The 228,908-nt window shown below is 68.4% G+C and carries 196 protein-coding genes and 1 riboswitch (2 of these 197 cut by a window edge); of the genes, 111 read left to right on the top strand and 85 right to left on the bottom strand.

Annotated features, from left to right (window positions below; genetic code table 11):
- The 6 genes from AC5RV6_RS14310 to AC5RV6_RS14285 all read right to left on the bottom strand — a co-directional run.
- A protein-coding gene (locus tag AC5RV6_RS14310) for an exonuclease domain-containing protein (protein WP_494007993.1) crosses the window boundary here: on the bottom strand, window positions 1-841 show its 5' portion. It extends 395 nt beyond the left edge of the window; 841 of the gene's 1,236 nt are visible here — the first part of the coding sequence; the start codon lies at window positions 839-841; the stop codon falls past the left edge of the window.
- 307 nt (window positions 842-1,148) lie between these two features.
- A complete protein-coding gene (locus AC5RV6_RS14305; RefSeq protein WP_494007992.1) occupies window positions 1,149-2,840 on the bottom strand; it encodes a hypothetical protein in 1,692 nt (563 codons plus the stop codon).
- Complete coding sequence (locus tag AC5RV6_RS14300) at window positions 2,833-3,498, bottom strand: hypothetical protein (protein WP_494007991.1); 666 nt, start codon at window positions 3,496-3,498, stop codon at window positions 2,833-2,835. The genes AC5RV6_RS14305 and AC5RV6_RS14300 overlap by 8 nt, the downstream gene beginning before the upstream one ends.
- 114 nt (window positions 3,499-3,612) lie before the next feature.
- Window positions 3,613-4,122 carry a GIY-YIG nuclease family protein gene (locus tag AC5RV6_RS14295; RefSeq protein ID WP_494008100.1) on the bottom strand — a complete coding sequence of 170 codons (510 nt, stop codon included), beginning with the start codon at window positions 4,120-4,122 and terminating at the stop codon, window positions 3,613-3,615.
- 70 nt (window positions 4,123-4,192) lie between these two features.
- A complete protein-coding gene (locus AC5RV6_RS14290) occupies window positions 4,193-7,519 on the bottom strand; it encodes a UvrD-helicase domain-containing protein (protein WP_494007990.1) in 3,327 nt (1,108 codons plus the stop codon).
- Complete coding sequence (locus AC5RV6_RS14285) at window positions 7,516-10,365, bottom strand: PD-(D/E)XK nuclease family protein (RefSeq protein WP_494007989.1); 2,850 nt, start codon at window positions 10,363-10,365, stop codon at window positions 7,516-7,518. The genes AC5RV6_RS14290 and AC5RV6_RS14285 overlap by 4 nt, the downstream gene beginning before the upstream one ends.
- A 215-nt stretch (window positions 10,366-10,580) precedes the next feature.
- Between AC5RV6_RS14285 and AC5RV6_RS14280 the strand changes: the two genes are divergently transcribed.
- Complete coding sequence (locus AC5RV6_RS14280; protein ID WP_494007988.1) at window positions 10,581-11,132, top strand: hypothetical protein; 552 nt, start codon at window positions 10,581-10,583, stop codon at window positions 11,130-11,132.
- Between the two features lie 96 nt (window positions 11,133-11,228).
- On the opposite strand, the gene AC5RV6_RS14275 is transcribed toward AC5RV6_RS14280, so the two are convergent.
- Together AC5RV6_RS14275 and AC5RV6_RS14270 are read right to left on the bottom strand one after the other, a co-directional pair.
- On the bottom strand, window positions 11,229-12,503 hold the full coding sequence (locus AC5RV6_RS14275) for a DEAD/DEAH box helicase (RefSeq protein ID WP_494007987.1): 1,275 nt from the start codon (window positions 12,501-12,503) through the stop codon (window positions 11,229-11,231).
- Window positions 12,479-12,913 carry a nuclease-related domain-containing protein gene (locus AC5RV6_RS14270; RefSeq protein WP_494007986.1) on the bottom strand — a complete coding sequence of 145 codons (435 nt, stop codon included), beginning with the start codon at window positions 12,911-12,913 and terminating at the stop codon, window positions 12,479-12,481. The genes AC5RV6_RS14275 and AC5RV6_RS14270 overlap by 25 nt, the downstream gene beginning before the upstream one ends.
- A 449-nt stretch (window positions 12,914-13,362) precedes the next feature.
- On the opposite strand from AC5RV6_RS14270, the gene proA reads away from it, so the two are divergent.
- The 14 genes from proA (at window position 13,363) to AC5RV6_RS14200 (ending at window position 41,807) form a co-directional block, all read left to right on the top strand.
- Entirely contained in the window at window positions 13,363-20,409 is a 7,047-nt protein-coding gene (gene proA / locus AC5RV6_RS14265) for an anti-phage protein ProA (RefSeq protein ID WP_494007985.1), read from the top strand.
- A 121-nt stretch (window positions 20,410-20,530) separates the two neighbouring features.
- Window positions 20,531-22,852 (top strand): HelD family protein, encoded by a 2,322-nt coding sequence (locus AC5RV6_RS14260; RefSeq protein ID WP_494007984.1) that lies wholly within the window; start codon window positions 20,531-20,533, stop codon window positions 22,850-22,852.
- Complete coding sequence (locus AC5RV6_RS14255; protein ID WP_494007983.1) at window positions 22,849-25,986, top strand: DEAD/DEAH box helicase; 3,138 nt, start codon at window positions 22,849-22,851, stop codon at window positions 25,984-25,986. The genes AC5RV6_RS14260 and AC5RV6_RS14255 overlap by 4 nt, the downstream gene beginning before the upstream one ends.
- Window positions 25,987-26,380: 394 nt before the next feature.
- Window positions 26,381-27,502, top strand: coding sequence for a hypothetical protein (locus tag AC5RV6_RS14250; protein WP_494007982.1), 1,122 nt, complete (start codon window positions 26,381-26,383; stop codon window positions 27,500-27,502).
- A complete protein-coding gene (locus AC5RV6_RS14245) occupies window positions 27,502-28,638 on the top strand; it encodes a hypothetical protein (protein WP_494007981.1) in 1,137 nt (378 codons plus the stop codon). The genes AC5RV6_RS14250 and AC5RV6_RS14245 overlap by 1 nt, the downstream gene beginning before the upstream one ends.
- Window positions 28,635-30,401: an Hsp70 family protein gene (locus tag AC5RV6_RS14240; RefSeq protein WP_494007980.1), complete on the top strand. Its 1,767-nt coding sequence runs from the start codon at window positions 28,635-28,637 to the stop codon at window positions 30,399-30,401. Before AC5RV6_RS14245 ends, AC5RV6_RS14240 begins: the two co-directional genes overlap by 4 nt.
- Window positions 30,402-30,632: 231 nt before the next feature.
- Window positions 30,633-31,754, top strand: coding sequence for a hypothetical protein (locus AC5RV6_RS14235; protein ID WP_494007979.1), 1,122 nt, complete (start codon window positions 30,633-30,635; stop codon window positions 31,752-31,754).
- Window positions 31,755-32,429: 675 nt separating this feature from the next.
- Window positions 32,430-33,740 (top strand): hypothetical protein, encoded by a 1,311-nt coding sequence (locus tag AC5RV6_RS14230; RefSeq protein ID WP_494007978.1) that lies wholly within the window; start codon window positions 32,430-32,432, stop codon window positions 33,738-33,740.
- 545 nt (window positions 33,741-34,285) lie between these two features.
- The gene (locus AC5RV6_RS14225; protein ID WP_494007977.1) at window positions 34,286-34,699 is read left to right on the top strand and encodes a transposase; all 414 of its coding nucleotides are present in this window, start codon (window positions 34,286-34,288) and stop codon (window positions 34,697-34,699) included.
- A 432-nt stretch (window positions 34,700-35,131) separates the two neighbouring features.
- Entirely contained in the window at window positions 35,132-36,166 is a 1,035-nt protein-coding gene (locus tag AC5RV6_RS14220) for a DUF3427 domain-containing protein (RefSeq protein ID WP_494007976.1), read from the top strand.
- Between the two features lie 524 nt (window positions 36,167-36,690).
- Entirely contained in the window at window positions 36,691-36,942 is a 252-nt protein-coding gene (locus AC5RV6_RS14215) for a helix-turn-helix domain-containing protein (RefSeq protein WP_494007975.1), read from the top strand.
- A gap of 2 nt (window positions 36,943-36,944) precedes the next feature.
- Complete coding sequence (locus AC5RV6_RS14210) at window positions 36,945-37,589, top strand: N-6 DNA methylase (protein WP_494007974.1); 645 nt, start codon at window positions 36,945-36,947, stop codon at window positions 37,587-37,589.
- Window positions 37,586-39,244: an Eco57I restriction-modification methylase domain-containing protein gene (locus tag AC5RV6_RS14205; protein WP_494007973.1), complete on the top strand. Its 1,659-nt coding sequence runs from the start codon at window positions 37,586-37,588 to the stop codon at window positions 39,242-39,244. Before AC5RV6_RS14210 ends, AC5RV6_RS14205 begins: the two co-directional genes overlap by 4 nt.
- On the top strand, window positions 39,237-41,807 hold the full coding sequence (locus tag AC5RV6_RS14200; RefSeq protein WP_494007972.1) for a DEAD/DEAH box helicase family protein: 2,571 nt from the start codon (window positions 39,237-39,239) through the stop codon (window positions 41,805-41,807). Before AC5RV6_RS14205 ends, AC5RV6_RS14200 begins: the two co-directional genes overlap by 8 nt.
- A gap of 172 nt (window positions 41,808-41,979) precedes the next feature.
- On the opposite strand, the gene AC5RV6_RS14195 is transcribed toward AC5RV6_RS14200, so the two are convergent.
- The 4 genes from AC5RV6_RS14195 to AC5RV6_RS14180 all read right to left on the bottom strand — a co-directional run bounded on the left by AC5RV6_RS14195 (window position 41,980) and on the right by AC5RV6_RS14180 (window position 49,394).
- Complete coding sequence (locus AC5RV6_RS14195) at window positions 41,980-43,026, bottom strand: GIY-YIG nuclease family protein (RefSeq protein ID WP_494007971.1); 1,047 nt, start codon at window positions 43,024-43,026, stop codon at window positions 41,980-41,982.
- 144 nt (window positions 43,027-43,170) lie between these two features.
- On the bottom strand, window positions 43,171-46,335 hold the full coding sequence (locus AC5RV6_RS14190; RefSeq protein WP_494007970.1) for a helicase-related protein: 3,165 nt from the start codon (window positions 46,333-46,335) through the stop codon (window positions 43,171-43,173).
- Entirely contained in the window at window positions 46,325-48,190 is a 1,866-nt protein-coding gene (locus tag AC5RV6_RS14185; RefSeq protein ID WP_494007969.1) for a phospholipase D family protein, read from the bottom strand. The genes AC5RV6_RS14190 and AC5RV6_RS14185 overlap by 11 nt, the downstream gene beginning before the upstream one ends.
- Window positions 48,183-49,394, bottom strand: coding sequence for a DUF6361 family protein (locus AC5RV6_RS14180; RefSeq protein WP_494007968.1), 1,212 nt, complete (start codon window positions 49,392-49,394; stop codon window positions 48,183-48,185). The genes AC5RV6_RS14185 and AC5RV6_RS14180 overlap by 8 nt, the downstream gene beginning before the upstream one ends.
- Before the next feature lie 205 nt (window positions 49,395-49,599).
- Between AC5RV6_RS14180 and AC5RV6_RS14175 the strand changes: the two genes are divergently transcribed.
- The 8 genes from AC5RV6_RS14175 to AC5RV6_RS14140 all read left to right on the top strand — a co-directional run bounded on the left by AC5RV6_RS14175 (window position 49,600) and on the right by AC5RV6_RS14140 (window position 57,679).
- Window positions 49,600-50,574, top strand: a complete 975-nt coding sequence (locus AC5RV6_RS14175; RefSeq protein ID WP_494007967.1) for a D-2-hydroxyacid dehydrogenase — start codon at window positions 49,600-49,602, stop codon at window positions 50,572-50,574.
- A gap of 66 nt (window positions 50,575-50,640) precedes the next feature.
- On the top strand, window positions 50,641-52,752 hold the full coding sequence (locus AC5RV6_RS14170) for an FAD-dependent oxidoreductase (RefSeq protein WP_494007966.1): 2,112 nt from the start codon (window positions 50,641-50,643) through the stop codon (window positions 52,750-52,752).
- A 390-nt stretch (window positions 52,753-53,142) separates the two neighbouring features.
- The gene (locus tag AC5RV6_RS14165; RefSeq protein ID WP_494007965.1) at window positions 53,143-55,023 is read left to right on the top strand and encodes a hypothetical protein; all 1,881 of its coding nucleotides are present in this window, start codon (window positions 53,143-53,145) and stop codon (window positions 55,021-55,023) included.
- Window positions 55,024-55,139: 116 nt separating this feature from the next.
- Window positions 55,140-55,556: a hypothetical protein gene (locus tag AC5RV6_RS14160; protein ID WP_494007964.1), complete on the top strand. Its 417-nt coding sequence runs from the start codon at window positions 55,140-55,142 to the stop codon at window positions 55,554-55,556.
- Window positions 55,557-55,603: 47 nt separating this feature from the next.
- Entirely contained in the window at window positions 55,604-55,960 is a 357-nt protein-coding gene (locus AC5RV6_RS14155; RefSeq protein ID WP_494007963.1) for a hypothetical protein, read from the top strand.
- 100 nt (window positions 55,961-56,060) lie between these two features.
- Entirely contained in the window at window positions 56,061-56,468 is a 408-nt protein-coding gene (locus tag AC5RV6_RS14150) for a hypothetical protein (protein ID WP_494007962.1), read from the top strand.
- 86 nt (window positions 56,469-56,554) lie between these two features.
- Complete coding sequence (locus AC5RV6_RS14145) at window positions 56,555-57,139, top strand: hypothetical protein (RefSeq protein WP_494007961.1); 585 nt, start codon at window positions 56,555-56,557, stop codon at window positions 57,137-57,139.
- Window positions 57,140-57,373: 234 nt separating this feature from the next.
- Entirely contained in the window at window positions 57,374-57,679 is a 306-nt protein-coding gene (locus AC5RV6_RS14140; protein WP_494007960.1) for a hypothetical protein, read from the top strand.
- Window positions 57,680-57,735: 56 nt separating this feature from the next.
- Here the strand turns inward: AC5RV6_RS14140 and AC5RV6_RS14135 are convergent, their stop codons facing one another.
- Complete coding sequence (locus AC5RV6_RS14135) at window positions 57,736-58,797, bottom strand: hypothetical protein (protein ID WP_494007959.1); 1,062 nt, start codon at window positions 58,795-58,797, stop codon at window positions 57,736-57,738.
- A gap of 221 nt (window positions 58,798-59,018) precedes the next feature.
- On the opposite strand from AC5RV6_RS14135, the gene AC5RV6_RS14130 reads away from it, so the two are divergent.
- The 6 genes from AC5RV6_RS14130 (at window position 59,019) to AC5RV6_RS14105 (ending at window position 66,230) form a co-directional block, all read left to right on the top strand.
- Window positions 59,019-59,414, top strand: a complete 396-nt coding sequence (locus AC5RV6_RS14130) for a variant leucine-rich repeat-containing protein (RefSeq protein WP_494007958.1) — start codon at window positions 59,019-59,021, stop codon at window positions 59,412-59,414.
- Window positions 59,415-59,623: 209 nt separating this feature from the next.
- A complete protein-coding gene (locus tag AC5RV6_RS14125) occupies window positions 59,624-60,523 on the top strand; it encodes a LysR substrate-binding domain-containing protein (protein ID WP_494007957.1) in 900 nt (299 codons plus the stop codon).
- The gene (locus tag AC5RV6_RS14120) at window positions 60,520-61,620 is read left to right on the top strand and encodes a mandelate racemase/muconate lactonizing enzyme family protein (RefSeq protein ID WP_494007956.1); all 1,101 of its coding nucleotides are present in this window, start codon (window positions 60,520-60,522) and stop codon (window positions 61,618-61,620) included. Before AC5RV6_RS14125 ends, AC5RV6_RS14120 begins: the two co-directional genes overlap by 4 nt.
- 66 nt (window positions 61,621-61,686) lie before the next feature.
- The gene (catC, locus tag AC5RV6_RS14115) at window positions 61,687-61,965 is read left to right on the top strand and encodes a muconolactone Delta-isomerase (protein ID WP_494007955.1); all 279 of its coding nucleotides are present in this window, start codon (window positions 61,687-61,689) and stop codon (window positions 61,963-61,965) included.
- Window positions 61,966-62,226: 261 nt separating this feature from the next.
- Window positions 62,227-63,078: a catechol 1,2-dioxygenase gene (gene catA, locus AC5RV6_RS14110; protein WP_494008099.1), complete on the top strand. Its 852-nt coding sequence runs from the start codon at window positions 62,227-62,229 to the stop codon at window positions 63,076-63,078.
- Window positions 63,079-63,308: 230 nt separating this feature from the next.
- Entirely contained in the window at window positions 63,309-66,230 is a 2,922-nt protein-coding gene (locus AC5RV6_RS14105; protein ID WP_494007954.1) for a helix-turn-helix transcriptional regulator, read from the top strand.
- Here the strand turns inward: AC5RV6_RS14105 and AC5RV6_RS14100 are convergent.
- The 5 genes from AC5RV6_RS14100 to benA all read right to left on the bottom strand — a co-directional run bounded on the left by AC5RV6_RS14100 (window position 66,200) and on the right by benA (window position 71,667).
- Window positions 66,200-67,606 (bottom strand): MFS transporter, encoded by a 1,407-nt coding sequence (locus tag AC5RV6_RS14100; RefSeq protein ID WP_494007953.1) that lies wholly within the window; start codon window positions 67,604-67,606, stop codon window positions 66,200-66,202. The genes AC5RV6_RS14105 and AC5RV6_RS14100 overlap by 31 nt on opposite strands.
- Before the next feature lie 160 nt (window positions 67,607-67,766).
- On the bottom strand, window positions 67,767-68,624 hold the full coding sequence (locus tag AC5RV6_RS14095) for a 1,6-dihydroxycyclohexa-2,4-diene-1-carboxylate dehydrogenase (RefSeq protein ID WP_494007952.1): 858 nt from the start codon (window positions 68,622-68,624) through the stop codon (window positions 67,767-67,769).
- Window positions 68,621-69,670, bottom strand: coding sequence for a benzoate 1,2-dioxygenase electron transfer component BenC (gene benC / locus AC5RV6_RS14090; protein WP_494007951.1), 1,050 nt, complete (start codon window positions 69,668-69,670; stop codon window positions 68,621-68,623). Before benC ends, AC5RV6_RS14095 begins: the two co-directional genes overlap by 4 nt.
- A 12-nt stretch (window positions 69,671-69,682) precedes the next feature.
- On the bottom strand, window positions 69,683-70,219 hold the full coding sequence (gene benB / locus AC5RV6_RS14085) for a benzoate 1,2-dioxygenase small subunit (RefSeq protein ID WP_494007950.1): 537 nt from the start codon (window positions 70,217-70,219) through the stop codon (window positions 69,683-69,685).
- Between the two features lie 29 nt (window positions 70,220-70,248).
- Entirely contained in the window at window positions 70,249-71,667 is a 1,419-nt protein-coding gene (gene benA / locus AC5RV6_RS14080; RefSeq protein ID WP_494007949.1) for a benzoate 1,2-dioxygenase large subunit, read from the bottom strand.
- Between the two features lie 249 nt (window positions 71,668-71,916).
- Between benA and AC5RV6_RS14075 the strand changes: the two genes are divergently transcribed.
- Window positions 71,917-73,164, top strand: a complete 1,248-nt coding sequence (locus AC5RV6_RS14075) for a benzoate/H(+) symporter BenE family transporter (protein WP_494007948.1) — start codon at window positions 71,917-71,919, stop codon at window positions 73,162-73,164.
- 89 nt (window positions 73,165-73,253) lie between these two features.
- Here AC5RV6_RS14075 and AC5RV6_RS14070 read toward each other — a convergent pair whose 3' ends face one another.
- The 12 genes from AC5RV6_RS14070 to AC5RV6_RS14015 all read right to left on the bottom strand — a co-directional run bounded on the left by AC5RV6_RS14070 (window position 73,254) and on the right by AC5RV6_RS14015 (window position 85,399).
- Complete coding sequence (locus AC5RV6_RS14070) at window positions 73,254-73,826, bottom strand: helix-turn-helix domain-containing protein (protein WP_494007947.1); 573 nt, start codon at window positions 73,824-73,826, stop codon at window positions 73,254-73,256.
- 82 nt (window positions 73,827-73,908) lie between these two features.
- Window positions 73,909-75,198: an NAD(P)/FAD-dependent oxidoreductase gene (locus AC5RV6_RS14065; protein ID WP_494007946.1), complete on the bottom strand. Its 1,290-nt coding sequence runs from the start codon at window positions 75,196-75,198 to the stop codon at window positions 73,909-73,911.
- A gap of 107 nt (window positions 75,199-75,305) precedes the next feature.
- The gene (locus AC5RV6_RS14060) at window positions 75,306-76,382 is read right to left on the bottom strand and encodes an ABC transporter ATP-binding protein (RefSeq protein ID WP_494007945.1); all 1,077 of its coding nucleotides are present in this window, start codon (window positions 76,380-76,382) and stop codon (window positions 75,306-75,308) included.
- Entirely contained in the window at window positions 76,375-77,163 is a 789-nt protein-coding gene (locus tag AC5RV6_RS14055; RefSeq protein ID WP_494007944.1) for an ABC transporter permease, read from the bottom strand. Before AC5RV6_RS14055 ends, AC5RV6_RS14060 begins: the two co-directional genes overlap by 8 nt.
- Window positions 77,160-78,065 carry an ABC transporter permease gene (locus AC5RV6_RS14050; RefSeq protein ID WP_494007943.1) on the bottom strand — a complete coding sequence of 302 codons (906 nt, stop codon included), beginning with the start codon at window positions 78,063-78,065 and terminating at the stop codon, window positions 77,160-77,162. Before AC5RV6_RS14050 ends, AC5RV6_RS14055 begins: the two co-directional genes overlap by 4 nt.
- Window positions 78,062-79,174 (bottom strand): ABC transporter substrate-binding protein, encoded by a 1,113-nt coding sequence (locus AC5RV6_RS14045; RefSeq protein ID WP_494007942.1) that lies wholly within the window; start codon window positions 79,172-79,174, stop codon window positions 78,062-78,064. Before AC5RV6_RS14045 ends, AC5RV6_RS14050 begins: the two co-directional genes overlap by 4 nt.
- Before the next feature lie 350 nt (window positions 79,175-79,524).
- A complete protein-coding gene (gene dmpG, locus AC5RV6_RS14040; RefSeq protein WP_494007941.1) occupies window positions 79,525-80,538 on the bottom strand; it encodes a 4-hydroxy-2-oxovalerate aldolase in 1,014 nt (337 codons plus the stop codon).
- Window positions 80,535-81,479 (bottom strand): acetaldehyde dehydrogenase (acetylating), encoded by a 945-nt coding sequence (locus AC5RV6_RS14035; RefSeq protein WP_494007940.1) that lies wholly within the window; start codon window positions 81,477-81,479, stop codon window positions 80,535-80,537. The genes dmpG and AC5RV6_RS14035 overlap by 4 nt, the downstream gene beginning before the upstream one ends.
- Before the next feature lie 83 nt (window positions 81,480-81,562).
- A complete protein-coding gene (locus AC5RV6_RS14030; RefSeq protein ID WP_494007939.1) occupies window positions 81,563-82,399 on the bottom strand; it encodes a 2-keto-4-pentenoate hydratase in 837 nt (278 codons plus the stop codon).
- On the bottom strand, window positions 82,399-83,337 hold the full coding sequence (locus AC5RV6_RS14025) for a 3-carboxyethylcatechol 2,3-dioxygenase (protein ID WP_494007938.1): 939 nt from the start codon (window positions 83,335-83,337) through the stop codon (window positions 82,399-82,401). The genes AC5RV6_RS14030 and AC5RV6_RS14025 overlap by 1 nt, the downstream gene beginning before the upstream one ends.
- 121 nt (window positions 83,338-83,458) lie before the next feature.
- Entirely contained in the window at window positions 83,459-83,908 is a 450-nt protein-coding gene (locus tag AC5RV6_RS14020) for a PaaI family thioesterase (RefSeq protein ID WP_494007937.1), read from the bottom strand.
- A gap of 156 nt (window positions 83,909-84,064) precedes the next feature.
- Window positions 84,065-85,399 carry an MFS transporter gene (locus AC5RV6_RS14015; protein ID WP_494007936.1) on the bottom strand — a complete coding sequence of 445 codons (1,335 nt, stop codon included), beginning with the start codon at window positions 85,397-85,399 and terminating at the stop codon, window positions 84,065-84,067.
- A gap of 352 nt (window positions 85,400-85,751) precedes the next feature.
- On the opposite strand from AC5RV6_RS14015, the gene AC5RV6_RS14010 reads away from it, so the two are divergent.
- The 7 genes from AC5RV6_RS14010 to AC5RV6_RS13980 are packed head-to-tail and all read left to right on the top strand — an operon-like array spanning window position 85,752 to window position 92,255.
- The gene (locus AC5RV6_RS14010) at window positions 85,752-87,122 is read left to right on the top strand and encodes an aromatic ring-hydroxylating oxygenase subunit alpha (protein ID WP_494007935.1); all 1,371 of its coding nucleotides are present in this window, start codon (window positions 85,752-85,754) and stop codon (window positions 87,120-87,122) included.
- Window positions 87,119-87,460: a bifunctional 3-phenylpropionate/cinnamic acid dioxygenase ferredoxin subunit gene (locus AC5RV6_RS14005; protein WP_494007934.1), complete on the top strand. Its 342-nt coding sequence runs from the start codon at window positions 87,119-87,121 to the stop codon at window positions 87,458-87,460. Before AC5RV6_RS14010 ends, AC5RV6_RS14005 begins: the two co-directional genes overlap by 4 nt.
- Before the next feature lie 32 nt (window positions 87,461-87,492).
- Window positions 87,493-88,704, top strand: a complete 1,212-nt coding sequence (locus AC5RV6_RS14000; RefSeq protein ID WP_494007933.1) for an NAD(P)/FAD-dependent oxidoreductase — start codon at window positions 87,493-87,495, stop codon at window positions 88,702-88,704.
- An 11-nt stretch (window positions 88,705-88,715) separates the two neighbouring features.
- Window positions 88,716-89,285: an aromatic-ring-hydroxylating dioxygenase subunit beta gene (locus AC5RV6_RS13995; protein WP_494007932.1), complete on the top strand. Its 570-nt coding sequence runs from the start codon at window positions 88,716-88,718 to the stop codon at window positions 89,283-89,285.
- A 41-nt stretch (window positions 89,286-89,326) separates the two neighbouring features.
- Complete coding sequence (hcaB, locus tag AC5RV6_RS13990; RefSeq protein WP_494007931.1) at window positions 89,327-90,178, top strand: 3-(cis-5,6-dihydroxycyclohexa-1,3-dien-1-yl)propanoate dehydrogenase; 852 nt, start codon at window positions 89,327-89,329, stop codon at window positions 90,176-90,178.
- The gene (locus tag AC5RV6_RS13985; RefSeq protein ID WP_494007930.1) at window positions 90,175-91,794 is read left to right on the top strand and encodes an acyl-CoA synthetase; all 1,620 of its coding nucleotides are present in this window, start codon (window positions 90,175-90,177) and stop codon (window positions 91,792-91,794) included. Before hcaB ends, AC5RV6_RS13985 begins: the two co-directional genes overlap by 4 nt.
- A complete protein-coding gene (locus AC5RV6_RS13980; RefSeq protein WP_494007929.1) occupies window positions 91,794-92,255 on the top strand; it encodes a hypothetical protein in 462 nt (153 codons plus the stop codon). Before AC5RV6_RS13985 ends, AC5RV6_RS13980 begins: the two co-directional genes overlap by 1 nt.
- Before the next feature lie 86 nt (window positions 92,256-92,341).
- Here AC5RV6_RS13980 and AC5RV6_RS13975 read toward each other — a convergent pair whose 3' ends face one another.
- The gene (locus AC5RV6_RS13975; RefSeq protein WP_494007928.1) at window positions 92,342-93,148 is read right to left on the bottom strand and encodes an IclR family transcriptional regulator; all 807 of its coding nucleotides are present in this window, start codon (window positions 93,146-93,148) and stop codon (window positions 92,342-92,344) included.
- Window positions 93,149-93,303: 155 nt separating this feature from the next.
- Here AC5RV6_RS13975 and AC5RV6_RS13970 point away from each other — a divergent pair, with 155 nt between their 5' ends.
- Both AC5RV6_RS13970 and AC5RV6_RS13965 read left to right on the top strand, forming a co-directional pair.
- Window positions 93,304-93,900, top strand: a complete 597-nt coding sequence (locus tag AC5RV6_RS13970) for a helix-turn-helix domain-containing protein (RefSeq protein ID WP_494007927.1) — start codon at window positions 93,304-93,306, stop codon at window positions 93,898-93,900.
- Window positions 93,901-94,046: 146 nt separating this feature from the next.
- Window positions 94,047-95,018 (top strand): zinc-binding dehydrogenase, encoded by a 972-nt coding sequence (locus AC5RV6_RS13965; RefSeq protein ID WP_494007926.1) that lies wholly within the window; start codon window positions 94,047-94,049, stop codon window positions 95,016-95,018.
- Between the two features lie 12 nt (window positions 95,019-95,030).
- On the opposite strand, the gene AC5RV6_RS13960 is transcribed toward AC5RV6_RS13965, so the two are convergent.
- Complete coding sequence (locus AC5RV6_RS13960; RefSeq protein ID WP_494007925.1) at window positions 95,031-96,857, bottom strand: FAD-dependent monooxygenase; 1,827 nt, start codon at window positions 96,855-96,857, stop codon at window positions 95,031-95,033.
- A 164-nt stretch (window positions 96,858-97,021) separates the two neighbouring features.
- Here AC5RV6_RS13960 and AC5RV6_RS13955 point away from each other — a divergent pair, with 164 nt between their 5' ends.
- Together AC5RV6_RS13955 and AC5RV6_RS13950 are read left to right on the top strand one after the other, a co-directional pair.
- Window positions 97,022-98,341, top strand: a complete 1,320-nt coding sequence (locus AC5RV6_RS13955; RefSeq protein ID WP_494007924.1) for an MFS transporter — start codon at window positions 97,022-97,024, stop codon at window positions 98,339-98,341.
- The gene (locus AC5RV6_RS13950) at window positions 98,334-99,044 is read left to right on the top strand and encodes a GntR family transcriptional regulator (RefSeq protein ID WP_494007923.1); all 711 of its coding nucleotides are present in this window, start codon (window positions 98,334-98,336) and stop codon (window positions 99,042-99,044) included. The genes AC5RV6_RS13955 and AC5RV6_RS13950 overlap by 8 nt, the downstream gene beginning before the upstream one ends.
- 89 nt (window positions 99,045-99,133) lie before the next feature.
- On the opposite strand, the gene AC5RV6_RS13945 is transcribed toward AC5RV6_RS13950, so the two are convergent.
- The 3 genes from AC5RV6_RS13945 to AC5RV6_RS13935 form a co-directional block, all read right to left on the bottom strand.
- The gene (locus tag AC5RV6_RS13945; RefSeq protein WP_494007922.1) at window positions 99,134-99,994 is read right to left on the bottom strand and encodes an alpha/beta fold hydrolase; all 861 of its coding nucleotides are present in this window, start codon (window positions 99,992-99,994) and stop codon (window positions 99,134-99,136) included.
- Window positions 99,995-100,064: 70 nt separating this feature from the next.
- The gene (locus tag AC5RV6_RS13940) at window positions 100,065-101,828 is read right to left on the bottom strand and encodes a bifunctional 3-(3-hydroxy-phenyl)propionate/3-hydroxycinnamic acid hydroxylase (protein ID WP_494007921.1); all 1,764 of its coding nucleotides are present in this window, start codon (window positions 101,826-101,828) and stop codon (window positions 100,065-100,067) included.
- A 142-nt stretch (window positions 101,829-101,970) separates the two neighbouring features.
- Complete coding sequence (locus tag AC5RV6_RS13935; RefSeq protein ID WP_494007920.1) at window positions 101,971-102,660, bottom strand: IclR family transcriptional regulator; 690 nt, start codon at window positions 102,658-102,660, stop codon at window positions 101,971-101,973.
- Window positions 102,661-102,747: 87 nt separating this feature from the next.
- On the opposite strand from AC5RV6_RS13935, the gene AC5RV6_RS13930 reads away from it, so the two are divergent.
- Window positions 102,748-104,580 carry a bifunctional metallophosphatase/5'-nucleotidase gene (locus AC5RV6_RS13930; protein WP_494007919.1) on the top strand — a complete coding sequence of 611 codons (1,833 nt, stop codon included), beginning with the start codon at window positions 102,748-102,750 and terminating at the stop codon, window positions 104,578-104,580.
- Window positions 104,581-104,593: 13 nt separating this feature from the next.
- On the opposite strand, the gene AC5RV6_RS13925 is transcribed toward AC5RV6_RS13930, so the two are convergent.
- On the bottom strand, window positions 104,594-105,421 hold the full coding sequence (locus AC5RV6_RS13925) for a helix-turn-helix transcriptional regulator (protein WP_494007918.1): 828 nt from the start codon (window positions 105,419-105,421) through the stop codon (window positions 104,594-104,596).
- Between the two features lie 108 nt (window positions 105,422-105,529).
- Here AC5RV6_RS13925 and AC5RV6_RS13920 point away from each other — a divergent pair, with 108 nt between their 5' ends.
- Window positions 105,530-106,084 carry a TIGR03086 family metal-binding protein gene (locus AC5RV6_RS13920; protein ID WP_494007917.1) on the top strand — a complete coding sequence of 185 codons (555 nt, stop codon included), beginning with the start codon at window positions 105,530-105,532 and terminating at the stop codon, window positions 106,082-106,084.
- A gap of 166 nt (window positions 106,085-106,250) precedes the next feature.
- Window positions 106,251-106,676 (top strand): VOC family protein, encoded by a 426-nt coding sequence (locus tag AC5RV6_RS13915; RefSeq protein WP_494007916.1) that lies wholly within the window; start codon window positions 106,251-106,253, stop codon window positions 106,674-106,676.
- Between the two features lie 30 nt (window positions 106,677-106,706).
- Here AC5RV6_RS13915 and AC5RV6_RS13910 read toward each other — a convergent pair whose 3' ends face one another.
- Entirely contained in the window at window positions 106,707-107,216 is a 510-nt protein-coding gene (locus tag AC5RV6_RS13910) for a VOC family protein (RefSeq protein WP_494007915.1), read from the bottom strand.
- A 132-nt stretch (window positions 107,217-107,348) separates the two neighbouring features.
- On the opposite strand from AC5RV6_RS13910, the gene AC5RV6_RS13905 reads away from it, so the two are divergent.
- The 4 genes from AC5RV6_RS13905 to AC5RV6_RS13890 all read left to right on the top strand — a co-directional run bounded on the left by AC5RV6_RS13905 (window position 107,349) and on the right by AC5RV6_RS13890 (window position 111,813).
- Window positions 107,349-108,152, top strand: a complete 804-nt coding sequence (locus AC5RV6_RS13905; protein WP_494007914.1) for an AraC family transcriptional regulator — start codon at window positions 107,349-107,351, stop codon at window positions 108,150-108,152.
- Window positions 108,153-108,310: 158 nt separating this feature from the next.
- Complete coding sequence (locus AC5RV6_RS13900) at window positions 108,311-109,375, top strand: NAD(P)-dependent alcohol dehydrogenase (RefSeq protein ID WP_494007913.1); 1,065 nt, start codon at window positions 108,311-108,313, stop codon at window positions 109,373-109,375.
- 108 nt (window positions 109,376-109,483) lie between these two features.
- Complete coding sequence (locus AC5RV6_RS13895) at window positions 109,484-110,179, top strand: hypothetical protein (protein WP_494007912.1); 696 nt, start codon at window positions 109,484-109,486, stop codon at window positions 110,177-110,179.
- Window positions 110,176-111,813, top strand: coding sequence for a GMC family oxidoreductase (locus AC5RV6_RS13890; RefSeq protein ID WP_494007911.1), 1,638 nt, complete (start codon window positions 110,176-110,178; stop codon window positions 111,811-111,813). Before AC5RV6_RS13895 ends, AC5RV6_RS13890 begins: the two co-directional genes overlap by 4 nt.
- Window positions 111,814-111,933: 120 nt before the next feature.
- Here AC5RV6_RS13890 and AC5RV6_RS13885 read toward each other — a convergent pair whose 3' ends face one another.
- Entirely contained in the window at window positions 111,934-112,932 is a 999-nt protein-coding gene (locus AC5RV6_RS13885) for an intradiol ring-cleavage dioxygenase (protein WP_494007910.1), read from the bottom strand.
- A gap of 121 nt (window positions 112,933-113,053) precedes the next feature.
- Window positions 113,054-114,064, bottom strand: coding sequence for a nucleoside hydrolase (locus AC5RV6_RS13880; protein WP_494007909.1), 1,011 nt, complete (start codon window positions 114,062-114,064; stop codon window positions 113,054-113,056).
- A gap of 112 nt (window positions 114,065-114,176) precedes the next feature.
- Between AC5RV6_RS13880 and rlmC the strand changes: the two genes are divergently transcribed.
- On the top strand, window positions 114,177-115,301 hold the full coding sequence (gene rlmC / locus AC5RV6_RS13875) for a 23S rRNA (uracil(747)-C(5))-methyltransferase RlmC (RefSeq protein WP_494007908.1): 1,125 nt from the start codon (window positions 114,177-114,179) through the stop codon (window positions 115,299-115,301).
- 92 nt (window positions 115,302-115,393) lie between these two features.
- On the top strand, window positions 115,394-115,621 hold the full coding sequence (locus AC5RV6_RS13870) for a hexameric tyrosine-coordinated heme protein (RefSeq protein WP_494007907.1): 228 nt from the start codon (window positions 115,394-115,396) through the stop codon (window positions 115,619-115,621).
- An 82-nt stretch (window positions 115,622-115,703) separates the two neighbouring features.
- Here the strand turns inward: AC5RV6_RS13870 and AC5RV6_RS13865 are convergent, their stop codons facing one another.
- Window positions 115,704-116,024: a hypothetical protein gene (locus tag AC5RV6_RS13865; protein ID WP_494007906.1), complete on the bottom strand. Its 321-nt coding sequence runs from the start codon at window positions 116,022-116,024 to the stop codon at window positions 115,704-115,706.
- Window positions 116,025-116,138: 114 nt separating this feature from the next.
- Here AC5RV6_RS13865 and AC5RV6_RS13860 point away from each other — a divergent pair, with 114 nt between their 5' ends.
- The gene (locus AC5RV6_RS13860; RefSeq protein ID WP_494007905.1) at window positions 116,139-116,717 is read left to right on the top strand and encodes a hypothetical protein; all 579 of its coding nucleotides are present in this window, start codon (window positions 116,139-116,141) and stop codon (window positions 116,715-116,717) included.
- Here AC5RV6_RS13860 and AC5RV6_RS13855 read toward each other — a convergent pair.
- Genes AC5RV6_RS13855 through AC5RV6_RS13840 form a run of 4 tightly spaced genes read right to left on the bottom strand, consistent with a single transcriptional unit; the run spans window position 116,714 to window position 120,322 of the window.
- The gene (locus tag AC5RV6_RS13855; protein WP_494007904.1) at window positions 116,714-117,190 is read right to left on the bottom strand and encodes a MaoC family dehydratase; all 477 of its coding nucleotides are present in this window, start codon (window positions 117,188-117,190) and stop codon (window positions 116,714-116,716) included. The genes AC5RV6_RS13860 and AC5RV6_RS13855 overlap by 4 nt on opposite strands.
- Window positions 117,191-117,224: 34 nt before the next feature.
- Complete coding sequence (locus AC5RV6_RS13850; protein ID WP_494007903.1) at window positions 117,225-118,442, bottom strand: acyl-CoA dehydrogenase family protein; 1,218 nt, start codon at window positions 118,440-118,442, stop codon at window positions 117,225-117,227.
- A complete protein-coding gene (locus tag AC5RV6_RS13845; RefSeq protein ID WP_494007902.1) occupies window positions 118,439-119,368 on the bottom strand; it encodes an amidohydrolase family protein in 930 nt (309 codons plus the stop codon). Before AC5RV6_RS13845 ends, AC5RV6_RS13850 begins: the two co-directional genes overlap by 4 nt.
- Before the next feature lie 9 nt (window positions 119,369-119,377).
- A complete protein-coding gene (locus AC5RV6_RS13840; protein ID WP_494007901.1) occupies window positions 119,378-120,322 on the bottom strand; it encodes an SDR family NAD(P)-dependent oxidoreductase in 945 nt (314 codons plus the stop codon).
- Between the two features lie 160 nt (window positions 120,323-120,482).
- On the opposite strand from AC5RV6_RS13840, the gene AC5RV6_RS13835 reads away from it, so the two are divergent.
- Window positions 120,483-120,986, top strand: a complete 504-nt coding sequence (locus AC5RV6_RS13835) for a MarR family winged helix-turn-helix transcriptional regulator (RefSeq protein ID WP_494007900.1) — start codon at window positions 120,483-120,485, stop codon at window positions 120,984-120,986.
- 93 nt (window positions 120,987-121,079) lie between these two features.
- Here the strand turns inward: AC5RV6_RS13835 and AC5RV6_RS13830 are convergent, their stop codons facing one another.
- The 3 genes from AC5RV6_RS13830 to AC5RV6_RS13820 are packed head-to-tail and all read right to left on the bottom strand — an operon-like array spanning window position 121,080 to window position 122,755.
- On the bottom strand, window positions 121,080-122,249 hold the full coding sequence (locus tag AC5RV6_RS13830; protein ID WP_494007899.1) for an NAD(P)/FAD-dependent oxidoreductase: 1,170 nt from the start codon (window positions 122,247-122,249) through the stop codon (window positions 121,080-121,082).
- Window positions 122,246-122,449 carry a ferredoxin gene (locus AC5RV6_RS13825; RefSeq protein ID WP_494007898.1) on the bottom strand — a complete coding sequence of 68 codons (204 nt, stop codon included), beginning with the start codon at window positions 122,447-122,449 and terminating at the stop codon, window positions 122,246-122,248. Before AC5RV6_RS13825 ends, AC5RV6_RS13830 begins: the two co-directional genes overlap by 4 nt.
- A 9-nt stretch (window positions 122,450-122,458) precedes the next feature.
- Window positions 122,459-122,755 (bottom strand): hypothetical protein, encoded by a 297-nt coding sequence (locus AC5RV6_RS13820; RefSeq protein ID WP_494007897.1) that lies wholly within the window; start codon window positions 122,753-122,755, stop codon window positions 122,459-122,461.
- A gap of 143 nt (window positions 122,756-122,898) precedes the next feature.
- On the opposite strand from AC5RV6_RS13820, the gene AC5RV6_RS13815 reads away from it, so the two are divergent.
- A complete protein-coding gene (locus tag AC5RV6_RS13815) occupies window positions 122,899-123,366 on the top strand; it encodes a hypothetical protein (protein WP_494007896.1) in 468 nt (155 codons plus the stop codon).
- On the opposite strand, the gene AC5RV6_RS13810 is transcribed toward AC5RV6_RS13815, so the two are convergent.
- Complete coding sequence (locus tag AC5RV6_RS13810; RefSeq protein ID WP_494007895.1) at window positions 123,353-124,633, bottom strand: TetR/AcrR family transcriptional regulator; 1,281 nt, start codon at window positions 124,631-124,633, stop codon at window positions 123,353-123,355. The genes AC5RV6_RS13815 and AC5RV6_RS13810 overlap by 14 nt on opposite strands.
- Before the next feature lie 122 nt (window positions 124,634-124,755).
- Between AC5RV6_RS13810 and AC5RV6_RS13805 the strand changes: the two genes are divergently transcribed.
- The 13 genes from AC5RV6_RS13805 to AC5RV6_RS13745 all read left to right on the top strand — a co-directional run bounded on the left by AC5RV6_RS13805 (window position 124,756) and on the right by AC5RV6_RS13745 (window position 135,985).
- Window positions 124,756-125,634 carry an alpha/beta fold hydrolase gene (locus AC5RV6_RS13805; RefSeq protein ID WP_494007894.1) on the top strand — a complete coding sequence of 293 codons (879 nt, stop codon included), beginning with the start codon at window positions 124,756-124,758 and terminating at the stop codon, window positions 125,632-125,634.
- A 53-nt stretch (window positions 125,635-125,687) separates the two neighbouring features.
- Complete coding sequence (locus AC5RV6_RS13800; protein ID WP_494007893.1) at window positions 125,688-126,779, top strand: amidohydrolase family protein; 1,092 nt, start codon at window positions 125,688-125,690, stop codon at window positions 126,777-126,779.
- Between the two features lie 19 nt (window positions 126,780-126,798).
- Window positions 126,799-127,947, top strand: a complete 1,149-nt coding sequence (locus tag AC5RV6_RS13795) for an amidohydrolase family protein (RefSeq protein ID WP_494007892.1) — start codon at window positions 126,799-126,801, stop codon at window positions 127,945-127,947.
- A complete protein-coding gene (locus AC5RV6_RS13790; RefSeq protein ID WP_494007891.1) occupies window positions 127,947-128,327 on the top strand; it encodes a Rieske (2Fe-2S) protein in 381 nt (126 codons plus the stop codon). Before AC5RV6_RS13795 ends, AC5RV6_RS13790 begins: the two co-directional genes overlap by 1 nt.
- The gene (locus tag AC5RV6_RS13785; RefSeq protein ID WP_494007890.1) at window positions 128,324-129,610 is read left to right on the top strand and encodes an NADH-ubiquinone oxidoreductase-F iron-sulfur binding region domain-containing protein; all 1,287 of its coding nucleotides are present in this window, start codon (window positions 128,324-128,326) and stop codon (window positions 129,608-129,610) included. Before AC5RV6_RS13790 ends, AC5RV6_RS13785 begins: the two co-directional genes overlap by 4 nt.
- Window positions 129,553-129,906 carry a ferredoxin gene (locus AC5RV6_RS13780; RefSeq protein ID WP_494007889.1) on the top strand — a complete coding sequence of 118 codons (354 nt, stop codon included), beginning with the start codon at window positions 129,553-129,555 and terminating at the stop codon, window positions 129,904-129,906. Before AC5RV6_RS13785 ends, AC5RV6_RS13780 begins: the two co-directional genes overlap by 58 nt.
- Window positions 129,907-129,998: 92 nt before the next feature.
- Window positions 129,999-131,393: an aromatic ring-hydroxylating oxygenase subunit alpha gene (locus AC5RV6_RS13775; protein ID WP_494007888.1), complete on the top strand. Its 1,395-nt coding sequence runs from the start codon at window positions 129,999-130,001 to the stop codon at window positions 131,391-131,393.
- Window positions 131,394-131,397: 4 nt separating this feature from the next.
- Complete coding sequence (locus AC5RV6_RS13770) at window positions 131,398-131,676, top strand: hypothetical protein (protein ID WP_494007887.1); 279 nt, start codon at window positions 131,398-131,400, stop codon at window positions 131,674-131,676.
- Between the two features lie 34 nt (window positions 131,677-131,710).
- Window positions 131,711-132,061 carry a 2Fe-2S iron-sulfur cluster-binding protein gene (locus tag AC5RV6_RS13765; RefSeq protein WP_494007886.1) on the top strand — a complete coding sequence of 117 codons (351 nt, stop codon included), beginning with the start codon at window positions 131,711-131,713 and terminating at the stop codon, window positions 132,059-132,061.
- Window positions 132,058-133,071: a thiamine pyrophosphate-dependent dehydrogenase E1 component subunit alpha gene (locus tag AC5RV6_RS13760; protein WP_494007885.1), complete on the top strand. Its 1,014-nt coding sequence runs from the start codon at window positions 132,058-132,060 to the stop codon at window positions 133,069-133,071. Before AC5RV6_RS13765 ends, AC5RV6_RS13760 begins: the two co-directional genes overlap by 4 nt.
- Window positions 133,064-134,062 (top strand): alpha-ketoacid dehydrogenase subunit beta, encoded by a 999-nt coding sequence (locus tag AC5RV6_RS13755; protein WP_494007884.1) that lies wholly within the window; start codon window positions 133,064-133,066, stop codon window positions 134,060-134,062. Before AC5RV6_RS13760 ends, AC5RV6_RS13755 begins: the two co-directional genes overlap by 8 nt.
- Window positions 134,055-134,300, top strand: coding sequence for a biotin/lipoyl-containing protein (locus AC5RV6_RS13750; RefSeq protein WP_494007883.1), 246 nt, complete (start codon window positions 134,055-134,057; stop codon window positions 134,298-134,300). Before AC5RV6_RS13755 ends, AC5RV6_RS13750 begins: the two co-directional genes overlap by 8 nt.
- Entirely contained in the window at window positions 134,297-135,985 is a 1,689-nt protein-coding gene (locus tag AC5RV6_RS13745; RefSeq protein ID WP_494007882.1) for an FAD-binding protein, read from the top strand. The genes AC5RV6_RS13750 and AC5RV6_RS13745 overlap by 4 nt, the downstream gene beginning before the upstream one ends.
- Window positions 135,986-136,123: 138 nt before the next feature.
- Here AC5RV6_RS13745 and AC5RV6_RS13740 read toward each other — a convergent pair whose 3' ends face one another.
- Window positions 136,124-137,524, bottom strand: coding sequence for an MFS transporter (locus tag AC5RV6_RS13740; RefSeq protein WP_494007881.1), 1,401 nt, complete (start codon window positions 137,522-137,524; stop codon window positions 136,124-136,126).
- Window positions 137,525-137,848: 324 nt separating this feature from the next.
- Between AC5RV6_RS13740 and AC5RV6_RS13735 the strand changes: the two genes are divergently transcribed.
- On the top strand, window positions 137,849-139,387 hold the full coding sequence (locus AC5RV6_RS13735; protein WP_494007880.1) for an MFS transporter: 1,539 nt from the start codon (window positions 137,849-137,851) through the stop codon (window positions 139,385-139,387).
- 256 nt (window positions 139,388-139,643) lie between these two features.
- Entirely contained in the window at window positions 139,644-140,771 is a 1,128-nt protein-coding gene (locus AC5RV6_RS13730; protein ID WP_494007879.1) for an NAD(P)/FAD-dependent oxidoreductase, read from the top strand.
- Here the strand turns inward: AC5RV6_RS13730 and AC5RV6_RS13725 are convergent.
- A complete protein-coding gene (locus tag AC5RV6_RS13725) occupies window positions 140,768-142,003 on the bottom strand; it encodes an ROK family transcriptional regulator (protein WP_494007878.1) in 1,236 nt (411 codons plus the stop codon). The genes AC5RV6_RS13730 and AC5RV6_RS13725 overlap by 4 nt on opposite strands.
- A 199-nt stretch (window positions 142,004-142,202) precedes the next feature.
- Between AC5RV6_RS13725 and xylA the strand changes: the two genes are divergently transcribed.
- From xylA to AC5RV6_RS13685, 8 genes are all read left to right on the top strand, one after another.
- Entirely contained in the window at window positions 142,203-143,390 is a 1,188-nt protein-coding gene (gene xylA, locus AC5RV6_RS13720) for a xylose isomerase (protein ID WP_494007877.1), read from the top strand.
- A 118-nt stretch (window positions 143,391-143,508) separates the two neighbouring features.
- On the top strand, window positions 143,509-144,924 hold the full coding sequence (locus AC5RV6_RS13715; RefSeq protein ID WP_494007876.1) for a xylulokinase: 1,416 nt from the start codon (window positions 143,509-143,511) through the stop codon (window positions 144,922-144,924).
- Window positions 144,924-145,988, top strand: coding sequence for an aldose-1-epimerase (locus tag AC5RV6_RS13710; RefSeq protein ID WP_494007875.1), 1,065 nt, complete (start codon window positions 144,924-144,926; stop codon window positions 145,986-145,988). The genes AC5RV6_RS13715 and AC5RV6_RS13710 overlap by 1 nt, the downstream gene beginning before the upstream one ends.
- 128 nt (window positions 145,989-146,116) lie before the next feature.
- The gene (locus AC5RV6_RS13705; protein ID WP_494007874.1) at window positions 146,117-147,265 is read left to right on the top strand and encodes a zinc-dependent alcohol dehydrogenase; all 1,149 of its coding nucleotides are present in this window, start codon (window positions 146,117-146,119) and stop codon (window positions 147,263-147,265) included.
- 28 nt (window positions 147,266-147,293) lie between these two features.
- Window positions 147,294-147,869 (top strand): hypothetical protein, encoded by a 576-nt coding sequence (locus tag AC5RV6_RS13700; protein WP_494007873.1) that lies wholly within the window; start codon window positions 147,294-147,296, stop codon window positions 147,867-147,869.
- Window positions 147,870-147,956: 87 nt separating this feature from the next.
- Window positions 147,957-148,484 (top strand): ArsR/SmtB family transcription factor, encoded by a 528-nt coding sequence (locus tag AC5RV6_RS13695; RefSeq protein WP_494007872.1) that lies wholly within the window; start codon window positions 147,957-147,959, stop codon window positions 148,482-148,484.
- A gap of 1 nt (window position 148,485) precedes the next feature.
- Window positions 148,486-149,610 (top strand): serine hydrolase domain-containing protein, encoded by a 1,125-nt coding sequence (locus AC5RV6_RS13690; protein WP_494007871.1) that lies wholly within the window; start codon window positions 148,486-148,488, stop codon window positions 149,608-149,610.
- Window positions 149,607-149,978 carry a hypothetical protein gene (locus AC5RV6_RS13685; RefSeq protein WP_494007870.1) on the top strand — a complete coding sequence of 124 codons (372 nt, stop codon included), beginning with the start codon at window positions 149,607-149,609 and terminating at the stop codon, window positions 149,976-149,978. Before AC5RV6_RS13690 ends, AC5RV6_RS13685 begins: the two co-directional genes overlap by 4 nt.
- Window position 149,979: 1 nt before the next feature.
- On the opposite strand, the gene AC5RV6_RS13680 is transcribed toward AC5RV6_RS13685, so the two are convergent.
- On the bottom strand, window positions 149,980-150,441 hold the full coding sequence (locus AC5RV6_RS13680; RefSeq protein WP_494007869.1) for a DUF2975 domain-containing protein: 462 nt from the start codon (window positions 150,439-150,441) through the stop codon (window positions 149,980-149,982).
- A 171-nt stretch (window positions 150,442-150,612) separates the two neighbouring features.
- Here AC5RV6_RS13680 and AC5RV6_RS13675 point away from each other — a divergent pair, with 171 nt between their 5' ends.
- From AC5RV6_RS13675 to lhgO, 14 genes are all read left to right on the top strand, one after another.
- Window positions 150,613-151,260: an FMN-dependent NADH-azoreductase gene (locus AC5RV6_RS13675; RefSeq protein WP_494007868.1), complete on the top strand. Its 648-nt coding sequence runs from the start codon at window positions 150,613-150,615 to the stop codon at window positions 151,258-151,260.
- Window positions 151,260-151,802: a GNAT family N-acetyltransferase gene (locus AC5RV6_RS13670; RefSeq protein ID WP_494007867.1), complete on the top strand. Its 543-nt coding sequence runs from the start codon at window positions 151,260-151,262 to the stop codon at window positions 151,800-151,802. Before AC5RV6_RS13675 ends, AC5RV6_RS13670 begins: the two co-directional genes overlap by 1 nt.
- 92 nt (window positions 151,803-151,894) lie before the next feature.
- A complete protein-coding gene (locus AC5RV6_RS13665) occupies window positions 151,895-152,569 on the top strand; it encodes a GntR family transcriptional regulator (RefSeq protein ID WP_494007866.1) in 675 nt (224 codons plus the stop codon).
- 132 nt (window positions 152,570-152,701) lie between these two features.
- The gene (locus tag AC5RV6_RS13660; protein WP_494007865.1) at window positions 152,702-153,499 is read left to right on the top strand and encodes an SDR family NAD(P)-dependent oxidoreductase; all 798 of its coding nucleotides are present in this window, start codon (window positions 152,702-152,704) and stop codon (window positions 153,497-153,499) included.
- Window positions 153,492-154,118, top strand: a complete 627-nt coding sequence (locus tag AC5RV6_RS13655; protein WP_494007864.1) for a carboxymuconolactone decarboxylase family protein — start codon at window positions 153,492-153,494, stop codon at window positions 154,116-154,118. Before AC5RV6_RS13660 ends, AC5RV6_RS13655 begins: the two co-directional genes overlap by 8 nt.
- 23 nt (window positions 154,119-154,141) lie before the next feature.
- Complete coding sequence (locus AC5RV6_RS13650; RefSeq protein WP_494007863.1) at window positions 154,142-155,137, top strand: TAXI family TRAP transporter solute-binding subunit; 996 nt, start codon at window positions 154,142-154,144, stop codon at window positions 155,135-155,137.
- Between the two features lie 3 nt (window positions 155,138-155,140).
- Window positions 155,141-155,647 (top strand): hypothetical protein, encoded by a 507-nt coding sequence (locus AC5RV6_RS13645; protein ID WP_494007862.1) that lies wholly within the window; start codon window positions 155,141-155,143, stop codon window positions 155,645-155,647.
- Window positions 155,644-157,833: a TRAP transporter permease gene (locus tag AC5RV6_RS13640; RefSeq protein WP_494007861.1), complete on the top strand. Its 2,190-nt coding sequence runs from the start codon at window positions 155,644-155,646 to the stop codon at window positions 157,831-157,833. The genes AC5RV6_RS13645 and AC5RV6_RS13640 overlap by 4 nt, the downstream gene beginning before the upstream one ends.
- A gap of 59 nt (window positions 157,834-157,892) precedes the next feature.
- Complete coding sequence (locus tag AC5RV6_RS13635) at window positions 157,893-158,819, top strand: dihydrodipicolinate synthase family protein (protein WP_494007860.1); 927 nt, start codon at window positions 157,893-157,895, stop codon at window positions 158,817-158,819.
- Complete coding sequence (locus tag AC5RV6_RS13630; RefSeq protein ID WP_494008098.1) at window positions 158,819-159,592, top strand: SDR family oxidoreductase; 774 nt, start codon at window positions 158,819-158,821, stop codon at window positions 159,590-159,592. Before AC5RV6_RS13635 ends, AC5RV6_RS13630 begins: the two co-directional genes overlap by 1 nt.
- 65 nt (window positions 159,593-159,657) lie before the next feature.
- Window positions 159,658-160,545: a fumarylacetoacetate hydrolase family protein gene (locus tag AC5RV6_RS13625; protein ID WP_494007859.1), complete on the top strand. Its 888-nt coding sequence runs from the start codon at window positions 159,658-159,660 to the stop codon at window positions 160,543-160,545.
- An 89-nt stretch (window positions 160,546-160,634) separates the two neighbouring features.
- A complete protein-coding gene (locus AC5RV6_RS13620; RefSeq protein WP_494007858.1) occupies window positions 160,635-161,840 on the top strand; it encodes a CaiB/BaiF CoA transferase family protein in 1,206 nt (401 codons plus the stop codon).
- A gap of 5 nt (window positions 161,841-161,845) precedes the next feature.
- The gene (locus AC5RV6_RS13615; RefSeq protein ID WP_494007857.1) at window positions 161,846-163,024 is read left to right on the top strand and encodes an acyl-CoA dehydrogenase family protein; all 1,179 of its coding nucleotides are present in this window, start codon (window positions 161,846-161,848) and stop codon (window positions 163,022-163,024) included.
- Window positions 163,021-164,232, top strand: a complete 1,212-nt coding sequence (gene lhgO / locus AC5RV6_RS13610; protein WP_494007856.1) for an L-2-hydroxyglutarate oxidase — start codon at window positions 163,021-163,023, stop codon at window positions 164,230-164,232. The genes AC5RV6_RS13615 and lhgO overlap by 4 nt, the downstream gene beginning before the upstream one ends.
- Before the next feature lie 50 nt (window positions 164,233-164,282).
- Here lhgO and AC5RV6_RS13605 read toward each other — a convergent pair whose 3' ends face one another.
- The 5 genes from AC5RV6_RS13605 to AC5RV6_RS13585 all read right to left on the bottom strand — a co-directional run bounded on the left by AC5RV6_RS13605 (window position 164,283) and on the right by AC5RV6_RS13585 (window position 170,989).
- On the bottom strand, window positions 164,283-165,263 hold the full coding sequence (locus AC5RV6_RS13605) for an acetylxylan esterase (protein WP_494007855.1): 981 nt from the start codon (window positions 165,261-165,263) through the stop codon (window positions 164,283-164,285).
- Between the two features lie 196 nt (window positions 165,264-165,459).
- Entirely contained in the window at window positions 165,460-167,886 is a 2,427-nt protein-coding gene (locus AC5RV6_RS13600; RefSeq protein WP_494007854.1) for a beta-xylosidase/alpha-l-arabinosidase, read from the bottom strand.
- A gap of 4 nt (window positions 167,887-167,890) precedes the next feature.
- Entirely contained in the window at window positions 167,891-168,709 is an 819-nt protein-coding gene (locus tag AC5RV6_RS13595) for a carbohydrate ABC transporter permease (RefSeq protein WP_494007853.1), read from the bottom strand.
- Window positions 168,709-169,659 (bottom strand): carbohydrate ABC transporter permease, encoded by a 951-nt coding sequence (locus AC5RV6_RS13590; protein ID WP_494007852.1) that lies wholly within the window; start codon window positions 169,657-169,659, stop codon window positions 168,709-168,711. Before AC5RV6_RS13590 ends, AC5RV6_RS13595 begins: the two co-directional genes overlap by 1 nt.
- Before the next feature lie 19 nt (window positions 169,660-169,678).
- On the bottom strand, window positions 169,679-170,989 hold the full coding sequence (locus AC5RV6_RS13585) for an ABC transporter substrate-binding protein (RefSeq protein WP_494007851.1): 1,311 nt from the start codon (window positions 170,987-170,989) through the stop codon (window positions 169,679-169,681).
- A 125-nt stretch (window positions 170,990-171,114) separates the two neighbouring features.
- Here AC5RV6_RS13585 and AC5RV6_RS13580 point away from each other — a divergent pair, with 125 nt between their 5' ends.
- Window positions 171,115-172,137, top strand: a complete 1,023-nt coding sequence (locus tag AC5RV6_RS13580; RefSeq protein WP_494007850.1) for a LacI family DNA-binding transcriptional regulator — start codon at window positions 171,115-171,117, stop codon at window positions 172,135-172,137.
- Window positions 172,138-172,145: 8 nt separating this feature from the next.
- On the opposite strand, the gene AC5RV6_RS13575 is transcribed toward AC5RV6_RS13580, so the two are convergent.
- A complete protein-coding gene (locus AC5RV6_RS13575; RefSeq protein WP_494007849.1) occupies window positions 172,146-173,507 on the bottom strand; it encodes a multidrug effflux MFS transporter in 1,362 nt (453 codons plus the stop codon).
- A gap of 210 nt (window positions 173,508-173,717) precedes the next feature.
- On the opposite strand from AC5RV6_RS13575, the gene AC5RV6_RS13570 reads away from it, so the two are divergent.
- The 7 genes from AC5RV6_RS13570 (at window position 173,718) to AC5RV6_RS13540 (ending at window position 181,337) form a co-directional block, all read left to right on the top strand.
- Window positions 173,718-174,626, top strand: a complete 909-nt coding sequence (locus AC5RV6_RS13570; protein ID WP_494007848.1) for a DUF5996 family protein — start codon at window positions 173,718-173,720, stop codon at window positions 174,624-174,626.
- Window positions 174,627-174,687: 61 nt separating this feature from the next.
- Window positions 174,688-174,777: riboswitch (TPP riboswitch) on the top strand.
- Window positions 174,769-175,578: a hydroxyethylthiazole kinase gene (gene thiM / locus AC5RV6_RS13565; RefSeq protein WP_494007847.1), complete on the top strand. Its 810-nt coding sequence runs from the start codon at window positions 174,769-174,771 to the stop codon at window positions 175,576-175,578. Its footprint overlaps the riboswitch before it by 9 nt.
- Window positions 175,575-176,279 carry a thiamine phosphate synthase gene (gene thiE, locus AC5RV6_RS13560; protein WP_494007846.1) on the top strand — a complete coding sequence of 235 codons (705 nt, stop codon included), beginning with the start codon at window positions 175,575-175,577 and terminating at the stop codon, window positions 176,277-176,279. Before thiM ends, thiE begins: the two co-directional genes overlap by 4 nt.
- The gene (locus AC5RV6_RS13555) at window positions 176,276-177,865 is read left to right on the top strand and encodes a bifunctional hydroxymethylpyrimidine kinase/phosphomethylpyrimidine kinase (RefSeq protein ID WP_494007845.1); all 1,590 of its coding nucleotides are present in this window, start codon (window positions 176,276-176,278) and stop codon (window positions 177,863-177,865) included. The genes thiE and AC5RV6_RS13555 overlap by 4 nt, the downstream gene beginning before the upstream one ends.
- A gap of 325 nt (window positions 177,866-178,190) precedes the next feature.
- On the top strand, window positions 178,191-179,297 hold the full coding sequence (locus AC5RV6_RS13550; RefSeq protein WP_494007844.1) for a PQQ-binding-like beta-propeller repeat protein: 1,107 nt from the start codon (window positions 178,191-178,193) through the stop codon (window positions 179,295-179,297).
- A 134-nt stretch (window positions 179,298-179,431) separates the two neighbouring features.
- Window positions 179,432-180,796 carry an outer membrane protein assembly factor BamB family protein gene (locus AC5RV6_RS13545; protein WP_494007843.1) on the top strand — a complete coding sequence of 455 codons (1,365 nt, stop codon included), beginning with the start codon at window positions 179,432-179,434 and terminating at the stop codon, window positions 180,794-180,796.
- Window positions 180,797-180,881: 85 nt separating this feature from the next.
- A complete protein-coding gene (locus AC5RV6_RS13540) occupies window positions 180,882-181,337 on the top strand; it encodes a DUF3817 domain-containing protein (protein ID WP_494007842.1) in 456 nt (151 codons plus the stop codon).
- 69 nt (window positions 181,338-181,406) lie between these two features.
- Here the strand turns inward: AC5RV6_RS13540 and AC5RV6_RS13535 are convergent, their stop codons facing one another.
- The 3 genes from AC5RV6_RS13535 to AC5RV6_RS13525 form a co-directional block, all read right to left on the bottom strand.
- Window positions 181,407-182,258 (bottom strand): SDR family oxidoreductase, encoded by an 852-nt coding sequence (locus AC5RV6_RS13535; RefSeq protein WP_494007841.1) that lies wholly within the window; start codon window positions 182,256-182,258, stop codon window positions 181,407-181,409.
- Window positions 182,258-182,971 (bottom strand): type 1 glutamine amidotransferase domain-containing protein, encoded by a 714-nt coding sequence (locus AC5RV6_RS13530; protein ID WP_494007840.1) that lies wholly within the window; start codon window positions 182,969-182,971, stop codon window positions 182,258-182,260. Before AC5RV6_RS13530 ends, AC5RV6_RS13535 begins: the two co-directional genes overlap by 1 nt.
- 143 nt (window positions 182,972-183,114) lie before the next feature.
- A complete protein-coding gene (locus tag AC5RV6_RS13525; RefSeq protein ID WP_494007839.1) occupies window positions 183,115-183,996 on the bottom strand; it encodes an aldo/keto reductase in 882 nt (293 codons plus the stop codon).
- A 222-nt stretch (window positions 183,997-184,218) separates the two neighbouring features.
- On the opposite strand from AC5RV6_RS13525, the gene AC5RV6_RS13520 reads away from it, so the two are divergent.
- On the top strand, window positions 184,219-184,596 hold the full coding sequence (locus tag AC5RV6_RS13520) for a VOC family protein (protein ID WP_494008097.1): 378 nt from the start codon (window positions 184,219-184,221) through the stop codon (window positions 184,594-184,596).
- Between the two features lie 7 nt (window positions 184,597-184,603).
- On the opposite strand, the gene soxR is transcribed toward AC5RV6_RS13520, so the two are convergent.
- Window positions 184,604-185,164: a redox-sensitive transcriptional activator SoxR gene (soxR, locus tag AC5RV6_RS13515; protein WP_494007838.1), complete on the bottom strand. Its 561-nt coding sequence runs from the start codon at window positions 185,162-185,164 to the stop codon at window positions 184,604-184,606.
- An 82-nt stretch (window positions 185,165-185,246) separates the two neighbouring features.
- On the opposite strand from soxR, the gene AC5RV6_RS13510 reads away from it, so the two are divergent.
- Complete coding sequence (locus AC5RV6_RS13510; protein WP_494007837.1) at window positions 185,247-186,752, top strand: MFS transporter; 1,506 nt, start codon at window positions 185,247-185,249, stop codon at window positions 186,750-186,752.
- 584 nt (window positions 186,753-187,336) lie between these two features.
- On the opposite strand, the gene AC5RV6_RS13505 is transcribed toward AC5RV6_RS13510, so the two are convergent.
- From AC5RV6_RS13505 to AC5RV6_RS13495, 3 genes are all read right to left on the bottom strand, one after another.
- Entirely contained in the window at window positions 187,337-187,999 is a 663-nt protein-coding gene (locus tag AC5RV6_RS13505; RefSeq protein ID WP_494007836.1) for a M23 family metallopeptidase, read from the bottom strand.
- Window positions 188,000-188,018: 19 nt separating this feature from the next.
- Complete coding sequence (locus tag AC5RV6_RS13500) at window positions 188,019-190,838, bottom strand: FAD-binding and (Fe-S)-binding domain-containing protein (protein WP_494007835.1); 2,820 nt, start codon at window positions 190,836-190,838, stop codon at window positions 188,019-188,021.
- 83 nt (window positions 190,839-190,921) lie between these two features.
- Window positions 190,922-192,649 carry an L-lactate permease gene (locus tag AC5RV6_RS13495; RefSeq protein WP_494007834.1) on the bottom strand — a complete coding sequence of 576 codons (1,728 nt, stop codon included), beginning with the start codon at window positions 192,647-192,649 and terminating at the stop codon, window positions 190,922-190,924.
- A 200-nt stretch (window positions 192,650-192,849) separates the two neighbouring features.
- Here AC5RV6_RS13495 and AC5RV6_RS13490 point away from each other — a divergent pair, with 200 nt between their 5' ends.
- Genes AC5RV6_RS13490 through AC5RV6_RS13480 form a run of 3 tightly spaced genes read left to right on the top strand, consistent with a single transcriptional unit; the run spans window position 192,850 to window position 195,826 of the window.
- Window positions 192,850-193,650, top strand: a complete 801-nt coding sequence (locus AC5RV6_RS13490; RefSeq protein ID WP_494007833.1) for a (Fe-S)-binding protein — start codon at window positions 192,850-192,852, stop codon at window positions 193,648-193,650.
- Window positions 193,647-195,182 (top strand): LutB/LldF family L-lactate oxidation iron-sulfur protein, encoded by a 1,536-nt coding sequence (locus AC5RV6_RS13485; protein WP_494007832.1) that lies wholly within the window; start codon window positions 193,647-193,649, stop codon window positions 195,180-195,182. Before AC5RV6_RS13490 ends, AC5RV6_RS13485 begins: the two co-directional genes overlap by 4 nt.
- A complete protein-coding gene (locus AC5RV6_RS13480; protein ID WP_494007831.1) occupies window positions 195,179-195,826 on the top strand; it encodes a LutC/YkgG family protein in 648 nt (215 codons plus the stop codon). Before AC5RV6_RS13485 ends, AC5RV6_RS13480 begins: the two co-directional genes overlap by 4 nt.
- A 127-nt stretch (window positions 195,827-195,953) precedes the next feature.
- Here AC5RV6_RS13480 and urtE read toward each other — a convergent pair whose 3' ends face one another.
- The 8 genes from urtE to AC5RV6_RS13440 all read right to left on the bottom strand — a co-directional run bounded on the left by urtE (window position 195,954) and on the right by AC5RV6_RS13440 (window position 204,371).
- A complete protein-coding gene (urtE, locus tag AC5RV6_RS13475; protein ID WP_494007830.1) occupies window positions 195,954-196,649 on the bottom strand; it encodes an urea ABC transporter ATP-binding subunit UrtE in 696 nt (231 codons plus the stop codon).
- Entirely contained in the window at window positions 196,649-197,485 is an 837-nt protein-coding gene (urtD, locus tag AC5RV6_RS13470) for an urea ABC transporter ATP-binding protein UrtD (protein ID WP_494007829.1), read from the bottom strand. Before urtD ends, urtE begins: the two co-directional genes overlap by 1 nt.
- Window positions 197,482-198,675 carry an urea ABC transporter permease subunit UrtC gene (gene urtC / locus AC5RV6_RS13465; RefSeq protein WP_494007828.1) on the bottom strand — a complete coding sequence of 398 codons (1,194 nt, stop codon included), beginning with the start codon at window positions 198,673-198,675 and terminating at the stop codon, window positions 197,482-197,484. Before urtC ends, urtD begins: the two co-directional genes overlap by 4 nt.
- On the bottom strand, window positions 198,672-199,556 hold the full coding sequence (gene urtB / locus AC5RV6_RS13460) for an urea ABC transporter permease subunit UrtB (RefSeq protein WP_494007827.1): 885 nt from the start codon (window positions 199,554-199,556) through the stop codon (window positions 198,672-198,674). The genes urtC and urtB overlap by 4 nt, the downstream gene beginning before the upstream one ends.
- Window positions 199,557-199,601: 45 nt before the next feature.
- On the bottom strand, window positions 199,602-200,861 hold the full coding sequence (gene urtA / locus AC5RV6_RS13455; RefSeq protein WP_494007826.1) for an urea ABC transporter substrate-binding protein: 1,260 nt from the start codon (window positions 200,859-200,861) through the stop codon (window positions 199,602-199,604).
- 236 nt (window positions 200,862-201,097) lie between these two features.
- Window positions 201,098-201,592: an NUDIX domain-containing protein gene (locus AC5RV6_RS13450; RefSeq protein WP_494007825.1), complete on the bottom strand. Its 495-nt coding sequence runs from the start codon at window positions 201,590-201,592 to the stop codon at window positions 201,098-201,100.
- Between the two features lie 467 nt (window positions 201,593-202,059).
- On the bottom strand, window positions 202,060-203,115 hold the full coding sequence (locus AC5RV6_RS13445; RefSeq protein WP_494007824.1) for an alcohol dehydrogenase catalytic domain-containing protein: 1,056 nt from the start codon (window positions 203,113-203,115) through the stop codon (window positions 202,060-202,062).
- A complete protein-coding gene (locus AC5RV6_RS13440; RefSeq protein WP_494007823.1) occupies window positions 203,112-204,371 on the bottom strand; it encodes an amidohydrolase in 1,260 nt (419 codons plus the stop codon). Before AC5RV6_RS13440 ends, AC5RV6_RS13445 begins: the two co-directional genes overlap by 4 nt.
- 169 nt (window positions 204,372-204,540) lie before the next feature.
- On the opposite strand from AC5RV6_RS13440, the gene hpaH reads away from it, so the two are divergent.
- Together hpaH and AC5RV6_RS13430 are read left to right on the top strand one after the other, a co-directional pair.
- The gene (gene hpaH / locus AC5RV6_RS13435; RefSeq protein WP_494007822.1) at window positions 204,541-205,326 is read left to right on the top strand and encodes a 2-oxo-hept-4-ene-1,7-dioate hydratase; all 786 of its coding nucleotides are present in this window, start codon (window positions 204,541-204,543) and stop codon (window positions 205,324-205,326) included.
- Window positions 205,311-206,126, top strand: coding sequence for an HpcH/HpaI aldolase family protein (locus AC5RV6_RS13430; RefSeq protein WP_494007821.1), 816 nt, complete (start codon window positions 205,311-205,313; stop codon window positions 206,124-206,126). The genes hpaH and AC5RV6_RS13430 overlap by 16 nt, the downstream gene beginning before the upstream one ends.
- A gap of 25 nt (window positions 206,127-206,151) precedes the next feature.
- Here the strand turns inward: AC5RV6_RS13430 and AC5RV6_RS13425 are convergent, their stop codons facing one another.
- From AC5RV6_RS13425 to AC5RV6_RS13415, 3 genes are all read right to left on the bottom strand, one after another.
- Window positions 206,152-207,999 carry an L-lactate permease gene (locus tag AC5RV6_RS13425; RefSeq protein WP_494007820.1) on the bottom strand — a complete coding sequence of 616 codons (1,848 nt, stop codon included), beginning with the start codon at window positions 207,997-207,999 and terminating at the stop codon, window positions 206,152-206,154.
- Between the two features lie 188 nt (window positions 208,000-208,187).
- Entirely contained in the window at window positions 208,188-208,727 is a 540-nt protein-coding gene (locus AC5RV6_RS13420) for a GNAT family N-acetyltransferase (RefSeq protein WP_494007819.1), read from the bottom strand.
- A 41-nt stretch (window positions 208,728-208,768) separates the two neighbouring features.
- On the bottom strand, window positions 208,769-209,485 hold the full coding sequence (locus AC5RV6_RS13415) for a YoaK family protein (RefSeq protein ID WP_494007818.1): 717 nt from the start codon (window positions 209,483-209,485) through the stop codon (window positions 208,769-208,771).
- A gap of 215 nt (window positions 209,486-209,700) precedes the next feature.
- Here AC5RV6_RS13415 and AC5RV6_RS13410 point away from each other — a divergent pair, with 215 nt between their 5' ends.
- The 3 genes from AC5RV6_RS13410 (at window position 209,701) to AC5RV6_RS13400 (ending at window position 213,238) form a co-directional block, all read left to right on the top strand.
- Window positions 209,701-211,455 carry a gamma-glutamyltransferase family protein gene (locus tag AC5RV6_RS13410; protein ID WP_494008096.1) on the top strand — a complete coding sequence of 585 codons (1,755 nt, stop codon included), beginning with the start codon at window positions 209,701-209,703 and terminating at the stop codon, window positions 211,453-211,455.
- 34 nt (window positions 211,456-211,489) lie between these two features.
- Entirely contained in the window at window positions 211,490-212,134 is a 645-nt protein-coding gene (locus AC5RV6_RS13405; RefSeq protein ID WP_494007817.1) for a GntR family transcriptional regulator, read from the top strand.
- Between the two features lie 135 nt (window positions 212,135-212,269).
- Window positions 212,270-213,238: an L-lactate dehydrogenase gene (locus AC5RV6_RS13400; protein WP_494007816.1), complete on the top strand. Its 969-nt coding sequence runs from the start codon at window positions 212,270-212,272 to the stop codon at window positions 213,236-213,238.
- An 87-nt stretch (window positions 213,239-213,325) separates the two neighbouring features.
- Here the strand turns inward: AC5RV6_RS13400 and AC5RV6_RS13395 are convergent, their stop codons facing one another.
- The 7 genes from AC5RV6_RS13395 to AC5RV6_RS13365 form a co-directional block, all read right to left on the bottom strand.
- Window positions 213,326-213,727 carry a DUF302 domain-containing protein gene (locus tag AC5RV6_RS13395; protein ID WP_494008095.1) on the bottom strand — a complete coding sequence of 134 codons (402 nt, stop codon included), beginning with the start codon at window positions 213,725-213,727 and terminating at the stop codon, window positions 213,326-213,328.
- 123 nt (window positions 213,728-213,850) lie between these two features.
- Window positions 213,851-215,353: a sodium/proline symporter PutP gene (gene putP, locus AC5RV6_RS13390; protein ID WP_494007815.1), complete on the bottom strand. Its 1,503-nt coding sequence runs from the start codon at window positions 215,351-215,353 to the stop codon at window positions 213,851-213,853.
- Between the two features lie 129 nt (window positions 215,354-215,482).
- Complete coding sequence (locus AC5RV6_RS13385; protein WP_494007814.1) at window positions 215,483-216,493, bottom strand: HNH endonuclease family protein; 1,011 nt, start codon at window positions 216,491-216,493, stop codon at window positions 215,483-215,485.
- A 79-nt stretch (window positions 216,494-216,572) separates the two neighbouring features.
- Window positions 216,573-218,066 (bottom strand): gamma-aminobutyraldehyde dehydrogenase, encoded by a 1,494-nt coding sequence (locus tag AC5RV6_RS13380; RefSeq protein WP_494007813.1) that lies wholly within the window; start codon window positions 218,064-218,066, stop codon window positions 216,573-216,575.
- A gap of 69 nt (window positions 218,067-218,135) precedes the next feature.
- Entirely contained in the window at window positions 218,136-219,581 is a 1,446-nt protein-coding gene (locus AC5RV6_RS13375; RefSeq protein ID WP_494007812.1) for an NAD(P)/FAD-dependent oxidoreductase, read from the bottom strand.
- A gap of 3 nt (window positions 219,582-219,584) precedes the next feature.
- Complete coding sequence (locus tag AC5RV6_RS13370) at window positions 219,585-220,964, bottom strand: aspartate aminotransferase family protein (RefSeq protein WP_494007811.1); 1,380 nt, start codon at window positions 220,962-220,964, stop codon at window positions 219,585-219,587.
- 27 nt (window positions 220,965-220,991) lie between these two features.
- Window positions 220,992-222,482 carry a CoA-acylating methylmalonate-semialdehyde dehydrogenase gene (locus tag AC5RV6_RS13365; RefSeq protein ID WP_494007810.1) on the bottom strand — a complete coding sequence of 497 codons (1,491 nt, stop codon included), beginning with the start codon at window positions 222,480-222,482 and terminating at the stop codon, window positions 220,992-220,994.
- A gap of 155 nt (window positions 222,483-222,637) precedes the next feature.
- Between AC5RV6_RS13365 and AC5RV6_RS13360 the strand changes: the two genes are divergently transcribed.
- Complete coding sequence (locus tag AC5RV6_RS13360) at window positions 222,638-224,257, top strand: PucR family transcriptional regulator (RefSeq protein WP_494007809.1); 1,620 nt, start codon at window positions 222,638-222,640, stop codon at window positions 224,255-224,257.
- A gap of 9 nt (window positions 224,258-224,266) precedes the next feature.
- A complete protein-coding gene (locus AC5RV6_RS13355) occupies window positions 224,267-224,575 on the top strand; it encodes a cupin domain-containing protein (protein WP_494007808.1) in 309 nt (102 codons plus the stop codon).
- Between the two features lie 56 nt (window positions 224,576-224,631).
- Here the strand turns inward: AC5RV6_RS13355 and AC5RV6_RS13350 are convergent, their stop codons facing one another.
- The 3 genes from AC5RV6_RS13350 to AC5RV6_RS13340 are packed head-to-tail and all read right to left on the bottom strand — an operon-like array spanning window position 224,632 to window position 227,911.
- Window positions 224,632-226,047, bottom strand: coding sequence for an NAD(P)/FAD-dependent oxidoreductase (locus AC5RV6_RS13350; RefSeq protein ID WP_494007807.1), 1,416 nt, complete (start codon window positions 226,045-226,047; stop codon window positions 224,632-224,634).
- The gene (locus AC5RV6_RS13345) at window positions 226,044-227,441 is read right to left on the bottom strand and encodes an aspartate aminotransferase family protein (RefSeq protein WP_494007806.1); all 1,398 of its coding nucleotides are present in this window, start codon (window positions 227,439-227,441) and stop codon (window positions 226,044-226,046) included. Before AC5RV6_RS13345 ends, AC5RV6_RS13350 begins: the two co-directional genes overlap by 4 nt.
- Window positions 227,438-227,911, bottom strand: coding sequence for an Lrp/AsnC family transcriptional regulator (locus AC5RV6_RS13340; RefSeq protein ID WP_494007805.1), 474 nt, complete (start codon window positions 227,909-227,911; stop codon window positions 227,438-227,440). Before AC5RV6_RS13340 ends, AC5RV6_RS13345 begins: the two co-directional genes overlap by 4 nt.
- A 232-nt stretch (window positions 227,912-228,143) precedes the next feature.
- Here AC5RV6_RS13340 and AC5RV6_RS13335 point away from each other — a divergent pair, with 232 nt between their 5' ends.
- Window positions 228,144-228,908, top strand: the 5' portion of a protein-coding gene (locus AC5RV6_RS13335) for an ABC transporter substrate-binding protein (protein WP_494007804.1). It continues 450 nt past the right edge of the window; 765 of the gene's 1,215 nt are visible here — the first part of the coding sequence; it begins with the start codon at window positions 228,144-228,146; the stop codon falls past the right edge of the window.

The raw sequence follows: 228,908 nt of genomic DNA, 5'->3' as shown, positions 1-228,908 counted from the left end.
CAGCGGTGACCAGCTGCTCGAGGTAGTACCTGTGCAGGTCGTTGCAACGCTGTCGGTCGATCCCCAGCACCTCAGCCAAAGCGACCAACTCCTGCTGCTCGGTATAGGACAAGTGACGATCTAGCATTGCCCGATCCAGGAGCATCAGGTACTCCTCGTCCTCGGCGGGGCCGCTGAACTCCGGCATATGCGCCGTGATCCGCTGGAGAAAATGCACGGGCTCAGCGGTGAAGCCTCGCTGTACTGTCCGAACGAGGGGTCCGTGTTCAAGGGGAGGCCATTCCAGCTGGCTCACGGCGCTCAGATGCTTTTCCCAGTCCGGCCGGTTTGGGTCCATGTCGATGTAGCGGGACAACAGACCAGCTGCGGCTTCGGCATCATCCCCTGCACAGTGCGCGGAGCCTGTAGGAACACTGAGAAACTCGCAGCAGTGGGCAAGCGACCGGGCGTTACCGAAAACGTAGTCGTGTGAAAGCCGCATCGTGCAGAGCCCCCGCAGGAACATGGGGGGAAGGGTCAGCCCAGCACGGGTGAACTCGTGTTCCAGGAAGGCTGCATCGAAGGAAAGGTTGTGCGCGACCAGGACGTTGCCGTGAAGCCGTGAAGAAATCGCGGGGGCCAGCTCGGCGAAGGTCGGCGCTTCCAAGACCTGGGCAGCCCTGATTCCATGAATACTTTGAGGCCCAAGATCCCTCTGCGGGTTGACCAGGCTCTCCCACCGATCGAGGACCCGACCGGTTGCATCCAAAGTCACGATCCCAACTTCGACCACGCGGTGGTGGTAGCGCGGGTTGAGTCCGGTTGTTTCCAAATCAATTACTGCAAATCCCGGTTCGTACAAGGCAAACTCCTGTTGTCTGGGCGCTAGTACGCGCCAGGATCGTTGTCGGAGAGTTAGAGCTCCCCATGGCTCAGGACGTGTCCGCTGAAGTCACCTTCGCAATTGGGCAGATGGAGCTCGCACAGACCGGCGAGCGTCAGCACGTAGTGCCTGAGGCAATAAACTTCCGCCGCAGCGCCACCAACCACGTTGGACGTCACAAAGTGGGAGGGTTTGTCCACGCAAACAGACTCATCCCAGACGCATCTTCCGGCTCCGAAACCCGCGTCGAGTCCGGTGTCGGAAATCGTGTCATCCCTCGTGAGGATCATGGTCCCTGCTCCTCGATCAACCGCTTTAGGGACTCCAATCCGGCCTGAATCTCTTCCGGTGTCAGCGGGTGGTCTTCATCAAGCCACTGGCTCCATCGACTGCGGAAAGCTGCCTCCCGGTGCAATTCATCGTTGCGGGTGGGGTAATCACGAGCCGTGATAAGCGCGGTCGCCCCATCGTTGTCCGTGGTCACGGAAAGGATGCTGTCCGCTGCCGGAAAGACGATGCATGTGGGTGAGTGCAGGCCCTGCTCGACGCCAATGATGAACCAGGAGTTTGGGACAGACGGAGCGTCATCCGGCAGCAGGTCGTTCTGGAGAGATTCGAAGTTCAGGCAGTTGGTGGCTGTGTAGGCCTGCAGCTCCCGTCCGTCCATCACCGTCTGTAGCCGCGGATAATGGAGGCACTGTCCCGTGGTCGGTTCCCGCCAGTTCTCCAAACCCTTCCATGGGTGGAAAACCCGTGGGGCGTAGCTGACCCTGGGGTCCTTGCCCTCGGAACGGTCGAAGACATTCTTCTGATACATGGGCATCCGGTCCAGATCTAGTTCCAGATGGATGTCGTCGAGCGTGCGTACGAGGAGCGGAACATTGTGGTTGCCCAGCGAGGCCCGCAGCCACGCCTCAAGCTCCGCGGAAGTCCTGAAATGAGAAGTGGCGACCTCATGCTCCTCGTAGCGGACGATGTTGTTGGAAATGCGGTACAGCTCAGCCTCGGGTTCGTCGACCTCCCACAGTTTTGGAACTGTCGCCCCAGCCGTTTCCGCGGAATCCGTCAAAATCCACTGCGCCCAGTCTGCAGCCGGCGCGTGCATCCCCTCCTCCAGCCCGGTGACCGGGTTCGTGAAGCGCTGTGGAGTACCGTCTACGGTGCAGGTGGCTTCCAGAGTTGTGGGATCGCTATCGAGCGGATACCGGATTTCGTACCGGTGTTTCCGGCTCGTGGCACGAGCAAGGACGATCTCAACGGGCTTCGACGGGACCGCGAGATCAAGGTCTGCTGCGCTCAGGGCCGGCCCTTGGGGTGCTGGCACTGGCAGGGACGTATGCGTGTGCTGCTGCTTCCAGTCCTGGAGTTGCTCGAGGCACGTCCTGGCACGAAGCTCCCAAGAGTCGGCGGGGGTTGAATCGGGGCCTGCCAGGATCTGCAGTTCGGGTCGTTTCAGGGCATCCTCCGGCCGCCCCCACAGATAGGCGTGTCGAAAATCCTCTAAACCTTGGCGATCGCCGGTGCAGCGAGCATCTGTGACCAAGCCGATGTCATCGATTAGGTACAACCGCCAGTGCTCACCCTGCCGATAGCTCAGCACAATGTGGGTGGCGAAGTACCAGGCCAGGAAGGAGAAAGTCGGACAGGTATGTCCGTTGACCACAACCTGGGCGCTCTTCCGCGACTCCACGAAGTCCGCTAGCTTCTCATGGGTCCAACCTGCGCCATACACCGGCCGGTTGAAGACATCGGAGTCGAAGGACTTCCCAACGATGGCTGCTAGATCGCCCTCTGCATCTGCTTCCCCCGAAAACGTCGGAAGACTGTGTTGGTCCCGTGCGAAAGCAGCCGGCCATGGGCTGACCGGAACCCGGAGTCGATGACCAGACTCGGGAGTATTCATGGCATTGATCAGTGCCGGCTCCTTGTCGAACCAGCCGTTGGACGGGAAACACGCTTCGTAGGCCGTTCTAGCCACGATTCGCGTCCGGTTCAGACCAGCGCGGATCGGCTGTGAGGGCGATAAAGTCCTCCTGAACCATGCCGGCCTTCCTGTAGCGGGCCCAAGGCGAGGGGTCGTCTGCCACAAGGGCTGACCGGTGCCCGTTGCTGTTGATGATGTCGTCTTCATCTCTAGCCAGCACCGCGAAGCTCAGGCCTCGGTGTGCCGCAAGGAACAGTTCGGTCCACTCGTCCTGAGAACAACCCTTCAGGATCGCGTGCATGAGCTCGTCCCGGAGAATGGAGAGCGGAATGGTGTGCTCCAGCACAAGCATTCCGGAGGTGGAAACCGAAGCATCGGCCTTGGCCGCGAAGTAAAGATCGCGTGCCCGGGGCGACCAGGGGTAGACAAAGGGCTTGTTGTGCTTGTGCATCTGTCGCGGTTTCACCCCGCGCCCGGGCATCCGCGGGTCCTGCCACAGATCCACGATCGTCAGCCGAAGGAGGTGGTTAACCCTTCCAGCCCCGTCCGCTTCCGGTGTTCCCCTTTTGGCCCCTCGCCCACGTTCAAAGGACGGCGCCAGCGCCGAGAAGATCTTGTACAGAGCCTCCAAGTCCGCGCGGTCTCTTTCAGGACCGAGTGAATCCAGCTGGTCGTTGATGCGAGTGACGGTAGCGAGTGTTGCGACATCCATTATTGATCCCCCAGGTTCAACTGTTTTGTGAGAGCACCACCCCGGCGGTACGGCGGCAGGCTGTTTCGAGCTTTGATGTTCCTCGGCTCGGTCTCCGCAGGAAACGCGGAAAGTTTATGACCTCAAGCTCGCGCCGGCTCTGAACTTGGCACGAGCCTCCTTAAGGACGGCGTATGACGGGTGTGTGCTGTTTCCGCTCAAATTCAATGGTGGGCACAGCTGTTTAATGAGTTGATCTTCGACTTCCCCGGGCGCTAGATGCTGAGTCCAGGAGACTGATAGCGAAGCACAGATGAATGCTGTTAGGTCTGCTTCGAAGCGGGGATCCAGTGCGGGCCGTCCCGAGACAATGCACGCTGTCCAGCCATGGGCGGGCGCCAACAACGAAGCCAGTGAGAGGCGAAGCGTGGAGCGGCGGCTGCTGTTGGTGAGATGGGTACTCAAACGGGCAAAGAGGCTGCTGTTCGTCCGGCTGGCTATCCCGATGTAGAGCAGCTCAGCGTCAGAACGCGCTGGGTGGGGGAGACCTGCCAGCCCGGGCACGGTGCCGGGCCTCATCCACCAAGCGTAAATGCCGTGGGTATGCGGCGGAGAGTATTTGGTCAGTACCTGTGGAGCAGGCACCAACGGGGCTTCCAGCAGTTTCCCGGCCGTCGTGGATTCAGATCTATCGGAGTCGGCGCTGTGCGAGGTTTCAGCCACGGGTCCTCCTCAGAATCTCGGCACCGCCCGCTCGGCAGAAGATCAGGACCAGTTGGCTGACCTCTTGTCCCGTTATTCGGCCGATCATCTTTGCGTAAGTGCCAAGTTGGCGCCAGTACGCGGCGATCTGCTTTTCGGTCACACTGATATCGGTCTTGAAGTCGGCGACCACCAGTGACCCGTCATCTTCCCGGTACATCAGGTCGATGATGCCTTCGACCGTATGGCCAGGCTCCGGGACCAGTACCGGCAGCTCCAGCCAATGCTCACGTTCAGCGGCACGACGTACCGGTTCAGTCTCCAAAGCTGCACGGGCCGATGCCTCCAGGTCTTTCGCATTGCGCAGCCCGGCCGCGGTGGCAACGTCAGCGGCCATGCCGGAGAGCGACGTCGACAGTTCCAGGTCCGTGAGCTCCAGCAGACGGTGCAGAGCGGTACCAAACGCCGTTCCGTGTTCTTCCGGGATACCGCCGAAACCGGGCAGCCTTTCCTCGGCCCCGTCCAGCGAATAAAAGCCTGCCGCCACTCCATATTCGGTTGTCACCTCCGGGACCTCTCCTTTGGCCAAGGCTGTGACCGAGGTCCGGGACACGCGCGCCGAGGCGGCCGTCCATTGGGTACGCGAACCCTGCCAGTCGTCCCACTCCGGCACAGGGGCCGCCGTCGTCCGTGCCTTGGGCAAAGGCAGTAAATCCGCCGGCAGTTCAAGATCGGGCGCGCACCTTTCGTCAGTGTTCACTTGAACCAGGAGGCCGCTGAGACTGCGATCCGAACCGCTGTAGTGCGATACCACCAGGTGGCTCTCGGCTCTGGTGCAGGCGACATAGAGCAACCGGCGTCGCTCAGCTTCGATGAATGCCTTTTCGACGGCGGCCGCCTCTTCATACCCGTGCGTTTCAATGCCTTTGAGGAACCGGACGAAGAGATTGCCTGCCTCGTCCCAAAGCGCCGGCTCGGAGCTATGCTGCGGTGCGGATCCCGCTCCGGCAAGGATGACCATGGGGAATTCCAGGCCCTTGGAGGCGTGGATCGTCATGATCCGTACCGCGTGCAGATCCGTCTCGGGCACTATGGATTCCTTGACCCGGGCGTTTTCCTCCTGCTGGGCGGCAGCCCACGCCAGGTAGTCCCGCAGCCCCCCGTGGGTGGCTTCTGTCCAGGCGCGTGCCTGATCAATAACGAACCGGACCCTCCGCCAGGTATCGCGGTAACGCGGGCTGTCGGTTGCGGCTTCGAGCACCCGCCGGTCAGCTGCGATCCGTTCGATCAGTTCGGCGGGGGAGATCAGCGGCAGCTCCCGGTGCAGATCGACCAGGTAACCCAGCGCTTTGCAGACCGGGGAATCTTTCAGCCCTTCCGGCGTCGGCGCGTAGAGGTTCCAGCTTCCGCCGGCCTGCTTCCACCGGAACAAGTCATCATCTCCGCAGGCGAAGAGGGCTGACCGTAGGGTCAGCACCAACGCGGCTTGATCCGCGGTGTTGGCCAGTGTCCGCAGTGCCAGCAGCAGATCGGTGACCTCCTGCGTGGTATAGACCAGCGACGAAGCCTCGGCCCGGTATTCGATGCCGGCGGAATCGAGGGCATCTTCCAAGTAGGGCAACGCAGTGCGGGTGGGCAGGAGGATACAGATGTCCTGCAACCGCAGCGGCCGGAGCGCAAAGCCCTGCTTGTTTCCGGTCTGGTGCCGCCAGGCAGGGCTGCCGCCGGTGCCGGTGGCCACCCGGATTGCAGCGGCGACGTCGGCTGCTTCCTGCTGGCTCCGACGCGCGGCACTCACTTTCCCGTTCTCATCCGGGGTAACCGGGTTCCGGCCGATTACCGAGACCGCGGGCCCATGGGCCGTGTCCCATGCAGGGCGGTTGGGGTCGGGCGCCAGAGCGGCGTACGTCGGCTGGACCGTCCCGTCTGGCTGGATCAGGTCCGCGAAAACCTGATTGATCCAGTCAAGGACGGGCCGTCCGGAACGGAAATTGGTCTGCAGGGTGGCTATCAGGGAGCCCGGATCCTTGTCTGCACGGGCACGGGCTGCGAGGAAGGTGGCGATGTCGGCGCGACGGAAGCGGTAGATGGACTGTTTTGGGTCGCCGACCATGAACAGTCGCCCGGATGCCACCGGTAGGTTCTCCCAGCCGTCGACGCCGCAGCTGGTGTCCGCGGCCAGCCGGACCGCAATCTCTGCCTGGACAGGATCGGTGTCCTGAAACTCGTCGAGCATCAGGTGGGTGTAGCGCCGATGCAGGGGAAGGCGGGCCGGGGCGTCGGCCTCCGTCTCGCCCACCAGCAGGTCGCGGGCATGAACCAGCAGGTCGTGGTATTCCAGCTCCCCGCTGCGCTGGCGTACTTTCGCCGCGGCAAGCAGGACGTCGGCCATGACCGCGCTGACCGTGGTGACGGCAGGGGAAACCTGCCCGGCAATCAGCGCATCCCGGTGCTCCACCAGCCCCACGAACTGCTGCTGGACACTTTTGACGTCGCCGCCCCAGTTGCCCTGTTTGCCAACGGAATAGCCTTTTGCGGGGAGGCTCTTCAGCACGTCGATGGAACGGCCAAGGTCCCCGGACCCGGAGACCTCCTGCAGCCGGTCCCGCCACTCCTCCACGACGGTGACCCGGCCCATGAGCTTGTCCGTCGGGTCGGAGCAATCGGCTTTCCGTTCCAGGACCAGTTCGGCGGCGCGCAGCAGCGGCGCGACGTCGAGTGCCGGAACGGTCTGCGGCTGGGGCGGGTGGGCGCGCAGGCGGTCCCAGTTGCTGTCCAGGGCCGCGGCGACCTTTCGCAGCTGGTCCAAAGTGACGCCGACGGCGAGCAGCACACGCAGGGCGGCGTCGGCCTTGGGATCAGTGAACAGCGCCTGTTGTGCGTCTTCCCACCGGCGCTCGAATGCGATCCGGGACCGGAGCTCGTCCACTACGGTGATCAACGGCGGGACGCCCGCTTCGATGGGGTATTCGCTGATCAGTCGGGCGGCGAAGGAATGAATGGTGCCAATCGGCGCGGCATCCAGCCGGTCCAGCGCCGTGTTCCGTCGTTCGGTTCCGGCGCTGTCCACTGCGGTCTCGCCCAGCGCAATGCGCAGCCGGTCCCTGAGCTCCCCGGCCGCCTTTTCAGTGAAGGTGATGGCGCCGATCGCGCCGATGTCCACTCCACTGTCCACGAGGGCGGCAATGCGGCGGACCAAGGCGTGGGTCTTGCCGCTGCCTGCTCCGGCTTCGACGAACACCGTGGAGGTCAGCTTGGTGGCTATCTTCTCCCGGTCTTCTTCGTCCAGCGGGGGTTGCTGGGTGCTGGTGGATGAGGTCATGCTCGTGGCCGGGTTCATTCTTCCTCCTGGAAGAAGCGGGAGTAGTCGCTGAGGGCCGGGTCGTCCTTGAGCCGGTCCCAGGTGTGCCGCACTCCGGCGACACCCATCAGGGTTGTGTAGTTGGTGTACCGGTCCGATTCCGGTCGCGGTGGGAAGACCCCTGCCAGCATGGCCGCCACGACCACGGCGGCGTCGTCGCGCAGCCGGGCCTCGACGTCGGGCGCCACGTCATAGCCCACGCGTCCATACTTTCCGTCGGCGGTGATGAACCGGTACTCGGCTCGCACCTCCGCCCCCGGGTCGGTGGCGAAACGGCGGGCGAACAGGCCATAGACCGGCAGCTGGAATCGGGTTCCCCCGGCGGTGGGGTCCTCGCACGTCAGTTTCTTGTATTTGTCGGCCTTGCCGGTCTTGTAATCAATGACGAGCACCCGGCCGCTTGAATGCCTGTCCACCCTGTCGACTTTGCCTCGGAAGCGCACGGTGCTCCCATTGGGCAGGTCCAGATCGACCGGCGGTTCGCCGGAGTCGGCACCGAACTCAGTTTCCACCGAGAGGTGCTGCCAGCCGTCGTCGCGCGCCTGCTGGTCCACGTCGTGGACTTTCAGCAGATCAGCCTGGATCCGGGACCTGTCCCGGTCCCAGGTGTGTGTCAGCCACGCCGGATTGGCGGTGGCTGCGAATGCGGTCTCGGCGATTTCCTGCAGCCGCTCGGAAGAGACGTTCTTCGTGCCGTCAGTCAGCCCACGGACGTAGTCTTCGAGCACTTGGTGCATAAGGTTACCGCGCTGCAGATTGCTGATCTGGACTTCGAGCGTCACGTCTTCGAACAGGTCGGCCCTGAGAACGCGACGCAGGAAATAGGCCAGCGGACTGATGACCCAGTCCTCCAAATGCGTGGGTGAGATGGCCCGCTGAGGGTCGATAACGGTGCCGGGGACGCCGGTGAGGTTGCCGTTGAACCGGGTAAAGGCTCCGTGTAGTCGGTCAGACCGGACTTCCGAGACGGCGTCCAGGACTGCGTCACCCGGGAGGGACCCGGTATCCAGCAGCCGGCGGATCCGCCACTCCTGGCCGGTGGGAACCATCCCGGTAGGAGCACCCTGCAACAGGCCGTGTGCGAAGGAGCGTAACGGGGTTTCTTTTGCCCCTGCCAGCCAGCGGGAGGGCTGCAGGGTTCCGCCGGCGCGAAGATTGCCCCGGGGATACAGAACGATGCGTTTAGCCCCGGTGGCAAGGAGTTGGTGGAAGCGTTCCCGCTGCACGAAAGATCGCGCGTGGACACTGGGGAGCGGTACGGCCAGCAGGTGGATCACGCTGTCGGGCAGGAGCGGGTTCTCCCGGAGACGGGCCGGGGCAAGTCCGTCCGCGGCACCGGTGACAAAGACGACGTCGAGGTCTCGGCCGACGCCGTCGTCGTAGGAACCGAGGACCACTCCGGTGCCGCTGGTGCCGGTGCGCTGGTGGCGGGACCGGATGCCTTCGGCGAGGGCATCGCGGACGGTCCGGGCAGTTGGTGGCGGAGCGACTCCATGCAGCAGTTCAAGCGCCCGGATCACTTCATTTACCATGTTGCGGGCGCTGGCGAGCTCGGGTCTTTCCGTTGCCGAACGCGGCCCAAGGAACTCCTCGACGAAAGCGGCGACACTATCGGCTGCCTCTTTCCACGTCGAGGAGGCATAGACTTCCGCGAGTCGTTCGCCCAGCACTGCTGTGAATCCGGTGAACCGGACGTAGTCCTGCTGTCGCTTCAGTTCGGTTTCCGTAGGCTCGAGGTCTCCGTCAGTCTCTTCCACATCGTCCGGGGGAGAGGCATGAAGCCGCTCGCAGACGGCACTGCTGGGCAGATCTTCCTCCGACCAATGCAGGACGCCTTGCGCCATGGTGTCGAGGATGACCCGGATGTCCGGGTTCGCGGGCTCCAGATTGAGCAGGCTGAGCAGTCCCCGGGCCAGGCCGGTGTCAGCAAGACCATGGGCTGACGGGCCGACGAAGGCGATCCCGGCTTCATTGAAGCGTTGGGCCAGCAGGGCCCGGTACGGTTCAGCAGCGGAGTAGAAGACACCGATGCGGTGACCGGGAACGCCTGCGGCCAGTTCTGCGATGACAAGTCGGACGACGGCGCGCGCTTCGTCATCCGCGTCGGATGCGCTGAGGAATTCATCGGGCAGAGGGGAGGACACTGCATCGATATAGATAGTGCGCGCGCACTGATCCAGTGCCGAGCGGAAAGAGGAAACCGAAGGGTCCTGTTCCTCCCCAAGCTGGAAGCAGATCACTGGACCCACTCGGCTGAGAAGCCGTTTGGCCTGAAGAGCAGCGGCGGCAGCGGAATAGAGGTCGTGGTCTGTGTACCAGCCTTTTTCCAGGATTCGGGAGGCGCGACGGTGGACGCGGATGACTTCGCCCACCAGCGGCGACAGCGCAGCCACGTCTTCGGGACAGGCCGCGTCCAGTGCAGCCGAAGTGTTGGCGATAGCGCGGGCGGTTGCCGGCTGGTCTGCGACCTCTGCAAACAGTCCGGGAGCATCGGTGAGTACAGCTCTGACCGCACCTTCCCGGACCATCGCCGGAAGCGGAGCGCGGCCTGACAGATGGCTGCTCAACGCCGCCAGTTCTTCGGCCAAATCGCGCAGGGTGGCTGTTCTAACGGCTGCGCTGCCCCTGCCCTCATTGAGGACCCGGCCCAGATAGTGGGCCAGGTCGCGGGCCGACGCGCGACTGGGCGCGATAATCGTCACGGGCTGGAGCGTACGATCACGCTGGGCATCGGCTACGGCATCCGCAAGCGCCCTCAACGCGGACGGCATGTCCGAAAGTTCCAGCGAACGTGCCGCCGTACCTTCCACAATCTGAATACTCAATTAACTCCCCCTTGTTATCAAGCGACTTCAACCTAGCACCAGGCGCAGACAATGTCGCCAATGACGCTCGGGGGAGTTGCCGCGTTTGCTGCTCTCAGATTTCGCTTTGGCAACGGTTGACCACAAGGGGCAGATCAGCGGTTCGGGGCGGCTATATTTAGCTGGCTGACTGTGCCCAAGGGCGTTTGGTCAATCTATTTCTAGACAGTATGTGTATGACCATGGGGGAAACAGTGGAGAGCGTAGTAAACATATTCGAAATTCTGGCGGCAGTTGCCACGATTGGTGCGCTGTTGTATCTGGCCAAGCAGACGAAGGCTTCGACCGCTTCCATGCAGCACAGCCAGGAACTGACGAACATTGAAATGCAGCGCGAGGAACGTGCGCTTCAGGAAGCGGCGCAGGTCCACGCCGCAGAGGTCACGTGCTGGCCTGCAAAGCTTGTCACCGACGGCGGTGAGACCTGGGGTGTCGAGATCCGGAACGGGTCCAGGGTCTCTGTTTATGAGCTTGAGGTTTCACGGGACGCTGGCCAGACACGCAAGCAAAGGCCGATCCCCCCGATAGCCGGACGAGCAGCCGTTCTAGCCCCCGGGCGATATTTTATTGAACCTGGAAAGTACATCGTTGGCCTCAAGGAAAATGACACCACCGAGTCAATCGTTGGTAACGCCGACTACATGGCGTCCATCAAGTTCAAAGACTCCAATGGGCGGCACTGGTCGAGGGATAAGACTGGCGTGTTGAGCTCCGCGGTAGCAGTTTGATAGGGGGTCCGTTGCCGGGTCAGAGGCCTTGCCTATCCTGTTCCGGCAGCGGACCCGTCGACTAATCCCTTTAGCGGTGTCTTTTCAGCCAGCTGCCTAGGGCACCGGCGTCCACTTCCGCGCCTTGGCCAGTGCGAGCTCAAGCTCCCGCCCGCCGCCCTCGGCAATGAGCTCTGTGTCTCCCACGACGACCAGCAGGCAGCGGGCGCGGGACAGCCCGACGTAGAGCTGCTCTGCGGCGCGCGCCATGTCCTTGAAGCCGTTGACGCACAGGATCACCACCGAGCGTTCCAGGCCCTTGAAGCCGAGGACGTGTCCGTAGAACTCGGCTCCGTCGTCGTGGAATTCCTGCCAGTACTGGGGGATGCTGCCCGTTTCAAAGGCTTCCTGATGGATTGGGTGGCGCTTGTTCGTGGTGAGCAGGGCGATCTGGTTGGGTGCCCAGCCCTCACCGATGAGCGCGTCGACGCAGTCGCTGGCCAGATCCAAAGCGTCTTCGGTGGCGCAGTCGACAAGCCGCACGGGCTCCCCGTCGCCGCCTCGCGGGGTCAAATGCTCTCCGGTAAACCCTTTGAAGGTCAGCGCGATCCGCTTGGTGTTGCGCAGGTTTTCGTCGATATGCAGGGTGACCAGTCCCGCCGTCGGGTCCAAGGCCGAGCCGGCGCTGCCGGCGTCCCACCGGCCGTACACGTTCTGCCGCTCATCCATGAAGGCGTAGACCTCGCCATCGTCGGGTTTCTTGAGGCAGGTCATCAGCGCTTCCCACCACAGGGGTGCGAAATCCTGCGCCTCATCAACGACGACGGCGTCCAGCTTGTCCTCGACGGCCATCGAAGCGGCCAGGTCCTTGAGCTGCTGCGGCATGTCCCGGTCGAAGTAGTCCTGGCCCAGGCCATCGGGAACGCCCAGCAGCTTGGCGTATTCGTGGAACTCGCCGACGAACACCGGGCCGGCGTGCCGCCAGCCGTCCGTCTGACGGCGCAGGTGCTCGGCCAGGCCTTTGTTGTAGCAGAACAGGCCAACGCGTTTGCCCTCCTTGGCCAGCCGGCGGGCCTTCTCTACGGCGAGCCAGGTCTTCCCGCTGCCGGCGCCGCCGACAAACCGCGCCCGTGGAATGGATCGGGTGGAATCGAGCAGAACCTTCTGCCGTTCGGTGAGCTGCTGCTGCAGGTCCTCGAGCTCGGCCGCGCCGAGAGACGGTGTTGCCTCTGTGTCCAGGTCGCCGGAAAGATGCGGCAGAATGCGTTGCAGGAATGACGGCGCCAGCGGGCTGCCGCTGTGGCCCTCGTCTTCGATGGCCGCCCGAATGAGCTCCCGGCTATTTGCGAGGTCGGAGCGGTCAAGGATCAGGCTGCGCGGCGTTCCAGCCATTTCCCAGTCCTGCGGAACATCCGTGTAGGGCAGAGCGGCGATGTGCGCGAACCTGCTGACGAGCTGGGTGCCAAGCCGTGGCGAGAGCAATTCTTAAAGGCATGCGCCGCGCTTTGGCACTGTGCAGTAGGGCTCTGGATTTTGCGCTTTCCTGAACGGTCCGACTGGTACCACTGGCCGTTGGTAACCGAGACCTGGCCGCCCTTGACCTCGATGGCGGCCAGACCGACGCCGGGCCACAGGACGAGGAGGTCGATCTCGTACTCTCGACCGGCATGCCGGAGCTGGACCGAGTGGGCAAGCACGACGTCGGGCAGCTGGGCGCGCAGGGCATCCCACACCGCCTTTTCGGCTTGGTGGCCGTCCGGAAAGTCCGGTTCCTCCGGAATGCAGTACATCATCCCCCTCATTTCGTGACGCTTGAGCATAGGTCTGCGTCACCGTCAGTAGCTATCGGTCCACGCCGTGGGACGGTCAGTTCTTAGGCTTTGGACCTTGACGAACCATCTCGGCGTCGCGTTCGCTCCGCTTCGCGGACGAGGTGGTTGGAGTTGTCATGATTCCCCCTGCTGCGCACAGTCATGTCTGGTGGCGACGACCATCACAGTAGGGCAGCCGCCGACATTTCCACGCATCACACGGGCTAATAAATTTTTGTAAGCGCAGAAACAATTCTTGTAACTTGACACCGAGATGCCCGCGTTTACGGGGCCTCAGCCTCGAAATCTGATCCGCTGGCCGGGTGCCGGCAGGCGTTGTTCCTATTCCGTTATATGTGGATGCATGATCGGACTGGTTGATCCGATACTCTGTTCCTCGCAGCGCCGGGGGAGTGCTGGTTATGACGTAGGGAAGTACCATGGCGTTGTCCAATCGGGAGTTCATCGGCCGTTCGCTGGAGATCCTGTCTGCGGGCCTCGAGCCCCACATTTTTCGGGTGATGTCCGAGGTCTCGCCCGGGCTCGACTGGCCGGCCCTGCTGGCCCGAAAAGACGAAACGGCAGGCCGCGCCCCGCGCACCTATAAGACCAGCGACGTCCTGGCCCAGCTGCGGATCATGACCGAGAAGCTGGGCAGCCTCGGGTGGCCCTTCGGGCTTCCGCGAGACGCCACGGCGTACGCCGGTGAGCTGCGGCAGGTGCGCAACGGCTGGGCCCACAATGAGGACTTCGCGGACGACGACGTCGCCCGCGCCATCGACACCGCCATCCGCCTGCTCCGCTGGATCAATGCGGACAAATCGGCAGCAGAACTCAGCGCCCTGCGCGAGGAGTTCGCCCGCCGTCCCGCCGCCGCACCCGCGTCGGGCACCGGGTCCCGCCCCGAGCCGGTCACCGCACCGGCGGACGCGCCGGAACCCGCACCGTCACCGGTCCCGGCCGGCGGCCGGCCCACCCCGCAGCCTGCCCCCGAACAACCGTCCCGTCCCGAACAACCGTCCCGTCCCGAACCGCAGACCGCTCCCGGCCACGCTGCGCAGGAACCCGAAGCCGCCTCCGCAGCCGATGCCGACCGCATCACCATCAGCCTGGAGACCGTCGCGGAGACCAGCTACGCCCTGTCCTACAACGGCAGCCAGATCGTCAGCCGGCTCAGCATCACCAACCCCGGCCCCGAGATCCGCGGCGTGGAGCTCAAACTCTCCCTCTCCACCGTCAGCGGAAGCCTCTCCCGTGACTGCGTGCACTACCTCGACCTGCCGGAACGGGGGACCGTCACCCTGGCCTCGCCGAACCTGCAGGCCGACCCCGCCAGCATGCTCCAGCTTGAGGACCGGCAGGCCGGCACCGTGCTGGCCCAGCTGATCTCGGGGGACGAGACCCTCGCCTCGGCCGACGCCGAGATCGAAGTCCTCGGCGCCCAGCACTGGCGACTGCGGCCCGGCCTCCTCACGATGGAATCGCTGGCCGCCTTCGTCCAGCCCAACCATCCGGCGATTGCCGCCGTCTGCCGCGAAGCCGCCGCGATCCTGGAACAGCGCACGGGCAGCGGCTCGCTGCAGGGCTACCAGGCCGGCGAGGAACGCGCCGACGCCATCGCCTACGCCATCTTCGAAGCCGCACACCGCCGCGGCATCCGCTACAGCGAGCCGCCGCCCACCTGGGGGCAGGGCGCACAGCGGATCCGGACGCCGGGCCAGGTCCTCGACTTGGGCTTCGGCACCTGCATGGACACCACCGTCGTCCTCGCCGCCGCCTTGGAGTTCGCCGGCCTGCAGCCCAACCTGTGGCTGATGGACGGCCACATCTTCCTCGGCTACTGGCGCCACGAAGCCAACTTCCAGACTCCCGCCGTCGAAGAGCCCCAGCTGTTGATCAACGCCATCGATATGGGCCGGATCCGGCTGATCGAGACCACCGCCGTCACCGACAAGGACCTGCACCCCGCCCAGTACCTCCACAATCGCGCCTACACCGAGTGGCTCACCGGTGACCTGGATCGGGTGGCAGGCGTCATCGACATCTATGCTGCCCGCAATGCCGGCATCCGGCCCATCCCGGCGCGGATCAGCGACACCGCAGGCCGGACCGACATCTATGAATACGTGCCTCCGCAGCGCGCCGTGGTCCCCGCGCCGCAGGGTGCAGCGGAGCGGAAGAAGCAGCAGGAGCCGGTGCGCGCCGTCGTGCCTCCCCGCATCGCGCAGTGGAAGAACGCGCTGCTGGACCTCAGCCTGCGCAACCGGCTGATCAACTTCACCCCCGCCGCCCGGTTCCCGCTCGCAGTCCCGGACGAGCGGGTGGGCCAGTTCGAGGACCTGATCAACGGCGGCACGGCGATCACCCTGCTGGCGTCCGACGCCGTGTCCGCCATGCAGGCCGAGCGCGGCATCCGCTTCGGCCGGGACCTGCCGCAGGACCAGCTGGCGGAGATCCTGGTCGGCAAGAAGGCCGTCTTCGCCGACGTCACCGAGGCCGCCTACCAGCCCCGGATGCGCAACCTTGCCTACAAGGCCCGCACCGTCACCGAGGAAACCGGCGCGAACAACCTGTACCTGGCGCTGGGCACCATGGTCTGGAGCCAGGACGGCAAGGAGCTGCGCTCGCCGCTGATCCTGGTGCCCGTGCACCTGCGCTCCACCGGCCGCGGCGGCCACTACACGGTGGTGCTCGACGACACCGGCACCTCCACCCCCAACTACTGCCTGCTGGAGAAGCTGAAGCTTACCCACAACCTGCACATCCCCGGACTCGCCGACCCGGCCGAGGACGCCTCCGGCATCGACCTCGACGCCGCCTTCGCCTCCGTACGCGGCGCCATCGCGGAGAAGGGACTGCCCTTCCGGGTGGAGCCCACCGTGGACCTGTCCATCCTGCAGTTCGCCAAGTACCGGCTCTGGAAGGACCTGGACGAGAACTGGGAACAGTTCGAGGCCAATCCGCTGGTCCGGCACCTCATCCACACACCCACCGACGCGTTCACGGATCCGGAGCAGGCCGAGCCCGACGGCGATCTGGACAACCTCGCCGCGAAGCTCCCCATCCCGGCTGACTCCTCGCAGCTGCAGGCCGTGGCCGAAGCGGTGGCGGGCAAGACCTTCGTGCTGGAAGGCCCGCCGGGCACCGGCAAGTCCCAGACCATCACCAACCTGCTCACCCGGGCGGTCGCCGAGGGCAAGCGGGTGCTCTTCGTCGCCGAAAAGCGCGCCGCCCTGGACGTGGTGCAGAAACGGCTGAACGACGTCGGCATGGGCGTGTTCACCCTGGACCTGCACGACAAGGGCAGCAAGCCCGCCGCGGTCCGGGAGCAGATTCGCCGCGCCCTGGAGCACAGCGTGGACGTCGACGAGCAGGGCCTGCGCGTCTCCCGCGGCGAACTGTCCAAGGCCCAGCGGGAACTGCGCCGGTACGCGTTCCGGCTCCATCAGGAAAACCCCGCCGAACTGTCGTTCTACGGGGCCCGCACCCAGGAGCTCGCGGTCGGGTCCGACGTGCCCGCGCTGCCCGTCACTGACGCCTTCCTCACCGCCACCGACCTGGACCAGCTGCAGCAGCTGCGCTCGGTGCTGGCGGATCTGCCCGACGCCGCTGAGCCGGCCCTGCCCGGGCCCGACACTCCGTGGGGTTTCCTCGACAGGCCGCTGACGGAGGAGCAGCTCGCGAAGTTGGCCGGGGCAGCCACCACCTTCGACACCGCGCTGAAGGCCCTCGCCGCCGTGCCCGGCCTGCAACCGGTGCTCACCGCGGTCCGCGCCCCGCAGGAGCTTGCCCGGCTGGTGCCGGCCCTTCAGCTGCAGAACGTGGACGTGGACCTGCTGGACGAGGTCAACACTCCACGCTGGCAGGGGTACGCCGAGCAGGTCGGTCAGCATATGGGTGCCTTCCTGGCCGCCTCCCACCCCGGTCTGGACAAAGCGACGCCGCAGGCGCTTGACCTGCCGCTGGCCGACCTGCATGCCCAAGCCGTCGCGGCCGCCGAGTCCGGCTTCTTCGGGCGGAAGAAGCGGCTGCTGGCAGTGCTGGACCAGCTTTCCGGGGTCCTCCGCCCTGACGCTCAGGTGCGACCCAAGGAAGTGCCGGCGCTGACCGAGGCGCTGCTGCAGGTCCAGACCGCCGTCCGCGGCCTGGCCGGTGAAGCGTCCTCCCTGCCCGGCGTCGCCCTGCCCGTCTCCTGGAACCCGCTCACCGAAGCCGGGCAGGAACACCTGCGCCGCAGCGTGGAGTGGCTCAAGCACACCGCCGAGCTGGTCCGGCTCGACGGCGCACCCGCCCCCGAGGAATTCCTGCCCGCTTTGCGCGCCTTCCTCCGCCGGCGCGTGCCGGTGCCTGCCGAAGCCGTGGCCGCGGCACAGGTCCTGGCCGCCTCGGCCGCGGACCTGTTCGATCCCGCGGTGGTGACGAAGAGCGAGCTGGCCGCATGGCTGGGCGGGCACGCCCTGCTGGCCCGGTGGCGGCAGACCGCAGCGGGCCGGGATACCGTGCCCGACGCCGCGCCCGCCCTGCGCCGCCGGGTCCGGTTCCTGGCCGCGCTGGAACCGCTGCGCGCCGTCGGGCTCACCGACGCCCGGGCCCAGCTGCTCCTCGGGCAGGTGGACGCGGAGGACGCCGTCGCCGCCTTCGAACTCGGCCTCGCCGTGGCGTCCCGCCGCGAGCGGGCCGCAGCCACCGGGCTGCACGAGTTCGAGCCCCGGAAGCATGAGAGGGCCATCGAGCGGTTCCTGAGCCGCTCCGCCGCCGTCCGGGCCCAGCTGCGCGAAGCTATTCCTGCCGAGGTGCTGGCCGCCCGCACCTTCAATCCGCGCTCCGACGCCGGGCAGATGGGCAAGCTGCACCGCCAGCTCTCGCTCAAGCGCGGCATGCGGGTGCGCCCGCTGATGGAGGCCTTTGGCGAGCTGATCGTCCGGATCACCCCGTGCGTGCTGGTCAGCCCCGACTCGGTGGCGCGGTTCTTCCCGGCCCGCAGCGACCTGTTCGACCTGGTGGTCTTCGACGAGGCCTCCCAGATCCGGGTTGCCGATGCAGTGGGCGCCATGGGCCGCGGACGCTCCGTCGTCGTCGTCGGCGACAGCAAGCAGATGCCGCCGACGTCGGTGGCCGAAGCCGCCGCCACCGAGAAGGACGAGGACGCGGAGCTGGCCGAGGAGACGGTGGAGGACGAGGAGTCGATCCTCTCCGAATGCGTCACGGCCCGGGTGCCGCGGCACTGGCTCACTTGGCACTACCGCAGCCAGGACGAGGCGCTGATCGCGTTCAGCAACCAGCAGTATTACGACGCGAAGCTGTCCTCCTTCCCGGCCCCGGTGCACGGACCGGCCAGCGCAGCCCCCGGCGGGTACGGCGTGAACTTCGTCCGCGTGGACGGACAGTTCCAGCGCTCGGGCAAGGGCAAGCTGCTGCGCACCAACCCGGTGGAGGCCGAAGCCGTGGTCGCGGAGATCCGCCGCCGTTTCGACGCCTCGCCGGACTCCTTCCCGTCGCTGGGCGTGGTGACCTTCAACCTGCAGCAGCGTGCCTACATCGAGGCGCTGCTGCGTGACTGCGACGATCCGCGGATCGCCGAGGCACTGGAAGCGCCCGAAGGCCTGTTCGTGAAGAACCTGGAGAACGTCCAGGGCGACGAGCGGGACACCATCCTGTTCTCCACCGGCTTCAGCAAGAACGACAAGGGAGTGCTGCCGCTGAACTTCGGCCCGCTGACCCGTTCCGGGGGCGAGCGGCGGCTGAACGTGGCGGTGACCCGTGCCCGCCGGCAGGTGGTGGTGTTCTCCAGCTTCGATCCGGCGGACATCCGCACCGCGGAGACGTCCTCGGTGGGCCTGAAGCACCTGCGCAGCTACCTGGAGCTGGCGGCCGCCGGCACCGGGGCGCTGCCGGCCGACGGGCGGCGGCGTCCTGCCGTGGACCGGCACCGGGAGCAGATCGCCGCGGTGCTGGGCAGCCGCGGGCTGGTGGTGAACACCGACGTCGGGCTCTCCGACTTCAAGGTGGACCTCAGCGTGGCGCTGCCCGAGGAACCGGAGCGGCCGCTGATGGCGATCCTGCTGGACTCCCCGGCGTGGGCCGCCCGCGGCACGGTGGGGGACCGGGACGGGCTGCCGTCCGACGTGCTCTCCCGGATGCTGCGCTGGCCGTCCGTGCAGCGGGTCTGGCTGCCCGAGTGGGTGGCGGACGCCGGGGCTGTGGCTGACCGGCTGGAGAAGGAAATCCGGCGGGAGGACCTGCTGGAAACTGAAAAGACTGAGGCTGCTGCCGATGTTTCCGGAGTCGAGGCCGTGGCGAAGGACCCGGTCGGCGGGGAGCAGGTCGGGTGGGTCCAGGAAGTGGCCGAAACGCAACTTGCCGAAATCGAGCCGAGTCCGCTGGCGCCGGCTCGGCTGGCGTCAGGCTCCATCGCTCATGCCGCGCCGCTCGAAAGCGGAACCGGAATCAACCGCGGGCCGGGCTCCGAAGGAGCGACCAGCGGGAGAGGTAACGCCGAGCCGTTCGTGCCGTGGAGCTGGCGGCGGACCGGCGGCATCGAATACCTGGACCAGCTGGGCTCATCCCGGCGTGCCCGCGCTGTGGTGGCCGAGGTGCTGGCAACGATCGTGGAAGCGGAGGGCCCTATCCACACGGTGCGGCTGGCCAAGCTGGTCTGCGCAGAGTTCGACCTGAACAAGGTCAACAGCGCGCGCGCCGGGGCCGTCCTCAAGCTGATTGACCGCAAGAAGCTCTCCGTGGACCGGGATGGTTTCGTTTGGCCGACACGCCTGGATCCGGCCACCTGGGCCGGCTACCGGACGGTGGAGGAAGGCGACGAGCCGCGCAAGATCGAGCACGTCAGCCTGGTGGAGATCGGCAACGCGATGGCGGACCTGTGTCGGGAAGCTGCGGGGCTGGAGCCGGACGAGCTCAAGCGGCAGGCGCTTCGGGTCTTCGGCGGCCGGCGGGTGACGGCGGGCATCGGGGAGCGTCTGGAAGCGGCGCTCACCGCAGCACTGGACGCCGGAAAGCTTGGATGGGGTGCAGGGGGCACCGTGGTTTCACGGGTACGATCGCCCCGTATCGTGACTCGAACGACGAACAACTCCGCCCGAGAGCGCGCCGCAATGGAGCCCTCGGGAACCATCGAGTGGACCGAAGAAGGGGAGCAACGCGTCCTCCGGCTGTACAGGGAGGGCAACTCGGTTGACCAGGTGGCTGTGAGAGCAGGACTGGACCAGCGCGAGGTCGCCATCCGCCTCATCGAGCTGCTGCTGGAGCCGACGGGGGACATCACCGACGAAACGGGTGCTTATCGGCACGGGCGGCCCTACACAACGGTCGAGTTGAAGCGCATGGAGGAGCTCTATGACGCCGAGACACCGCTATCCGAAATAGCGATAGACGTGCAACGTACCCAGCTCGGGGTGGGTTGGCGATTGCTGAATGAGGGGCTTCCCCGACGCCGGAAAGAAGACTGGCGGGGCACAACTCATGGGCGCTGAGCACCGCGCCCACAAATGCGAGCGACGCGGGTGCGCAAGCAACAACCTAATGTCCGTACCCGCCGGTAACCTGTTGAAAACGGCTCCGCAGGCCCGAAATCTTTGGGGGAAGTAAATGTCAGTGGAATCCCTGGACCCGGTGCTCGGGAAGCAGGACGAGCTTGTAATGGAGCAGGCCTACTTCGACCGGACAGCGGCAGCGCGCGAGGAATCGGCAGCTGGGAATGGGGTCGACCAGTGGTCGGCCGGAACGGCAGCTGAGGGACGTGCATTTGCCCGCTGGCAGGAGTCCAAGTCTTCGGTTGACCTTCATGACAACGTCGCCTTTGGTCGGATGGATCGGGAAGACGGCGACGTCTATTACATCGGCAAGCAGCCGATATTTGACGCTGATAAGAACCTGCTAGTGATCAACTGGCAGATGCCCGCCGCGGCAGCGTACAACCAAGCAAGCGCACATGATCATCAGGGTCTGCTGCGCAAACGGACCTTTGACGCCAAAAGCAACCGGATTCGCGACTTTCAGGACACTGTCTTCAAGGAGCTGGCTGCGGCAGTTGCCGAGTTGGAGGATTGGCGGTCGCCGGACGACTCTTTGCTGACTGCGCTCGAGGAAAAGCGCAGCGGACAGATGAAGGACATCGTCCGTACCATCCAGGCAGCACAGGACAAGATTGTCCGCTTGGAGAAGGACCGGCTGCTTGTCGTGCAGGGTGGCCCGGGCACCGGAAAAACGGCCGTTGCACTCCATCGAGTCTCATGGCTCCTATTCAATTACCAGGATGAGCTGAAGCCCGGAGATGTTCTGGTTGTGGGACCGAACCAGACTTTCACCCGGTACATCCGCCGCGTCCTTCCTGATCTTGGGGATCACGACGTCGTACAGAAATCGCTGCAGGAGCTGCTCGCGCCTGGCATCGCCGTTCGCGGATCAGAAATCGACCCGACGGCTAGGCTTAAAGGCTCGTCCACCATGGCGGACTTGATTGCCGCTGCTCTGGACGACCGCATCAAGGAACCTCGGGGGCCGATCCGTATTCAGCAGCGGGGAAGCGGATGGTATTTCGATCTTCCCCCGCAAACGGTGGCGGCCCGAGTCCGTCAGCTGCGGGGTGAAGTGTATCTGGACGGACGCGCACGGTTGAAGGAGACTCTCCTCGAGTTAGCGACCATCGAGTACCGTCGGCGGAGCCCGTTCGGGTCGGCGACCGACGTGGTGGATCCCCGCAGCCTGGATTCTGCAGTCAACCAGCTCTGGCCTCAGCTCAACGCTCAGCAGTTCCTCCGGGAGCTCTTTGGGTCCAAGGAAAGACTGCTCCGTGCCGCAGCCGGCACGGAGCTGCGCGCAGCGGATATCGAGTTGTTGCATCGGGCACCAGCCGCCTCTATGGCCGACGAACCCTGGACGGCGGCAGACCTGGCGTTGATCGACGAAGCCAACGAGGCCCTAAGGGGTGCGCCAGAGCTCTATGGGCACATCGTCATTGATGAGGCTCAGGACCTGTCTGAGATGGAGCTGCTGGCGATCAGACGCCGTTCCCGTCACGGCTCTATGACGGTAGTCGGGGATATCGCGCAGTCGACGGGCCCGAGCGCCATGAACGATTGGAAGCGAGTGGAGGACATGCTGGCCTCCAGTCTGCCTACGGAAACCGCTGCCCTGGAGCACGGCTACCGCGTGCCGCGCGAGGTATTCGCTCTCGCAAAGCCTCTTCTGACCCTCGCCGCGCCGGGCGTCACTCCGCCAGTCATCGTCCGTTCCGCTGGCGCGAACCCCGTCTTCACCGAGGTGGCAGACGAGAACCTGGGCATTGAACTGTCCAAGGTGGTCGTGCACCACAGCGGGCGAGGGCGCTTCGTAGGTGTAATTGCCGTGCCTGAGTTGTGGGATCAAATCCGAGACGCTTTCCTAGCCGAAGAGATCCAGTGGAGCGAATCGAGCTCCGGAGAATTGAGCAACGCGATCAATCTGGTCACCCCGGAAGCATCCAAGGGACTGGAATTCGACGCGGTGATAGTGGTGCACCCTCAAAGCATCCTCGATCTGCCACATGGGGAGAGGCTGCTGTATATCGCCTTGACTCGAACCACCACCCGGCTTGACGTTATCTACCCGCCCGAGACATTGCCGGCAGTTTTGGGCGGGACATCCGGCGTCCCGGGTGAGGCCGCCGAAGCCAGCTCAGCTGAAGAGCCGAGTGAGCCGAGGGTGAATGTCGAAGGTGCGGTGCTGCAACCTCCATCCACCCCCGTGGCCGTGGCGTCGCCCGCCCCCAACAACCCCGATTCATCTCTGGGCGGGTCCGCGGCCCTCTCTGACTTCGAGCAACAGATGGTCACCGTTGTCGTCAACGGGATCATCGACCAAATGCTTTCGAAGATTGCGCCCTCCCTCCACGCTGCCGTCCTTCGGGAACTCGGCGAGCGGATGCAGCGCTCATGAGCACTCCGCCGGCCAGCCGGGGGCCGGCTCATGGGCTCTACGAAACGCTGCATACCCGGCAACTCCAGGCCCGCCTGGAGCAGGATCCGACACTGCAGACGGTTTTCGAATCGGTTCCCGAGGACGACTCCCCGGCGCTGCTGGCGGACTATGTCGCTGTCCGAGTACGCGAGGTTTTGGCCGCTACTAAGCCCGAGGACCGGGTCGCTCGAGCGAACAGCATCCTTGACCAGCTCTCGGCCGACCCGATCCAGCCCGGGCCGCACCAGCTCCTGTCCGCTTTCCCAGGGGACACGCTGAAGCGCCGTCAGCTGCGCCGGCCAACCACACCGCTTCGCAAATCCGCGCTGCTAACCAACGGCCGGGACGACCCCAATCTGGCCGCAGAGATCCGGGCCGAGATGGGCTCAGCAGACCGGGTCGACCTGCTCTGTGCCTTCATCCGCTGGACCGGCCTCCGCCTTCTGGAACCGGCCTTGCAGGAGCTCCACGAGCGCGGCGTCCGGCTCCGAGTCATCACGAGCACCTACATGGGCGCTACGGAACGGCGCGCCATCGACGAACTGGTTCGCACGTACGGGGCCGAGGTGCGCATCAACTACGAAACCCACGCCACCCGCCTCCACGCCAAGGCCTGGATGTACCACCGCGACACCGGCTTCGACACCGCCTACGTGGGCAGCTCCAACCTCAGCGCCCCGGCCATGCTCGACGGCCTCGAATGGAATGTCAGGCTCTCCGCCGTCGGGACCCCGGACCTGCTGCAAAAATTCGGCGTCACCTTTGACAGCTATTGGCAGCAGCCTGCCTTCCAGCCCTACGATCCGGACGTCGACGGCGACCGGCTGGACGCCGCCCTGCTGCGCAACGGCGGGCGGAAGACCTCTCTGCCCGGCGGGGAAACCGGCCTCGAAATTCAGCCCTACCTGCATCAGCAGGAAATGCTGGAAAGCCTCGAAGCCGAACGCAGCGTGCATGGCCGGCATCGGAATCTCCTGGTCGCGGCCACCGGTACCGGCAAGACCGTCATCGCGGCGCTGGACTACAAGCGGCTCTGTGAAGCCGCGGGCGGGGAGCTGTCCCTGCTCTTCGTCGCTCACCGGCAAGAGATCCTGAAACAGTCCCTGCAGACCTACCGCGACGTCATGCAGCGCGGCTCTTTCGGTGAGCTCCTGGTCGGCAACCACAAGCCCGCTCAGTGGAAGCAGGTTTTCGCCAGCGTCCAGTCCCTGGCCACTCTCGACGCGGATCAGCTCGCCGCCCAACACTTCGACGTCGTCGTCATCGACGAGTTCCACCACGCCGAAGCGCCCACCTACCGCCGGTTGCTGAACCGACTGCAGCCGCAGGAACTGCTCGGTTTAACCGCGACGCCGGAACGCGGCGACGGCGTCAACGTCGCCGACCAGTTCTTTGACGGCCGGGTGGCCGGCGAGCTGCGGCTCTGGGACGCCCTCGACGCGGACCTGCTGGTGCCGTTCCACTACTTCGGCGTGGCTGACAACGTGGACCTGACCCAGGTGGAATGGAAACGCGGCGGCTCCTACGACATCAATCAGCTGGACGCGTTGTATACCGGCAACGAAGCCCGCGCCGCGAAAGTGATCACCGAACTCAGAGACAAAGTTACGTCCACCAGCGACATGCGCGCGCTGGGGTTCTGCGTGTCGGTGGAGCACGCCCAGTACATGGCGGAGGTGTTCAATCGCGCCGGCATCGCCTCCCAAGCAGTTTCCGGTGATACGCCGGAGGACGAGCGTGCCGAGGCGCTGCGCCGGCTGCGCAGCCGGGAACTGAACTGCCTGTTCGCCGTCGATCTCTTCAATGAAGGCCTGGACCTGCCGGAGATTGACACCATCATGCTCCTCCGTCCCACGCAGAGCGCAACCGTGTTTATTCAGCAGCTGGGCCGTGGGCTCCGCCGGGCCAAGGACAAAGCGGTACTGACGGTGCTGGACTACATCGGCCAGCAGCGCCGAGAGTTCCGATTCGATGCCAAGCTCGGGGCCCTGACCGGCCGGCGCCGCAAAGCGTTGGAGAAGGCTGTGGAGGAAGGGTTTCCGTTCCTGCCCTCGGGTTCGCAGATCGTGCTGGATCGGGTCGCACAGAAGGTTGTGCTGGACAACATTCGCGAACAGCTCCGGGTGAACCGGAAACAGTTGGTCGCCGAGGTTCGCTCCTACGGCGAGCAGGCGCTGGAGGATTATCTGCGAGCGTCCGGCCGGGACTTGTCGCACGTCTACCGAAAGACGGGGGACTCCTGGACCTCGTTGATCCGGGAAGCCGGGCTGGTCGACGTCGGCCACGGCGGCGACGTCGAGCTCTTCCCTTCAGCGACACACGGCGCCTCGGAGGAGGCGCTGCTGCGGAGGATGACGGCGATGCTGTGCATCGACGATCCGGAACGCGCTGACACTTATGCGGAGCTCGCCGCTCCGGGGGGACGCAGCTACGCGGAGCTCAGCCCACGGGAACAGATCCTGGCCCGGATGCTGTTTTTCGCGATCTGGCCCAACGGCGGAGGATACGCGTCGTATGACGAGGGATTGCAGGTTCTGCGCGGTTACCCCGCGGTTGCCTCAGAGATCCGGCAGCTCGCCGAACTGGGTGTGCAGAGCTCCCGCTACGCGCCGCGCGGGCCGGGCCTCGGACTGCAGCAGATTCCCCTGTTTTCCCATGCGACCTACCGGCGGGAGGAAGTGCTCGCGGCGCTGGGTTACTTCGAGCTGGGCGGCCGGATGACACACCGGGAGGGCGTCGCCTGGTGTTCGGAGGTGGAGACGGACGTTTTCTTCGTGACGCTGGAGAAAGACGCGAAGGAGCGGGCGGCGTCGATTATGTACAAGGACTACGCGATGAGCCCCGAGGTCTTTCACTGGGAATCACAGAACGCGACGTCGCCGGAGAGCGTCACCGGGCGCCGATATATCAATCACCGGAGCAACGGGACGAAGGTGCTGCTGTTCGCCAGGCCCCGAGAGAAGGACGATAACGGGATGACGATGCCATACACCTGCCTGGGGCTGATGGACTATATGTCGCATACCGGCTCGCGGCCGATCGCGATCACGTGGAAGCTGCACCGGCCGATGCCGGCAGATGTTTATGTTGAGGCAAGTGCTGCGGCGCAATGATTTGCCCGCACTTGCGTCAGCTATCTGGAGTCGTCTCCAGGCGATTCCCTGCACCTCAACGGCCCCTGGAGCGGAACTGCAGCCTCCAGCCGAGCCGAACCGCGGTGGAGATCGGAATATTCTGCATTACCCCATCAACCTGTAGTCGACGTGCCATATGCTTACGCATAGAAAAAGCTCCAGTATGAAACAGCTGGGGCCGGAAGGAAGATCATGATCAGTTTCCCTGTCGGCGGGGGTCTCGTATCACGTTGGTGCGGGGGACTCATCTCCTCGAATCAGAGCCAAAGACATCGTGCTCACGAGGTGCTTCTCGGTAGCCCATCTCCGGTGGCCACACCGGGTTCTGCAGTCAAAGGCTAGGAGCACTGTGGGTTTCTGGCACACGGGTTACATGGAATTTCATGAACAGACCGACGAAGGTGGCGGAGGGTTCATCAGCGCGCCCAGGCGGCTATTCGTGTGCACAACGTGTGGTCTCGAATTTGGCCAGGAGGGTGACTTTCGTGTACACACCTTCCAGGGCCATGCAGTCCAACGCTCAGCTCTTTTCTTCAAAGGACGAGAATGCGGGAGGGGCCGACTCGTCGTAACAAAAGAGACGACAGCCGCTGACTGGGTGATCCGCAATGCCGATTCCGTCACTGTGAACGGCCGTCCGGTCCCGTTGGAAGGGGCAGCCGAGGCACTCAGTGCGAAACGAATTGGCGTAACGGAAGTCACCCTTGCACAAAATGGTATCCCTCGTCCGCGGCGCTTCGAATTTGAGTTCAACCTCGCTGAGGATGACGATTTGTTGTCTGTCGATGAAGCCCTGAGCCGACTCATCGACGGACGTGAGCTGAGTTCTCGCTCCATCGATGACTTCATTATGCGTTCCAGAAACTATCCGACCTCCGCCAGGTACGTTGCAGGTTTGGCCAACTACCTATACGGAGTCATAAACCGAGAGCGTGCCGCTGAGACAGGAGCCCCTGAAAAGGCTCCCTCGGGTGGTGGATATCAGAGTAAGTACGATCAGGCAGTGGAAATTCTCCGCTGTTTCGACAGACCGCCCGCAGAGGCGATTTGCGGTCTAGTAGCCTATCAGTATAATCAGTTCGCGCGCGCCATGACGAAGACCAAGAGCCCTCGAATCGCAAAAGTGGCATTCCGTTTTGAATCGATGCTCACCGGACGACCGTACGAGCTGGACGATCTCTCGAGCGCTCCGCACCCGAGCCTGGACAGGGAGCTCAGCGACTCAGCGACAGAAGATGTTCTTCGGTGGAGCGCTGTGCCACTTGATGGTTCAGCTGCGCCCAATGTTATAGCGGAACTTGTGGCAAGCATGGGAATGCAGCAGCGTCTCGCCGACTCTCTGAAGCTGCACTTGATCGCGGCTGAGCACACATTCGCAATTGGTGATTTGCTGTCAGCCAAGCGGCACGCGGAGCACCTCCGCCACAGTCGTGTCACGGAGGGCTGGTACGACAACTTCCTAATCCGCATGCAATTTCAAGGAGTCTCGAGATAGTGACGAAAAAACCCGATTCCACTGTGAGCGTCCCTGACATCGCGTCGAATCCCAAATACGCTGAAGACTCCCGACGGGCGAACGCGCAGCCCCGCGTGGCGAAAAGTGCGCTCAAGAAAGAATCTCCAAAAACTATTCTTGCCTTCTTTGAGCTTGCGTACAAGGAACAAGGGCGAAAGCTGAATCTCTCTCGCCAGGCTTTGCGCGATCTGCCTCTACAGCCAGGCTCTGCGCAGGTAGAAGAGGAAGCTGTAAAGGTACTAAGCGCCAAGGATCCATTCCTCAACGTTCTTCCCAGCGTGCTGACGGCATTGGTTGAATTCGGCGCTGAGAAACGCATTAGGCAAAGAGTTCTGGACCTTGTTCAGGATGCTCTCGCCGTCCACGCCGTCTCGACGAGCTGGTTGGAAACGTGGACGGATGAACAGCCCCAAGCGCAGGCCGAACAAGTGATTGCCGCTGTCAAAAAAATCAAGTATCACGAGCTCGGTCTTCACAAGCCGTCCGATTTCACGGACACCTTGCGTGAAAGGCTGCGCGTGAATGCGCTGACGACTGTCGAACTCGTCAGCGTTCTCCGGGGCATGAGTCTGGACAAGTTTGTCGAGGACATGAGCGAACATGTATGGAAGACCTCTATGGAACGGAACGACGCACGTGCCGCGGCGGTCCTGGTCGCTGCTAAGAACACGGACTCCCTCAAGTACCTATCGCAACACTTCACGACCCGTGTGGAAAAGAGTGAGGAAGGACGGCAGACAGCCCTTCGCCAAGCACGAGAGCAGGAACATCGTGCGAGTAGAGCTGAGGCCAAGGCCGGCCAGCTACAAGACAGCCTAGAGGCTGAGACAAATCGCTCCGCTGAGTTGGAAACAAAGGTTGCCGACCTAGAAGGTCATCTCGCCGCTGAGCAGAGTAGCCGTGTGGTGGATCGGAGCCACCACTTAGATGACTATGAGACTCTCCGAACCAAGGTAATCCGGCAGCTAACTGACCAGGTGCGGCTCCTAAATGACAGTCTCCACGCGCTACGCAATGGAAGTTTAGATATTGCGGAAGAATATGTAGATCGTGCCCTGCGCGCAATTGATAGCGAAATCAAGAGGCTCAAAGAGATCGACCGGAAGAAGCCATGATTGCGGGATTTGATTTTGGAACCACCAACAGCTTGATTTCGGTCGTGAGCGGCGACCGGGTCATTGATTTCTTAGATGCTGGAAGCCGCCCTCATCCGTCCGTGGTTCACTACGAAGGCGAGGAAGTAATCGTCGGGCGGGAGGCCCGCGAGGCGTTGGAGGAAGTCGGGATTGGCGTTCACGGCAGTACCGTGCGCTCACCGAAGTTTCTGCTCGGCGAAGAAATGGTCAGCGTCGGTGGGGTCGATCGAAGCCCGGTCGACATCGTGACCCAGGTGATTAGTCACGTTCGGGCGGAGTCTATGAGCAGCTCCAGGCTCGAAGGACTGGGCAACCTGGACCGCGCCGTAGTCACTATTCCTGTAAACATGAACGGTCCGAGACGTGCGGCGCTCCGCGAGGCTTTCGCCCAAGCTGGCATGTCGGTGGTGCAATTCGTCCACGAACCCCTTGCGGCTCTCTACGGATACCTGCGAGGTACTGCGGACCCCCAGGACGAAACCCGTCGGTTGATGCGACGCAACGTACTCGTAGTGGATTGGGGAGGCGGAACTCTCGACCTAACCCTCTGCCGAATTGAAGCGGGCAGGATTCTCCAGCTGCGGAATGGAGGTACAGACCACGTCGGCGGGGACAGATTCGACCAGGTAATTCGCGATGAGGTGGTCGCTAGGTTCTCAACTGCCCAGGGGATCTCGGGATCCGAGCGTCCAACACGCGAGGCCCGACTACGGCTGCTTCAACGCGCTGAACACAATAAGATTGAACTTTCTCAGCGTGCGAAAGTATCCTTCTACGCGCCCAGCTATTTCCCCGAATCTGATACGACACTTGAATACTCCCTAACTCGGCAGGAATTTGACGCGATGACTCGCCCCCTGGTGGCCGCAGGGATCCGAGAAATCGAATCACTCCTTGATTCCGTCGGTATGGCTCCGGCCCAGGTGTCACTTTGCCTTGTTGCGGGAGGAATGGCAGCTATGCCCAGCATCCGAAGCAGGCTCCATGAGCTGTTCGGCCCGGAGCGGGTTCTCGTCCCTGCAAACGCTGGCACGTTGGTCTCGCAGGGAGCTGCCTGGATAGCCCATGATGCTCAGCGGTTGGTACTTGCGAAGCCAATTGAGCTCGAGATGTCCCGTGGGTCCAGGCTCCCTCTCTTGACGGCCGGAACACCCATGCCTGGTCACAACCAGATTGACCAACAGCGCTTCCACCTCTACTGCACAGATCCAACCGATGGGACGGCCAAGTTCTCGGTGGTGACACCAACAGATCTGACAGCGCAACCACAGGCGAGCGACCCCAGAACTTCGTTAGGCGTAGTAACTGTAAAGGTTGATAAGACAGCTCCACCACTGACTGAACGACTCGAATTTGACGTTGAAGTGGACGATGATTTAATCCTAACGGTCGAGGCGAGGTCCAGCCAGCAACGGAGCCGCGCCTCTGCGTCCTATTTCGACCTGGAGTTCGGCATAGGACTGCCCGGGACAGTCGCTTCTGAACCCTTCGACCCCGAGCTCGAGAGCAGCGGTGTGCCCAACGGCGGGCTTGTAATCCGCGCCAACGTTACGGATGAGAACAATCAGCGACTGATTCCAGGAGATGTGCTTTATAAGCACAAACCTCGTGCATTCTCGAGAATCCCTGGGCCAGGCCAAGCCACGGAGGAGCAGATCACGGAGCATCTGTACTACATGCCGTGTGCCGTCTGTAAGCGGCAGTGGGGCGACCCGGCGTGTAAATGTGGCTCGGTAGCCTAGGTGGCAGCCCACCAGCTCGATGTCCGCGTTGTCGACGGTGTCTCACCTGTGGAGCAATCCGTTCGGCGACCGGTTCGCCTGACCCCAGACGGGTACGCAGGCGTCGTCTTTGCCGGTGCGGTCTACCCAGTCTTTGAGGACAACATCATTGACATCGCGGGGGCGTCGTGGGAACCGGAGGACTGTAACCGGTTCCTCTTGTCAGGAACCTCCATACCATACGCGCGCGGAATGCGTGACGTGGCTGCGCCGTCGAGCTTCACTTTTGATGGCGAATGGGCACTGGATAGCAATCGCTTTGGTCATCACGTTGTATTCAATGCCTCCGAGAGAGTCGCAGCAGAGGTCGTGGCTGCGCTTGAAGCATCAGACCTTCCGGTGCAACGGTGGGACGTCAGCCACCGGACCGCTTCCGACGGAAGGTTCTACGACTGGTTTGCCCGGCTGCGTGTGCAGGCTCCTCGCGACGAGGTGCTATCGCGGGTTTCTTCTGCGTTCTCCCCGGAAACTGCAGGCCCGCTCCGAGGCCTTGTAATACCAGAAGATACACGCTTGGAGGAGCTCGCCGCCCAGGTTGAGAGTTTGCTTGACCAGACGAACGAGCTACAGAGGCGGCTTTCCCGATCGGAAAAGGAAGCTGCGAGTCTTCGTCAACGACTCACAGCCGTCGCCGACCGCGAGAGCAGGCTTTCCACCGAGCTCACCCGAGTTCGCGAGCATCAAAAGACACTGGTCGATCAGATCGCCTCGTTCGCTGATTCGGCTGAGCGGACAAGCAACGTTAAAGAAGACCTTCTTGAGAAGAAGGATGCTGAGGAGCTCCTTGAGTTTGCACTCTCTGAGAACGCAGATCTTCATCGCAGCATAGCGATCTGGCGCACTCAAGCGGAGCAGGGCGACGCGCGTACCGAGAGTCTAGAAGCGACGAATTCCGCGCTGCAGGACAGGCTCCAAGAATTGCAGCAACAAGAAAGTGAGCGCCGCATAAATATCATAAAGTCATCTGCCCCGCGACGGGGTGTCCTTGGCTTCCTTGACTCGGCCTTTTCCCGGCTAACTTTTGTTCTTGACAGCGTCGAAGAGTTGGCAAACGTAGAAGCGCCTGCATCGATTTTCAGGGCGCTGGTTCATATAGATATGGGTGAAAACGTCGGCAAGGACCTAGAGGGCGTCCGAGGGTGGCGTGAGGTATCAAAGCTGTCCACCGGCATCGCTGGCAGCGAAGACATGGGCCGGATCTATTACAAGCCGGATGGCGAACGTGTACTTGTCAGCGTTCACATAAAGCAGGATGACAAGGAGCAGCGCCGCCATATTGGACGGCTCCGCTCGATCCAGGTGCCTGTGTCGTAGTACGGGAAGCCTCCCGTACTGACTCGAGTCGCATAACCTCGTGGCGGCGGCGCTGGCCAGGCGTTGTGGGAAGTTATCAGCTCAAAAATCAGTTAAGTTGGTCGATGAGTGGCTATAAGTATTGCCACCGGGAGAGGTCGTGGGTTTGAAATGCTGAGTTACAGGACGCTCTTTACGTTTGAAGTGGGGGACGGAGCAGATCCGGTCGAGAGCGTAGTAACGAGGACGCTCAAATGGCTCAGCGACAAGGGCCTGGATGGCCCAGCGGTGGCCGCCAATCAGGAAGTCGCGGTATCTGGCAACGCAGTAGTCAAGTGGTTAGTTCCGCAAGCGGATAAGTTCAAAGGCAAGACCCAACGCGTCGTACTCACGGAACGTGTGCCCGCGGGCGAATGGAAATCTACGGTCACAGTCCGTGAGCCGGAAGATGGTAATCCCTGGTTCTGGATGGACGTAGAAGGTCCATCCTGGGCGGGAGCGCCCAGACTGGTTCGCGACCTAATTGACGAATACATATGTCTCGACCGCGGTGTCAGACTGACGAATGAGCCAGTCGTAATTCAAGCCAGCCAAGTGGACGCGCTAATTGACACTTTGCGCAGGCGTGGGCGCAGGACCCTTTCTTTCATTGCGGGTAGTAGTGCTGAGCTCCCGCTCCCTCAGTGGAAAAGGCTCGTGACGAAGATCCTTAAACAGTCTGTCGGACAGGCATCAGGATATGTGCTTGATCCCCTTGCAACAGTGGTCTTCAACCAGCGGGTGGGGGCTGGATTCGGGGTCCAGCCGGGAATGCTCCGGACGTATCTTCCAGGACTGGACATTGATGACTACCAAGACGCCTCTCGTCATCGTTTTGTAACAGCCAGCTCTATCGCTGGGCAAGACTTTAGAAGACTGGGAAAGACACTCAGTTATAAGGCCCGTGAAGTTGCCCAGGAGAGTCTGCTGGACCGAACGGTTCGCAGTGTGGACCTGCAGCTGGACAGCTTCGAGATTCGAATCCCAGAGGTCGAATCTGCACCACGGACCCTTGGACCCACGAATAGTGGGCCTCGACCGGTGCCCAAGCAAGCCGATCAGCCCACTGCCTCGGGTACACATCTGCCCACCGGCGACGAGGTCGGCGTGTATCTTGCCGTGAGCGCGCTAATAGAGGAGTTCACAGGGGGCCCGCTCAGCCTCTCTAACGTAGAGCTTGTACGTGGTCAGCTGGCACGGGCCCAGGATGTGTCAAGCCAAGCCGCGAGGCTTCTTTCCCTTGTAGACCAGAAGTCTGCCGCACTCGATGAAGCAGCAGTTGAGCAGGCGCGTCTGAGGGACCTGGTCGATGATCTGGAACTGGATGCTGCCGAGACGTGGGAACTGCTCGAAGAACAGTACACTCGCACCCGGGCAGCCCAGCAGACCGAACTAGCCTTGCGGGCGCACATAGCGAGAGCTGGCAGCGACTTCGACTGGGCAGGAGCGGATACCCCCCAGCAGCCAATACAGCTAAGTGTCCCGGAGAACTTCAACAGCCTAGTTGAGCGCGTGGTCGAGTTTCCCTTTATCACCTTTACAGGCGACAAAGATGTCACGGCTCGTCTTGATGAGCACGACACAGTTGGACGCTGGTGCTGGATGACTTGGAGCATACTGGCGGCCTTGAATGATTACGCGAAGCTAAAGAGCGAAGGCAGTGATATTGCGGGTGTGCACGCCTATCTGGAGTCCCCGCCTCCGGGTGGCAGAATGTATCCAGCAGGCCGTCATGCGCGCGACGAGAGCGCTTCCGTGAAACAAAACCCGTCGTTTCGGACTCCTCGTATTCTGTCAGTTCCGGCCGAAGTAGATCCTTCGGGCGTAGCCTTTATGGGAGCGCATTTCCGAATTGCTAAACACGGTATGGTATCTCCGCGCCTCCATTATCTAGATGCAACTGGGACTGCGAATCAAATCGTAGTCGGCTACATCGGACCACATCTACCGAATACTCAAACCAACTAGATCTGTGGGCTCATGCCATGATCTGTGTAGAAGCTCAGCTCAGTTGGTACGTTGCGAGCCATGTTGCCATGCCAGCGAAGACGAGCGAAGCCTCAGGATGCGGGTGCACCGAGGAAACCATTCCAGTCCCGCGCCGGGACCGGGCCACCCACCGGTTCCGCGACGCCCTCGTAGCTGTGGTGATCAGTTCCGGAAGGGCCGCTGCCGAGGGCGCAACTGCGTTCGGCGTCTCGTGGTGGCTCGTCCAGCGCGCTCTGGACTCCGCGGCACTGCCCCTGGCTGATGTTGATGCTTTAGCCCCGCGGATGCTCGTCATCGATTGGGCACCGCTACCGGTCGGTGCGGTTCTTCCGCGGCCCTGTGAGGAGGTCCTGGACGCGCTTTGAACCGTGTCTATCTCGATACCGGACAGGTCTTGGAAATCGAGGACGGCGGGGACAATGACGGCGTCGGAGACTGGCGGTCGCCCGGCCGCTGGCCTGGCGTCTGGGCGTGCGTGTAGTAGCGATCGGCTCTTCCGCGGCGTTCCGCAAAGCATTGCGAATGTGGCTTTCCACGCACCGCTGTCTCAGTGGATGCGTTCCACCTGGTCAAGCTGGGCAAATGCCATGCTCGCCGAAGTCCGGCAGCGCCTCACACTACAGGTCCACGGGCGGCGGGGACGATCCATCGACCCGGTCTGGGCCAATCGGCGGTTGCTCCTGCGCGCCGGCGACGCGCTCTCGCACCGGGCCTGGATCCGGCTGGAGACCGTGTTCGCCACCGACGATGCCACCGGAAAGCTGCAGGCAGCTTGGAAGGTCAAGGAACAACTGCGGACGATGCTGGCCTCCGGATCCCTCGCAGACGCAGCCGCCGCGAAAGACCAGGCGCAAGTCCTCGTCGAGAAGGCTGACCAGCCCGAGACGCCCCGCTCTGGAGGACGGTGCGCCGGTTGTGGAAATGGATTGAAGTCCTGATCGTCACCGGAGCGACCACGGCGAAAGCTGAACCCAGCAACACCACAATCAAACACATCAAAAGGACGGGGATTCACCAACGCAGGCAATTACAAAACACGTATCCTGTTGCGCAGCGCCGCCAGAACAGCGGCATGAACACTCATCACGGCAGAGCATTCACCACGAACGGCGAAGAGCCAATTTGACCCGTGAACTCACGAGTTCAGAGGTTCCGTCCAGATCGCGCGTGGAGCAGCTGTGCCGGGGCGTTCGCCGGGCGAGGGACAAAGCGGTGCTGACTGTGCTGGACTACATCGGCCAGCGCGCCGCGAGTTCCGGTTCGACGCCAAACTCGGCGCCCTGACCGGCCTGCGCCGCAAAGCGCTGGAGAAAGCCGTGGAGGAGGGTTTCCCGTTCCTGCCGTCGGGGTCGCATATCGTGCTGGATCGGGTGGCACAGAAGGTTGTGCTGGACAACATTCGCGAGCAGCTGCGGGTGAACCGGAAGCGGCTGGTCGCCGAGGTTCGCTCCTATGGCGAGCAGGCGCTGGAGGATTATCTTCGTGAGTCCGGCCGGGACCTGTCGCACGTGTACCGGAAGACCGGTGATTCCTGGACGTCGCTGATCCGGGAAGCCGGGCTGGTCGACGTCGGTCACCGGCCCGACGTCGGGCTCTCACCGTCACTGCCCCACGGTGACACCGAGGAGGCGCTGCTGCGCAGGATGACCTCGATGCTGTGCATCGACGATCCGGAGCGGGCCGAAGCGTATGCAGACTTGGTGTCCCCTGAGGGGCGCCGCTACGCAGAGCTCAGCCCGCGGGAGCAGATCATGGCCCGGATGCTGTTTTTCGCCATCTGGCCCAATGGTGGGGGACACGCCTCCTACGACGACGGCCTGCAGGTTTTGCGGGGCTACTCGTTGGTCGCGTCGGAGATCCGGCAGCTCGCTGCCCTGGGACTTCAGAACGCCCGGCACGCGCCGCGCGGGCTCGGGCTCGGCCTGCAGCAGGTCCCGCTATATTCCCATGCGACCTACCGCCGTGAGGAAGTGCTCGCTGCGTTGGGGTACTTCGAGCTGGGCGGCCGGATGACCCACCGGGAGGGCGTCGCCTGGTGTCCGGAGGTTGAAACTGATGTCTTCTTCGTGACGCTGGAGAAGGATGCGAAGGACCGGGCTGCCTCGATCATGTACAAGGACTACGCGATGAGTCCTGAGGTCTTTCATTGGGAATCACAGAACGCGACGTCGCCCGAGAGCGTCGCAGGCCGGCGGTACCTCACCCAGCGCAGCAACGGGACGAGGGTGCTGCTGTTCACCCGTCCCCGGGAGAAGGACGAGAACGGGATGACGATGCCGTACACGTGTTTGGGGGAGATGGACTACATGTCGCACGCCGGGTCCCGGCCGATCGCCATCACTTGGAAGCTGCATCGGCCGATGCCGGCGGACGTTTACGTCGAGGCGAGCGCCGTGGCGCACTAAGCGCCCCCGATGTGTGATGAAGCCGCGCCCCCTCGGTTCCGCGGTGGGTATGGGGTGGAGCCGCAGTTCAATATCTCCGCGTTGAACCACGCATCTGCACTGCTTCGCCGCCCCTTCGCTGTCCCTTCGACGCGGCCTCTTTTGCGGCTGACCGAGTTGCGCCTTGTGTATCTAGGGCGAAGCGAACAACGCTGCCATGGACTCCTCTTTTCCCTGCTCTGGAAGAGAGTCCTGGACCGTCAGGGGGGGGCACGCAAGGAACTCTGGCTGGCAATCAGGACCTGGATAGCGGACCTACCGCCGCGGCTACGGCCATATCAACTGAGAAAACTACCTCTCATCAATATGGAACAATGAACGGACCCCGCGCACGGCGGCTTAAGACCCTGACAGGGCAAACGGACGTTCGAAGTCGGGCACTTATCTCGTTTGGCCACGCCGGGAGAAACGCAACTGAATCGGTATCTCCACCGGTATCATGGTGCTCGTGGGCCTGTGTGGCCCAATGAGTGAGGAGGACCAACGTGGCTGAGCCGCGGCTGTCCACAGACGACATCGCCGCCCACCTCGGGGTCACCAAGGACACCGTCCACACCTGGATTGCCGAAGCTCTGCCCGACCACAAAGTCAGGCGTCTCTGGAAGTTCAAAGCCTGCGAGATCGACGACTGGGTGCGCGCGGGCGCGGCAGCCAGTGACCATGAGATCCCCGTAGCCCATCCCGGTGTCGTTGGTCGCTCCTACGCTCAGGACAACGACGAGCACGGACAGGGGTGAAGATGGCGCTGATAGACGCCCAGGAGTTGGTGAAATCCAAGCAACGCGTTGCCGATCACGGCGAGGTGTTCACCCCGGCGTGGATGGTCGAGGACATGCTCGATCTCGTCAAGCACGAATCTGAGCGGATCGACTCTCGCATCCTCGAACCCGCCTGCGGCTCCGGGAACTTCCTCATCCCAGTCCTGGCTCGCAAGCTCGCGACCGTCCAGATTCGGCACGACAAGAGCGAGTTCGAAAAGCGCCACTACGCCCTCTTCGCGCTGATGTGCACGTACGGCATCGAACTCCTCGCGGACAACGCCGAAGAGTGCCGCCACAATCTCGCCGAGGTGTTCAACACGTTCCTTGGTATCGGCAACGATGACCAGTGGGCGCGAGCGGCACGCGCAGTCCTGGCCGTGAACATCGTCCAGGGCGATGCCTTGACCATGACCGTGCCCAGTGGCCAACCGATCACCTTTCCTGAGTGGGGCTACCTTGGCAAGGGGAAGTTTCAGAGGCGCGACTTTCGCTACGACGACCTCACCCAGCGCGCCTCGTACGAGGGAACCCTGTTCGGTGAACTCGACGACGAGGACCTGTTCGTTCCAGTGCAGACCTATCCGACGATGACCGTCAGGCAGATCGCCGAGGACGCCGCGTGACCCTTGCGCCATTCACACTCCGAGGGCACAATCCGGATGTCTTGACCTGCATCGCGAACCTCTCGAACGATGAGGTCTTCACCCCACCAGTATTCGCGAACCAGATGCTCGACACGCTTGCCACCGCGTGGGCAGACGCCAATGACGGCGCGGACATCTGGGCCAACCCCGATGTCACGTTCCTCGATCCGTTCACCAAGTCCGGAGTTTTTCTCCGTGAAATCGTGCGTCGGCTCACCGATGGCCTGATCCTGGCATTCCCCGACCTTGACGAACGTGTCGATCACATCCTCACCCATCAGGTCTACGGCATCGGGATCACCCAGCTCACGGCGCTGCTTGCGCGCCGGAGCGTTTACTGCTCGAAGTTCGCCAACGGGCCGCACTCGATCGCCAAGTCGTTCACGACCGAGGACGGCAACATTTGGTTCGAGCGCACCGAGCACACCTGGGGCGGCGGCAAGCGTGAGTTCCGTGTCGATCCCCTGACGGGCGAAGAGTTCACGGTCTACACCGACCGCAAGTGCATCTACTGCGGAGCCGGCGCGGACGACTACGCACGAGGCGGAGACCTTGAGACTCACGCCTACGCCTTCATCCATACCGACGATATCAAGGCTCGCATGGCCGAGCTGTTCGGAGACAACATGCAGTTCGACGTCATCATCGGCAATCCGCCCTACCAACTCAGCGACGGTGGCTACGGTACGTCGGCCGCACCCATCTACCAGATGTTCGTAGAGAAGGCGCTCGGGCTCGACCCTCGGTTCGCAGTTTTTGTCACTCCGTCCCGCTGGTTTGCGGGCGGCAAGGGCCTCGACGAGTACCGCAAGAAGATGCTTGCCGACCACCGCATGCACGACATCGTCGATTACCCGAAGCTCTACGAAGCCTTCCCCGGTGTAAAGATCCGTGGAGGGGTGTCGTACTTCCTCTGGGACCGTGAATACGATGGCCCTTGCGCGGTCCAGACAATGTGGGATGGGAAGCCTCTTGGCGAAAAGGTAACTCGGTACCTGGACGCCTACGACGTGCTAGTCCGTCGGAATGAAGCCGTCCCGATCCTCGACAAGGTCCGAGCGCTCGGTGAGCCGACATTGGACCTGCGGGTGTCGAGCCGAAAGCCTTTTGGCCTAGCGACCAACTTCAAAGGAAGCGGTTCGCCGGCGCGAATGTCCGAGCCAGTGAAGCTTTTCGCGAACCAGCGGATCGATTGGATCGAGCGCGACGATCTGCCTTCGAATCGTCAGTGGGTAGACGACTGGAAAGTCTTGATGACACGTGTCCAAGGGACGAGTGCAGCGGTTGAAACGAAATTCCTGTCTAGGCCGATAATCGCGCCTCCTGGTACGGCGTGCACGGAGACTTATTTGGTCGCGGGGCGGTTTGAGGACGAGCGCAGCGCCGAACGCTACGCGGGTTATCTGCGAACTCGGTTCGTACGCTTTTTGGTGTCCTTGAGAAAGGGAACGCAAGATGCCACGCGCAATGTCTACGCATTTGTTCCGGACTTGCCTCTCGACCGCGAGTGGACTGACGACCTGCTTTATAAGCGCTACGGACTGACCACCGACGAGATCGCATTTGTCGAATCTCAGGTGGCCCCACACGACCGTACCCTCTTCGAAGATGATGGGGAGGGTACCGATGAGTAGAGACATCGACGAGCTTCTCCCGGAGAGGCCCGAAGCGAGGCTGCGCATCTACGCGTGGTCGCCGAACGATCCACCAGCAGGATATACGGGACTTCTCAAGGTCGGGCAGACGACGAAGCCGGATGTGAACATGCGTATCCGTGAGTCTCAGGGGCAAATGCAGCAGGCGTACACGCTCCACGTTGACGAACTCGCTGAACGTGGCGACGGATCGGTTATTCGCGACTCGGATGTGCGCCAAAGGCTGATCGACAAGGGCTTCGAGAACCCAATCTTCGGGTCTGCGCGGGAGTGGATGCGTTGTACGCCGGACGACGTTCGTACGGCGATCACTGAGTTGCGTACAGGCGTGGAGCTCAGTGGAACCCATCACGAGACGTTCCCGATGCGCCCGGAGCAGGCCAGCGCCGTCGATAAGACCGAGGGCTACTTCAAGTCGATCTGGGCCGAGGGCTCCCAGGCGGTGCCTCGTTTCCTGTGGAACGCCAAGATGCGCTTCGGGAAGACCTTCGCCTCCTACCAACTTGCCAAACGGCTCGGCGCCAAGCGCGTTCTCGTGGTGACGTTCAAGCCTGCGGTGGAGGACGCCTGGCAGAGCGATCTGGAGTCTCACGCCGACTTCGATGGCTGGCAGTACCTCTCCTCAGCGACCGGAGGGAGTCCGGACTACGCACACAAGAGTCGGCCACTGGTCTACTTCGGATCGTTCCAGGACCTGCTCGGACGCGACCGGAAGACCGGGCTCATCAAGGCGAAGAACGAGTGGGTCCACACCACCAACTGGGACCTCGTCATCTTCGACGAGTACCACTTCGGTGCCTGGCGCGAGTCCGCCAAAGAGTTGTTCGAGGGCGAGGACGAGAAGGTCAAGCAGAAGGAACTGGCCGCGGAGTATAACGACGGCCTCGCGGCCTTCGACGAGGAACTCGACGAGCTCGGCAACGACGAGGACGACTTCCTTCCGATCACCACTCGTGCCTACCTATACCTGTCCGGCACGCCGTTCAAGGCGCTGGCAACCGGTGAGTTCATCGAGGAGCAAATCTTCAACTGGACCTACACCGACGAGCAGCACGCAAAGGCCGAGTATGCCGTCGCGCACCCGAACGTCTGGAACCCATACGGTGCCCTGCCGGAGATGCGCCTGTTCACCTACCAGATGCCTGACGAGCTCATCGCCGTCGCCAACCAGGGAGAGTTCGACGAGTTCGACCTCAACGAGTTCTTCGAGGCCAAGGGAATCGGTAAGGAAGCCGAGTTCACGCACAAGACCGACGTGCAGAAGTGGCTCGACCTCATCCGCGGCGCTCACCTGCCCACCCAGGTCGACGCCATGCGAATGGGCACCCGCCCGCCATTCCCATACTCCGATGTCCGACTCCTGCCGTACCTGCAGCACTCATTCTGGTTCCTGCCCAACGTGGCAGCGTGCCAGGCGATGTCGAACCTGCTCGCGGAGAAGCAGAACGTGTTTTGGCACGATTACGAGGTCCTCGTAGTCGCAGGTGCCGGCGCGGGCATTGGGCTGGATGCTCTCCCGCCAGTGCGGGCGGCGATCGGTGACGGCCACGACACGAAGACGATCACTCTGTCGTGCGGCAAACTCACCACGGGTGTCACCGTCAAGCAGTGGTCCTCGATCCTGATGTTGCGGAACCTCAACTCACCCGAGACCTACTTCCAGGCAGCGTTCCGCGTGCAGTCACCATGGTCGATCAAGAACCCTGACGGAGACAACCCGAGCGCCGAAGCAGTCCTCAAGCCGGTGTGCTTCGTGTTCGACTTCGCGCCTACCCGCGCACTGCGTCAGATCGCTGACTACGGCGCGGGCCTTTCGCCGGACACACCGAACCCGGAGCAGGCGGTCGAGGAGCTCGTGAAGTTCCTGCCCGTGTTGGCCTATGACGGGTCGAACATGACTCAGGTCGATGCTGGCGGCATCCTGGACATTGCCATGTCGGGCACCTCCGCAACTCTCCTGGCCCGTAAGTGGGAGTCCGCAATCCTCGTCAACGTCGACAACGACACCCTGCGCAAGATCATGAACAACCCCGAAGCCCTCAACGCCGTCATGAACATCGAAGGCTTCCGCGCGCTCGGCAACGACATATTCGAGACCGTCGTGAACAAGAGCGACGCCGTCAAGAAGGCGAAGAAGGAAAAGGGCGAGGACATCACTCCGGCGGAGAAGAAGGAGCTCACGGCGGAGGAGAAGGAATATAAGTCCAAGCGGAAGCAGATCCAGGAAAAGTTGGTGAAGTTCGCCACCCGTATTCCGGCGTTCATGTACCTGACTGACTTCCGCGAGAACACCCTTCAGGACGTCATAACCAAGCTCGAACCGGGCCTGTTCCGTACCGTCACCGGACTGACCGTCGAGGACTTCCATCTGCTCGTGAACCTCGGCGTCTTCAATGCGACCCACATCAACCAAGCCGTCTTCGCCTTCCGCCGCTACGAAGACTCCTCCCTGTCCTACACCGGCATCGAGTCCCACAAGGGTCTGCGGCGCTACGGCCTCTACGACACCGTGGTCGCCGTCGATGACGACGCCGTTGCCTGACCATCAGTCGGCCGACCCAGAGAATCAGCATGTCCTTTCGAACCCGCGCAGCATCGAGGAGATGCATACTGCTGTTCACAAGCGCGAGTAGCTGATGCCGGCGATCCAGCTCGAGTTCGTCTGGGGAGCCGGCAAACCTAACGGCGAAGGATCTCGTAGAAGAGCGCTGATCTCAATCTCGGCACCGGAGTATCGGCGGCCGGTGTGGCATCGTTCGAGCATTGGGGGTCCTCGCCGACGGCCCTGCCTTCAGAGCCCTTCGCGATCGAGCTCGATATCTTGGTTCTGCCAGACCCCGTAGGCAAGTCCGGTGGATTGCACCTTCCATTCCGCGCGTCCGTTGGAATGTTCGCCCTGAGACGATAGCCGATGCCGCAGAGGGTGAAGCGAAGACCTGATTGCGGGAAAACACGGCGAGGGCTCCGTTGGCCGACGGGACCAGCGTGCCATCCTTGGCCAGTTTTTCTCGAAGCCGTCGATAGCCATCTTCTTCGACTCCGATCCAGGTTGCTCTGGCAAGCGACCCCTCGAGGACCGTGAACTCACCATCGACTTCCTGGGCGGTCGCTACGATTCCGTACTTTTTGAGCCGCATTTCAAATAGGGGGGAGATGACCTGCTGAGGGGCGGAAACAGGCTCAGCAGGGTTTGATGGCGTTGCGGAGACAGTCGTATTCCGAAGTAAGTTGACCCCCAAGACCGGTAGGGCAATCTTGGCTTGTGCGATGAAGTACTCCATGTCCGAGACGTCCGACTCTGGCAGCGGTAACGGTGCTGGTGCCGTGCCGTTCATCAGGCGGGCGCGCTTGGCTTGCTGTGCCAAGGTGATGAGGCGCGACTCCAGGTAGCGGGCGTGCGCCTTGGTGAGGTTTGCGTCCTTGCTCGTGAGAACGATGGCACGGTCCCAGAAGTCCTTTCCGCCCTGGTCTTCCGGGCGGGAGTGTTGGTACAACCGCTTACTGACGTCGTCACCTTCGCCGATGTAGGCAAGCGAACCTCCCATACTGTCGGGATCGTCCCCTAGCAGGAGATAGATTCCGGTTCGGCTGGCCTCAGGTCGTTTCAACAGTGTTCCTAGGTCGGAACGTGGAGCCGCAACGATGTGTCCCGTCCAGTTCATGATCTCGGCCGTCAACAAGCCACCAGGGGTACCGTCGGCCAGGAATAGACGAACTGATTTGCCGGTACTCAACGAAATGATCTCCTCCAAAAACGTCATCTACCGCCTCGGGCTAGGGCACATGAGACTGTCTACAACCCTGCCCTGCAGGTGCGCGCGGGTCCGAGTTTACTAGGGTCTTATGCAACACCTGCCGGACGGCGTGCTGAGCGGAATTCCCGCCCTATGAAAAGGAACTTAGCCCTATCGCGGAACCGTACCTGGTGCAGGAGAGGGATCGCCTCGCGGGCGGAGACGCAGGGCCGGAACATGGCTGTCCTCCGGAATAAGGCCCAGCAGATCATCCTGCCGTGCCTGGCCCAGGGCGAGGCGATAGGTGGCAAGTCCGGAGAGCATTTGCTTCGTCCGTACAACGTCCCTGCTCAGCGGATGGTCGAGTAACCGGCGTTCAATCTTGTACTCGCCGCGGTGTATCCAATGCGGTGAGAAGTCCTTGTACGCATCTTCGGACTCGGCGACGGACCGCGATGCAACCCGAAAAACAGTTGCCCAGGGATTCCGGGCATTGGAGGCGAATACCGCGTCTCCGTGCTGCGCAGCAACATTCTTGCGCACGGCGTGGCCGAGATAGCGGTGGACCCGTCCCTCCCGCTGCTCAAAATCAACGGGATTGGACGGGACGTTCCAGTGCATCACCGAGTGTGACCACCAATGGAAATCAATACCCTCCTGGCCGACCGAAGTGGACGCCAGAACAAACGGCCAAAAGGGACTGTTGAACGACCTTCGGACTTCCGGCATACGGGCTGAATCGCCATCCTCTGAGCGGGAGTTGCTGTAGCGGACGGCGAAACGAACCCCCATTCGAAGATCATCATGTGAGCCGTCAGGATATTTCGCCCGCATGGGTGCGGGGCGCAGAGTGAGGGCGCCCCGGAGATCGTCAGCCAGCAGCATGAGCTGCTCGGCGGTGAGCTCACCCGGGGGCTGCTGACTCTGCAGCTGGAACACGTATTCATCCAGCACGGATTGCAGGTTCCCTGCCTCGCAATACCTGAGCACCCTCTGCCACGGTTCGCCCTCCGGGTACAACCGAACCAGAAGTTCAGCTACATCAAGCCGGTTGAACAGAGAACGGAGGCCGGAAACGCCGAGCAGGGCGGCTTTGTAGACATGACCCCCGTCCATTCCTTCGGGAGCTATCCGCAGCAGGGAGCGGTACATGCAGTTGGCGGGTGAATTAGCGGCCAGATCAGCAACCTCAGCATCCCACCCAAGGAAACCCCCCGCCGCGACCTCGAGCATTCGGTCAACGTGTTGGAGGTAGGCAGTGTCCTCCCGTCCGCCTTCGTCGTTCTTGCTGGGCTCAGCAGCGTCATCTAGACCAGCGGACCGCTCGATGCTCTCAGATGCCTCCCGAAACCGTCCCGACAGAGCATTCCTCTCGTACCATTCCTGAGGAAACCCACCGGGAACGCTGAAATACGACGCCCAGGCGCCCAGCCGCCCGGCATCGCCCGCCGGCACTCCAGTGACTATCTGACCTTCCGCGGCAGCACATTCCCTAAGCTCCTTGCCGGTCACCCGCCGGCCAGCTTTCCTCGCGGCCGACAGAGGATCGCCGGCAGCACTCAGAGCAACGTGGGGAACGAACAACGCCAACGTCGACATCCGCTGCGGCTCCCCGTCTTTGACCGCATAACGGAACCTGCCGCGGAACTTCCTTCGGGCTTCGGGAGAGTTTTCTCCGTGCTCGGACCCTTGGAGCGTTTCCCGCTCCGCCTCATAGGAAAGCAGAGTGGTAATTGCCGTGGGGGCGGCGTTCCAAGAGGTGAAGACCAGCTGTTTTGTTACGGCGGACTGCCCGGAGTAGGGTCCGGACGGTTCCAGATACGGGAGCGACGGCGGAATCCACAGCAGCTGCCACCAGTCCTGGCCCACAGTGTGGTCACGAACGGCGCGGAACTTCGCGCTGTCAGTCTCCAGCGGTTCGTAGCGGCGGTATTTGTCCGCATCGATTGTGGCCAGTTTGCTCAGTAGCGGATGCAGCTCTTCACGCTTCTGGACAGTCTCGCGACCAATCTTGTAGCCGGCCAGAAAGTGGGCGAAGTAAGGAATGGATTTCCAGTACTCCAGGACGTTGCCCGAACCTGCTGCCCGTGAGACCTCGGACAAGGACCGATAACTGGAGAGGTCCCCGGGCTTCACCTCCGTTGGTGCCATGTCGATGACCTTGAGCATGTCGTCCCTGCCCAGCTGGGGCCGCTCGGTCCGGGACATAAACCGGAGCAGAGAGCGTTCTATCCGGTCCGTCACGTTCTCATCAACGGGCTGACCGGTGAGCTGCCGGCGTCGTGTTTCGAAATCGGCTCTCAGGCTGCTCAAATAGCCTTCCTCGCCGCGGCTGAGGAAGTCCAACAGTTGAAGGAAGTCCGAGGAATGCTCATCCCCGTCGGTGTCAGCGGCCGCGGTGTGAGCCTTGTATGGAGTTGCGGAGAGCAGAAGCAGTTTCGCGCCGTCGTACTCCAGGAACTGGCGGGCCAATTCATTGGCCTCATCAACCAGGTCGTCGCTCGCGGGTGGCCGGAGCAGATCGCGGAAGCGCTGAAACTCGTCCAGGATGATCAGGTCCGGTTCCAGACAGTTCAGGCCCGCCCGCGCCAAGTCGGACCGCAAACCGCCGATGATGCTGTTCATGGACTTGTGCTGACCCTCCCGGTCAGCTGATTCATTGGATAGCTCACGCTTTATCGCCGGCAGGTTTCCGCTCGCAGACCCCAGAGTTCGAAACTCCTCCGCTATCTGAGGCGTGAATCCGTCGGGGTTCTTGGTCCTGCAACGGCCAAGCTGCCATTCGAACGAGCTGGTTCCGGCGGTAGCGCGCAGCAGTTCCACTGCGTGTGTCCTGTTCTGGGGAGTGATGACGTTGAGCTGTTCCAGGAGGAGAAACAGGACGGCACGTTCCGGCGCCTGTCCTGTGGCCTGAGTGACCTTGAACGAGGTGCCGGGAGTCAATGAGATGAAATTGACACGCTTGTTCATTCCTGGGGCGGGCTCACCCTGCAGCAAATCCAGCTGTCCCGGGAGCAGGGTGAGCCGCCCGGATTCGATGATATCCGGCTGCCCGGTAACGTTTAGCCGCGCCAGATTCTGTTTGGCCAGATCGGCGTTGGAACAGACGTAGACGACGTCGATGCGATCCACGGTTGACTCTGTCCGGTCCAGTTCAGCAATGGCTTTGGCGATGACGCCGCGGGCAACCATGCTTTTCCCTAGACCGGTTTCGTCTGCGACGAGAAACCGGTCGGCCGGCTCGGCGTCGCGGTAAAGCCGGTGAAAAACGTGGTCGACGGTGCGCCGCTGGAATCCGCGCAGGCTGTTCAGCGCCGGGAGCGGGTCAAAGACCATGGGACAGTTCCTTCATTTGCAGGGCCTCCACTGCGGCAGACCAAAGGGATTGAAGCTGCAGGACCTCTTCACTGTCCCCGTTCAGCTGCACCAAGCGTTGAATCACCGGCTCCAGATCGCTGAACACGGCCGGGGCATTGGGATTCTCCAGTGCGGTAATCAAAGCTTCGAAAAGTCCGGCTGATGACCCTGTCTCATATCCCGGGCGGAACTGCCAGGACAGGCCGGCAAGGCCTGAACCCGGTGGAACGTTTTCCGGCGACAGGAACAGGAGCAGGAACTGCCGCAGCTTGTCGGGATGGTCCAGCTGCCGGGCAATGACCTCGTCGAGGCGGCCCTCCGGATCGGTGCGCAGGACGCCCTGGACAACGGCCGTCGCTGACAGGCCGGACTCTTTGTCGGTGAGAGCCAGCACTACATAGGGAGTCACATCTGCCAGCGGCACCTGTCGAAAGCTGATTGAGCGGTCGGAAGCCCCCAGGACCTCGAAGACCGGTGTGCGAAGTGACACCAAGCGAATGGTGGCACTGAACTGGGGCGGAGGTGCCCAGTGATGCTCCAGACTGACCGCGTACCGTCCGGATGATTCAGGTCCCGGTTCCTCGAATGCATCAAGCATGAAGCTCCCGGCAGCAGCCTTTTGGAGTTCGGTCTCGAGCCGAAAACGAGTCTCGTCGTCGCGGCTAGGCTCCTTGCCTCCATCGCCTGCATAGTCAGTGAAGGGAACGTCTTTGAGGCTGTTCAGGATCTCGTCCACCCCGATTTTTGATTTGCGTCCCTTCATCTCGACCAGGAACTCAACGTTTTTGTTGAAACCAGCGTCGGTGGCATTGCTCGAGCCAAGGAGCACATGGGTTTGAAAACCGTAGTCACAGAAGTAAGCCTTGGCATGGATCCCGGTGAGGTCACCTGCCGAGTTGGGAACGCTGTCGTCGTTCATTTCAGGGGTGACGGTGTCGTCGAATGAACGGAAGCGGACGCGCTTGTTTCCGATAAGCTCCGGGGAGATCAGGTCGAGCTGATCCGCGCGGGAAAACACATGGGCTTCTCCCGTCCGGGCATCGGTGAAGCGACCTAGCAGGGTGTCGTCCAGGAACGGGGAGATGGCCAGCTTCTTGTAGCCGATGGTTTTCGCTGCCGTCGGGTCGGGATTCAGGCCGGTGGCGGTCTGCGGGTTGCGGAGGTAACTGACCAGGGACTCAGGCTCCGCCTCGGACTGAACACCGAGCGGACGGAAGGCCAGCGAGGAAATGTGCTCGGGTAACTCCCACTCAACGGTGGCGATTCGCTTGGCCAGAGTTGCAATTCGGTCTATCCGTGTCTGCTCCAGCTGCACGGAGGCCATGGGGCTGAGCGCTGTCAGGAACCGTGACAGGGCGGTGTTGCTGGGAATGGCGATGTCCGTTGGCGCACCATCGAGCCGGACCAGGAGATCCCAGCTGGTGTCCGGGGTGAGGTTGCGGCTGCTGCACAGGAACCGGTAGCGGCGTTCACCGTCGTCGTCGTTTTCAAACTCCAGCACCCAGATCTTCGGGTGAAAGAGACCGCCCCGCTTGGCGCTGACCTGGTGAACCATCGGCTCGAGCAGCGCCAGCAAATCCGAGGCATCCTGCGGGACCCGGATATTGCCCGCCTGGCAGAAGATGTCCACACGGTCCGCGACCTTGCGGAGCGCGGTGAGCACCGCGACCGAATTCGTGAACTGCTCCCCGGATCCGGACACAAAACTCAGGGGAACCGCCAGTGCGCTGGTCATGTCCAGGGTGAACGTGGTGCCTACAGCATGCACCAGCCGGAACCCGGCCGGCGGGCGCAGCTGCTGGGTGAGGGCCTGCCTGTTCCCGGCATCAAGCATGGGTGAGTTCCTGTCCACGGGCCAGCCCGTCGTGGATGTCACGGATGGTCCGCCGGACCTGAGTCCAGCGGAACGTGAGGGCCGAGACCCTGTCCTGCGGGGCCCAGCCGCGGAGGCGCTGATGGTTCCGGAACCGGGAGTTGGCTTTCTTCATCAGGCGCTCCCGGTCCTCGACGACCAGGCGGAGGGTGTGGTTGTCCGCGATGGGGGTCGAAAAGTCCTGAGCCGCAGCGGCAATGGTGCGGGCGAAGTCGAGGGTGCTTGCGCGGATAGCGGGATTGGCGGTCTGCACTCGCTCAAGGAAGGAAGCGGTGTCCCAGCTTTCGAGCAAGTGCCGGTTGGCACTCCGCTTCATCTCCCAGGTCTTCAGCAACTCCTCGGTCGGCTCCGTTGAGATGCCGCTGCCGGGAAGGGTCCTCGAAGCGAGGTCGGCCAGCGAGTGCTGATAGAGGATGTTGGCCCCGTTGTGTACGAAGGAGAACAGTTCAGCGTCGCGAAGCCATTGGGTGATGTGCGGGTCAGCAGTTCGGGCGGCCGGTTCCTCCCATGGACCGGTCGTGTTGTCCGCGAGCGGAACCGGCGACATCACCAGGTGCGCCAGCAGCGTTCCCCGACAGGATGCGAGCAGGCGTTCCTGAAGCCAGGATGATTCGGCGTGCGTGAGCACCAGGGCGTTCTCCTCGGTGTGAGGGAAGCCTTCGGGCGGCTTGGGTAAGGACGGGTCCCAGATCACCGTTGGTTCGCTGCCGTCCGTGCTGGAGCGTGCAGCACACATGGCCTCTGCGATTGCGGCGCGGTCAATGTCCGGATGCACTATCTCGTACCGCCGGAGCGCGGACCAATAGGCCGCTGACGGAAGCTGGCGGACCTTATTGCCGGCTGAGCTGCCGATGAACCCGGAGGTGGAAATTTCGCGAAACCTGTCAATTAGCGCCCGTTCTGACTTCTCTGCGCGGGACTTCAAAATTTCCGGTTGGGTTGTTCCGGCAGCCGCCGTCAGATAGGACCACGGTACGAGCAGGAGGTAGCGGGCTCCTGCGTGAAGCACTGACGTTCCCGGAAAGAGAGTGTTGCTGATGACATCTCGAATCTGGCCGATGCCTAGATCGTCGATAGTTTCCGGGGTGGAAAACAGTTTGACGAGCTCACGCATGCGGTTGTTCTCATCGGTGTTCGCGTCGAGCCAGGAAATATGGGAAGTCATTGTCCAAATCAGGTTAAATACGTCGAGTTGGCATCAGGCTACCTTGGACGTCGGCCCGTTCCCATATATCTGCGCTTCAACGTGTGTGTATGGGGGAGCCGAGATTCCCGTCACGGGGCTCTGGGCTGGTACAGCGTAAGGAGTGAAGCTCTTCTGGGCAGCGTGTTGCTCTCCGACGTTGCTCGAAGCTGCCTAAGCTGGACGCATGCCCCGCCCCGTCCTCACCATCTACGCCGGCTCCCGCCCCGTCGTCGGCCTCGACACCCTCCAGTCCCTCGCCGACGTCCGTGTCGTCACCACCCCCGCACACCTGCCCGCCGCCCTGCGCGGCGCCGAGATCCTCTACCTCTGGGACTACTTCGCCGATGGACTCCGCCAGACCTGGTCCGCCGCCGACGCGCTGCGCTGGATCCACGTCCCGGCCGCCGGCGTCGACATGCTGCTCTTCCCGGAACTGGCCGCCTCCGACGTCACCGTCACCAACGCCCGCGGCATCTTCGACCAGGCCATGGCCGAATACGCCCTCACCGGCATCCTGCACTTCACCAAGAACATCCCGCAGGCCCAGCGGAACCAGCAGGACCGCCGCTGGGAGTACTTCCGCACCGGCAACCTCGCCGGCACCCGCGCCCTGATCGCCGGCACCGGCAGCATCGGCCGGACCACCGCCCGGCTGCTGCGCGCCGTCGGCATCACCGCCGACGGGCTCGGCCGCACCGCCCGCCCCGGCGACGCCGACTTCGACGGCGCCGTCCATGCCAGCACCGACTTCGCCGCCGTGGCGGGGGAGTACGACTACATCGTCCTTGCCGCCCCGCTCACCGAGGCCACCCGCGGCATGCTCAGCGCCGAGGTGCTCGCCGCGATGCGCCCGACGGCGGTGCTGGTGAACATGGGCCGCGGCCAGCTCATGGACCAGGCCGCCCTCACCGACGCCCTGCGAAACAGAACCATCGCCGGCGCCGTCCTGGACGTCACGCACCCGGAGCCGCTGCCGGCGTCGGACCCGCTCTGGGACCTGGAGAACGTGCTGATCACCCCGCACCTGTCCGGCGACTCGCAGACCCACCTGCCCGCGATGGCCGCCCAGTTCGAGGACAACCTGCGCCGTTACCTCGCCGGACAGCCGCTTGTCAACGTGGTGGACAAGCGGCTCGGATTCGTGCCCTCGAGTAGCTAGCCCGCGTGATTTACGCAACCTCTTCCGGTTTAGCTTGTGGCGAAATCGAGGAGTAAATTACGAAATGTGAACACCAAGACCTTTCCCCGGCTGATGGCCGCCGGCCGCATCGGCCCGATGGAAACCCCCAACCGCATCGTCCTGCCGGCCATGGACATGAACGTCTCCGAGCACGGAGAGATCGAACAGACCGAGATCGACCACTACGTGGCGCGCGCCAAGGGCGGCGCCGGCCTGATCATCACCGGCGCCTGCGCCATCGCCTTCCCCTACGGCGCCGCGTCCATGAAGGAGCCGGGCCTGTCCGATGACAAGTACATCCCCGGCCTGAAGGCCCTCGCCGACGCCGTGCACGCCGCCGGCAGCAGGCTCTGCATCCAGTCCACCCACCACGGCAAGGTGGCCCGCGTCGACGTCGCCAACGACCGCCCCGTGCTCGCCCCCAACCAGCCGGACTACAGCTACGACATGTCCGCCCTGGCCGACAGCACCCGCGAGGAACTGGGCAAGATGGGCGCGGCCACCGCCGGCAAGCAGACCACCTACAAGGACATGACGGCCGAGGACATCGCCTGGCTGGTAAACACCTGGGCCGACGCCGCGGAACGCATCGCCAAGGCCGGCGCCGATGCGATCGAGATCCACGCCGCGCACGGCTACATCCTCGGCGTGTTCCTGAACCAGCGGGACAACCAGCGCACCGACGAATACGGCGGCCCGCTGGCCAACCGCGCCCGGCTGGCCTGCGAGGTCATCCGCGCCGTCAAGGACCGGGTCGGTGACCGGCTGGCGATCCTGGTCCGCGTCGCCGGACAGGAATACGGGCAGGACGGCGGGCTCACCCTCGAGGAGGCCATCGAAGCCTCGAAGCTGTTCGAGCAGGCCGGCGCGGACGCCATCCACGTCACCGGCTGGGGCCGGAACCCGTTCGATAACTTCACCGACGGCCCGCTGCCGAACAAGGTCGGCGCCTACCTGGACAACGCCGCCGCGATCAAGCAGGCCGTGAATGTCCCGGTGATCGCCGTCGGGCGCATGCTTCCGGAGATCTCCGAGAAGGCGCTGGCCGCCGGGCAGATCGACTTCGCCGCCATGGGCCGGCAGCTGCTGGCCGACCCGGAGCTGCCGAACAAGCTGCGCGAGGGCCGGTTCGCCGAGGTGCGGCCCTGCATCAACTGCTACCTGTGCGTGGCGGAGAACTTCTTCGACGACACCCCGTTCTGCGCCGTGAACCCGGCGCTCGGCAACGAGGCGCTGCTGCCGTTGAAGCCGGCGTCGGCCGCCAAGCACGTGGTCGTCGTCGGTGCCGGCCCGGCCGGGCTGGAATCGGCGCGGGTGCTCACTGAACGCGGGCACCGGGTGACTGTGCTGGACAAGTCCGACCGGCTCGGCGGCACCATGTGGTTCTCCACCATGACCACCCCGGATAACGAGCGGCTGCTGCGCTGGTTCAAGGCCGAAATCAAGCGGCTGCGGATCGCGGTGAAGCTGAACACCCCGGCCACCGTGGAGACCATCCGCGCGCTGAACCCGGACCACGTCATCGTGGCCACCGGCGCCGTGCGGCCCAAGCCGGACTTCCCGGGCGGGGACCTGCCCATCGTGCAGACCGGCGACACGCTGCGCGCCATGATGCTCGGCACCGCCACCGCCGAGGAGGCCGGCGCCGTGCTCAGCACCCTGGGCAAGCTCGGCCGGCTCTCCGGGGTCACCAAGAGCCCGGAATTCGTCCGCCAGTTCACCAAGTTCTGGCTGCCCATGGGCAAGGACGTGGTGGTGATCGGCGGCTCCCTGGTCGGCCTGGAGCTGGCCGAGTTCCTCGCCGAACGCGGCCGCCGCGTCACCCTGCTGCACGAAAAGCAGCAGCTGGGACTGCCGCTGGCCATGCCGCGGCGCTGGACCGCGGTCAAGGACGCCACCAGCCACGGCGTGGACATCCACCGCAACGCCACGATCACCCGCATCACGGAAAAGTCCGTGGAGTGGACGGTGGGGGAGCAGTCCTTCTCCGCCCCGGCCGCGATGGTGGTGTACGCGGACGGCACGACGTCGGCCGCGCCGCTGTCGGACGAGCTGCGGGAGGCGGGCATCAGCTGCGACGTCGTCGGCGACGCCGGCGCGGTGAACTACATCCACGGCGCCATCCACTCGTCGTGGAAGGTGACGACGGAGGTCTAACAGCCGACGCACGAGTCCGGGCCGTCCGCCGCTGGCGGGCGGCCCGACGTGCACCTCGCCTTGGAAGGCGCGAGTGCATACTCCACCGGTCACGTGCACCGCGGACGGATCGATACGCTCGGGCCGTGAGAACGTCTTCCCGGTCATCTTCGACACCCGCCGGTCCTTCGCGGCCAGCTGACCCAGCCTGCGGGCGGGGTTTGGGGGACTAAAGTACGACGGCGGAGAGAAGTGGCGGGCCCCCCCGAGCCGGTTCTGCCGCGCAGCGCCGGCGTGGGTGATCGCTCGGCAATAGACCGCGCTCCCGGTGGGGACACCGCAGATGTGTGACGGGTGTAACCTCTTACCTGCGACCCAGAAATGGGCGCGTTGGGGGATGGGGGATCCTGAATGCGCTTTAACGACGACGACGCCGATCAGCTCATTGCTGCCTGCCAGAAAGCGGCGGCAGCGTTGAGCGAGCAGCGCGGGCCACGGGCATCGACAACCGGGGAGGCGCTCGCGGAGTTCCGCGGTCCGTTCGCCGACCGGTATCGGGCGAACTCGGCCGCACAGCTGGCAGCCCGCAATGCCTTGGTCAATGCACTGGAGGATGTGGCCGAGCAGGTCCAGTTTGCCAAGAGCCAGGCCGAGCAGGCCCGCCAAGACCTGAAGGAGCAGCGGGCCAGGTCCCTGCAGAAGCTGCTGGAAGAGGGCTTCGTGTCCGCCGCCGCGGACTACCTGCGAGACCTGCTGCCCGGGTTTTCCCCTCCCGACGATCTGTCCGGGGCCGAGGTGCCCCGCCCTCAGGTCTCGTTTCCGCCGCTGGTCCTGCAACCCCACAACTGGGCTGCCGGCGCGGCGCCCGGCACCAGCTCCGCGGTACCCGAGGCCGTGAAGGCCGCCGCATCCCAGATCTACGACCAGGACGACGTCGCCGAGCTGGTCTGCCAGGACGTGGTCCAGGCGCTGAGCAGCTTCCAGAGCTCATGCTCCTGGGCCTCAACCGACGTCGGTACCTTCGCACCCGCGGTAAGCAAGTACAACCAGGATGACCGCAACGACGCCGACAAACTGTGGCAGATCGGGCAGGCCTTCAGCACCGCCGGGCAGGGCGGAGACCTGGCCGGCTCGGTGGAGCTGTCCTCCACGGCGCTGGCCTTGGCGATTTCCCCCAGCGCGGTGCGCGGCGAGGCCCTCCTGGAGTTCTTTGAAACGGCCACACCGGCGGACCTCGAAGTGGCGTCGAAAAACCCTGACTGGCTCACCCACCTGCCGTCGGTGTCCCCGGAACGCATCGCCGAGTGGTGGGCCGAGCTGCAGGCCTCGGGGAGCGCTGCCAACGGCTTCACGGCCCAGCAGCTGGTCCTGCTGGAATCGGCGCCCAAGGTCTTCGGGTCCCTCGACGGAGTGCCCGCGCTGGCCCGGGTGCATGCCAACAGCGTGGGTGCGGCTGGCGACATCGAGGCGGCGGAGGCGCTGCTCGCCCGATTGAAGGAGATCGGCGGCGATTCCGAGGCGCGGCAGAAAATGCTGGAGAGGGAGATCGACTATTTGAAGCGGGTGCAGGCCGGGGAGGTGCAGCTGTATCTGTACAACCGTGAAGAGTCACGGATCATCGAAATGCTCGGAACCCCGGGCCCGGATACGCAGCGCACGATCACGTACGTTCCCGGCACCTTCACCAGCATGAAAAGCTTTTACGACGGCGGAGCCCAGACCTTCCCTAACTACATGGTGGATGCGGCCCCGAACACCGTGGCTTTTGTCTACAAGGACGGCCTCGTTCCCGGGGAGAACCAGGAGGAAGGCGGGGAAGACTACCTGCGCCTCCTGGAAGCCAACGACCCACAGACGGGGTATGACGCCGGAAAGCAGCTGGCCGGCTTCCAGCAGGGGATGCTGACGGACCCGACCCTGCAGGGAACGGAGCAGATCGGCATCGGGCACAGCTGGGGCTACGTCAATCTCACCAGTTCCGAGATCCACGGAGCGGGCTATGACAAGTCCATCTCCCTGTCCGGGGCCGGGATGCACGAAGATTGGGACCCTGACAAGGACACCCGGTATTCGAATTACGTCTACGACAACGACATCCTCCTCCGGGGGCAGGGAACCGGATTGATCTGGGACGACAAAGTGCCCAGTAAGCACGATTCCTTCACGCATAACGAGTATTCAGTGCCGGAAGGATCAGACATCGGTACGTTTGATGCCCACTCGCTCCCCACATTAGACAGCAAGGACAATGCGAGACTGCTGGAAGACGTGCTCCGAGAGGTAACAAAGTGATTCGACGACGACTATGGAACGCAGGAGCGGTGGTGCTGCTGCTGGGCCTTGCCGGATGTGCGGGTGATTCAACACAGGCGCCGACGCCTACGAAGTCAATGGGAGAGGACGCAACCATGGAGACAGAGCTGACGTGGCAGGAAGCGAAGGCCCGTACACAGGCCGTGGAGCTGGAGATTGCCAATTCCTTCCCCAAAGATCAAGTGGCCGCCATCGATCAGGGGTCAACCGGTGTTCTCATGGGCTGCGGTCCTGAATCCGTGAACTGGAAAGGGGCAACCACGGTCACGCTGAATGAGGGGGTTGAGCCGGAGCCTCTGGTCAGGGAACTGGAAACAAAGTACCAAGGAAGCAGGTTCGACATCGAAACACGAACAGCTCCGGCGGGACACTATGAAGTCGGGTTGGTCGCTCCGAACAGCGCCGAAATCTATCTGGTCGCGGAAGGACTGGAACCCCATACGATTCGAATTGCGTCCGGCTCTGACTGCTTCCACTGGCCCGAGGGCGAGTACATGGGCGGAAAGTTCTAGAATCCTGTGCCATCGAGAGGCGGCGGGGTGATTCGGTGGCGAGCAAGGTGGCCGAGATCGACCAGGCAATGACCGGCCTTCTGATCAGGTGCAGCGACTCTTCGGTCAATTGGCACGGCGCGACCACCGTCACTTTGAGCGAGGGCACCGAGCCGGAGCCTCTCGTCCGGGAGGTGAAAGCGAAGTACCAGGACAGCCGGTTCGCCATTAAGGTGCGTGATCCTGCTCCGGCGGGACACTACGAAGTCCAGCTGCGCTCTCCTGACACCGCCGAAATGTACATCATCAAGCGGGGGCCGAAGACCCCTACGCCATTCGTACTGCTTCTGGCTCTGAATGCTTTCCGTGGCCTGAGGATGAATCTCAACGTGGGGATTTCTAAACTGCCGGTCTGTAGGGGGTGACGGGATGACTCAAGCCCGAGGAGTTGCGGCAGGTTTGGTGCTGCTGTTGGGCCTTGTTGGGTGTGCCAGTGCTGAGCCTGAGGCGTCCGCAGCGGACGAGTTGACGTGGCAGGAAGCCAAGGCCCGCACACAGGCCATGGAACTGGAAATCGCTGAATCGATTCCTCAGGACCAGGTGGCCGACGTCGCCCAGATGCCGACCGGCATGCTGATCGACTGCGGCGGGTCCACGGTTAATTGGAACGGGGTCACCACTGTCACTTTGACGGCTGGCACCGAGCCCGACCCGGTGGTCCGGGCCCTCGAGGAGAAGTACCGGGACAGCCGGTTCGATCTCAAGGTGCGTGACCCCGCCCCGGCCGGACACTTCGAAGTCCAGCTGCGCTCGCCGGACGCCGCCGAAAACTACATCATCGGTGCCGGGGTTGAGCCCCAAACCATCCGCATCGCGTCCGGTTCGGAGTGCTTCCCCTGGCCGGAGGACGCGTCCATTCGCGGCGAGTTCTAGGGCACTGTGCCCTTCTGCCCCTTGTTGCGGCGGTGCCCGGGCTAGAGTCGCTGGGTAGAACGGCAGCGACAAGACAGGCAGACGAAGTGCAGACAACGGACCACCCGCCCAAGACCCAGCCGTCTCCGGCCGCCGCCTGGTACTCCAGGCTCCTGCAGCCGGCCCTGGTGCTGGCGGTCCTGGTGGTGCTGGCCGGCCTCGACGCGGGGCTGGGACCGGCGGCCGTGCTCCTGCTGCTGACCGGCGTCGTCGGGGTCCCCGGGGCGATCTACAAGGGCACCAAGGGCTTCTTCCGCCGCCGGGGCATCCCGGACAGCCGGCGGGTGATCCTGGTGGCGGCGCTGATGCTGGCCGCCGTCGTCGCCTGCTTCCTCCTGCCCGCGCCGTCACCGGTGCCGGAGACGGTGGCCGGGCTGCTGATCGGCAACGTGGGCCTGGTCTTTTTCCGGCGCTGGCTCAACGTATCCGCGCATGTGTCGGTGCTGACGTTCGCCGTGCTCTGGGTGGCGGCGGCGTACGGGGCCGGCTGGCTCTGGCTGCTGGCGCTCTCACCGCTGATGATGCTCAGCCGGATCTCCCTCGGGGAACACACCGTGAAAGAGGCCCTCTCCGGAGCAGCCCTGGCCGTGGCCACGTTCTGCTGTTTCCTGGCCCTGACAGCTGCACGCTGACGCCCGGGGGATCCTCGCGGAAGACCGCCCCCGGCGCGTCACCGCAGCGGGCTGCGCCGCCGCGCACGCACGTCACAACTCGGAACAGCGAAGGCCTTTTCCTACGCTGATCCGATGAGCATGCCGCCCCCGCCTCACCTGCCCCACGTTCACGCTCCCGGCCAGCGCGCACAGCCACCCGCGCCCGCGTCCCCGGCGGATCCGGGCCGGGCCGCGAGAGCGGGTCTGCGCCTGATGATCAGCGCCGCCGCCGGGTCCCTGCTGGCCTCCGCCGTCGCGGGCACGATCGTCAGCACCTGGGACCTGTCCAGCAGCCCGGCCAATCCCAACCCGCTCACCGGCCTCGCCTACGGGCTGCTGGGCACCCAGCTGCTCTGGGGAGCCCTGGGGATCACGGCGTTCGTCCTGGGCATTGTCGCCGCCCAGCGGCCGGCCGGCCGCCGGCACGGCCTCACCGCGATCGTCGGTGCCGTCGTCGCCCCGCTGCTCTCGCTGCTGATTTTCTTCACGGTCGCGTTCATCATCGGCTGGACCCGGTAGTCGCCGCGGCCTGCCGACCCCGCATCCGGGGGAGCAGGCAGCACCGCGCCGGGTTGCTAGACCTTCTGCCGGCGCCGGTTCCGTGCGGCCTTGTTGATGCTGGTCTTGCCGCTGCGCACAGCCGGCGGGGACGGCGCCGGTACGGCCGCCACCGGCACGGGCGGCGGCATCAGCGCGGATTCCGTGACGGCAGGCGCAGCAGCGGTCACCGGCGCGGCGGGCACGACGACGGCGGGGGCCGCCGCCGGCTGCTTCGCCTTTTCGATGGGGCCGGTGGGGGCTGCGGTGGCCGCGGGTACCGGGGTCTGCGGCAGCCAGCGGGCGGCGTCGTCGGCTGCGGCGCGGTCCTCCCGCCGCCGTCGCCCGATCAGGGCGCGGCGGGCGGGGCCGGGCGACACCGGCGCACGGTGCCGCGGCTGTCCCGGAACCTTCGCCTGCCCGGCGCGGGCAGGGCCGGTCATCTCCCCGGTCCGGGCCGCCTCGCCGGCGCCGGCCGGTGCCGCCACCGGTTCCGTACGGATGGTGCCCAAGTCCGCCGCACCTGTGTCGCGGCCGGTTCGGGCGGTGCCGGCGTCGGACGCCGCCCGCCGTCGGGCGAGCTGCTCGGCCACCCGGGCTGCGGCCGCCTCCCGTTCGGCGGCGCGGGCATCGCCGCGTTGGCCCGGGGCCAGGTACTCCAGGTCCTCGCGCAGGCTGCACAGCCGGCGCAGACCGGTATGCAGCTCCAGGCGCAATCCCGGCAGCCGGGCCGCGTAGCTGCCCGGTGCGGCGGAGACCTCCTGCAGGTACCGGGCGCAGGCGGCCTCCATCTCCACCAGCACGGCCGCGACCTTTACCGAGCCGGGCCGCAGCTCGGCCAGCGCCTCGCGCACCTGCCCGCGGACGTCGGCGACCGCGGAGCGGCAGCGCACCGGATCGTGCACCGGGCCCACGGTGCCGGGCCCGCCGGCCGCCAGCGCCCGTTTCAGGTGCAGCTGGGTGACCAGCTCGCGCAGGGCGCTGAGCTCCCGCCGGCGCTGCCACAGCAGGCACCCGGCCCAGCCCGCGGCCGTGCCGCCGACGGCCAGCGCCGCCGCCAGCAATACGGGCAGGATCCACTCCAACCAGTCCAAATTCATCCCAGTACCCTTCCCAGCACGCACTGTCGGACTCAGGGGCCGGCGCACCGGCGCCGGACGGGCGGCACACTACGAGTCCCGGCCCGCCGGCGCCAGCGCAACTACTTGGAAAACCGGTGACGAACCACAAACCGCGGGCTTCCGCTGCGTAGGGCGGATTCGGCGCCCGGGGCCGGGTCTGCAAGGATAAAGGCAAGGCTACTGATGAATTGGAGGATGCCATGCAGAACGAAATCCACGAGCACCCGGCCGAAACCCCTGCAGACCACACCCCCGAGGACGCGCCCGCGCAGACCGCTCCGGCCGCCCGGCCGGAGAGCATCCGCAGCAGCCAGGACGGCCCGCTGATGAACATTCCCGCCGCCGACGTGGTCGACGCCGGCGCCTCCGCCGCCCCGGCCGCCAAGGTCGACCCGGCCGAGGTCGCGGTCCTCGCGCAGGCCGAGGACCCCGGTGTCTCCTCCCGCCGGCTGCGCGAGCTGGCCATGGAGCATCCGCACGCCCGACCGGCGATTGCCGCGAACCCGGCCGCCAGCACCGACCTGCTCACCTGGCTGCACGGCCTCGGCGACCCGGCGGTCGACGCCGCGCTGGCCCGCCGCAGCACCGCCGGCTAGGGCCGCCGGACCGGGGGAGGGGGCTGAAACACAACAGGCAGCGGGGGCCGGGCGGGCTGATGGAGATCCGCCCGGCCCCTCGTCGTCCCCTCCGCGCCACTAAGACCGGCAACGTCTCAATACGGCGAATTTGAGTATTTCCCCCACATAGTTCCTCCGCCTAGGGTGAGATTCACGGCACATTCCCGCCGGATCGACGAAAGGCGGAGATGGAAACACGGTACCTGCGGTATTTCGTGGCCGTGGCGGAGGAAAAGCACTTCGGCCGCGCGGCCCAGCGCCTGCACATGGCCCAGCCTCCGCTCTCGCAGCAGATCAAGCAGCTCGAGGAACAGCTGAAGACCCAGCTGCTGGTCCGCACCACCCGCAAAGTGGAACTCACACCCGCCGGCGAGCTGCTCCTGGACCGTGCCCGCGGCATCCTTGCCGACCTCGACCAAGTGGCCCAGGATGTGCAGCTGGTCGGCCAGGGCGCCAGCGGCGTGGTCCGGATCGGGGTGGCCGGATCCACCATGTACCGGCTGATGCCCCGGATCGTCGAAGCGGCCCGGACCCGGATGCCGGGGCTGCGGCTGAACGTCCACGGTGAAATGCTCACCCCGCAGATGGAACGGGCGCTGGAGGAGAACCGCATCGATGTGGCCCTGCTGCGCCCGCCGGTGCGCTCGGAGGCATTGGACCTGCTGCGCCTGGGCCAGGACGAACTGGTCCTTGCCCTGCCCGAGCAGCACCCGCTCGCGGTCCGTGACGAACTGAGGCTGGCCGATCTCGCCGGCCAGCCCTTCATCTCCTATCCCGCCGAATCCGCGGTCAGCGGCATTTTCCTCGACGCCGCCAGATCCGCCGGTTTCCGTCCCGACATCGTCCAGGAGGCCCGCGAAACCTCCACACTGCTCTCCTTCGTGGCGGCCGGAATGGGCATCGCACTGGTGCCCACCCCGCGCAGCACCTTCGGGCTGCAGGGCATTGTCTTCCGCGCCCTGACAGACGCCCCCGAAGTCGACCTCGCCCTGGCCTCCCGCAAAGGCGATGCCCGCCCGCTGATCGCGAACTTCCTCTCCCTTTTCGACGCCCAGACCCTGACCCCGTCAGAAGGAACCACCCCGTGAAAATCGAGCGGATCGAAGCGATCCCCTATGCCATCCCGTACACCCACCCGCTGAAGTTCGCCAGCGGCGAGGTCGCCACCGCGGACCACGTCCTGGTCCGTGTGTACACCGACGACGGCGTGGTCGGCATCGCCGACGCCCCGCCCCGCCCGTACACCTACGGCGAGACGCAGGCGTCCATCACCGCCGTCATCGACCAGGTTTTCGCCCCGCAGCTGCTCGGCCTGGACATCATGGACCGGGAGCGGATCCACGCCGTGCTGCGCAGGACCATCAACAACCAGGTGGCCAAGGGCGCGCTGGATATCGCCGTCTGGGACGCCATCGGCCAGGCCGTCGGGGAGCCGGTGCACCGGCTGCTCGGCGGCTGGACGGACCGGATGCGGGTCAGCCACATGCTCGGCTTCCGGCCTGCAGCGGAACTGCTGGAGGAAGCCCTGCGCTTCGGCGAGCTGTACGGGATCACCACCTTCAAGCTCAAGGTGGGCCGCCGCCCGCTCGCCCTGGATGTGGAAGCCTGCCGGGTGCTGCGCGAAGGGCTCGGCGACGATGTCGAAATCTACCTGGACGCCAACCGTGGCTGGACCGCCAACGAGGCCCTGGAGGTGCTGCGGCGCACCGAGGGCCTCGGCCTGACCCTGCTTGAAGAACCCTGCGACGCCAAGGAAGTGCTCAGCCGGCGCCGGCTGGTGGAGAAATCGCCGATCCCGGTGGTCGGTGACGAATCCGTGCCTACAGCCGGTGACGTGTCGCGGGAGCTGCTCTCGGGCGGCTGCAACGCCATCTGCATCAAGACCGCCCGCTCCGGCTTCACCGAGGCCACGGAAATCCTCGGGCTCTGCACCGGGCTCGGCGTCGATGTGACCATGGGCAACCAGATCGACACCCAGATCGGCTCCCTCGCCACGGTCACCTTCGGGGCCGCCCATGAGGCGACCAGCCGGCGGGCGGGAGAACTCTCCAACTTCCTCGACATGGCCGATGACCTGCTCGCCGAACCGCTGCGCATCGTGGACGGCACCATCGCCGTCCGTGACGCCCCCGGCGTCGGCGCCGCCGTGGACGAGGACAAGCTCGCCGCCTACCGCCTGAACTGACCGCAGGCCGCCCGTACCGGACAGCCGCCGACCCGCCCTCCAGCTGACCCTTCAAAGGAGAAGACCATGCTGTTCCTGACCCGCATGGACGTCACGTTCCCGCCGCATCTGCCCCCGGAGGAGGTGCGCAGCCTGCAGGAGCAGGAGCAGAAGTACTCCCGCAGCCTCCAGGAGGACGGCCGCCTTGCCTCCATCTGGCGGGTGGTCGGCGAATACGCCAACTACTCGGTGTTCGACGTCGCCTCCAACGACGAACTGCACGGACTGCTCAGCGGCTTCCCCATGTACCCGTACATGCGGATCCGGGTTACCCCGCTGGCCCGGCACCCCAACGCCATCCGCTGACCGGGCAGCGTCGAGCCCGTTTTCCGCGGCCGACGTCGGGCTTTCCTCCGGAGAGCCGCCCACCACACCACCGGGGAAGCACTAGGACGCCCAGGCTCTCAATGAGCGGCAAACGTGTATTTCTCCCCACTGAATCAGCCGCATAGATTTGCCACCAGAACAGAAACTGTGACGCCCGGCACGGCCGCCCGGCGCCGCACCCGCGGACCGCTCCGGCGTCCGCAGGCCATCACGACAGGAGCTGACATGACCCCCGAACCCATGACCGAGACCGAAGCCGCCTCCGCCGCAGCGTCCGGCAACGCCGCCACCGACCGGTTCCGGCAGTCCGGCAAGCTCGCCCACGTCGAAGCCGCCCAGGAGCGGGTGAGCATGCTTGCCGGCCGGCTGATCCAGGCCGCCAATGACATCGTGCTCGAGGAGAAGGTCAGCTACGACGAGTACAACGCGCTGAAGGCGTGGCTGATCAAGGTCGGCGAGGACGGCGAATGGCCGCTGTTCCTCGACGTCTGGCTTGAGCACTCCGTCGAAGAGGTCGCCACCAGCCACCGCAAGGGCAACAAGGGCTCCATCGAGGGCCCGTACTACGTCCCGGACGCCCCGGAGCAGAAATGCCCGGCGACCATCGAAATGCGCCCCGACGAGGCCGGCACCCCGCTGCTGTTCAAGGGGCAGGTCCGGGACACCGACGGTGCGGCGCTGGCCGGCGCGAAGATCGAACTGTGGCACGCGGACGAGGAAGGCTTCTACTCCCAGTTCGCCCCCGGTATCCCGGAGTGGAACCTGCGCGGCAGCTTCATCGCCGATGAGCAGGGCAGGTTCGAAATCCACACCATCCAGCCGGCGCCCTACCAGATCCCCACCGACGGGGCCTGCGGCCAGCTCATCGCCGCCGCCGGCTGGCACGCCTGGCGCCCGGCGCACCTGCACCTGAAGGTCTCCGCCCCCGGGCACGAGCTGCTCACTGCCCAGCTGTACTTCCCCGGCGATCCGCACAACGAGGACGACATCGCCACCGCCACCAAGCCGGAGCTGATGCTGGACATCCAGCCGGCCGCGGCAGGCGACGGGGTGCAGACCACCTACGACTTCGTCCTGGACCCCGTCCGCTAGGCGGGCAGGGCAGGGCAGGGCCGCCGGCGCCGGAGGGCGGACGGCGGCCCGAGGGCCATCAGCAGGGGGTGCGGTCAGCAAAAGGCCGGCGCCCCCTGCCGTCGTATACACCGGCCGGGCAGTGTTCCGCGGAACGGTCCGGGAACACCGGCCGCGGCTCCGATGTGCTTGGCTGAAATGTCGAAGCCTGCACGCAGGAGCAGGGCACGGCAGAGCGGAAGAGGGCATCATTGGAGCACAGCAGGAGGCCGTCGCACCCCGCGGCGGAGGCTTCCCGGCAGGACCTTTTCGTCGGACGCAGCTGCGAACTTGCCGTCCTGCGAAACCACTACGCCGCCGCAGCAGCCGGACACCCCCGGACCGTGCTGCTGCGGGGCCCCGCGGGCTCAGGCAAGACCCGCCTGGCGGTACAGCTGCTGAAATCCCTGGCCGACGTCGACGGCGGCAGCCCCCGGATCCTGCGGGCGGCCGGAGCCGCATGGGAACAGGACCTGCCCGGCGGCGTGCTGCAGCAGCTGATCCCGGACCCCGACAGCCGAGAGGCGGCGCCTGCCGCTGCGGCACACACCACGCCGGACGGCGCGCGGCTGCTCGCGGCCCTGGAAACACCGGACCGCCCGGCGCTGCTGCTGCTGGACAACCTGCAGTGGGTGGACGAGGCAACCCTGCGCGCCGTGCTGTTCGCGCAGCGTCGGCTGACCCGACAGAGGCTGCTGGCCGTGCTGCTGCTGCGCGATGAAGACGCCCACCGGCTGCCGGGCCCGTTCCGGGGGCTGCTCGAGGACCCCGCCGTCACAGTGCTGCCGCTGGGTCCGCTGACGGCCGGGGAGGTCCTTGAGCTCGCGGCCGCCGCGGAGCTCTCCGGCCAGGGACAGGGGGCCGAAGGGCAGGATCATCCCCTGATGAGGACGGTGGTTCCGGTACCGGGAATTCCGGGGCCCGCCCGCCCGGCGTTGCCCGACGCCGCAGCCCATCGCATCGCGGAATACTGCGGAGGCAACCCCCGGCACGTACTGCACCTGCTGCGGGAAAACCCTCCGCAGATATGGAGGCAATGGCAGCGGGACCTGCCCGCCCCACGCGAACTGGTGCACGACGCCGGGATCCGGCTTCGCCGCCTCAGCACACCGGCCCGGGAACTCGCGGAGGCCGCCGCCGTCCTGGGCACGGCGTCGGCCCTGGCGGACGCCGCGGCGCTGTCCGGCAACACGGATCCGCTGCCCGCGCTCACGGAGATCACCGGGCAGGGGCTGCTGACTGCCGCGGGGGAAAGCGGCCGGATGCTCCTGTCGTTTCCAAACGAGGTGCACCGCAACGCCGCCTACCATTCCCTGTGCCTGGCCCGCCGCAGCAGTCTGCACCTGGCCGCCGCCGGGCTGCTGGCGGACCGCGGCGCAGCCCTGCGCCACCGGGCGGCAGCTGCCCTGCTGCCGGATCCCGGATTGGCGGCGGACCTGCAGGACTACGCAGCGGACCGCGCCCGGGCCGGCGCCTGGTCCTCCGCAGCGGACGCCCTGGTCACGGCCAGCAGGCTGCTGCCCGGCGGGCAGCGCGAAACCCTGCTGCTGCGCGCGGTCGACGCCATCGTGGGCGCCGGAGAGCTGCCGCACGCCCTGGCCTACGCCGACGAAATCGCCCAGTTCCCGCCCAGCCCGCTGCGCAACGCCGTCGCCGGTTACCAGGCGATCCTGCAGGGCCGGGAGGCCGAGGCGGACCAGCAGCTGGGCCAGGCCTGGCAGCTCGTCGACGGGGCGGCCGACGCCGGGACGGCGGCCCTGATCGCCCAGCGGCGGGTCCTGGACTCGCTCGCCCGCTGGGACGGGCCGGCGCTGGTGCGCTGGGCGGAGCGGGCCGGGGCGCTGGCCGAGCCTGGCAGCCCCGCGGCCGTGGAATCGGCGGCCATCCGCGGGCTGGGCCTGGCGGCGGCGGGCCGGATACCGGAAGCGGAGGCCTCCTATGCGACGTTGGCGGCCGGTCCGGGCAGCGGCGCCCAGGCCCAGCGGGTGCGGATGGGCCGCGGCTGGCTGCTGCTGGCCCTGGACCGGCCCGAGGCCGCCCGGGAGGAGCTGGCCTCCGCGGTGTCCACCGACTTCAGTGCCGGGTCCTTCCGCATCTCGCTTTGGGCCAGCGCCTGGCTGGCGCGGGCACAGTTCGCGCTGGGGGAGTGGGACCAGGCCCTGCGCACCGTGGACCGTGCCGCCGTACTGCAGCGCCGGACGGGGATGGAGCTGGTGCGCCCGCTGCTGCACTGGACGGCCGCGCAGATCCACGCGCTGCGCGGAGACGATGAAGGCGCGGCCCGGCATCTGGACGCCGGCCGGGCGGGGGCCGGCCACTATCCGATCATGCTGCTGCCGTACCGGATCGCCCAGGCGCAGGCAGCGGAGGCCCGGGCGGACCATGACGGGGTGCTTCGCGCGCTGCAGCCGGTGGCAGCCTCGGACCGCTGCGCCGGGCTGGACGAGCCGGGTTTCTGGCCCTGGCACGACATCTATGCCAAGGCCCTGATCATGACCGATCAGCTGTCCGAAGCCGAAGCATTCCTCACCGGACCGGCCCGCCTCACCGCAGCCCGCGGGCATCGCTCCGCCTCGGCGCGACTTGCTTCCGTGCGGGGGCGGCTGCTCGGCAGCCGAGGGAAGCTGGAGGAGGCCAAGGCTGCGTTCGACGCCGCGCTCGAGGCCCTGCACGGGGTCAATCTGCCGTACGAGCGCGCCAGGGTGGACTTCGCCTACGGGCAGACCCTGCGCCGGGCCGGCAAGCGCCGGGAATCGGTGGCACCGCTCCGCCGGGCCCGGGAAGTGTTCGGTGTCCTCGGGGCGGGGCTGCTCCTCGAAAGGTGCGACCGCGAGCTGCAGGCTGCCGGTGTCGGGGTGTCCCGGCGCGAGACCATGGACTGGTCCGCACTCACCGCCCAGGAGGACGCCGTGGTCCGTCTGGTAGCGGGCGGTGCGAGCAACAAGCAGGCCGCGCAGGAGCTGTTCGTGAGCGTGAAGACCGTCCAGTACCACCTGACCCGGATCTACGCGAAGCTCGGCCTCAGCTCCCGCACGGAACTGGCCGCCCGGTTCCGGGCGGCCAGTTCCGAGACCGTGATCGAGCCGGAAACGGGTCCCGGCGCTCAGACCGGCGCCGGGCTGCCCGTTTCCTGAGCAGACGCGGTCCTGACCCCTGCGCCCCGGCCGCCGTCGGTCTCACCACGCCGCGGGACGAACATCGTCACCAGGGCGCCGAGCACGGCCACGCCGGCGAAGACGTAGAACGCCGTCTCGTTCTCCACCCCGGCAGCGATGAGGAACCCGCCGATCAGCGGACCGAAAATCCCGCCCAGCCGGCCGAACCCGGCGCACCAGGCGACACCGGCGCCGCGGGCGTTGGCGCTGTAGTAGTTGGATACCAGCCCGTAAATCAGCACCTGCGTGCCGATGGTGCCGACGCCGGCCACGGCCACCAGCACCAGAAGCACCGCGAACGGCAGCTGCAGGGTCAGCGCGACCATCGCCACCGCGGCCAGGAAGAACGTTGAGGACACCACCCGGCCCGCCCCCAGCCGGTCCGCGGAGACGGAGGCGATCAGCCCGCCGACAATCGCCCCGGCATTGAGCACCAGCAGGAACGTTAGCGAGAACTCCGGCCCATAGCCGAACTGGCCCATGATCACCGGCAGCCAGGTGTTCAGCCCATAGGTGAGCAGCAGCCCCGAGAAACTCATCAGCCCGAGCAGCAGCGTCGGCAGCGCATACCGGCGGGTGGCCAGGGCAGCAAACCCAACCCGGCGGGCTGCGGCGTCCTCGGCCGATTCCGCTGGGACGGGCCCGCCGTCGGCGGGGGCTGCTGGTGCGGCGGCGGCCAGTACCAGCTCGACGCCGGTGCGCGCGGCCAGGGCCTGAGCCTCGGCGAGCCGGCCGCGGGCGGCCAGCCACTGCGGCGATTCAGGCAGCCGGAGCAAGGCCATCGGCAGCAGCACCAGCAGCGGCAGGGCGCCGATGAGGAACAGGCCGCGCCAGCCGATCGGCTCCAGCAGCACAATTGCCAGCAGAGAAGCCAGCACACCGCCGGCCGGGATGCCGGAGTAGACGATGGCGTTGTAGAAGTTGCGCTTGCCGGGCGGGGCGAACTCGGCCACCACGGCGCCCGCCGTAGCCACCAGTGCGCCCACCCCGATGCCGGTCAGGAACCTGAACAGGCCGAAGACCAGGGCGGAGGAGGCCAGCGCAGTCAGGGCCATGCCGATGGAGAACCAGACGATGCCGGTGATCATCACCCGGCGCCGGCCCAGGTAGTCTCCGACGGCGCCGGTGGTCAGGGCGCCGACGAGGACGCCGACCAGCGCATAGCTGCCCAGGGCCCCGGCCTGCGCCGCATCCAGCGGGCCGATGTGGGACGGGTCGGCCAGCAGTGTGGAGACGACGGTGCCGTAGACCACCAGGTCATAGCCGTCGAAGAGCAGGGCGAGGGCGGCGATGGTGACCACCCAGCGGACGGTGGAACGCTGCTGCACCGTTGCAGCGGGCGTGGATGAGGACATGAGGGAACTCCATGATCAGCGAGGACCGCGGGGGTTGGCCGCGGGTGGGACAGCGGAGCAACAGAGCGGGTGGAGCAGTGGAGCAGATGGACCAGCCGGGCAGGCGCCCGGATGGTGCCGCCGACACCGGCGGGCGGCGTCGGCGGCGGCGGGCGGAGCGTCAGCCGAGGTCGCCGCCGGCCACCGGCAGCACGCTGCCGGTGATGTAGGAGGCCTCGTCGGAGGCCAGGAAGGTGATCGCCGCGGCCTGCTCGGCCAGGGTGCCGTAGCGCTTGAGCAGGGAGGATTCCACCGTCTGGTCCACGATCTGCCGGTACCAGGCGCGCTCGCGTTCATCCTGCGGGGCGGGCCCGCGCCGGACCTTCCGCTCCGGGGCTTCGGTGCCGCCGGGAGCCGTGGCCACCACCCGGATTCCGTGCGGGGCGGCCTCCAGCGCCAGGGCGCTGGTGATGGCCTTGACCCCGCCCTTGGCCGCGGCGTAGGGCACCCGGTTCACCCCGCGGGTGGCGACCGAGGCGACGTTCACGATGGTGCCGCCGCCCTGCCCGATCATCACGGGCAGCGTGGCCCGGCAGGACCACAGGGTGGGGAACAGCGACCGGTTGATCTCCCGGCTGATCTCCTCCGGCGTGTAGTGCTCATACGGCTTGGCCCAGATGGTGCCGCCCACGTTGTTGATCAGCACGTCCATCCGGCCGAAGCCGGCCAGGGCGGCCGCCACGAAAGCCTCCGCTCCGGCGTAGGTCTCGAGGTCGGCGGTGACGGCCAGCGCCTCGCCGCCCGTGTCCCGGATGGACGCGGCGGTCTCGTGCACCAGGTCCGCCCGGTCCACCAGGACCACCAGGCCGGCCTCGGCGGCCACCCGGCGGGCCACCGCCTCGCCGATGCCCTGTGCGGAACCGGTCACCACCACCACCCGGCCGGTGAACCGGCCCGCGAAGAACGCGGGCCGGTCCGCCGGGGCGGCGTCGGGCACGGCGGCTGCCGCGGCCGCTCCTTCACCGGGAGCTGTGCTCATGCGGCCGCTCCGGCGTGCACGTTGTGCTCCTGGACCTCGCCGACCGCGAAGCGTTCGTAGTAGAAGTTCGCCGGGGTGATGCCGGCGTCGGCCCAGTAGCGGCGGACGGCGTCGACCATGGGTGGCGGTCCGCACAGGTAGACGTCCACGTCGCCGTCGTTGAGGTGTTCGGGCAGCAGGTGCTGGGTGACATAACCCTTCTTCGGCGCGGCCGACTGCGGGTCGGCCACGATCGTGTCGAACGTGAACCCGGGAATGAGCTCGGCATAGCGCTCCAGCGCCGCCACCTCCACCAGATCCGTGTCGAAGGTGACGCCGTAGGCCATGTGGATGGGGAAGGCCGGCTGCACGCCGGAGGAGGCCAGCTTCTCCAGCATCGCCAGCTGCGGGGCGACGCCGGTGCCGCCGGCGAGCATCAGCACCGGACGGCGGACCTCGCGCAGGAAGAAGCTGCCCACCGGCCCCTCCAGGACCAGCTGGTCCCCGACGGCGGCGCGCTCCTTAAGGTAGGTGGTCATCACCCCGTCGGGTGCGGTGCGGATCAGGAACCGGAGCTCGCGTTCCTCGGGCCCGGAGCTGAACGAGTAGCTGCGCTCGATCCCGGTGCCGGGCACCAGCACGTTCATGTACTGGCCGGGCAGGAAATTCAGCTTGTCCCGGTTCTCGACCGACAGCGTGAGCCCGGCCGTGTTGTCGGCGTACCAGTGCAGCCGCTCAATGCGGGCGGTGAACTTCTGGATCCCGGTCTTGGCCATCTCCGCGGTGCCGGAGATGCGCAGGACCAGGTCCGACTCGGGGGACATCTGGCAGGGCAGGCAGTACCCGGCGTCGGCCTCGTCGTCGGTCAGCGCCTCGTCGATGTAGTCGCCGCCGTCGTAGGAGCCGGATTCGCAGAACGCCTTGCAGGTGCCGCAGGCACCGTCGCGGCAGTCCAGCGGAATGTTGATGCGGGCCTTGTAGGCGGCGTCGGCCACCGTCTCGTGAGGCAGGACGTCGATGAACCGGGTGAGCCCGTCTTCGAAGCTGAGTGCAACTTTGTGCGTCATGGGTGGCCCTTCCTAGATGTGGTAGACGTCCACGACGTGGTGGATGTAGTCGTTTTTCAGCACGACCTTCTTCTTGAGGATCACCGGCTGCGTGCCGGAGAGATCGATGGTGTAGAAGGAGGTGCCGAAGTAGGTGTCGGTGGTCTCGTACCGGTAGTAGAGGGTGAACCAGTTGAACCGCACGTCGACCTGGTCCCCGCGGTGTTCGACGATTTCGACGTTGGTGATGTTGTGACCGGTGCGCGGCTCCGGCAGGCTCGTGGCGCTGGAGCGGTCGGTGCGGATCCGGAACACCCGGTCTTCGATGCCGCCGCGGTTGGAGTAGTAGATGAGCGAGATTTCCCGCTGCGGGTCTTCGGTCAGCTCGCCGTTGTCGTCCCACGCCGGCATCCAGAACTCGGCGTCCGGGTGGTAGCAGTCCACCCAGCGCTCGAATTCGCGGTCGTCGAGGAACGCCGCCTCCCGGTAAAGAAACTGGCGGATTCTCTCCAGCTCGGCGGCGAGCTCGGCGTTGGTCAGCGGGGCAGGCTGCAGTGTGGTGGTGGTCATGGGGGTTGGTCCTTCCGTGAATCGGGCGGTCAGTGGCCGCAGGGGGAACCGGCGCCGGTGGCGGCAGCCCCTGCGGTTCCGCCGGCGCGGGCGGCGGCCTCGCGTTCCTCGGCCGCGACGGCGGCGCGCATGGTTTCGGCCCAGTAGGAGTGCTGTACCGGGTACAGGCCTTCGTCCTCGGTCTTGGCGCCGCTGGAGATCGGGTTCAGCCCGATCTTCAGGGCCGTCTCGTCCGGGCCCTTGACCTGGTGGGTGGCGCCGCGGGACATGTCGTTCCACGGGGCGGTCCTGGCCAGGTAGGTCTTCTGGCAGGAGCGGAACTCCTCCAGGTCATCCGGGGTGGCCATGCCGGTGGCGTTGAAGAAGTCCTCGTACTGGCGGATCCGGTTGGCCCGGGCCTCGGCGGATTCGCCCTTGGGAGCGATGCAGTAGATGGTCACCTCGGTCTTATCCACCGAGATGGGGCGGAAGTGCCGGATCTGTGAGGAGAACTGGTCCATCAGGTAGACGTTGGGATACAGGCACAGGTTGCGGGAGGCCCCGACCATGAACCTGGCCCGCTCCTGGCCGAACTGGTCGGTCCATTCCCCGAGCTTGTCGTAGTTGGGCCGGTCCTGCGGATTGCCCCACCACATCCACAGCAGCAGGTGTCCGTGTTCGAACGAGTAGTAGCCGCCTCCCTGCTTGCCCCAGGTACCGGCGTCCATGGCCTTGGTTTCGTTGGCGGATTCGCCGACCGTGCGGCGGGCCGTGGTGGCGGCGTAGTTCCAGTGGGTGGCGGAGACGTGGTACCCGTCGGCGCCGTTCTCGGCCTGCACCTTCCAGTTGCCGTCATAGGTGTAGGTCGAGGAGCCGCGCAGCACCTCCAGGCCCTCGGGGGACTGGTCCACGATCATGTCGATGACCTTGGCCGATTCCCCCAGATGCTCCTCGAGCGGCTTGACGTCGGCCTTCAGCGAACCGAAGAGGAAGCCGCGGTAGCTCTCGAAGCGGGCCACCTTGGTCAGGTCATGCGAGCCGTCCTTGTTGAACTGCTCCGGGTAGCCGGCGTCGCGGGAGTCCTTGACCTTGAGCAGCTTGCCCTTGTTGTTGAACGTCCAGCCGTGGAACGGGCAGGTGAAGTTGGTGCGGTTGTCCGTCTTGCGTCGGCAGAGCATGGCGCCGCGGTGGCTGCAGGCGTTGACCAGGCAGTTCATCTCCCCGTCCTTGGACCGGGAGATGACCACCGGGGTGCGTCCGATGTACGTGGTGAAGTAATCGCCCACGTTCGGGATCTGCGACTCGTGGGCGAGGTAGACCCAGTTGCCCTCGAAGATGTGCTTCATTTCCAACTCGAAGATTTCCTCATCGGTGAAGATCTCCCGTTTGGTGCGGTGGATGCCGTTGTCCGGATCCTCAACCACGGCATCCCGCAGCTGGTGTTCGATCTGTTCCAGGGTCTCGGTCATGCTGTGCTCCTCGTGGTGCTGTGGGGCGGTGGGGGCGACGGTGCCCCGGCCGGGGCGTGCCCGGCGGAGAACGTTCCCTCCACTCTGCCCGGGTGTGTCTGCGGTCACACCAGCCAAATGCCTAGGCTCCACCTAGGCCCCAGGTGAGAGGCGAAGCGTCTCAATCTGCTGGAAATCGGTATTTGTCCGCATCAATTCCTGCTGCCTACGGTGGGCAGGTTCCCGGCCCCCATCAGAAGGACGGCTTCGTTGCAGCCTCCGCACAACCTCGCCGAGCCCTCGACGACGCCGCACCGGATCCGGCTCGCCGACGTCTCGCTCTCCGCCGTAACCGCCGGCCTGGTGGCGGTGGCGGTCTCCTATGCGGGGCCGCTGCTGGTAGTCCTGGGGGCGGCCGACGCCGCCGGGCTGAGTCCGGAGCAGACCGCCTCCTGGGTCTGGGCGATCTCGGTGGGCAGCGGAGCGGTGTGCCTGGTGCTGAGCCTGCTCACCCGCATGCCGGTGGTGGTGGCCTGGTCCGTGCCGGGGGCTGCACTGCTGATCACTGCCCTGGGCGACTATTCCTACGCCGAGGCCGTCGGCGCCTACATCGCCGCCGGCGTGCTGGGGCTGCTCCTGGGCGCCACCGGCTGGTTCGGGAGGTTGATGGCGTTCATTCCCCGGCCCATCCTCTCGGCCGTCCTGGCCGGGGTGCTGCTGCCGTTCGTGCTGCAGGCGGCCCACGCCGTGGTTGACGCTCCGCTGGTGGCCGGAGGTCTGGTGGCAACGTATCTGGTGGCCCGGCGCGTGGCTCCGCGGTATGCGGTGCTGCTGGCGCTGCTGGCCGGTCTCGCGATCGCTGGGTTCGCGGGGCAGATGATCCCGACGCGGCTGGTGCTGGACCTCTCCCCGGTGCTCTGGACGACGCCGGTGTTCACCGTCCACGCGTTCCTGGGCATCGCGGTGCCGCTGCTGGTGGTGACCATGGCCGGGCAGAACGGGCCGGGCCTGGCGATGATGCAGGCCAGCGGCTACCGGCCGAACGACCGGCTGCTGCTCGGAGCGTCATCGGCCGCGTCCGTGCTGTTCGCGCCGTTCGGGGCGCACGCGATCAACCTGGCCGCGATCACCGCCGGCATCTGCTCCGGCCGGGAAGCGCACGAGGACCCGGCGCGCCGCTACGTTGCCGGCGTCTCCTGCGGGGCGTTCTTTGTCCTCTTCGGGCTGCTGGGCAGCCCGATCGTGGCTCTGCTAGGTGCGGTGCCGGGGGAGCTGATCACTGCGGCGGCCGGCGTTGCCCTGCTCGGGGCGCTGCAGGGCGCGGTCAGCGGAACGTTGGCACCAAACGGCGACGGTCGCGGCGCGGGCGGGCCGGCTGCGCCGGAAGCGGCTTTGATCACTCTGGCCGTGACTGCCTCGGGCATCGCGCCCTTCGGCATCGTCGCGCCGGTCTGGGGCACGGCGGCCGGGGCGGCCGCCTACCTGCTGCTGCGTCGGGCGTCGGCTCCGCGCCCCTGAATGCAGGCCGAGGCTCCGCTCGGCGCACGGAAGGATAGTCCGCCTTTCTGAGCGCTGCCCTCCGTTTTATACCTGTGCAGCCCCTATGGCTAGTAGCTCGGTGGTGAGATGGCCCAGAGGACCGTCGCCGACTGCCCCACGGCTTCAGCTACCCGGTGGGCCTGTCGGCTGGAGTATGGAAGCGAGTCCAGTCTGCCGAGCCGATGCGTAATTCCCCCCACGGTCACGTTCACTTCTCCGTCGATCACCAGCAACAGCTCCTCGGAGTCGCCGTGCGCATACGGTTCAACACCGGTCGAGCCGCCTGGTTCCAGCAGCCCGATGAATGCCTCCAAATGGTCGAAGGACTTAGGAGTGAGCCGCGCCTTTCGTGCGTCAACTCCGAAGGAGAACCCCCGTATATCGACGAAACGGGTCACCCCGGGAGCATCCTCCCAAGTCCCGTCGAACAGTTCCCCGACGGTAAGACCCAGGACCTTGCAGATTTTCTGGAGAGTCCGGACGCTGCCGGAATGGACACCTCGTTCAAGCTGCGACAGGAACCCTTCGGCGAGTCCGGCTTCCTCCGCCACCTGACGGAGAGTCAGCCGCTTCGCCTTGCGCCGACGGCGCAGGCGGGCACCAATTGCCTCATTCGACTCTGCGGAGGGCTCACCTGACATCTGGCACACCGATTCTTTCTTCCAATTTGGCTGGTGCTGCTGCAACGTCAGCCACGGCAACTGCGGGGTGCCCGCCCAGGGATCAGCCCCTGCCCGAGACCCGATTCGCGAACTCGGCGACTACCGACGTTTTGGGTCCGCCGCGGCGCTTCTCGATGACGTCGGCCACCTGATACAGCTTTTGGACGGCGTGAGACCCGATCCACCTCAGGGGCTCGGGTTCCCACTTCCGCGGGTGGCTCCGGACCCACACACTCCTCGTCAATTCTGTGTCTGACCCTTCCACCAGATCAGCGATCGTCCTGGCGGCGACATAGGCGGCCGTCACGCCCTGTCCGGCATAGCCGCCTGCCTCGATAACGCCGGACGACTTGTCCAGCGATATAAAGGGCGACCAATCCCGGGTGACGCCTAGTACACCACACCAGGCGTGTTCATACTCGAAGGGTACGTCTGGAAAGAGACCGGCCAGGATTCCCTTCAGCTGCTCTTGGGTGCGCGCATTGAGCTTACCGTCATCATCAAGCGCTGAACGCCACCGGTAAGGCTTTCCGCGGCCGCCGATCGCGATCCGGCCGTCCTCGGTGTGCTGGGAATAGAAGTAGACGTGGTCTGCTCCGCTCATGCAGACATAGTCTTCCCAACCGATCTTGTTCCAATCGCCCTCCGATAGGGGCTGGGTAACCACCATCGACGAGAGCATTGGCAGGACATCGCGGCGGCGTCCGGGCAAGCGGCACGAGAACCCCTCGGTCGCCAAGACCACGGTATCCGCCGTGATGACGCCGCGTGAGGTATGGACCGAGTGCCGGCTGATGGTCTCAGCCGCAGTGTCTTCGTAGATCATCACCCCCAGTTCCTCACAGACCCGGGCCAGCCCATAGGCCAGCCGGGCGGGGTTGATCCGGGCGGAGTGGGGACTGTACAACGAGCCGACCAGACCGGGAACGTTCACTTTCTCGGTCGTTTCGCGGGCGTCCAGCAGGCGCACGTCGTCCCGGGTAAGCCCTGCGGCGTAGTCCGCGTCGGCATGATGCGCCAGGCGGGCCATCTCGCTGTCCGTTCGAGCTATCTGCATCCATCCGCCCCTCCGCAAGCCGGGGTCGATGCCCTCCTTCTCAACGATGTCCGCAATCTCATAGACAGCTTCATGGCAGACGCGTTCCATAAACAGCACGTCTTCAGGGCTGCCGAATTTACCCAGGTTCTTCCTGAGTCCCACCGTCTTGCCGCTGATCCAGCCGCCGTTGCGTCCGGAAGCCCCGTAGCCGACCTTGTTCTTATCGATGACGACGACGGTGCGGCCGGGGTTCTGCTTTTTGATCCAGTACGCCGTCCATAGGCCGGTGTATCCGGCGCCGATGATGGCCACTGAGCATTCCAAGTCTCCGTCGAGACATGGGCGTGGAGACCTTGGGTCCGGGGTTGAAGTCAGCCAGAAGGAGCCATTACCAGTGCGCATACCGATGTTCCGTTCAGTCAGGGGAGGAGGATTCGTCCGTTATCTGTCGCCCAGGAGAGGCTGACGCTCTCTCCCGGCGTGAAACTGGGGCCGGCGCCTACTGGCTGGCGGACTATCCCACTGCCCGCGCCGGGCACCTCAACCTTGTAGCGCACGGCATGCCCGATGTACGTTGCATCTTCGATGACGGCCGCGACCGCGGTCCTCCCGGTGTCCACAGCCTGTGAGGGGTGCGACGCTGCCGCACTGATGTGCTCTGGACGGACCATGAGCTCAGCGGCGGAGGCGCCCTTAGGAGCGGGGACGGGAAGCATCCGACCCTGAAGCTGAAGCTGGCCGTCGCGGATTTCGCACTTAAGGCGAAGCGATTCTCCGAGAAAGCCGGCCACAAACGAATTAACCGGATTGGCGTACAGGTCCTGAGGGCTGCCCACCTGCTGGATAGACCCGTCGCGGAAGACAACGACCTGATCCGAGAGAGCCAGGGCCTCATCTTGATCGTGTGTCACGTAGACCACCGTGGTCCCGACGTTGCGGTGGATGGCTTTGATTTCCTGCTGAAGATGCTCCCGCAGGGCCTTGTCCAATGCGCTTAGCGGCTCGTCCATCAGCAGGACAGGAGGCTCGTACGAAATCGCCCGCGCCAGTGCGACGCGCTGGCGCTGTCCGCCCGAAAGCTGTACCGGCATGCGGTCCCGGAAGGAGGAAAGACCCACCAGCTCCAGGACCTCGGCTACCCGCTGCTGGGTCTTTGCCTTGCTATGCTTCCGCCGTCTCAAGGGATACGCGATGTTGTCCGCGACGCTCATATGGGGAAAAAGGGCGTAGCCTTGGAAAACCATGCCGATGTTCCGCTTGCTGACGGCAACGTCGTTGAGCGGCCGGCCGTCCAGCGTTATTTCTCCCCGGGTAGGGGTTTCGAACCCGGCAATCATGTTTAGTGTAGTGGTTTTGCCGCTCCCGCTGGGTCCCAGCAGGGTGACGAATTCACCGGCCGGTATGGTCACGGTGGCATTATCGACGGCGGTGAAATCGCCGAACTCCTTGCTAACGGCTTGGAGGCGGACTTCTGCGTTTGGGTGGGAATCAGGCATTGTTCTTCTTTCGACTTGAGGCCGATATGCCGAGGGCTGCCGCGATGGTGGTAATGGCCATGATGACGGTCGCTGCCGCAGCTATGGTGGGGTCCACTTCGCGTTGAAGACTGCTGAACATTCGTACAGGCAGTGTCTGCAGGAACGGATTGGAGATGAACAGGGAGACGATGACTTCATCGAACGAGGTGATGAAGGCGAACAGGAATCCGGACAGCACGCCGGACTTGATGGACGGCAATGTCACGGTGAAAAATGACCCGAGTTTGCTTGCGCCGCATATCCAGGCGGCTTTTTCAAGCTGCGGGTCATAGCTTGCCAGCGAAGCAGCGACATTGATGACCACAAACGGCAGAGCAAGGGCGGTGTGGGCCAACAGGAAACCTAGGAAAGTGCCAACGAGGTTCACCTGCAGAAACAGTGCGTAGAGGCCGACGGCGAAGATTACGTTTGGCACGAGCATCGGGACGAGGAGTAAGTTCCGGGCCGCCAACGCGCGGAACCCTGCGGTTTTGGAGAGGGCGTAGGCCGCTGCCGTGCCCAGAATCGTGGAGACGAGGGCGACTACCAGGGCGATCTGCAGGCTATTGAGGAGCCCACCGACCCAGCCGGCGCTGGTGAAGAAGTTCTCATACCAACGCAATGAAAAACCGGTGGGAGGAAAAGCTAGTGATCGTTGTTCGGTGAACGACAACGGAATGACGACCAGCGTCGGAGCCACCAGCCAAAGTGCGACGAGCCCGGTTAGGAGGTAAAGGGGGAGACGGCTTCTGTTCTTCACAGCTTGGTTCCTCCCAGATCTGCGACCTTGACTTTGAAAAGCCGCCCCAGCGTGGCCACGCACAAAAGGATCCCGACGACGATGACGAGGAGGGCTACCGCGAGGGCACCGCCCCGTCCCCAGTTCAGCAGTTCCAGGACCTGGGTATACAGAGCATTGGGCAGGAGCTGGTCTCGGGGCGATCCGAGGATCGCCGGAGTCACATAGAAGCCCAGCGACAGGATGAAGACCATAAGGCCTCCTGCCAGCACACCTGGCAGAGACAACGGAAAGTAGACCGACCAGAACGCCCGCGCTGGTGAGGCGCCCATGACCTGGGCTGCGAGCGGAAGACGCTGGTCAATGGCCTGCATGGTCGACGCCATCGGCAGCACCATGAAGGGCATGAGCACCTGACACATTCCGACGAGGACGGCCCATGTGGATCCGAGGAGGCTTTGACCCGGAAGCCCAACCATGCCCAGCAGGGTATTGAGAACCCCGTTGTCCTGAAGAATGATCACCCATGCGAAGGTCCGCACCATCATTGAGGTCCAAAACGGGAGGAGGACCAGCGCGGCGAGGATGCCGCGCAGACGGGGCCCGGAAATGCTCATCATATAGGCGTATGGATAGCCAAGCAGAGCGCAGATCACGGTCGCAGCCAGGGCCACTCCCAGGGTGCGCAGAATGACCTCTAGGTTGTGTCCGGTGCTGAAGAGCCACTGGTAGTTCTGCATGCCGAGGGACGGATCGGAAAAGCTCTGGGCTACCACGTAGCAGACCGGCGTGACGAAGACGATGAGGACCAGGGCCACTGCGGGGAGCAGGAGGCCGCTGCTCCGCCGGAACCGCCGGGGGCGGGCGGCGGGCGGAGCGGGTTTCGTCGCCGCGTGGGGCTGCGATTCCAGCGTGGCCGTCACGAATTCAGCCAGCCTTCCCAAGCGGTAACGATGGAATCCAGATTTTCACCCCAGTAACTCGGGTTCTGGGGAATGGTAACGTCCATGACCTCGGGGCTGGTGACGTTGAAGTCCTGAGCCTCGGAAGAGAAGCGCGGTTCGGATTCGATGTTGGCCGGGGAGTAGCTTGTCAGCTCAGCCATGGTGGCCTGCTGCTGCGCGCCGAGTGCGTAGTTGATGAAGCTGTGGGCTGCCACCGGGTTCTTCGTGCCCTTGACGATCGAAAAACTGTCGCTCGTGATGAAGGACTGGTTCCAGACCGGGACGAAGTTGGTTCCGTTCTGGTTTGCTTCGTAGAGCCTTCCGCTCCAGCCGAACACGATGTCCGCACTCCCCGCCTGGGCCATCTGCGTTTGCTGTGCCCCGGAGGTCCAGTAGTCAAGGGAGTCCTTGATCGTGCTCCATTTCGCCAGCGCGCGGTCGATGTCCAGCGGATAGAGCTGGTCCTGGGGGACGCCGTCGGCTAGGAGGGCGGCCTCAAGTGTTCCCGCTGTCGGAACGGCGCGCCCGTCGATCGCCCGGGTGCCGGGGAACCGCTCGGTGTCAAAGAAATCCGCCCATGTGGTCGGCGGATTATCCCCGTATTTATCGGCGTTGTAGAAGAATCCATAGACATAGGCGAGAGACGGTAGGAAACACTCACCCTGTGCCATGCCTTCGGGGATCAGCGAGGTGTCGATCAGTGACAAGTCCAAGGGCTCGTACAGTTCTCCGCAGTATGCAGTTCCATAGGTCGGGTTCCCGTTGACCACATCCCAAGACACGTTTCCGGATTCCACTTGCGCTCGAAGCTTAGCCGTGTCCGTGGGGCCATCGTAGAGGACTTCTGCCCCCGACTCATCGCTGAAGGGATCGCCGAACGCCTCCTGCTGACCGTTCTGGAAGTCCCCTCCCCACGAGACGAAAGTCATCGTGGTTCCGTCGAGGGCGCCTTTCGGAACGGTTCCTGCCTCCTGGCCCTCAAAAGTCGCAGTATCGATATCCTTTGCCGATTGCGCTCCGCCCTGCATGCAGGCGGTCAAGAGCAGCACTGAGAGGGCAGCTCCGGTAACGAGGTACTTGGATTTCATCGTTTTTCCCTTCCGGGCATCACTGAATCTTGGCGGCGCTGAAAGAAGGCAGGCCAATGTATATCGGGATATTCCCTTGTGGGGAAATGTCGCACTGAAAGAAGCGCGCATCCATCTGCCGGGGATCCGGCCGTACTCGGTTTCTTGAACCTACCGGAGGACAATCGTCCTTAGAAGAGTTCTTTTGTTAAATCTCAGGAAACTTGGGTAACGATTCAGAACACTTAGGTGCTTGGGTGGTCAGGGGGAGGAGGCTGGCCCCGGGACATAAGGAAGGGCGGGATCCTTTTCCCCAGGGATCCCGCCCTTCCGGCCTGCGTGGCGGGCAGCGATGCTGCCGGCCCGGCGTGCTACTTGGCGCCGGCCAGCTGCACCGCGACGTCGACGATCATGTCTTCCTGGCCGCCGACGTAGCCGGCCTTGCCGACTTCCTCGAGGATCTGCCAGGCCGGCACGCCGTACCGCTCGGCGGCGCGTTCGGCGTGGATCAGGAACGAGGAGTAGACACCGGCGTAGCCCTGCATGATGGACGCGCGGTCCATGACGGGCATGCGGGTGATGTAGGGCTTGACCACGTCTTCGGCGGCGGCCATGAGGCCCTGGACGTCGACGCCGGTTTCGATGTCCAGGCGCTCGAACGCGGCGGCCAGGACTTCGGTGGGGGAGTTGCCGGCACCGGCGCCGAGGGCGACGAGGGTGCCGTCGATCTGCTTGGCGCCGGCGCGGACGGCGAACACCGAGTTCGCGACGCCGAAGCTCATGTTCTGGTGACCGTGGAAGCCGACCTGCGCGTCCTCGCCGAGTTCGGCGACCAGGGCGGAGACCCGTTCGGAGACGTCCTCGAGGATCAGCGCGCCGGCGGAGTCCACGACGTAGACGCACTGGCAGCCGGCGTCGGCCATGATCCGGCCCTGCCGGGCGAGTTCCTCGGGGGTGGCGCGGTGCGAGAGCATGAGGAACCCGACGGTTTCCATGCCGAGTTCGCGGGCGTGCTGGAAGTGCTGGATGGACACGTCCGCTTCGGTGCAGTGGGTGGCGATGCGCGCCACCGTGGCGCCGGCGTCGTGCGCCTGGTTCAGGTCGTGGATGGTGCCCAGGCCCGGGAGCATGAGCACGGCGATTTTGGCCTGCTTCGCTTCGTCCACGGCGGCGCGGACCAGGTCCAGCTCGGGGGTGAGGGAGAAGCCGTAGTTGAAGGAGGAGCCGCCGAGGCCGTCGCCGTGGGTGACCTCGATGACCTTCACGCCGGCGTCGTCCAGGGCGCGGACGGTGGAGCGCACGTGCTCCTCGGTGAACCGGTGGCTCATGGCGTGGGAGCCGTCGCGCAGCGTGGTGTCGGTCAGGCGGATGCTGTAGTTGCTCATGCGGATGCTCCTGCGGTGGCGGTGGCGGCGGTGCCCATGCGTTCGGCCAGCAGGTCTGCCGTGCGCGTCGCGGCCGCGGTGATGATGTCCAGGTTGCCGGCGTATTCCGGCAGGTAGTCGGCGGCGCCGCGGACCTGGATCCACACGCCGACCCGGCCGGAGCCGTTCCATTCCGGGCGTGCCGGGTCGAACTGCGGGTCCACGCGCAGCGAGTAGCCGGGCACGTAGCTCTGTACCTTTTCGACGGTGCGGGCGATGGACTCGCGGACCGCGTCCTGCAGGGCGCCGGGTTCGGCGGCCTCGGCGGGTACCGCGGCGTAGACGGTGTTGCGCATGATCATCGGCGGTTCGACCGGGTTGATGATGATGATGGCCTTGCCGCGCTTGGCGCCGCCGACCACCTCCAGGGCCTTGGCCGTGGTTTCGGTGAACTCGTCCACGTTGGCGCGGGTGCCCGGGCCGGCGGACTTGGAGGCGATGGAGGCGACGATCTCGGCGTACTCCACCGGCACCACCGAGGAGATCGCGGCGACGATGGGGGTGGTGGCCTGCCCGCCGCAGGTGATCATGTTGACGTTCTGCGCCTGCGGTACGGAATCCAGGTTCACCACCGGGCAGACGTACGGGCCGACGGCGGCCGGGGTCAGGTCGATCGCGGTGATCCCGGCCTCGGCGTAGCGGGGCGCGTTGGCGGCGTGCGCCTTCGCGGAGGTCGCCTCGAACACGAAGTCCGGCAGCTCGTCCTGGGCCAGCAGCCAGTCCACGCCGCCGGCGGAGGAGGTCAGGCCGAGCCGGGAGGCGCGGGCCAGGCCGTCGGAGGCGGGATCGACGCCGATCATGTACTTGGGTTCGATGTGCTCGCTGCGGCGCATCAGCTTGAACATCAGGTCGGTGCCGATGTTTCCGGAGCCGACTATCGCGGCCGTTTTCTTGGCTGTCACTGGTGGGTCCTTAGTCTGGTTCGCCGGCAGGGGCCAGCGGTGTCGATGGTGCCGGTGCCCGGCGGCGGAGAGCCGCGGGCGGGTCAGCTGAAGTGGATGGTGAGGGAGCCCAGGTCCCCGAAGTCGGCGGTGGCGGATTCCCCGGCGCGCACCGGCAGGGCCTTGGTGAAGGAGCCGGGCAGCACCAGCTGGCCGGCCTCCAGGGCCACGCCCTGCTCGCCGAGCACGTTCGCCAGCCAGGCCAGCGGTTCCACCGGGTTGCCCATCACGGCGTCACCGGTGCCGGTTTCCCGGGCCTCGCCGTCGATCCGCAGGGTGCACTGCACCCCGGCGAGGTCCTCGACGGCGACCGGCAGCGGGCTGGCGCCGACGGCGATCGCGCCGCACGAGGCGTTGTCCGCCACCGTGTCCACCAGCTTGATGTCCCAGTCCGCGATGCGCGAGTCGATGATCTCGATGGCGGCGTACACCTCGCCGATGGCCGCGGCGGCCTGTTCCAGGGTCACGCCCGGGCCCTGCAGGGTGTGCTTGAGCCGGAAACCGAACTCCGGCTCCACCTTCGGGGACACGAACCCGTCCGCGGGAACCTGCGCTCCGTCGGTGTGGACCATGTCCTCGAAGAAGAACCCGAAGTCGGGGGAGTCCACGCCCAGCTGGGCCTGCATGGCCGGGGAGGTCAGGCCCACCTTGCGCCCGGCCAGCACCCGGCCCGCGGCCAGATGCTCTTCCAGCTGCAGGGACTGCACCGCGTAGGCGTCATCCAGGTCCATGCCCTCCAGCCGGGTCCGCAGCGGCGGCACCGGCTCCAGGGTCTTCGTGGCGGTCAGCAGCTCCGCGGCGAACGCGGCGATGCGCTCCCGGCGGGCCGCGGCGTCGTCGGCGGACGCGGCGGAGGCGGTGAGGTCAGGGGAAACAGTCATTACTTCAGCACCGCCGTCGTCACGCCGAAGCCGGCGATGTATTCCTTGATCGGCTTGTAGAACTCGTAGCTGACCTCGTACTCGCCGCAGGCGCGCAGCGCCGAGTAGGCGGCCACCCAGGTGCGCACCTCGTGGGAGGAGTGCCCGGCGACGGCGTCCATCTCATCGGCGCTGTAGGCGTCGAAGCCCTCGACGTTGCCGGAGCGGCACACGTCCAGGAAGCCGCGGTCCCATTCCGGGTTCAGCTCCATGATGTCCGCCTCACCGGCGGCGAAGGCGATCGCGGTGTTGATGGTGCGCTGCTCGCGGGCGGCGCGGGCCTCCGGGGTGGGGTGGCGGCCGTTGGTCAGGAAGGCGCGCTGCTCCTCCGTGGCGGTGGCGATCTGCGGGACCGGCGGATCGTGGGAGAGCCCGCCGGAGCCGATGAACAGCACCTTCTTGTCCGACTTGGCGAAGTACTCGCCCACGGCCTGCCCGAACTTCCGGACCCGGGAGACCTTGGTGAACGGGCGGGCCACGGAGTTCACGAAGATCGGAATCACGGGGGTGCGGTCCAGGCCGCCGAAGATGATCTCCATCGGCTGCACGGCGCCGTGGTCAACCTCCATCTTGCGGGAGATCGCGGTGTCGATGTCCTGGTCGATCACGTACTGGGCCAGCTGCTCGGCCTCGCCGGTGGGCACGTTGATCGGCCCGTCCCAGGAGTTGTAGTCGCCGGTGCCCAGCGCCTCGTAGCCGATGCAGAACGGCGGCATCAGGTCGTAGAAGAAGCCGTTGTAGTGGTCCGGCCCGAAGTTGACCACCAGGTCCGGGTTGAAGTCCCGGGCGAACTGGCGGGCCTGGTCGAAGGCTGCCTCGACGGCGGCCTTGACGTCGGCGGGCGGGTTGGTGTGTTCCAGCAGCGGGCTGTGGGACATACAGATGAGGGCGTGGTTCACGGCCTACTCCTTAGAAGTCTGGTTCCTCGTACCTATTGCACGCCAGAGGAGGGCGTTCAGGGGGGTACCCGTTCCGCTCTGCGGGACGGTGCGGCTGCCGCGACGGGACGCCGACGTCGGGTCAGCGGCCCAGGCCGCGGTCCTTGAGCACGTACGTGAACGTGGAGTGCACCAGGGCCTTGCCCTCGCTGTCGGCGACGGACACCTCCATCACGGCCACCGAGCCGCCGCCGCGCAGGATCCGGGCGGTGGCCACGGCCTCGGGGGCCTTGGAGTTGGACATGAAGTTCAGGTTGGACTGCACCGCCAGCGGGAACTGGCCGCGGTCCGCGAAGGCGAGCATGGCCATGAAGGTGCCGGTGATGTCGGCGGCGCCGAACAGGGTGGCCGCGGCATACATGCCGTTGGCCTGGGCCAGCGGGTCGGTCAGCTTCAGGGACATGCTCAGCGTGTCTTCGGTGACCGCGTGCGGCGCCAGGCCCAGGGTGGCGGCGATGTCGTCAAAGCCGCGCCGTTCCTCGAACTTGCGCCAGGCGGCGGTGAACTCGTCCAGGGAGGTGGGAAGGGCCACGGGTACTCCTCGATAGGTGTTGCATGGTGGGGTTTCTGTCACCCTAACGAGGGGCGGCACCCGTCCGGGAGGACGGGTGCCGCCTGACGGGACGCTGCCGTAACGGCGCGGCCCGCGACGCCGGCTGCGGACGCGGCCGCCGACGTCGGACTCCGGTTACGGCAGCGTGCGCTCGGCGCCGCCGCGGGTCTCCTTGGAGAAGTACACGCACACCGCGGCGATCGCGATCAGCAGGATGAAGTACCAGGCGATGTTGTTGGTGCCGCCGTCGCCCAGGCCCACCAGCCACTGCGACATCAGCGGAGCGGTGCCGGCGCCGAGCACCGAGCCCAGCTGGAAGGTCAGCGAGACGCCGGTGTAGCGGGACTGGGTGTCGAACTTCTCGGCCAGGAACGCCCCGATCGGCCCGTACATGGAGGCCTGGATGATCGGGTTGCCGACCACGAAGGCCACGGCGATCAGCCAGAAGCTGCCGGAGTTGAACAGCGCGAACATGGGGAAGACCAGGGCCACCGAGATGCCGGCGCCGGCCAGCATCACCGGGCGGCGGCCGAACCGGTCCGACAGCCAGGCGAAGAACGGGATGGAGAAGATGTGCAGGAAGGAGGAGAAGGTCAGCATCATCAGCGCCTCCTGCCGGGTGACGGCGCCGGTGCCGACCACGTAGGGCACCATGAACACGGCCAGCAGCGCCTGCATGAACAGCGGCCCGGCCACGGCCAGGGTGCCGAGCACCGACTCCAGCGGGTACCGCTTGAGCACGCGGACGATCGGCACGCCGGTCTCCACGCGGCCCTCGGCCTGCGCCTTGACGAAGTCGGGGGACTCGGTCACCCGGTAGCGCATGTACAGGCCGATGATCACCAGGGCGGCGGAGAGCAGGAACGGAATCCGCCAGCCCCAGCTCAGGAACGCCTCTTCGGGCAGCCCGGCGAACAGGCCCAGCACCAGGGTCGCCAGGACCGAGCCGGTGGGTCCGCCGGTGACGGCGATGGAGGCGGCGAAGCCGCGGTTCTTCTGCTGGACGTGCTCGGCGGCCATCAGCGTGGCGCCGGCCCATTCACCGCCCACGGCCAGGCCCTGCACCACGCGCAGGAAGACCAGCACCAGGGGCGCGGCGACGCCGATGGTCTGGTAGGTGGGCATCAGGCCGATGGCCACCGAGACCAGGCCCATCATCATCAGGGTCACGAAGAGCATGTTCTTGCGGCCGATCCGGTCACCGAAGTGGCCGAAGAGGATGCCGCCGATGGGCCGCGAGATGTAGCCGGCCAGCAGGATGACGAACGACAGGACGGTGCCCAGCACCCGGTCCATGTCCGAGGGAAAGAACAGGACCGGGAAGACCAGGCCGGCGGCGGCTCCGTAGAGCAGGAAGTCGTAGTACTCCACGGTCGAGCCCAGGAAGCTGGAGACCAGCGCGCGCCGGGAATCCTTCTTCGACGGGGTGTGCCCGGGCGCCGTTGCCAGGGTGGGAACGGTCTGTTCCATCGGTCCTCCATGTGGGTGAAAAAGCGGGGCAGCGGACAGCTGCGTCCCCCGAAGCGTCGCCCGTGTGATGCACGTCACCCAACAGTCCGTGCCGCCTGCCGGAACGTTCGACGCCGGCGGCCGGGACCGGCGTCGACCCTCATACCGGCCCGGAACCGCGCCGCTGCGGGAGGCAGGCGCCCGCCGTCGGCCGCCCGCCCGGAACCGCCTCCGGTTTGACAATCAGGGGTGTCTTAGGGTTCGGAACGCGGGCTGGCAGATGTGGTGCAAGGCACGGTCTGATGGGAAACCGGGCCGGCCCCGCCTGCCCCGCGAAGACAGCCCCTTTCGTCTTTTGAAGGAATTGATCCAGATGACCACCACGGATTCCTGCCCGTCGCAGGCCAACGCCGCCATCGGCCGGATGCCACGGCCGGCGCAGATGGCAGCGAACATCGACGTCTCCACCCTGGTGGACGCCGACGGCGGCCTGATCGACCGGTCGATCTACACGGACCCGGGCATCTACCAGCAGGAGATGCGGCGCATCTTCGCCCGCAGCTGGCTCTTCCTTGCGCACACCAGCCAGTTCAAGAAGCCCGGCGACTTCTTCACCACCTTCATGGGCGAAGACCCGGTCATCGTCACCATGGACAAGCAGAAGAACATCCGCGCCTACCTGAACTCCTGCCGGCACCGCGGCGTCCGCCTCTGCCGGGCCGACGCCGGGGCCACCAAGATGTTCACCTGCACCTACCACGGCTGGTCCTTCGACCTGGCCGGCGCCCTGCAGTCGGTGCCCAACGAGGGCGCCTACCCGGCGGACTTCGACAAGAAGCAGTGGGGGCTCATCGAGGTTCCCAACGTCGCCGTCTACAAGGGCCTGATCTTCGGCAACTGGGACTCCGGCGCGGAACCGCTCGAGGACACCCTGGGCGACATGCGCTACTACATGGACGCCATGCTGGACCGTGACCCGGAAGGCACCGAGGTCATCGGCGGCGTCATGAAGTGGGTGCTGGAAGGCAACTGGAAGCTCGCCGCCGAGCAGTTCGCCACCGACTGGTACCACGTGAACATGTCCCACGCCTCGGCGCTGATGGTCCTCTCGCCCACCGGGCGCGGCCCCAAGCCGGAGATCGCCGCCACCCCGGGGCGCCAGTACGTCTCGCCCAACGGCCACGGCGCCGGCTTCCCGACGCACCCGAAGTCGCGGTTCGACGCCCGGCCGGTGCACGAGTACTACGACTACGAGGCCCTGCGCGAGCGCCTGGGCGACGCCGCCGTTGAAGGCCCCATGACCACCGGGCACGCCACCGTCTTCCCGTCCTTCTCCTACCTGCCGGTCAACGGCTCGATCCGCGTCTGGCACCCCAAGGGCCCGGACAAGATCGAGGTCTGGGCCTGGATCCTGGTGGACAAGTCCATGCCGGACGAGGTCAAGGACGCCCAGCGGCTCTACAACCTGCGCACCTTCGGCCCGTCGGGCATCTTCGAGGCCGACGACGGAGAGAACTGGTCCGAGATCCAGGCCATCTCCCGCGGCTTCGTCACCAACAAGGTGCCCCTGAACTTCCAGATGGGCATCGGCAGCGAACGCGAGGACGGCACCTACCCGGGCCAGACCAGCGAACTGTACTCCGACGCCGCCGGGCGTTCCTTCTACCGCCACTGGTCGAAGCTGATGAACACCCCCGCCTGGCACGAAACCACGACCCAGCAGACCCCGGAGGAGACCCCGTGAGCGAGTCCATCACCATCGGAACCGTCGACGACATCGCCGAAGGCGAAGCGGCGGTCATTCCCGCGGCGGAGAACGGCACCGGCGAGGACATCGCCGTGTTCCACGCCGAGGACGGGCAGTTCTACGCCCTGAACGACAACTGCACGCACGAAACCGCGTCCCTGGCCGACGGCTGGATCGAAGGCACCGAGGTCGAGTGCCCGATCCACTCCGCCAAGTTCTGCCTCAAGACCGGCGCGGCGCTGTGCATGCCGGCCACCATCGCGGCCCGCACCCACAAGGTGGAGGTCCAGGACGGCAACGTCCTGCTGTACCCCAACGCCCCCGCCGCCGTCTGATCTGCCGCGGACCGGAACAAGAGAGAACCCCCATGGCTTTGAACTCCGTGACCATCGTCGGCGGCGGGATGGCAGGCTTCACCACCGCCAAGGAGCTGCGCTCGCGCGGCTTCGAAGGCACCCTGACCATCATTGATCCCGCCGGCGTGCCGTACGACCGCCCGCCGCTGAGCAAGGACTACCTGCTCGGCCGGCGCAGCGCGGACGAGATCCTGCTTTCCCCGGCGGACTGGTTCACCGGCCAGGACATCCGGATCGTCCCCGGACGCGCCGCCGCCCTGGACGCCGACGCCGGCACCGTGGAGCTGGAGGACGGCAGCGTCGTCACCGCGGACCGCGTGGTCCTGGCCACCGGCGGCACCGCCCGCCGGCTGTCCATCCCCGGCGGGGACCTGGACTCGCTGCTCTACCTGCGCACCCGCGAGGACGCCGACAGGCTGCGTTCCCTGCTGGCCCCCGGCACCCGGCTGGCCATCATCGGCGCCGGCCTGATCGGCGCCGAGACGGCCTCCTCCGCCAAGGAGCTGGGCGCCGACGTCGTGCTCATCGACCCGGTGGATCCGCCGCTGGTGCCCGCCGTGGGCCCCGAGCTGGCCCGCCGCCTGCATGACATGCACGCCGAACGCGGCATCCGCATGGTCACGGGCATCCCCGCGGCGATCACCGTGGACGCCGACGGCCACCACCTGGAGATGAACAGCGGCGAGGTGATCGACGCCGACGTCGTGCTGGTGGGCATCGGCATCGTTCCGGACACCGGGCTCGCCGTCGCCGCCGGCCTGGAGACCGACAACGGCACCATCGTGGACGAATCCCAGCGCACCACCCACCCCAACGTCTACGCGGTGGGCGACGCCGCGCGCACCCGGCTGCCGGACGGCACGCTGCTGCGCCGCGCCGAGCACTGGGAACACGCCATGAACAGCGGCGCGACGGCGGCCGCGGCCCTGCTCGGCCAGGAACCGCCCCGCCACGGCGCGGCCTGGTTCTGGTCCGACAGGCACGGGGTGCACCTCGAAGGCGTGGGCAGCATGGTCGGCGACGGCACCACCATCATCCGCGAAAAGGACGGGGTGCCCTCGGTGGTGTTCCGGCTGGATGCGGAGGGCTACCTGCTCGGCTGCGCCGCCGTCGACGGCGGGCTCACCGTCCGCGCCGCCCGGCGCATCATCGACCGCCGGATCCTGGTGGATCCGGAGAAACTCGCGGACCCGTCCGCGGACCTGAAGAAGCTCGCCAGGTAAGGACGCACACCATGACCGAACACGTTATCGCCACGCCCGCCGCCACCGCGGCGGATGAACTCGAAGGCCGGCTGGCCGACGCCGAGCTGGCCTACCGGGTCCAGCAGTTCTACTTCCTGGAGGCGGAGCTGCTCGACGACGGGCGCTTCGCCGACTGGCTGGAGATCTTCGACGAGGACCTCACCTACTGGGCGCCGCTGCGCACCAACCGGCTGCGCCGCCAGGCCGCCCTGGCCATCGGCGCCCGCGGGGAGGCCGCCTACTTCGACGAGACCAAGGAATCCCTGGCCTGGCGGATCCGCCGCTACGACTCCGGCATGGCCTGGGCGGAGGACCCGCCCTCGCGCACCCGCCACCTGGTGTCCAACGTGACCGTCCGCCACCACGCCGAGAACGAGCTGAAGGTCCGCTCCGCGTTCCTGGTCTACCGGAACCGGCTGCAGACCGAGACCGACATCTACGCCGGCGGACGCACCGACGTGATCCGCATCCAGCCCGACGGCGGGTTCCGGGTCGCCAGCCGGGAGCTGCTGTTCGACGCGAACGTGCTCCAGGCCAAGAACCTCAGCACCTTCTTCTAGCCGCCCGCAGGCCGGGCCGCCCTTCCTACAGAGAGGTAGAAATGAGCAGCACAGCTTCCGCAGGCTGGGTGGACGGAGACGTCGCCTTCATCACCGGCGGCGGATCCGGCATCGGCCGGGCCGTGGCCGAACGGTTCCTGGCCGAAGGCGCCTCCGTGGCCATCTTCGGCCGGGACAAGGACAAGCTGCAGGCCGTGGCGGACGAGACCGGGGCCGGGGACCGGATCCTCGCCGTCGCCGGCGACGTCCGGGACTCACGCTCCCTGCACGACGCCGTCGCGCAGACCGTGGACCGGTTCGGGAAACTGGACATCCTGGTGCCCAACGCCGGGATCTGGGACTACAACCGCTCGGTGACCAGGCTCGACGGCGAGGAGCTGGGCGCGGCCTTCGACGAACTGTTCGCGATCAACGTCAAGGGCTACCTGCTCACCGTGGAGGCGGCGTGGCGGGAACTGGTCAAGACCCGCGGCAGCATCGTCATGACGCTTTCCAACGCCTCGTTCCACACGGCCGGCGGCGGCCCGGTCTACACCGCGTCCAAGTTCGCCTGCCGCGGGCTGGTCAACCAGCTCGCCTACGAACTCGCCCCCAAGGTGCGGGTCAACGGCGTCGCCGTGGGCGGCATGAACACCGACCTGCGCGGCCCTGAATCCATCGGGCTGAAGGAGCGCTCCATCTCCGCCTCCTTCGCCCGCTCGGAGATCACCGGGAACAACCCGCTGATCCCGCTGCACGACGCGTCGGTGGAGCCGCGGGACTTCACCGGCTCCTACGTCCTGCTCGCCTCCCGGCGCAACTCCGGCAACATCACCGGAGCCATCATTCCCGCTGACGGCGGCATCGCCGTGCGCGGTTTCGGCGACCGCGCCGCAGGAGGAGACGAACTGTGAGCGAGACCAATATCAACCCGGTGGCGGGGCTGCTGCGGCAGGCCCGCTTCTCGCCCCGCAGCCGGGCGATCATCTACGAAGACCAGGTGCTGGACTACGGGCAGCTGGCCGACGACGCGGCGCGGTACGCGCGCGCCTTCGCTGCCGCCGGCGTGCGCCCCGGAGACCGGGTGGCGTACCTGGGCCTGAACAGCCTGACCTTCTTCCGCGTGATGCTGGGCGCCTGGTGGATCGGCGCGGTCTTCCAGCCGCTGAACTTCCGGCTGGCGCCGCGGGAGATCAAGGCGCTGCTGGAGCGCGCCACGCCCCGCGTCCTGGTCGCCGAGCCCTGCCACCAGGACGTCGTGGACCACGTGGTGGACCTGACCGCCGAGGCCGGCGCCGGTTCCGGCGCGGGTGAGGCGTCGTCGAGCGCGGCGCCGCTGCCGGTACTGGCCGACGACGACGCCGCCGTCCCGGTCAAGGCCGCGGTGCGGGAGCACTGGCAGCTGCTGACCGGATTCCTGGCCGCGGCGGACGCCGCGCCCACGCCGGAGCCACTGCCGGCCCGGGACACCGACCTGGCCATCCTGATGTTCACCTCCGGCACCACCGGCCAGCCCAAGGGCGTGCAGCTGACCCACGGGAACGTGTGGTGGAACTCGGTCAACGTGGATTCGCTGGTGGACACCCGGCGCGGCGACGTGAACCTGGCCGTGGCGCCGCTGTTTCACATCGGCGGGCTCAACGCCCTGACCGTGCGGGTGCTGGTGCGCGGCGGGGTGACCCTGATCCGGCGGACTTTCGATCCCCGGCAGGTGCTGGCCGACATCGAGCAGTACCGGGTCAACCAGGCGTTCCTGGTGCCGTCGATGCTCTCGGCGATGCGGCAGGTCGACGAGTTCGAGCGGCACGACCTGACCAGCCTGCGGGCGCTGATCTGCGCCGGCGCGCCGGTGCCGCCGGTGCTGCTCAAGCAGTATGAGACGAAGGGCATCGCGGTGCAGCAGGCTTGGGGCCTGACCGAAACGGCGCCGTTCGCCACCTACCTGCCCACCGAGCTCACCTACGAAAAGCCCGGCTCCTGCGGCATTCCCATGCCCTACACCGATGTGCGGGTGGTGGATCCGGTCACCGGCACCGACGTCACGGAGCCGGGTGCCACCGGCGAGCTGTGGGTCCGCGGGCCCAACGTCACCCCCGGCTACTGGAACAATCCGGAGGCCACCGCCGCCGCCTTCCAGGACGGCTGGTTCCGCTCCGGCGACCTCGGCTACCAGGACGCCGACGGCTACTTCTACATCGTGGACCGGCTCAAGGACATGATCGTCACCGGCGGGGAGAACGTGTACCCCGCCGAGGTCGAGCGGGCCCTGATGGAATACCCCGGGGTGCTCGACGTCGCCGTGGTGGGCGTCCAGGATCCCAAGTGGGGCGAAAACGTGGTGGCCGTGATGGCCTGCCGTGACGGCGTCGTGCCCACCATCGAGGACGTGCGCGAGTTCGCCGCCGGTTACCTGGCCCGCTACAAACTGCCCAAGAAACTGATCGTCACCGGCACCGTGCCGCGCAACGGCTCGGGCAAGCTCGACAAGACGAGCATCCGGCAGATGGCACAGAACGGAGTACCCGCATAATGTCCAGCAACGAAGTCGATCTGCTCAAGTGGCCCGCCCCGCTGCCCGCCGCCTGGCAGGCGGAGGAGGTGCCGGCGCCGTCGGGCTGGCACCGCGCCTACCGGGTCACCGAGGACGGCCGACCCGCCGGTGAGGTCCGGGTGGCGTTCATGACCGCCACCCCGGTGGCCGCGGCGTATCCCGCCGGCGTGCGCGACCGGCTGATGGAGCCGGACGCCGGGGCCGGCCCGCAGGCCCTGCAGCTGGTCTCCGAGATCGTGATGGCCGAGGACCCGGCCTGCCGCCGGCTGGTCGTGGCGGCGGGGGAGGGCGACGTCGAGGACATCGCCCGCGCCGAGGCCGCCGGCTACCGCTACGTGGTGGATGTGGACGTGCCCGGCCGCAGCCTGTCCCTGATGGTCGCCGAACCGGACTGGGTGCTGGAGGAATCCCGCAACCTGGACGACGTGCCCACCCAGTAGGGCCGGGCATGGAGTCGGGCCCGGGCAGCGCCGCGGGGGTGGCGGCGCTGCCCGGCGTCGTGCTTTAAGCCGTGCTGTAAGCAGTGTCAGCCGGTGGGCGCCAGCCGGCGCGGCTGGCTCCGCGGCGAGGCGGCGGCCACCGCGCGGCCCGCGGCATAGCAGACCTTGCGCAGGGCGTTGGCCTGCGAATCCGGTACGAACTTGCCCACCGGCCCGGAAATGGACAGCGCCGCCACCGGGCGGCCGTTGGGGCCCATCACCGGGGCGGCCACGCAGTTCAGGCCGAGCAGGATTTCCTCCCGGTCAAAGGCCAGGCCGCTGCGGCGGACCTCCAGCAGCTCCCGGCGGAACAGCTCCGGATCGGTGATGGTGTGCGGCGTCCAGGTGGCCAGCTCGCCCTTCAGCACGTCGTCGGCGGTGTCCGGATCGAAGGCGAGCAGCACCTTGCCGACGGCGGTGCAGTAGGCCGGAGCGATGCCGCCGATGCGGGAGGGGCTGCGCACCTGCAGGTGCCCGTACAGCTTGTTCAGGTAGACGACGTCGCTGCCCTGCAGCACGGCCAGGTGCACGGTCTGCTTGGTCAGTTCGTAGAGGTCGGCCAGGAACGGGGTGAGCACGTCCCGCATCCGGCCGTGGACGACCGTCTCCTGGTTATCGCCCAGGCTGAGGATCATCCGGCCCAGCCGGTAGGCGTTGCCCGCCCGCTCCACGGCGCCGTTGCGCTGCAGCATGCCCAGCAGCCGGAAGGCGGTGGACTTGGACAGGTCGGCGCGGCGGGCCAGTTCGCTGACCCCGACGCCGGTCAGCGCGTCGGCGCCGAAGGCGTTGAGCAGGCTCATCGCCTTGTCCACGGCGGCCCTGTCATCACGCGCGGGGGAGACGGTGCGGCCCATGTAAACCTCCAACGGTGCAGGTTGCTCGTGGCAATGCTGAGACTGTGGTGCGGCCGGGGGTCCGGCCTACGGCACACGCCGTGTACTTATGGTCCGTGGGCTGCATCACGAATGTCAAAGATGACTTTTCGTCACTTCTAAGTGACACTCTTCACATGCCCCTGAACGACCTCGTGTCCCGCAACATCCGCCGCTTCCGCGCCGAGCGGGAACTCTCCCTGGGCGAGCTGGCCGCCCGCGCCGGGCTGTCCAAGCAGACCCTGTCCAAGATCGAGCAGGGCACCGGCAACCCCACCGTCGGCACCCTGGAGCGGATCGGCGCCGCACTGGGCGTGAGCATCCGCCGGCTGGTCACCGAGTGGGGCTCGCGCAGCGTCGTCTCCCGGGCCGTGGACGCGGCCTGGAAGTCCTCCTTCATCGGCGAGGAACGCAGCCTGGACCGGATCTACGGTTCCGGGTATGTGGAGACCAGGATCGTCATGGTGGACGAGCATCAGCTGACCACCACCATTCCGGCCCGCTCCGCCGGCACCCTGAACCAGGTGTACGTGCTGGAGGGACGGATGGCAGTCGGCCCGGAACAGGAGGAGATCGAAGTCGGCCCGGGCGACTTCCTGCGGTTCCCGGCCGACGTCGTCCACTCCTACCGCAGCCTGGGCGCCAGGGCGGTGGCGCACCTGACCACCACGGCACCTCAGCTGCCGCAGTTCTCCCCGCCGATGCAGGGCGGCGCCGGCACCTGGAGTCCATAGTCCCGCCTGCCGCCTGCCGCCGGGCCCGGCGCCCGGTGCCGTCAGGAGGAACGCGGGCTGGAGAACCCGGCCCGGCCCGGTCAGGCTGATCGCTGAGATCCAGCCGCGCCGACCGGCGCGGCGCCTGTCCTGAAGGAGAGCCCCGCATGCTTGCCGCCGTCGCCGTGTCCCAAAACCCCGAGGAGCCGCTGGCCGGGCTCGAACTGCGGGAGGTGCCGGAACCGCAGCCCCGCCCCGGCTGGACCCGGGTAAAGGTGTTCGCCTCCTCGCTGAACATGCACGACCTGTGGACACTGCGCGGCGTCGGGCACGATCCGAAGAACATCCCCATCATCCTGGGCTGCGACGTCGCCGGGGTCACCGACGACGGACGGGAGGTGGTGGTCCACCCGGTGATTGCCGACGCCGATGCCGGCTACGGCGACGAGACGCTGGATCCGAACCGCGCGCTGCTCTCGGAGCGGCACGACGGCGGGTTCGCCGAGTACATCCTGGTGCCGGACCGGTGCGTGCTGGACAAGCCGCGGCACCTGAGCTTCGAGGAGGCGGCCTGCCTGCCGGTGGCCTGGTCCACCGCCTACCGCATGCTCTTCACCCAGGCCGGGGTCCGCACCGGGGACCGGGTGCTGGTGCAGGGCGCCTCCGGCGGCGTGGCTTCGGCCGCCATTGCCCTGGCCGCCGCCGCGGGCGCCACCGTCTACGCGACGGCGCGCACCGCGGCGAAGCGGGACCTGGCCCTGAAACTCGGCGCCCGGGCCGCCTTCGAATCAGGGGAACGGCTGCCCGAGCGCGTGGACGCGGTCATCGAGACCGTGGGCAAGGCGACCTGGGGTCACTCGCTGCGCTGCCTGCGTCCGGGTGGAGCCATCGTCATCGCCGGCGCCACCAGCGGCACGGACCCGGACGCGGACCTGGCCCGGATCTTCTACCAGCAGCTGCGCGTGCTGGGCTCCACCGGGTCTACCCGCCACGAAACGGCAGCCATGCTGCGGATGGTCGAAGCCACCGGGCTGCGCCCGCAGATCGACCGGGTGCTGCCGCTTGAGCGCATCCACGAAGGCTTCCAGGCAATGATCGACGGCGAGGCCCTGGGCAAGATCGTGGTGGCCGTCGGGTAGCGCCCGGGCAGGTCAGCGCGAGGCCGGCACGGGGGCGGCCAGCACGGCCTGCAGGGCGTCGCGCAGCCGGGCTCCGGCCTCATCTGCATCCCAGACCGCCGCGTTGCAGCGCCAGGCGATGAACCCGTCGGGGCGCACCAGCAGCGCCCCGGCCTCGTCGATCTCCCGCGCCCGCGCCCAATACCCGTACGGATCCTCATATCCGGGCTCACCCACCACCACCACGTCCAGGAACGGCGCCTCCACGGCGGCCGCGGCCTGCTTCCAGGCCTGGCCGGAGAGCCCGGTCAGCAGGGTGAACCTGCCCTTGCCGGTCACGTCGAGGGTGGAGATGCGCCGGCCGTCCCGGCCGACCAGCCAGGCGTGGGGGAGCTTGGCTCCCGGCCGGGTGGTGGCCTGGAGGAAGAGCTGGGGATCGCGGGCAAAGTGCTCCTCGCCCGCATCCGGATCGGACAGCACGGCGGAGCTGGCGTAGCGCTGGTTGAGCTCGACGCCATGAGCGTTGAACTCATAGTTCTTCAGCTCCAGCGCCTTCACGACCTTCGCCCGCAGCCGGGCACCTTCCGGAGTGGGTGCCTGCAGCCGGGCCAGGCCCGTCTCCACCGAGTGGACGCCGTCGTCGCCCAGGGTGTCGAAGCATTCCCGCAGGGGCGCATAGTCCAACCGGGACTGGTTGGCCCGGGCGACGATCTGCGCCCCGACCGGCGCCCGCTCCTCGCTGTAGCTTTCCAGCAGCGCCGGCCCGGCGTGGCCCTTGATGACGTAGGCCAGCTTCCAGGCGAGGTTGAAGGCGTCCTGCAGGCAGGTATTGGAGCCGAGGCCGCTGCTGGGCGGATGCCGGTGGGTGGCGTCGCCGCCGCAGAAGACCCGCCCCCTGGACATCGTCAGCGCGTGCTGCTGATTGACGTACCAGGTCGAGACCCCGTCCACCTCGACCTGCAGCTCCGGGTCACCCACCAGTTCCCGGATTTGGGCGGTGACCCGTTCCAGGGAGAGGTCGGGCTCCCCGGCGTCCTTGTCGAAGCCCCAGCCGGCGATCCATTCATTCCACGGGCGGACGCAGCGCAGCAGGCCCATCCCGATTTCACCGAAGTTGGCGGCGGGGTTCATGATCCAGTGCAGGATGCTGGGCCGGTGGACCACGTACTTCGAAAGGTCGGCACGGAAGCGGACGTAGGCCGTGCCGGCCCGGGCCGTGTGCCCGACAATCTCCAGGCCGATTTCCTCCGCGATCCGGCTCTTGGCGCCGTCGGCGCCGATGAGGTACCGCGCCCGGACGGAGTATTCATGGCCGGAGGTGCGGTCCAGCAGGCGCACGGTGACGCCGTCGGCGTCCTGCTCGTGGCCCAGGTAGCGGGTGGAAAAGGCGACCTTCGCGCCCCGCTCCGCGGCGTTTTTGACCAGCAGCGGCTCCATATAGGTCTGGGGGATGTCCAGCATGGTGCACGGACTGGCCTGCAGGTAATCGCCGGAGCGCTCGTCGCCGGTGCCCCAGGTACGCAGCCGGGCGATTTCCGGGCCGGCCAGCGAGGTGGTGAAGAGGGTGTCGCCCATCTGCTCCCACGGCACGGCGTAGAGCCGCGCCTCTTCCTCCAGCCCCAGGTCGCGCAGCACTTCAACGGCGCGCTGGTTGGTGATGTGGGCCCGGGGAGTGTTTGCCAGCCAAGACCACTGGGACACCATCATGGTCCGGATTCCGTAGGTGGCCAGGGCCAGCGCGGCGGTGGCGCCTGTCGGGCCGGTGCCCACAACCAGGACGTCGGTGTCGTAGGCGTCCGCCGGGCTGGCCTCGTCCAGCCGATCGGCGGCACCGGACACGTCGGTGAAGTTCTGGGACACGGTTTCCCTCCTCAAGGGTGTGATTGGCAACACAACGACTGAGATACTAGCATGCTAGTTGCTGCCCCGAGGTGACGAGCGCCACCACCGCCGCCGGGCCAGCACCCTGCTTTCATTTCGCATCCATGCCCCGGCCCAGCCGCACCGCGAGGAGACACCACGCCATGACGACGACCACTGCACCGCCGACGAGCGCCCGAAAGGTGGCTACGGCCAGCCTCATCGGGACCACCGTCGAGTACTACGACTTCTTCATCTACGGCACGGCCGCCGCCCTGGTCTTTCCCAAACTGTTCTTCCCCGACGCCGACCCCCTGATCGGCTCGCTGCTGGCCTTCGCGACCTTCGGCGTCGGCTTCCTGGCCCGGCCGCTCGGCGGCGTCGTGTTCGGCCACTTCGGCGACCGCGTGGGCCGCAAGAAAATGCTGGTCATCTCGCTCGTCGGCATGGGCGGCGCCACCTGCCTGATGGGCCTGATGCCCACCTACGCGCAGATCGGCCTGGCCGCACCGATCCTGCTGACGGTCCTGCGCCTGATCCAGGGCTTTATGGTCGGCGGAGAATGGGGCGGCGCGGTCCTGATGGCAGTGGAGCATGCGCCCCAGGGCCGGCGCGGCTTCTACGGTGCGTTCCCGCAGACCGGTGCCCCGGCGGGCGTCGCACTGGCCACCGTGTCGTTCCTGGCCGTGGCCCAGCTGCCGGATGAGACGTTCCTGTCCTGGGGCTGGCGGATTCCGTTCCTGGTCAGTGCCGTGCTGGTGGTGGTGGGCCTGGTCATCCGGCTCACGATTGCCGAAAGTCCGGCCTTTGCCGCCGCCCGTGAGCAGCAGGAACTGGTCAAGATGCCGCTGATCGAGTCCTTCCGCCGCCACTCCAAGGAGATCTTCCTGGTGGCCGGCACCTACCTCAGCCAGGGCGTCTTCGCGTACATCTGCATGTCCTACCTGGTCAACTACGGCACCTCGGTCACCGACATCAGCCGCACCCAGGCGCTGTCCGGCGTCGCCGTGGCCGCCGTCATCGCGGTGGTCCTGTATCCAATCTTCGGGGCCCTGTCCGATGCGATCGGGCGCAAGACGGTCTACCTGATCGGGGCCGTCGCCATGGGCGTGGTCATCTGGCCGGCGTTCGCGCTGATCAACACCGGCAACCCCTGGCTGTTCATGGTGGCGTTGGTGCTGGTCTTCGGCCTGGCGATGGCTCCGGCCGGCGGTGCCACGGGGGCGCTGTTTTCCATGGTGTTCTCCCGGGAGGTCCGGTACACGGGCTCCTCGGTGGGCTACACCATCTCCCAGATCTGCGGCCCGGCCTTCGCTCCGATGATCGCCACCGCGCTGCTCGCCTCCACCGGCAGCAGCAACTCGATCGTGCTGTACATGGTGCTCGTCTCGGCCGTCTCGGTGGTGTGCGTCGCGCTGCTGCCCGGTGGCTGGGGCCGGCGCGAAGCCGCCGCCCAGCGGGAGGCATACTGGGTGAATGATTAGTGAGCCAGCCGCCGCCACCGTGGGCACGACCAGAACCGGGGGACGGCTCTCGGGCCACATCTACGAGGTCGTGAAGGCCCGGCTCCTGCTCGGAACCGTGCCCGCGGGCGGGCGGCTGTCCGTGGAGGCCCTGCGCTCGGAGCTGGGCGTGAGCAAGCAGCCGATTATGGACGCCCTGCGGCTGCTGGCCGCGGACGGGCTGGTGGAGATCCGCCCGCAGATCGGCTGCGTGGTGGCGTCCTACTCGCCCGGAGAAGTCAGCGACTTCTTCCACATGTTCGCCGGATTGGAAGGGGCGGTCGCCTCGGTGGCAGCGCGCCGCTGCACGCCGGAGGCGCTCGACCACCTCGAGGAGCTCTCCCGCCGCACCCGTGAGCTGGGCCGGCAGGAGGACCCCCTGGCCCGGTCCCGCGGCTACCTCGAGCTGAACCGGGGCTTTCACGAAGGCATCCACCGGATGGCGGGGTCGCGGATTATTGCCGAGACCAGCCGGCGGATGTGGGATCTCAGCGACTTCCTCATCAACACCTCGGGCATCTCCGAACCCATGGCGGACTCGGTGGATGAGCGGCAGGATGACCACGACCGGATCCGCCTCGCCCTGGCCGAAGGCGACGCGGCCGCCGCCAAGGCGGAAATGGAACAGCACATCCTGCAGACGCTGGACCTGATCGGAGAAGGAGCCGGGACGGCGCCGGCCTGAAAATGACGAAAAGGCCCCGCGCGCCGTGAGGCGCCCGGGGCCTTTTCGTCGCCGCGCCTCCCGCCCGTGGGCGGGACGGACAGGCCGTCCTAGTTGGTGACGCCGTGGGTGGCCAGGTACTGCTTGATGACGGTGTTGAACTCCTCGGCCCGCTCCACCTGGGACCAGTGGCCGCACTGGCTGAAGATGTGCGCGTCGGCGTGCGGAATGACGTTGAGCAGCTCCCAGGTGCGGGAGACGGGAATGACGACGTCCTGGGTGCCGTGGATCAGCAGCACCGGGATGTCGAGCTTGCGGAGGACGTCGAAGTCCAGCGGCAGGGCCTCGCGGTCCCGGTCCCGGGCCGCGACGACGTCCTGCAGCCGGTCCGAGGCGGTGTCGTTGAGCGCGGACTGGTAGCGCAGGCCCACCAGCTCGTCGGTGACCAGGGACTTGTCCACCACGAACATCTCCAGGGTCTTCCGCACGCCCTCCTCGGTGAGCACCGGGTTGGAGTGGCCCTTCAGCGCCCCGGTCAGCTTAGCGCCGCCGGTGCCCATGGAGACGATACCCAGCAGCCGCTCCGGGTAGTCGATGGCGAACTGGAAGGCCAGCCAGCCGCCGAGGGAGTTGCCCACGATCCAGGTCTTCTCGATGCCCAGGGCGTCCAGCACGCGCACCGCGTGGCGCACCCACTCGCGGATGCCGTATTCGGTGCCCGGCGCGACCACGCTCTGGCCGTAGCCGATCGAGTCGATGGCGATGCAGCGGCCCTGCTCGGCGATCTGCGGAAGGTTCAGCCACCAGTTCGCGGCGGCGGTGACCCCGGTGCCGGAACCGTGCAGGAACAGGATCGGGGTGCCCTCGCCGAGCTCGTGGTAGTGGGTGAGCTCGCCTTCGGCGGTCTCGAGCCACTTGTCCTCAAGGCCGAAGAACGCGTCGGTCTTGTAATCCGGAATCTGGATGGTCATATATACCTGCTCCTGTAATGCTGCGCGCCCGGCCGGGCCGGGCCTGTTAAAAGGGATCCTGCCACCCACGTTAGGCGGCCACCGGCGCGGCCGGGCCGGGCTGTTCCGCCTTCCGGCACGCCGGCTCGAACGACATGGCCGCGAGCACCCCGTCCAGGGTGCGCCCGGCGTCCTGGGCCAGGCAGGCCCCGGCCACGAAGCGGTCCGGGCGCAGGAACAGCACCGGGGTGGGCCGGTCATCGAACCAGCGCTTCAGCCGCCCGGTGACATCGCCGACGACGGTCACGTCCTGGGGGTACTCGGCCTCCGCCCAGCCGCGCTGGGTCTCCGGCACGGCGGCCACGAAGGTCGCGCCGAGCTCCTCCAGCCGGGCCAGCTCCGCCGGGGTGAACAGGCCCTTGGGGTTGTTGCCCCAGGCCAGCACCGTCCACCAGGTGCCCGCGGCGTCGTCGAGCAGCACGTTGGCGCCGTCGCAGCTGTTCACCCGCGGCTGGATGAACTGCACGCCCACCGGGGAGGTGCGGTTGTTGGCGGTGCGCACCGGCACCAGCCGGGACGTCAGGGCCGGGGCGGCCGTTCCGGGCGCCAGCGTGGAGGGATCGACGACGACGCCGGCCCGGTAGCGGGGCATCGGCTTGAACCGCATGTCGGAGAAGTAGGACTTCACCTTCGGCAGCAGGTTCAGGGCGGCGGCGATCCCGTCCCGGGCGCCGACCACCACGGGGTTGGTGGGCTTGATGATCGCGCCGAGGGTCAGCGACAGATCGATCATGGCCTTGGCATGGTCCCGGCGCTCGGCGTCGTAGGTATCCAGGAGTGTGTCGGAGGCCTGCCCGCGCAGCACCGTGGCGAGCTTCCAGCCCAGGTTCATGGCGTCCCGGACACCGGAGTTCCAGCCCTGGCCCATCCACACCGGCATCAGGTGCGCGGCGTCGCCGGCGATGAGCTGCCGGCCGCGGCGGAAGGAGCCGGCGATCCGCCCGTGATGGGTGAAGACGCGCTCGCGGATCACGTTGAGGGCGGACGGATCCGGGACGTGCTCGGCCAGCAGCTGGTGGATGAAGGCCTTGTCGGTGACCTGCTCCTCGGTTTCGTGCTCGAAGAGCATGAACTCCCAGCGGCGGACGGCGTGGGCCAGCCCGATGGAGACGTAGGGCCGCTTGGGGTCCGCGCCGAGGAACACGTTCGGGGTGCCCAGCGGATCGTTGTTGACGTCCACCACCAGCCAGCGGGTGGCGGGGGAGCGGCCGTCGAAGCTGACCCCGAGGCGCTTGCGGGTGGGCGACTTGCCGCCCTCGCAGCCGACCAGGTAGCGCGCCCGGATGCGCCGGACGGCGGTGCCGCCGTCGCCGTCGGGCGCCTCCACCGTGGCGATGACGTGATCGGCGGTCTCCTCGACGTCGACCACCCGGTGGTTGAACTCCACCCGCACCCGCTCGAAGCGCTCCAGCCCGTCCAGCAGGGCGCGGTCCACCAGCGGCTGGACGAAGCCGTTCTTGCGCGGCCAGCCGAAGTCGTCCGCCTTCGGCTCGTTGGTCATGATGACCTTCCCGCGGCCGTTGACCAGGCGCATGATGTGCTGCGGCGTGGTGTGCGGCAGGACGGTGCCGGTCAGGCCGACGGTCTGGACCGCGCGCAGGGACTCATCGTCCAGCCCGACGCCGCGGGGATAGTCGATCAGGTCGGGCAGCTGCTCCGCCACCACGGCCTGCCGGCCGTAGAGGCCCAGCAGGTTGGCGAGCATCAGCCCCACCGGCCCGGCGCCCACGATCAGGACCTCGGTGTCCAGATCAACGGGTTGGGGAACGGTGGCGGCAGGCAGTTCGGTGTTCATGGACCGCTTCCTTCGGGGCCGGGGAGCCCGCAGGCTCCCGAGACGTGTAAATAACGCACTTGACTAGGCGTTAAGTGCAATGAGCGTCATCCCACCATCCGCCGCGGAAGTGTGTCAACCGCCACACCGCCAGGCGGAACGTTTACCGCAGCGCGGCTGAAATCCGCTGCGCGGCGTCGATGATGGCCGCCGGTGCGCCCTCGGCCAGGTCCTGCCGGTGGGTGATCAGGTTCAGGCAGGCCGGAGCGCCGGCCCCGGCGATGGGCGCCGCCACCCCGTAGGCGCCCGGTTCCACCTCCCCGAACGTGAGGGCATAACCCTGCTCCCGGGTGCGCCGCAGCTCCGCCGCGTCCCGCTCCGAGGGCACGGCGCAGGCCTGCAGGGCCCGCCCCGCCGCCCCGCGTTCCAGCGGATGCCGGCTGCCCTGGGTGAAGGAGATGTGATAGCTGGCCCCGCGCGGGGCGCACACCAGCAGGGCCACGGCGTCGGCGCCTTCCTGGACCAGCAGGGACACGGTCGCTCCCAGCTCGTTGGCCACCGCCTCCATGACCGGCAGGGCCGCCGCCCGCATGGCCGAGTGGGCCGACGTCGACAGCTCCAGCAGGCCGGCAGCGCCGCGGTAGCGTCCGTCGGCGCCGCGCCGGACCAGCGCCTCGTCGTCGAGCGTGTTCAGGATGCGGTAGGCGATGGTCCGGTGCACACCCAGCTGCTCGGCCACCTCCTGCACGCTCAACCCGTCCCGGGCCGCGGCGACGGCGCGCAGCACCCGCAGCCCGCGGGCCAGGGTCTGGGAGCCGGCGGTGCGCGACGGAGCGCTGGATGCGGTAGCCATGCCGCCCATCCTAGTGACTTACCCGCCCCGGCCTGCCGACGGGTCAGGCCGGATCGGCCGGAGAGGACCGGCCGGTATCCTGTGCGTGTGTCCGTTCCGCCACCTTCCGGCTCCGCCGCCGCCGCGCCGACCGCCGTCCTCACGGTCCTGGGCACCACCGACCTGCACGGGCACGTGGAGAACTGGAACTACTACGAGGACGGCGAATACCGCGACGAGGCGGGCAACGCCGTCGGCCTGGCCCGGCTGGCCACGCTGATCCGCCGGATCCGGGCCGAGCGCGGGCCCGAGGCCACGCTGCTGATCGACGCCGGCGACACCATCCAGGGCACCCCGCTGACCGACTACTTCGCCTCGGTGGAACCGATCACCGCGACCGGCGGGCCGCATCCGCTGGCCGCCGCCATGAACGCCGTCGGGTTCGACGCCGCGGCGCTGGGCAACCACGAATTCAACTACGGCCTGGACCTGCTGCGGGCCTTCGAAGCGCAGCTGGAGTTCCCGCTGCTTGGCGCCAACGCCGTGGACGAGGCCACGGGCGAGCCGGCCTTCCCGCCCTACCTGCTCACCACCCTGCACCCGGCCGGCGCGCCGCCGGTGCGGGTGGGCGTCCTGGGACTGACCAACCCCGGCGTCGCGGTGTGGGACCGGGCGCACGTGGCCGGACGGCTGCGCTTCCCGGGCCTGGTCGAGCAGGCCCGCCGGTACGTGCCCGAGCTGCGCGCGGCCGGCGCCGACCTGGTGCTGATCAGCGCCCACTCCGGGCTCGACGGCGCCTCCTCCTACGGTGACGGCCCGCCGCCGGAGAACGCGGCGGCGGAGCTGGCCGCCGAAGTGCCGGGCATCGACGCGGTGCTGGTGGGCCACGCGCACCGGGAAATCGAGGAACACATCGTCCTCAACCGGCACACCGGGCAGCCGGTGGTGCTCACCGAGCCGCTGTGCTTCGGCATGCGGCTGTCCGTGCTGACCTTCGACCTGGCCTACGAGAGCGCCATAGAACACCGGGGCACCACTCAGCCGGGCGCTCCGGCGCCCGGCGGACGGGATGTGGGCCGCTGGCGGGTGCGGTCGGCGTCGGCCCGGCTGCTGAACGCCAACACGGCGGACCCGGATCCGGAGGTCAGCGCGGTGGTCCGCCGCCAGCACCGGCGGGTGCTGGACTACGTGAACACCCCGGTCGGCACCGCCGTCGCACCCCTGTCCGCTGCCGAGGCGCGGCTGAAGCCCACCCCGGTCATGGAACTGGTACACCGGGTGCAGGCCGGCGCGCTGTCCCGCGCGCTCGCCGGCACCGCCGACGCCGGGCTGCCGGTGCTCTCGGCCGCCTCGCCGTTCAGCCGGCGGGCCGTGCTGCCGGCCGGGCCGGTGACCATCCGCGACATCGCCGGGCTGTACCTGTTCCCCAACACGCTCTCCGGGGTGGAACTGACCGGGGCGCAGCTGCGGGACTACCTCGAGCATGCCGCCCGCTACTTCCAAAGGCCGGATTTCGCCGCTGTCGACGGCGCCGCCTCCGGCCCGGTCACGGCCGGCCCCACAGCGCTGGACCCGGCAGCCCAGGATCCGGCGGCGCTGACCAACGCCGACGGCACCGCGGACTACAACTTCGACGCAATCTCCGGGCTGGACTACGACATCGACCTCGCCCGCCCGGTGGGGGAACGGATCCGGAACCTCACCCACCAGGGACGCCCGGTGCAGGACGGGCAGCGGTTCGCGCTCGCGGTCAACAACTACCGGCAGTCCGGCTCCGGGAACTATCCGCACGTCGCCCGCGCCCGGCTGCTGGCCCAGACTCCGCAGGAGATCCGGCAGCTGCTGATCGACCACGTCCGGGAGCAGGGCCGGCTGGACCCGGCCGACTATCCGGCGTCGAACTGGCGGCTGGTGTACGACGGCGTGCCGCTGATCCCCTGAGCAGCCCCCTGGTTCAACTGCTTCGGCGGGCGATGGCGGCGAACTCGCCGGGGCTCCACCCGGTGGCGGCGCGGAAGTCCCGGGAAAAGTGTGCCTGGTCCGCGTAGCCCAGCTGCGCGGCCAGCCCGCCCAGGGTGCCGCCGCCGCGCAGCAGGGTGCCGGCCTCCTGAAGCCGGCGCTGCCGAATGAGCCAGCGCGGGCTGACCCCGAGGAACCGGGCACACAGACGCTGCAGGGTCCGCTCCCGCAGCCCCAACACCGCGCACAGCTGCGCCACGCCGGAGATGCCCGCGTCCTGCTCCACCCGCTGGACCACCCGGTCCACCAGCGCGCCGTCGCCGGCCGGTGCAGGCAGCTCCGCGAGCCGGTCCGCCGCCAGCCGGCACGCCGCCCGGTGCGCGTCCTCGCTGGCGGGGTCGCCCGCCATCAGGGCCCGGACGGCGGGCACCAGATCAGCCAGCAGCGGCACACCGTCCAGGTCCAGGTGCCGGTCGGTCAGGGACGCGACGTCCTGCCCGAGCAGGGCCCGGCCCGCGTTCGGGGCCAGCATCACCCCGAACGTCCACCCGGCGTCGGCCAGCGGCATGCGGGCCGCCGTCGTCCGCGGTCCGAGCAGCCGCGCGTAGCCGGCGGAGATGCTGAGCAGGCACACCGGATAGGTCAGGACCCGCTGCTCGCGAACCTCCCCGGCGGGAACGTTCCACACCGGAATCCAGAACACCCGGATCCACGGCCGCGCTGCCGGCGTCGGTTCGTAGCGGTGCATGCGGACGGAACGGTCGCGGGGATCCCGAAGGTGCCCACGGAAGATTTCGGTCCCCGTTCCGGCGTCGAACACCATTCGTCCCCTTCCACTGCGGCAGGCTGTCGGGTTTGTTCAAGACATGCGCTCCGGCTCCGGCCTAGCCTCAGGGAACCGGAATCCACAGGGGAAAGGCAAGGGAAGATCATGACCGAAGCTCTTCGAATCTGGCGGCGGCGCGCTGATCCGTTCACCGCCGTGGTCGACGCGGCGACCGACTGGAACGCCGCAACCCCCTGCACGGACTGGGCAGCCCGGGACGTGGTGGACCATGTCGTTGCCACCGAGCGGGACTTCCTGGCCGAGCACGGGCTGCTTGACGGCACCGGGGCGGAACGTCCGGACGGGACCGAGAACAACCCGGTGCAGCGCTGGCAGGAGCATGACCAACTGGTGTCCGACCTGCTGGCAGATCCCGCCGTGGCGGAACGGGAGTTTCCCGGCTACTTCGGCCCCAGCACCATCGGCGAGACCCTCACCGGGTTCTACGGCGTAGACCTGCTCATCCACCGCTGGGACCTGGCCGCCTCCCAGGGTCTGGACGCGCTGCTGGGGAAGGAGGACCTCGCCGCGATCGACGCCGCGGTGGACGGCTTCGGCGAGCAGGCCTACTCACCGGGCGTGTACGCCCGCCCGGTTCCGGTGCCCGACGGCGCCGGCACCCTGGCGCGGGTGCTGGCCCGCACCGGCCGTCGCGCGTGAGGAGGCCAGCCTGGCCGAATGTGGCCCGGCTGAAGCTCGACTTCAACCGGGAGTAAGAGCACGCACCGGCCGGCCGGCTTTCAAATACTGCCTTCCAACCGGCCGGATCGAGGCGCATACTTTTGGCGCATCAGCAACGGTCCGTTCAGCGCCTAAGGAGACAGCTATGCCCACCGCTATGAATCCCTACCTCAGCTTCCGGGACAACGCCGCCGAGGCGATGGCGTTCTACCAGAACGTCTTCGGCGGAACCCTGGAGAGCAGCACGTTCGCGGAGATGAACGCCAGCGAGGACCCGGCCGAGGGGGACAAAATCATGCACTCGGCGCTGACCACCGACGAGGGGTTCGTGTTGATGGCCTCCGACACGCCGAATGGGATGGACCTCGATACCGGCAACAACGTCACCATCTCGCTCAGCGGCAACAACGGTGACGCCCTGCGCTCCTACTGGGACAAACTGCTCGACGGCGGCCAGATGACCCTGCCGCTGGAACAGGCACCCTGGGGCGACGTATTCGGCATGGTCACGGACCGGTTCGGCACCAACTGGATGATCAGCATCGAGTCCGACGGGTCCTCCGGAAGCTGACCCGCGGGCCGGTAGCCGGCCGGAACGCGGCTACGAGGACTGCCGGGCCGCCCACTCCGCGACCCGGCGGGCGCTTTCCTCCTCGGAGAGGTCCTCCACCCGGGTCATCAGCGACCAGCGGACGCCGAACGGGTCACGGATGCTGGCGTAGCGGTCTCCGGAGACGAAGGTGTCCAGCGGTTCGCGGATGGCGGCGCCGGCCGCCTCGGCCCGTGCCACGACCTCATCCGCGTTGCTGTAGTACAGCCCCAGCGAGTAGCAGTCGGCGTCGCCCTCCGGCGCACTGACCAGCCCGAAGTCTGGGTTTGGTTCGCCCAGCTGCAGATGCCCCTGCCCGAAGTCCAGATCCGCGTGCACGACGACGCCGCCCATCTCGGTCACGTCCATCACCCGGGCGCCAAACACGGTCCGGTAGAAGTCGATGGCCTGCCGGGCATCCTGCACGGCGATGAACGGTGTCAGACTGGTGGCCCCGTGCGGGATGCCCTTGGTGGTGTGCTGTCCGGTGGCACCTTGGGTGCCGGTTTCATGTGTAGTCATGACAGCAGGCTAGGAACGCCCGCCGGGCGGCGGCTAGGAAAAAAGCGACCGGCCTGCCCGACGCCGGTGCGGCGCGCCTCTGCCGCCAATTGCGGGCGGCGGCAGGCTGGAGAGGCGGAGAGGAGCGCCTGGGTGGAGCAGGAATGGCGCGGGATGCTGTATCCGACGCGGCTGCCCTCCTTCCACCGGCTGCCCGCACCCCCGGCGCTCGCCGACAGGGTCCGCTGGTTCTGGATTCCGGAGTGGAGCCTGGCCCCGGGGCGGACTTCGCGCCAGGAGGTGCTGCCGTTTCCGGCGCTCAACCTGGTGGTGGAGCCCGGCGGCGTGAGCCTGTCCGGCCCGGCGACCCGGCGCTCCCACCGCGACCTCACGGGAACCGGGTGGGCGGTCGGGCTGCTGCTGCGTCCGGCCGCGGTGCCGCACCTCACCGACGATCCGCAGGCGCTGCGGGACCGGGAGATGGACTATCCGGCGCCGGAGCTGCACGCCGCGGTCAGCTCCGCGATGGCGGGCGGCGGGCCCGGCGATGCTGACGACGGCGCCGGGCGGCGGGAGCGGGCCGCAGCGGCGGCGGCCGCCTGGCTGACCGCCGTGGTGCCGGCGCCGGACGCCGACGGAGCCCTGGCGAACCGGCTGGAGGACCTGGTCCAGTTCACCGCCGCAGTGACCCGGGTGGACCAGGCCGCGCAGCTGCTGGGCATCTCCGCGCGGACCGCGCAGCGGCTGGCCCGCCGGCACGTGGGGCTGCCGCCGCTGGCGATGATCCGCCGGTACCGGCTGCAGGAGGCGGCCGAGCGGCTGCGCACCGAGACCGGGGTGACGATCGCCGACGTCGCCGCCGACCTTGGCTACGTGGACCACGCCCACCTGACCGCCGACTTCCGCCGGGTGCTGGGCTTCACGCCCAGCAGCTACCGGCGCAGCGCCAACGGCTGAGGCCGCCAATGGCCGGAGAAGCATAGTCGGGTTCCTCCGCCCTGAACATTGCCGCTGCGCCGCCGGCGGCAGCTGCGGGCGACTTCGCAGCCACCCGTTGACCCGGCCGGCCCCCGGGAAGAAACTGGCCCCACTGCTGAGCTGACGAAGGAGTGGGCGTGAAGGCTGTCCGTGTGCACCGCTACGGTGAGGATCCGCAGATCGACGAGGTTCCGGAGCCGGTGGTCGCCGGGCCCTGGGACGTGCTGATACAGGTGGGCGCCGCCGGGCTCTGCCGCACCGACCTGCACGTGGTGGAGGGACAGTGGGAGCAGATCCAGCGCCCGCAGCTGCCCTACATCCTGGGCCACGAGAACGCCGGCTGGGTGGTCGACATCGGCCCGGCCGTCACCAACGTCGCTCCCGGGGACACAGTGATCATGCACCCGGTGGTCACCTGCGGGGTCTGCGACCCGTGCCGCACCGGCAACGACTCGCACTGCCAGGACTCCGCCTTCCCCGGGCTGAACGCCGACGGCGGGATGGCAGAGTACCTGCGCACCAACGCCCGCGCCGTCGTGAAGCTGGAGGACGGCACCGACCCGGTGGAGATCGCCGCGCTCGCCGACGCCGGCGTCACCGCCTACCATGCAGTCCGCAAGGCTGCACCGCTGCTGGGACCGGGCACGCACGCCGTGGTCATCGGTGCCGGCGGGCTGGGGCACATCGGCGTCCAGGCGCTGGGGGCGCTGACCAACGCCGACATCACCGTCCTGGACTTCTCCGACGAGGCGCTGGCCCTCGCAGCGGCGCTCGGCGCCGACACCGTGCTGAACCCGCGCGACTTCGACGGCCAGGACAGCGCGGTGATCAACGCGGTGCTGGGCGCCACCGACGGCGGCGCGCACGTGGTGTTCGACTTCGTCGGCGAGCACGGCACCGAACAGACCGGCCCGGCGATGCTGCGCAACGGCGGCAGCTACTACGCCATCGGCTACGGCGGCACCCTGAGCATTCCCACCATCGACCTGATCTCCCGGGAGATCAGCATCGTCGGCAACCTGGTGGGCACGTATCAGGACCTGGCCGAACTGATGACCCTCACCGCCGAGGGGCAGATCAGCCTCACCACCGTCCCCTACCCGCTCGACGACGCGGTGCAGGCCATGCACGACCTGACCGCCGGCACCATCACCGGCCGCGCCGTCCTGACCCCGAACAGCGTGGCCTGGCCCCGCCGCTGACCCGGCCGCCGCGCCCCCGGCCCGCGACCGAGGCCACCAAACCCGGCACGGCACCACCTGCGCCGCCCGACGCCGCGCGGCGCACCCGCATCACAGGAGGAAAACCGCATGACCTATCCAGCCAAATACCCCACCCTGAACCAGACCACCCTCACCCCGGAGGCACGCAGGATCCTGGAACGCATTGTCCGCGTCGCGTTTCCGCATCCGAACTTCCCGGACAGTGCCTATGAGCGGCTGGCGGACCGGATCGTCACCGAGGCCGAAGGCTCCACCTGGTTCCGGGTGGTGCTCACCCAGGGCCTGATCGCGCTCGGCGCCGAATCCGAGGAACCCTTCCTGGACCTGCCCGAGGAACGTGCCCTGGCCGTGCTGCGCCGCGTCGCGGACCTGGAGTTCTTCGGGTTCATCCGCCGCACCGCCGTCCTGAACCTCTACGACGACCCCGAGGTCTGGCAGGTGCTCGGCTACGAGGGCGAGTCCTTCTCCAAGGGCGGCTACCTGCACCGCGGCTTCAACGACCTCGCCTGGCTGCCCAGCCCGCGGGTGGAGGAATACGACGGCGAGCCGGTGCCCGACGTCGGACCCCTGCCGTACGCCGTCGACACCCCGGGCAGTCGCCCGCTGCGGGTGCGGGAGAACGCCCCGCAGCGCGACGAAGCCTCCGGCTCCAAGGCCGCTGCGGCGGCCGGCCCGGCACCGGAATCAGGCACGACGGCCGAGGCAGGGGCCCTGCGCGGCGGCGGAGACGCTGCCGGCGGAACCTCGGCACCGGCCGCATCCACTGAAGGAGGCAGCAAATGAGCAGCGAAGCCAACGGCGGCGGCACCGGCAGCAGCGGGGGACAGGGGAGCACCCGCCCCGCCGGCTCCGCCGACTTCAGCCACGATGACAGCTCGGTGGTCGTCGTCATCGGTTCCGGTGCCGGCGGCGGCACCCTGGCCCATGAGCTGACCGGCAAGGGCGTGAAGGTGGTGCTGCTCGAGGCCGGGCCGTACCTGACCAACGAGGACTACGTGAACAACGAGTGGGAGGCCTTCAACCAGATGGCCTGGCTGGACCCGCGCACCACCTCCGGGTCCTGGCGGATCGCCCGCGACTTCCCGAACCTGCCGGCCTGGATCGTCAAGGCCGTGGGCGGCACCACCACGCACTGGTCCGGGGCGACGCCGCGGTTCAAGGAGCACGAGTTCCGCACCCGCAGCACGTACGGGCGGATCGACGGTGCGAACCTGCTGGACTGGCCGCTGTCGCTGGCCGACCTGGAGCCGTACTACGACCGGGCCGAGCGGAAGATGGGCGTCACCCACCGGCACGGCCGGCCGCCGCTGCCGGCGAACAACAACTACAAGGTCTTCGCCAACGGCGCGGAGAAGGTCGGCTACCGGCACTACGCCACCGGCCCCTACGGCACCAATGCCGCGCCCTTCGACGGGCGGCCGGCCTCCATCCAGGACGGCTTCAATTTCCAGGGCGACAAGAACAAGTCCAAGTGGTCCATCCTGGTCTCGGAGCTGCCCAAGTCGCTGGCCACCGGGAACCTGGACCTGCGCCCCGGCTGCCACGCCGTGCAGATCACCCATGCCCCGGACGGGCTGGTGGACGGGGTGGTCTACGCCGACGCCGAGGGGAACCTGCACCGGCAGGCCGCGCGCGCCGTCGCCGTCGCCGCGAACGCGATCGAAACCCCGCGGCTGCTGCTGCTGTCGGCGTCCCCGCTGTTTCCGGACGGGCTGGCGAACTCCTCCGGGCAGGTGGGCCGGAACTACATGCGCCACACCACCGGCAGCGTGTACGCCCAGTTCGAGCAGCCGGTGAGGATGTACCGCGGCGAGACGATGGCCGGACTGATCGCCGACGAGTCCCGGCACGATCCGGACCGCGGTTTCGCCGGCGGCTACTACATGGAGACCATCTCGCTGGGCCCGGCGTTCCTGGCCAGCTTCGTGGATCCCGGCGCCTGGGGGCCCGGGTTCGCCTCCATCCTGGACGGGTACGAGCGGACCGCCGGGATGTGGATCGTGGGCGAGGACATGCCGCAGGAAACCAACCGGATCACCCTGAACACCACGGTCACCGACCCGCTGGGCCTGCCGGTGCCGAACGTGCACTTCGACGACCATCCGAACGACGTCGCGATGCGGAACCACGGCTACGGGCAGGGCGAGCTGATCTATGAGGCGGTCGGCGCGGTCTCCGCGGTCCGTACGCCGCCGTATCCGTCCACGCACAACATGGGCACCGCCCGGATGAGCGAGCGGCCCGAGGACGGCGTGGTCAACGCGTTCGGGCAGGCGCACGACGTGCCGAACCTGTTCATCTCCGACGGCTCGCAGTTCACCACCGGCGCGGCGGCGAACCCGACGCTGACCATCGTGGCCCTGGCGATCCGGCAGGCCGAGTATCTGGTGGAGCAGATGGGGGCGGGGGAGATCTGAGCTCAGCCGCCGACGGCGGGCCAGACAAAGCGGGCCCCGGGCACCGTCCCTGGGGGGAGGACGGTGCCCGGGGCCCGGTCCGGCGGCTGCGGGCCCGGCCCGGCAGCTGCCGGCCCGGCCCTAGCCGTTCGAGGAGTCCGGAACCGGGCCGGCCGGGCGTTCCCCGCCGGGCGGTAGGCCCGGTGCTCCCGGCCCTGCGCCTTCGGGAGCTGTGCCGCCGGAGCCCGGCGCCCCGCCGGGGGGTGCCCCGCCTGCACCCGGCCCACCACCGGGCGCCCCGCCGCCGGTGGGCTCAGTGCGGGTGTCGACCGCGACGTCCAGGGAGATGGCATAGCCCTGTTCTACGCTCCCGGTGGCCGCGGCCAACTGGCTCGCGCCGCCGTCGTCGCCGAAGACGCTGTCGCCCGCCAGCGTGACCTGGGACAGAGTACGCACGGACGCCTCGTATCCGGCGGTGGCGTAGACCGCCCTGCACACGTCTTCCGGCAGCGCGACCTGGGAGGTGGCGATGGCGTTGGCGGAATCGGTGATGGACGCCGTGTCGGGATAGACCTCGAAGTGGATGTGCGGCCAGCGCCCGCTGTAACAGGCCGGGAAGATGCTGGTGAAGCGGACCTTGCCCTCGTCGTCGGCGATCTGGACGCCGCGCAGGTAGTTCTGGTCCTCCACGCCCTCGGAGTAAAGGGAGTACAGCCCGTCGCGGGTGCAGTGCCAGACGTAGACCGCGACGCCGGCGAACGGTGCGCCGCCGTTGGCCAGGTCCGTGATCGTCAGTTCCAGGGTCATGGGAACGCCTTCAGCCGTGCCGGTGTACTCCCCGAAACTGGAACGGATGTCGCTGCGGACAATGCCCGATTCCTCCAACACATCGGGGCCGTTGGACCCGTCGCCCGGATAGGGTCCCGCCGTTTCATCCGGAATCTCCCCGCCACCGGAGGCGGTGTCCGCCCGGGTGGGGCTGCAGGCCGCCAGACCCAGGGCGACGGCGCCGAAACCGAACGCCTTCAGCACGTTCCGGCGCTGGAGCAGCGTGCCGACGTCGAAGGCCAGGCCTTGATCCTCCAAATCCTCCTCCGGGCGGGGAAGCGGACGCCCCTGATACTCCTGCTGCTCGGCCATGTGTTCTCCTCCTGCTCTGCGGGCGGTTCGCCCAAGACCAAAAGTAGGACCCGATGCTCGGCGAAAGCTGAGCGACCTGGCTCACTGCTGAGCGACCTGGCTCACAGCGGAGCGACCCGGCTCACTGCGGAGCGCGGCCCACCGCCTCCAGGAACGTCCGGGCCATCAGGTCCCGGTCCAGGGAGAACGCGACGTCGACCAGCGGCACCGTGGCGGCCAGCCCGTGCTCCTCCTCCTCGCCGGCGAACGGGCGGCGGTCCACGATGGTCTGGCCGCGGCCGGGGCCAAAGAGCTGGACCTGCACCGGGAACGGCCGGGCCGTCACCGTGCCCGGGTCGGCGAGCAGGCAGGCTGCGCCGGCGTCGCCGATGGTCACCGCCTGCAGCCGGTCCGTGTCCTCGGGCAGCCCGGCGTCGACCGCCCGGGCCCGCGCCGCCCGGGTGAGCAGCGCGCCGGCCAGCGCGGCGCCGGCGTCGTCCGCCGCCGCGAGGGCACGGAAGTCCGCCGGCTCCACGGTGGCCTGCAGGAACACGTCCAGCCCGTACATGGTCACCGGCACCTCGGCGCCCAGCACGACGGCCAGCGCCTCCGGATCGTGCCAGGCGTTGAACTCGGCCACCGCGCTGGCGTTGCCCAGCCCGGCGGAGCCGCCCATGAACACGATCCGTTCCAGCTTCCGCGCCGTGGCGGGATAGGCGCGCAGGAACAGCGCCAGGTTGGTCAGCGGGCCCAGCCCCAGCAGGGTCACCGGTTCGGGGCAGTCCTCGACCGTGCGGCGGATCAGCTCCACGGCGGCCAGCGGCGACGGTGCGGTGCCGCTGCGGGGCAGCTGCAGCCCGCCCATGCCGCCCACGCCGTGGAAGCCGTGCGCGTGCCGCGGCTCGTTCAGCAGCGGCCGCTCCGCGCCCCGGGCCACCGGAACGCCGGCGGCTCCGGCCAGGGCCAGCACGTCCAAGGTGTTGCGCAGCACCTGGTCGACGTCGGTGTTCCCGGCCGTGCAGGTCACCGCGCGCAGATCGCTCCCCGGGTGCCGGGCCAGGAACAGCAGGGCGAGCGCATCATCGGTGCCGGTGTCGACATCGGCGATCACCGGCGTCGGGCGCACCGGGGCAACAGCGGAAGGGATGGACACGGGCAGCTCCTGGGGGGTCGGGACGACGCCTTTGAGCATACGGCGCTGCCGCACCTTCGCCGGGCCGGGCGGGGAGATCCGGGGCGAGGAGCGAGGCTAGAATTAACTGCCCATGGAATGCTCCTATTACGACGCCGGCCGGTGCCGCTCCTGCACCCTGATGGGTACCCCCTACCCGGCGCAGCTCGGGGGCAAGCAGGCGCACTGCACGAAACTGCTCGCCGATTACCCGGATCTCGAATGGCTGCCGCCGCTGGCGAGCCCCGAAACCGGGTTCCGGAACAAGGCGAAGATGGTGGTCTCCGGCACCCTCCGCCGGCCCAACATCGGCATCCTCGACGCCGACGGACACGGCATCGACCTGCGCCGCTGCGGCATCTGCTCACCGGGGCTGACCGCCGCGTTCCCGGTCCTGTCGCATTTCATCCGGATCGCCGGGCTGGTGCCGTACGACGTCGCCGCCCGCACCGGCGAGCTGAAATACCTGCTGATCACCGAATCCCCGGACGGGAAGCTGATGGTCCGGTTCGTGCTGCGCAGCGACACGCTGCTGCCCAACGTCCGCGAGCACCTGCCCGGGCTGCGGAAGCGGCTGCCGCAGCTCGCCGTCGCCAGCGTGAACCTGCACCCGGAGCACAAGGCCGTCACCGAAGGTAAGACCGAGATCCTGCTGACCGAGCAGGCCACCCTGCGGATGGGCATCAACGGGCTGGACCTGTTCCTGCGCCCGCAGGGCTTCTTCCAGACCAACACCGAGGTCGCCGCCGCGCTGTACCGGCAGGGCCGGGACTGGGTGGACGAGGCTGCCCCGGCCAGCGTCTGGGACCTGTACTGCGGGGTGGGCGGGTTCGCGCTCAGCGTCGCCGACGGCAGCCGCGACGTCACCGGCATCGAGATCAGCGCCGAGGCGATCACCGCCGCCGAAACCAGCCGGGACCGGGCCGGGCTCTCCCGGCTGCGGTTCGCCGCCGGGGACGCGACGGCGTTCGCGCTGAACTCCGCGCAGGCACCGGAGCTGGTGATCGTGAACCCGCCGCGGCGCGGCATCGGCGCCGAGCTGGCCGGCTGGCTGGAAGGCTCCGACGTGCGGCACGTGGTGTACTCCAGCTGCAACGCGGTGTCGCTGGCCAAGGACCTGGCCCGCATGCCGTCCCTGGCCCCGGTCCGGGCCCGGGTGATGGACATGTTCCCGCAGTCCACCCACTACGAGGCGATGGTGCTGCTCGAGCGGCGGTAGGGCCGTTGCCGGGCCGGAACCTTGTGCCGCGTCAGGATCGCTGGCGACACTGGAAGCACGACGCCGATATCCGCTTCCCCAGGACGGTCACCATGGAACTCGTTCCCGGCAATTCCCTGATCTGCGCCACCCCCGAGGAGGGCCGGCAGCTCGCGGTGCAGATGGCCCTGCAGACCGCCTTCGCCATCCAGCCCGACCACGGCGTGCAGGAAATGATCCGCTCGGCATATGCGAATGAACCGGACGGGCTGATCGCCGCGGCCCACGTGGTGGCCATCGAGTACGCGACGATCGCCGCGGCCAACAACTACTGGCGCTAGCGTCCGCGCAGCACTGCCGGGCGCCGCACCGCAGCACCGGCACGCCCGGCCGCCGTGCCGGCCTGGCCCGCCGCGCCCCGTCTCAGCCGAGGGCGTCGTACGAGGTGATGATGGGCGCGTGCTCGCCCGCGTCGAACCAGGGGGTCGCGTCGCTGAGGTTCGCGGACTGCATGTCGGCCAGGATTGCGGATGCGGGACGGGAAATCCGATAGACCGTCAGGTAGCGCGGCGGCTGGCCGTCAGCGTGCGTGCGGAACCGTTCAGCGGCCTCGATGCCCGGGACGCGCTCCCGGATTTCGGCAAGGTGGGTGTTGTCGTACCAGGCGTTGAACTCCGCCTCGTCGACGCCGGCCTGCGGCGTCGTCGTCACCAGCATGACGCCGGAATAGGTGGTGTGGTCCATGGAGGCTCCTTCACATCATCGGGAGGGCAGATCCGGGCCAGCCTAACCGACGGTCTTCCCCCGCGTGGTGCCCAGTCCCACCGTTGGGGACCGGCATGCAGTAGGCTCCCGCGCATGGGGAATCCGCTGACTGACGACGCCGACCACCATCTCTATGCCCGGCCGCGGCCCGGGCAGAACCGGGACTGGGTGGAGGTGGTCGACGACGGCGGCGGGCCCGGCCGGAGCCAGGGCTCTGCACCCGGATCCGGCAGGCAGCACGACGGCCAGGCGGCTGACGGGGGATACGACACCCTTGCCGGAGATTCGCCGGAGGACGCCGTGACAGACGGCGGAGAGGCCGGCGACGGGGTGGCGGGACGCGGCCCAGGTCGGAGGTTCCGCTTCAACCCTTATCTGGCCGCGGCCTGGGCGGTGATGGCGTTGGTCCTGGTGCCGGGCCTGCTCTGGGTCACCGGAATCCTGCGGCAGCCCCAGTTCATGACGATAATCGAGCCCGGCACCGGCCGTTCAGTGGAGAGCCCGTCAGCGATCATCGCCATGCAGCTGTACCAAATCGGTCCTTTTATGCTTCTCCTCGGCCTGCTCGGCGCCGCAATGCTGCTGGCCTTCCACGGCCTGATCCACGCCCTCAACGCAGGGCGCCCGGCCCCGGCGGCAGCCGGAACCGGGCGCGCGAGCCGGCGGCCCTAGGCGTAGAACCGGTTCAGGAACGTCGCCACCACGGCGGGCCGCTCCTCGCCCTCGATCTCGATGACGGCGTCGGCCACCAGGTGCACGCCGTTGCCCTTGACCTCCTGCACATCGGTGATGGTCACGGTCATCCGCACCCGAGAGCCCACCTTCACCGGGTTCGTGAACCGGACCTTGTCCAGGCCGTAGTTGACCTTGGTCTTCACGCCGGTGACGTCCAGCAGCTCGGTCCACATCGGAATCAGCAGCGACAGGGTGAGGAAGCCGTGCGCGATCGGGGCGCCGAACGGGCCGTCCTTCGCCTTCTCCGGGTCGGTGTGGATCCACTGATGGTCTTCGGTGGCGTCGGCGAAGGTGTTGATCTGCTCCTGCGTGATTTCACGGTACTGCGAGTAGCCGAGGTTCCGGCCGGCCAGGCTGAGCACCTCCTCGAAGGGCACGACGACGGCGGGCTGGGTCTGGATCTCGGTCATGGGAGTCCTTTCGGCGGTTGGTTGGGAAAGCGGTTCAGGCGAAGGCACTGAAACCGGTGAGGGAGCGGCCGACCACGAGTGCATTGATCTCATGGGTGCCTTCGTAGGAGTAGACGGCCTCGGCGTCGGCGTGGAAGCGCGCGACGTCGGCGGCCAGGGTGATACCGTTGCCGCCGGCCAGCTCGCGGGCCAAGGCGACGGTTTCGCGCATCCGCCGGCTGTTGCCCATCTTCGCCAGCGCCGAGTCCTGGTCCCGGTAGATGCCCTGTTCCTGGCGGGCGGTCAGGGCGGCGGCCACGGCCAGGGACGCGGAGACGTTGTCGAGCATGCGGGCCAGCTTTTCCTGCACCAGCTGGAATCCGCCCAGCGGTTTGCCGAACTGTTCCCGGCCCCGCACGTAGCGCAGCGCCGCCTCGTAGGCGCCGGCCTGCAGCCCGGCGGCGATCCAGGCCACGTCGGAGCGCATCGCCCGCAGCATGGCGGCCACGTCCCGGAAGGAGTCCACGCCGCCCAGCCGCCGTTCCTCGGGCACCCGGACGCCGTCGAGCCGGATGTCGGCGTTGTGGATCATCCGCAGCGAGGTCTTGCCCTCGATTTTCCGGAGCGTCACGCCGGGAGCCCGGCGGTCCACCAGGAAGCCCTTGACCCGCCCGTCCGCTTCGTCCCGGGCAAAGACGGCCAGCACATCGGCGGTGTCCGCGCCGCCGATCCAGCGCTTCGCGCCGTCGAGCACCCACCCGTCGCCGTCGCGCCGCGCCCGGGTGGCCAGCCCGCCGGCAATGTCGGATCCGTGCTCCGGTTCGGTTAGGCAGAACACCCCGGTCATTTCGAACCGGGTGATCAGCGGATCCCAGGCGGCGAACTGCTCCGCGGTTCCGCCGACCCGGCAGGCCGTGCGGAACAGTCCGGCCTGCGCGTTGTACAACGTGGCCACGCTGGCGTCGGTGCGGGCCAGCTCGAAGTTCCGGAACCCGTGAAACAGCAGGGACGGCTCCGCACCGGCCCGGGCCACCTCCTGCGGCTGCATGAGCTCCAGGTCCCGCAGCGCCGGCATGATCCGGTGCGGAAACTCGCCCTTCTCCCAATGCCCGGCCAGCAGCGGATACACCTCGGAATCGAGCACGGCCCGGAGCCGGCGCAGCGGAGCCCGCTCGGCGTCGGTGAGCCCGAATTCGAGGCCGTAGGGGTCGCAGTCCGGATACAACCGGCCGGTATCGGCGGCGGTGTCCGCAACGGTGTCGACGGCGCTCACGCACGTGCCCCGGCGGCGGCCCGGCTGGCCTGTCCGGCCGGAATGCCCGAGTCCAGGCCGAGCAGGCGCACCGCGTTGGCCTTGAGGATCTTCGGTCGCACCTCGTCCTTGAAGCTCTGCTGCTCAAAGGCGCCAAGCCATTTCTGCGGGGTAATCAGCGGATAGTCGGTGCCGAAGAGCACCTTGTCCTGCAGCATGGCGTTCGAGGCCTTCACCAGGGACTCCGGGAAGTACTTCGGCGACCAGCCGGACAGGTCGATCCACACGTTCGCCTTGTGCGTGGCGATGGAGTTGGCCTCCTCCTGCCAGGGCACCGAGGGGTGCGCCATGATGACCTGCAGGTGCGGGAAGTCGGCGGCCACGGCGTCGAGCAGCAGCGGGTTCGAGTACGCCAGCTTGATGCCGTACCCGCCGGGCAGGCCGGCCCCCATGCCGTTCTGTCCGGTGTGGAACAGGGCGGGGACCTCCAGTTCCTGGATCGCCTCGTACAGCGGATAGAAGCGCTGGTCGGAGGGGTCGAAGCCCTGCAGCGAGGGATGGAACTTGAAGCCCCTGACCCCGTACTCCCGGACCAGCAGCTTCGCGCGTTCGACGGCGGCCGCTCCCTGCAGCGGGTCCACCGACCCGAACGGAATCAGCACGTCGTTGTTCCGTGCGGCGCCCTCGGCGATTTCCTCGACGGAGTTCGGTTCGTGGCCCAGCGCGGTGGTCGCGTCCACCGTGAACACGACGGCGGCCATCCGCCACTCCCGGTAGCGCTCGGCGATGGTGTCCAGCGAGGGGGAGCGGTCCTCCGCCTTGAAGTACTTGGCGCTGGCCTCCATCAACGCGGGTGGCAGCGAGGCATGCCCGTGGTCGGAGCACTCGATGTGCACGTGCATGTCGATCGCGTCCAGGGCCGCCAGATCCAGCCCGTATTCGTACATCCGGTGCCCCTACTGCGCGGCCGGCTGCAGCTCGGCGGGCAGCGGCGGGAAGGTCTCGCCGACCGGGGCCAGGTGCCCCTCGGCCAGCTGCGGGAACCGTTCGGCGAGGGCTTCGTAGCTCCAGCCGCCGTCGGCGTATTCGGTGACCGTCGGCGCGGGGTGGCTGAACAGCTGCAGGCGGTCGCCGCCGGCGCCGATGGCCTGGCCGGTGATGCCGGCGGCGGCGTCCGAGGCGAGGTAGGTGATCAGGCCGGCGACGTCGTCGGCGGTGCCGAAGCCGAGGTCGTGGCGGAAGAACGCGGGCATGGCATCGCCGCGGTCCTGCGCTTCGATGGCGGCGGCGAAGTAGGGCACGGTGCGCGTCATGGCGGTCGCGGCGACCGGGATGACGGCGTTGGCGGTGACGCCGGACTTCTTCATTTCCAGCGCCCAGGTGCGGACCATGCCCACGATCCCGGCCTTGGCGGCGGCGTAGTTGGTCTGGCCGAAGTTGCCGTACTGGCCGGTGGGGGAGCCGATGGCGATGATGCGCCCGGCCACGCCGTTCTCCTTGAAATGGCGGTAGGCCTCGCGCACGCAGGTGAACGTGCCGCGCAGGTGGACCTGGATGACCAGGTCGAAGTCCTCGTCGGTCATCTTCAGCAGCGACTTGTCCCGCAGCACGCCGGCGTTGGTGACCAGGATGTCCAGGCCGCCGAAGGCGGCGACGGCGCCGTCCACCAGGGCGCGGGCGGCCTCGGTGCCGCCCACGGCGGCGACGAAGGCGGTGGCCCGCCCGCCGGCGGCGGTGATGGAGTCCACGGCCTGCCGGGCGGCGTCCTCGCTGACGTCGTTGACGACCACGGCCGCGCCCTGCCGGGCCAGCTCCTGTGCGTAGGCCAGGCCCAGGCCCTGGCCGGACCCGGTGACGACGGCGACCTTGCCGGCGAGGGGAGCCGTGTTCTGCTCTGCCATGGAAACTCCTTTGGTTACGTGGCCGGCGGAAGGACCCTGCCGCCGCCTTCAGCCATTCGACCCGTATTAGTTGAAAAAGTCAATGATTAAGGATCTCCATTTATGTTGGATCATTGGATCTCCTACACTGGAACCTCAGTCGACCACCGGAGGAAAACCAATGCCCGTGCCGCCATCCTCGGAGGCCGCCCCCGGCGTCGCGCCCGTCGAAGCGGATGACCGCCTCGAACAGACCGCCTTAGCCGCGGAACCCTTCTTCCTGATGGCCCGGGCCTCCTCCCGGGGCTCCGCAGCCGCCAACCGGGTGCTCGCGGACCTGGATTTGAAGGTGCGCTCCTACTCCGTGCTGGCGCTCGCCTGCAGCGGCGGGGAGCCCACACAGCGGGAGCTGAGCCAGTTCCTCGTCCTCGATCCCAGCCAGATCGTGGCCATCATCGACCAGCTGGAACGGCGCGGGGCCGTTGTGCGGCGCCCGGACCCCCGCGACCGCCGCTCCAAGATCATCCTTGCCACCGAGGCGGGGCAGAAACTGTACGCCGAAGCCAGGCAGCGCGTCGCCGAGGCCTCCGACAGATCCCTGGCGGTCCTGACCGCCGATGAGCAGAACCAGTTGTTCCGCCTGCTGCGGAAAGCCGCCTTCCCGCGGGAGGCCGGCTCCGCCTGAGCGGCGGCGGCGCCGGCGAGGCAATGCAGGACCCGCGGTCAGCGCTCCAGCTTCCAGCTGGCCAGATGGGGGCAGCCTGCTCCGGATGGCACGTCACCCCACGTTGGAAGCCAACAAGGCAGCCTCGGCATGCACCAGCTGTTGCCAGACGCGCAGGTCGCGCGTCGGGGCGTTGACCCCGACGATGCCTACGAGCCGGTCCTGTGCACGATGCGCGACGATGAAGGTGCCCTCCGACTCTGACCCGGCGACGACCTCGGTTTCATCGCCTTCAATGACTGCCCCGTGGACCTGGACCCTGGTGTCGAACTGGTGTGACCATGCGTACGGCACCGAAAAATACTCATCACCCTGCCGGCCGTCCAGCTCAGCCAGCAGCGTGCGCGCGGAGTGCGCCCCCTGCCGGGTGGCGTTGGTTCGGTGTTCGACACGCATCTGCCTTCCGTAGGCCGGATTGAACCAACGGGCGACGTCGCCGGCTGCGACGATTCCCGCCGCCGCGGAGCAGTCCGCGGAGCACAGGACCCCGTCATCCAACGGCACTCCGCTGCCGTCGAGCCACTGCGTCGTCGCAACCGAACCGGTGCAGGCGACAACGACGTCGGCGGCCAGGCGCGTGCCGTCCGCGAGTCCGACACCGCCGGCGTCGACCTGGATGACGCGTATGCCGGAGCGCACGTCGACGCCGTGGGCGGCGTACAGGGAAGCGAGGTGGCGCGACACCGGTAAGCCAAGACGCGCCAAGAGGCCGGGGCACGAGTCCAGCAGGGTCACCCGGCACCCCCGTGCTGCAGCGGCCGCGGCAAGCTCCGTGCCCAGGAAACCTGCACCGGCGATGATCACGCTCGCTCCGGGCAGCAGCCGCGCGCGCAGACGTTTGGCATCCTCGAGGGTGCGCAGCGTCAGCACACCGTCGTCGCCAGGACTCACGGGAGCGACTCCGGTGGCGATGACAAGCCCGTCGAACGTGAGCTCGTCACCGCCATCGAGAGTGACGCTGCGGTGCGCGGCGTCGGCAGCAATCGCACGCCGCCCCAGCAGGAAATCGGCATTTAGGGCCGCCAGGTGGGCGTCGTCCCGAAGCCACAGCCGGGCCACATCCCAGGGGCCGTCCAGCGCCTGCTTTGACAGCGGCGGGCGGTCATAGGGGACATGCGGGTCTTCCCCGACAAGCGTGAGGGCGCCGTCGAATCCCGATCCCCGCAGTTCCTCGGCGGCGGCCAGGCCTGCGGCGGAGGCTCCGACGATCACGATGTGGGTCATCGAGCGACCAGGCGCAGCGCCGCTGCCGGGCAGAGCATCACGGCTTCGCGTACGCCGGCCAGCGACTCCTCTGCTGGCTCCTCGGTCAGCACAATCGCAATTCCGTCGTCATCCCGCTGGTCAAAGACATCGGGGGCGACCATCACGCACAGGCCTGATGCCACGCATCTGGGCGCGTCGAGTTCTACTCGCGTTGCCACACGACCACCTCAGCCGACGGCGTCGTACGACACGATGCTGGGAGGGTTGTCCACCATGTCGAGCATGGGCGCCGCATCACTCAGGCCCGCGCTGCGCATGTCCGCCAGTATGGCCGACGCCGGACGGGAGATCCGATAGACAGCAAGGTAGCGCGGCGGCTGGTCTCCGGCATCGTCCGAGCGGAACCGCTCGACGGCTTCGACGCCCGGCACGCGCTCCCGGATCTCGGCAATATGGATGTTCTCGTACCAGGCGTTGAAGTCCGCCTCGGCAACGCCGGCGTGCGGCGTTGTCGTTACGAGCATTACCCCGGAATAGGTCGTAGCGTCCACGGTGGGCTCCTTCGCATCATCGGGAGAGATGGCGACAGAGTACAGTAAACCAATGGTTTGCTCCACAACTTAGAACAATTGTTTGCTCCGAAGCCTGGCCCGGCTAGCATTGCGCCATGCCTACCGCTGTCGTCCGCATTCATTTCGCGTCCCCTGTTGAACCCACCGTCTTCGAGGAGGGCGTGGCCTTCCTGCGGGCGCGAGGCATCCCCCTCGTTGAGTACACGGCAGTCGTCAGTGAGGACGTGCTCGACGGGATCGCCCTGTTGTGCGACGAGACCCAGGAGTGGACGCCCGAAGAGGCTGTCTCGCTATGCGCCGAGGCGTTCCGCGTCTCGGCGCTGCAGGGCCCCACGACCTATGTAAGCCGTGGCACCAACGCCGACGCCGAATCCGTGCTCGCCCGATTTGGCCTGAACGGGCAGGTACGTCGGGACATCGGCAATGAGGGCGACGTCGTAACAGTGACCGTCGCCAGGGCAGACATGCGTCGAGTTCCCGAGAGTCGGCTCCATACCGCGCTCGAGGCGGCGCTGAATGCCGAAGTGCGCATCGAGCTGGTCGCTGCGGTCACCCCGGGGTGAGGAACCCGCGCAGCAGCGAGTTACGAAGGAACCGGTGCGCCCGCTGCGGGCTTGCCCTGGCAAAATCCTGGTACGGCACCCAGCTGATGTAGCGGATCTGCGCGCCGATTTCAGCGGGAGCGCCCAGAGAGCGGATGGACCCGTCCATCGTGCCGCGCTGCAATCTGGATTCGAGCAGGCGCAGGCGCGCACCGGTGCTCTCCCAGTATGACTTCAGTGCCGGGGTGGTCGGGGTCGTCCAGGGTTTGGCCAGCTTGACGATTTCGGTTTCATGGCGGAACCGCCGTTTGGCGGCGATCATCACGAAGGCCAGGGCGTCGAGTGACTCCACCGCTGAATCGCCCGCGGTCAGTACCGAGCGGACCGCGGCGTCCATGTGCGCATCGTAGGTGCCCAGGATTTCGCCGAGGACTTCGTCCTTAGAGGAGACCCGTCGATAGAGGGTGCCCATCCGAACCTGTGCTGCCTCGGCAATGTCACGGACGGTCGTGGCGTCAAAGCCGCGGCGGGCGAACTCGGTTCGCGCCGTGGCCACGATGTGCTCGCGGCTGTTCGGCTCAGTCCGTTGTTCAAGAGGGCCCCAGTCGCTGATCGCACGGCGGGCCGCCGCCATGGCGGCCGAGCGGTCGAGCTCCTCGTCCCCCGGGGTATCGGGGATGATGCCGTCGAGCAGCATTGCAACGTGGAGGTCCGTGCTTGCGCGGGGATGCACCGGCTGCACCGTGTTGACCGACGAGTAAAGGGTGAGGTTGCCCAGGGCGAAGCGCAACAGCCCGAGATCCTGTGTTCCCGGCACTGGGTGGGGGACGAGGTCCTCCACCAGCCGCTTCCAAATACGGTCGAGCCCGGCGCCCGGTGATTTACGGATCTGATGGAACCGCTCGCTGGCCTTCGTGGGTGCGGCATACTCCGTGAGGCGCAGCGCCGCACGGTTCTGCACGGACAGGTCGGCAATCGACCTGGCCGCCTGCTCCAGGTTGGCGCGGGCGTTTCCCTCTCCCGGGGCATCAAGGCGTGCCGACAGCCTTGCAGCGAGCTCTGATGCCTCATGTTCGAAGGCCGCAACGATCTCGAGCGCCACCTCCTCCTTTGAAGCGAAGTGGTGATACAGGCTTCCCGGCAGGATGCCGACGGCGTTGGCGATGTCAGTCATCGTGGTTGACGAGTAGCCGGCAGCCTCGAAGAGTTTCGCGGCCGCGCGCCGGATTTCGACGGTGCGGCCGCTCGCCTTGGCGCGCTCGCCCATAACCTCCTGCGGGATGTCCATCTGGCCATTATCCCCGCCGAAGGTGTGCCCACAAACCCGGACTTGCCGAACTTCGGAGCAATCTTTAGATTCGGACGACAAGTCGGACCGCAGAGTCCGATGCCAGGAGAAGGGAAGCTGCAATGGCGCAGATAGAAGTCAATGGGGGAGTGGTTGAATATGAGCTCCTCGGACCTGAGGACGGCGACGTCGTCACCGTTACGCCGGGCGGGCGGTTCAGCAAGGACTACCCGGGTGTGCGCCCGTTCGCGGAGGCCCTGGCGGAGGTCGGCAAGCGCGTGCTGATCTGGGATCGGCCCAACACGGGGCTGTCGGACGTGCAGATCTATGGCGCCACCGAGTCCCATATGCGTGCCGCAACGCTTGCGGCAATGGTGCGTGATCTGGGTCTGGGGCCTGTCTTTGTGCTCGGCGGCTCCGGTGGCGCCCGCGATTCCATCGTTTTCACCATTGAGTACCCGGAGCTGGTGCGGAAGCTGGTGGTCTGGTCCATCGTTGGAGGTGCGTTCTCGTCGATGAGCCTTGCCGGTGTCTATGTGATGAACGAAATCCGCACGGTCCGCCGGCACGGGATCGCCGGCGTGCTCGAACAGCGGGGCCCGGCAGGCAGCTGGGCAGACCTGGTGGACGTGAATCCGCGCAATGCCAAGCGCCTTCACGAAATCGGGGCGGAAGAGTTCGAACGGGTTATGTGGCGTTGGCTCGAGGCATATGTTCCCAAGCCAACGGAGTCGATTCCCGGCGTTCCCGACCACCAGATGCGGGACATCGCTGTTCCCACGCTGATTGTACGAGGGGGCGAAAACGACATCGACCACCCCAAACGCACCTCACTCGAGGTGCACTCACTCATCCGGGGTTCAACCCTGATTGATCCGCCGTGGCCGGAGGATGCCTGGGAGCGGGCGCAGGCAGCCCGCGACGCCGGACACGGCAGCATCTTTGATCCGTGGATGGACGCGGTGCCGGCCTTCCTTCAGTTCATGGACGCGGGCAGCTGATGAGTATGGGCGGGGGCTTGCGCAACGGTTCGCGAAGCAATAGTTTGGTCCGCATGACCACCGAAACGAGCCCTTCAGAGGCCGGAGCAGGCTTTCGTATCGACGCAAGTGCGCACGTCTTCTTCGCCTCCGACGAGGAACTGCGTGAGTATTTGGGCGAGCCGTGGGCGAGCCGCGGGTTTCCCACCCCGGACGTCACGCACAGCCTCCAGCTGGGCAACCGATATGTGCGCGGCTCGTCCCCGCGCCCCGGTGAGCACCCCGGTTCCGACCCCGAGCTCCTCGGCAGGGTCCTCCTTGAGGAGAGCGGTTTCGACCTCGCCATCCTGCATCCCATGACCGTGGGCGTGCTGCCCGACTGGCACCTCGAGTCAGCCATCCACGAAGCGACCAACCGCATGCTCGTCGAGCGGTGGCTCGACTCAGGTACCTATGCGGACCGGTTCCTCGGAACCATCCGAGTCAACCCAAATGACATCGACAGTGCGGTCCGGGAGATACGCCGCTGGTCGAACCACCCCAAGGTCGTGCAGGTGGGGCTGCCGATGCAGACACAGTCTCCCTACGGCCGGCCGCACTACAAGCCGCTGTGGCGGGCCGCCGTCGAGGCTGGGCTGCCGATCGCGATCCATAACGAGATGGGCCAGGGAATCACTCATCCGCCGACACCGAACGGAGTCGCCCGGACGTACCAACAGCTCGTCGGGTTCCAGCCCCTGAACTTCGTCTACCACCTCATGAACATGATCGCCGAGGGTGTCTTCGAAGAGTTTCCCGAACTGAAGATCGTCTTCGCAGACGGGGCCATCGACATGCTCACACCGATGATCTGGCGTATGGATACCTTTGGCCGCCCCCACCTGGAACAAACACCGTGGGCACCGAAAATGCCCAGCGACTACCTGCCCGGCCACGTCTGGTTCGTCAACGGCGCTCTTGACGGCCCCGGTGAGGTCGACTTCGCCTCGGAGTGGCTGCGGATGACCGGCAAGGAAGACATGCTCATGTTCGGATCCAGTTACCCCGATTGGCAAACCGCGACTGTCCAATCACTGCCTTCGGGGTGGAGCGCCGGGCAGCTCGACAAAGTGCTCTGGCGCAACGCTGCGGAGCTGTATGGCATCCGCGTTCCGGCGAACGCCTAACCGACAGAGGAGACCGGAAATGACACAGATCGATATTCCTGGGGCGCCGCCGACGACGACCACCCCGGTGCGCGTGGTGGACTGCGATGTGCATCCCACGCCGCGCCGCGGCGCCCTGCTGGAGTTCCTCGACCCGAAGACTGCCCGGGAGGTGAAGCTGAAGGCCCAGGGGGCAGACAACGGGCTCTACTACGACCCCCCGGACTACCACCATTCGAAGGCGATGCGGGTGGACTCGTTCCCCGATGACGGGGAGTTTGCGTGCTCGGACCCCGCGCTCGCGTTCCAGCAGCTGGTCATGGATTCAGGTTCGGACCTCGTCATGCTCGGCCCCACGAGCGGGGGTATGGGGGACAACGACGAAGAGGTAACCGCCATGGCCGCGGCCACCAACCTCTGGCAGGAGGCCGCCTGGCTCAACAAAGAGGACAACTGGCACGGACGCTTCTACGGTTCCATCTGCGCCAACATCACCGAGCCCGAACGGGCGGCGCTGGAGATAGAACAGTGGGCCGGGCATGAAAAGTTCAAGCAGGTTCTTATTCATGCCGAGCCCCGCCCGTCATGGGGGCATCCCAAGTACGACCCGATCTGGGCGGCGGCGGTCAAGCACAACATTCCCGTGGCCTGCCACCTGGGCCGCGGCAGGCACAATCTGCTGCCGATGAGTCCCGTCGGATTCATGACCTACAACCACGATTTCATGGTCACCTACTCGATGCTCGCCGCAAACCAGGTGATGAGCCTGATCTTCGACGGGGTATTCGAGAGGTTCCCGACCCTGCAGATTGTGTTCATCGAGCACGCCTTCAGCTGGATCCTGCCCCTCATGTGGCGCATGGATGCCATTCACGCCGCACGCGGCAACGAGACCGGCCTGAGCAAGGAGCCGTCGCAGTACGTGCGGGACAACATCTGGTTCACGACGCAGCCGTTGGACTACCCGGAGGACAAGCTCGAACTGACCCGTCTGCTTGAGTGGATGCCGGCCGACAAGATGATGCTCTTCTCGTCGGACTACCCCCACTGGACCTTCGATGAGCCCCGCTGGCTCGCCAAACACGTTCCTGATCAGATGCGGGACGCCGTAATGTACCGCAATGCCCTCGACCTGTTTGGCCTGCCCTCACACGTGCCGGCTCTCCCGGGACAGGTCAGGGCCTTCTGATGGACACCGGCGAACTGGCCCGGGGTCGTGAACACGTGGTGGCCACCGTCGACGAGATCCCTCCCGGCGGGCACAAGGTGGTTCCGATCGGCCGCTATGGGGTCGGCGTCTACAATGTGCGCGGTTCGTTTTACGCAATCGCAAATTACTGTCCGCACGAGGGTGGTCCGCTGTGCGTCGGGCGCACCCGCGGCACGAACGTTGCCGATGCCTCGCGCCCGGGCGGAGCTCGTGAGACCCGCGACGGCGAGTTCATCTACTGCCCATGGCACCAGTGGGGCTTTGAGCTGGCGACGGGAACAACTGCGGTGAAGCCCGAATGGAGCATCCGCACCTACCCGGTGCGGATCGACGGTGATCAGGTCGTGATCACCGCGTGAGCACTCAGGCCGAAACCACACCGACGATATCCGTCGTCCGATACCCGGGCCTCGCTCCCCGACTGTTGACCACCGAAGGCGAGGAACGGATAGAGGACTACCTGGCGAACGGCGGTTATGCACCGTTGCGGGATCCGGGGGCGCTGCTCGACCAGGTTGCGGCGGCAGGACTGCGGGGCCGGGGTGGGGCGGCGTTTCCTCTCGCCCGCAAGATCCTGACCGTGCGCGGAGGCGCCGCGTCCCCGGTCCTCATCGCCAACGGTGAGGAGGGAGAGCCATCCTCCGTCAAAGACAAGTGGCTCATGTGCCACCGCCCGCACCTCGTCCTGGACGGGGTGCGCCTGGCTGCTGCGATGATCGGTGCGCAGCAGGCGTACGTGTATGTCTCGGACGCCGCCGCCGCCGACAGCATCCGGCGAGCCCTCCAAGAGTTCGGTTCGGAGGGATGGCATGAGCTGCAGGTACAGGTGCACCTCGTCGATCCTGCGTACGTCGCGGGGGAGGAAACCGCCGCCGTGCGCTCCATCAACGGGGGACCTGCGCTGCCTTCGGACAAGCCGCCGCGCCCGTTCGAACGGGGCGTCGACGACCGCCCCACGCAGATCAGCAACGTGGAGACCCTCAGCAACCTGCCGCTGATCCACGCCCACGGCGGCGCCTGGTATCGGATGAACGGTACCGACGACTCCACGGGAACGTTCCTGATGACGCTGACGACACCCCGCGAGACCGTGCTCGCGGAGATCCCGTTTGGGGTGACATTGCGCGACATCTTGGTCTGGCGTGGCTATGACGGAGGGGTCAGTGGAGTCATGATGGGCGGCTACTTTGCCGGACTCGCCTCGGCGCAGGTCCTGGATGTTGCCCTGGACTACGGCTCGGTCGCCTCGGCGGGAAGCGGCCTTGGCTGCGGAGCCATTGGGGTATTCGATGAAGCCACATGCCCCGTGACCGTTGCCGCAGGAATCCTGCGCTACTTCGCCACGCACAATGCCGGCCAATGCGGATCATGCTTCAACGGAACCTCCGCGATGGCTGCCGTCGTCGATGGCCTGCGCCTGGGGCGAGCCCGGGAGGCAGACCTCGATCGCCTGCGGCACTGGGCACTCGACCTGCGCGGCCGCGGCGCGTGCGGCACGCTCGACGGGGCGACCAACGCGGCGGCCACCCTGCTGCGGGAGTTTCCGGAACTCGTGACAACCCATCTCGCCGGCACGTGCCCCGCATGCGTGGCAGCCGGCGAGAATGTTCCACCGCCGTTCTCGATCGGAAAGCAGGAGTGACATCTATGCGCATCAAACTCGACCGAACCGTGTGCGATGGTTTCGGTACCTGTGCACTGCACTCGCCGGAAGTGTTCTCCCTGGACGACTGGGGCTATCCATCCTTGCGGAATGGCAACCAGGTAGCCCCCGAAAAGGAGGCAGACGTGCGTCGCGCAATCCTCGACTGCCCGGCCCACGCGATCGTCGACCTGGCCGACGCGCACCCGGACCTGCTCGGCGGCGAGGCCGGCGTGGCGAGGGCGGGACGTCCCGATGCGATGTGGCCGAGGGATGAGCGTCCGCGGACCACTTAGGCTCTTGTGAGACATAACACACTCACCTATGGTGAGAGCAAACTTTTGGTTCTCAAATGGCTGGTGACCCCCAACGAGTGAGAGGTTCAACGATGAGCACTGACACCCAGCATCTGTCCACGCAAGACATCGAATCGGCAATCGCGCCCGGCCCCAACGGCGACGAGGTCAATGCGAAAGTGCCGCACCACATGGTGGACTCTCTGCACGTCCCAGCAGAGCGCTACTATTCCCGTGAGTTTTTCGAACTCGAGAAGAAGCACCTGTGGCCCAAAGTGTGGCAGATGGCCGCCCGCGAAGAGGAGATTCCGTATCCGGGCGATTTCGTCGAGTACGAAATCGTCGGGCAGTCCCTTCTGATCGTGCGCCAACCCGACGGCTCCATCAAGGCGCTGCACAATGCCTGCCGGCACCGTGCCACCGAGCTCGGCAAGGGATGTGGGCGCTTTCCAGGCAACCAGATCGTCTGTCCGTTCCACGGGTGGCGCTGGAAGACGGACGGCTCGATCAGCCATGTATTCGGGCGCGAAGGGTTTGTCCCGGCCACGATCGATCCGAGCAACATCAATCTGCGTGAGGCGCGGTGCGAGACGTGGGCCGGAATGGTCTGGATCAACATGGATCTCAACGCGCCGCCGCTGATGGAAGCGCTGTTCCCCGCAGCGAACATCCTCGAGCGCAACGGAGTGCAGAACATGCAGGCCAAGTGGTGGAAGGAAGGGATCATCAACTGCAACTGGAAGCTCGCCCAGGAGGCGTTCTTCGAGGGGTGGCACGTCAAGCAGACGCACCCGCAGCTGTACACCTACACGGGTGATGCTGACAGCGAGCAGAACAAACAGAATGTGTCGTACACGCCGTTCATCAACGGTCACGGGCGCTTCCAGAGCGGTGACGCGCGGGCGAGCTACGGCGGTAAGGCCGACTTCCTTGAATCGGCACGAAACCTGTTCAAGGGTCAGGACGCGATGACGCTTGAGCGCGACGTCACGGTCTTCGAATCCGTCGCCGGGGACATGGACACGAGTACGCCGGAGTACACGCAGAAGGCCTTGAAGGCACTGTTCGACTTCTGGGAGGGAGCCGGCATCGCCGCTCCCGCGCTGACGCCCGAGGTGATGAAGATGTGGGGCGGTGACATCCATTTGTTCCCGAACTACCTGATGCTGCCGATGTACACCAACTGCCTGGTTTATCGGGTGCGGCCCTACAACGATGACCCTGAGTGGTGCCGGTTCGAGGTGTGGTCGCTCACGACCTATCCCAAGGGACACGATAACGGGCGACTCACGCTGAGCGGCCGCTATGACAAGGACGACGCCGATCACTGGGGCCTCATTCCGCGTCAGGACTTCGCCAACCTTGAACGCATGCAGCGCGGCATCAAGAACGTGTCGCTGGATCAGACGACGCTGGCGTCGGAATGGGAGATCACTATCTCAAACATGCATCAGGAACTCGACCGGCGCCTCGCTGCGGAGCTCTGACGCAGTGTTCACCGCAAGCAATGTCCAGGACATCATGCCGGAGGAAGGGGCGCCCTTCACCGGCGCCCTTGCCGCAAAACTCGTCGACATCGACCGCACCCGCATCAATCAGTCGGATGAGTTGGTACTGCGCAAGGCTGTCTTTGGGCTGCTGGAAATCGTGAGCATGCTCGAGGCGAGAATCGCGACGCTGGAAGGCGCGGAGGCCGCAGCGGCCTGGCGGGAACGGTTCGAGGCGGATATGGCCGAACCCAGTCCCGACGAACTGCGGATCGGCGAATGAACGCTTCAGCAGCGGGGCGGCAGTGATGGCTCGGGTGCGGATCCTGCCGGCCGACATCGACCTGGAGGTGGAACCGTTTGAATCCGTCGCTGAAGCGGCCTGGCGCCAGGGCTTCGTCTGGCCGACCCAGTGCTGGGGCCAGCTTGAATGCATGAGCTGCTTCGCCAGGATCGTCGACGGTGAACGCGACGCGCTGCCGGCCGAGGAGGCCGAACTCGATGCCGTCCGGTTGAAGATGCCCGGCCCCTTGGCCAGCGACAGCCTCGTTCGCCTCGCATGCCAGCTGAGGTGCAGGGGCGACTCGCTTGTCCTCGAGAAGCGGGGAGTCCGTGAGGCCGTGAGCGAAGACAACAACATGCAGGATTTCGAAGGGAGTGCAACATGAGCACAACAACCGGGACCGTCGGTACGGAATCCGGCCTTGACCCCGCGGCGTTGCGGAGTCTGTGGCGGTCGATGGCCCGCGAAGAAGCGCTGGACACCCGCATCGTCACCGGCATCAAGCGGGGCGAACTCGCCACGGTGATCTGGCCGTCACGCGGACAGGAGGCCGTATCCGCGGCGATGGGGCACGTCCTGCGCCGGGATGACCGGCTCATTACCACGTATCGCGGACTTCATGACCACGTCGCCAAGGGGGTGCCCCTCACTGAAATTATCGGCGAAGTGATGGGTACGGCCGTCGGGGCTTCCCGGGGGAAAGGAGGGACAATGCACATCGCCGACCCCGAGCACGGGGTGCTGCTGACCACGGGCATCGTCGGCTCAGGCATCCCGATCGCAGTGGGGGCGGCGCTTGCCGCCGTCAAACAGGAATCTGACCGCGTCACCGTTGTCACCTTCGGCGACGGAGCAACCAATACGGGGTCATTCCATGAAGGCCTGAACCTCGCTGCTGTGTGGAAGCTTCCCGTCATCTTCCTCTGCCAGAACAACCTGTACGCAGAAATGACACCGATCGAGGACACGATGGCGATTCCGCACGTCGCCGATCGTGCCAAGGGCGTGGGAATGCCCGGGGTCACCGTCGACGGGAACGATCCGGTGGCGATGGTGGAGGTGTTGAATCAAGCTGTCGAACGCGCCCGCTCCGGCGGCGGCCCCACCCTTGTCGAGGCCGTCACCTTCCGTTTCGAAGGCCACTACGCCGGCGACCTGGGGAAGTACATCCCGGGTGAACAGCTGGCGCACCAGCGCGGGCTGGACCCGATGGTCACCTTTCCGCGGTATCTCGTCGACAACGGCGTCACCCAGGAGGAAATCGACACTATCCGCGCCGAAGCGGCCGCGGAGGTTGAAACAGCACTCAAGGAGGTGCTCGCGGCGCCGATCCCGGATGCCGCCGAGATTCGTGCAGACATCTACTCGAATGAACTGGTGGTCACCCATGACTGAGACACGCGTCATCTCTATCCGTGAGGCGCTCAACGAAGCCCTCGAAGAGGCACTGCGCACCGACCCCACGGTCTTCCTCCTGGGAGAAGACCTCGCAGACCCCGCCGCCGGTGTGAATGCCGTTACACGGGGGCTGTCGACGACCTTCGGATCCGACAGGGTAATGAACACTCCGATTTCCGAGGCCGCTATTGTCGGTGCTGCGGTCGGTGCCGCCATCGAAGGGTTCAAGCCGGTCGCCGAGATCATGATCATGGACTTCATCGGCATAGCGATGGACCAGATCGTCAACCATGCTGCAAAGGTCCGGTATATGTCCGGCGGGCGCACGACCTGTCCCTTGACAGTGCGCACGGCGGTCTTTGCCGGCACAGGCTCAGGCGGGACCCACTCGCAGTCGCTCGAGGCCTGGTTCATGCACGTTCCCGGGATGAAGGTTGTGTTCCCGAGCAATGCGGCAGACGCCAAGGGGCTGCTCCTTGAGGCCATCTTCGATCCCGATCCGGTGCTGGTCATCGAGGCATCGCGGATGTACGGGCTGAAGGGGGAAGTACCTGTCGGTGACGGCCACCGCGTTCCGATCGGCAAAGCCGCCACGCTGCGATCGGGCAGCGACGTCACGCTCATCACCTACGGCCTCGCCACGGCTGCAACGATGCAGGCGGCTCAGCAGCTTGCGGAGGAAGGCGTCGACGCTGAGGTCATTGACCTGCGCTCGCTGCTGCCCCTGGACATGGAGACCGTGCTCGAATCGGTTGGCCGCACGCGCCGTGCTGTCATCGCACATAACGCCACGACGTTCGCAGGACCCGGAGCCGAGGTCGCCGCACAGATCTCGGCCAAACTCTTCGGGGTCCTCTCCGCACCGGTTGAGCGAGTCGGAGCGCACTTCACCCCCATCCCCGCGAGGGCGTCGGAATCTGTAGTGACGCTCGGCGTCGAAGACATCCTCAATGCGGCAAGAACAGTGACGGGAGCAGTACGTGTCTGAAGTATCAGTGACGATTCCAAAAGTCTCCATGGCATCCGAGGAGGTCGTCTTCGTAGGGTGGCTCGTCGGTGACGGAACAACCGTCGCGGAGGGTGATGCGATCTACAGCGTCGAGACCGAAAAAGTCGAGACGGACGTCGAGGCGGCCGCCAGCGGCATCCTGCGGTACGGCGAAGCGTCCGAAGACGAGTCCTACGCAGTCGGCAGCGAAATCGGGCGAATCGAGCTGGTCTCATGAGCACGGTTACCTGGGATGAAGAGTTCGATGTCGTCGTGATCGGCAGCGGCGGCGGTGGATTGCTGGCCGCCCTCGCCGCCCGGGATGCCGGAGGCAGCGTGCTTGTCGCGGAGAAACGCGAACTGATCGGTGGCTCGACTGCCATGTCGGGGGGAGTCGTGTGGCTGCCCAACAACCCGCTGATGCAGCGGGACGGCATAAAGGACAGCGATGACGCCGGCCTGCGCTACTTCGCAGAGACCGTCGGTGAGGTTGGCCCGGCCTCCTCTCAAAGGCGCCGTGAGGTATTCATCAGTAAGGGACGCGAGATGGTGCGTTTCCTGGAGGAACGCGGCGCCCGCTTCACCCGGTGTGTGAACTACAGCGACTATTACTCGAACCGTCCCGGGGGGAGTGCCATCGGTCGGTCGATCGAGCCGCTGCCATACGACGGCCGCCAGCTTGGAGAGTGGCTGCCGCGGGTCCAGCCCGGCATGGCCAGGGGGCTCGGAATGAACGTCATGACCAACGAGCTCCGTGACGTGCAGTACGTGAACAGGTCCCTGCGGTCGTTCACCATCGCCGCGCGGGTGCAGCTGCGAACATGGCGGGCTTCACTCACGAAGAAGCCGCTGCTCACCAACGGAACCGCTCTTATCGCATTGATCCTGAAGATGTGCATAGATCGCGGTGTCGAGGTGCGCACCGAAACGGCATTCGAGGAGTACGTGGTCGAGGACGGCGTCGTCGCCGGCGTTAGGCTGCGTACGGGGGATGCCGTGCGGACAGTTCGTGCACGCCGCGGAGTAGTGGTTGCGGCCGGTGGGTTCGCCCATAATCCGGAGCTGCGGAAGCGTTTCGGCGGCAGCCAGGTGCCGGACCCGTCCTGGTCCGTTGCCAATCCCGGCGATACCGGGGACACCGTTGCCGCGACCCTCGCGCTGGGAGCGAAGACGGATTTCATGGATGAGGCATGGTGGCTGCCCGGCCCGCCGCGCGAACTGAGCGGCGGAACATTGACAGCAGCGCGAAACCGGCCTCGGACCATCATCGTCGGAGCCGACGGCAAGCGCTTTGCCAACGAATCGAACTCATACGTGGAGCTGGGCAAGGCAATGTTTGACCGGCACCGGACCACCGGTGCGGTGCCGGCCTGGCTGATCTTTGACGATGGGTACCGCCGCGCCTATGCCCACACCCGCAGCCTGCTCTTCGGGCGTTTGCCGAAGGAATGGCTGGCGTCGTCGGAGTTCCAGCATGCAGCAAGCCTGTCGGAGCTGGCGAACAAATGCGGTATCGATGCAGCAGGGCTGCAGGAACAGGTCAGGCGCTTCAACGCGCATGCGGCCGCCGGAAAAGACCCTGAGTTCGGCCGCGGGGAATCCGAGTACAACCATTGTCTCGGAGACCCCAACCCGCGCATCCCAAATCCGGCGGTCGGCCCGCTGGACCGAGGACCCTTCTATGCGTTCCGGGTTTATCCGTCCGACGTCGGGACGTGCGGCGGGTTCCTCACAGACGAGTATGGGCGGGTTCTAACGGAGGACGGCCCCGTACCGGGGCTCTACGCGACGGGTAACGGCACCGCTACGGTGATGGGCCGTCACTACCTCGGAGCCGGCGCCAGTATCGCTAACACCATGGTTTTCGGCTATGTCGCAGGACTCCACGCCATGGACAGGGCCGCAGTGGACGTTCCCGCCTGATCCGAGGCTGAATAATTGCGAAGGCCCCGGTGGCCGGCGGCCCGTCCGCAGCCACCGGGGCCTTCCCTGCGCCCTGGACGATCATCCGCGAGCATTCCTGGTGAGCGCTGGCCCCGATATATCGGTCGGCGGCAAGGTTCAGGGCCGCGTGCTGCGCCGCGGCACACCACGACGCCCAGCTTTCCGGGACCCGCCTCCACCGGGAACGGCGGCTGCGAGGCCCACGCTTACGATCGTGCCTCCGGCACCGAGCAGCAAGGCGGAGCGAAACCCGTCGGAGGTCGGATCCCCGGTGGCCGACACAGCGGCGGAGTGGGCGAGCACGGCGGCGACGATCGCAGACGCGGCTGCAGTGCCGAGCGCGCGCACGAGTGTGTTGAGCCCATTGGCTGCCGCGGTTTCGGTTATCGGAACGGCCCGCATGATCAAAGCCGGCATGGCGGCATAGCCAAGACCGATGCCAATGCCAACCACCGCCATGACGAGCGCGACTGACCATCCTGTGAGCGTAACGGTGAGGGCGAGAAGATAGGACACGCCAAGCACCACGCCGCCGACGACCAGGAGCGGCTTTGGCCCCAACCGGTCGATCATGTGCCCGGCAACCGGTGACATCGCGAGCATTGCGAGTCCGGAAGGCATCAGGATGAGTCCGGCCGTGAGCAGTGGAAGCCCAAGGCCGCCGGAGGGCCCCGGGAGGGTGAGGATCTGCGGAAAAGCGATGCTGGGGACAAACATCGCAAAGCCCATCGCCATTGACGCGATGTTCGTCATCAGCACGGGGCGCTGAAGGCTCACCCGTACATTCACGAGCGGATCAGATTTGCGCCACTGGTGCCAGGTCCAGAAGGAGAGGGAGACCGCGGCGGCCCCTGCACACCCGAGGGTCCAGGGTGACGCCCACCCCCACTCGTTGCCCTTCGAGAGAACGAGCAACAGCGCTGTCAGCCAAGCAGCCAGCCCCACCGCACCCACGAAGTCAACCCGGCCGCTGGTCCCTGGCCGGCTCTGCGGCAGGACCACTGAACAGAGAACAAGTGCCAGCGTGCCCAGGGCAGCGGCGACGATGAACAGCAGGTGCCAGTCCCCGGCTGAAGTGATGAAGGCAGCCACCGGGAGCCCGGCCGCTGAGCCCGCCCCCATCGTGGCGCTGACCAGGGCGATTGCTGATCCCAGCCGAGCGGGCTGGACGGTGTCGCGCAGCAGGGCGATTCCTATGGGAATCACTCCCATGCCCAGGCCCTGGAGGGCTCGTCCGAAAAGCATGGGCACGAGGCTGCCTGACAGCGCGGACAGCAGCGATCCGGCCACGAGCAGGCTGAGGAGCACAAGGATAACGCGGCGCTTGCCGAACATGTCGCCCAGCCGGCCCGAAATGGGAGTGCAGACGCAGGACACGAGGATCGTGATGGTGATGACCCAGGCCGTCCCGGCCCGGGACGCTCCCAGCAGTGTCGGCAGCTCTGCCTGGATCGGGATCAGGATCGAGTGCATGAAGGCGGCAACCATTCCCGCGATTCCCAGGACCACAACAATCATGCCGGTTGGCGCCTTCCGAGGCAGGATTGGCGTGGTGGTCGCGGAGCTCCCGGCACGCCGTCGAGCACGCCGCTGCTCGGTCTGTTTGGGTTGTAGGCCGGTCTGTTTCACACGGCTGTTATACCATCGCGTCGGAACAAAAGTTAGGTTCGTTATCAATCTCGCGGCATTACGGAAAAGACGCGTTATTGCTGGGCTGTGGGGGTTGTGGGGCGGTCAGTGGCTTGCTAGCATCCGCAACGGAACAAAGTTTTGGTCTGCATAGTTCTGTTCGGTGCAACCAGCCGGGCAGTTCCCGACTCCCTCAATGGCGAAGGAATCAACATGAGCAGGAACTCCACCGCGGGAGGCCCGGCGTCCGGGGGGCCCAGCGCAGCTAACGATCGATGGACGAAGAGCATGGTGCTCACAACCGTGCTGCTTGCCCTGACTCTGGAAGCGGTCGCCCTCGGTGCGATCATGATCTCGGTTGCCCTGCCGAGCATTCTCCAGGAGTTTCCCACGGACCAAGGCGGCTGGCTGCCTTCGGCGTACTACCTGGCCGGTGCGGTTGCCGCACCGCTGCTCGGGAAATGCGCCGACCTCTATGGGAAGAAGCGCATGCTCCTGATCACCATGGGCATCTCAGGGCTCGGCACGGTCATCTGCGTGCTTGCTCCGTCCTTCGGATTCCTCATCCTGGGGCGTGTATTCCAGGGCGTGATCCTCGCGACGCTGTCGCTGACATACTCCCTCATCCGGGATATTTTCCCGCCGAAACCTGCGGCGTTTGCAGCGAGCCTCACCATCACCGGGATGGGCTTCTTCGGCATCATCACCCCGATCATCATCGGCTGGCTTATCGCGCAGTTCGGCTGGCGCGGCATGTTTATGTTCGACGTCGTCTGGACCTTTGGCATGCTGGTGCTCGTGGCGATCGTTGTTCCGGAGTCCACGCTGCGCAAAAAGGCCCGGCCCGACATCATTGGAGCCTTCCTGCTGGCCTTCGGCGTCGCCGGCATGCTCATCTATGTGAGTCTCGGCAACAGCTATGGCTGGGCATCCAGCCTCGCGCTGTCCTTTCTTATCGGCGGCGTGGTCCTGTTTGTCGCGGCGCTCATCCGCGCACGCCGAGTCGAAGAGCCGATCATCAACGTCAACCTGTTCACACGCCGCGCCGTTATTTTTGCCGCCCTCCTCGGCGGCGTGGGATACGCGATGTCGGCCACGATTGGCCAGCTTATCCCGCTGCTCGCGCTTACCCAGCGCGAAGATGGCATAACCTATGGTCTCGGCATCACCACCGTTCAGTACGCACAGATCGAAACGCCCAAGGCGCTCATGGCGGCCCTGGCCGGTTTCTTTCTCGGTTGGCTCGTGGCACGCGGCCGCTCGCCGCGCATGTTCATGGTGGTCGGTATGGCACTGTGGGGGGCGGCGGCCATTCTGCTCGCCACGTTGAACGACACACAGGGCCTGCTCACGGTCGGCGCCCTCGTCGCCGGCTTTGCTGGCGGCATGGTGAACGCTTCCCTGCCCAACGTTGTCATCCAGGCGTCCCCGGCCGGGGACCAGGCCTCTGTCGCCGGCACCGTGCAGCTTGTGCAGACAGGACTGGGTGCCATCGCCCCGGTTGTTATGTTCACGCTGATGGCACCCTACATTGGGCCGAGCTCTACGGGCGGCATCGTCTACGGTGAGCGGGGATTCCACATTTGGCTGTACGGATCCGCAGGACTCATCGCAATCCTGCTCGTGCTCGCGGGTACGGTGCTGCGCCCGCGTCCCGGTGAGGTGCAGACGCTCGAGCAGCAGGCGGCGACGGCTGCGGCTGTGGCTGCCAAAGGCGAATCCGACCCGACGCTCGTCCTCGACCGCGACTGACCGCACCCGAGAACAACGGGCCCGCCCTATCCAGATAGGAAGGGAGGGGCCCGTTGTGACGCCGGCAAGCGCCTGCCGGAACTAGAGGCCTTGCCAGACAGGCGCACGTTGCGAGCGGCCGCCGGAGAGGCTGCAGCAGACTGTTGACCGTCCAGAGCGGCCGGTACTGCCCGCCGGCCTCCGTGCTAAGGCGCAGCCCGCCTCCCGGTTCGCGTGCCGCTAGGCTCGAAGCAGGCGCACACGGAAGGCGGAGGCAATGGAGAACGGCAGGCAGGTCGCGGTGCTCGGCGGCGGCGTCATCGGACTTTCGGCCGCGGTGCAGCTGCTGCGCGGCGGTGCCGAGGTGCTGCTGGTGACGGAGGCGGAAATCGGCAGCGGCGCCTCCGGGCGCTCGCTGTCCTGGCTGAACGCCGGCGGCGGCTACGGGGAGGACTACTACCGGCTGCGGATGGCCGGCATTGACCGCTACCGCACCCTGCTCGCCCGCAATCCCGGCATCGACTGGCTCGCCTTCGACGGCGGCCTGTACTGGGATGACGACCCCTTCACCGTCGTCGATCGGCACAACGCGCAGACCCGGGCCGGCTACGACGCCCGGCTGCTGGACCGCGACGACGTGCCCGCCCACGTGCCCGGCGTGGACCCGGGGGTGCTGCCGCACCGGGTGCTGGTCAACCCGGGCGAGGGCTGGGTGTCCCTGCCCCATCTGGTCCGCCACCTGGCCGAGGAGTTCACCCTGCGCGGCGGCACCCTGATCGAACACGCCGGGCCCTGCACGCTCGTTGCGGCCGACGGCGGCGGGCCGGTACGCGGGCTGCGCACCGCCGGCGGCGAGGAATACGGAGCCGACGCCGTCGTCGTCGCCTGCGGGGCCGGCACCCCGGCGGTGCTCGCCGGCGCGGGCGTGGAGCTGCCGAACTCCTCCGACCTGGCCATGCTGGTGATCAGCGAGCCGGTGGAGCACGGGCTGCGCGCGGTGCTGAACACCCCGCGGATCTCGCTGCGCCCGCATCCCGGCGGGCGGCTGGCAATGGACCACACCTGGTATCTGGACCGCGTGGAGCGCCGGGAGGACGGCACCTGGAGCGTGGACCTGGAGGTGCTGGCGGAGCTGGCCGCGGAGGCCTCCCGGGTGCTCGCCGGCCATCCCGAGGTGGTTCCGCAGAGCTGGCAGCCCGGGCTGAAGCCGGTGCCGGGAGATGGGGAGCCGGTGCTTGGCGAACTCGCCGCACTGCCCGGCTGCTGGGCCGCCTTCACCCACTCCGGGGCCACGCTGGGGCTGATCGCCGGCGAGCTGCTGGCCGATGAAATCCTCACGGGCCGCCGGCACCCGCTGCTGGAACCGTTCCGGGCCGAGCGGTTCGGGTACGGCGAGGAGTCCTAGGCGCCCCGCGCCGGCACGGTTTCGGCGGCTGCTCCCGACTGTTCGGCGTCGGCGGTGATCTGGTGTGCGGCCGCGGGCAGCGCGGCGTCGGCGAGGACCGGCTCGAAGGCCAGCTCCGCCGCGCCCACCAGCAGCAGCTCCGCGCCCAGCTGGGCCGGCCGGATGTCCACCTGCCGGCCCAGCCCGCCGATCGGGCCGCCGGCCACGGCGTCCTGCAGCCGCTGCGGTTCCAGTCCGTACAGGGCGGAGAGGAACCCGCCGAGCACCACGAGCTGGGGGTTGAAGATGTTGACCAGGTCGGTCAGTGCGGAGCCGAGCAGGTCCAGCTGCCGGGCCGCCTCCGCCTGCAGGGCGGGGGAGGGGCCGGCGGCGATGGCCCGCTGCAGCTCGTCCAGGTCCGCCCGCTGCAGGCCCAGCGCCGCGAGCAGCCCGGCCAGGCTTACCTCGGTCTCCAGGCAGCCGCTGCGCCCGCAGTGGCAGGGCAGCCCCGGCACGCTCACCCGGGTGTGCCCGAACTCCCCGGCGTAGCCGGCGCCGCCGTGCAGCGGAACCCCGCCCACCATGGCTCCGCCGCCGATGCCGCTGGCGCTGCCGTTGAGGTAGACGACGTCGGCCGCGCCCACGGCGGCCCCGTAGCGGGATTCCGCCAGGGAGCCCAGGTTCGCGTCATTGGCGGCGCGCACGGGCAGCTGCAGCGCCTCGGCGAGCCGGGCGGCGAACGGTTCGTCCTCCCAGCCCAGATGCGGCGCCAGCAGCACGTGGCCGTCCTCCGCGCGCACCAGCCCGGGCACCGCGGCGCCCACGCCCACGACGGCGTCGAGCCCGGCCAGCTCCTGCCGCAGCCCGGCGACGACGTCGGCCGCCAGCGCGGCGGCGGCCTCGGGGGACGGCGCGCCGTCGGTTTCCCGGCGCACCCGGTGCCGCACGCCGCCGCCCAGGCCGACGACGCCGACCGTCACGGCGTCCACGTCCGGATGCACCGCCAGTGCGGCGACCTTGTCGTTGGGGTGCACGATCGGGCTCGGCCGGCCCACCCGCCCGCCGTCGGGGGCGGTTTCGCGGGCCAGCCCGCGCTGCACCAGATCGGCGGCGAGGGCGCCGACGGTGGAGCGGTTGAAACCGGTCAGGCGGGTGAGCTGGGCCCGGGACAGCGGCCCCTGCCGGTGCAGCAGGGACAGCACCCGCGCCAGGTTCGCCCGGCGCACCTCCGTGCCGGTTGTCGCCTCGCCCATTCCGTCCTCCATGACTGTGGTGCCGCCGTCGTGCCTCTTCGCCAACATATCAACGCGCAGGGGGTGCCGGCGCCGTCTCCCCGCCGTCCGAACCGGGCATGCTCCCGGCGGGCGCCGCGGGCGGCGTGGGGCGGTTGACAGCACCACCCTCCCACCATATGTTGTCGGGTACAACTAATCCTGTGACCTGGAGCATACCGTGACGACGACGCCATCACCCGCAGATCGCTTTACCTTCGGACTCTGGACCGTGGGCTGGACCGGCAACGACCCCTTCGGCGTCGCCTCCCGCGCCGACCTGGACCCGGTCGAAGCCGTCCACAAGCTCGCCGAGCTGGGCGCCTACGGCATCACCTTCCACGACAACGACCTGATTCCCTTCGACGCCACCGCCCAGGAGCGGGACCTCATCCTCAAGCGGTTCCGCACCGCGCTGGGCGAGGCCGGCCTGGCGGTGCCGATGGTGACCACCAACCTGTTCAGCCATCCGGTGTTCAAGGACGGCGGCTTCACCTCCAACGACCGCTCCATCCGCCGCTTCGCGCTGCGCAAGGTCCTCGCCAACGTCGATCTCGCCGCCGAGATGGACGCCGAGACCTTCGTGATGTGGGGCGGGCGCGAAGGCGCCGAATACGACGGCTCCAAGGACTTCGCCGCCGCGTTCGACCGCATGAAGGAGGCCGTGGACACGGTCGCCGCGTACATCAAGGACAAGGGCTACGGGCTGCGGATCGCACTGGAGCCCAAGCCCAACGAACCGCGCGGCGACATCTTCCTGCCCACCGTCGGCCACGGCCTGGCGTTCATCTCCCAGCTCGAGCACGGCGACATTGTCGGCCTGAACCCGGAAACCGGGCACGAGCAGATGGCCGGGCTGAACTTCACCCACGGCATCGCCCAGGCGCTGTGGGCCGGCAAGCTCTTCCACATCGACCTCAACGGCCAGAAGTCCATCAAGTACGACCAGGACCTCGTGTTCGGCCACGGCGACCTGTCCAGCGCCTTCTTCACCGTTGACCTGCTGGAGAACGGCTTCCCGAACGGGGGCCCGCGCTACGAGGGCCCCCGCCACTTCGACTACAAGCCCTCCCGCACCGACGGCTACGACGGCGTCTGGGCCTCGGCCGAGGCCAACATGCGCATGTACCTGCTGCTCAAGGAACGCGCCCAGGCCTTCCGCGCCGACCCCGAGGTGCAGGAGGCGCTGGCGCACTCCGGCGTCGGCGAACTCGGCCGGCCCACCCTGGCCGAGGGCGAGACGACCGCGGACCTGCTGGCCGATGCCTCCGCCTTCGAGGATTTCGACGCCGACGCCGCCGCCCAGCGGGACTTCGGGTTCGTGCGCCTGAACCAGCTGGCCCTCGAGCACCTGATGGGCGCCCGCTGACCGGCACCGCCCATCGCCGCCGCGGCCGTCGCAGTATGACGGCCGCGGCGGCCCCGCCCGCAGGCCGGCCGGTAGCCTGTTCAGCAACGCCGCGCAGCATTCCTTCGAAAGGCCACTGATGTCCCTCGTCGCCGGGGTGGACAGCTCCACCCAGTCCTGCAAGATCGTCATCCGCGACGCCGACACCGGGGCCCTGGTCCGCTCCGGCGCCGCACCGCATCCGCCCGGCACCGAGGTTGATCCCGAAGCCTGGTGGCAGGCCCTGCTGGCCGCAGCCGAGGCCGCCGGCGGGTTCGACGACGTCGCCGCGATCTCCGTCGGCGGCCAGCAGCACGGCATGGTCTGCCTGGACGCCGACGGCGCCGTGGTGCGCCCGGCGCTGCTCTGGAACGATGTCCGGTCCGCCGACGCCGGCCGGCGGCTGGTGGAGGAGGCCGGGCCCGACGGCGCCCGGCACTGGGCGCAGGAGACCGGCAGCGTGCCGGTGGCCTCCTTCACCGTGACGAAGCTGCGCTGGCTGCGCGACAACGAGCCGGAGAACGCCGCGCGCACGGCCGCGGTGTGCCTGCCGCACGACTGGCTCAGCTGGCGGCTGGCCGGCTACGGGCCGGGCAGCGGCGTCGAGGGACTGGCCGCACTGTGCACCGACCGGTCCGACGCCTCCGGCACCGGCTACTGGTCCCCGGCGGCAGGCGGGTACCTGCCGGAGCTGCTCGAACAGTCGCTGGGCCAGGTGCCGCAGCTGCCCCGCGTGCTCGGGCCGCTGGAGTCCGGGCTCCGGACCCCGGGCGGGGCGCTGATCGGTCCCGGTGCGGGGGACAACGCCGGCGCGGCGCTGGGAGTGGACGCCCGGGTTGGCGACGTCGTCGTCTCCATCGGCACCTCGGGCACCGTCTTCGCCGTGACTGCCGATCCCACCGCGGACGCCACCGGCCTGGTGGCCGGATTCGCCGACGCCACCGGCCACTATCTGCCGCTGACTGCCACCCTGAATGCCTCCCGCGTGCTGGACGCCACCGCGGCGCTGCTCGGCGTGGACCTGCCGCAGCTGACCAGCCTGGCGCTTTCCGCCGCGCCCGGCGCCGGCGGGCTGAGCCTGATTCCCTACTTCGAGGGTGAGCGGACGCCCAACCTGCCCGACGCCACCGGCTCGCTGCACGGGATGACGCTGGCCAACTACACTCCGGCCAACCTTGCCCGCGCCGCGTTCGAAGCCGTGGCCTGCTCGCTCGCCGACGGGTTCCGGGCGCTGACCGACCTGGGCATCGAGGCCCGCAGGGTCGTGCTGGTGGGCGGAGCGGCCCGCTCCGCCGCCATGACCCAGGCGCTGTCCGCGGTGCTCGGGCTGCCCGTGTCGGTTCCGGAACCGGGGGAGTACGTGGCCGACGGCGCCGCGCGCCAGGCCGCTGCGGTGCTCGCCGGCAGCTGGCCGGAGTGGAAGGCGCGGGCCGCGGAGACCACGGCCGCCGAACCCGCTCCCGAGGTGCTTGAACGCTACCGCGCCGCGGTCCGCCGCGAACACGGCCTGGGCTGATGGCCGTCCACGGCACCGCACCGGCGCCCGACGTTACAGCCTCGCCCGGACCGGGGTTCACCGCGCCTGCAGACCATGTTGAGCCCGCCGGGGGAGCGGCCGGCTCGCCGGCTGTCCCGGCCGGCGGCCGCTCCCCGAACGGCACCCCGGTGCAGCTGGCCGCCGGCCGCTACCGGGCGCTGCTCTCGCCGGTGGGGGCAGCGCTGCTGGGCCTGTGGTTCGATGACCGGCCGCTGACCCTGCCCGCGGATCCGGCCGTGATCCCGGACGGCTACTCCGGCAAGGTCCTGATGCCCTGGCCCAACCGGATCGCCCGGGCACGGTACCGCTTCGCCGGGCAGGAGTACCAGCTGCCCGTCAACGAGCCGGAAACCGGCAGCGCCCTGCACGGGCTGGTGCTCTGGCAGGAATGGGAACAGTGCCCGGCGCCCGACGCTCCCGGCCGCGCCAACAGCGGCGGCACCGGCGCCACCTCCGGGACCGGCGTCGTCTTCCGGCTCCGCTTTGCCGGGGAACCGGGCTACCCCTTTCCGCTGGACCTGGAGGTCGGTTACCGCCTGCACCCGGAGACCGGCCTCGGCGTTCAGATGCGGGCCGTCAACGCCGGCACCGGGCCGGCGCCCTACGGCGTTTCCATCCACCCCTACCTCACCGCCGGCGGCGCCGATCTGGACCGCTGCCGGCTCACGCTGCCGGCCGCCCAGGTGCTCGACGGCGGCGGGCTGCGGCCGGTGGACGGACCGCGGTTCGACTACCGCGAAACCGGGCCGGCAGCCCGCCCTCTGGATGGAACGCGGCTGGACCACGCCTTTACCGGGCTGCCCGCCGGGCCCTGGCAGGTGCGGCTGCAGGACCCGGAGGAGGATTTCGGCGTGCTGCTGGAGGCCGACGGCGCCGACGGCGCCCGCTGGGTGCAGGTGTACACCGGGGAGCGGCTGGGCCGGGCCGGGCTCGCCGTGGAACCGATGAGCTGCCCTGCCGACGCCTTCAACTCCGGCGCCGACCTGGCCGTCCTGGCGCCGGGCGCGGAGCACCGCTTCCACTGCCGGATCGCCGCCGCCTGACCCGGCGGGCGGCCCGGCCCCCGGCAGGTGTTTGACCGGTATCGCGGGTGCATGTGAGAGTGTCTGATACATAATCAGCATACTGATCATCTGTCGACCTGCGATTCCCGATCCGACGAGGAGAGCCAGTGCGAGCCATGGTGTACCGCGGGCCCTACAAGGTCCGCGTCGAAAACAAGGACATGCCTACAATCGAGCACCCCGACGATGCGATCGTGCGGGTGACGAAGGCGGCGATCTGCGGCTCCGATCTGCACCTCTACCACGGGCTGATGCCGGACACCCGGGTCGGGCACACCTTCGGACACGAGTTCATCGGGGTGGTGGAGCAGGTCGGCCCCTCGGTGCAGAACCTCAAACCCGGCGACCGGGTGATGGTTCCGGCCAACATCTACTGCGGCTCCTGCTTCTACTGCGCCCGGGGCCTCTACTCGAACTGCCACAACGTCAACCCCAACGCAACCGCCGTCGGCGCCCTGTACGGCTACTCGCACACCACCGGCGGGTACGACGGCGGGCAGGCCGAGTATGTGCGCGTGCCGTTCGCCGACGTCGGGCCCTCCATCATTCCGGACTGGCTGGACGAGGAGGACGCGCTGATGATGACCGACGCGCTGGCCACCGGCTACTTCGGCGCCCAGCTCGGCGACATCACCGAGGGGGACACTGTGGTGGTCTTCGGCGCCGGGCCGGTGGGCCTGTATGCGGCCAAATCGGCGTGGCTGATGGGTGCCGGCCGGGTGATCGTCATCGACCACCTGGACTTCCGGCTGGAGAAGGCGCGCAGTTTCGCCCACGCCGAGACCTACAACTTCACCGAGTACGACGACATCGTGGTCCACATGAAGAAGATCACCGACCACCTGGGCGCCGACGTCGCGATCGACGCCGTGGGTGCGGAGGCGGACGGCAACCTCATCCAGCACGTGACCGGCACGAAGCTGAAGCTGCAGGGCGGCTCCCCGGTGGCGCTGAACTGGGCGATCGACTCGGTGCGCAAGGGTGCCACCATCTCGGTCATGGGCGCCTACGGCCCGATCTTCAGCGCGGTCAAATTCGGCGACGCCATGAACAAGGGCCTGACCCTGAACATGAACCAGGCCCCGATGAAGCGGCAGTGGCCGCGGCTGTTCGAGCACATCAAGGCCGGCTACCTGAAGCCGAGCGAAATCATCACGCACCGGATCCCGCTGGAGCACATCGCCGAGGGCTATCACATGTTCTCGGCCAAGCTGGACAACTGTATCAAGCCGATCATCGACCCCGCCGCTTCCTGAGCGCCTGAATCCACGAGGAGCGAAGACCATGGCCTACACCCCGCAGAAACCGGCGCTGACCCCCACCGCGGAGGAGCTCCGCGCCCGCATTCCGGGCTGGGGAGCCGACCTGGACCCCAAGGACCGCCCGCAGGTGCCCAGGCTGCAGTTCGATCCGACCCTGAGCGGCGCGCACTGGGAGTTCCCGGAGCGCCAGGAGGAGAAGTACCCGCGGGAACGCTCGATCGAGCACAAGTTCCTGACCCCGGTCTTCGGCACCTCCTGCCCGCCCAAGGGCCTCTCCGGCGCCATCCGCCGTTACGCCTACGCCCGCCACAGCGAGGCCAAGGCCGCCCACTGGCTGCTGCTGATCGCCGCGGACCGGGTGGACGCGGTGGAGAGCCACCTGGCCTCCTTTGCCACCCTGCATCCGGACAACCCCATCACCGAGACCGGCGTGCTCAGCGAATTCAAGCGCGGCGGGCTTTCCTCCCGCCTCGGGCGCGGGCGGGCCGACGTGAACCACCAGTGGATTGATCCGATCCTGGTCGGCGGGCCGTGGATCCTGGCCGGGGGAGCGGCCTTTGCGGTGACGCGGCGGATCGTGCGCAGGCGCCGGCGCTGAGGCCGGGCTGCCGCCGGGCGCAGCGAATGTGAACAGGTGGGTTTGTAAACCTTGAATTAGTTCACGAATTACGTAATCCTTGAGCGCATGGATTCCGAGATTGAAGCCCGCCTGCACGCCTTGGAGGAGCGGGTGACGGCGCTGGAGGGCGCCGCGCCGCCGTCCGGGGCGACGTCGCCGCCCCAGTCGCCGGCCGACACCGGCGATGTGTTCTGGGCGCTGAACGGGCTCAAGGCCCGGGTGCCCGACCCCGGTGCCGTCCTGTTTACCGGCGCCGTGACCGGCCCCGGTGAGGAGCGGTACGAGTACCAGTACGGGCTGGAAGCCGCGCACCTGCTCGACCTCGACTGGAGCGCCTTCGCCGAGCCGTTGGCGGCGCTGGGCAACCCGGTGCGGCTGGCGATCCTGCGCGCGGTCGCCGGGGGCACCGAAACCGTGTCCGGGCTGGTCGAGGAGCTCGACGCCGGCACGGCGGGGCAGATCTACCATCACGTGAACCAGCTGGCGGCACGCGGCTGGCTGGCTGCCCACGCCCGCTCCCGCTACCGGATTCCGCCGGCGCGAATGATTCCGCTGCTGGCCATCCTGGCCGCCGCCGCGGCAGGAGGTGCCTGAGATGGCCGCTCCCGCCGCCTCGACTGCGGCCCGGCCCGCACGCCGCAGCCGGAAGGCCGCCGCCGGAGTGGCCGCCGGCGTCGTCCTCCTCTGCGGCCTGCTGGCCGCGCCGTGGCCGCCGCGGCTGTCGCAGGACATCCACGGCGACGTCGAGCTCGCAGAGCAGATCCGCCCCCTGCTGGCTGATCCGGCGGACCGGATCAGCGTGGCCTATCTGGAGGGAGGCAGCGTCCGCTTCGCCGGGTTCGGCGCCGATGAGCACACCGGGTTCGAGATCGGCTCGGTGACCAAGACCTTCACCGCCTCGCTGCTCGCCGACGCCGTCAGCCGCGGCGAGGTGACGCTGGAGACCACGGTCGCCGAGATCCTCGGCGACGACCTGGCCGACCCGCAGGCCGAGATCGGAACCGTCACACTGGCCGAACTGGCCAGCCACCGGTCCGGGCTGCCCCGGCTGGCTCCCGGCTGGGCGTCCTGGCGCGGACTGCTGGCCGGCCAGTTCCTGCACCGGGATCCCTACCCCGCGTCGGCCGAGCAGGTGATCGCCCAGGCCCAGGACGCCGCCCTGAATGATCGCGGCACCGTGAACTACTCGAACCTGGGGTACGCGTTCCTGGGCCAGCTGCTGGCCAAGGCCGCCGGCCAGGACTATGACGAGCTGCTCCGCAGCCGTCTGCTGCAGCCGCTGGGACTGAGGGACACCTACCTGCCGGTCACCGCCGCCAACCTGCCGGAGGGCGCCCCCGCCGGCCGCTCGGCCGGCGGGCATCGGGAAGGGCCCTGGACACTGAACGGCAGCGCTCCTGCCGGCGGCATCCGCTCCACCGCCCGGGACATGGCCGCCTACGCGCAGGCGCAGCTGGACGGCACGGCGCCGGGCGCGGCCGCCCTCGAGCCGCAGTGGCCGGACGGTGAATCAGGGGACCGGTACGGGCTGGCCTGGGTGACCAGTCCCGCGGAGACGGATGCCGGCGTCGAGGTGACCTGGCACAACGGGCAGACCGGCGGCTTTGCCGCCATGATCGCCTTGGACCGCAGTGCCGGGCGGGCCGTGGTGATCCTGTCCAATGTCTCCCAGGGGCAGGAAGAGGCCGCCCTGCAGCTGCTCCGGCAGGGCGCAGGATGAGTCCGCTGATCGCCTGGGGGCTTGCCGGGCTGCTGGCATTCACGTGCCTTTCCGCCGCCGTCTCCCTCTGGCGGCCGCGTGGCGGCCTGGCCAACGGCAGCCGCGCCGCGGTGCTGGCCACACTGCTGGAAGCCGCCGCTGTGGCGGTGTTCTTCCGGCTGGTGGTGCAGTGGACGCCCGGAACGGTGATGCTGTGGGTGGCTGCCGTCGCGGCGTTTGCGGCGGCGGTCGCCGGCGCGGTGCTGCGCTGGCCGCAGCTGCCGCCCCGGAATGAGGCGGGCAAACCGGGGCGGCTGTCCGTGGGGATCCGGGTTGTCCTGCTGGCGGCGGCGCTCGCCGTGTCGTTCGCGGCGTTCCTGCCGGTCTGACTCACGTCGTGTTCCGGGCCGGCCGCGGCAGCCGGACGCGCCAGGCCAGGACCGCCCACAGGGCAGCCAGCGCGCCGGCAACGCCGGCCAGCAGGAACAGCATGGCCGGGCCGCCGCCTCCGGTCCGCGGATCGGATCCGAGGACCACGGCGACGGCGCCAAGCAGCAGGGCCGCCGCGAGCAGCGCCGCCGCCAGGGCATCCGCCCAGACACGCGCCCGACGGGACCGGAGGCCGTCCCGGGCCGCCAGGCGGACCAGGCGCCACAGGCACAGCAGCGCCACCTGTCCGCCCGCGACGGCGAGCAGCATGAGGACCGTGATCGGCGTCCTCAGGTCCGCCACCTCGGGATAGTTCGCCGCCGCGTCCCGGCCCATGCCGGGCAGCAGCGCCTGGAGGAGGAGAGTTCCCGCGAGCAGTCCGGCCAGGAGGGGCTGCACTTCGGCGCTGGTGCTGGGTTTCATGACCGGGCCTCGTTCCATGGGCGGACTGGTATCGAATGTCGATAGGAAAGCGCTGTCGCTCGATAGTGCCCGAGAATCCGGTCCGCCACAAGAGCCGGACCGCCGGACGCCGGGGCCGGGGGCTCGGTGCCGCTCCGTGATGGTGCGGGCGGGCTCGGGTAGGTTGGGCGCATGCCTGTTCTGCTGCACCTTGACTCCTCCGCCGACCTGCTCACCTCCCGGTCCCGTGCCGTCACCGCGACCTTCGCGGACGCCTGGCGCCGGCTGGGCCCGGACCATGAGGTCGTCCACCGCGATCTGCACCGGGAGCCGCTGCCGCACCTCAGCGACGCCGCCCTGCACTTCCCGCCGCGGCTGCGCCCGGCCGGCGCGGCGCCGTCGGGGGAGCAGGAAGCCCTGCAGGAGAAGCTGGTGGCCGAGCTGCTGGCAGCCGACGTGCTGCTGATCGGGGTGCCGCTCTACAACTATTCGATGCCGTCCACGCTCAAGGCATGGATCGACTACATCCACATTCCGGCGGTCACCGCTCCCTTTGACGATCCGGCCGCCCAGCAGCCGCTCGCCGGAAGGCCTGCGGTGCTGGTCTCCACCCGCGGGGGAGCATACGACGCCGGCAGCGCCACCGAGTTCGACGACCACGCCGTGCCGGCGCTGAAGCTGATCCTCGCCGACGCCCTCGGCATGCGGCTGGAGACCATCGTGGCCACCCGCACCCTGAGCGAGCGGCTGGGCGCTCCGGCCGAGGACGTGGCACGCCAGCACGCGGAGCTGGCCGCCGCCCATGAGGCCGCCGCGGCCGCCGCCCGCCGCCTGGGCTGATGCGGACGCTGGAGACCGAACGGCTTCTTCTGCGGCCGTACACCCCCGACGACACCGACTTCGTCTACGACCTCTACTCGCGCATGGACGTCCAGCGTTACCTGGGCGTGCAGCCGAAGGTGATGCAGGACCGGGCTGAAGCAACCGCGCGCATCCAGGCGTGGGCCGCGCTCGACGACGGCACCTGCGGCATCTGGGCCGTGCAGGACAAGAGCTCCGGACAGCCGGTGGGGAGCCTGCTGCTGAAGTCCATTCCGGCGTCGGGCCCGGACCTGCCGCCATCAGGCGACATCGAAATCGGGTGGCACTTCCATCCGGACAGCTGGGGGCGGGGCTACGCTCCGGAGGCCGCCGCCGCCGTTCTGGCGCATGCCCTGCAGCGGGGCCTGCCCCGCGTGGTGGCCGTGATCAATCCGGAAAACTTCGCGTCCCGGCGGGTGTGCGAGAAAATCGGCCTGCACCCGCACGGACTGACCGACCGCTACTACGACACGGTCTGCGAACTGTTCAGCACGGAGCCGGCCGGGCTGCCCCCAGCCTGAGCCGGCCTTTAACGGGACGGACGCCGGCGGGGGCCCCGGCAGCGGAAGCGGGCGCTAGGATTCCGGTGTGACCGCAATCTTATGGACTGGCCGTGGTTGACGACGAAGGCCAGGGGCAACGGCGCCCGCCCACGACCCAGGCCTACGTCCTGGACCAGCTGCGCCGCGCAATCAGTGCCGGAGAATTCCAGCCGGGGCAGCCCCTCCGTCAGGATGCACTGGCTAAGCGGTTCGGGGTCAGCCGCGTGCCGGTCCGGGAGGCGTTCAAGGTCCTGGAAAGTGAGGGCCAGGTGGTCTACGAGCCCCACAGGGGGCACAAGGTCGCCACACTTTCCATTGACGATCTGCTGGAGGTGTACCGGCTGCGGCAGCTGCTGGAAGCGGAGGCTGCGCGCGTGGCGATGCAGGCTGCGCCGCAGCCCGAGGTGCTTGCCGCGCTCAAGTCCGTCGCTTCGGAGGTGGAAGCCGCCAGCGCCGCAGGAGACCTGCTTGCCATGACGGCGGCCAACCGCCGCTTCCACTTCATCCTGGTCGAAGCCGCTGCCATGCCCCGGCTGGAACGGATGGTGCAGGTCCTCTGGGATGCCACCGAGGCCTACCGGTACGTCTACTACGGGGGAGAAGGCAACCGGACACGAGTCGAGGCCGAGCACCGGATGATCATCGATGCCTTTGAGGATCGAGACGTCGAACTCCTGATCCGCCTCCTGGACGAGCATCGGGAGCACGCGGTCGAGGCGCTGGGTGCCTTCCTCCGGGCCACCTGAGCCGCGCGGGACACCCCGCCCGCCGTGCAGGCGGACGGCAGACCGGGCCTCGGTTGGAAGGCACCAAGTGGTCCCGGCAAGAAAAATGTGAGATAGGTTACATTCTCGCCGGACTTTGGATACAGTCGCCAAATGGATCTGGTTTCCAGCAGCGTCGCTGGTCGTTCTTTCCCGGCCCCGGCCAACGGCCCCGCAGCCGACTGGCTGGGACTTTCCGGGCGTAAAGTGCTCGTCGCCGGTGCCGGCGGCATCGGTTCCGCGGTCGCTCTCGCCTTCGCCGAGGCCGGCGCCGCTGTTGTCACGGCGGATCGGGATCCCGCACGCCTGGCCCGGCTTGGCGCCGAACTCAAAACCCTGGAAGCCGACCTCGCCACCGCCGAGGGGTGCGAGGACCTGGTCGCGGCGGCCGCCGGCACCCTGGGCGGACTGGATATCCTCATCCATGCCGTCGGCATCAACCACCGCGTGCCGCTGCTGGACACCGCCGACGAAGACTGGGACGCCATTCTGGCCGTCAACCTCACCAGTGCCTTCCGGCTGGGCCGTGCGGCCGGGCGGCTCATGGTCGCCGCCGGATACGGCCGCCAGGTGTACTTCTCCTCGGTGTCCGGACTGCTCGCCCACCCGGACCACGGCCCGTATGCCGCCAGCAAGGGCGGGCTGAACCAGCTCCTGCGGGTGATGGCACGGGAATGGGCGGCCTCCGGAGTCACTGCCAACGCCGTGGCACCGGGTTACACGGACACCGACCTGACCTCCGCGCACCTCAACCGCCCCGGCGTGCGGGACCACTACACCGCCCAGGTTCCGGCAGGACGCCTGGGCTCCGTCGCGGACCTCACCGGGCCGGCCCTGTTCCTCGCGTCGGACCGGGCGGCCTTCATCACCGGCCAGGTCCTCTACACGGACGGCGGGCGGACCCTTGTCTGAGACTCCCACCCCGCCAGCGCCTTCCCAGGGCCGCTTTCCGCTGCTGGTTCCCGCGGAACTGACCCCGGAACAGGCCTCCCTCTACGCCGCGATCGCCGGCCCGCCGCGGGCCGACGGGCCCTTCCGGCTCACCTATGACGACGGCGCCCTCACCGGCCCGTTCAACGCCCTGCTCTTCGCCCCGGCCATCGGACAGGCCGTGCAGGAGCTCGGCGCGGTGCTGCGCTTCCGCGGCAACCTGCCCGGGCGGCTGCGCGAGCTGGTGATCTGCACCCTGGCCGCAGAGCTGGAGTCGGACTACGAGTGGTACGCCCACAGCCGGGTCGCCCTCACCGCCGGCGTCTCCGCAACGGAACTGGAGGAGCTGGGCAGCGGACGGCTGCCCGCCACCCTGGACTCCGCCGAGCACGCAGCCCTCGACCTGGTCCGCGCGCTGCTGGACTCCGCGACCGTCAGCGAGCGGGTCCACGCGGCGGCCGCCGAGCATTTCGATCACGCCGGAATCACCGAGCTCACAGTCTTGACCGGGTACTACCGCCTGCTCGCCGGGCTGCTCGCGGTGGGAGCCGTGCCGGCGCCCACCGAACCCGGTCATGGCACCACCCACACGCGCCCATGAAAAACGACTATCAGGGAGACACCATGAGTTCGACTGAACGCAGCTGGATCCGCCTGGGAGCGGCAGCGCTGCTGGCTCCGGCCCTGCTGCTCTCCGCCTGCGGCAGCCCGGACACCTCCGGCGGCGACGCGGGTGCCGGCGGCGACGGCGGCACCCTCTCCATCGCCACCGGCGGCACCGGCGGGGTCTACTACCCCCTTGGCGGCGGCTTCGCGACCGCCATCCGGGAGAACATCGAAGGCTACGATGCCACCGTCCAGGAAACCAACGCCTCGGTGGACAACGTCCTGCTGATCACCAACGGCTCCGCGCAGATTGCCTTCTCGGTGGGCGACGTCGTCTCCGACGCCGTGGAGGGCATCGGCGAATTCGAAGGCAAACCGCAGGAAATCTGCTCGCTCGGCAACATCTACAACAACTTCCTCCAGGCCGTCACGGTGGACGGGACCGGAATCACCTCAGCCGAGGAACTGGCGGGCAAGGTCGTCTCCGTGGGCGCCCCCGGATCCGCCACCGAGGTCGGTGCCCTGCGGATCCTCGAAGCCGCCGGCGTCGACCCGGAGTCCGTGGAGCGCCGCCAGCTCGGCGTCGCGGAAACAGTCGCCGCACTGCGGGACGGCACCATCGACGTCGGCTTCTGGTCCGGCGGCCTGCCGACCGGGGCGCTGATCGACCTGGCCAGCGACGGCGACATGGTGCTGCTGCCCATCGGCCAGTACGCGGAATCCATGGCGGACAAGTACGGGGACTACTACCTCAACGAAGAGATCCCGGCCGGCACCTACGAGGGACAAACCGAGGCAGTGGAAGCCATCGCCTCGCCCAACCTGCTGATCGCCAGCCCGAACATGGATGAGCAGCTGCAGGAGGACATCTCCCGCGCACTGTTCGACAACGTCGAGCAGCTGACGCAGGTCCATCCCGCCGCCAAGGAAATGGACCCGGCCACCGCGGGCGACGTCAGCTACGTGGACACCTGCCCCGGGTCCCAGACCTACTTCGACTCGGCGGGAAGCTAGCACATGCACCGGCCGGCCGCCGTCGTCGTGCTCCTGGGGATCCTTGCCGCGGCAGGCCTTGCCGCCCCCGCGGCACAGGAACCCCGGGACCCGTCCTGGACGCTGAGCATCAGCAACGACGACGGCGAGCTGGCCGACCTGCCCGTGGATTCCGGCTCCTTCGCGGTCAGCTACCGCAACTCGATCTACGGCACCCTTGCCGAGGAACGGTATGAGGTCCGGCCGGACGGTAGCTGGGAGCTGGTGCAGCTCGCAGCGGATCAGCTGGCCGTGCTGGAGGAGTACTACGCGGTCCCGGGCCCGCCCGCCGCAGCCCCGGAGCAGGACAGGCGGGCCTGGACCGCCGCTCCGGATCCGGCCCGCCCCGCCGTCTTCACCCATCTTTCCATCGCCGCCACCGACCGGGGGCAGCGGACCGTGCACGTCGAGGGGCGGCCCCCGCTGCCCCTGTGGACGCTGGTCGACGACGAGGCGCCCTTCGTCGCGCTGGAACTTAAGGAGAACTCATGACCAAGCGACCCCGCGGCGCGTCGGCCGTCAGGGCCAAGGCCGAGGAAGCCCGCACCACCCCCGACCCGCTGCTGCGCTCGGAGCGCCTCGGCAGGGACGGGGAGGACGACGTCGTCGATCCGCTCAAGCGTGAAAGCATCGTCGATGAAGAGGCGCTGATCGCCGAGTTCGAGGCGGAAAAGCCCGCCCGCCAGCTCAGCGGCATTCCCGCCGTGATCATCAAGGCCCTCGGCGTGGCCCTGTCCCTGTTCGCCCTGTACTGGGTGTTCCGGCCCATGCCCACGCAGTTCTACCTGCCGATGTTCCTGGGCCTGGGCCTGGCCATGACCTTCCTCGTCTACCGCGGCTGGGGCCGCTCCGCGAAGGCCAAAGAGCAGGGGCGCACGGACAACCCGTACATCGCGGACTGGCTGCTCGCCGCCGTTGCGCTGGTGCCCTTCGTCTACATCGCCATGGACTGGGACGGCTTCTTCCGCCGGGCGATCACGCCCACCTACCTGGACCTGATCATGGGCATCATCGCCATTCTGGTCACCCTGGAGGCATCCCGCCGCACGGTGGGCATCCTGGTGCCGATCGTGGTGCTCGTATTCTTCGTCTACGCCTCGTTCGGCACCCTGGTGCCGGCCCCGTTCAACACGTCCGACTTCAGCTGGATCCGCCTGGTGGGGCACAACGTGATGGGCACCCAGGGCCTGTTCGGGGTTCCCACCGAGGTCGCGGCCTCCTACATCATCCTCTTCACCATCTACGGGGCGGTGCTGGCCGGGTCCGGCGCCACGAAGTTCTTCATCGACCTGTCCTTCTCCGCCTTCGGCCAGTCCAAGTCCGGCCCGGGACGCACCGTCACCCTCGCCGGATTCCTGCTCGGCACCGTCTCCGGCTCCGGCGTCGCCACCACCGTCACCCTCGGCGGCATCTCCTGGCCGCTGCTGCGCAAGGCCGGCTACCCGAAGGAACACGGCGGTGCGATCCTCGCCGCAGCCGGCATCGGTGCGATCATGTCCCCGCCCACGCTCGGCGCGGCGGCCTTCATCATCGCGGCGCTGCTGGGCGTGTCCTACCTGCAGGTGCTCATTTGGGCCACCATTCCCACCCTGCTCTATTACTTCGGCATCATCCTTGCCATTGAAATGGATGCCCGGCGGTTCAAGACCAAGGCGGTGGACTTCGACGTCAAACCGGTCGGGAAGCTGCTGCTGCGCTTCGGCTACCATTTCAGCTCCCTCGCGGCGATCGTCGTCTTCATGGTGATGGGCATGACTCCGTTCCGTGCGGTGGTCTACGCCACGGTGCTGGCCTTTGTGCTCAGCTTCCTCGACAAGCAGTCCTGGATGACGCCGCGGCGGATCTGGGATGCCCTGGCCACCGGCGCCACCGGTGCCCTCTCGGTGATCCCCGTGATGGCGGCCGCGGGACTGATCGTGGGCGTCATGACCCTCACCGGACTGGGCCTGAAACTGGCCAACATCATCGTGGACTTCGCCGGCGGCTCCCTGCTGCTCACGGCGGTGTACTCGGCGATTGCGGTGACGCTGCTCGGACTGGCGGTGCCGGTGACCGCCAGCTTCATCATCTCCTGGGTCATCATCGGCCCGGCGCTGCAGGATGTGGGCGTACCGGCGTTCGCCGCCGCAATGTTCATCTTCTACTACTCGGTGCTCAGCGAAGTGTCCCCGCCGACGGCGCTGTCCCCGTTTGCCGCCTCGGCCATCACCGGCGGCAAACCGATCAAGACCATGTGGCTGACCTGGCGGTACACGCTCTCCGCCTTCCTCGTGCCGTTCATCTTCGTGATGTCCGCTTCCGGTGTCGGGCTGCTCATGCAGGGCGGCGTCGGCACCATCGCCCTGGCCCTGGCCGTCTCGCTGGTGGCCGTTGCCGCGCTGGCCGTAGCCACCGGCGGCTGGATGTTCGGCCTGGCCCGCTGGCCGGAGCGGGTCCTGCTGGGCATCGGCTCCCTGCCCCTGCTGGTCATGGAACCGCTGTACATCGGCATCGGGCTCGGCATCATCGCCGTCGGCATCGCGGTGCACCTGATCAGCCTGAGAATCCGGCCTGCTGATGATCCCGGCGAGAGGCCCGGTACCGGCCCTGCCGCCGGTACCGGCAAACGGGCCGTGGTCCGCCGCGGCAGCTCCGCGGCACCTGTCGCACCGCGCGCAGCCGAAACGGAGGCACCATGACCGCCGGCCGTCCCGGAAGCCTGGGGCCCACCGACCCGCCGACCCAGGACAGGACATCCATGACCAACCAGACGCCCGCACCGCCGTCCCCGCCGACGCCGCTGCGCCCCGGCCTGTGGGGTGTGCTGGCCACCCCCTTCCTGGGCGCCGGCTGCGCTGTCGACACCGGCTCGCTGCGCCGTGAGGTGGCCCTGTATACGGAAATCGGCGCCACCGGCCTTGTGGTCCTCGGCGTCTTCGGCGAAGGCGCGGCGCTCAGCACCGCGGAACAGGAACTGACCGTCCGCACCGTGGCGGCCGAGGCCGGCGACGTGCCGCTGGTCGTCGGACTCTCCGCGCGGAGCACCGCCCCGGCACTGGACCAGGCCGCCACTGCCTGCCGGGCGGCCGGGCCCCACCTCGCTTCGCTGATGGTCCAGGCCAACAGTGCGGTGCCCGAGGTCCTGGCGGCACACCTGACGGCCATCCATGAGGCAACCGGTGCGGGCATCGTGCTGCAGGATTACCCGGTCGCCTCCGGGGTGAACATCAGCGCCGACCGGATCCTCGCCGTCGTCGGGCAGTGTCCGTTCATCACCGCGGTGAAGTCCGAGGCGCCGCCCACGGCCCTGGCGGTGGCCCGGCTCGCGCGGGGCACCGAGGTCCCGGTGTTCGGCGGCCTCGGAGGAGTGGGGCTGCTTGATGAACTGGCCGCCGGTGCCGCCGGCGCCATGACCGGGTTCTCCCATCCGGAAGGGCTGCTCGCAGCGCTGGAGGCGTTCGCCGAAGGCGGGTTCGCCCAGGCCCGGAGGGCATTCGCCCCCTGGCTTCCGCTGGCCAATTTCGAGGCGCAGCCGGGCGTGGGCCTGGCCCTGCGCAAGGAGGTGCTGCGCCGCCGCGGCATCCTCACCGACGCCCGGGTTCGGCCGCCGGCACCGCCGCTGCCCCCGGAACTGGCGGAACTGATCGATGCGCAGCTGGACGCCGTCCGGACGGAGGTGGCGTGATGGAACTGGGCCTGGCGGGAAAGAATGCCCTGGTACCGGGGGCAAGCGCGGGGATGGGTTTGGCCATCGCGCAGGCGCTGGGGGCGGAAGGAGCCAACGTCGTCCTTGCCGCCCGGCGCGGGGACGTCGTGAAGCAGGCAGCGGCGAAGCTGCCCGCCGCCGTCGGGATTGGCCTCGACCTGACCGGCGACACCGCCCCGGAGGACCTGGTCCGGCAGGCGGAAGACGCCTTCGGGCCGGTCGACGTGCTGGTCCTGAACAGCGGCGGCCCGCCCCCGGGCACCGCCGCCGGCATGGACCCGGCGCAGGCCGCGGCGGCCCTGAACCAGCTGCTGCTGCAGCACCTGCGGCTCGTCTCCCTGGTGCTGCCCGGCATGCGCGAGCGCGGCTGGGGGCGGATCATCGCCGTCGGCTCCTCCGGCATCGTGCAGCCGCTGCCGAACCTGGCGCTGTCCAACATGGCCCGCGCCGGGCTGGCCGGCTACCTGAAGACCCTCGCCGCCGAGGTCGCCGCCGACGGCGTCACCGTCAACCTGGTGCTGCCCGGCCGGATCGACACCGAGCGGGTGAAGTCCCTCGACGAGGCCGCTGCCAACTCCTCGGGCCGCTCGGCGCAGGAGGTCCGGGCGGCATCGGAGGCGGCCATCCCCGCCGGGCGCTACGGCCGGCCGGAGGAGTTCGCCGCGGTGGTCGCTTTCCTCGCCGGTACCGGGGCCTCCTATGTGACCGGGCAGCAGATCCGCTGCGACGGAGGGATGGTCCGCTCCTACTAGAAGCCCGGGACCGGGACACCCCGGCCCCTCCGCCGTTCACTGCCCGCCCGTTGAAAGGACCTGCCTTGACCAACCGCATCCTGCAGCTGTGCTCCATCCACGAGCCCGCCTCACGGCCCGGGAACCCGGTGGAAAGCGCCGCCGTCGTCCACCCCCGGCGTGGAGCCGCCCGGGTCCGGGACCTGCTGCCCGGGTTCACGGGCGACCTGCTCGACGTCCTCGCCGGGGACCTGCTCGAGGACCTGGAGGCCGCCGCGGACAAAGCCGACGACGACGTCTTCACCGACCCGGCGGACCTCACCTACGGTGCCCCCTACCGCCGCCCCCGGATGCTGTGGGGCATCGGCCTGAACTACGTGGAACACGCCTCCGACCTGTCCGAAGCGGTTCCGGACGAACCGGCCTCCTTCATCAAGGGCGACCACACCGTCATCGGCCCCGGAGAACCGATACCCATTCCCGCCCAGAGCAGCCGCACCACGGCGGAGGCGGAAATCGCCGTGGTGATCGGACGGTACTGCCGCAACGTGGAACCGGAACAGGCCCTGGACTACGTGGCCGGGCTGGTGCCGGTCCTGGACCAGACCGCCGAGGACATCCTGGAGCGCAACCCGCGGTTCCTGACCCGGTCCAAGAACTTTCCCGGCTTCTTCTCCTTCGGCCCGCGGATTGTTCCCCTGGACACCGCCGTGGGGGAGGGCACGCTGCCGGAGCTGGAGGTCTCGACGGTGGTCAACGGCGAGGTCCTGCGCACCAACTCGGTGTCGCACATGCGCTACAGCCCCGAGTTCCTGATCAGCTTCCACAGCAAGGTCATGCCCCTGTATCCCGGCGACATCATCTCCACCGGCACCCCGGGAGCCATCCACATCCGCCCCGGCGACACCGCCGAATGCCGGATCGCCGGGTTCCCGTCCCTGTCCAATCCCGTGGTTGACGGAGCCGCCGGCTGAGCGGCCCGCCCGGCCCCGCCCCGAAGCGCGGAGCCTGAAGCCCGCAGCCCGCAGCCGCAGCCCGTACAGCACCACGCAAGGAGCCGCCCGTGACCACCGACCCGCACGCCGCACCTGCCGGGACGCCCCCGCCGGGCCCGCTCCAGGGCCTGAGGATCGCCGACTTTTCCCGGGTGCTCGCCGGCCCGTACGCCTCAATGATGCTCGCCGACCTCGGCGCCGACGTCATCAAGATCGAAAGCCCCGCCGGAGACGACACCCGGTCCTGGACACCGCCCGTCGACCGGCACGGCATCGGCACCTACTTCTCCAGTGTCAACCGCAACAAGCGGTCGGTGGTCTGCGACCTGCGCACCGGGGACGGACTCGCCGCCGCGCGGGACCTTGCCCTGGGGGCCGACGTCGTCATCGAGAACTTCCGCCCGGGCGTCATGGCCCGCTACGGCCTGGACGCCGCCACCCTGCGGGCCCGGCGCCCGGACCTGGTGTATTGCTCGATCACCGGCTTCGGCAGCGGGGGAGGCGCCCACCTGCCCGGCTATGACCTCCTGATCCAGGCCGTCGGCGGGCTGATGAGCGTCACCGGTGCCAGCGACGCCGAGCCCAGCAAGGTGGGCGTGGCCTTGGTGGACGTGATCACGGGGCAGAACGCCGTCGTCGGGATCATGGCGGCGCTGCGCTCCCGGGAGAGCAGCGGCGAAGGCCAGCTCGTGGAGGTGAACCTGCTGTCCTCGCTGCTGTCCGCGCTGGTCAACCAGGCGGCAAGCACGCTGGCCACGGGGCAGGCCCCGCAGCGCATGGGCAACGCCCACCCCAGCATCGCCCCCTACGAGACATTGGCGGCGGCGGACGGACCGCTGGCCGTCGCCGTGGGCACCGACCGGCAGTTCGCCGCCCTGGCCCGGACCCTCGGGGTACCGGAGCTCGCGACGGACGCCAGGTTCGGTTCGAACCCCGCCCGGGTGGAACACCGGGACGAGCTCAAGGAGCTGCTGGAGGATCGGCTTCAGCGCAGGACCGCGGCTCAGTGGTCTGCGGCCCTGAACCGGGAAGGCGTACCGGCCGGGAAAGTCAACAGCATCGCGGAGGCCCTGGCACTGGCCGAAGAGCTGGGCCTGGACCCCATCGTGGACACCGGCCAGGGCCCCGGCCGGCGCAGCAGCCGGCAGGTCGCCAACCCGATCCGGATGTCCCGCACCCCCGTCCGGTACCGCCTGCCCCCGCCACAGCTCGGCGAACACAGCGGAGCACGCTTCGACTCCTCGGCAGCACCCGCCGCCATGACCCGAAAGTGAGAACCATGACGACCACCACGGAAACCGGCGGCAGCCTCGACCTGCTGGGCATCGACTCCCTCCTCAGCGCGGAGGAGCTCCAACTGCGTTCCCGTGTCCGCGGTTTCGTGGACAGGGAGATCCGCCCCAACATCGCCGGCTGGTACGACACCGCGGTGTTCCCCCTCGAGATCGTGCCGAAGATGGCGGAGCTGGGGCTGCTGGGCATGCATATCAAAGGCTACGGCTGCCCCGGCCGCAGCGCGGTGGAGTACGGGCTGGCCGCCATGGAACTGGAGGCCGGCGACTCCGGGCTGCGCACCTTCGTCTCCGTGCAGGGCTCGCTCGCCATGAGCGCCATCGCCAAGCACGGCTCCGAGGAGCAGAAGAACGAGTGGCTGCCCCGGATGGCCGCCGGCGAGGCGATCGGCTGCTTCGGCCTGACCGAGCCCACCGCCGGCTCGGACCCGGGCAACATGCTCACCTTCGCCCGCCGCGACGGCGCGGACTGGGTAATCAGCGGCGCCAAACGCTGGATCGGACTGGCCTCGGTCGCGCAGGTGGCGGTGATCTGGGCCATGACCGACGACGGCGTCCGCGGCTTCCTGGTACCCACCGGAACCCCCGGATTCAAGGCCACCGCAATCACGCAGAAACTCTCCATGCGGGCCTCCATCCAATGCGACATCGAGCTCACCGATGTGCGGGTCCCGGACACGGCGATGCTGCCCGGCGCCAAGGGCCTGCGGGGGCCGTTCGAATGCCTGAACGAGGCCCGCTACGGAATCATCTGGGGTGCCATGGGAGCGGCACGCGACAGTTACGAAACCGTGCTGGCCTACGCCGGGGAACGCCTGCAGTTCGACAAGCCACTGGCCGGATATCAGCTCACCCAGGAGAAGCTGGTGAACATGGCGCTGGAGATCGCCAAGGGCACGCTGCTGGCACTGCAGATCGGGCGGCTGAAAGACGCCGGGCAGCTCCAGAAGCACCAGATTTCAGCGGGAAAGCTGAATAACTGCCGGGAGGCGATCGCGATCTGCCGGGAGGCACGCACCATCCTGGGCGGCAACGGCATCACGCTCGACTATTCGCCGCTGCGCCACGCCGCCAACCTCGAATCGGTGCGCACCTATGAGGGCACGGACGAGGTGCACACCCTGATCCTGGGCCAGCACCTCACCGGCATCCAGGCCTTCCGATGACCTCCGGCCCGGCCCGCGCAGGCCAGCGGATCATCATCGCCGGTGCCGGCGTCGTCGGTCTCGCCACCGCCTGGGAGCTCATCCGCCGCGGTCACGAGGTGACGGTGCTGGAGAAGGAAGCCGGCGTCGCCGCGCACCAGACCGGCAATAACTCCGGAGTCATCCACTCCGGGCTCTACTACACCCCGGGCAGCATGAAGGCCCGGCTGGCAGTGGCCGGCGCCGAATCGATGAAGCGGTTCGCGGCGGAGCACGGCGTCGCGGTGCACACGACCGGCAAGCTGGTGGTGGCCACGTCCGAGGCGCAGCTGGACCGGCTGCACGAGCTGCACCGGCGGGGCACCCTCAACGGGGTACCCTGCCGGCTGGTCTCTCCGGAGGAGGCGCGGGAGTATGAACCGCATGTCAGCTGTGTGGCGGCGCTGCGGGTGGAGAGCACCGGCATCGTGGACTACAAGGGCGTGTGCGCCGTCCTGGCCCGGATGATCGGCGAGGCCGGCGGCGACATCCGGTTCGGCACCGCGGTAACCGGAATCCGCGCCGAAGCAGCACACACGGTGGTCGAGACCGGCAATGGGCAGTGGCGCGGGGACGGGTTCGTGAACTGCGGCGGGCTGCACAGCGACCGCATCGCCCGGCTCGCCGGCATCCGCCCGGGCGTGCGGATCATTCCCTTCCGCGGGGAATACTATGAACTGGCGCCGGAGCAGGAGCACCTGGTGAAGGGCCTCATCTATCCCGTCCCGGACCCCGCCTTTCCCTTCCTGGGCGTCCACCTCACCCGGATGACCGGCGGCGGCGTGCACGCAGGCCCCAATGCGCTCTTCGCCTTCGCCCGGGAGGGCTACACCTGGCTGACGGTCAACCCCCGCGACGTGCTGGACAGTGCCACCTGGCCCGGGCTGTGGAAGCTCGGGGCGAAGTTCTGGAAGGTCGGCGTCTCGGAAACGGCGCGGTCGCTGAGCCGGCGCCGGTTCCTGGCCGGGCTGAGGAAGCTGGTCCCGGAGCTGCCGGCGGACTGCCTGGTGCCCACGCATGCCGGGGTGCGTGCCCAGGCCATGCACCGGGACGGCACCTTGGTGGATGACTTCCTGTTCGAGCGGGCCCCCCGCCAGGTGCACGTGCTCAACGCGCCGTCACCGGCGGCGACGGCGGCCCTGGAGATCGGCCGGATCATCGCCGACGAAGCGCTGGAGACCGTCGGCTGACCGGCTCGCAGGTCCGCCGGGCCGGCCGGCGCGCCCGGGACGTGCCTGGCTCAGGCAATGCCGGGGCCGGCCAGCCGCCTGCGCAGGAACGCCACGGCGGCGGTCTCGTCTTCGATGCCGCCGCCCTCATGCCCGTTGAAGGGCCACACCATCAGCTCCTTGGGCCCGGAGTAGTTGTTATAGGCGGCGTACACGGTGGACGGCGGCGTCGTCTCATCCATCAGCCCCACGGAGAACAGCGCCGGAACCCGGGCCCGGGGCACCAGGTTCACCATGTCGAAGTACCGCAGGGTGTCCATCACCCGCTCCACCTCGCCGCGGTGCACCGCCAGATAATCGCGCAGCTCCCGGTACGGGTAGGCATCGGTCACCTGCAGGGCGCGCGGAAAGTCGGAAAGGAACGGCACGTACGCGACGACGGCGGCCAGGTCCGGTGCCAGCGCGGCCGCGGCCAGCGTCAGGGCCCCGCCCTGGCTGCCGCCCACGGCGGCGGTCCGCGCCCTGTCCACCAGGTCCAGGGACTGCAGTGCCTCCACGGCGCGGACCGCATCCGTGAACAGCCGCCGGTAGTAATAGGTGTGCGGGTCGCAAATGCCCCGCGTCATCACGCCGGGGACCTGCGGGCCGCCGCTGCCGGCCGCGTCCGGAGTGTCGCCGCGGCTCCACCCTGCACCCTGCCCGCGGGTGTCCATCTGCAGGTGCGCGAACCCGGCGGAGGCCCAGAGCAGGTTCTCGTGCGCGTCGCCGCGCCCGCCCCCGTAGCCGACGAACTGCACGACGCCGGGCAGCGGCCCGGCCGCGCCGGCGGGGGCGCGCAGCCAGGCACGAATCGGCTCGCCGCCGAATCCGTTGAAGGTCACATCCCAGACCTGCAGGGTGGCCAGCTCGGTTTCCACCGGCTCCAGCCGGACCGCCAGTGGATGCCGCCGCGCCTCGGCCAGGGTCTGCTCCCAGAAGGCGTCAAGGTCCTCCGGAGCGGTCTGGGAACCGCGGTACTGCATCAGCTGGTCGGCGGGCAGGTCGGAATACACTCGGTTCTCCTCGGAGGGTCGGGGATCTACGGTCGGTCGGTACGGCGGACGCGCGCGTCGGCGCGGTCTGGTTTCCGTTGGTTGTGGAGTCTACTGCCGGTTCGGCTGAACCTGCGGTGCGGGCAGGCCCGGAAGCGCAGTGGGCGCTGCCCCCGGACGGGGAGGCAGCGCCCACGGTCACGGAGCGGCCGCGGCCCTAGCCGGCGTCGGTGACCTCGACAGCAGTGACCTCGACGCCGCAGTGCAGCCGGCGCGTGTGGTCCACGGTGCGGACCGTCCCGGCCAGCGTGATCCCGACGGCGCCGTGGATCTCGGCGCTGGAGGCGCCGAACCGCAGCTGAAGGGCGCCGGGTTCCACGATGCGCCGGCCGTCGCGGCCGGTGAACGCCGCCAGGTCCGCCGGGACGGTGAACCGGACCCGGGCCGCGGCGCCGGCGTCCAACGGCACGCGCGCGAAGCCGATGAGCCGCTGGACCGGGCGCACTACCGAGGCCACCGGATCGTGCAGGTACAGCTGGACCACCTCGACGCCGGCCCGCCCGCCGGTATTGGTGACCGTCAGGCTCACGGTCGCCTCACCGTCGGTGGGCACCTCGGCCGGGCCGTCGAGGGCCGCGTCGGTCCAGTCGAAGGACGTGTAGCTGAGCCCGTGACCGAAGCCGAAGGCCGGGGTCGGGTCGATGTTGGAGACGTCGCTGCGCTCGGCCAGCGGAGCGGCGAGGTAGCTGGCCGGCTGGGCGCCGGTGCCTGCCGGCACGCTGATCGGCAGCCGCCCCGACGGGTTGACGGCGCCGCTGAGCACGCGGGCCAGCGCCGGGCCGCCTTCCTCGCCGGGGAAGAAGGCCTGCACGACGGCTGCGGCTTCACGGACGGCGCGGCCCAGGGCATAGGGCCGTCCGGTGAGCAGCGTGGCGACCACCGGGGTCCCCGCGTCCAGGAGGGCGTCGAGCAGCTGCTGCTGCACGCCCGGCAGGGCGAGGGACTCGACGTCGCACCCCTCGCCGCTGGTGCCGCGCCCGAACAGTCCGGCCCGGTCGCCGAGTGCGGCGATGACGACGTCGGCCTCCTTCGCCGCGGCCACGGCGGCGGTAAAGCCGTCGGTGTCGGGCGAGTCGATGCCGCAGCCGGGCACGGACACCACGTCGCTGTCCGGGAAGGCGGCCCGCAGCGCCCGGGCGACCGTGGGCAGGTCGATGCCGGCGGCGACGTCGGGGTGCTGGGAGCCGACGTGGGCGGGGAAGGAGTAGCAGCCGAGGAAGGCCATCGGGTTGTCCGCGTTGGGTCCGATGACCGCGATCCGGGGCGGTGCGGCGAGCGGCAGGATGCCGTTGTTGCTCAGCAGCACCATGGACTGCTCGGCGATGCGCCCGGCCAGCTGCCGGTTGGCCGGCGGGTCCAGGTCCACCCGGCCGCGCAGCGCCCCGGCCGCCGAGGCGGCATCGCTGTCCGCTCCGGCGTCGGCGGCCAGCTCCTCGCCGGTGACCGCTCCGGCCAGGGCGTTGGGCACCGGCGACCATCCCTCGTCGAGCAGGCCCAGGCCGATCTTCTGCACCAGCACCCGGCGCAGCGCCCGGTCCACCAGGGCCTCCTCGACGCGGCCTGCCTCGATCTCGCTGATCAGCTGGTCACCGTAGGCGTCCACGGTGGGCAGCTCGACATCAACGCCGGCCGTCAGCGCGGCACCGGCGGCCTCGCCGAGGCTGGATGCCACCCCGTGCAGGTTCTGCAGGAAGTTCACGCCGAAGTAGTCGGCCACCACGGTGCCGGTGAAGCCCCAGGTCTCCCGCAGCAGTCCGGTGAGCAGGGCCTCGTCCGCCGCGGAGGGCACGCCGTCGATGTCGGTGTAGGCGTGCATCACCGAGCGGACGCCGGTTTCCCGCACCGCCATCTCGAACGGCGGCAGGACGACGTCGGCCAGTTCCCGCGGGCCGATCGAGACCGGGGCCAGGTTGCGGCCGGCGCGGGAGGCGGAGTAACCCGCGAAGTGCTTGAGCGTGGCCACGATGCCGGCCGACTCCAGGCCGGACACGTACGCGGAGGCGATCCGGCCCACCAGGTAGGGGTCCTCGCCGATGGTTTCCTCCACCCGGCCCCAGCGGGCGTCGCGCACCACGTCCAGCACCGGGGCCAGGCCCTGGTGGACGCCGACGGCGCGCATGTCGGCGCCGATGCGGGCAGACATTTCGGTGATCAACCCGGGGTCGAAGGTGCCGCCCCAGGCCAACGGCACCGGATAGGCGGTGGCCTGCCAGGCGGCGAAGCCGGCCAGGCATTCCTCATGGGCCAGGGCGGGAATGCCGAAGCGGTTCGCGGCGGCGATCCGGGCCTGGGTGCGGGCCAGGGACAGCGCCCCGACGGCGGGATCCACGGGGGAGGTGCCGAAGGGGCGGGTGAGCTGGCCCAGCCCGTGCGGCAGGACGTCGTCCAGGGCCGGGGCGCTGGCCATGTTGTCGTGCTGGTGCGGGGCGACGTCGCCGCCTTCGGCGGAGGCGCCCACCCAGATGCCGAACAGCTGGGAGGTCTTCTCCCGCAGCGTCATGGCGCTGATCAGCGCCTCGGCGCGGGCTTCGGGGGACAGGGATTCGTCGCGCCAGGCGGCGCGCTCGAGGGTGGTGTCTGACATGCGGCTACTTTCCGCCAGCGCCCATGAGGCCCTGGACGAGTGCGCGGCGGGCGAAGAGGTACACCAGCAGCACCGGGACCATGGAGACGGTCACGGCGGCGAGGATACCCGGAACGTTGACGCCGTACTGGGTTTGGAAGTTGAACAGGCCCTGGGTGACCACGCGGTTGGATTCGGACTGGGTCAGGATCAGCGGCAGCAGGAACCCGTTCCAGCCCTGCAGAGCGGAGAACACGGCGATGGTGGACAGCCCGCCCTTGGACAGCGGCAGCACCAGGCGCAGGAAGGTCCGGCCCACGCTGGCGCCGTCGATCGCCATCGCCTCGTAGAGCTCCGGGGTGATGTCCCGCATGGTGCCGGTGAGGATCAGCGTGCAGATGGGCAGGGCGAACGCGGCGGTGGGCAGGATGACGCCCAGCAGCGTGTCGTACAGGCCCACGGAGTTGATCAGGTAGAACATCGGCACGATCACGGCCTGCACCGGAATCGCCAGGCCCAGCAGGAAGAACCGGAAGATCAGCGTGGTGGTCCGGGACTGGGAGCGCACGATCGCGTACGCCAGCGGCGGCACCACCAGCAGCACGATGCCGACGACGCCCGCGGTGACGATGAAGGTGTTCAGGAAGTACCGGCCGAAGCCCTCGTTGAACACGCCGACGTAGTTCTCGAAGGTCAGTTCCGTGGGCACCGAGATGGGGCCGTTTTCGCTGAACGAGGCCCGGGTCTGCAGGCTGGCCGTGATCATCACGTACAGCGGCACGGCGACGATGGCCAGCCAGAGGGCGACGGCGACGCCGGCGCCGTAGTTGGGGCGGGTACGCATCAGACTCCCTCCATGGTGCTGCGCATCTTGTCGTAGCCGGAGACCTTCACCATCACCAGGGAGATGGCGGTGGCCACCACCACCAGCACCAGCGCGACGGCGGAGGCGTAGCCGAAGTCGAACCGGCGGAAGGCCTGTTCGAACATGTAGAAGGCCGTGATGGTGGTATCGGTGCCGGGCCCGCCGTTGGTCAGGATCAGCACGGTCTCGAACGTGGTGAGGCCGCCGACGACCATCAGGATCACCGAGGTGATGATGGTGTTGCGCAGCTGGGGCAGCGTGATGCTGAAGAACTGCCGGATCCGGCCGGCGCCGTCGATCGCCGCGGCCTGGTAGAGCACCGGCGGCACCGACTTCGCGGCGCCCTGGTAGAGCAGGGTGTGGAACGGGGTGAACTGCCAGATGCCCACGAAGATGATCACTCCGATCGCGGTGGCCTGGTTGCCGAACAGGTTCCCGTCCCCGAAGAGCCAGCGCATCTGCCCGGGAATGCCGAAGTTCGGATCCAGCAGCGCCCGCCACAGCACCGAGATCGCGGCGGAGGAGAGCAGCAGCGGAACGAAGAAGATGGCGCTGAGCACGGCGCGGTTGCGCTGCGGGCCGGCGGCCCAGACGCCGAGCAGGATGCTCATGGGGGTCTGGGTCACCACGCCGAGGACGATGAACAGCAGGCTCAGCCAGAGGCTCTTCTGCATGGTCGAGTCGTCGGCGAGGTCCTGCCAGTTCTCCGTGCCCACGAAGCTGGGCTGGCCGAGGCCGCCCCAGGTGGTGAAGGACAGCACCGCGACGGCGATCAGCGGCACCACGGCGAAGAACAGGAAGAAGACGGTGGCCGGCAGGGTCCAGAGCAGGCCGGGCCGGGTACGGGCCGAGCCGCCCGGCCGCACCGGGCGGCCCCGCGAGGGGTCATCCGGTGCGGCCGGTGGCCGGGGTGGGAGCAGGGTGGTCATGGAACAGGTGCTTCCCGGGTCAGTTCTTCAGGGACTGCATGGCTTCGATGAACCCGTCCTCGTCGATGCGTCCGGCGAAGAAGTCGGACACCGCGGCGTGGATGGTCGGAGTGGCGGCCGGCGGGTAGGCCTGGTCCCAGGAGAGCTGGAAGTTCGGGGCTTCCTGCACCAGCTCGAACTGGTAGCGGGCGTAGTCCGGGTTGGCCGCCTGGTCCAGGAACTGCTCGGTGTTGGTGGTGGTGGGCAGGTTGCCGATGCCCATTTGCTCCTGGACGAACTCATCGGAGTACATCAGCTTCAGGAAGTCCCGGGCCGTGTCGGGGTAGCGGGTGTTCTTGAGCACCGAGTAGTAGTTGTTGGTGTTGCCGGCGATGTTCGCCGGGTCGCCCTTGCCGCCCTCGATCTCGGGGAAGTTGCTGTAGCCCAGGTTCGTCGCGGCGAAGTCGGGGTCGTAGTCCTGGATGGTGGCGTACATCCACGAGCCCATCAGCTCGAAACCGGAGTCTCCCGCGGCGAGCAGGTTGTGGGAGCCGCCGTCGGTGAACTTCACGGACTGGAAGTTGGTGCCGAAGGCGCCGGCGTCCACCAGTTCGCGCAGCATGCCCAGCGCCTCGCGGGATTCCTCGGAGTCCCACACCTCGGTGTCGCCCTCCATCGCGGCCTGGAACAGCTCCGGGCCGGCGACGCGGTCGTAGACGTACTGGAACCACATCTGGGTGGGCCATTCGTCGCCGCCGCCCAGGGAGATCGGGGTCTTGCCGGCGGCCTTGAGCTTCTCGACGGCGTCGAGCAGCTCGTCCCAGGTCTGCGGCTCCTCGATGCCGAGCTCGGCGAGGACTGCCTTGTTGTTGAACAGCATCACCGGCTGGGTGCCGCGCATGGGGATGCCGTAGGGGGTGTCGTCGACGACGGCGACGTCGAACACCGAGGGCAGGAAGTTCTCCCGCAGCCCCGGATCCTCCTCGATGAAGTCGTCCAGCGGCATCAGCAGGTCCGCGTCGACGAACGGCTTGATGCTGCCGCCGCCCCAGTTGAAGAAGATGTCCGGCGCGGCATCGGTGTCGATGACGGTCTGCAGCTTCTGCTGGTATTCGGCGCCGGGGATGGTGTCCAGCACCACCTTCACGTCGGAGGTCTCGTTGAACTGCTCGACCATGGCGTTTTCGACGTCGTTGCTCGCGTCGCCGTAGACCAGGACATGGATCTCGTTTTCCGGGCGGCTGCTGGAGTCCGTCCCGCCACCGCTGCCGCATGCGGCAAGGGTGAGGCCAAGGGCCAGCGCACTGGCCCCTGCGATCAACGGCCGGCGCCGGCTGGTGTTGTTCTTCATTGAACACCTCTCGAAAGTTTCGATATTCTTGGCGAAAGTTCCTTGGTGCGCTCCAGCATAAGGGCGGGTAATGTGACGCGCAATACTTTTGTTGCAGGCGCCAACTTTCGAAAACCGGAGGCCTCATGACCAGCCAGTCCACGGCAGGGCGGGTAACCCTCGCCGACCTCGCCGCCGAGGCGCGCGTATCGCTGTCAACGGTTTCGAAAGTGCTCAACGGCCGCTCCGACGTCTCCAGCAGCACCCGGGCCCGGGTGGAGGCGCTGCTCGATGACCACGGTTACCGGCCGCGCTCCGCCGCCCGCTCCCGCTCCACCCTGCTGGAACTGGTCTTCCATGAACTGGAGAGCGCCTGGGCGCTGGAGATCGTGCGCGGCGTGGAGAACGTGGCCAGGGAGAACGGGCTGTCGGTGGTGCTCACCGAGAGCGGCACCCGGCACGCCCCGGGCCCGGAGTGGGTGGACGGGGTGATCGCCCGCCGGCCCGCCGGCGTCGTCCTGGTCTTCTCGGACCTGGCGCAGGAAAGCCGCCGGCAGCTTGAGGCGCGGTCCATTCCGTTCGCAATCATCGATCCTGCCGGCGACCCGGCTCCGGATGTGCCGTCGGTGGGCTCGGCCAACTGGTCCGGCGGCATGATGGCCACCCGGCACCTGATTGAGCTCGGCCACCGCCGGATCGCCGCGCTTACCGGCCCGGAGGACATGATGTGCTCGCTGGCCCGGATCGACGGCTACCGGTCGGCGATGAACACCGCGGGGCTGCCGATCGATCCGGACCTGATCCGGTACGGGGACTTCCACGTCGACGGCGGTCGCCGGCACGCGCTGGAGCTGCTGGCCCTGGCCGAGAGGCCCACGGCCATCTTCGCCGGCAGCGACCTGCAGGCGCTGGGCGTGCTCGACGCCGCCCGGCAGCTGGGCATCAGCGTGCCGGGGGAGCTGTCGATCGTGGGCTACGACGACCTGCCCATGGCGCGGTGGTCCTCACCGGCGCTGACCACCGTGCACCAGCCGCTGATCGAAATGGCCGAGGAGGCCGCCCGGATGGTGATGCAGCTGCGCGACGGGGAGCACCCGAACAACCTGCGCCTGGACCTGGCCACCTCCCTGGTGGTGCGGGACAGCACCGCGCCCCCGCCCGCTGTCTGAGCGGGCGGTCAGTTCCCCGCGGCGGCCGGCGGGCGGCGCAGGCTCCGCCCGGTGCCCGGCCGACGGCGGGAGTAGGCGGAGGCGCCGAAGGCCAGGATCAGCACCATCAGGGCGGCGCAGCCGATGACGACCAGCGACAGGTCCAGGGCGGAGGAGCCCAGCAGCCCCACCAGCGGGCTGATCAGCCCGGCCAGGCCCACCTGCAGGCAGCCGATCAGGGCGGCCGCGGTGCCGGCCATGTGGCCGTAGTCGTTCAGCGCCAGGGCGCTGGCGTTGGCCATGATGAAGCCCTGCATGCCCAGCACCAGCCAGAGCACCGCGATCAGGCCGACGACGCCGCCGAGGTCCAGCGAGATGACCAGCGGCAGCAGCAGCGCCAGCCCCAGCAGCACGGGAGCGGCCGTGCGCAGGATGCGCAGCGGCGCCGCCCGCTGCACCAGCGCGGCGTTGACCTGGGCCGTCACCACCATGGCCACGCCGTTGAAGGCGAAGATGCCGGCGAACTGGGCCGGGCTGAACCCGTACTGCTCCTGGAACACGAACGGGGAGCCGACCACGTAGCTCATGATCACACCCATGCCCAGGCCCGGCAGCACGGCCAGGGACAGGAAGCGGCGGTCCCGCAGCAGCACCCGGTAACCCCGCGGCCGGGCGGCGACGGCGTCCTCGCCCGCCTCGGCGGCACGCGCGGCTTCGGCCGTCTCCGCCGCGGCGGCGGCCCGGGCGCGGCGGTGCGGCGGCAGGGTCTCGGGCATCCAGCGCCAGACAATGACCACCAGCACGACGCCGATCAGGGCCAGGGCGAGGAACACGGCACGCCACTGCCACACGGCAATCACCGCCTGCCCCAGGGTGGGCGCCAGCAGCGGCGCCAGACCGATGATGAGCATCAGGCGGGAGAGCATCCGGGCCGCGTCGGAGCCCTGGAACCGGTCCCGGATGACGGCGATCGCCACCACGCCGGCCGCGGCGTTGAAGAATCCCTGGAGTACCCGCAGCCCGATCAGGGTTTCGATGTTCGGCACCACGGAGCACAGCAGCGAGACCAGCACGTGCAGGCTGATGCCCAGCAGCAGCGGCAGCCGCCGGCCTGCGCGGTCCGAGAACGGGCCGATCACCAGCTGCCCGACGGCGGCGCCCAGCAGGGTGCCGGACAGGGTGAACTGCGCGGCCGCGGCGCTGGTGTGCAGGTCCTCCGCGACCGCCGGCAGCGCCGGCAGATACATGTCGGTGGTGACTGCCGGCAGCGCGGCCAGGGCACCGAGCATCAGCACGTATTTCAGCCCGCGGCGGCGGGAGGCAGCGGAGTCGGAAACGGAACGGGAGCTGGAATCGGCCGACGCGGCCGCAGTGGTCTTCCTAGGGCGCATAAGGACTACAGCCTAGTGGGCCGGGGCAAGCGGGGGAATGGACGTCCATTTTCCGGGAGCTGCGTGACGCCGGCCGGCGGCACAGTCTGCGGCCGGGTGCGGACGCCGGGCGTGGCCGCCGTGCGCACCCTTGTCGGCGTCGGAGCCGGCCTCCAGACTGAGGGAAGGGCTGTGGGGGCGGCGCCGGTTTCCGCGAGAGAGGCGTAGGAGATGAAGACCAGGTTCCTGAACTATCCCGACTGGCAGGCCACCGCCGATACGCTGCGGATGTTCCTGCAGATGGCGGGCAAGGTGAAGCTCGAGCGCAGCCCCCAGCGGCCCGAGTGGGCCCACGTCCGCCTGTTCCTGACCATCGACGGGATCGGCACCGGAATCATTCCGGCGCACGGGTCGAACTTCGAGATTTATTTCAACCTGCGCCGGCACCACGTCGTCGTGCAGAACAGCCACGGCCTGCGGGAGAAGATCCCGCTGGGGCAGGGCCTGAGCGTCAAGGCCTTCTACGAGCAGCTGATGGTGGCGCTGGACGACATCAACGCGCCCACCCCGATCAACGTCCGGCCGCAGGAGTTCCACGATCCGCTGGACTTCGACCAGGATGACCGGCACGCCTCCTACGACCGGGAAGCGGTGACCCTGTTCCTGGAAAACCTGCACTTCGCCTACCGCAGCATCGCCGCCTTCATGGCGCCGTGGCGGGGCAAGGTGGAGATGCCCGCCTACTGGTTCGGCACCATGGACCTCACCGGCACGCTGTTCAGCGGCCAGGCGGCGCCGTACCAGGGCAGGGGAGAGATTGCCGCCGGATCCTTCGATGAGAAAGCCTGCGAGTTCGGGTTCTGGCCGGGGGATCCGAAGTCGCCGCAGCCGTCCTTCTTCGTGCTTCCGTATCCGTTCGTCAGCGACATCGGCAGCTACGGCGGCATGTTGAAGCCGTCCGCCGCCCGGTTCCTGGCTCAGGAATGCGAGTACGTGCTTCCCCTTGAGGACGCCCTGGCCACGGCGGACCCGCAGCAGACCGTGGTGGACTTCTGCTCCAGCGCCTTCGCCATCCTGCAGCGCCAGGATCCCTGGCCGGACCTGGACTGGGCCACGGAGGCCCTGACCTACCGCCGCTGACGCGCTGCGGGCAGGGCCCGCCGGGGGTTTGCCCCTGCCTGTGCGCGGGGCTACAGTCGAGGGCAGTGACACGGGGTGCCGCAAGGCTGAGATGAGACCCGTCGAACCTGATCTAGTTAGAACTAGCGAAGGGATGTCGCGGATGAGCATTCGCCTGACTCCGGACCTGACCATTGACCTCCTCGCGCAGCTGCGCGCCGGCACGCCGCTGGTGCAGTCGCTGACCAACGCGGTGGTCACCAACTTCACCGCCAACGCCCTGCTCGCGCTCGGCGCCGCTCCGGCGATGACCGACATTCCCGGGGAGGCCGGCCCGTTTGCCCGGATCGCCTCCGGGGTGCTGATCAATCTGGGCACGCCCACCGCGGAGCAGCGCGAGGCGATGGCAGAGGCAGCGGACGCCGCCGCCGACGCCGGCACCCCCTGGGTGCTGGACCCGGTGGCCGTCGGCTCGCTGCCCGTCCGGACCCGGCTGGCCGCCGAACTGCTCGAACGCCGCCCGGCCGTGATCCGCGGCAACGCCTCCGAGATTATTGCCCTGGCCGGCCAGGGCGCCGGCGGCCGCGGCGTCGACGCCACCGACAACCCCGAGGACGCGCTGCCGGCCGCGCAGCTGCTGGCCGGCAAGTACGGCTCCGTGGTCGCGGTGTCCGGTCCGGTGGACCTGATCACCGACGGGCGGGACGTGCTCCGGATCGCCAACGGGCATCCGCTGCTGACCCGGATCACCGGCGGCGGCTGCGCCCTGGGCGCCGTCACCGCTGCATTCCTGGGCTCCGCGCCCGACGCCGACCGGCTGGCCGCCGCAGCCGCCGGCACCGCCGTCTACACCGTGGCGGCCGAAATTGCCGCCGAGCAGGCCGCCGGCCCGGGCAGCTTCGCCGTCGCGTTCCTTGACGCGCTCGCCGCCGTAGACGCCGCCGAGCTCGAGACCCGCCTGGACATTGCATGAGCACGGAGAACCTGATGGAGAACAACGCCTTGATGAGCGCTGCCAGTCCCCGCGCCCGGGCCCGCAGCACCGGCATCTACCTGGTTACCGACACCGCCCAGTGCGGGCCCCGGGGACTGGTGGACACGGTGCGCGCCGCCGTCGCCGGCGGTATCCGCACCGTCCAGGTGCGGGAAAAGGACGCCACCGCCGCCGAGTTTTACGCCCGGGTGCTGGCCGTCGCCGAGGCGGTCGGAGACCGGGCGCTGGTGCTGGTCGATGACCGGGTGGACATCTACCTCGCCGCCCGGGCCGCGGGCGCGGCCGTGCACGGCGTGCACGTGGGCCAGTCCGACCTGCCCGTGGCGGCGGTGCGGCAGCTGGTCGGCCCGGACGCCGTCGTTGGATTGACCGCGAACAAACCCGAGCACCTGACCGCGCTCGCCGCCCTGCCGGCCGGAACCGTGGACCATCTGGGCACCGGGGTCATCCGGCCCACCGCCACCAAGAAGGACCACCCCGAACCGCTGGGCATCGACGGCTTCGCCCGGTTCGCGGCCGCGGCTCCGGTGCCCTGCGTAGCGATCGGCGGGGTCACGGCCGCCGACGTCGCGCCGCTGCGCGCCGCCGGGGCGAGCGGCGTCGCGATTGTCTCCGCGGTCTGCGCGGCCGCCGATCCGCGGCAGGCCGCAGCCGACCTGGTCCGGGAGTGGAACCGATGAGCGGGTCCACCGGCCGGGCTGCCGCGGAGGCGACGGCGGGCGGCGCGGCCGGAACCACCGCCGTGCCGCGGGTGCTCAGCATCGCCGGCACCGACCCGACCGGAGGAGCCGGCATCCAGGCGGACCTGAAGTCGATTGCCGCGAACGGCGGCTACGGCATGGCCGTGGTGACCGCCCTGGTGGCGCAGAACACCCACGGCGTGCGATCCATCCACACCCCGCCCGTGTCCTTCCTGGCCGAGCAGCTCGACGCCGTCTCCGACGACGTGCACCTCGATGGGGTGAAGATCGGCATGCTTGGCGGCGCCGACGTCGCCGCCACGGTCACGGCCTGGCTTGACCGGGTGCGCCCGCCCGCCGTCGTGCTGGATCCGGTGATGGTGGCCACCAGCGGCGACCGGCTGCTCGACGCCGCCGCGGAGGACGCGGTGCGGGACCTTTTGCACCGGGTGGACCTGGTGACGCCGAACCTGCCGGAGCTGGCCGCCCTGCTCGGCACCGAAGAAGCCGGCAGCTGGACCGAAGCACTGGAACAGGCCCAAGCCCTCGCCGCCCGGCACCGGGTCCTGGTCCTGGCCAAGGGCGGGCACCTGCACGCGGACGCCGGCAGTCCGGATGCGCTGGTGTCCGCAGAGGGGTCGGTGGCGGAAGTCCGGACGCCGCGGGTGCTGACCGCGAACACGCACGGCACCGGCTGCTCGCTGTCCTCCGCCCTGGCCACCCTGTACCCGCGGCTCGGCAGCTGGGAGGCGGCCCTGCGGGCCGCCAAGGACTGGCTGCAGGAGGCGCTGCAGCACGCCGACGAGCTGCAGGTCGGCTCCGGGCACGGACCCATCCACCACTTCCACGGCGTCTGGGAGCGCGGACTGGCGCCAACGGACAGCGCCGCCCCCGTTCCTGCCGCGGCGGGCCCGCATACCGCCACACTGTGGGCGGCGACCGCTGGTATCCGGGAGCGGGTATACCGGCTGAAGTTTCTGCGCGGGCTGGCCGACGGCACCCTGCCGGAGGAGGCGTTCAGCCACTATCTGGCCCAGGACGCGCTGTACCTCGGCGGGTACGCAGCCGCGCTGGCCCGCTGCGCCGAGCTGGCCGACGACGACGGCGCCCGCCGCTTCTGGTCTGTCCAGGCGCAGGCCTGCATCGAGGAGGAACAGCACCTGCACCGCAGCCGGGATGCCATGGAACCGGTACCGGCGTCGTCCGTCACCGCCGGCTACCTCGCCCACCTCAGCGAGCCAGACCCGGCGGCCGCCCGCCCGCAGCGCTACCTTCGGGCGGTCGCGGCGGTGCTGCCGTGCTTCTGGCTCTACGCCGACGTCGGGGCCCGGCTGCAGCCGAGGACCGCCGCGGGCAGCCCGTACGAAGACTGGGTGCAGACCTACTGCGCTGAGGGTTTTGTGTCGGCGACGGCGACCGCCGTCGGGCTGCTGGAGCAGGCGATGGAAGCCGATGCGGACGGGCGGGGCACAGCCTCGGCCGCCTTCACCGGCGCCATGGGCTGGGAGTTGGCGTTCTTCGCTCAGGGACTCGACGAGGAGGATGGCACCACGCTGCCTCACGGCGGCGGCGGGGAGCCCATGTAGGCTCGGGGCAACTGCCCAGGCACCAATCGGGGGAATGATGCCGCACCCAACCACATACCGGGGACCACGCCGGAGGCTGAAGGTCCTGCTTGCTCCGATCCTGACCACAGCTCTGCTGCTTGCCGGCTGCAGCGGCGAAGACAGGACAGCAAAGGCCGAAACCAGTGCCGGTGAGGCACGGGACCATCTCCATATCAATCTCCTCGCTCACGAGGGCGATCCGCCGGCGGGGCTGGAACGGGTGCCCCTGGACCCGGCGGGTTACCGGTACGGCGATCAGACCGTTGCGGTGGACGGTTGGCTGTTTTCCTTTACGGGGACCGGGATGACCCTGGCGGATTACCGCACCGGCACGGTACCGGCGTCGCTGCCGGAGGCCGACTATGAGGGTCGATCTCTGACCAAGGGCAGCACCCGGCTGAACGGGCAGACCCGCCCGCTGGTGGCGGAGGGATACCTGTACTTCGCCGATGAGCGCATTGACGGCACGGTCGGAGACGACGTGCGGGAGGTGGGCCGCTATGACCTGTCGACGGGGCGGGCCGAGGCGCTGGCGTCGGTGGGCGAGTTCCCGCAGCTCGCCGTCGACACCGGCATCCTGTACTACCTGGCCGACGGGGCTCTGACGGCCTTCGACACCGCCGGCGGCGGGCAGCTGTGGCAGGTACCCAGCAGCGCAGCAGCCGGCGAGCGGACCCGGCTGGCCATCTCCGGAAACGCCGTGGCAGTGATCGACGCGGACACCGCAGAGGTCTTCGGCCGGGCAGACGGGCGGCGGCTCCTGACCCGCTCCGGCAGCAGCGGCTACCTGGCCCTGACCGCGGACCCCTCCGGGTTCATCCTCGCTGAACGGAACGGCGCCGACGCCGGTGCATCGCGTCCCGTCAGCCTGGACCTGATCCGCGTCGACGCGCAGGGCGCAGCGATCCCGTTGGGGACTGTGACCGTCCGGGCCGGGGTGCCCGGAATCGGTGACTGGCCGGACGCGGTGGAGCTGCTGGCCGAAGACGAGATCGTGCTGGTCCGCGCCGGAAGCGAGGTCAACGCCATCGACGCCGCGAGCGGAGCACTCCGATGGTCCGCGGGTGTGCCGACTGCTGATTCCCGGCACAGCGGCACGCCGGCGTACCCGACCTTCAACTTCTCCGCAGCCCTGAGCGACGGCACGGCCTACATTTCCGTCTCCGGATACCATCCGGACCTCGACGGTCCGGCGGACCCCGCCTTGCAAGGACAGGCCCCGGCCGATCCATTGAACCGACTCGTGGCCCTCGACGCCTCCACCGGGGCGGTAAAGGCCGCTTGGGACCTCGAAAATCAGGGAGCCGCCAACGGGCCCTACCCGGACGGCAGCAGCCTCCTGTATTTGGCCGGCACAGGGGACGGCCGAACGGAAGCCTGGATCCTGCCGCAAATCAGTCCGGCCCGGTAGACTGACGGGCTCCCGGCCCTCCCTGAGCTCCCGAACCGCAGCCCTCCGCCCCACCGAGCGGGGCCGTTTGGCCCGCCAACATGGCTTTGGTTAGGGTCGGAAGGGATACCTGTCCTGGCACCAATGGGGGAAACATGCCACGAAAGACATCGACCGTATCCATTTTCAGCCTCGCGCTGGCCGCATCGCTGGTGCTCGGCGCCTGCGGATCCGACAGCGGCAGCGACGCCGCGGAACCGGAGGCCAGCGCCGCGGAGAACACCGCCGACGGCGGATCCGACAGCGCAGCGCAGGGCTCCGAAGCGCCCTACCTGTACCTCTTCGACGGCGAGGGGGAGGAACCAGCGGACCTCGAGAAGGTCGTGCTGGATGACGCCGGGGACTGGGAATACGGCATCGAGGCCGTGGACGGCATGCTGTTCTCGCAGGACAGCACGTTCATGTATGTGTCGGACTACCGCACCGCCGTGCCAGCCGGCTTCCTGGAAGAGGGATTCAACCCCAACGCGCCCGAGGACCAGCTGCGCAACGGGCAGGAGGGCTACCACTCCCACGTCACTCCGCTGCTGGGCTCCGGCTACCTGTACTTCGCCGATACCGTCGGTCCGGCCGGCTTTGGCGCTCAAGACCGTGAGGTCAAGCGTGCCGACCTGACCACCGGACAGCACCAGACCCTGGGCACCGTGCAGGATAATCCGCAGCTGGCGCTGGATGAGGACCTGTTCGTCTACCTCGCGGACGGACTCATCACGGCCCTGGACACCGTGTCCGGCGAGCAGCTGTGGCAGGCCGAGACCGGAGCCACCCCGGAACTGGACGCCCGCTACGTCGCGTTTACCGAGGACGCCGTGGCCGTGGCGAACGAAGACACGCTGGAACTTTTCGACCGGACCAGCGGTGACCTCATCGCCGAGCGGACCATCGACACCTGGTTCATGGCGCTGGGCGCGGACGGGGACTCGTTCTACACGGCGGAGCGCACGGAGGACACCCGCGGCGACCTGGACGCAGCAGCGGCGGACATCCACCGCATTGACGCCGCCGGCGACGCGGAGAAGATCGGCACCTCCCCGGTCACCGAGGACCCCCGCGGAGTCAGCATGCAGCTCACCGTAGCGGCCGACACCGTGCTGCTCAGGAGCGACAACGAACTCCAGGCCATGGACGCCGAAACCGGCGAGATGCTGTGGACCGCGGGAACGCGTCAGGAGGCCTTCGCGGAGGACCCGGAAGCGGACGATCCGTTGATCGACTTCTCCTACGACGTCGACGACACGACCGCCTACCTCTATGCCCGGGACAGCGGAGAGGCTGCCGAGGACAGCACCAACCGGCTGACGGCCGTGGATATCGCCACCGGGGAGGTCCTGGCCAGCTACGTCATCGATGCACCCACCGGTTCGGCGGGGCCGGCGGTCGACGGGGAGGATGTCGTGCTGCTGCTCACGGACGCCTACAAGGTGCACCGGCAGGTGTACATCCTGCCGCGCATCAGCTGACGGGGGCTGCGGAGCCGGATTGGGGGTGCCGAAGGGGGGCTGACATAATGTTGGCAACGTCCATGTGGAAGGTAAGCGCATCGCCATGACTCCCCGGAAACTGTTCACCACCCTCGCATTCGCCGAGGCCGTGACGTGGACCCTGCTGATCGCGGCCCTGGTGGCCAAGTACGGCTTCGACAACGAGTCGTTCACGCCGATCGCCGGCGGCCTGCACGGCTTCGTCTTCCTCTCCTACGCAGCGGTCACCGTCTTCGTCTGGGCCAACCAGAAGTGGCCGGCCCGCACCGGAGTGCTGGGCGTGCTGCTCGCCGTCGTGCCCTGGGCCACCATCCCGTTCGAAAAGTCGGTGGACCGGCGCGGCATGCTCGAGGGCGGCTGGCGGATGGCTCCCGGCGGCGAGGAGCCGGCCAACTTCCCGGACAGGGTCGCCGCGCTGGTGCTTCGCCGCCCCGTGGCCGCCGCGCTGGTGGCGCTGGTCGGCGTCGCGGTGGTGTTCTCGGTGCTGCTCTACCTCGGTCCGCCCATTCCGAAGGGCTGAGCCCCACGACGCACGCAAAGGAGGCCGCTTCCCCCGGGGAAGCGGCCTCGTTTGCACTGTGCAGCTTGATTACGGGTGCCGGACGCCGGCGCCGGCGAGCACGGCCCGGTAGCCCTCCCGATACGTGGGATAGGTGAAGCTGAAGCCGGAGCCGCGCAGCCGGGCGTTGCTCAGCCGCCGGTTGCCGCCCCGCGGGGAGGGCCCGGCGTCGGGATCCACCGCCGGCGCGGGCAGCCCCAGCTCGGCGGCCAGGAAGGCCAGCACCTCGGCCTGCTCCACCGGCTCGTCGTCGACGCCCAGGTACAGCGACGCCGGATCGGCCAGTCCCGCCAGGTGCACCAGCGCCGCGGCGCCGTCGTCGCGGTGGATGCGGTTCGTCAGCTGCCCGGGACGCACGACGGCGGCTCCGGAGCGCACCTGGTCGATCAGCCGGGTGCGGCCCGGGCCGTAGATTCCGGCCAGGCGGAGCACCACCGCGTCAGGCCGGCGCGCCAGCAGCAGCTCCTCGGCTTCGCGCAGCACCGCCCCGGTGGCCGAGGCCGGAGCCGCGGGAGTGAGCTCGTCCACCCGGCCGCCGTCGGCATCGCCGTACACCGCGGTGGAGGACACTAGCAAGATCCGTCGCGGGTGCACGCCGTCGCGCTCCAGCGCGTCCAGCACGTGCACGGTGCCGTCCAGGTAGGTGGCCCGGTAGGCGGCCTCGCTCCGTTCCCGGGCAGCGGGGGTGATGACGACGACGTCGGTGTCCGTCGGCACCGGCGGCAGGCCGGCGTCGGTGAGGTCGGCGGCGGTGCCCTCGATCGGGGCGGGCAGCTTTTCCGGGCTGCGCCGCCATCCGGACACGGCGAAGCCGGCCGCAGCGAACCGCAGGCCGGCCTCGGTGCCCAGATCGCCGCAGCCGGCAATCAGGACGCGGCTCATCAGATCTCGTCGTCGCCGTCGACGGCGGCCAGCACGGCGGCGGCCGTGGCCACGGAGGACTGCGGGTTCTGGCCGGTGATCAGGTTCCCGTCGCGGACCACGAAGCTGCTCCAGGCCGGGCCGGCGTCCACCACGGCGCCCCTTTCGGCCAGGACATCGGCGACCATCCAGGGGGTGTTCTCCCCGGTGCCGCCGTTCAGCTCCTCCTCGTTGGTGAACACGGTGACGCGGCGGCCGGCGAAGGCGAAGGCGCCGTCCTCGGTCACGGCGCTGAGCAGGGCGGCCGGGCCGTGGCAGTACGGGGCGATGATCAGCCCGGCGTCGTTCGCGGCGACCAGGATGCGGCCCATCTGCGGATCCACGGCCAGGTCGGTCATCGGGCCGTGGCCGCCGGGAATGACCACGGCCACGTAGTCGGCGGGGTCGACGTCGGCCAGGGCCAGCGGGTGCTCCAGCTCCGGTGCCAGCGTGTCCAGGTAGCGGCGCAGCTCGGCGGCGCGGTCCTCGCCGCCGGCCTGGGACGGGTCAAGGCTGACCTGGTCCACGGTGGGGCGCCTGCCGCCCGGGGTGGCGAAGGTGACGGTGTGGCCGGCCTCCATCAGGGTGCGGTGGCCCTCGACGAGCTCCTCGGCCCAGAAGCCGGTGGGGTGCTCGGAGCCGTCCTTCATGGTGAGGGAGTCGGCGGCGGATACGACCATCAGGATGTTCGACATGGGGGTCCTCCTTGTGGGGCGGTGGGGGGAAGGGGAAGCGGAAGGGGAAGGGTCGGGCAGGGCAGAGGCGAGCCGGTCGGAACCCGGCGGCCCGGCCGGGTCCGCCCCGGTGGGACGGCCCGGCTGCGGTGCTGCTTCGGGTGTTACTTGGCGGCGGCGCGGCCGGCGGCGTCGAGCTCCTCGAACGTGGCGTCGTCGAGCTGCAGGGACGCGGCGGCCATGTTCTCCTCCAGGTGCTGCACGGAGCCGGTGCCCGGGATCGGCATCATCACCGGGGAGCGGCGCAGCAGCCAGGCCAGCGCGACCTGCGAGGTGGTGGCACCCAGGCGGCGGGCGGCGTCGTCCACCGGTCCGCCCGGCTGAGCCAGCTCGCCGGCGGAGATCGGCGCCCAGGGAATGAAGCCGATGCCGTTGGCCTCGGCATACTCGAGCACGTCCTCGGAGGAACGGTCGGTGAGGTTGTAGCGGTTCTGCACGGTGGACACGGTGAAGTACTTTTCCGCGGCCTGGAGCTGCTCGGCGGTGACCTGGGACAGGCCCAGGGCCTTGACCTTGCCCTCCTGCTGCAGGTCCCGCAGGACGGCGAACTGCTCTTCGGCGTCGACCTTGGGATCGATGCGGTGCAGCTGCAGCAGGTCCAGCGAGTCGACCTTGAGCTTGCGCAGGCTCAGCTCGGTCTGCTGGCGCAGGTACTCCGGCCGGCCGACCGGGACCCAGACGTCCGGACCGGTGCGCACGAAGCCGACCTTGGTGGCGACCCGGAGCCCCTCCGGGTAGGGGTAGAGGGCTTCGGCGATGATTTCCTCGCTGATGTTCGGCCCGTAGGAGTCGGCGGTGTCGATGAAGTCGACGCCCAGCTCGACGGCGCGGCGCACCACCTCGACGGCGCTGCCGCGGCTCTCGGGCTCGCCCCACACGCCGTCGCCCACGATGCGCATGGCGCCGTAGCCCAGCCGGTGGACGGGCCCCAGGTCCTTCAGCTCGATGACGGGGGACAGGTTCGGTTCTACGGTCTGCTCGCTCATGTAGTGGGCAACAGAGTGCGGAGCGGGGTTTATTCCTCAGCACCCTGATAAATGATGGGCGGCCCGGAACGCGGGCCAAGAGGGGCTGCCCTCTGGGCAGCCCGGTGAAGGGCCGGCAATGCGGACCGCTTCCGTCCGCGAAGTGCTTTCGGCGGCGGCAGCAACGGCCTAGTGTCGCTGCATCGGCCGGGCAACCCGGCCGACGACGCGAAGGGACACACGGTGGACTGGAGAATCGAACTCGTGCCCGTGCCGGTGACGGACGTGGACGCCTCGAAGGACTTTTACGTGAACCGGGTCGGCTTCAACGCCGACCATGATCATCAGGTCAACCCCGACCTGCGCTTCGTGCAGCTGACCCCTCCCGGGTCCGCCTGCTCGGTGGTGATCGGCACCGGCACCACGGACATGGTTCCGGGCAGCCAGCGGATTCAGATCGTGGTGCCCGACGCCGACGCCGCACGCCGGCACCTGGTGGACAACGGCGTCGAAGCCAGCGAGGTGACGCCGCTGGACTGGGGCCGGTTCGTGTACTTCAGCGACCCGGACGGCAACGAATGGTCGCTGCAGCAGCTGCCGCCGGAGTTCCTTCCGAACTGAGCGGGGCCTAAGCGTCGGTGTCCGGGGCAGGGGCCAGGCTTGGATCCGGGGAGACGTCGGCCGGGACGGCGGGCAGGTCGGTGTCCGGCTGCCGCCGGCTGGCGTCCCGGCGCTGCCGGGTCAGCAGCAGCCTCGGGCCGGCCCCTTCCGCAGCCAGGGAATCCCGGGAGTTGTACAGGCTGCAGCGGGTCAGCGAGAGGCAGCCGCAGCCGATGCAGCCGTCCAGGTCATCGCGGAGCCGCTCCATCTGCTCGATCCGCTCGTCCAGCACCTGCCGCCAGCCGGCGGACAACCGGGCCCATTCCTCCCGGCTCGGGGCACGGTCGGGCGGCAGGGTCGCCAGCGCGGCGCGGATGTCGCGCAGCGGGATGCCCAGCTGCTGCGAGATGCGGATGAACGCCACTCGGCGCAGCATGTGCCGCGGATAGCGGCGCTGGTTGCCGGCGGTGCGGCGGCTGCTGATCAGCCCCTCACGCTCGTAGTAGTGCAGCGCGGAGACGGCTGCCCCGCTGCGTTCGGACAGCTGCCCGGGAGTCAGTTCCCGGTCCTGCTCGGGGTTGGGCGTCATGGTGCTCCTCCTGCTTGACCTCAACGCTACTTGAGGTTGTTCGCTGGAAACCGTCGCCGCGACCGTGGCGCAGAATGTATCGGTGATCGACGAAGGAGCCCGAGTGCCCGAGCCCGGCAGCAGCCCCCAACCCGCCCCGCCGACGTCGGCCCCGGGGAAAGCCGCCCGGGCGGGCACCGCGGCCTCATCCGCGGCTTCCTCTTCGGCCCCCGCCGGCGGCGCGCCGTCGTCGGCCCGGGTCTGGTCCCGCACCCACCGCACGACGACGGCGGGCCTGTTCGCGCTCGCGTTCCTCTTCGCCTTCGAGGCGCTCGCGGTGGCGACGGTGATGCCGGTCGTGGCCCGGGACCTGGACGGCTTGAGCCTGTACGCGCTGGCGTTCGGCGCGCCGATGGCCCTGTCGGTGGTCTCGATCGGGCTGGGCGGCGGCTGGAGCGACGCCCGCGGACCGGGCCCGGCGCTGCGGCTGGGCGTCCTGCTGTTCTCCCTGGGGCTGGCGGCGGCCGCGCTGGCGCCGAGCATGGAGCTGCTGCTGGTGGGCCGCGGGCTGCAGGGCTTCGGCTCCGGGCTCGCCTCGGTGGCGATGTACGTGGTGGTGGCCCGCGCCTACCCGGAGGCCATGCGGCCGCAGGCGTTCACGGTGCTGACCAGCGGCTGGGTGCTGCCGGGAGTCATCGGACCGGTCATCGCCGGCGCGATCAACGACGTGCTCGGCTGGCGGTGGGTGTTCGGCATCGCCCCGGTGCTCGCCGTCGTCGCCTACCTGGCGCTGGAGCCGGTGCTGCGTGCCACCGCCTCCGACGGCCGGTGGCGGCCGCGGCCCGGGCCGGTGCTGTGGTCGGTGGCCGCCGCGGCGGGCGTGCTTGGGCTGGGCAGCCTGGGCGAGCAGGGCCTGGGCGGCTGGGGCTGGCCGGTGCTGCTCGGGGCGGTGTCGCTCGCGGCGGTGCTGCTGGGCGGGCCGCGCCTGCTGCCGAAGGGCACCTGGACCCTGCGCCGCGGCCTGCCGGCGGTCATCGCCTCCCGCGGCCTGGTGGGTGCGGCGTTCGTTGGGGTCGAGGCGTACCTGCCGCTGGCCCTGGTGGAGCAGCGGGGGTTCGAGCCGGTGGAGGCGGGCGCGCTGCTGAGCGTCTCCGCGCTGACCTGGTTCGGCGGTTCCTGGCTGGCGGCCAACGTGCGCTTCCTGGCCCCGAAGGTCATGCGGGTGCGCATCGGTGTGCTGCTGATGGCCGCAGGCATGGTCCCGGCGCTGGCCGCCGTGCACCCGGAGGTGAGCGTCGCCGTCGTCATCGCCGGCTGGGCGGTGGCCGGGCTGGGCATCGGCATGGGGTTCTCCACCCTGTCGGTGCTGCTGCTGGACTGGTCCCGGCGGGGTGAGGAGGGCGCCAACAGTTCCTCGCTGCAGATCAATGACAACCTGGTGCAGTCGCTGTGGCTGGCGCTGGGCGGTATCGGTTTCGCGGCGCTGCTGCCGGCCTCGCCGGAGCAGGCCTTCACCGCGGTGTTCGCCGGGGCCGTGGCGCTGGCCGTGGCCGCGCTGGCGGTCACCGCCCGGCTGCGGCCGGCGCGGAAGGCCGGCGACCGGGGCTGAGCAGCTGCGGAGATAGGAAGGTATCTCCGCGCTGTCCGCGAATCGTTTGTACAACAGATGCTGCCTGGCGGCGCGCCCGGCAATCGGTTGTACAGGTGATGCTGCCTGGCTTGGCGCCCGGCAATCGGTTGTACAGGTGATGCTGCCTGGCTTGGCGCCCGGCAATCGGTTGTACAGGTGATGCTGCCTGGCTTGGCGCCCGGCAATCCGTTGTACAGGTGATGCTGCCTGGCGGTGGGTGAAGGGACGTTATGTGTACAACGGATGCTTTGGGTGGGCTGACCTGTGCCCGTGCCCATTCGTCTGTCGGCGGGTTGGTGTTGCTTTGAGGCGGCCTTTCACGCTTCATCCCGCCGATAGTTGCGCTGAGGCCGGGGCGAAGCGACCTCAACCCGCCGATAGTTGGGTTAGGGCAAGGCTAGGCGACCTCATCCCGCCGATAGTTGGGCGTAGGGGTGGCTTCGGCCCGTGCCGGGTCGTCTGTCGGCGGCTTGGCGCTGCTTTGAGACGGCCTTCCATGCATCAACCCGCCGATAGTTGAGCTGACGCCGGGGCAAAACGACCTCAACCCACCGATAGTCCGGCTACCCGGCGTCGACGGTCTCTCGGTTGCGTGGCAGCCAGGGCTCGCCGCTGAGGGGATGCTCGAAGGCCAGGGGCAGGCCACGGGCGCGGTCCCAGTCCATCGAATCGGTGACCTGCACATGAACGTGTGGCTCGGTGCTGTTGCCCGAGTTGCCGCATTCGGCCAGCCGGCCTCCCGGCACCACGGTGTCCCCGACGGCGACGCCGATGGAGCCGCGCCGCAGATGGGCGAGCAGCACGTAGACGGTGCGGACGTCGACGCCGACGCCCGGCCGCGCAGGCACCGACAGCACCACAAAGTTCCCGGCGACCGCCCCGACGCCCTGCCGCACCCGGGCGGCCTGGCCCAGGGCGTATCCCAGCAGGGCGGGCTGCGAGCGGCGGGCCTCATGGTCCGGTTCCCCGTCGTGCACCGCCGCGACAACGCCCGACGCCGGCGCCAGGATCGGTGCCCCGAAACCGGTGAACCGATCGGGCGGCTCGACGCCGACGACGGCGCGCCACGAGGGCGGGGCGGACCGGCCGCGCGCGTCCACGGCAACGAAGTCGATCGCGTACGTGGTGCCGAACAAGTCGGTGCCATGGCTCGGCACCCGGTTCGCCGGACTGTTCTGCACCGTCCACCGGCCCTGGAACGGCAGCCGAAGCGTCACCGGCTGCACGGCGCCGCCTCGCCCGCTCCTACCGCGTCGCCTCGGCCAGGTACTCCAGAATGTGCCGGTAGGTGTGGCCGGTGGCCTTGGACATGCCGATTTCGCAGGTCCGGTTCACCGACGCGTAGCCGCCGAACTCGCGGGTGTTGATCTCCGCCGCCTGCCGGTCTGTGGCCGAGGCGGTGAGCTCCGGATGCAGCAGCCCGCGGTCGCCGGCGAAGGCGCAGCAGCCCCAGCTCGGCGGCACGTACACCTCGTCGCTGACCGCCGCGGCGATCTCGGACAGGGCGTCGTTGGCGCCGAGCTGGGTGGAGGAGCAGGTCGGGTGCAGCGCCAGGGAGGTCAGTCGGCGGGAGACGGCCAGCCGCGGCAGCACCCGGTCCCGGACAAACTCGGTGGAGTCCACGAACCGCAGCGCCGAGTACTTCCCGCTCTCCGCAGCCGCCCGCTTCATGGTGTCCAGGCCCTCGGTGCACGACGCCGCATCGCACACCACCGGCAGCGCCCCGCCGCCGGAGGCCTCCCACAGCCCGGCCAGCACGCGGTCCGACATCGTCTCGTAGCCCTGCGAGAAGCCCTTGGACTTCCAGGGCGTGCCGCAGCACAGGCTGCCGATGCCCTCGGGCACGCGGACGCCGACGCCGGCCCGCCCGCAGACTTCCAGGAACGCCGCCGCGGCGCCCTCGCCGTCGGCCGCCGGGCCGAACATGGTGCCGATGCAGGCGGGGAAGAACACGACCTCGGCGTCCGGGTCCTCGCGCGGGGTGCGGGTGCTGCCGCCGCCGGGCAGCACGCCGCTGTACTCGGGAATGTTCTCATCGCCGAGCACGGCGCGGGCGACGGCAGTGGCCGCCTTGGGCAGCGGCGTCGGGAACACTTTGGCGGCGGACAGGGCCAGGCCGCCGAGCCGGGTGGCTCCGCCCCAGCCCTTGGCCGCGGCCTTCCAGCCCAGCTGCGCCGCCGGGTTGGCATCTTCGCGGCGGAGCCGGCGGGTCAGGTCGCCGGTGTTGATCAGCACCGGGCAGGCGGTGACGCACATGCCGTCGACGGCGCAGGTCTGGGTGCCGTCGTAGTCGTAGTCCTCACGCAGCCGGCGGGCCAGGGCCTCGTCGCCGCGCTGCTCGGCGGCGGCGATCTCGCGGCGCAGCACGATCCGCTGGCGCGGGGTGGTGGTGATGTCCTTGCTGGGGCAGACCGGCTCGCAGTACCCGCATTCGACGCAGCGGTCCACCTCCTCCTCGACCGTGGGCGCCACCTTGAGGTCGCGGATGTAGGCCGCGGCGTCGTCGTTCAGCAGCACGCCCGGGTTGAGCAGGTTCGGCGGGTCGACCAGCGCCTTCAGCTCGCACATCACCTCGTACAGCTCGTCGCCGTACTGGCGGCGCACGAACGGGGCCATGATCCGGCCGGTGCCGTGCTCGGCCTTGAGCGAGCCGCCCTCGGCGAGGACCAGGTCCACCATGTCGTCGGTGAACGCCTGGTAGCGCTCCAGCTCCACCGGGTCGTCGAAGCGTTCGTTGAGCATGAAGTGGACGTTGCCGTCCTTGGCGTGGCCGAAGATCACCGAGTCCCGGTACCGGTGCTTGGTGAACAGCTCGGTCAGCTCGGCGCAGGTCCGGGCCAGCGAGGGAACCGGCACCACGATGTCTTCGAGCAGGGCGTTGGTGCCGGTGGGCCGGGCGCCGGCGACCGTGGTGTACAGGCCCTTGCGCATATGCCAGAGCCGCGCGCGGGCCTTCGCGTCGCCGGTCATTTCGAACGGCGCGGCCAGGTCCAGCGAGGCCAGCAGGGGATCGGTGGCGGCGCGCAGCTCCGCCAGCGCCTCGACGTCGGCCGCCTGGTGCTCGATCAGCAGGGCGGCGTGCCGGTCCACCTCCAGCGCCTTCAACTGCTCCGGGGCGTCGACGGCGGCGCGCGCCACCCGCAGCGAGGTGGCGTCCAGCAGCTCGACGGCGGCCAGGCCCTGGGCGACCAGGTCCGGCAGGGCGGTGGCCGCGGCGTCGAGGTCCTCGAACAGCAGCAGCCCGGTGGCCGCCTGCGGCAGCGCCGGGACGGTGCGGAACACCGCTTCGGCCACGAAGCCGAGGGTGCCCTCGGAGCCGATCATCAGGTGGGCGAGGATCTGGACCGGGTCCTCGTAGTCCAGGAAGGAGTTCAGCCCGTAGCCCATGGTGTTCTTCATGGAGAACAGCCGGGTGAGGGTGCGCACCGACTCCGGGTTGGCGACGATCCGGCCGCGCAGGCGCAGCAGGCCCTCGAACAGCTCCGGCTCCAGGGCCCGCAGCCGCTCGGCGGCGTCCGGCGCCGCGGAGTCGATGACGGTGCCCGAGGGCAGCACCATCACCAGGGATTCCACGGTCTGATACGTGTTGAACTCGGTGCCGCAGGACATCCCGGAGGAGTTGTTGGCCACCACCCCGCCGATCGTGCAGGCGATCTCGCTGGCCGGGTCGGGGCCGAGCTTGCGCCCGTGCGGGGCGAGCCGGGCGTTGACCGCCCGCACAGTGACGCCGGGCTCCACGCGGACCCGGGCGCCGTCGTCGAGCACCTGGATGCCGCGGAAGTGGCGGCGGGTGTCGATCAGCAGCGAGTCGGTGATGCCCTGCCCGGAGAGGCTGGTGCCGCCGGAGCGGAAGGTGGCGGGGATGCCCTGGTTCCGGCTGCGGCGCAGCAGCGCGGCCACCTCCTCCGCGGAGCCGGGGGTGGCCACCGCCTGGGGCACCAGCAGGTAGTGCGAGGCATCGTGGGCCATCTTGCGCCGGTCGATTTCCCGGGTGCTGATGTTCGGGCCCAGCTCCGTGAAGGAACCGGCAAACCGGGGGACGGGGTTTTCTGCAGTGACGCTCATATCGATCCTGATCCGTCGGGGGGAAGCGGCGATGCTCCAAGGACCAATTTAGGCCCTTGGAGCATCAGCGGAACACCTGTGGGCTACGGGAGCATCCAGCCCAGCACGGGGGTGGACTGCAGGTAGACCAGGGTGCAGAGCACCAGCAGCAGGCCCACGCTCCAGCCGACCACCTTCTTCAGCAGCACCGACTCCTGGCCGTCCAGCTTCACCGCGGTGACCGCGATGGCCAGGTTCTGCGGGCTGATCAGCTTGCCGACGACGCCGCCGGTGGTGTTGGCCGCGACCAGCAGGTTCGGGTCGATGCCGGCTTCGAGGCCGGCGGTCTGCTGCAGGCGGGCGAACAGGGCGTTGGCGGAGGTGTCGGAGCCGGTCACCGCGGTGCCCACCCAGCCGAGCACGGGGGAGAGGAAGGCGAAGAACGCGCCGGTGCCGGCCAGCCAGGTGCCGATGGCCACGGTCTGGCCGGAGAAGTTCATGACGTAGGCCAGGGACAGCACGGACAGGATGGTCAGGCCGGCCCAGCGCATGTTCCAGGTGGTGCGCCCGATTTCCTTCACGGCGTCGGCGACGCGCAGCGCGTACCGGCCGCCGTCGTTGAACTTCGCGTACACCACGGCCACGATCAGGCCGGTGATGAGCAGCAGGGTGCCGGGGGAGGAGAGCCAGGTGAAGGTGTAGATGGTGGAGGAGACCGGGTTGCCGGACTCGTCCAGCAGCCGCTCGTGCAGCCACGGCCAGGCGATCTTGACGTCGGTGGAGGCCAGGAACGCGGGCACGTCCACGCCCCACCGCCACAGCTTCCCGATGCCGAAGACCACGATGACCAGGAAGTACGGGAACAGGGCCAGCCAGGTACGGGAGGCGGTCAGCTCGTCGCCGGTGCCGGCGGCGCCGCCCGCGGAAGCGCCGGCGCGGGAGCCGGTGCCGGCGGTGACGGCCTCGGCCAGGGCGGGCAGGCCCATCCGCTCACGGGCGGCCTCCAGGCCGCGGGGCTGCCAGAAGCGCAGGAACACGACGGCGGCGCCGAGGCCGGCCAGGGCAGCGACGATGTCGGTCAGCTCGTAGGAGAAGAAGGTGGAGCACAGCACCTGCGCGACGGCGAACGCGACGCCGGTGACGACGGCGGCGGGCCAGGTGTCGCGCATGCCGCGGCGTCCGTCGAGGATGAAGACCAGCAGCAGCGGCACGAAGACGGCCAGCAGCGGAGCCTGGCGGCCGACGACGGTGCCCAGGTGGACGGCGTCGAGTCCGGTGAGGTTGGCGGCGGTGGTGATCGGGATGGCCATGGCGCCGAAGGCGACCGGGGCGGTGTTTGCCACGAGCACGGCTGCGGCGGCCTTCAGCGGCTGGATGCCCAGGGCGACCAGCATGGTGGCGGTGATCGCGACCGGGGCGCCGAAGCCGGCCAGGGCCTCCAGCAGGCCGCCGAAGCAGAACGCGACCAGGATGGCCTGCACACGGACGTCGCCGCCGCCGATCCGGTCGAAGACCCGGCGCAGGTCCTCGAACCGGCCGCTGAGCACGGTGATCTGGTACAGCCAGACGGCCATGATCACGATCCAGAGCACGGGGAACGCGCCGAACACCGCTCCCTGGCTGGCCGAGAGCAGGGCCAGCCCGGCGGGCATCTGGTAGGCCAGCACGGCCACCACGATGGCCGCAAGCAGGGCGGCGGCCCCGGCGACGTGGGCCTTGACCTTGAGGAAGGCCAGCAGGACAAAGAAGACCAGCAGCGGCAGCAGGGCGACCAGCGCGGACCAGGCCACGCTGTTCAGCACCGGGTCGGTGGCGGGGACGAACGTATCCACGGAGTTCCTCGGGGGCTCGGAGAAGCGGGCGGCGGCCTGGCGCATGGTCAGGCCATATTGGTCAGGCCACAGAATGTTAGCCCACTTTCCGGAACACTGGTGACCGCCGTCACCGGGCATGGTGCCCTTGGCTACACTGCTGCCACGTGTTCTACTATGGTCAGACCATACGTGCCGGGGTGTCCGGCTGGGAGGCTGTTATGAGAATCGCGCTGTTCGCCACCTGCATCGTCGATGCGATGTATCCGAGCACCGCCCGTGCCACCGCCGCCGTGCTCGAGCGGCTGGGCCACGAGGTGGTGTTCCCGTCCGGGCAGGCCTGCTGCGGGCAGATGCACATGAACTCCGGGTACTTCCCGGAGGCCCTGCCGGTGGTCCGCAACCACGTCGACGCGTTCGACACCGGGGACTACGACGTCGCCGTCGCCCCGTCCGGATCCTGTGTCGCCTCGGTGAAGCACCAGCACCCGATGCTGGCGCGGGCCTGCGGCGACGCCGGCCTGGAGAAGCGCGCCGAGGAGGTCGGCGCGCGCACCTACGAGTTCGCCCAGCTGCTCACCGACGTGCTCGGCGTGACCGACGCCGCCGGGCAGCTCGGCTCCTGGTTCCCGCACAAGGTCACCTACCACCCCAGCTGCCACGGCATGCGCCTGCTGCGGCTGGGCGACCGGCAGCTGGACCTGCTGCAGACGGTGGGCGGCATCGAGGTCGCCCCGCTGCCCTCGGCCGACCAGTGCTGCGGCTTCGGCGGCACCTTCTCGATCAAGAACTCCCAGGTCTCCACCGCGATGCTGGAGGACAAGGCCGCGAACATCGTCTCCACCGGCGCCGAGCTGTGCACCGGCGGCGACGCGTCCTGCCTGATGCACATCGGCGGAGGCCTGTCCCGGGCCGAGACCGGCGTCACCACCCTGCACCTGGCCGAGATCCTGGCCAGCACCCGGGAAAACCCTGTCGAAATCACGGGCGAGGCCCGCCTGGCCGGACGGAGCGGACGATGAGCACCTACCTGGGCATGCCCGAAGTACGGGCGTACGGGCACGGCAACCTGCACGCCGCGAAGCCCTTCCCCGACGCCGCCGAGCACGAGCTGGGCAACGCGCAGCTGCGCGCGAACCTGGGCCACGCCACCTCCACCATCCGCAACAAGCGCGCCCGCGTGGTGGCGGAGCTGCCGGACTGGGAGGAGCTGCGCAGCGCCGGCAGCGCGGTCAAGGAAGCCGTGATGGCCCGCCTGCCCGAGCTGCTGGAGGAGTTCGAGAAGAACTTCACCGCGCGCGGCGGCATCATCCACTGGGCGCGCGACGCCGCCGAGGCGAACGCCATCGTCACCGATCTGATCCGGGAACAGGGCGCGGACGAGGTCGTCAAGATCAAGTCAATGGCCACCCAGGAGATCGGGCTCAACGAACACCTCGAGGCCGAAGGCATCGCCGCCTTCGAAACCGACCTCGCCGAACTGATCGTCCAGCTGGACCACGACAAGCCCAGCCACATCCTGGTGCCCGCCATCCACAAGAACCGCACCCAGGTGCGGGACATCTTCCTGCGCGAAATGCCCGAGGTGGACCCGGGCCTCACCGACAACCCGGCCCGCCTGGCCGAGGCCGCCCGGCTGCACCTGCGCCGCAAGTTCCTCTCCGCCAAGGTGGCCGTCTCCGGCGCCAACTTCGCCGTGGCCGACGCCGGCACCCTGGGCGTGGTGGAATCCGAGGGCAACGGCCGGATGTGCCTGACCCTGCCGGAAACCCTGATCACCGTCATGGGCGTGGAGAAGCTGGTGCCCACCTGGGCCGACCTCGAGGTCTTCCTGCAGCTGCTGCCGCGCTCCTCCACCGGCGAGCGAATGAACCCCTACACCTCCATGTGGACCGGCGTCACCGAGGGCGACGGGCCGAAGAACGTGCACCTGGTGCTGCTGGACAACGGCCGCTCCGCCGCCCTGGCGGACACCATGGGCCGCTCCGCGCTGCACTGCATCCGCTGCAGCGCCTGCATGAACGTGTGCCCGGTGTACGAGCGGACCGGCGGCCACGCCTATGGCTCCACCTACCCCGGACCGATCGGCGCGATCCTCTCGCCGCTGATGACCGGCATCCAGGCCGAGGAGAACAACTCCCTGCCGTACGCGTCCTCGCTCTGCGGCGCCTGCTACGACGCCTGCCCGGTGAAGATCAACATCCCCGAGATCCTCGTGCATCTGCGCAGGGAGGACGTGGACAGCAAGCGCGGGAAGAAGAAGCTGCCCTCGCAGATGGACGTGGTGATGAAGGGCGCCTCCTGGGCCATGTCCAAGGGCTCCCGCCTCGGCCTGGCCGAGAAGGCGCTGCCGCTGGGCCGCCTGGCCGCGGGTCCGGACAAGGTGATCAAGCACCTGCCCGGCATCGCCGCCGGCTGGACCTCCAGCCGCGACCTGCCTGCGCCGCCGGCGCAAAGCTTCCGCGACTGGTGGAAAAAACATCACGACGACGGCGGTGCGCCGGCCGAGGGGCAGGGCACCGAAGGCGGCGGGACGGAAGGGGAGCAGCGGTGAGCGCACGCGAAGAGATCCTGGGCCGGCTGCGCAGCGCGCTGGCCGACCAGCCGCCGGTGCCCGAGGTGCCGCGGAACTACCGGCACGAGTCCGGCCTGTCCACTGAGCAGCTGATTGATCTGCTGGTGGACCGGCTGGTCGACTACAAGGCCGGCGTCGCGGTGGTGACCGAAGACGAGCTGCCGGGGCGGATCGCCGCCCTGCTGGCCGAGGCGGAGAGCTATGTGGTTCCCGACGGCCTGGACCCGGCCTGGCTGGAGGAGGCCGAGGCGGCCGACGCCCGGGCGGGAACCCGCTCCCGGCGCCGGACCGACGCTGAGGGCAGCCCGCTCAGCGTGGCGGAACTGGACGCCGTCGATGCCGTGGTCACCGGCAGCGCGGTCTCCGTCGCCGAGACCGGCACCATCATCCTGGACGGCAGCCCCAACCAGGGCCGCCGCGCCATCACCCTCGTGCCGGACCACCACATCTGCGTGGTCCGGGTGGGCGACATTGCCGGGATCGTGCCCGAGGCGCTGCGCCGGCTGGACGGCACCCGGCCGCTGACCATGATCAGCGGCCCGAGCGCCACCAGCGACATCGAGCTCGAACGTGTGGAGGGCGTGCACGGCCCGCGGACCCTGGACGTGCTGATCGTCCGCTGATCATCCGCCGGACGTGATCGGGGCGGGGGCTTCACGCCCCCGCCCCGATCGCGTCCCGCTGCGCCGGCTGCCGATGCGTCGTCGCCGCCGCTGCGGCCCGCCGGATGGGCACCCAGCAGGCCCGGGCTCAGATCGCCATCGCCGCGCGGACGGTCTCGGCCGCCGACGCCGTGCCGCCGGCTCCGCGGGAAGCGACCCGGCCGGAGGCCAGGACGGAATACTCGTGGGCGGCCTGCAGCGCGAAGCCGATGTGCTGCTCCACCAGCAGCACCTGCATGCCCGGCCGGGCGGCCAACGCCATGATGGTGCGTTCGATCTCGGCCACCACGTTGGGCTGGATGCCTTCGGTCGGCTCGTCCAGGATGAGCAGCCGCGGCTGCGTGATCAGGGCCCGGGCGATGGCCAGCTGCTGCCGCTGCCCGCCGGAGAGCAGCCCGGCCCGGCGGCCCAGCAGCGGCCGCAGCGCCGGGAACATCTCCAGCGCCTCCTCCATCAGGGCGCCGGCGTTGCGCCGCCCGTCGGCCGCGACGCGCAGGTTCTCCAGCGTGGTCAGCGGCCCGAACGCCTGCTGACCCTGCGGCACATATGCGATGCCCCGCTGCGTGCGCTGATGCGGCCGCAGCCGGGTGATGTCCTCGCCGTCGAGCCGGATGCTGCCGGACGTGGGCTTGAGGAGGCCGACGACGGCGCGCAGCAGCGTGCTCTTGCCGGCGCCGTTGTGCCCCAGCACCGCCGCCACCGCATCCTCGGGCACGGCCAGGTCCACCCCGTGCAGCACCTCGGTCCGCCCGTAGCCGACCCGCAGGTCCTTCACTTCCAGCATCAGTGCCCTCCTCCGTCAGCAGCCGTTCCCAGGTAGACCTCCTGCACGCGCGGATCCGCCTGGACCTCGGCCACGCTGCCTTCGCTGAGCACCCGGCCCGCGGCCAGCACGGTCACGGAGGTGGCGTACTCGCGGACAAAGTCCATGTCGTGCTCCACCACCAGGGTGATGCGGCTGCCGCCGATGCGGCGCAGCAGTGCGCCGGTCTGGTCGCGTTCGTCCTGGCTCATTCCGGCGATCGGCTCGTCCAGCAGCAGCAGGTCCGCGTTCTGCACCAGCAGCATGCCGATCTCCAGCCACTGCTTCTGCCCGTGCGCCAGCTCCCCGGCCTGCCGGCCGGCCACGTGTTCCAGCCCGATGATCTCCAGCGCCTCCTCGACGGCGGGTTCGACGCCGCGGCGCCGGCGCAGCAGCTGCAGCGGGCTGCGCCCGGCGCCGGCGGCGATGTCCAGGTTCTGCAGCACCGAGAGGTTCTCGAACACGCTTGCGGTCTGGAAGGTCCGCCCGACGCCGAGCCGCGCCACCTTGTGCACCTTGCGGCCCAGCAGCTCGGTGCCGGTGTGGTTCACCGAACCGGTGGCCTTCACCAGCCCCGTGATGGCGTCGATGACGGTGGTCTTGCCGGCGCCGTTGGGTCCGATGAGGAACCGCAGGTCGCCCTGGGTGACGTCCAGGTTCACGCCGTCCACGGCGGTGAACCCGTCGAAGGTCACCCGCAGGTCCCGGATCTCCAGGTACTGGGGGCGGCCGGCGCGCAGCCCGCCGGGGGCGGGCTCGGCGTCGGGCAGCAGCGGGGCCGGCGGGGCGGCGGGAACGGGAGGGATGCGCGGGGTCATGCCGGCTGCTCCTTGGTGGTCGGGGCCGCGGCGGTGTGCGCGGGCTGCGGGACGGGCCTGTTGGCGTTCTCGTTGCCGGTCGCGCCGCCGGGCGGGGCGGGGTCGGGGGCTGAGCCGGTGCGCCGTTTCAGCCGCCCGGCCAGCGCGCCGAGTTTCACCGAGGCCAGGCCGCCGGGCAGGAAGCCGATGACCAGGATGAACAGCAGGCCCTGGAAGTAGACCCAGAAGGAGGGGAAGGTGGAGGCCAGCCCGGACTGGGCGAACGCCACGCCGAGGGCCCCGAGCACCGGGCCGAGCACGGTGGCCCGCCCGCCGATCGCCACGCCGATGAGGAACGCGATCGAGGGGGCGACGCCGACGTCGGCGGGGGAGATGATGCCCACGATCGGCACGAACAGCGCCCCGGCGATGCCGGCGAGCACCGCGGCGAGGACGTACACGGCGGTCTTGAGGGCGGCGGGGTCGTAGCCCAGGAACCGGACGCGCTCCTCCTGGTCCCGGACCGCGGTGAGCAGTTCCCCGAACCGGCTGTTGATCAGCTGCCGGGCCAGGGCGACGGCGCCGAGCAGCGCCGCGGCGGCGACCAGGTAGAGCATGGTCTTGTTGGCCGGGTCCTGCAGGTCGAAGCCGAAGAAGGACCGGAAGCCGCTCAGGCCGTTGGAGCCGCCGGTGGTGGCCTGCTGGCCGACCAGGAACACGGCGAACGCGGCGGCCAGCGCCTGGCTGAGGATCGCGAAGTAGGCGCCCTTGACCCGGCGCCGGAACACCGCCAGGCCCAGCAGCAGCGCCACCGTGCCGGGCAGCAGGACGACGGCGGCCAGGGTCACCACCGGGCTGCGGAACGGCTCCCACCAGGCGGGCACGGTGCCGTTGCCGTAGAGCATCATGAAGTCCGGCACGCCGGTGCCGCCGAACAGCGAGGCGTCGGCGAGCAGCATGTGCATCGCCATCACGTAGGCGCCCAGGCCGAAGAACACGCCCTGGCCGAGCGTCAGCATGCCGCCGCGGCCCCAGGCCAGGCCGATGCCGACGGCCACGATGGCCAGGCAGATGAACTTGCCGAACAGGCCCAGGTTGTAGGGGGAGAGGACGGCCGGGGCGAGCCCGAACAGCAGGACCGCGGCCAACGCGAAGCCGCCCAGGGTGCGGGGCCGGCCCGGGCGCAGTGCGCCGGTGAAGGGGTTGCTCATGCCAGGCTCCTCGTCTTGACGGTGAACAGGCCCTGCGGGCGGACCTGGAGGAAGACGACGACGGCCACCAGCACCAGCACCTTGGCCAGGCTGGCCGTCGTCGAGTATTCAAAGACGGACTGCAGCACGCCCAGGACGAAGGCGGCGATCGCCGCGCCCTTGATCTGCCCGATGCCGCCGGCGACCACCACCAGGAAGGCGTCGACGATGTAGTTGGTGCCCAGGTACGGGCTGGTGGAGCCGATCAGGGTGACCGCGACGCCGGCCACCCCGGCCAGGCCCGAGCCGATGAAGAAGGTCAGCCGGTCGGTGCGGCGGGTGGAGATGCCGGTGGTCTCGGCCAGGTCCCGGTTCACCACGGTCGCCCGGATCCGCCGGCCGAGCGGGGTGGCCTTCAGCAGCGCGGCCAGGGCGGCCAGCGCGGTGAGGGAGAGCAGCAGGATGAACAGCCGGGGCAGCGGAATCGGTGCGCCCAGCAGTTCCACGTTGCCCTGCAGCCAGCCGGGGATCCGCACGTCCACGCTCGGTGCGCCGAAGATGTCCCGGGCCAGCTGCTGGAGCACCAGCGAGACGCCGAAGGTGACCAGCAGGGTGTCCAGCGGCCGGTGGTACATGCGCCGCAGCAGCGCCCACTCGAGCACCAGGCCCAGCAGGCCGCCGATGAGGAAGGCCAGCGGAATGGAGACCAGCAGCGAGGCGCCGACGTCGGCCACGATCTTCTGGACCACAAAGGCCGTGTACGCCCCGGCCATGATGAACTCGCCGTGCGCCATGTTGATGATGCCCATCTGCCCGAACGTCAGGGCCAGGCCCAGCGCCGCCAGCAGCAGGATTGAGCCCAGGCTGAGCCCGGCAAAGATTTGTCCGATCAGCAGTTCCATTCCGCTGTGCCTTTCACCCGTGGATGTCCGTTGGTCCGTGGCGGGTCAGCCGCCCAGGCCCTCGGCCCAGTCGTAGGTCTCGAGGAACGGATCCGGCTCCACCGCCTCCGGCGCCTCCCAGACGGTCTCGATCAGCCCGTCGGAGGTGATCCGGCCGATGCGCGGGGTCTTGGTGATGTGGTTGTTCTCCCCGTTGACCGTCACGGTGCCTTCGGGGGCGTCGAAGCTGACGCCGTCGGCGGCCTCCTGGACGGCGGCGACGTCGAACGAGCCGGCCTTCTCGACCATGGCCTTCCACAGGTGCAGCGAGGTGTAGGCCGCCTCCATCGGGTCGCTGGTGACCCGGTCGGCGCCGAAGCGCTCCTTGAACGCGGCCACGAACTCCTGGTTGGCCGGGGTGTCGACGGTCTGGTAGTAGTCCCAGGCGGTGAGCTGGCCTTCGACGTTCTCAATACCGATGCCCGGCACTTCCTCCTCGGCGATGGACACCGAGACCACCGGCATGGCCTCGGCGGTCAGGCCCACGCTGTTGTACTGGCGGAAGAACGCCACGTTGGAGTCGCCGTTGAGGGTGTTGAACACGGCGTCGGCCCCGGAGTCGCGGACCTTGTTCACGATGGTGGAGAACTCGGTGGAGCCCAGGGGCGTGTACTCCTCGCCGACCACCTCCATGCCGTGCGCCTCGGCGTAGGCATGGATGATCTTGTTCGCGGTGCGCGGGAAGACGTAGTCGCTGCCGACCAGGAAGATCGTCTTGGTGCCCTGTTCGGCCAGGTAGTCCAGGGCGGGGATGATCTGCTGGTTGGTGGTGGCACCGGTGTAGAAGATGTTGTCGGAGGCCTCCAGACCCTCGTACTGCACCGGGTAGAACAGCAGCGCGTCGTTGGATTCGAAGACCGGCAGCATCGCCTTGCGCGAGGACGAGGTCCAGCCGCCGAACACGGCCGCCACGCAGTCCTGCTGGATGAGTTTGCCGGCCCGCTCCGCGAAGACGGTCGGTTCGCTGGCGCCGTCCTCGGTCACTACCTCGAGCTGCTTGCCGAGGACGCCGCCGTCGGCGTTGATCTCCTCGGCGGCGAGGGTCAGCGAATCGTGGACGGTGGTTTCACTGATCGCCATGGTGCCGGAGAGCGAGTTCAGGAAACCGATCTTCACGCTGTCCCCGGAGGTGTCGACGCAGGAGCCGCCGGTGCTGGGCGCGTTGGCCGAGGTTTCACTGATCTGCGAGCCGCAGGCCGTCATGGAGGCCACCAGGGCGGCGGCGGCCAGCGGCAGGACGCCGCGGCGGAAGCTGTTTCGGATCACGGGTTCATCCCCCTGTAGGTGCGCTGGCGGCCGCACCGGGCGGCCGCTGCCGGCTGCTTTTCTCCGGCTGCTGCCAACCTATGGGGGCCGTGTTTCGCGGATAGGCCGGTTGTGTAACCGCCGCATTTCCTTACCGCAGGGGTGGTTTCGTCCTTGTCAGGGGCACATTGCGGGCACGTTTCGCAGGGGGGGGAAGGCGGGGTACGGCGTCCCTCGACTCTCGCCGAGCCCAGTGATCAGTGCGCGATGAACCGGCCGGTCCGCAGATACTCGGCGTGCATGGACAGCGCCTCGGCTGTCGGCGGGTGCAGGGGCCGGGGCGGCTCGGAAGGGTCCGCCCACGCGAATCCGGAGACTTCGGCTGTTTCGGCTGTCAGCTGGGCACCGCCCGGCAGCTCGACCCAGAAGCAGATGGCATAGGCCTGGACCCGGTCACCGTTCGGGTAGCTAAGGTGGTGGAGCTTGGGCCCGGAGATCGACCCGAAGGCCGTGAAGTTTTCGGTAGGCAGGCTCAGGCCCGTCTCCTCGAACAGCTCTGCGGCCGCGCAGTCCGCGAAGCTCTGGTCCGGTTCGCAGGATCCTGCTGGGAGTTCCCAGACCCCGTTGTCGGTGCGGCGCTGGAAAAGAACCTTGCTGTCCGGCCGGCTCACCAGGACCTGGGCTCCCGGCGCCAGGACCAGGTCGTGGCCGATCTTCTGCCGCAGCTGCCACAGATACGAACCCACAAACACCGGCTTCCCCCTTTGTCCGACGTCCCGTCCGGGCTGCCCCGGCGCCCCTCGCCGGGCGGCCGTCCACTCCCGGTGGGATCACGCCGTTTAGCGGCCACCATAACGGCACCAAACCGCCGGAAGTTAGAAGGCAGGGGCGTGGCTTGCCCGTCTGTCGGTGGGTTGGGGCTGTTTTGGGAGGGCCTAAGGAACCTCAACCCGCCGGGAGTTGGAAGGCAGGGGCGTGGCTTGCCCGTCTGTCGGTGGGTTGGGGCTGTTTAGGGAGGGCCTAAAGGGCCTCAACCCGCCGGAAGTTGGATGCCCGACGCCCAGCCCGCATCCTTTGTACAGCTGATGTCGCTCAGGGGACGTCAAAACAGCGTTATCTGCACAATGGTTTGGGCCGGCACCGGCAGAGCGACGTTATCTGTACGCAGCATGAGCGGCCGGGGCGGCCTGTCGCATCCGTCGGCAGGCCGTCCCGCGGCTCAGGGGCGCAGCGCCGCCTTGATCAGCTGGGTGCCGTCGGCGCGGCCGTAGGTGGAATCGTGCAGCGCGGCCAGGGCATCGGTGAGCGGATAGGGGGTCACCAGGCGGGCACCGATATCGGGGATCCCGGCCAGGAACGCCAGCGCGTTGACGTAGTCGGCCTTGGAAGAGGCGTAGCTGGGGCGCACGGTGACATCCGGGCGGACCGTGATGGTGGCCGGACGGCGGCTGGAGTCCGAGTACATGGCCACCGGGATCATCCGTCCGCCGGGGCGCAGCGCCCGCATGCCCAGCTCCAGGTGCCGGCCGGTGCCGGTCGCCTCGATCCAGACGTCCACGCTGCCGGGGGCCGGGGCGGCGTTGACAGCGAGCCCCAGGTCGGCGGCCAGCGCGCGCCGGGCGTCGTACTTGGGCTCGGGGCGCACCACCAGCGTCACTTCCGCGCCGAAGCTCTGCGCCTGCAGGGCGGCCAGCAGTCCGATGGCGCGGGTGGCGGACACGGCCACCCGCTCCCCGGCCCGTACCCGACCGGTCACGGCCACGGCCCGCCAGGCCACCGAGGCGGGTTCGGTGAGGACGGCGGTCTCGTCCGGAACGTGGTCCGGAACGGCCACCAGGTTCCGCGCGGGCACGGTGCACCTCGCGGCGGCGGCGCCGTGGCGGTTCAAGCCGAGGATCATCTGCTGCGGGCAGCCCTGCCCGTAGTCGGTGCGGCAGGCTTCGCACGAGCCGCAGCCGATGCCGCTGACCGGGACCACGCGGGTGCCGGGGGTGAAGTCCTCGGGCACCAGCAGGCCGGCCTCGGCGACCACGCCCACCGCCTCGTGGCCCAGCACGGTACCGGGCCGCACCCAGGCGAACTCCGGATCGCCCACGTACACCACGATGTCCGAGCCGCAGAGTCCGCACAGCGTCACGTCCAGTTCCACGTCCTCGGGGCCGAGGAAGGCCGGGACGGCACGGCCCAGGGCCGCCCCGCCGTCGCCTCCGGCCCGTATGAGGGCCGGCGCCGTCTCATCCAGGACCGCAGCCGGTCCCGCCGGGAACTGGGTCACCCGCGGCCGTCCGCGGCGGAAGGACCGGCGGCGTCGTCGGCCGGGGCGCCCAGCGCGCCCCGCTGCCGGGCACCCGCGGCGAACGCGGCGTACTGCTCCGGATCCGAAGCCACGCCGGCCACGGTCCAGGCCAGGGCGGCCGCGGCCTCGAACATCAGCTCGTAGGCGCCGGGGCTGTCGGCCAGCTCGGCGAACTCCCGGGAATGGATGGGCGCCTGCACGCCCGGAATGCTCAGCCAGGGATGCAGGCTGGGAATGACCTGCGAGATGTTGCCCATGTCGGTGGAGCCGCCGGCCGGGCCCGGCGCGGGCCGGACATCGCGGCCGAAGGCATCCATCGCCTCGGTCCAGTGCCCGGCAAGCACCTCGTCCTGCCGCAGCGGCTGATACAGCGGCTCGACGGATTCGAACTCCAGCGCGGTTCCCGTGGCCAGCGCGCCGGCGCGGAAGCAGTTGCGCACCCGTTCCAGCAGTGCCTCGTACTCGGGCAGGGTGAACGCGCGGCACTCGAACTCCACCACCGCGCGGTCGGGAATGATGTTGGTGGCCCGCCCGGCCTCGCTGACGTAGGCGGAGACCCGGTGGTCGGCGGGCAGCTGCTGGCGGAGCAGGCCCACGGCCACCTGCGCGACGACGGCGGCGTCGGCCGCGTTCACGCCCCGGTGCGGTGCGGCGGCGGCGTGGGCGGGGGAGCCGGAGTACACCGCCCGGTACCGGCCCACGGCCTGCGCGGTGGTGCCGGCGGGGTTGCAGCTGAACCCGTCCTGCACGGGGTGGACCATCAGGGCCAGGCCGACGCCGTCGAACGCGCCGCGCTCCAGCATGAGGATCTTCCCGCCGCCGTGTTCCTCCGCTGGGGTGCCGATCGCCTTCAGGGTGATGCCGAGGTCATCGACGTACGGCAGCAGGGCCAGGGCCGCGGCGGTCGAGGCGCCGGCGATCAGGTTGTGGCCGCAGGCGTGGCCGATCTCGGGCAGGGCGTCGTATTCGACGCAGAGCGCCACCGTCAGGTCGCCGCTGCCGGCCGTCGCGGTCAACGCGGTGGGCAGGCCCGCGGTGCCGCGCTCGACGTCGAACCCCGCCTCCGTGAGCAGGGCGGCGACGGCGGACGCGGCGCGGGTTTCGTCGAAGGACAGCTCCGGGTCCGCGTGCAGGCCGTGGCTGAGTCCCTGTACCCGCGGCCGCCACTTGTCCAGGTTCAGGGCCAGGTCCCGGCGAAGCCCGGCGCTGCTGTCGATGATGTCGCGGAGGTGCATGGAGATCCTTTGGCCGGGGCTGCTGCTGCAATTTTCCCCGCCGCACGTGCGGGCAGGCAAATTACGGGCGGGGGACGCAACACTGCCCGGCATGTGGCGAAGATCATATACGATCAGCAGGGCGGCCGGGTCATGGGCCGTGCACCGCAACGAAGGGGAGAGACGCCGCGTGCTGAACCAGGAAACGATTGAAGCCATAGCCGACGAGCTGGTCGAGGCCGGCCGCACACGGACCCCGGTGCCGCGGCTGACGGCCCGCTGGCCGGAGATGACGGTGGAGGATTCCTACGCCGTGCAGAGCCTGTGGAGCAGGCGGCTGCAGGAATCCGGCCGGAAGCTGGTGGGCCGCAAGATCGGCCTCACCTCCAAGGCGATGCAGGCCGCCACCGGGATCACCGAACCGGACTACGGGGTGATCTTCGACGACATGGTGCTGGAGAACGGCTGCACCGTGGAGTGGGACCGGTACACCCATCCGCGCATCGAGGTGGAGCTGGCGTTCGTGCTCGGCAAGGAGCTGCGCGGACCCGACTGCAGCATCTTCGATGTCCTGGACGCCACCGAGTACGTGGTGCCGGCGCTGGAGATCCTGGACTCGCGGATCGAGATGGAGGGCCGGACCATCGTGGACACCATTTCCGACAACGCGGCCATGGGCGCCATGGTGATCGGCGGCACCCCGGTGAAGCCCGCCGACGTCGACCTGCGGTGGATCTCGGCGCTGCTGTACAAGAACCAGACCATCGAGGAGACCGGCGTCGCCGCCGGCGTCCTGAACCACCCCGGCGCCGGCGTCTACTGGCTGGCGAACAAGCTGTCCGCCCACGGCGCCGTGCTCGGCGCCGGGGAGATCATCCTCGCCGGGTCCTTCACCCGTCCGATGTGGGTGCACAAGGGCGACACCGTGCACGCCGACTACGGCCAGCTGGGGTCGGTGACATGCCGCTTCGTGTAACTCCCCTGGACACCCCGTTCAAGGCACGGCTGGGTGCCGGGCAGCGCGCCCAGGTGGGCATGTGGGCCTGCTCCGGCAGCCCGCTCGTCGCGGAGATCTGCGCCGGCTCCGGGCTGGACTGGCTGCTGATCGACGCCGAGCACAGCCCCAACGGCCTGGAATCGCTCACCGCCCAGCTGCAGGCCGTGCACGGTTACCCGATCGCCCCGGTGGTCCGCCCGCCGGCCAATGACACCGTGCTGATCAAGCAGTTCCTGGACCTGGGCGCGCAGACCCTGCTGGTGCCCATGGTGGACACCGCCGAGCAGGCCCGCGCCGCCGTCGCCGCCGTCCGCTATCCGCCGCACGGGGTGCGCGGCGTCGGCAGCGCCCTCGCCCGCGCCGCCCGCTGGAACAGGATCCCCGAGTACCTGCAGCGCGCCGACGAAACCATCACGCTGCTGGTGCAGATCGAGACGGCGCTCGCCGTCGAGAACGTGGCCGAGATCGCCGGCACCGAGGGAGTGCACGGCATCTTCCTCGGGCCCTCCGACCTGGCCGCCTCCATGGGGCACCTCGGCCAGCAGGAGCACCCCGAGGTGGTGGCCGCCGTCGAGCACTGCATTGCCGTGGCCAACGAGCTGGGCGTGCCGGTGGGCGTGAACTCGTTCGCCGAGGCCACGGCCCGCCGGTACCTGGCGGCCGGCGTGGACTTCATCCTGGTGGGGGCCGACGTCGCGCTGCTGGCGCGTGGCTCCGAGGCGCTGGCGGCGAAGTACCTTCCGGAGGAGGGGACGGGACAGGTGGCCGCGAGCTACTGATCCGCGGACCTGGATGCTGCCCGGATCAGCCGGGCAGCATCCAGGACAGCACCGGCGTGGACTGCAGGTAGACCAGCACGCACAGCGCCAGCAGCAGCACAACGGACCAGCCCAGGACCCGCCGGAACAGCACGTTCTCCTGCCCGCTCATGTTCACGGCCGCCGCGGCGATGGCCAGGTTCTGCGGGCTGATCAGCTTGCCCATCACTCCGCCGCCGGTATTGGCGGCCACCAGCAGCGTGGGATCGATGCCCGCGGTAGTGCCGGCCGTCTGCTGGAGCTTGGCGAACAGCGCGTTCGCCGACGTGTCCGAGCCGGTGACGGCGGTGCCGATCCAGCCGAGCACCGGGGACAGGAACGCGAAGAAGGCCCCGGTGCCGGCCAGCCAGGTGCCGATCGCGATGGTCTGTCCGGAGAAGTTCATGACGTACGCCAGGGCCAGCACGGCCAGGATGGTCAGCCCGGCGGAGACCATGCGCCGGGCGGTGCGGCCGATCTCGGCCAGGGCGTTCCCCATCCGCAGCGGATACCGGCCGTGGTCGGTGAACCGGGAGTACACCAGGGCGGTGATGAGGCCGGTGATGAGCAGCAGCGTGCCCGGGGTGGCCAGCCACTCGAAGTTGTAGATGGTCGAGGACTGCCGCTGCCCGTCCGCCCCGAGCAGGGCGTCATGCAGCCAGGGCCACGGGATGCGGATGGTGCTGCGGGCCAGCAGCTCCGGAACATCGATGCCCCAGGTCCACAGGTTCGCGACGCCGAAGATGACGATCACCAGGACGTAGGGGAACAGGGCCATCCAGGCCCGGGCCGGGGTCAGCCGGTCCCCGCCGCCGGCCGCCGTCGCGCCCTCCCCGGCCGCCGCCGTCGCGCCCTTGCCGCCGCCGGCGGTCGGCGGCAGGCCGGCGGCCGCTTCGCCCTCGGTGCCGGCGGAGGCATCGGCCGCGTGTCCGGGCACCCCGGGACGGCCGGGGTCCTCGCCGGCGGGAGACCAGCCGGCGGCCCGGGCCCGGGCCAGCTCGGCGCCCATCCGCTCGGCCGCTTCGGGTGCGCCGTCTGCCCGCCAGAAGCGCAGGAACGCCACCGCCGCCGCGAGGGCCACCAGCGAGGCGACGATGTCGGTCAGCTCGTAGGAGAAGTAGTTCGAGCACAGGAACTGCATCACGGCGAACACGACGCCGGTCACCGCGGCCACCGGCCAGCACTGGCGCAGCCCCCGCCGCCCGTCGAGGACGAACAGCAGGATCAGCGGAATGAACACCGCCAGGAGCGGCGTCTGCCGGCCCACCACCGCGCCGATCTCGTCCCCGGTGTAGTTAGTCAGGTTGGCGGCGGTGGTGATCGGAATCGCCAGCGCGCCGAAGGCCACCGGGGCGGTGTTGGCGATCAGCACCGCGGTGGCCGCCCGCACCGGGGCGATGCCCAGGGCCAGCAGCATGGTCACGGTGATCGCCACCGGGGCGCCGAAGCCGGCCAGGGCCTCCAGCAGGCCGCCGAAGCAGAACGCCACCAGGATTCCCTGCACCCGCAGGTCTCCGCGGCCGATCCGGTCGAACACCCGGCGCAGGTCCTCGAACCGGCCGCTGAGGACGGTGACCTGGTACAGCCAGACCGCCATGATGATGATCCAGACCACCGGGAACAGGCCGAAGGCCGCGCCCTGGGTGGCCGAGAGCAGGGCAAGGCCCACCGGCATTCCGAAACCGGCGACGGCGATGACCAGGGCGGCCAGCAGCGCCCAGCCGCCGGCGACGTACGCCCTGGTCCTGGCCACGGCCAGCAGCAGGAAGAACACCAGCAGCGGCACCAGGGCCAGCAGCGCGGAGAGCACCAGGCTGCCGAGGACCGGGTTGGTGGTGGACGTGAAGGTTTCCATCGTGACCTCCGGGCCGGCTGTGCCGGCCGCCGTGGCGGCGGGCCCGCGGACACCGTGCCGGTGCCGGCGGCGGATGCGCGCTCCCCGGACCGGGGAAGGCGCGTGGAATCCAGCCTAGAACGGGTTCCCGGCGCTGGCACGCATCGGTGCGGCTTTGCCCCGGCCGGCAGGCGGATCAGCGCCGCCGGCTACCAGTCGGCGGCCAGGTAGACGTCGGTGCGTCCGTGATGCTCGACGTCGAGCTCCGGGCGGCGCTCCAGGCCGGCGGCCAGCGCGGTGCGCTGGGAGGCCTGGTTCTCCGGCGTGGTGTAGGCGACCACGGGCAGCCCGGGCAGGTGCTCCCGGGCCAGCCGGACGGCGGCCGATGCCGCCTCGGTGGCGAGGCCGCGGCCCTGGACGTCCGGGTGGAAGCGGTAGTACAGGTTCAGTGCGGGCCGGCCCCGGACCACCCGGTGCGAGACGCCGGCAAAGCCGATCAGGCCGGCCGGCTCCGCGGGAAGGGCCGCCACCCAGACACCGAACCCGAAGCTGTGCCAGTGCTGGCTGATGACGTGGAAGGTGCGGGCGGCCTGGGCGGTGGTCACCGGGCCGGGTGAGGGATCGTGCACATTGGTCCGCGGGTCGAGGTGCAGCCGGACGGCGGCCGACTCATCGGCGGGCTCCGGGCGGCGCAGCAGCAGCCGGCCGGTGCGGACCGGCGTCCAGTGGGCGGCATCCTGCATCGGCATGGGCCCACCCTAGGGCACCGGGCGGCGGAGGGGCAGGGCGCTCAGGTGGTGTTGGCGCCGTCGGCGGGGGCCAGGGAGCGGTCATGGCGGTGGCGCAGGTAGCCGATCACCGCGACCGCGATGGAGATGACGGCCGAGACCGCCAGCCCGAGCCACAGCGCCACGTTCAGGGCCGCAGCGCCGGCCAGTGCGCCGAGCAGGATGAGCGCGATCGCCAGGATCCGCCGCGCCCGGTACCTGCCGTCGCCGCCCGCCAGCCGGGAGTCCGAGGCGAGTCCGGTGATCGTGGAGGTGACCACCACGGTGGTGATTTCGGCGACCTTCAGCCGCTTCGCGGTGGCCGCCTGCACCCCCATGACGGCGGCCAGGGCCGACGTCGTGATGCTGCCGAGCACCTCGTCGCCCTGCACATCCGCGACGGCGACGAACACGGCCAGCGCGGAAATGGTCGCCGCGACCACCATCAGTGCGAGGGAGGTGCGCCAGGACCAGCCCTCCGGTCCGCGGCGGAGCATCCGTCCGGCGGCCGCGGCGCCCAGCATGAAGAAGACCAGCGCCAGCACCGGGCGCAGGATCGGCAGGTTCTCCGCCCCGGCCAGGCCCATGCCCAGCAGCACCACGTTTCCGGTCATGTTGCCGGTGAAGACCCGGTCCAGGCCGAGGTAGCCGACGGCGTCGACCACGCCGGTGGAAAAGGTGAGGGCCAACATGAGCCACAGGTGGACTCGTTCGGTGGGCACGGCGGCCAGGCGCTTCACGGCAGCTCCTCCAGGGGGCAGGGCAGGCGGGACGGACGACATAAAACCTTCGCCGAATGTATACGAAATCACAGGAAACGTTTAGGTTGTATGCAAAACCGGCCCGGCTCCGCGTCGGCCGCGCCCGCCGCTCCCGCCGTCGAAAAGGACAAGCCGTGCCCTACACCGCACCCGATCCCTTCACCACCCGGCCCACCCTCGAAGGCTCGTTCGGCATGAGCGCCTCCACGCATTGGCTGGCCACCGCCTCCGCCCAGGCCGTGCTGGAACGCGGCGGCAACGCGTTCGATGCCGCCGTCGCCGGCGCGTTCGTGCTGCACGTCGTCGAACCGCACCTGAACGGACCCGGCGGGGACATGACCGGCCTGTTCGCCACCGCCGAGGACCCGGGCCGGCCGGTGGTGCTGATGGGCCAGGGCCCTGCACCGGCCGCCGCCACCCGGGAGCACTACCTCGCCGAGGGCCTGGAACTGGTGCCCGGCTCCGGTGCGCTCGCCGCCGCGGTGCCCGCGGCCGTGGACGCCTGGCTGCTGCTGCTGCGCGACCACGGCACCTGGGAGCTGGCGGACGTGCTCGACTTCGCCATCCACTACGCCCGCGCAGGGCATCCCCTGATGCCGCAGGCCGCCCGGACCATCGCCGCGGTTGCCGACCTGTTCACCGAACACTGGCCCACCTCCGCCGCCCAGTGGATGCCGAAGGGCCGGGTGCCGCTGCCCGGTGAGCTGGCCACCAACCCCGCCTACGCCTCCGTGCTGGAGCGGCTCATCACGGCCGGGGCCGGCGCGGCGGGCCGCGGGGAACGGATCGACGCCGCCCGGGCCGAATGGCGCGAGGGCTTCGTGGCCCGCGCCGCCGTCGAGTTTATCCGGGACCCGCACATGCACTCCTCCGGCACGCTGCACGCCGGGGTGATGACGCTCGAGGACTTCGCCGGCTTCGAAGCCGGCTACGAACCGGCCGTGACCTATGAGTTCCGCGGGCACACCATCGCCAAGACCGGCGCCTGGGGCCAGGGGCCGGCGCTGCTGCAGACCCTGGCCATCCTCGCCGGATACGACGACGAGCTGCTCGATCCGTCCACCGTTCAGGGCGCGCACCTGATCCTCGAGGCGCAGAAACTGGCCATCGCCGACCGCGAGGCCTGGTACGGGGACGCCGACGTGCCGCTGCACGTGCTGCTCAGCGAGGAGTACGCCGCCACCCGCCGGGCGCTGATCACGGAGGAGGCCTCGCATCGGTTCCGGCCCGGGCAGCTGCCCGGGCGCACCCCGTTCACGCCGCCGCTGCGGACCGAATACGTGCCGCCCGCCGTCGCCTCCGCCGGCGGCACCGGACCGGCCGGCGTCGGTGAACCCACCGTCTCGCCCACCGGCGAGACCCGCGGGGACACCTGCCACATCGACGTCGTGGACCGCTGGGGCAACATGGTCTCGGCCACCCCCTCCGGCGGCTGGCTGCAGTCCTCCCCGACGATCCCCGGGCTGGGCTTCTGCCTGGGCTCGCGGCTGCAGATGACCTGGCTGGAGGAGGGCGGCCCGTCCACCCTGACCCCGGGCCTGCGGCCGCGCACCACGCTCACCCCCACGCTGGTGCTGAAGGACGGCCGGGCCGTGGCCGCGCTCGGCTCGCCCGGCGGCGACCAGCAGGACCAGTGGCAGCTGCTCTACCTGCTGCGAAGGATCGTCGGCGCCTACACGCCGCAGCAGGCGATCGACGCTCCGGCGCTGCACACCACCTCCATTCCCGGCTCCTTCTGGCCGCGCACCTGGACCCCCGGCGGCGCCGTCGTCGAGGACCGGCTGGGCGAGGACGTGATTGCCGGGCTCGAAGCCCGCGGCCACCGCATCACGCGGGCCGGGGACTGGGCCCTGGGCCGGTTGTCCACGGTGGAAAAGGATCCGGTGGACGGGCGGCTGCGCGCCGCGGCCAACCCGCGGGGCGCCCAGGGCTATGCCGCCGGCCGCTGACCCCGCTCCCGGCGCCGCCGGGAGCCGGCCGCCGGTGGAGGACGAGATCCGGCGGGACATCATCTTCGGTGCCCTGCCCGCCGGCACCAGGATCACCGAGGCGTCGCTGGCGCGGCGATACGGGCGGTCGCGGATCCCGGTGCGTGAAGCCCTGCGCGCCCTGGAGGCGGAAGGCTTCGTCGAGTCACGAAAGTACGCCGGCTCCACCGTGGCCCGGATCCCCACTGACGAAGCCGAAGACCTCTTCGCGGTCCGGGAGGTGGTGGAAGCCGCGACGGCGCGGCGGGCCGCCCTCGCCGCAGCCGCGCAGCTGGCCGCCGGGACCCCCGACCAGGCCTGGTGGCAGGCACGCCGGGAGGTGGCCTCCATCCTGGACGCCGGGGACGCCGCCGTCGCCGGCGGGCAGCTGGAGCTGCTGCCGGAACTGAACGTGCGCTTCCACCTGGGCGTCGCCGCGCTGGCCGGCAGCCGGTCCCTGACCGCGCTGCTGCGCCAGCTCGCCGGCAAGATCGAATGGCTGTACGCGGCCGACGTCGACAACCGCGGCAAGGACTCCTGGGCCGAACACCGCCTGATCATGGCGGCGGTGGACGCCGGCGACGGGAAGCGGGCCGGGGAGCTGATGCAGGGGCACGTCCACCGGTCCGGCACCGGGTACCTGAGCCGATTCGCGGACTGAGCGCCGATCCGGCGCGGGGCCCGGGCGGGGCGGCAGGCGGCGGGCCGGAGCCGCCGGCGGCCGTTCCCATTCACAGAGGTGCCGCCTATAGTTCCAGGGAAGGGGGGAACCTTCCTACCGTGAGCGAGGCTTGTCATGGCCAACATCACCACCGTTCCCGTCACCAAGCTAGGCATTGTCGGTGCCGGCAGCGTGGGGACTTCCCTGGCCTACGCGGCGATCATCAGGGAAGCCGCCCGTGAGATCGCGCTGTACGACATTGATGCCACCCGGGCGGAGGCCGAGGGCCTGGACCTGGCGCACGGGACGCAGTTCACCGGGGCCAGCACGGTCACCGGCGGCGGGGACATCGAGGCCCTCGCCGGAGCGGACATCATCGTCATCACGGCCGGTGCGCGGCAGCAGCCGGGCCAGAGCCGGCTGGACCTGGCCGGGGCCAACATACGCATCCTCGAAAAGCTGATGCCGCAGCTGATGGAACAGGCGCCCGACGCCGTCTACGTCCTGGTCACCAACCCGTGCGATGTGCTGACCATCGCCGCGCAGAAGATCAGCGGCCTTCCGCGGAACCGGATCTTCTGCTCCGGCACGGTCCTGGACACCTCGCGCCTGCGCTGGCTGCTGTCCAAGGAAGCCCACGTGCTGATGACCAGCGTGCATGCCACCATCATCGGCGAGCACGGAGACACGGAGTTCCCGGTCTGGTCCAACGCCACGATCGGCCCGGTTCCGCTGCAGGACTGGCGGGTCAGCGGCCGGCAGGTCTTTACCGACGAATTCCTCGCCGCCGCCACTGACGACGTCGTCAACGCCGCCTACCGGGTCATCGAAGGGAAGGGTGCCACCAACTACGCGATCGGCCTGGCCGCCGTGCGGATCGTGGAGGCGGTGCTGCAGGCGGAGAACGCCGTGCTCCCGGTCTCCGCGGACCTGTCCGGAACCTACGGGATCAGCGGCGTCGCGCTGTCCCTGCCGACCGTCGTCGGCTCCGGCGGGGTGTACACGATGCTCGAGATGCCCATGAGCGAAAAGGAACACGGACAGCTGATGGCCTCGGCGGAGCAGCTGCAGGGCGAACTGGCCAAACTGGGCATCAGCAGCTGAGCAGGACGGCCCGCTCAGCCGGGGCGGCCGCGGCGGCGCCGCACCGCCCGGGGCTGGCCCGGGCGCCGGGGCTCCGCCGGGCCGGGATCAGGCCGGCCCGGCGGATGCGCGCAACGTGGACATGGCCGCTTCGAGACCACGGGAGGTCTGCGCGGCCACGTCCTGGAGCTGCTGCTCGGCCGCCCGCCCGAACAGGGTCTGCGGCGACATCGCCTCCACGACGGTGACGGGATCGTTGCGTTCCTGCCGGACCACCACGTTGCACGGCAGGATGGTGCCGGCGGCCGGGTCCAGGGCCAGCGCCTCGCCCATCAACGACGTGTCGCAGGCCCCCAGGATGCGGTAGTCACCCAGCTCCGCCGGAGCGTCCGCCCCGAGCTGGGCAGCCAGGTCGGAGTCGCTGAGGATCCCGAAACCGTGCGCGGCGAGGGACTCCTTGGTCAGCCGCACGGCTTCGTTGAACGGCATGCGCATGGCGACGGTGTACATGTTTTCCACGACGGCCTCCCGGTCAGGGCCGCACGGCGGGACGCCGGGCGGCTTCATTTCAGGGTAGGCACCGCCGTCGCACCGGCGGAAGGCACCCCTGCCGGAACGCAGCCGCGGGCGGCGTCAGCGTGCCGGAGCCTGCTCCGGGGCGGTGCCTTCGCGGCGCGCCAGGCGGCCCGCCTCGTCGAAGTCCGCGTCGAGGCCGGCAGGGGCCTTGGTCAGCAGGGAGACGACGACGGCGAGCAGCAGGTTCACGGCGAAGCCGGGGATGATCTCGTACAGGGTGGCGGAGAGCTCGGAGCTGCCCCACGCGAACGCGGTGACCGCCCCGGCGGCCATACCGGTCAGGGCCCCCGCGACGGTCAGCCGCCGCCAGAACAGGCAGAGCAGGATGGTCGGGCCGAAGGCGGCGCCGAAGCCGGCCCAGGCGAAGCCGACCAGGTCCAGGATCGAATTGCTGCGGTCCAGGGCCAGCAGCACCGACACCACCGCGACCACCAGCACGGCGCCGCGCCCAAGCATCACCATCGCGCGCTGCGAGGCCTCGCGCTTCACCACGATCTTGTACAGGTCCTCCAACAGGGCCGAGGAGGTCACGATCAGCTGCGAGGAGATCGTGCTCATGATCGCCGCGAGCACGGCCGCCAGCACGAACCCGGCGGCCAGCGGGTGGAACAGCACCTGCGCCATGGTCAGGAACACGGCTTCGGGATCGTCGAGGGTGAGGTTGTTCTGCTGGAAGTACGCGGCGCCGACCAGCGCGGTGAGCACGGCGCCGACGACGCTGAGCAGCATCCAGCCGACGCCGATGCGGCGGCCGGCGACGGCGTCGTCGGGGGAGCGCAGGGCCATGAACCGGACAATGATGTGCGGCTGGCCGAAGTAGCCCAGCCCCCAGGCCAGCGCGGAGATCACCGCCAGCGCGGTGGTACCGGTGACCGGGTTCAGCATGGCCGGGTCGATCTCCCGCAGCGATTCGGTCATCCCGGACGGGCCGCCGACCAGGAACAGGCCCGTCACGGGCACGGCGATCAGCGCCAGCAGCATCATCAGGCCCTGCACGACGTCGGTGTAGCTGGCGCCCAGGAACCCGCCGAACAGGGTGTAGGCAATGGTTACGCCGCCGACGATGAGCATCCCGGTGGTGTAGCTGGAGCCGAAGGAGGACTCGAAGAACACGCCGCCGGCGACCATGCCGGAGGAGACGTAGAAGGTGAAGAAGACCAGGATGATCACCCCGGAGACCACGCGCAGCAGCCGGGTGCGGTCCTGCAGCCGGTTCTCGAAGAAGGACGGCACGGTGATCGAGTTGTTGGCCACGAGCGTGTACGTGCGCAGCCGCGGCGCCACGAACTTCCAGTTCAGCCACGCGCCGACGGTGAGGCCGACGGCGATCCAGGCCTCGGTGAGCCCGGACAGGTAGATCGCCCCGGGCAGGCCCATGAGCAGCCACCCGGACATGTCCGAGGCCCCGGCGCTGAGGGCGGCGACTCCGGGCTTCAGCCCGCGTCCGGCGAGCATGTAGTCATCCAGGTTTGAGGTCCGCCGGTAGGCCCACCAGCCGATGCCGAGCATTGCGGCGAGGTAGAGGGTCAGGGCAATCAGCTTGTACGTTTCGTCAGTCATGTAGCCGTTCCGGTTGGTCGCGTATCACGTAGGTATCGGTTCCAGCGGCCTCCGCCCGCGGCCTGCCGCGGTGGCGCAGGCCACAAACGCCCACCAGTATGCCAAGGCCGCAACGGCACGGCTAATTTGCTATTCGCAGCCCGTTCCGTCTCCGTCGCCGTCCAGGCCGGCCCGGTAGCCGGGGTCTCCGTGCCGGATCGGCGCCGCTCCGGCGGCGCGGACGGCAGCGCAGTTCGGGTAATACGTTTCGGTGCCGGGCCCGACGGCGGGCGCGGGCGCCACGGCCTCCTGCGCCGGGGCTCCGGACGCGTTGTCCTCGGCGCCGGTGCCGGCTGCGGCCCCGCCGGCGGGCACGGCCTGGCCCGGACAGCCGGCCAGGATGCCGGCCATGGCGTCGTGCTCGGCCTGGGTCACCCAGAGGGAGTATTCGGCCTTCACGGCCACCTGCCGGGCGACGTACGCGCAGCGGTACCCGCGGTTGGGCGGAAGCCAGGTGGCCGCATCGCCGTCGCCCTTGGCCGCGTTGGTGGGCCCGTCCACGGCCAGCAGGTTCAGCGGATCGTTGGCCAGCGCGCGGCGCTGCTCGGCGCTGAGCTGCTGGGCGCCTTTCTGCCACGCATCGCTGAGCGCCACCACATGGTCGATCTGCACGGCGGTGCTGGTGTCCTGGCCGCGCACGAAGGAGATTGTCGCGCCGGTATAGGGGTCGGCCAGGGTGCCGGAGGCGACCTTGCAGCCGCCGGCGTTGGCGAAGACGACGTCGGTGAGCTGGGCCCTGAGGATGTCGTTGCGGGTGTCGCAGCCGTTGCGGTCCACGTCCTCCCAGGCCTGCCCGAACTGCTCCCGGTCATAGCCGGTCTTCGGCGCGCGGCCCTTGATCGGCAGGGTGGCCAGCACATCGACTGCGGCGGGCCCGGCGCCGGCGTCCGCCCGGGGTGCCGATGACCCGGCGTCGGCGCCCGCCTGCGGTTCCGCGGACGGGGCGGCGGAGACGGCGCCGGAGGAGGCCGGAGAGCCGGCGGCGGTGGCCGGAGCCTCCGCCTCACAGCCGGCGGCGGACAGGGCCAGGAGCGGCACCGCGAGCAGCACGCCGAGGCGGCGCAGCGCGGAGGAGGACGGGGCAGCAGCGGGGGAGTGCATGGGCAGAACTTCAATTCCGGAAGACGAAAAGACCTCCGTTATCTTATGGCAGCCCGCCTGCAGGCCCGCGCCCGCACGCCTACCGGCGGCGGAACACCGTGTCCTGCCAGTCCTTGTGGACGGCCGGGTCCCGGCTCATCATCACGTGCTTGACGTTGGTGTACTCCTCGAAGGAGTACGTTGACATGTCCTTGCCGAAGCCGGAGGCCTTGTACCCGCCGTGCGGCATCTCCGACACGATCGGAATGTGGTCGTTGATCCACACGCAGCCGGCCTCGATCTCCGCCGCTGCCCGCAGCGAGCGGTCCAGGGTCCGGGTCCAGGCGGAGGCCGCCAGCCCGTAGGGCGTGTCATTGGCCAGGGCCAGTCCCTCGTCGTCGCTGCCGAACGGCAGGGCTGCGAGCACCGGGCCGAACACTTCCTGCTGCACGATCTCGGCGTCCTGCGGCAGGCCCGTGACCAGGGTGGGCCGGTAGAACGCCCCATCGGCCAGGCTGCCGCCGGGCGCTTCGCCGCCGGCCAGGACCTTGGCGCCGGCCGTCCGGGCCCGGTCCACGAAACCGGCCACCTTGTCCCGGTGCGCGTGGCTGATCAGCGAGCCCAGGTCGGTGTCGGGATCCGCGGGGTCGCCCACCCGCACCGCGTCCATCAGCTCCGCGACCCGGGAGGTGAACTCGTCGAACAGCGGTGCCTGGATGTAGGCGCGGGTCGCGGCGGTGCAGTCCTGCCCGCCGTTGATGATGGCTCCGGCCACCGCGCCGTGCGCGGCGGCCTCGACGTCGGCGTCGTCGAACACCAGGAACGGCGCCTTGCCGCCCAGCTCCAGATGGACGCGCTTGGCGGTGCGTGCGGCCAGGGCCATGACCCGGCGGCCGACGGCGGTGGACCCGGTGAAGGAGGTCATCACGACGTCCGGATGGGTCACCAGGGCCTCGCCGGCCTCGGGTCCGGTGCCGGTGACGATGTTGATGACGCCGTCAGGAATTCCGGCGGCCGCCGCGGCCTCGGCGAAGAGCAGCGACGTGCCCGGCGTCAGCTCGCTGGGCTTGAGCACGATGGTGTTGCCGGCGGCGACGGCGGGCAGGATCTTCCAGCCGGCCATCTGCAGCGGATAGTTCCAGGGGGCGATCGAGCCGATGACACCGATCGCCTCGCGCCGGATCATCGAGGTGCCGCCGGCCCCGTACTCGCCCGCCGCGAGGCCGTGCAGCTGGCGGGCGGCGCCGGCGAAGAACGCGGCGTTGTCCACGGTGCCGGGCACGTCGAATTCGGCGGACATGCGGATGGACTTGCCGGTCTGGGCGGTTTCCACCCCGGCCAGCAGGGCGGCCCTGGCCTCCAGCTCGCCGGCCAGCCGGTACAGCGCCTCGGCGCGCTCGCCGGGGGTGCGCCGGGACCAGCCGCCGAACGCCCGGGCGGCGGCGGCCACCGCCTCGTCGACGTCGCGGGCATCCGCCTGGCGCAGGGTCTCGGCCGGCTGCCCGGTCGCCGGATCGATGCGCTGCGCTTCGGCGCCGCGGCCGGTCCGGTAGCGGCCGTCGATGAACAGGTGGCCTTCACTGAACTGGTGCATGAGGTGCTCCGTGGGGTAGTGGCGGACAACAGCAGGGGCGGACGGCACGGCGCGGGAGCGCCGCCGCCGTCAGGAATCGAAGCCCATGCCGACGGCGTCGAGCACCTTCAGCAGGGGGCCGCGGCGGCCCTGCCGACGGTCGGCACGGATCATGGCGGCGGTGGTGAGCTTGACCCCGGCCCAAGCCAGCGGTTCGGGCGGAAAGGGAATCGGCTTGCGGCGCACCATCTCAAGCCGGGTCCGCTCCGTGGATTCTCCCGAGAGCAGGTCCAGCATCACGTTGGCTCCGAACCGGGTGGCGCCCACGCCCAGGCCGGTGTATCCGGCCGAATAGGCGACCTTCCCGCCGCAGGCGGTGCTGAAGAAGGAGAAGAAGCGGCTGCAGGTGTCGATGGCTCCGCCCCAGGCATGGCTGAAACGCACGTCGCCGAGCTGGGGGAAGGTGGCGGAGAAGTGCGCGGACAGGCGTTCGAAGGTTTCCTGCCGCTGGTCGTGCCCGGGCTTCAGCGAGCGGCCGTAGTGGTAGACCGCGTCGTAGCCGCCGAACAGGATGCGGGTGCGCCCCTCCCGGTCGGTGGTGGGCCGGTAGTAGTGGAACCGGTTGTTGAGGTCGCTGATGCCCTGGCGGTGGCGCCAGCCAAGGCCGGCCAGCTGGGCGTCGCTGAGCGGTTCGGTCATCAGCGCGTAGTCGTAGACCGGAACGGTGTACAGCCGGGTCCGCTTCAGCAGCGAGGGGAAGGCATTGGTGGCCAGTGCCACCCGCGCGGCGGTGACGGTGCCGCCGTCGACGGCCAGGCGCACCCGGTCCCCGTCCTCCTCGAGGCCGCGCACCGGGGTGTGCTCATGGATCTCGACGCCGGCGGCCAGGCAGGCGCGCTGCAGCCCCCAGGCCAGCCGGGCGGGGTTCAGCAGGGCCGCGTGCCTGCGGTCCCACAGCCCGGCCAGGTAGAGCGGGGAGTCGACTTCCCTGCGCACCGCGTCCCGGTCCAAAAACACGACGTCGGGGTCGCCGGCGGCCGAGCGGGCCTCCTCCTGCAGCCACTGCACCTGGTGCGGTTCGGTGGCCACGGAGAGGGTGCCGGTCCGCTCGAAGCCGCAGTCGATGCCGTAGCGGGCCACCGTCTTGGCGATTTCGTCCAGGTTTTCCAGGCCCATCCGGTTCAGGAGGTCGGCTTCGCCGGGCAGGTGCTTCAGCCCGTTGGCGTCGCCGTGGGTCAGCGACGCCTCGCAGAACCCGCCGTTGCGCCCGGAGGCAGCCCAGGCCACGCGCCGGCCCTCCAGCAGGATCACCCTCCGGCCGGGGGCCCGTTCCTTGGCCATCAGCGCGGTCCACAGCCCGGCGTAGCCGCCTCCGACGACGGCGAGGTCCGCCGCGGCGTCGCCGGCGAGGGCGGGCAGCGGGTCCGGCCGGTCGGGGTCGTCCAGCCAGTACGGCTCGGTGGAGGCTCCGGCGAGGGACCGGGCGGCGTGCTGCGGGGACAGGCCGCGTTCGGCGAGGTCGTAGGCGGTGAGCATGGCCTATCCGCCCGTGGTGTAGGTGTCGGCGATGGCCATCACCTCGTCGAGGATGCCCAGCCCGGTGCGGGCCTGGTCATCGGTGAGGTTCAGCGGCGGGGCCACATGGATGCGGTTGAAGTTGGCGAACGGCAGCAGGCCGCGCTCCCTGCACGCCTTGATCAGGGTGTTCATTGCCGGGCTGGACCCGCCGTACGGGGCCATCGGTTCCCGGGTGGCGCGGTCGGTGACGAACTCGATGGCCCAGAACGCGCCGGTGCCGCGGACCTCGCCCACGCTCGGGTGCTTTTCCGCCAGCGCGGCCAGGCCGGGCCCGAACACCTCGGTGCCGAGCCGTGCCGCGTTCTCGACCATGCCCTCCTCCCGCATGGCGCCGATGGTGGCCACCGCTGCGGCGCAGGCCAGCGGGTGGCCGGAGTAGGTCAGGCCGCCCGGATAGGGAACATCGGCGAAGGTCGCGGCGATCTCGTCGGAGATCGCGACGCCGCCGAGGGGAACGTAGCCGGAGTTGACGCCCTTGGCGAAGGTCAGCAGGTCCGGCTCCACGTCCCCGGCATGCTCGACGGCGAACCACTTGCCGGAGCGGCCGAAGCCGGCCATCACCTCGTCGGCGATGAAGACGATGCCGTAGCGGCGGGTCAGCTCCCGGACACCGGCGAGGTAGCCGGGCGGGGGCACCATGATCCCGGCGGTGCCGGGAATGGACTCAAGGATAAGCGCGGCGAAGGCCCCCGGCCCTTCGAGCAGGATCAGCTGCTCCAGGTGCTCCAGCGCCCGCCGGCACTCCTCCTCCTGCGTGGTGGCATGAAACTGGCTGCGGTACAGGAACGGGGCGTGGAAGTGCACTGTCCCGGCTGTGCCGTAGTCGTTCGGGATGCGGCGCGGATCCCCGGTGACGTTCACCGCCAGGGCGGTGCCGCCGTGGTAGGACCGGTAGGCGGAGAGCACCTTGTAGCGGCCGGTGTGCAGGCGGGCCATCCGGATGGCGTGTTCGACGGCGTCGGCGCCGCCGTTGGTGAAGAACACCGTGTCCAGGCTGCCCGGGGTCAGCTCGGCGACCAGGCGGGCGGCTTCGGAGCGGGCCTCGTTGACGTACTGCGGGGCGACGGTGCACAGCTTGGCGGCCTGCGCCTGGATGGCGGCCACCACCCTGGGGTGCTGGTGGCCGATGTTGGTGTTGACCAGCTGCGAGGAGAAGTCCAGCAGCTTCCGGCCCTCACCGTCCCAGACATAGGCGCCCTCGGCCTTCGTGACGGCCATCGGGGTGATCTGCTTCTGCGCGGACCAGGAGTGGAAGACGTGCCGGCGGTCCAGTTCATAGGCACGGCGTCCGGCGGCCAGGTCCTCGTCGGTCACGGCGGTGTTTTCTGCGGCAATGCTCATGGTGGGTGCTCCGATGTGTGGCGGGGGTCAGGCGTTCTGCGGGAAGCCGAGGAACAGGCCCCCGTGGCTGGGGTCGAGCCAGCGGGTGGTGACCACCTTGCCGCGGGTGAAGAAGTGCACGCCCTCGGTGCCGTGGGCGTGGGAGTCGCCGAACAGCGAGTTCTTCCAGCCGCCGAAGGAGTAGTAGGCCATGGGCACCGGGATGGGCACGTTGATCCCGACCATGCCGACCTCGACCTCGTTTTCGAAGCGGCGCGCGGCCCCGCCGTCGTTGGTGAAGATCGCGGTGCCGTTGCCGTACGGGTTGGCGTTGATCAGGGCGAGCGCCTCGTCATAGCTGTCGGCCCGGACCACCGAGAGCACCGGCCCGAAGATTTCGTCCGTGTAGATGGACATGTCGGGGGTGACGTGGTCGAAGAGCGTGGGGCCGAGGAAGAAGCCCCCGCCTTCGGCGTCGGCTTCGACGGTGCGGCCGTCCACGACCACGGAGGCGCCGGCCGCCTCGCCGGCATCGATGTACCCGGCGACGCGGTCGCGGTGCGCGGCGGTGACGAGCGGGCCCATGTCGGTGCCGCGCAGGCCGTCGCCGATGCGCAGCGTGGCGGTCCGCTCGGCAATCTTCGCGACCAGCTCGTCGGCGATCGGCTCCACGGCGACCAGGGCGGAGATGGCCATGCAGCGCTCGCCGGCGGAACCGAACCCGGCGTTGACGGCGGCGTCCGCGGCGAGGTCGAGGTCGGCGTCGGGCAGCACGATCATGTGGTTCTTCGCCCCGCCGAGGGCCTGCACCCGCTTCCCGGAGGCGGTGGCCTCCTGGTACACGTAGCGCGCGATCGGGGTGGAGCCGACGAAGGAGACGGACCGGATGTCCGGGTGCTGCAGCAGGGTGTCCACCGCTTCCTTGTCGCCGTGCACGACGTTGAACACACCGTCGGGTAGACCGGCCTCCTGCCACAGCTCGGCGAGCCAGTTGGCCGCCGTCGGGTCCTTCTCGCTGGGCTTGACCACCACGGTGTTGCCGCAGGCGATGGCCACGGGGAAGAACCACATGGGCACCATGGCGGGAAAGTTGAACGGGCTGATGATCGCGGCCGGGCCCACGGGCTGGCGGATGGAGTGCACGTCGACCTTGGTGGAGGCGTTCTCCGTGTAGCCGCCCTTGAGCAGATGCGGGATGCCGCAGGCGAACTCGACGACCTCCTGACCGCGGCTGATCTCGCCGAGGGCGTCGTCGAGCACCTTGCCGTGCTCTGCGGTGATGATCGCCGCCAGTTCCGCCTTGCGGGAGTTCAGCAGCTCACGGAACGCGAAGAGGATCTGCACCCGGCGGGCCAGGGACGTGTCCCGCCAGCCGGGAAACGCCTCGGCCGCGGCAGCGACGGCGGCGTCCACGGTTGCCGCGGAGGCCAGCGCCACCCGGGAGGTCACCTTGCCGGTGGCCGGGTTGGTGACGTCGGCCAGGCGGGAGTCGGCGGGGGAGGTGAAGGCCCCGTTGATCCAGTGCCGGGTGGTCTGCATGGGTGCTCCTGCTCCTAGAGGGCGTGCCGGTGATGGCTTTTGAACCATCGTCGCGGCCCGCCGCGCCGCTGCCCATGGCCGAAGTGTCAGGAAATATCGGGAAACATTGACAGTGTGTAAGAACCGCGGGCTGGTGCCAGCCCTAGACTCCAGCCATGAGTCTGACCCTGGAGGACGTGCTGGCGCTGGACGTGGTCCGCGCGGGAGAGCCGGAGGTCCTGGCCGGCGCCGGGACCCTGCACCGGCCGGTGCGGTGGGTGCACGTCGCCGAGCTGCCGAACCTGACGGACCTGCTGGAGGGCGGGGAACTGGTGCTGACCACCGGCCTGGCCTTCGGGGAGTCCGCCGCGTCCGCCGCCGAGTACCTCACCGGCCTGCGCCGCGCCGGTGCCGCAGGGGTACTCGTGGAGATTCCGGCCACCCGGCCCGCCGCCGCGGCGGCGCTGGCCGAAGGCGCCCGGCACGGGGGCCTCCCGGTGATCCGGCTGCACCGGCAGATCCGGTTCGTGGAGGTCACCGAGGTGGTGCACCGGCGGATCGTCGCGCAGCAGCTGGAGCAGGTCGAGAAGGCCCGCCAGGTGCACGAGGTGTTCACCCTGCTGAGCCTGCAGAGCGCCGGGGTGCAGGAGATCGTGGACCGTGCGGCCCAGCTGCTCGGGACACCGGTGGTGCTGGAGGACACCGCGCATCTGGTGGTGGCCTTCGCTGCGGCGGCGGTTCCCGCCCAGGACCTGCTGCAGGACTGGCAGCGGCGCTCGCGGGCCGCCAGGGCCACCGCGGAGACCGGCACGGCGGGGGATGAGTGCTGGCTGCAGACCCCGGTGGGGCAGGGCAGCCAGCGCTGGGGGCGGCTGGTGGCGCCCTGCCTTCCCGCCGGCGGCGCCGCGGAGGCGGGCATGGTGCTCGAACGTGCCGGGCAGGCGCTGTCCATCAACCGCCTGGCCGAGCGTGACCAGGCCGGCCTGGCACAGCAGGCCCAGGCCGGGCTGATCCATGAACTGCGTGCCCCGCTCGCCCGGGACGACGCCGCGGCCCTGGCCCGCGCCGTCGCGCTCGGCCTGGCGCCGTCGCCGGCCTACCTGCCGCTGGTGCTGCAGCTGGCTGCGGGCAGCGGAACCGATCCGATGTCGCTGCAGCGCAAGGAACGCGCCCTGCTGGAAGTCCTCGGCGCCGTCCTGGCTGCCAGCCGCAACACCGCGCTGGCCGCCGCGCTGCAGACCGGCCAGGTGGCGGTCCTGCTGGCGCTGCCCGCCCGGATGCTCGAAGACGGGCTGCTGGAGCGGATCTGCGGGGACCTCGCGGACCGCACCGCGGCGGCGGACGAGCCGCTGGAATGGACCGCCGGCGTCGGCCGGGCCGCTGCCTCCCTGGCCGCAGCCGCCGCCGGCCTCGACGAGGCTGCGCACGTGGCGCAGACCGCCGCGACCCTGCCGGGGAGCGGACGGCGCTACTACCGCTCCACCGACGTCCGCCTGCGGGGGCTGCTGTCCCTGCTGCGCGAGGATGCGCGGGCGGTGTCCTTTGCCGAGGCCGAGCTGCACGGGCTGGCGGACGGCGACGGCGCGGACCTGGACCTGCTGGAGCGCTTCCTGGAAAGCGGCGGCAACAAGGCGGCGCTGGCCCGCAGCGGCTATCTCAGCCGCCCAACGCTCTACGCCCGGCTGCAGCGCCTGCAGTCCCGGCTGGGCGTCAGCCTGGACGACCCCGAATCGCGCACCTCGCTGCATGTTGCGGTGTTGCTTCACCGGCTTCGGCAGCGGCAGGGGCTGGGGTAGGTTTTTGCCATGACTTCCACCACCTCGGTTTACGGCCAGGCCGTGGCCACTGTGCAGATCGACAATGACCAGGTCCGGGTGACCGAGTGGCGGTTCCCTCCGGGGACCGAGACCGGCTGGCATACCCATGAGATGGACTACGTGGTGGTCCCCACCGTGGCCGGGCACATGAGCTACGAGACCCCGGACGGGCAGGCCACCAACGACCTGGTGGTCGGGGCCTCCTATGCCCGCCCCGCCGGCGCCGAGCACAACGTCATCAACAAGACCGACACCGAGTTCGCCTTCGTCGAGATTGAGCTCAAGCCGCAGGGTTAAGCGTCGGAATGGGCGGGCGCCGCGCGCCCGCCCATCCCTCCGTTTGCCGCGGCTCCTCAGCGCCCCGAGACCAGGTCCGCCGCCCGCGCGATCGGTGAGGTGTCTGCCCGCCCGTCGCGCTCGGCCCGGTCCGCGGCGTGGTACGCCCGGTACATGGCGTGCACGCCCAGCCAGCGCAGCGGTTCAGGTTCCCAGCGCCGCACCCGCCGGTTGACCCACGGCATGGCGGCCAGCTCGCTGTCCGCGCCGAGCACCAGGTCCCGCAGGGTGCGCCCGGCCAGGTTCGACGCCGCGACGCCGGTGCCCACGTAGCCGCCGGCCCAGCCCAGGCCGCTGCCCGCATCGAGGCCCACGCTGGCCCGCCAGTCCCGGGGAACACCGAGCACCCCGGCCCACGCGTGCTCAATCCGTGCCTCGCCGGCGGCGGGAAACATCGTCCGGAGCAGCGCCGCCAGGGAGCGGACCGTGCCCGGCTGCGTCGCGCCGTCGGCGTCGGTGCGGGAACCGAACCGGTACGGCACGCCCCGCCCGCCCAGCGCGATGCGCCCGTCCGCCGTCCGCTGCGCGTACATATACGCATGCGCCATGTCGCCGACCGTGTCCATGTGCTGCCAGCCGATCTGCTCCCAGGCGGCGTCGGAGAGCGGCTCGGTGACGATCATGGAGGAGTTCATCGGCAGCCAGTCGCGGTGCGTGCCGCGGAACCCCGCCGTGAAGCCCTCCGTGGCGCGCAGCACGAAGCGGGCCCGGACGGTGCCCCGGGGCGTGACCGCCGCCGCGGGCCGGCCGCCGGCGGCGGGGCGGATCTCGGTAACCGGCGTCTGCTCCCGGATCGGCACGCCGAGGGCCTCGACGGCGGCGGCAAGCCCGCGCACCAGCTTGGCCGGCTGGATCCGCGCGCAGTGCGGCTGATGCAGCCCGCCCAGCGCCCCCGCGATCCGGACCCGTTCGGCGGTTTCGGCGGCGTCGAGCAGCTGCGCCCCGGACTCGGGCCACTGTGCCTCCGCCTGCGCCCAGGCCTGCAGCCGGTGCAGCTGGGCCGGGTTCAGCGCCACGTTCAGTTCGCCGCCCTTGGCGATGTCGGCGTCGATGCCTTCGTCCCGGGCCACGCTGATCACCTCGTCGACCGTTTCGTTCAGCAGCAGCTGGAAGCGGGCGACCAGGTCCCGGCCGTGGCTGAGCACGTATTTGTCCCGGCCGCCGGTCATGGTGTTCGTCAGCCAGCCGCCGTTGCGGCCCGAGGCCCCGTAGCCGGCGAACCGGCGCTCGAGCACCGTGATGTGAAGGTCCGGGCGGGCCCGCTTGAGGTAGTACGCCGTCCAGAGACCGGTGTAGCCGGCGCCGACGATCGCGACGTCGACGTCGGCGTCACCCTCCAGCGGAGGCCGCGGAGCGGGCAGGCCCTGCCCGGCGTACCAGAAGGACACCGCCCCGTTGGCCGGCTGCCGCGCCGCCCCCGCCGAGCCGCTCAAAGGTGGTTCAGCCCGTCGGTGAGCACGGACCGGAGGATGGACTCGATCTGGTCGAACTCCGGCTGGCCGATGGTCAGCGGCGGCGCCAGCTGGATCACGGGGTCTCCCCGGTCATCGGCGCGGCAGTACAGCCCGGCGTCGTACAGTGCGGTGGAGAGGTAGCCGCGCAGCAGCCGCTCCGACTCCTCGGCGTTGAACGTCTCCTTGGTGGCCTTGTCCTTGACCAGCTCGATGCCGTAGAAGTAGCCCTCGCCGCGGACATCGCCGACGATGGGCAGGTCCAGCAGCTTCTCCAGGGTGGCCCGGAACGCCGGGGCGTTCTGCGCCACCCGCTCGTTGAGGCCTTCGCGCTCGAAGATGTCGAGGTTGGCCATGGCGACGGCGGCGGAGACCGGGTGCCCGCCGAACGTGTAGCCGTGGTAGAAGGTGGTGTCGCCGTGCCGGAACGGCTCGAACAGCTTATCCGAGGCGATCATCGCGCCGATCGGGGAGTAGCCGCTGGTCATGCCCTTGGCGCAGGTGATGATGTCCGGCTGGTAGCCGAAGTCGGTGCAGGCGAACATGGACCCGATCCGGCCGAACGCGCAGATCACCTCGTCGGAGACCAGCAGGACGTCGTATTCGTCGCAGATCTCACGCACCCGTTCGAAGTAGCCGGGCGGCGGCGGGAAGCAGCCGCCCGAGTTCTGCACGGGCTCCAGGAACACCGCGGCCACCGTGTCCGGGCCTTCGAACTCGATGGCCTCGCCGATCCGGTCCGCCGCCCACCGGCCGAACGCCTTCGGATCCTCCAGGCCCTCGGGGGCCCGGTACTGGTTGGTGTTCGGGACCCGGAACGCGCCGGGCACCAGCGGCTCAAAGGGGGCCTTCATATCCGGAATGCCGGTGATGGACAGCGCGCCCTGCGGCGTGCCGTGGTACGCCACGGCGCGGGAAATGACCTTGGTCTTGCCCGGCTTGCCCTGCAGCTTGAAGTACTGCTTGGCCAGCTTCCAGGCGGACTCCACCGCTTCGCCGCCGCCGGTGGTGAAGAAGACCCGGTTCAGGTCGCCCGGCGCGTGGGCGGCGAGGCGTTCGGCCAGGTCGATCGCCTGCGGATGGGCGTAGGACCACAGCGGCATGAACGCCAGTTCCCGGGCCTGCTTGGCGGCGGCCTCGGCCAGCTCCTCGCGGCCGTGGCCGACCTGCACCGTGAACAGCCCGGCCAGGCCGTCGATGTAGCTCCGGCCGCGGTCGTCGTAGATCATGTGGCCCTCGCCGCGGGTGATCACCGGCACGGTGCCGCCCTCGGCCAGGTGGGAGTGCCGGGCCATGTGCATCCACAGGTGGTCCCGGGCCGCCTGCTGGCGGTCCGTTCCGCGCGCCGTGATGCTGCCGGTGGAGGTATCGGTCATCGTGTGCCCCAGTTGTAGGCCTGCTTGCGCAGGGAGAGATACATGAATGTTTCGGTGGCCTGGATGCCGGGCAGGGCCCGGATCCGGTCCACCAGTCCCAGCAGGTCGTCGTCGTTCTCGCAGACCACCTCGGCAAGGATGTCGAAGGAGCCGGCGGTGACCACGCAGTAGTCGACCTGGCCCAGGGCAGCCACCTCGTCGGCGGCGGCCCGCACGTCCCCGGTGGCGCGGATGCCCAGCATCGCCTGCCGGGGAAAGCCGAGCTGCAGCGGATCGGTGACCGCCACGATCTGCACGATCCCGGAGTCGGTGAGCTTCTGCACCCGCTGCCGTACAGCCGCCTCGGACAGGCCCACGGCCTTGCCGATGGCGGCGTAGGACCGCCGCCCGTCCGCCTGGAGCTGTTCGATGATCGCCTTGGAGACGTCGTCCACCGCAGGCGCTGCTGCGGATCCGGGCTCCGGGATCACCTGCCACCTCCGAGGTCGGGCCGCCCCTCAGGGGCTGCTGGTCCAGTCATTCAAACCGCTAATTCCGTGGAAGGCAAGGCTTGCCGGAGCGGATTCCGTTGCGTTATTGCGCCGGAAACAATGGGACCGTTGCGTAACAAAAGATTTACAACGAAAACCTTGTCCGGGTCCGCTGAAGGCTGGCAATATCAACGGCAATCACTTCCTTTCCCCAGCACGCAAGGAGCCTCCGATGAGCCGTCGCCCCGTCCCGCTCGATCCCATGATGCGGCGGCTGGTCTCCGCCCGCATGTCCCGCCGCGGGCTGCTGGCCGGTGCCGGCGGCCTCGGGCTGGCCGCCTTCCTGTCAGCCTGCGGAACCGGGGGCACCGGCACCTCGGGCGCCACCTCCACGGGTGCGGCGGAGGACCTCTCGGCATCGGAAAAGACGCTCAGCTGGGCCAACTGGACCCTCTACCTGGACTACGACGACGCCGCGGCCACCTACCCGTCGCTGGATGCCTTTACGGAAAAGACCGGCATCGAGGTCACGTATTCCGAGGATATTGACGGCAACGACACGTATTTCGGAAAAGTGCAGGGGCAGCTGGCCAACGGGCAGGACATCGGCCAGGACATCATCACCCTCACCGACTGGATGGCGGCGCGGATGATCCGGCTCGGCTATACGCAGGAGCTGGACACCGCCAACATCCCGAACGCGGCCAACCTGCTCTCCAGCCTGAAGAACGTGGACTTCGATCCCGGCCGGAAGCACTCCCTGACCTGGCAGACCGGCTTCGCCGGCATCGCCTGGAACAAGGAGGCGTTCCCGAAGGGCCTGCGCACGGTCTCCGACCTCTGGCAGCCCGAGCTCAAGGGCCGGGTGGAGGTGCTCGACGAAATGCGCGACACCATGGGCCTGCTGATGCTCGACAACGGCGTCGACGTCACCGGCTCCTGGGGCGGCACCGAGTTCGACAACGCCCTGGACGTCCTCCAGGAACAGATCGCCAAC

Source organism: Arthrobacter saudimassiliensis (assembly GCF_059090665.1).
The sequence above is the reverse complement of the archived record's forward strand: the minus strand, read 5'-3'. Positions and strand labels throughout refer to the sequence as shown.

What these genes read in the sequence shown, in the direction of transcription:
- AC5RV6_RS14300 (WP_494007991.1), bottom strand. Translation starts at nt 3,498, where the DNA reads ATGGATGTCGCAACACTCGCTACCGTCACTCGCATCAACGACCAGCTG.
- AC5RV6_RS14290 (WP_494007990.1), bottom strand. Translation starts at nt 7,519, where the DNA reads ATGAACCCGGCCACGAGCATGACCTCATCCACCAGCACCCAGCAACCC.
- AC5RV6_RS14280 (WP_494007988.1), top strand. Translation starts at nt 10,581, where the DNA reads ATGACCATGGGGGAAACAGTGGAGAGCGTAGTAAACATATTCGAAATT.
- AC5RV6_RS14275 (WP_494007987.1), bottom strand. Translation starts at nt 12,503, where the DNA reads ATGGCTGGAACGCCGCGCAGCCTGATCCTTGACCGCTCCGACCTCGCA.
- AC5RV6_RS14270 (WP_494007986.1), bottom strand. Translation starts at nt 12,913, where the DNA reads ATGAGGGGGATGATGTACTGCATTCCGGAGGAACCGGACTTTCCGGAC.
- proA (WP_494007985.1), top strand. Translation starts at nt 13,363, where the DNA reads ATGGCGTTGTCCAATCGGGAGTTCATCGGCCGTTCGCTGGAGATCCTG.
- AC5RV6_RS14255 (WP_494007983.1), top strand. Translation starts at nt 22,849, where the DNA reads ATGAGCACTCCGCCGGCCAGCCGGGGGCCGGCTCATGGGCTCTACGAA.
- AC5RV6_RS14250 (WP_494007982.1), top strand. Translation starts at nt 26,381, where the DNA reads ATGGAATTTCATGAACAGACCGACGAAGGTGGCGGAGGGTTCATCAGC.
- AC5RV6_RS14240 (WP_494007980.1), top strand. Translation starts at nt 28,635, where the DNA reads ATGATTGCGGGATTTGATTTTGGAACCACCAACAGCTTGATTTCGGTC.
- AC5RV6_RS14235 (WP_494007979.1), top strand. Translation starts at nt 30,633, where the DNA reads ATGCGTGACGTGGCTGCGCCGTCGAGCTTCACTTTTGATGGCGAATGG.
- AC5RV6_RS14210 (WP_494007974.1), top strand. Translation starts at nt 36,945, where the DNA reads ATGGCGCTGATAGACGCCCAGGAGTTGGTGAAATCCAAGCAACGCGTT.
- AC5RV6_RS14200 (WP_494007972.1), top strand. Translation starts at nt 39,237, where the DNA reads ATGAGTAGAGACATCGACGAGCTTCTCCCGGAGAGGCCCGAAGCGAGG.
- AC5RV6_RS14195 (WP_494007971.1), bottom strand. Translation starts at nt 43,026, where the DNA reads ATGACGTTTTTGGAGGAGATCATTTCGTTGAGTACCGGCAAATCAGTT.
- AC5RV6_RS14190 (WP_494007970.1), bottom strand. Translation starts at nt 46,335, where the DNA reads ATGGTCTTTGACCCGCTCCCGGCGCTGAACAGCCTGCGCGGATTCCAG.
- AC5RV6_RS14185 (WP_494007969.1), bottom strand. Translation starts at nt 48,190, where the DNA reads ATGCTTGATGCCGGGAACAGGCAGGCCCTCACCCAGCAGCTGCGCCCG.
- AC5RV6_RS14180 (WP_494007968.1), bottom strand. Translation starts at nt 49,394, where the DNA reads ATGACTTCCCATATTTCCTGGCTCGACGCGAACACCGATGAGAACAAC.
- AC5RV6_RS14175 (WP_494007967.1), top strand. Translation starts at nt 49,600, where the DNA reads ATGCCCCGCCCCGTCCTCACCATCTACGCCGGCTCCCGCCCCGTCGTC.
- AC5RV6_RS14165 (WP_494007965.1), top strand. Translation starts at nt 53,143, where the DNA reads ATGCGCTTTAACGACGACGACGCCGATCAGCTCATTGCTGCCTGCCAG.
- AC5RV6_RS14160 (WP_494007964.1), top strand. Translation starts at nt 55,140, where the DNA reads ATGGAGACAGAGCTGACGTGGCAGGAAGCGAAGGCCCGTACACAGGCC.
- AC5RV6_RS14140 (WP_494007960.1), top strand. Translation starts at nt 57,374, where the DNA reads ATGATCAGCGCCGCCGCCGGGTCCCTGCTGGCCTCCGCCGTCGCGGGC.
- AC5RV6_RS14135 (WP_494007959.1), bottom strand. Translation starts at nt 58,797, where the DNA reads ATGAATTTGGACTGGTTGGAGTGGATCCTGCCCGTATTGCTGGCGGCG.
- AC5RV6_RS14130 (WP_494007958.1), top strand. Translation starts at nt 59,019, where the DNA reads ATGCAGAACGAAATCCACGAGCACCCGGCCGAAACCCCTGCAGACCAC.
- AC5RV6_RS14125 (WP_494007957.1), top strand. Translation starts at nt 59,624, where the DNA reads ATGGAAACACGGTACCTGCGGTATTTCGTGGCCGTGGCGGAGGAAAAG.
- catC (WP_494007955.1), top strand. Translation starts at nt 61,687, where the DNA reads ATGCTGTTCCTGACCCGCATGGACGTCACGTTCCCGCCGCATCTGCCC.
- catA (WP_494008099.1), top strand. Translation starts at nt 62,227, where the DNA reads ATGACCGAGACCGAAGCCGCCTCCGCCGCAGCGTCCGGCAACGCCGCC.
- AC5RV6_RS14100 (WP_494007953.1), bottom strand. Translation starts at nt 67,606, where the DNA reads ATGTCCTCATCCACGCCCGCTGCAACGGTGCAGCAGCGTTCCACCGTC.
- AC5RV6_RS14095 (WP_494007952.1), bottom strand. Translation starts at nt 68,624, where the DNA reads ATGAGCACAGCTCCCGGTGAAGGAGCGGCCGCGGCAGCCGCCGTGCCC.
- benC (WP_494007951.1), bottom strand. Translation starts at nt 69,670, where the DNA reads ATGACGCACAAAGTTGCACTCAGCTTCGAAGACGGGCTCACCCGGTTC.
- benB (WP_494007950.1), bottom strand. Translation starts at nt 70,219, where the DNA reads ATGACCACCACCACACTGCAGCCTGCCCCGCTGACCAACGCCGAGCTC.
- benA (WP_494007949.1), bottom strand. Translation starts at nt 71,667, where the DNA reads ATGACCGAGACCCTGGAACAGATCGAACACCAGCTGCGGGATGCCGTG.
- AC5RV6_RS14070 (WP_494007947.1), bottom strand. Translation starts at nt 73,826, where the DNA reads ATGTCAGGTGAGCCCTCCGCAGAGTCGAATGAGGCAATTGGTGCCCGC.
- AC5RV6_RS14060 (WP_494007945.1), bottom strand. Translation starts at nt 76,382, where the DNA reads ATGCCTGATTCCCACCCAAACGCAGAAGTCCGCCTCCAAGCCGTTAGC.
- AC5RV6_RS14045 (WP_494007942.1), bottom strand. Translation starts at nt 79,174, where the DNA reads ATGAAATCCAAGTACCTCGTTACCGGAGCTGCCCTCTCAGTGCTGCTC.
- dmpG (WP_494007941.1), bottom strand. Translation starts at nt 80,538, where the DNA reads ATGAGCAACTACAGCATCCGCCTGACCGACACCACGCTGCGCGACGGC.
- AC5RV6_RS14030 (WP_494007939.1), bottom strand. Translation starts at nt 82,399, where the DNA reads ATGACTGTTTCCCCTGACCTCACCGCCTCCGCCGCGTCCGCCGACGAC.
- AC5RV6_RS14015 (WP_494007936.1), bottom strand. Translation starts at nt 85,399, where the DNA reads ATGGAACAGACCGTTCCCACCCTGGCAACGGCGCCCGGGCACACCCCG.
- AC5RV6_RS14010 (WP_494007935.1), top strand. Translation starts at nt 85,752, where the DNA reads ATGACCACCACGGATTCCTGCCCGTCGCAGGCCAACGCCGCCATCGGC.
- AC5RV6_RS14000 (WP_494007933.1), top strand. Translation starts at nt 87,493, where the DNA reads ATGGCTTTGAACTCCGTGACCATCGTCGGCGGCGGGATGGCAGGCTTC.
- AC5RV6_RS13995 (WP_494007932.1), top strand. Translation starts at nt 88,716, where the DNA reads ATGACCGAACACGTTATCGCCACGCCCGCCGCCACCGCGGCGGATGAA.
- hcaB (WP_494007931.1), top strand. Translation starts at nt 89,327, where the DNA reads ATGAGCAGCACAGCTTCCGCAGGCTGGGTGGACGGAGACGTCGCCTTC.
- AC5RV6_RS13980 (WP_494007929.1), top strand. Translation starts at nt 91,794, where the DNA reads ATGTCCAGCAACGAAGTCGATCTGCTCAAGTGGCCCGCCCCGCTGCCC.
- AC5RV6_RS13975 (WP_494007928.1), bottom strand. Translation starts at nt 93,148, where the DNA reads ATGGGCCGCACCGTCTCCCCCGCGCGTGATGACAGGGCCGCCGTGGAC.
- AC5RV6_RS13970 (WP_494007927.1), top strand. Translation starts at nt 93,304, where the DNA reads ATGCCCCTGAACGACCTCGTGTCCCGCAACATCCGCCGCTTCCGCGCC.
- AC5RV6_RS13965 (WP_494007926.1), top strand. Translation starts at nt 94,047, where the DNA reads ATGCTTGCCGCCGTCGCCGTGTCCCAAAACCCCGAGGAGCCGCTGGCC.
- AC5RV6_RS13955 (WP_494007924.1), top strand. Translation starts at nt 97,022, where the DNA reads ATGACGACGACCACTGCACCGCCGACGAGCGCCCGAAAGGTGGCTACG.
- AC5RV6_RS13950 (WP_494007923.1), top strand. Translation starts at nt 98,334, where the DNA reads ATGATTAGTGAGCCAGCCGCCGCCACCGTGGGCACGACCAGAACCGGG.
- AC5RV6_RS13945 (WP_494007922.1), bottom strand. Translation starts at nt 99,994, where the DNA reads ATGACCATCCAGATTCCGGATTACAAGACCGACGCGTTCTTCGGCCTT.
- AC5RV6_RS13940 (WP_494007921.1), bottom strand. Translation starts at nt 101,828, where the DNA reads ATGAACACCGAACTGCCTGCCGCCACCGTTCCCCAACCCGTTGATCTG.
- AC5RV6_RS13935 (WP_494007920.1), bottom strand. Translation starts at nt 102,660, where the DNA reads ATGGCTACCGCATCCAGCGCTCCGTCGCGCACCGCCGGCTCCCAGACC.
- AC5RV6_RS13925 (WP_494007918.1), bottom strand. Translation starts at nt 105,421, where the DNA reads ATGGTGTTCGACGCCGGAACGGGGACCGAAATCTTCCGTGGGCACCTT.
- AC5RV6_RS13920 (WP_494007917.1), top strand. Translation starts at nt 105,530, where the DNA reads ATGACCGAAGCTCTTCGAATCTGGCGGCGGCGCGCTGATCCGTTCACC.
- AC5RV6_RS13915 (WP_494007916.1), top strand. Translation starts at nt 106,251, where the DNA reads ATGCCCACCGCTATGAATCCCTACCTCAGCTTCCGGGACAACGCCGCC.
- AC5RV6_RS13910 (WP_494007915.1), bottom strand. Translation starts at nt 107,216, where the DNA reads ATGACTACACATGAAACCGGCACCCAAGGTGCCACCGGACAGCACACC.
- AC5RV6_RS13895 (WP_494007912.1), top strand. Translation starts at nt 109,484, where the DNA reads ATGACCTATCCAGCCAAATACCCCACCCTGAACCAGACCACCCTCACC.
- AC5RV6_RS13890 (WP_494007911.1), top strand. Translation starts at nt 110,176, where the DNA reads ATGAGCAGCGAAGCCAACGGCGGCGGCACCGGCAGCAGCGGGGGACAG.
- AC5RV6_RS13885 (WP_494007910.1), bottom strand. Translation starts at nt 112,932, where the DNA reads ATGGCCGAGCAGCAGGAGTATCAGGGGCGTCCGCTTCCCCGCCCGGAG.
- rlmC (WP_494007908.1), top strand. Translation starts at nt 114,177, where the DNA reads ATGGAATGCTCCTATTACGACGCCGGCCGGTGCCGCTCCTGCACCCTG.
- AC5RV6_RS13870 (WP_494007907.1), top strand. Translation starts at nt 115,394, where the DNA reads ATGGAACTCGTTCCCGGCAATTCCCTGATCTGCGCCACCCCCGAGGAG.
- AC5RV6_RS13865 (WP_494007906.1), bottom strand. Translation starts at nt 116,024, where the DNA reads ATGGACCACACCACCTATTCCGGCGTCATGCTGGTGACGACGACGCCG.
- AC5RV6_RS13860 (WP_494007905.1), top strand. Translation starts at nt 116,139, where the DNA reads ATGGGGAATCCGCTGACTGACGACGCCGACCACCATCTCTATGCCCGG.
- AC5RV6_RS13855 (WP_494007904.1), bottom strand. Translation starts at nt 117,190, where the DNA reads ATGACCGAGATCCAGACCCAGCCCGCCGTCGTCGTGCCCTTCGAGGAG.
- AC5RV6_RS13845 (WP_494007902.1), bottom strand. Translation starts at nt 119,368, where the DNA reads ATGTACGAATACGGGCTGGATCTGGCGGCCCTGGACGCGATCGACATG.
- AC5RV6_RS13840 (WP_494007901.1), bottom strand. Translation starts at nt 120,322, where the DNA reads ATGGCAGAGCAGAACACGGCTCCCCTCGCCGGCAAGGTCGCCGTCGTC.
- AC5RV6_RS13835 (WP_494007900.1), top strand. Translation starts at nt 120,483, where the DNA reads ATGCCCGTGCCGCCATCCTCGGAGGCCGCCCCCGGCGTCGCGCCCGTC.
- AC5RV6_RS13830 (WP_494007899.1), bottom strand. Translation starts at nt 122,249, where the DNA reads ATGACCCACATCGTGATCGTCGGAGCCTCCGCCGCAGGCCTGGCCGCC.
- AC5RV6_RS13820 (WP_494007897.1), bottom strand. Translation starts at nt 122,755, where the DNA reads ATGCTCGTAACGACAACGCCGCACGCCGGCGTTGCCGAGGCGGACTTC.
- AC5RV6_RS13815 (WP_494007896.1), top strand. Translation starts at nt 122,899, where the DNA reads ATGCCTACCGCTGTCGTCCGCATTCATTTCGCGTCCCCTGTTGAACCC.
- AC5RV6_RS13810 (WP_494007895.1), bottom strand. Translation starts at nt 124,633, where the DNA reads ATGGACATCCCGCAGGAGGTTATGGGCGAGCGCGCCAAGGCGAGCGGC.
- AC5RV6_RS13805 (WP_494007894.1), top strand. Translation starts at nt 124,756, where the DNA reads ATGGCGCAGATAGAAGTCAATGGGGGAGTGGTTGAATATGAGCTCCTC.
- AC5RV6_RS13800 (WP_494007893.1), top strand. Translation starts at nt 125,688, where the DNA reads ATGACCACCGAAACGAGCCCTTCAGAGGCCGGAGCAGGCTTTCGTATC.
- AC5RV6_RS13795 (WP_494007892.1), top strand. Translation starts at nt 126,799, where the DNA reads ATGACACAGATCGATATTCCTGGGGCGCCGCCGACGACGACCACCCCG.
- AC5RV6_RS13790 (WP_494007891.1), top strand. Translation starts at nt 127,947, where the DNA reads ATGGACACCGGCGAACTGGCCCGGGGTCGTGAACACGTGGTGGCCACC.
- AC5RV6_RS13780 (WP_494007889.1), top strand. Translation starts at nt 129,553, where the DNA reads ATGCGTGGCAGCCGGCGAGAATGTTCCACCGCCGTTCTCGATCGGAAA.
- AC5RV6_RS13775 (WP_494007888.1), top strand. Translation starts at nt 129,999, where the DNA reads ATGAGCACTGACACCCAGCATCTGTCCACGCAAGACATCGAATCGGCA.
- AC5RV6_RS13760 (WP_494007885.1), top strand. Translation starts at nt 132,058, where the DNA reads ATGAGCACAACAACCGGGACCGTCGGTACGGAATCCGGCCTTGACCCC.
- AC5RV6_RS13755 (WP_494007884.1), top strand. Translation starts at nt 133,064, where the DNA reads ATGACTGAGACACGCGTCATCTCTATCCGTGAGGCGCTCAACGAAGCC.
- AC5RV6_RS13745 (WP_494007882.1), top strand. Translation starts at nt 134,297, where the DNA reads ATGAGCACGGTTACCTGGGATGAAGAGTTCGATGTCGTCGTGATCGGC.
- AC5RV6_RS13740 (WP_494007881.1), bottom strand. Translation starts at nt 137,524, where the DNA reads ATGATTGTTGTGGTCCTGGGAATCGCGGGAATGGTTGCCGCCTTCATG.
- AC5RV6_RS13735 (WP_494007880.1), top strand. Translation starts at nt 137,849, where the DNA reads ATGAGCAGGAACTCCACCGCGGGAGGCCCGGCGTCCGGGGGGCCCAGC.
- AC5RV6_RS13730 (WP_494007879.1), top strand. Translation starts at nt 139,644, where the DNA reads ATGGAGAACGGCAGGCAGGTCGCGGTGCTCGGCGGCGGCGTCATCGGA.
- AC5RV6_RS13725 (WP_494007878.1), bottom strand. Translation starts at nt 142,003, where the DNA reads ATGGGCGAGGCGACAACCGGCACGGAGGTGCGCCGGGCGAACCTGGCG.
- AC5RV6_RS13715 (WP_494007876.1), top strand. Translation starts at nt 143,509, where the DNA reads ATGTCCCTCGTCGCCGGGGTGGACAGCTCCACCCAGTCCTGCAAGATC.
- AC5RV6_RS13710 (WP_494007875.1), top strand. Translation starts at nt 144,924, where the DNA reads ATGGCCGTCCACGGCACCGCACCGGCGCCCGACGTTACAGCCTCGCCC.
- AC5RV6_RS13700 (WP_494007873.1), top strand. Translation starts at nt 147,294, where the DNA reads ATGGCCTACACCCCGCAGAAACCGGCGCTGACCCCCACCGCGGAGGAG.
- AC5RV6_RS13695 (WP_494007872.1), top strand. Translation starts at nt 147,957, where the DNA reads ATGGATTCCGAGATTGAAGCCCGCCTGCACGCCTTGGAGGAGCGGGTG.
- AC5RV6_RS13690 (WP_494007871.1), top strand. Translation starts at nt 148,486, where the DNA reads ATGGCCGCTCCCGCCGCCTCGACTGCGGCCCGGCCCGCACGCCGCAGC.
- AC5RV6_RS13685 (WP_494007870.1), top strand. Translation starts at nt 149,607, where the DNA reads ATGAGTCCGCTGATCGCCTGGGGGCTTGCCGGGCTGCTGGCATTCACG.
- AC5RV6_RS13680 (WP_494007869.1), bottom strand. Translation starts at nt 150,441, where the DNA reads ATGAAACCCAGCACCAGCGCCGAAGTGCAGCCCCTCCTGGCCGGACTG.
- AC5RV6_RS13675 (WP_494007868.1), top strand. Translation starts at nt 150,613, where the DNA reads ATGCCTGTTCTGCTGCACCTTGACTCCTCCGCCGACCTGCTCACCTCC.
- AC5RV6_RS13670 (WP_494007867.1), top strand. Translation starts at nt 151,260, where the DNA reads ATGCGGACGCTGGAGACCGAACGGCTTCTTCTGCGGCCGTACACCCCC.
- AC5RV6_RS13660 (WP_494007865.1), top strand. Translation starts at nt 152,702, where the DNA reads ATGGATCTGGTTTCCAGCAGCGTCGCTGGTCGTTCTTTCCCGGCCCCG.
- AC5RV6_RS13650 (WP_494007863.1), top strand. Translation starts at nt 154,142, where the DNA reads ATGAGTTCGACTGAACGCAGCTGGATCCGCCTGGGAGCGGCAGCGCTG.
- AC5RV6_RS13645 (WP_494007862.1), top strand. Translation starts at nt 155,141, where the DNA reads ATGCACCGGCCGGCCGCCGTCGTCGTGCTCCTGGGGATCCTTGCCGCG.
- AC5RV6_RS13640 (WP_494007861.1), top strand. Translation starts at nt 155,644, where the DNA reads ATGACCAAGCGACCCCGCGGCGCGTCGGCCGTCAGGGCCAAGGCCGAG.
- AC5RV6_RS13635 (WP_494007860.1), top strand. Translation starts at nt 157,893, where the DNA reads ATGACCAACCAGACGCCCGCACCGCCGTCCCCGCCGACGCCGCTGCGC.
- AC5RV6_RS13630 (WP_494008098.1), top strand. Translation starts at nt 158,819, where the DNA reads ATGGAACTGGGCCTGGCGGGAAAGAATGCCCTGGTACCGGGGGCAAGC.
- AC5RV6_RS13615 (WP_494007857.1), top strand. Translation starts at nt 161,846, where the DNA reads ATGACGACCACCACGGAAACCGGCGGCAGCCTCGACCTGCTGGGCATC.
- lhgO (WP_494007856.1), top strand. Translation starts at nt 163,021, where the DNA reads ATGACCTCCGGCCCGGCCCGCGCAGGCCAGCGGATCATCATCGCCGGT.
- AC5RV6_RS13600 (WP_494007854.1), bottom strand. Translation starts at nt 167,886, where the DNA reads ATGTCAGACACCACCCTCGAGCGCGCCGCCTGGCGCGACGAATCCCTG.
- AC5RV6_RS13595 (WP_494007853.1), bottom strand. Translation starts at nt 168,709, where the DNA reads ATGCGTACCCGCCCCAACTACGGCGCCGGCGTCGCCGTCGCCCTCTGG.
- AC5RV6_RS13590 (WP_494007852.1), bottom strand. Translation starts at nt 169,659, where the DNA reads ATGACCACCCTGCTCCCACCCCGGCCACCGGCCGCACCGGATGACCCC.
- AC5RV6_RS13585 (WP_494007851.1), bottom strand. Translation starts at nt 170,989, where the DNA reads ATGAAGAACAACACCAGCCGGCGCCGGCCGTTGATCGCAGGGGCCAGT.
- AC5RV6_RS13580 (WP_494007850.1), top strand. Translation starts at nt 171,115, where the DNA reads ATGACCAGCCAGTCCACGGCAGGGCGGGTAACCCTCGCCGACCTCGCC.
- AC5RV6_RS13575 (WP_494007849.1), bottom strand. Translation starts at nt 173,507, where the DNA reads ATGCGCCCTAGGAAGACCACTGCGGCCGCGTCGGCCGATTCCAGCTCC.
- AC5RV6_RS13570 (WP_494007848.1), top strand. Translation starts at nt 173,718, where the DNA reads ATGAAGACCAGGTTCCTGAACTATCCCGACTGGCAGGCCACCGCCGAT.
- thiM (WP_494007847.1), top strand. Translation starts at nt 174,769, where the DNA reads ATGAGCATTCGCCTGACTCCGGACCTGACCATTGACCTCCTCGCGCAG.
- thiE (WP_494007846.1), top strand. Translation starts at nt 175,575, where the DNA reads ATGAGCACGGAGAACCTGATGGAGAACAACGCCTTGATGAGCGCTGCC.
- AC5RV6_RS13555 (WP_494007845.1), top strand. Translation starts at nt 176,276, where the DNA reads ATGAGCGGGTCCACCGGCCGGGCTGCCGCGGAGGCGACGGCGGGCGGC.
- AC5RV6_RS13550 (WP_494007844.1), top strand. Translation starts at nt 178,191, where the DNA reads ATGACCCTGGCGGATTACCGCACCGGCACGGTACCGGCGTCGCTGCCG.
- AC5RV6_RS13545 (WP_494007843.1), top strand. Translation starts at nt 179,432, where the DNA reads ATGCCACGAAAGACATCGACCGTATCCATTTTCAGCCTCGCGCTGGCC.
- AC5RV6_RS13540 (WP_494007842.1), top strand. Translation starts at nt 180,882, where the DNA reads ATGACTCCCCGGAAACTGTTCACCACCCTCGCATTCGCCGAGGCCGTG.
- AC5RV6_RS13535 (WP_494007841.1), bottom strand. Translation starts at nt 182,258, where the DNA reads ATGAGCCGCGTCCTGATTGCCGGCTGCGGCGATCTGGGCACCGAGGCC.
- AC5RV6_RS13530 (WP_494007840.1), bottom strand. Translation starts at nt 182,971, where the DNA reads ATGTCGAACATCCTGATGGTCGTATCCGCCGCCGACTCCCTCACCATG.
- AC5RV6_RS13525 (WP_494007839.1), bottom strand. Translation starts at nt 183,996, where the DNA reads ATGAGCGAGCAGACCGTAGAACCGAACCTGTCCCCCGTCATCGAGCTG.
- soxR (WP_494007838.1), bottom strand. Translation starts at nt 185,164, where the DNA reads ATGACGCCCAACCCCGAGCAGGACCGGGAACTGACTCCCGGGCAGCTG.
- AC5RV6_RS13500 (WP_494007835.1), bottom strand. Translation starts at nt 190,838, where the DNA reads ATGAGCGTCACTGCAGAAAACCCCGTCCCCCGGTTTGCCGGTTCCTTC.
- AC5RV6_RS13490 (WP_494007833.1), top strand. Translation starts at nt 192,850, where the DNA reads ATGAGAATCGCGCTGTTCGCCACCTGCATCGTCGATGCGATGTATCCG.
- AC5RV6_RS13485 (WP_494007832.1), top strand. Translation starts at nt 193,647, where the DNA reads ATGAGCACCTACCTGGGCATGCCCGAAGTACGGGCGTACGGGCACGGC.
- urtE (WP_494007830.1), bottom strand. Translation starts at nt 196,649, where the DNA reads ATGCTGGAAGTGAAGGACCTGCGGGTCGGCTACGGGCGGACCGAGGTG.
- urtD (WP_494007829.1), bottom strand. Translation starts at nt 197,485, where the DNA reads ATGACCCCGCGCATCCCTCCCGTTCCCGCCGCCCCGCCGGCCCCGCTG.
- urtC (WP_494007828.1), bottom strand. Translation starts at nt 198,675, where the DNA reads ATGAGCAACCCCTTCACCGGCGCACTGCGCCCGGGCCGGCCCCGCACC.
- urtB (WP_494007827.1), bottom strand. Translation starts at nt 199,556, where the DNA reads ATGGAACTGCTGATCGGACAAATCTTTGCCGGGCTCAGCCTGGGCTCA.
- AC5RV6_RS13440 (WP_494007823.1), bottom strand. Translation starts at nt 204,371, where the DNA reads ATGCACCTCCGCGACATCATCGACAGCAGCGCCGGGCTTCGCCGGGAC.
- AC5RV6_RS13430 (WP_494007821.1), top strand. Translation starts at nt 205,311, where the DNA reads ATGCCGCTTCGTGTAACTCCCCTGGACACCCCGTTCAAGGCACGGCTG.
- AC5RV6_RS13425 (WP_494007820.1), bottom strand. Translation starts at nt 207,999, where the DNA reads ATGGAAACCTTCACGTCCACCACCAACCCGGTCCTCGGCAGCCTGGTG.
- AC5RV6_RS13420 (WP_494007819.1), bottom strand. Translation starts at nt 208,727, where the DNA reads ATGCCGATGCAGGATGCCGCCCACTGGACGCCGGTCCGCACCGGCCGG.
- AC5RV6_RS13410 (WP_494008096.1), top strand. Translation starts at nt 209,701, where the DNA reads ATGAGCGCCTCCACGCATTGGCTGGCCACCGCCTCCGCCCAGGCCGTG.
- AC5RV6_RS13400 (WP_494007816.1), top strand. Translation starts at nt 212,270, where the DNA reads ATGGCCAACATCACCACCGTTCCCGTCACCAAGCTAGGCATTGTCGGT.
- AC5RV6_RS13395 (WP_494008095.1), bottom strand. Translation starts at nt 213,727, where the DNA reads ATGTACACCGTCGCCATGCGCATGCCGTTCAACGAAGCCGTGCGGCTG.
- putP (WP_494007815.1), bottom strand. Translation starts at nt 215,353, where the DNA reads ATGACTGACGAAACGTACAAGCTGATTGCCCTGACCCTCTACCTCGCC.
- AC5RV6_RS13385 (WP_494007814.1), bottom strand. Translation starts at nt 216,493, where the DNA reads ATGCACTCCCCCGCTGCTGCCCCGTCCTCCTCCGCGCTGCGCCGCCTC.
- AC5RV6_RS13380 (WP_494007813.1), bottom strand. Translation starts at nt 218,066, where the DNA reads ATGCACCAGTTCAGTGAAGGCCACCTGTTCATCGACGGCCGCTACCGG.
- AC5RV6_RS13375 (WP_494007812.1), bottom strand. Translation starts at nt 219,581, where the DNA reads ATGCTCACCGCCTACGACCTCGCCGAACGCGGCCTGTCCCCGCAGCAC.
- AC5RV6_RS13370 (WP_494007811.1), bottom strand. Translation starts at nt 220,964, where the DNA reads ATGAGCATTGCCGCAGAAAACACCGCCGTGACCGACGAGGACCTGGCC.
- AC5RV6_RS13365 (WP_494007810.1), bottom strand. Translation starts at nt 222,482, where the DNA reads ATGCAGACCACCCGGCACTGGATCAACGGGGCCTTCACCTCCCCCGCC.
- AC5RV6_RS13360 (WP_494007809.1), top strand. Translation starts at nt 222,638, where the DNA reads ATGAGTCTGACCCTGGAGGACGTGCTGGCGCTGGACGTGGTCCGCGCG.
- AC5RV6_RS13355 (WP_494007808.1), top strand. Translation starts at nt 224,267, where the DNA reads ATGACTTCCACCACCTCGGTTTACGGCCAGGCCGTGGCCACTGTGCAG.
- AC5RV6_RS13345 (WP_494007806.1), bottom strand. Translation starts at nt 227,441, where the DNA reads ATGACCGATACCTCCACCGGCAGCATCACGGCGCGCGGAACGGACCGC.